Origin of the sequence: Methanobrevibacter acididurans (assembly GCF_046197875.1) — an archaeon.
GTDB classification, from domain to species: Archaea; Methanobacteriota; Methanobacteria; order Methanobacteriales; family Methanobacteriaceae; genus Methanobrevibacter_A; species Methanobrevibacter_A acididurans.
Map to the genome: position 1 here is coordinate 780,172 of NZ_CP166991.1, position 214,829 is coordinate 995,000.

The 214,829-nt window shown below is 26.4% G+C and carries 207 protein-coding genes, 1 pseudogene and 1 riboswitch (2 of these 209 only partly in view); of the genes and pseudogenes, 82 read left to right on the forward strand and 126 right to left on the reverse strand.

The genetic code is table 11. The features are described from left to right. The 7 genes from ACA135_RS03940 to ACA135_RS03970 form a co-directional block, all read left to right on the forward strand. A protein-coding gene (locus tag ACA135_RS03940; protein WP_409198996.1) for an MFS transporter crosses the window boundary here: on the forward strand, window positions 1-179 show its 3' portion. It extends 1,198 nt beyond the left edge of the window; only the last 179 of its 1,377 coding nucleotides appear in the window; its start codon lies beyond the left edge, outside the window; it ends in the stop codon at window positions 177-179. 70 nt (window positions 180-249) lie between these two features. Beyond that, window positions 250-693: a GyrI-like domain-containing protein gene (locus tag ACA135_RS03945; protein WP_409198997.1), complete on the forward strand. Its 444-nt coding sequence runs from the start codon at window positions 250-252 to the stop codon at window positions 691-693. 92 nt (window positions 694-785) lie between these two features. Then, on the forward strand, window positions 786-1,235 hold the full coding sequence (locus ACA135_RS03950) for a MarR family winged helix-turn-helix transcriptional regulator (protein ID WP_409198998.1): 450 nt from the start codon (window positions 786-788) through the stop codon (window positions 1,233-1,235). 66 nt (window positions 1,236-1,301) lie between these two features. Beyond that, window positions 1,302-1,610, forward strand: a complete 309-nt coding sequence (locus ACA135_RS03955; protein ID WP_409198999.1) for an ArsR/SmtB family transcription factor — start codon at window positions 1,302-1,304, stop codon at window positions 1,608-1,610. Window positions 1,611-1,614: 4 nt separating this feature from the next. Further along, entirely contained in the window at window positions 1,615-2,001 is a 387-nt protein-coding gene (locus ACA135_RS03960) for a putative zinc-binding protein (protein ID WP_409199000.1), read from the forward strand. Window positions 2,002-2,032: 31 nt separating this feature from the next. After that, the gene (locus ACA135_RS03965) at window positions 2,033-2,800 is read left to right on the forward strand and encodes a 4Fe-4S binding protein (RefSeq protein WP_409199001.1); all 768 of its coding nucleotides are present in this window, start codon (window positions 2,033-2,035) and stop codon (window positions 2,798-2,800) included. Between the two features lie 89 nt (window positions 2,801-2,889). Then, window positions 2,890-4,236 (forward strand): MATE family efflux transporter, encoded by a 1,347-nt coding sequence (locus ACA135_RS03970; protein ID WP_409199002.1) that lies wholly within the window; start codon window positions 2,890-2,892, stop codon window positions 4,234-4,236. Between the two features lie 25 nt (window positions 4,237-4,261). Here ACA135_RS03970 and ACA135_RS03975 read toward each other — a convergent pair whose 3' ends face one another. The 3 genes and pseudogenes from ACA135_RS03975 to ACA135_RS03985 all read right to left on the reverse strand — a co-directional run. Beyond that, complete coding sequence (locus tag ACA135_RS03975) at window positions 4,262-4,870, reverse strand: class I SAM-dependent methyltransferase (RefSeq protein ID WP_409199003.1); 609 nt, start codon at window positions 4,868-4,870, stop codon at window positions 4,262-4,264. 96 nt (window positions 4,871-4,966) lie between these two features. Further along, the gene (locus ACA135_RS03980) at window positions 4,967-5,944 is read right to left on the reverse strand and encodes a transposase (protein ID WP_409197734.1); all 978 of its coding nucleotides are present in this window, start codon (window positions 5,942-5,944) and stop codon (window positions 4,967-4,969) included. Window positions 5,945-6,891: 947 nt separating this feature from the next. Next, window positions 6,892-7,245 (reverse strand): annotated as a pseudogene (locus ACA135_RS03985) (thermonuclease family protein); the annotation flags it as partial. A gap of 329 nt (window positions 7,246-7,574) precedes the next feature. Here ACA135_RS03985 and ACA135_RS03990 point away from each other — a divergent pair. The 4 genes from ACA135_RS03990 (at window position 7,575) to ACA135_RS04005 (ending at window position 10,400) form a co-directional block, all read left to right on the forward strand. Continuing rightward, window positions 7,575-8,114, forward strand: a complete 540-nt coding sequence (locus tag ACA135_RS03990) for a TIGR00730 family Rossman fold protein (protein ID WP_409199004.1) — start codon at window positions 7,575-7,577, stop codon at window positions 8,112-8,114. A 20-nt stretch (window positions 8,115-8,134) separates the two neighbouring features. Then, window positions 8,135-9,718 carry an NADAR domain-containing protein gene (locus tag ACA135_RS03995; protein WP_409199005.1) on the forward strand — a complete coding sequence of 528 codons (1,584 nt, stop codon included), beginning with the start codon at window positions 8,135-8,137 and terminating at the stop codon, window positions 9,716-9,718. A gap of 186 nt (window positions 9,719-9,904) precedes the next feature. Further along, window positions 9,905-10,090: a rubredoxin gene (locus ACA135_RS04000; RefSeq protein WP_409199006.1), complete on the forward strand. Its 186-nt coding sequence runs from the start codon at window positions 9,905-9,907 to the stop codon at window positions 10,088-10,090. A 124-nt stretch (window positions 10,091-10,214) separates the two neighbouring features. Continuing rightward, the gene (locus tag ACA135_RS04005; RefSeq protein WP_409199007.1) at window positions 10,215-10,400 is read left to right on the forward strand and encodes a rubredoxin; all 186 of its coding nucleotides are present in this window, start codon (window positions 10,215-10,217) and stop codon (window positions 10,398-10,400) included. A gap of 38 nt (window positions 10,401-10,438) precedes the next feature. On the opposite strand, the gene ACA135_RS04010 is transcribed toward ACA135_RS04005, so the two are convergent. The 5 genes from ACA135_RS04010 to ACA135_RS04030 all read right to left on the reverse strand — a co-directional run bounded on the left by ACA135_RS04010 (window position 10,439) and on the right by ACA135_RS04030 (window position 17,286). Next, window positions 10,439-11,626, reverse strand: coding sequence for a double zinc ribbon domain-containing protein (locus tag ACA135_RS04010; protein WP_409199008.1), 1,188 nt, complete (start codon window positions 11,624-11,626; stop codon window positions 10,439-10,441). 19 nt (window positions 11,627-11,645) lie between these two features. Continuing rightward, window positions 11,646-14,231, reverse strand: a complete 2,586-nt coding sequence (locus ACA135_RS04015; protein WP_409199009.1) for a type I restriction endonuclease subunit R, EcoR124 family — start codon at window positions 14,229-14,231, stop codon at window positions 11,646-11,648. A 63-nt stretch (window positions 14,232-14,294) separates the two neighbouring features. After that, the gene (locus tag ACA135_RS04020) at window positions 14,295-14,735 is read right to left on the reverse strand and encodes a zinc ribbon domain-containing protein (RefSeq protein WP_409199010.1); all 441 of its coding nucleotides are present in this window, start codon (window positions 14,733-14,735) and stop codon (window positions 14,295-14,297) included. 308 nt (window positions 14,736-15,043) lie between these two features. Continuing rightward, window positions 15,044-16,888, reverse strand: coding sequence for a carboxypeptidase-like regulatory domain-containing protein (locus ACA135_RS04025; RefSeq protein WP_409199011.1), 1,845 nt, complete (start codon window positions 16,886-16,888; stop codon window positions 15,044-15,046). Between the two features lie 227 nt (window positions 16,889-17,115). Further along, on the reverse strand, window positions 17,116-17,286 hold the full coding sequence (locus ACA135_RS04030; protein WP_409199012.1) for a DUF262 domain-containing protein: 171 nt from the start codon (window positions 17,284-17,286) through the stop codon (window positions 17,116-17,118). A 236-nt stretch (window positions 17,287-17,522) separates the two neighbouring features. Between ACA135_RS04030 and ACA135_RS04035 the strand changes: the two genes are divergently transcribed. Further along, window positions 17,523-18,413, forward strand: a complete 891-nt coding sequence (locus ACA135_RS04035) for a DNA adenine methylase (RefSeq protein WP_409199013.1) — start codon at window positions 17,523-17,525, stop codon at window positions 18,411-18,413. A 30-nt stretch (window positions 18,414-18,443) separates the two neighbouring features. Next, entirely contained in the window at window positions 18,444-19,310 is an 867-nt protein-coding gene (locus tag ACA135_RS04040) for a type II restriction endonuclease (protein ID WP_409199014.1), read from the forward strand. 1,810 nt (window positions 19,311-21,120) lie between these two features. Here the strand turns inward: ACA135_RS04040 and ACA135_RS04045 are convergent. From ACA135_RS04045 to ACA135_RS04065, 5 genes are all read right to left on the reverse strand, one after another. Beyond that, a complete protein-coding gene (locus ACA135_RS04045; protein WP_409199015.1) occupies window positions 21,121-22,392 on the reverse strand; it encodes an ATP-binding protein in 1,272 nt (423 codons plus the stop codon). 290 nt (window positions 22,393-22,682) lie between these two features. Next, complete coding sequence (locus ACA135_RS04050) at window positions 22,683-23,150, reverse strand: hypothetical protein (RefSeq protein ID WP_409199016.1); 468 nt, start codon at window positions 23,148-23,150, stop codon at window positions 22,683-22,685. A gap of 1,102 nt (window positions 23,151-24,252) precedes the next feature. Continuing rightward, window positions 24,253-27,588, reverse strand: a complete 3,336-nt coding sequence (locus tag ACA135_RS04055) for a C1 family peptidase (RefSeq protein WP_409199017.1) — start codon at window positions 27,586-27,588, stop codon at window positions 24,253-24,255. 191 nt (window positions 27,589-27,779) lie between these two features. Then, window positions 27,780-28,859, reverse strand: a complete 1,080-nt coding sequence (locus ACA135_RS04060) for a tyrosine-type recombinase/integrase (protein WP_409199018.1) — start codon at window positions 28,857-28,859, stop codon at window positions 27,780-27,782. A gap of 263 nt (window positions 28,860-29,122) precedes the next feature. Next, entirely contained in the window at window positions 29,123-30,952 is a 1,830-nt protein-coding gene (locus tag ACA135_RS04065) for a histidine kinase dimerization/phosphoacceptor domain -containing protein (protein ID WP_409199019.1), read from the reverse strand. A gap of 302 nt (window positions 30,953-31,254) precedes the next feature. Here ACA135_RS04065 and ACA135_RS04070 point away from each other — a divergent pair, with 302 nt between their 5' ends. The 4 genes from ACA135_RS04070 to ACA135_RS04085 all read left to right on the forward strand — a co-directional run bounded on the left by ACA135_RS04070 (window position 31,255) and on the right by ACA135_RS04085 (window position 36,390). Then, complete coding sequence (locus tag ACA135_RS04070) at window positions 31,255-31,767, forward strand: nitroreductase family protein (protein ID WP_409199020.1); 513 nt, start codon at window positions 31,255-31,257, stop codon at window positions 31,765-31,767. Then, a complete protein-coding gene (locus ACA135_RS04075; protein WP_409199021.1) occupies window positions 31,736-32,737 on the forward strand; it encodes a MalY/PatB family protein in 1,002 nt (333 codons plus the stop codon). The genes ACA135_RS04070 and ACA135_RS04075 overlap by 32 nt, the downstream gene beginning before the upstream one ends. Before the next feature lie 597 nt (window positions 32,738-33,334). After that, window positions 33,335-34,792 carry an N-6 DNA methylase gene (locus ACA135_RS04080; RefSeq protein ID WP_409199022.1) on the forward strand — a complete coding sequence of 486 codons (1,458 nt, stop codon included), beginning with the start codon at window positions 33,335-33,337 and terminating at the stop codon, window positions 34,790-34,792. Between the two features lie 41 nt (window positions 34,793-34,833). Beyond that, window positions 34,834-36,390: a restriction endonuclease subunit S gene (locus ACA135_RS04085; RefSeq protein WP_409199023.1), complete on the forward strand. Its 1,557-nt coding sequence runs from the start codon at window positions 34,834-34,836 to the stop codon at window positions 36,388-36,390. Window positions 36,391-36,415: 25 nt separating this feature from the next. Here ACA135_RS04085 and ACA135_RS04090 read toward each other — a convergent pair whose 3' ends face one another. The 3 genes from ACA135_RS04090 to ACA135_RS04100 form a co-directional block, all read right to left on the reverse strand. After that, window positions 36,416-37,174: an aspartate dehydrogenase gene (locus ACA135_RS04090; protein WP_409199024.1), complete on the reverse strand. Its 759-nt coding sequence runs from the start codon at window positions 37,172-37,174 to the stop codon at window positions 36,416-36,418. A gap of 313 nt (window positions 37,175-37,487) precedes the next feature. Next, window positions 37,488-38,171 (reverse strand): NADPH-dependent F420 reductase, encoded by a 684-nt coding sequence (gene npdG / locus ACA135_RS04095; protein ID WP_409199025.1) that lies wholly within the window; start codon window positions 38,169-38,171, stop codon window positions 37,488-37,490. 258 nt (window positions 38,172-38,429) lie between these two features. After that, window positions 38,430-38,738 carry an aldehyde dehydrogenase family protein gene (locus ACA135_RS04100; protein ID WP_409199026.1) on the reverse strand — a complete coding sequence of 103 codons (309 nt, stop codon included), beginning with the start codon at window positions 38,736-38,738 and terminating at the stop codon, window positions 38,430-38,432. Window positions 38,739-38,917: 179 nt separating this feature from the next. Between ACA135_RS04100 and ACA135_RS04105 the strand changes: the two genes are divergently transcribed. Beyond that, complete coding sequence (locus tag ACA135_RS04105; protein WP_409199027.1) at window positions 38,918-39,220, forward strand: hypothetical protein; 303 nt, start codon at window positions 38,918-38,920, stop codon at window positions 39,218-39,220. 40 nt (window positions 39,221-39,260) lie between these two features. Here the strand turns inward: ACA135_RS04105 and ACA135_RS04110 are convergent, their stop codons facing one another. Then, window positions 39,261-40,049 (reverse strand): exodeoxyribonuclease III, encoded by a 789-nt coding sequence (locus ACA135_RS04110; RefSeq protein WP_409199028.1) that lies wholly within the window; start codon window positions 40,047-40,049, stop codon window positions 39,261-39,263. A gap of 247 nt (window positions 40,050-40,296) precedes the next feature. Here ACA135_RS04110 and ACA135_RS04115 point away from each other — a divergent pair, with 247 nt between their 5' ends. Beyond that, window positions 40,297-40,608: a hypothetical protein gene (locus tag ACA135_RS04115; RefSeq protein WP_409199029.1), complete on the forward strand. Its 312-nt coding sequence runs from the start codon at window positions 40,297-40,299 to the stop codon at window positions 40,606-40,608. Between the two features lie 25 nt (window positions 40,609-40,633). Next, complete coding sequence (locus ACA135_RS04120; RefSeq protein WP_409199030.1) at window positions 40,634-40,768, forward strand: hypothetical protein; 135 nt, start codon at window positions 40,634-40,636, stop codon at window positions 40,766-40,768. Between the two features lie 68 nt (window positions 40,769-40,836). On the opposite strand, the gene ACA135_RS04125 is transcribed toward ACA135_RS04120, so the two are convergent. Continuing rightward, window positions 40,837-41,982, reverse strand: a complete 1,146-nt coding sequence (locus ACA135_RS04125; RefSeq protein ID WP_409199031.1) for a cation:proton antiporter — start codon at window positions 41,980-41,982, stop codon at window positions 40,837-40,839. Window positions 41,983-42,679: 697 nt separating this feature from the next. Here ACA135_RS04125 and ACA135_RS04130 point away from each other — a divergent pair. Both ACA135_RS04130 and ACA135_RS04135 read left to right on the forward strand, forming a co-directional pair. After that, the gene (locus ACA135_RS04130; protein ID WP_409199032.1) at window positions 42,680-42,997 is read left to right on the forward strand and encodes a hypothetical protein; all 318 of its coding nucleotides are present in this window, start codon (window positions 42,680-42,682) and stop codon (window positions 42,995-42,997) included. Beyond that, window positions 42,966-43,178, forward strand: a complete 213-nt coding sequence (locus tag ACA135_RS04135) for a hypothetical protein (protein WP_409199033.1) — start codon at window positions 42,966-42,968, stop codon at window positions 43,176-43,178. The genes ACA135_RS04130 and ACA135_RS04135 overlap by 32 nt, the downstream gene beginning before the upstream one ends. A 974-nt stretch (window positions 43,179-44,152) precedes the next feature. On the opposite strand, the gene ACA135_RS04140 is transcribed toward ACA135_RS04135, so the two are convergent. The 15 genes from ACA135_RS04140 to ACA135_RS04210 all read right to left on the reverse strand — a co-directional run bounded on the left by ACA135_RS04140 (window position 44,153) and on the right by ACA135_RS04210 (window position 59,949). Continuing rightward, window positions 44,153-45,646, reverse strand: a complete 1,494-nt coding sequence (locus tag ACA135_RS04140; RefSeq protein ID WP_409197796.1) for a transposase — start codon at window positions 45,644-45,646, stop codon at window positions 44,153-44,155. A gap of 435 nt (window positions 45,647-46,081) precedes the next feature. Continuing rightward, on the reverse strand, window positions 46,082-46,615 hold the full coding sequence (locus ACA135_RS04145; RefSeq protein WP_409199034.1) for an inorganic diphosphatase: 534 nt from the start codon (window positions 46,613-46,615) through the stop codon (window positions 46,082-46,084). 217 nt (window positions 46,616-46,832) lie between these two features. Then, window positions 46,833-46,928, reverse strand: a riboswitch (Fluoride riboswitch). A 261-nt stretch (window positions 46,929-47,189) separates the two neighbouring features. Continuing rightward, the gene (locus ACA135_RS04150) at window positions 47,190-47,657 is read right to left on the reverse strand and encodes a hypothetical protein (protein WP_409199035.1); all 468 of its coding nucleotides are present in this window, start codon (window positions 47,655-47,657) and stop codon (window positions 47,190-47,192) included. Window positions 47,658-47,899: 242 nt separating this feature from the next. Continuing rightward, a complete protein-coding gene (locus tag ACA135_RS04155) occupies window positions 47,900-48,538 on the reverse strand; it encodes a hypothetical protein (protein ID WP_409199036.1) in 639 nt (212 codons plus the stop codon). A 168-nt stretch (window positions 48,539-48,706) separates the two neighbouring features. After that, window positions 48,707-49,357: a hypothetical protein gene (locus tag ACA135_RS04160; RefSeq protein WP_409199037.1), complete on the reverse strand. Its 651-nt coding sequence runs from the start codon at window positions 49,355-49,357 to the stop codon at window positions 48,707-48,709. 121 nt (window positions 49,358-49,478) lie between these two features. Continuing rightward, entirely contained in the window at window positions 49,479-49,670 is a 192-nt protein-coding gene (locus ACA135_RS04165; RefSeq protein WP_409199038.1) for a hypothetical protein, read from the reverse strand. A 15-nt stretch (window positions 49,671-49,685) separates the two neighbouring features. Further along, the gene (locus ACA135_RS04170) at window positions 49,686-50,093 is read right to left on the reverse strand and encodes a hypothetical protein (protein ID WP_409199039.1); all 408 of its coding nucleotides are present in this window, start codon (window positions 50,091-50,093) and stop codon (window positions 49,686-49,688) included. Between the two features lie 30 nt (window positions 50,094-50,123). After that, entirely contained in the window at window positions 50,124-50,882 is a 759-nt protein-coding gene (locus tag ACA135_RS04175) for an exodeoxyribonuclease III (RefSeq protein ID WP_409199040.1), read from the reverse strand. 89 nt (window positions 50,883-50,971) lie between these two features. Continuing rightward, window positions 50,972-51,787, reverse strand: coding sequence for a tyrosine-protein phosphatase (locus ACA135_RS04180; protein WP_409199041.1), 816 nt, complete (start codon window positions 51,785-51,787; stop codon window positions 50,972-50,974). A gap of 25 nt (window positions 51,788-51,812) precedes the next feature. Continuing rightward, the gene (locus tag ACA135_RS04185) at window positions 51,813-52,403 is read right to left on the reverse strand and encodes an MrcB family domain-containing protein (RefSeq protein ID WP_409199042.1); all 591 of its coding nucleotides are present in this window, start codon (window positions 52,401-52,403) and stop codon (window positions 51,813-51,815) included. Window positions 52,404-52,434: 31 nt separating this feature from the next. Further along, complete coding sequence (locus ACA135_RS04190; protein ID WP_409199043.1) at window positions 52,435-53,265, reverse strand: hypothetical protein; 831 nt, start codon at window positions 53,263-53,265, stop codon at window positions 52,435-52,437. Further along, window positions 53,246-53,746 (reverse strand): zinc-ribbon domain-containing protein, encoded by a 501-nt coding sequence (locus ACA135_RS04195; RefSeq protein WP_409199044.1) that lies wholly within the window; start codon window positions 53,744-53,746, stop codon window positions 53,246-53,248. The genes ACA135_RS04190 and ACA135_RS04195 overlap by 20 nt, the downstream gene beginning before the upstream one ends. A 2-nt stretch (window positions 53,747-53,748) precedes the next feature. Then, window positions 53,749-54,456, reverse strand: coding sequence for a zinc-ribbon domain-containing protein (locus ACA135_RS04200; protein ID WP_409199045.1), 708 nt, complete (start codon window positions 54,454-54,456; stop codon window positions 53,749-53,751). Window positions 54,457-54,642: 186 nt separating this feature from the next. Continuing rightward, complete coding sequence (locus tag ACA135_RS04205; protein WP_409199046.1) at window positions 54,643-57,291, reverse strand: hypothetical protein; 2,649 nt, start codon at window positions 57,289-57,291, stop codon at window positions 54,643-54,645. Window positions 57,292-57,915: 624 nt separating this feature from the next. Continuing rightward, complete coding sequence (locus tag ACA135_RS04210; RefSeq protein WP_409199047.1) at window positions 57,916-59,949, reverse strand: hypothetical protein; 2,034 nt, start codon at window positions 59,947-59,949, stop codon at window positions 57,916-57,918. A 334-nt stretch (window positions 59,950-60,283) separates the two neighbouring features. Between ACA135_RS04210 and ACA135_RS04215 the strand changes: the two genes are divergently transcribed. Then, a complete protein-coding gene (locus ACA135_RS04215; RefSeq protein ID WP_409197520.1) occupies window positions 60,284-61,009 on the forward strand; it encodes a transposase in 726 nt (241 codons plus the stop codon). A 325-nt stretch (window positions 61,010-61,334) separates the two neighbouring features. On the opposite strand, the gene ACA135_RS04220 is transcribed toward ACA135_RS04215, so the two are convergent. Further along, window positions 61,335-63,233, reverse strand: a complete 1,899-nt coding sequence (locus ACA135_RS04220; RefSeq protein WP_409197521.1) for a histidine kinase dimerization/phosphoacceptor domain -containing protein — start codon at window positions 63,231-63,233, stop codon at window positions 61,335-61,337. A gap of 221 nt (window positions 63,234-63,454) precedes the next feature. Here ACA135_RS04220 and ACA135_RS04225 point away from each other — a divergent pair, with 221 nt between their 5' ends. After that, window positions 63,455-63,946, forward strand: coding sequence for a hypothetical protein (locus ACA135_RS04225; RefSeq protein ID WP_409197522.1), 492 nt, complete (start codon window positions 63,455-63,457; stop codon window positions 63,944-63,946). A 12-nt stretch (window positions 63,947-63,958) separates the two neighbouring features. Here the strand turns inward: ACA135_RS04225 and ACA135_RS04230 are convergent, their stop codons facing one another. After that, the gene (locus ACA135_RS04230) at window positions 63,959-65,497 is read right to left on the reverse strand and encodes a TrkH family potassium uptake protein (RefSeq protein WP_409197523.1); all 1,539 of its coding nucleotides are present in this window, start codon (window positions 65,495-65,497) and stop codon (window positions 63,959-63,961) included. 325 nt (window positions 65,498-65,822) lie between these two features. On the opposite strand from ACA135_RS04230, the gene ACA135_RS04235 reads away from it, so the two are divergent. Beyond that, window positions 65,823-67,301, forward strand: coding sequence for an IS1182 family transposase (locus tag ACA135_RS04235; RefSeq protein WP_409197524.1), 1,479 nt, complete (start codon window positions 65,823-65,825; stop codon window positions 67,299-67,301). A gap of 80 nt (window positions 67,302-67,381) precedes the next feature. Here ACA135_RS04235 and ACA135_RS04240 read toward each other — a convergent pair whose 3' ends face one another. From ACA135_RS04240 to ACA135_RS04265, 6 genes are all read right to left on the reverse strand, one after another. Then, a complete protein-coding gene (locus tag ACA135_RS04240; RefSeq protein WP_409197525.1) occupies window positions 67,382-68,869 on the reverse strand; it encodes a TrkH family potassium uptake protein in 1,488 nt (495 codons plus the stop codon). 231 nt (window positions 68,870-69,100) lie between these two features. Next, window positions 69,101-69,901, reverse strand: coding sequence for a DUF368 domain-containing protein (locus tag ACA135_RS04245; protein ID WP_409197526.1), 801 nt, complete (start codon window positions 69,899-69,901; stop codon window positions 69,101-69,103). A gap of 144 nt (window positions 69,902-70,045) precedes the next feature. Then, a complete protein-coding gene (locus tag ACA135_RS04250; protein ID WP_409197527.1) occupies window positions 70,046-70,957 on the reverse strand; it encodes a RimK family alpha-L-glutamate ligase in 912 nt (303 codons plus the stop codon). A gap of 20 nt (window positions 70,958-70,977) precedes the next feature. Further along, window positions 70,978-71,787 carry a DUF4013 domain-containing protein gene (locus ACA135_RS04255; protein ID WP_409197528.1) on the reverse strand — a complete coding sequence of 270 codons (810 nt, stop codon included), beginning with the start codon at window positions 71,785-71,787 and terminating at the stop codon, window positions 70,978-70,980. 242 nt (window positions 71,788-72,029) lie between these two features. Continuing rightward, window positions 72,030-72,872: a DUF4013 domain-containing protein gene (locus ACA135_RS04260; protein ID WP_409197529.1), complete on the reverse strand. Its 843-nt coding sequence runs from the start codon at window positions 72,870-72,872 to the stop codon at window positions 72,030-72,032. A gap of 285 nt (window positions 72,873-73,157) precedes the next feature. After that, the gene (locus tag ACA135_RS04265; protein ID WP_409197530.1) at window positions 73,158-73,925 is read right to left on the reverse strand and encodes a DUF4013 domain-containing protein; all 768 of its coding nucleotides are present in this window, start codon (window positions 73,923-73,925) and stop codon (window positions 73,158-73,160) included. 217 nt (window positions 73,926-74,142) lie between these two features. On the opposite strand from ACA135_RS04265, the gene ACA135_RS04270 reads away from it, so the two are divergent. Next, complete coding sequence (locus tag ACA135_RS04270; protein WP_409197531.1) at window positions 74,143-75,717, forward strand: hypothetical protein; 1,575 nt, start codon at window positions 74,143-74,145, stop codon at window positions 75,715-75,717. Window positions 75,718-75,765: 48 nt separating this feature from the next. Here the strand turns inward: ACA135_RS04270 and uvrA are convergent, their stop codons facing one another. Further along, window positions 75,766-78,675 carry an excinuclease ABC subunit UvrA gene (uvrA, locus tag ACA135_RS04275; protein ID WP_409197532.1) on the reverse strand — a complete coding sequence of 970 codons (2,910 nt, stop codon included), beginning with the start codon at window positions 78,673-78,675 and terminating at the stop codon, window positions 75,766-75,768. Window positions 78,676-78,973: 298 nt separating this feature from the next. Between uvrA and ACA135_RS04280 the strand changes: the two genes are divergently transcribed. Then, window positions 78,974-81,532 carry a PAS domain-containing protein gene (locus ACA135_RS04280; protein WP_409197533.1) on the forward strand — a complete coding sequence of 853 codons (2,559 nt, stop codon included), beginning with the start codon at window positions 78,974-78,976 and terminating at the stop codon, window positions 81,530-81,532. Window positions 81,533-81,569: 37 nt separating this feature from the next. Here the strand turns inward: ACA135_RS04280 and ACA135_RS04285 are convergent, their stop codons facing one another. Next, window positions 81,570-81,923, reverse strand: coding sequence for a hypothetical protein (locus ACA135_RS04285; protein ID WP_409197534.1), 354 nt, complete (start codon window positions 81,921-81,923; stop codon window positions 81,570-81,572). A 535-nt stretch (window positions 81,924-82,458) separates the two neighbouring features. Here ACA135_RS04285 and ACA135_RS04290 point away from each other — a divergent pair. Beyond that, window positions 82,459-84,288, forward strand: a complete 1,830-nt coding sequence (locus ACA135_RS04290) for a histidine kinase dimerization/phosphoacceptor domain -containing protein (RefSeq protein WP_409197535.1) — start codon at window positions 82,459-82,461, stop codon at window positions 84,286-84,288. Window positions 84,289-84,340: 52 nt separating this feature from the next. Here ACA135_RS04290 and ACA135_RS04295 read toward each other — a convergent pair whose 3' ends face one another. Both ACA135_RS04295 and ACA135_RS04300 read right to left on the reverse strand, forming a co-directional pair. Then, the gene (locus ACA135_RS04295; protein WP_409197536.1) at window positions 84,341-84,625 is read right to left on the reverse strand and encodes a hypothetical protein; all 285 of its coding nucleotides are present in this window, start codon (window positions 84,623-84,625) and stop codon (window positions 84,341-84,343) included. Between the two features lie 101 nt (window positions 84,626-84,726). Beyond that, window positions 84,727-85,764: an MATE family efflux transporter gene (locus tag ACA135_RS04300; protein WP_409197537.1), complete on the reverse strand. Its 1,038-nt coding sequence runs from the start codon at window positions 85,762-85,764 to the stop codon at window positions 84,727-84,729. Window positions 85,765-86,225: 461 nt separating this feature from the next. Here ACA135_RS04300 and ACA135_RS04305 point away from each other — a divergent pair, with 461 nt between their 5' ends. The 3 genes from ACA135_RS04305 (at window position 86,226) to ACA135_RS04315 (ending at window position 88,062) form a co-directional block, all read left to right on the forward strand. Then, a complete protein-coding gene (locus ACA135_RS04305) occupies window positions 86,226-86,633 on the forward strand; it encodes a hypothetical protein (RefSeq protein ID WP_409197538.1) in 408 nt (135 codons plus the stop codon). Window positions 86,634-86,713: 80 nt separating this feature from the next. Further along, window positions 86,714-86,983, forward strand: a complete 270-nt coding sequence (locus tag ACA135_RS04310) for a hypothetical protein (protein WP_409197539.1) — start codon at window positions 86,714-86,716, stop codon at window positions 86,981-86,983. Continuing rightward, window positions 86,938-88,062, forward strand: a complete 1,125-nt coding sequence (locus tag ACA135_RS04315; RefSeq protein WP_409197540.1) for a sensor histidine kinase — start codon at window positions 86,938-86,940, stop codon at window positions 88,060-88,062. Before ACA135_RS04310 ends, ACA135_RS04315 begins: the two co-directional genes overlap by 46 nt. On the opposite strand, the gene ACA135_RS04320 is transcribed toward ACA135_RS04315, so the two are convergent. The 5 genes from ACA135_RS04320 to ACA135_RS04340 all read right to left on the reverse strand — a co-directional run bounded on the left by ACA135_RS04320 (window position 88,059) and on the right by ACA135_RS04340 (window position 97,972). Continuing rightward, window positions 88,059-88,637, reverse strand: a complete 579-nt coding sequence (locus ACA135_RS04320) for a zinc ribbon domain-containing protein (RefSeq protein WP_409197541.1) — start codon at window positions 88,635-88,637, stop codon at window positions 88,059-88,061. The two genes, ACA135_RS04315 and ACA135_RS04320, sit on opposite strands and share 4 nt — an antisense overlap. Window positions 88,638-88,703: 66 nt before the next feature. Then, window positions 88,704-89,522 carry a zinc-ribbon domain-containing protein gene (locus tag ACA135_RS04325; protein ID WP_409197542.1) on the reverse strand — a complete coding sequence of 273 codons (819 nt, stop codon included), beginning with the start codon at window positions 89,520-89,522 and terminating at the stop codon, window positions 88,704-88,706. Window positions 89,523-89,676: 154 nt separating this feature from the next. Then, window positions 89,677-89,889: a zinc-ribbon domain-containing protein gene (locus ACA135_RS04330; protein ID WP_409197543.1), complete on the reverse strand. Its 213-nt coding sequence runs from the start codon at window positions 89,887-89,889 to the stop codon at window positions 89,677-89,679. A 44-nt stretch (window positions 89,890-89,933) separates the two neighbouring features. Beyond that, window positions 89,934-91,784, reverse strand: a complete 1,851-nt coding sequence (locus ACA135_RS04335) for a histidine kinase dimerization/phosphoacceptor domain -containing protein (protein WP_409197544.1) — start codon at window positions 91,782-91,784, stop codon at window positions 89,934-89,936. Between the two features lie 32 nt (window positions 91,785-91,816). Further along, on the reverse strand, window positions 91,817-97,972 hold the full coding sequence (locus ACA135_RS04340; protein WP_409197545.1) for a DUF3320 domain-containing protein: 6,156 nt from the start codon (window positions 97,970-97,972) through the stop codon (window positions 91,817-91,819). A gap of 306 nt (window positions 97,973-98,278) precedes the next feature. Between ACA135_RS04340 and ACA135_RS04345 the strand changes: the two genes are divergently transcribed. Beyond that, window positions 98,279-98,527, forward strand: a complete 249-nt coding sequence (locus ACA135_RS04345; protein ID WP_409197546.1) for a hypothetical protein — start codon at window positions 98,279-98,281, stop codon at window positions 98,525-98,527. Window positions 98,528-98,711: 184 nt separating this feature from the next. On the opposite strand, the gene ACA135_RS04350 is transcribed toward ACA135_RS04345, so the two are convergent. From ACA135_RS04350 to ACA135_RS04370, 5 genes are all read right to left on the reverse strand, one after another. Continuing rightward, window positions 98,712-99,749, reverse strand: a complete 1,038-nt coding sequence (locus tag ACA135_RS04350; RefSeq protein ID WP_409197547.1) for a M42 family metallopeptidase — start codon at window positions 99,747-99,749, stop codon at window positions 98,712-98,714. Between the two features lie 44 nt (window positions 99,750-99,793). Next, window positions 99,794-100,882, reverse strand: a complete 1,089-nt coding sequence (locus ACA135_RS04355) for a Coenzyme F420 hydrogenase/dehydrogenase, beta subunit C-terminal domain (RefSeq protein WP_409197548.1) — start codon at window positions 100,880-100,882, stop codon at window positions 99,794-99,796. Window positions 100,883-101,018: 136 nt separating this feature from the next. After that, window positions 101,019-101,696 (reverse strand): NTP transferase domain-containing protein, encoded by a 678-nt coding sequence (locus tag ACA135_RS04360; RefSeq protein ID WP_409197549.1) that lies wholly within the window; start codon window positions 101,694-101,696, stop codon window positions 101,019-101,021. A gap of 48 nt (window positions 101,697-101,744) precedes the next feature. Further along, window positions 101,745-103,004, reverse strand: a complete 1,260-nt coding sequence (locus ACA135_RS04365; protein ID WP_409197550.1) for a hypothetical protein — start codon at window positions 103,002-103,004, stop codon at window positions 101,745-101,747. Window positions 103,005-103,032: 28 nt separating this feature from the next. Continuing rightward, window positions 103,033-104,325, reverse strand: a complete 1,293-nt coding sequence (locus ACA135_RS04370; RefSeq protein ID WP_409197551.1) for a Mur ligase family protein — start codon at window positions 104,323-104,325, stop codon at window positions 103,033-103,035. A 287-nt stretch (window positions 104,326-104,612) separates the two neighbouring features. Between ACA135_RS04370 and ACA135_RS04375 the strand changes: the two genes are divergently transcribed. Beyond that, window positions 104,613-105,161 (forward strand): MarR family winged helix-turn-helix transcriptional regulator, encoded by a 549-nt coding sequence (locus ACA135_RS04375; protein WP_409197552.1) that lies wholly within the window; start codon window positions 104,613-104,615, stop codon window positions 105,159-105,161. Window positions 105,162-105,190: 29 nt separating this feature from the next. Here ACA135_RS04375 and ACA135_RS04380 read toward each other — a convergent pair whose 3' ends face one another. The 4 genes from ACA135_RS04380 to ACA135_RS04395 form a co-directional block, all read right to left on the reverse strand. Further along, window positions 105,191-106,570, reverse strand: a complete 1,380-nt coding sequence (locus tag ACA135_RS04380) for a DUF4013 domain-containing protein (protein ID WP_409197553.1) — start codon at window positions 106,568-106,570, stop codon at window positions 105,191-105,193. Between the two features lie 32 nt (window positions 106,571-106,602). Next, a complete protein-coding gene (locus ACA135_RS04385) occupies window positions 106,603-107,406 on the reverse strand; it encodes a DUF4013 domain-containing protein (protein WP_409199086.1) in 804 nt (267 codons plus the stop codon). 219 nt (window positions 107,407-107,625) lie between these two features. Continuing rightward, a complete protein-coding gene (glnA, locus tag ACA135_RS04390; protein ID WP_409197554.1) occupies window positions 107,626-108,969 on the reverse strand; it encodes a type I glutamate--ammonia ligase in 1,344 nt (447 codons plus the stop codon). Window positions 108,970-108,994: 25 nt separating this feature from the next. After that, window positions 108,995-109,678 (reverse strand): DUF169 domain-containing protein, encoded by a 684-nt coding sequence (locus ACA135_RS04395; RefSeq protein ID WP_409197555.1) that lies wholly within the window; start codon window positions 109,676-109,678, stop codon window positions 108,995-108,997. 481 nt (window positions 109,679-110,159) lie between these two features. On the opposite strand from ACA135_RS04395, the gene ACA135_RS04400 reads away from it, so the two are divergent. Both ACA135_RS04400 and ACA135_RS04405 read left to right on the forward strand, forming a co-directional pair. After that, window positions 110,160-110,747 (forward strand): ArsR family transcriptional regulator, encoded by a 588-nt coding sequence (locus ACA135_RS04400; protein WP_409197556.1) that lies wholly within the window; start codon window positions 110,160-110,162, stop codon window positions 110,745-110,747. A gap of 107 nt (window positions 110,748-110,854) precedes the next feature. Further along, the gene (locus ACA135_RS04405) at window positions 110,855-111,610 is read left to right on the forward strand and encodes an exodeoxyribonuclease III (RefSeq protein WP_409197557.1); all 756 of its coding nucleotides are present in this window, start codon (window positions 110,855-110,857) and stop codon (window positions 111,608-111,610) included. A gap of 66 nt (window positions 111,611-111,676) precedes the next feature. Here ACA135_RS04405 and ACA135_RS04410 read toward each other — a convergent pair whose 3' ends face one another. The 4 genes from ACA135_RS04410 to ACA135_RS04425 form a co-directional block, all read right to left on the reverse strand. After that, the gene (locus ACA135_RS04410) at window positions 111,677-112,438 is read right to left on the reverse strand and encodes an EFR1 family ferrodoxin (protein WP_409197558.1); all 762 of its coding nucleotides are present in this window, start codon (window positions 112,436-112,438) and stop codon (window positions 111,677-111,679) included. 21 nt (window positions 112,439-112,459) lie between these two features. Continuing rightward, window positions 112,460-113,224: an EFR1 family ferrodoxin gene (locus tag ACA135_RS04415; protein WP_409197559.1), complete on the reverse strand. Its 765-nt coding sequence runs from the start codon at window positions 113,222-113,224 to the stop codon at window positions 112,460-112,462. A 77-nt stretch (window positions 113,225-113,301) separates the two neighbouring features. After that, window positions 113,302-114,510: a PD-(D/E)XK nuclease family protein gene (locus ACA135_RS04420; protein WP_409197560.1), complete on the reverse strand. Its 1,209-nt coding sequence runs from the start codon at window positions 114,508-114,510 to the stop codon at window positions 113,302-113,304. A gap of 26 nt (window positions 114,511-114,536) precedes the next feature. Then, on the reverse strand, window positions 114,537-116,981 hold the full coding sequence (locus ACA135_RS04425) for a UvrD-helicase domain-containing protein (protein WP_409197561.1): 2,445 nt from the start codon (window positions 116,979-116,981) through the stop codon (window positions 114,537-114,539). Between the two features lie 279 nt (window positions 116,982-117,260). On the opposite strand from ACA135_RS04425, the gene ACA135_RS04430 reads away from it, so the two are divergent. The 5 genes from ACA135_RS04430 (at window position 117,261) to ACA135_RS04450 (ending at window position 122,889) form a co-directional block, all read left to right on the forward strand. Continuing rightward, window positions 117,261-119,867 (forward strand): DEAD/DEAH box helicase, encoded by a 2,607-nt coding sequence (locus tag ACA135_RS04430; RefSeq protein ID WP_409197562.1) that lies wholly within the window; start codon window positions 117,261-117,263, stop codon window positions 119,865-119,867. A gap of 146 nt (window positions 119,868-120,013) precedes the next feature. Beyond that, window positions 120,014-120,493, forward strand: a complete 480-nt coding sequence (locus ACA135_RS04435; protein WP_409197563.1) for a hypothetical protein — start codon at window positions 120,014-120,016, stop codon at window positions 120,491-120,493. Window positions 120,494-120,589: 96 nt separating this feature from the next. Continuing rightward, on the forward strand, window positions 120,590-121,483 hold the full coding sequence (locus ACA135_RS04440) for a sensor histidine kinase (protein WP_409197564.1): 894 nt from the start codon (window positions 120,590-120,592) through the stop codon (window positions 121,481-121,483). A 25-nt stretch (window positions 121,484-121,508) separates the two neighbouring features. Further along, the gene (locus ACA135_RS04445; RefSeq protein WP_409197565.1) at window positions 121,509-121,814 is read left to right on the forward strand and encodes a hypothetical protein; all 306 of its coding nucleotides are present in this window, start codon (window positions 121,509-121,511) and stop codon (window positions 121,812-121,814) included. A gap of 34 nt (window positions 121,815-121,848) precedes the next feature. Next, the gene (locus ACA135_RS04450; RefSeq protein ID WP_409197566.1) at window positions 121,849-122,889 is read left to right on the forward strand and encodes a ribonuclease H-like domain-containing protein; all 1,041 of its coding nucleotides are present in this window, start codon (window positions 121,849-121,851) and stop codon (window positions 122,887-122,889) included. On the opposite strand, the gene ACA135_RS04455 is transcribed toward ACA135_RS04450, so the two are convergent. The 4 genes from ACA135_RS04455 to ACA135_RS04470 all read right to left on the reverse strand — a co-directional run bounded on the left by ACA135_RS04455 (window position 122,884) and on the right by ACA135_RS04470 (window position 129,517). Beyond that, window positions 122,884-124,971, reverse strand: a complete 2,088-nt coding sequence (locus ACA135_RS04455; protein ID WP_409197567.1) for a Coenzyme F420 hydrogenase/dehydrogenase, beta subunit C-terminal domain — start codon at window positions 124,969-124,971, stop codon at window positions 122,884-122,886. The genes ACA135_RS04450 and ACA135_RS04455 overlap by 6 nt on opposite strands. Before the next feature lie 58 nt (window positions 124,972-125,029). Continuing rightward, window positions 125,030-125,455, reverse strand: coding sequence for a nuclease (locus tag ACA135_RS04460; protein WP_409197568.1), 426 nt, complete (start codon window positions 125,453-125,455; stop codon window positions 125,030-125,032). Window positions 125,456-125,528: 73 nt separating this feature from the next. Continuing rightward, a complete protein-coding gene (locus ACA135_RS04465) occupies window positions 125,529-128,297 on the reverse strand; it encodes an AAA family ATPase (RefSeq protein ID WP_409197569.1) in 2,769 nt (922 codons plus the stop codon). A 2-nt stretch (window positions 128,298-128,299) separates the two neighbouring features. Beyond that, window positions 128,300-129,517: an exonuclease SbcCD subunit D gene (locus ACA135_RS04470; protein ID WP_409197570.1), complete on the reverse strand. Its 1,218-nt coding sequence runs from the start codon at window positions 129,515-129,517 to the stop codon at window positions 128,300-128,302. A gap of 704 nt (window positions 129,518-130,221) precedes the next feature. Between ACA135_RS04470 and ACA135_RS04475 the strand changes: the two genes are divergently transcribed. Further along, window positions 130,222-130,488 carry a hypothetical protein gene (locus tag ACA135_RS04475; protein WP_409197571.1) on the forward strand — a complete coding sequence of 89 codons (267 nt, stop codon included), beginning with the start codon at window positions 130,222-130,224 and terminating at the stop codon, window positions 130,486-130,488. A 15-nt stretch (window positions 130,489-130,503) separates the two neighbouring features. Here the strand turns inward: ACA135_RS04475 and ACA135_RS04480 are convergent, their stop codons facing one another. From ACA135_RS04480 to ACA135_RS04510, 7 genes are all read right to left on the reverse strand, one after another. Next, entirely contained in the window at window positions 130,504-132,015 is a 1,512-nt protein-coding gene (locus tag ACA135_RS04480; protein WP_409197572.1) for a helicase HerA domain-containing protein, read from the reverse strand. Then, window positions 132,012-133,085, reverse strand: a complete 1,074-nt coding sequence (locus tag ACA135_RS04485; protein ID WP_409197573.1) for a DNA double-strand break repair nuclease NurA — start codon at window positions 133,083-133,085, stop codon at window positions 132,012-132,014. The genes ACA135_RS04480 and ACA135_RS04485 overlap by 4 nt, the downstream gene beginning before the upstream one ends. Before the next feature lie 24 nt (window positions 133,086-133,109). Beyond that, window positions 133,110-133,859 carry a geranylgeranylglyceryl/heptaprenylglyceryl phosphate synthase gene (locus ACA135_RS04490; RefSeq protein WP_409197574.1) on the reverse strand — a complete coding sequence of 250 codons (750 nt, stop codon included), beginning with the start codon at window positions 133,857-133,859 and terminating at the stop codon, window positions 133,110-133,112. Window positions 133,860-134,099: 240 nt separating this feature from the next. Next, complete coding sequence (locus tag ACA135_RS04495; RefSeq protein ID WP_409197575.1) at window positions 134,100-134,246, reverse strand: 50S ribosomal protein L40e; 147 nt, start codon at window positions 134,244-134,246, stop codon at window positions 134,100-134,102. Between the two features lie 208 nt (window positions 134,247-134,454). Then, entirely contained in the window at window positions 134,455-134,979 is a 525-nt protein-coding gene (locus ACA135_RS04500; RefSeq protein ID WP_409197576.1) for a DUF367 family protein, read from the reverse strand. A gap of 38 nt (window positions 134,980-135,017) precedes the next feature. Further along, window positions 135,018-135,671, reverse strand: a complete 654-nt coding sequence (locus tag ACA135_RS04505) for a hypothetical protein (RefSeq protein WP_409197577.1) — start codon at window positions 135,669-135,671, stop codon at window positions 135,018-135,020. A 103-nt stretch (window positions 135,672-135,774) separates the two neighbouring features. Beyond that, on the reverse strand, window positions 135,775-136,473 hold the full coding sequence (locus ACA135_RS04510) for a zinc-ribbon domain-containing protein (protein ID WP_409197578.1): 699 nt from the start codon (window positions 136,471-136,473) through the stop codon (window positions 135,775-135,777). 198 nt (window positions 136,474-136,671) lie between these two features. Here ACA135_RS04510 and ACA135_RS04515 point away from each other — a divergent pair, with 198 nt between their 5' ends. From ACA135_RS04515 to ACA135_RS04530, 4 genes are all read left to right on the forward strand, one after another. Beyond that, window positions 136,672-136,806, forward strand: coding sequence for a hypothetical protein (locus tag ACA135_RS04515; protein ID WP_409199111.1), 135 nt, complete (start codon window positions 136,672-136,674; stop codon window positions 136,804-136,806). Window positions 136,807-136,917: 111 nt separating this feature from the next. Beyond that, window positions 136,918-137,391: a hypothetical protein gene (locus tag ACA135_RS04520; RefSeq protein WP_409197579.1), complete on the forward strand. Its 474-nt coding sequence runs from the start codon at window positions 136,918-136,920 to the stop codon at window positions 137,389-137,391. 143 nt (window positions 137,392-137,534) lie between these two features. Further along, window positions 137,535-138,203: a DUF116 domain-containing protein gene (locus tag ACA135_RS04525; protein ID WP_409197580.1), complete on the forward strand. Its 669-nt coding sequence runs from the start codon at window positions 137,535-137,537 to the stop codon at window positions 138,201-138,203. Window positions 138,204-138,221: 18 nt separating this feature from the next. Then, the gene (locus ACA135_RS04530) at window positions 138,222-139,076 is read left to right on the forward strand and encodes a TatD family hydrolase (RefSeq protein ID WP_409197581.1); all 855 of its coding nucleotides are present in this window, start codon (window positions 138,222-138,224) and stop codon (window positions 139,074-139,076) included. 22 nt (window positions 139,077-139,098) lie between these two features. Here the strand turns inward: ACA135_RS04530 and ACA135_RS04535 are convergent, their stop codons facing one another. The 8 genes from ACA135_RS04535 to ACA135_RS04570 all read right to left on the reverse strand — a co-directional run bounded on the left by ACA135_RS04535 (window position 139,099) and on the right by ACA135_RS04570 (window position 146,030). Next, window positions 139,099-139,368: a hypothetical protein gene (locus ACA135_RS04535; protein WP_409197582.1), complete on the reverse strand. Its 270-nt coding sequence runs from the start codon at window positions 139,366-139,368 to the stop codon at window positions 139,099-139,101. Window positions 139,369-139,431: 63 nt separating this feature from the next. After that, window positions 139,432-140,634, reverse strand: a complete 1,203-nt coding sequence (hmgA, locus tag ACA135_RS04540; protein WP_409197583.1) for a hydroxymethylglutaryl-CoA reductase (NADPH) — start codon at window positions 140,632-140,634, stop codon at window positions 139,432-139,434. Window positions 140,635-140,731: 97 nt separating this feature from the next. After that, window positions 140,732-141,589: a succinate--CoA ligase subunit alpha gene (gene sucD / locus ACA135_RS04545; RefSeq protein WP_409197584.1), complete on the reverse strand. Its 858-nt coding sequence runs from the start codon at window positions 141,587-141,589 to the stop codon at window positions 140,732-140,734. A gap of 143 nt (window positions 141,590-141,732) precedes the next feature. Then, the gene (locus ACA135_RS04550) at window positions 141,733-142,458 is read right to left on the reverse strand and encodes a hypothetical protein (RefSeq protein ID WP_409197585.1); all 726 of its coding nucleotides are present in this window, start codon (window positions 142,456-142,458) and stop codon (window positions 141,733-141,735) included. Window positions 142,459-142,488: 30 nt separating this feature from the next. Continuing rightward, window positions 142,489-142,935, reverse strand: a complete 447-nt coding sequence (locus ACA135_RS04555) for an acetolactate synthase (RefSeq protein WP_409197586.1) — start codon at window positions 142,933-142,935, stop codon at window positions 142,489-142,491. Window positions 142,936-142,961: 26 nt separating this feature from the next. After that, window positions 142,962-144,260, reverse strand: a complete 1,299-nt coding sequence (locus ACA135_RS04560; protein ID WP_409199087.1) for a phenylacetate--CoA ligase family protein — start codon at window positions 144,258-144,260, stop codon at window positions 142,962-142,964. A gap of 203 nt (window positions 144,261-144,463) precedes the next feature. After that, window positions 144,464-144,781, reverse strand: coding sequence for a carboxymuconolactone decarboxylase family protein (locus ACA135_RS04565; RefSeq protein ID WP_409197587.1), 318 nt, complete (start codon window positions 144,779-144,781; stop codon window positions 144,464-144,466). A gap of 55 nt (window positions 144,782-144,836) precedes the next feature. Beyond that, on the reverse strand, window positions 144,837-146,030 hold the full coding sequence (locus ACA135_RS04570) for a glycosyltransferase (RefSeq protein ID WP_409197588.1): 1,194 nt from the start codon (window positions 146,028-146,030) through the stop codon (window positions 144,837-144,839). Between the two features lie 173 nt (window positions 146,031-146,203). On the opposite strand from ACA135_RS04570, the gene ACA135_RS04575 reads away from it, so the two are divergent. Next, window positions 146,204-146,860 carry a Pr6Pr family membrane protein gene (locus ACA135_RS04575; RefSeq protein ID WP_409197589.1) on the forward strand — a complete coding sequence of 219 codons (657 nt, stop codon included), beginning with the start codon at window positions 146,204-146,206 and terminating at the stop codon, window positions 146,858-146,860. A 23-nt stretch (window positions 146,861-146,883) separates the two neighbouring features. Further along, window positions 146,884-147,309 carry a DUF3795 domain-containing protein gene (locus ACA135_RS04580; protein WP_409197590.1) on the forward strand — a complete coding sequence of 142 codons (426 nt, stop codon included), beginning with the start codon at window positions 146,884-146,886 and terminating at the stop codon, window positions 147,307-147,309. 53 nt (window positions 147,310-147,362) lie between these two features. On the opposite strand, the gene ACA135_RS04585 is transcribed toward ACA135_RS04580, so the two are convergent. The 23 genes from ACA135_RS04585 to ACA135_RS04695 all read right to left on the reverse strand — a co-directional run bounded on the left by ACA135_RS04585 (window position 147,363) and on the right by ACA135_RS04695 (window position 163,232). After that, the gene (locus ACA135_RS04585; protein WP_409197591.1) at window positions 147,363-148,361 is read right to left on the reverse strand and encodes an NAD-dependent epimerase/dehydratase family protein; all 999 of its coding nucleotides are present in this window, start codon (window positions 148,359-148,361) and stop codon (window positions 147,363-147,365) included. 303 nt (window positions 148,362-148,664) lie between these two features. Next, entirely contained in the window at window positions 148,665-149,300 is a 636-nt protein-coding gene (locus ACA135_RS04590) for an HPP family protein (RefSeq protein WP_409197592.1), read from the reverse strand. A gap of 53 nt (window positions 149,301-149,353) precedes the next feature. Continuing rightward, window positions 149,354-150,166 (reverse strand): 4Fe-4S binding protein, encoded by an 813-nt coding sequence (locus ACA135_RS04595; protein ID WP_409197593.1) that lies wholly within the window; start codon window positions 150,164-150,166, stop codon window positions 149,354-149,356. Window positions 150,167-150,195: 29 nt separating this feature from the next. Further along, the gene (locus ACA135_RS04600) at window positions 150,196-151,233 is read right to left on the reverse strand and encodes a carbohydrate kinase family protein (protein WP_409197594.1); all 1,038 of its coding nucleotides are present in this window, start codon (window positions 151,231-151,233) and stop codon (window positions 150,196-150,198) included. A 26-nt stretch (window positions 151,234-151,259) separates the two neighbouring features. Next, window positions 151,260-152,150, reverse strand: a complete 891-nt coding sequence (locus ACA135_RS04605) for a formylmethanofuran--tetrahydromethanopterin N-formyltransferase (protein ID WP_409197595.1) — start codon at window positions 152,148-152,150, stop codon at window positions 151,260-151,262. A 28-nt stretch (window positions 152,151-152,178) separates the two neighbouring features. After that, the gene (locus tag ACA135_RS04610) at window positions 152,179-153,240 is read right to left on the reverse strand and encodes an HAD hydrolase family protein (RefSeq protein WP_409197596.1); all 1,062 of its coding nucleotides are present in this window, start codon (window positions 153,238-153,240) and stop codon (window positions 152,179-152,181) included. Window positions 153,241-153,279: 39 nt separating this feature from the next. After that, window positions 153,280-154,644, reverse strand: coding sequence for a 4Fe-4S binding protein (locus ACA135_RS04615; protein WP_409197597.1), 1,365 nt, complete (start codon window positions 154,642-154,644; stop codon window positions 153,280-153,282). Continuing rightward, window positions 154,645-155,706: a 4Fe-4S binding protein gene (locus ACA135_RS04620; RefSeq protein WP_409197598.1), complete on the reverse strand. Its 1,062-nt coding sequence runs from the start codon at window positions 155,704-155,706 to the stop codon at window positions 154,645-154,647. Between the two features lie 41 nt (window positions 155,707-155,747). Then, window positions 155,748-156,863 (reverse strand): nickel-dependent hydrogenase large subunit, encoded by a 1,116-nt coding sequence (locus ACA135_RS04625; RefSeq protein WP_409197599.1) that lies wholly within the window; start codon window positions 156,861-156,863, stop codon window positions 155,748-155,750. 30 nt (window positions 156,864-156,893) lie between these two features. Then, a complete protein-coding gene (locus ACA135_RS04630; RefSeq protein WP_409197600.1) occupies window positions 156,894-157,349 on the reverse strand; it encodes an NADH-quinone oxidoreductase subunit B family protein in 456 nt (151 codons plus the stop codon). Window positions 157,350-157,387: 38 nt separating this feature from the next. Continuing rightward, a complete protein-coding gene (locus tag ACA135_RS04635; protein WP_409197601.1) occupies window positions 157,388-157,780 on the reverse strand; it encodes a DUF1959 family protein in 393 nt (130 codons plus the stop codon). Window positions 157,781-157,829: 49 nt separating this feature from the next. Next, complete coding sequence (locus ACA135_RS04640) at window positions 157,830-158,159, reverse strand: energy-converting hydrogenase subunit EhaL family protein (RefSeq protein WP_409197602.1); 330 nt, start codon at window positions 158,157-158,159, stop codon at window positions 157,830-157,832. Between the two features lie 13 nt (window positions 158,160-158,172). Continuing rightward, on the reverse strand, window positions 158,173-158,442 hold the full coding sequence (locus tag ACA135_RS04645) for a hypothetical protein (RefSeq protein ID WP_409197603.1): 270 nt from the start codon (window positions 158,440-158,442) through the stop codon (window positions 158,173-158,175). Window positions 158,443-158,486: 44 nt separating this feature from the next. Continuing rightward, on the reverse strand, window positions 158,487-159,347 hold the full coding sequence (locus tag ACA135_RS04650) for a respiratory chain complex I subunit 1 family protein (RefSeq protein WP_409197604.1): 861 nt from the start codon (window positions 159,345-159,347) through the stop codon (window positions 158,487-158,489). A 36-nt stretch (window positions 159,348-159,383) separates the two neighbouring features. Continuing rightward, the gene (locus tag ACA135_RS04655; protein WP_409197605.1) at window positions 159,384-159,593 is read right to left on the reverse strand and encodes a DUF788 domain-containing protein; all 210 of its coding nucleotides are present in this window, start codon (window positions 159,591-159,593) and stop codon (window positions 159,384-159,386) included. A 10-nt stretch (window positions 159,594-159,603) separates the two neighbouring features. Next, window positions 159,604-160,284, reverse strand: coding sequence for a hypothetical protein (locus ACA135_RS04660; RefSeq protein ID WP_409197606.1), 681 nt, complete (start codon window positions 160,282-160,284; stop codon window positions 159,604-159,606). A 16-nt stretch (window positions 160,285-160,300) separates the two neighbouring features. Continuing rightward, window positions 160,301-160,972 (reverse strand): EhaG family protein, encoded by a 672-nt coding sequence (locus ACA135_RS04665; protein WP_409197607.1) that lies wholly within the window; start codon window positions 160,970-160,972, stop codon window positions 160,301-160,303. After that, the gene (locus tag ACA135_RS04670) at window positions 160,973-161,566 is read right to left on the reverse strand and encodes an EhaF family protein (RefSeq protein WP_409197608.1); all 594 of its coding nucleotides are present in this window, start codon (window positions 161,564-161,566) and stop codon (window positions 160,973-160,975) included. It abuts the gene before it with no gap. Continuing rightward, window positions 161,563-161,823, reverse strand: coding sequence for an EhaE family protein (locus ACA135_RS04675; RefSeq protein WP_409197609.1), 261 nt, complete (start codon window positions 161,821-161,823; stop codon window positions 161,563-161,565). The genes ACA135_RS04670 and ACA135_RS04675 overlap by 4 nt, the downstream gene beginning before the upstream one ends. Window positions 161,824-161,825: 2 nt before the next feature. Next, entirely contained in the window at window positions 161,826-162,095 is a 270-nt protein-coding gene (locus ACA135_RS04680) for a DUF2108 domain-containing protein (protein ID WP_409197610.1), read from the reverse strand. 12 nt (window positions 162,096-162,107) lie between these two features. Further along, a complete protein-coding gene (locus ACA135_RS04685) occupies window positions 162,108-162,380 on the reverse strand; it encodes a DUF2109 domain-containing protein (RefSeq protein WP_409197611.1) in 273 nt (90 codons plus the stop codon). A gap of 28 nt (window positions 162,381-162,408) precedes the next feature. Next, the gene (locus ACA135_RS04690; RefSeq protein ID WP_409197612.1) at window positions 162,409-162,912 is read right to left on the reverse strand and encodes a hypothetical protein; all 504 of its coding nucleotides are present in this window, start codon (window positions 162,910-162,912) and stop codon (window positions 162,409-162,411) included. Then, a complete protein-coding gene (locus ACA135_RS04695) occupies window positions 162,912-163,232 on the reverse strand; it encodes an energy-converting hydrogenase A subunit A EhaA (protein ID WP_409197613.1) in 321 nt (106 codons plus the stop codon). Before ACA135_RS04695 ends, ACA135_RS04690 begins: the two co-directional genes overlap by 1 nt. 558 nt (window positions 163,233-163,790) lie before the next feature. Here ACA135_RS04695 and ACA135_RS04700 point away from each other — a divergent pair. The 3 genes from ACA135_RS04700 (at window position 163,791) to ACA135_RS04710 (ending at window position 168,281) form a co-directional block, all read left to right on the forward strand. Further along, window positions 163,791-166,436, forward strand: coding sequence for an Ig-like domain repeat protein (locus ACA135_RS04700; protein WP_409197614.1), 2,646 nt, complete (start codon window positions 163,791-163,793; stop codon window positions 166,434-166,436). Between the two features lie 308 nt (window positions 166,437-166,744). Continuing rightward, window positions 166,745-167,677 carry an NAD-dependent epimerase/dehydratase family protein gene (locus ACA135_RS04705; protein WP_409197615.1) on the forward strand — a complete coding sequence of 311 codons (933 nt, stop codon included), beginning with the start codon at window positions 166,745-166,747 and terminating at the stop codon, window positions 167,675-167,677. A 223-nt stretch (window positions 167,678-167,900) separates the two neighbouring features. Continuing rightward, window positions 167,901-168,281, forward strand: a complete 381-nt coding sequence (locus ACA135_RS04710; RefSeq protein ID WP_409197616.1) for a hypothetical protein — start codon at window positions 167,901-167,903, stop codon at window positions 168,279-168,281. A 73-nt stretch (window positions 168,282-168,354) separates the two neighbouring features. Here the strand turns inward: ACA135_RS04710 and ACA135_RS04715 are convergent, their stop codons facing one another. Continuing rightward, window positions 168,355-168,729: a hypothetical protein gene (locus ACA135_RS04715; protein WP_409197617.1), complete on the reverse strand. Its 375-nt coding sequence runs from the start codon at window positions 168,727-168,729 to the stop codon at window positions 168,355-168,357. A gap of 118 nt (window positions 168,730-168,847) precedes the next feature. Between ACA135_RS04715 and ACA135_RS04720 the strand changes: the two genes are divergently transcribed. Together ACA135_RS04720 and xerA are read left to right on the forward strand one after the other, a co-directional pair. Next, window positions 168,848-170,143 (forward strand): restriction endonuclease subunit S, encoded by a 1,296-nt coding sequence (locus ACA135_RS04720; protein ID WP_409197618.1) that lies wholly within the window; start codon window positions 168,848-168,850, stop codon window positions 170,141-170,143. A gap of 53 nt (window positions 170,144-170,196) precedes the next feature. Further along, window positions 170,197-171,192 (forward strand): site-specific tyrosine recombinase/integron integrase, encoded by a 996-nt coding sequence (gene xerA, locus ACA135_RS04725; RefSeq protein WP_409197619.1) that lies wholly within the window; start codon window positions 170,197-170,199, stop codon window positions 171,190-171,192. Between the two features lie 91 nt (window positions 171,193-171,283). On the opposite strand, the gene ACA135_RS04730 is transcribed toward xerA, so the two are convergent. The 5 genes from ACA135_RS04730 to ACA135_RS04750 form a co-directional block, all read right to left on the reverse strand. Beyond that, window positions 171,284-172,012 carry a restriction endonuclease subunit S gene (locus tag ACA135_RS04730; protein WP_409197620.1) on the reverse strand — a complete coding sequence of 243 codons (729 nt, stop codon included), beginning with the start codon at window positions 172,010-172,012 and terminating at the stop codon, window positions 171,284-171,286. 28 nt (window positions 172,013-172,040) lie between these two features. Further along, a complete protein-coding gene (locus ACA135_RS04735) occupies window positions 172,041-172,553 on the reverse strand; it encodes a restriction endonuclease subunit S (RefSeq protein WP_409197621.1) in 513 nt (170 codons plus the stop codon). Next, entirely contained in the window at window positions 172,543-174,048 is a 1,506-nt protein-coding gene (locus tag ACA135_RS04740; RefSeq protein ID WP_409197622.1) for an N-6 DNA methylase, read from the reverse strand. Before ACA135_RS04740 ends, ACA135_RS04735 begins: the two co-directional genes overlap by 11 nt. 85 nt (window positions 174,049-174,133) lie before the next feature. Next, window positions 174,134-177,163 (reverse strand): type I restriction endonuclease subunit R, encoded by a 3,030-nt coding sequence (locus ACA135_RS04745; RefSeq protein ID WP_409197623.1) that lies wholly within the window; start codon window positions 177,161-177,163, stop codon window positions 174,134-174,136. 109 nt (window positions 177,164-177,272) lie between these two features. Beyond that, window positions 177,273-177,551, reverse strand: a complete 279-nt coding sequence (locus ACA135_RS04750; RefSeq protein ID WP_409197624.1) for a hypothetical protein — start codon at window positions 177,549-177,551, stop codon at window positions 177,273-177,275. A gap of 185 nt (window positions 177,552-177,736) precedes the next feature. Between ACA135_RS04750 and ACA135_RS04755 the strand changes: the two genes are divergently transcribed. The 5 genes from ACA135_RS04755 (at window position 177,737) to ACA135_RS04775 (ending at window position 180,594) form a co-directional block, all read left to right on the forward strand. After that, window positions 177,737-178,756, forward strand: a complete 1,020-nt coding sequence (locus ACA135_RS04755; protein WP_409197625.1) for a hypothetical protein — start codon at window positions 177,737-177,739, stop codon at window positions 178,754-178,756. Window positions 178,757-178,807: 51 nt separating this feature from the next. Then, entirely contained in the window at window positions 178,808-179,119 is a 312-nt protein-coding gene (locus ACA135_RS04760) for an HNH endonuclease (RefSeq protein WP_409197626.1), read from the forward strand. 15 nt (window positions 179,120-179,134) lie between these two features. Beyond that, entirely contained in the window at window positions 179,135-179,500 is a 366-nt protein-coding gene (locus ACA135_RS04765; protein WP_409197627.1) for a hypothetical protein, read from the forward strand. 77 nt (window positions 179,501-179,577) lie between these two features. Next, window positions 179,578-179,892: an HNH endonuclease gene (locus ACA135_RS04770; RefSeq protein ID WP_409197628.1), complete on the forward strand. Its 315-nt coding sequence runs from the start codon at window positions 179,578-179,580 to the stop codon at window positions 179,890-179,892. A 105-nt stretch (window positions 179,893-179,997) separates the two neighbouring features. Then, window positions 179,998-180,594 (forward strand): zinc-ribbon domain-containing protein, encoded by a 597-nt coding sequence (locus tag ACA135_RS04775; RefSeq protein WP_409197629.1) that lies wholly within the window; start codon window positions 179,998-180,000, stop codon window positions 180,592-180,594. An 80-nt stretch (window positions 180,595-180,674) separates the two neighbouring features. Here ACA135_RS04775 and ACA135_RS04780 read toward each other — a convergent pair whose 3' ends face one another. Next, window positions 180,675-180,938: an SHOCT domain-containing protein gene (locus ACA135_RS04780; protein WP_409197630.1), complete on the reverse strand. Its 264-nt coding sequence runs from the start codon at window positions 180,936-180,938 to the stop codon at window positions 180,675-180,677. Window positions 180,939-181,066: 128 nt separating this feature from the next. Here ACA135_RS04780 and ACA135_RS04785 point away from each other — a divergent pair, with 128 nt between their 5' ends. The 4 genes from ACA135_RS04785 to ACA135_RS04800 all read left to right on the forward strand — a co-directional run bounded on the left by ACA135_RS04785 (window position 181,067) and on the right by ACA135_RS04800 (window position 184,760). Then, complete coding sequence (locus ACA135_RS04785) at window positions 181,067-181,441, forward strand: hypothetical protein (RefSeq protein ID WP_409197631.1); 375 nt, start codon at window positions 181,067-181,069, stop codon at window positions 181,439-181,441. A 312-nt stretch (window positions 181,442-181,753) separates the two neighbouring features. Next, on the forward strand, window positions 181,754-182,479 hold the full coding sequence (locus ACA135_RS04790) for a transposase (RefSeq protein WP_409197520.1): 726 nt from the start codon (window positions 181,754-181,756) through the stop codon (window positions 182,477-182,479). Window positions 182,480-182,803: 324 nt separating this feature from the next. Continuing rightward, complete coding sequence (locus ACA135_RS04795) at window positions 182,804-183,103, forward strand: DUF2085 domain-containing protein (protein ID WP_409197632.1); 300 nt, start codon at window positions 182,804-182,806, stop codon at window positions 183,101-183,103. Between the two features lie 142 nt (window positions 183,104-183,245). Further along, window positions 183,246-184,760, forward strand: a complete 1,515-nt coding sequence (locus ACA135_RS04800) for a hypothetical protein (RefSeq protein ID WP_409197633.1) — start codon at window positions 183,246-183,248, stop codon at window positions 184,758-184,760. Between the two features lie 38 nt (window positions 184,761-184,798). On the opposite strand, the gene ACA135_RS04805 is transcribed toward ACA135_RS04800, so the two are convergent. From ACA135_RS04805 to ACA135_RS04815, 3 genes are all read right to left on the reverse strand, one after another. Beyond that, on the reverse strand, window positions 184,799-185,179 hold the full coding sequence (locus tag ACA135_RS04805; protein ID WP_409197634.1) for a hypothetical protein: 381 nt from the start codon (window positions 185,177-185,179) through the stop codon (window positions 184,799-184,801). A 24-nt stretch (window positions 185,180-185,203) separates the two neighbouring features. Beyond that, a complete protein-coding gene (locus ACA135_RS04810) occupies window positions 185,204-185,611 on the reverse strand; it encodes a hypothetical protein (RefSeq protein ID WP_409197635.1) in 408 nt (135 codons plus the stop codon). A 61-nt stretch (window positions 185,612-185,672) separates the two neighbouring features. Next, window positions 185,673-186,062, reverse strand: coding sequence for a hypothetical protein (locus ACA135_RS04815; protein ID WP_409197636.1), 390 nt, complete (start codon window positions 186,060-186,062; stop codon window positions 185,673-185,675). Window positions 186,063-186,530: 468 nt separating this feature from the next. Here ACA135_RS04815 and ACA135_RS04820 point away from each other — a divergent pair, with 468 nt between their 5' ends. The 8 genes from ACA135_RS04820 to ACA135_RS04855 all read left to right on the forward strand — a co-directional run bounded on the left by ACA135_RS04820 (window position 186,531) and on the right by ACA135_RS04855 (window position 196,036). Beyond that, the gene (locus ACA135_RS04820; protein ID WP_409197637.1) at window positions 186,531-187,082 is read left to right on the forward strand and encodes a helix-turn-helix domain-containing protein; all 552 of its coding nucleotides are present in this window, start codon (window positions 186,531-186,533) and stop codon (window positions 187,080-187,082) included. Between the two features lie 52 nt (window positions 187,083-187,134). Further along, window positions 187,135-188,808 carry an AMP-binding protein gene (locus ACA135_RS04825; protein ID WP_409197638.1) on the forward strand — a complete coding sequence of 558 codons (1,674 nt, stop codon included), beginning with the start codon at window positions 187,135-187,137 and terminating at the stop codon, window positions 188,806-188,808. A gap of 52 nt (window positions 188,809-188,860) precedes the next feature. Continuing rightward, entirely contained in the window at window positions 188,861-189,112 is a 252-nt protein-coding gene (locus ACA135_RS04830) for a ferredoxin family protein (RefSeq protein ID WP_409197639.1), read from the forward strand. 3 nt (window positions 189,113-189,115) lie between these two features. Further along, a complete protein-coding gene (locus ACA135_RS04835; protein ID WP_409197640.1) occupies window positions 189,116-190,282 on the forward strand; it encodes a 3-methyl-2-oxobutanoate dehydrogenase subunit VorB in 1,167 nt (388 codons plus the stop codon). A 28-nt stretch (window positions 190,283-190,310) separates the two neighbouring features. Next, on the forward strand, window positions 190,311-191,807 hold the full coding sequence (locus ACA135_RS04840) for a 2-oxoacid:acceptor oxidoreductase family protein (RefSeq protein ID WP_409197641.1): 1,497 nt from the start codon (window positions 190,311-190,313) through the stop codon (window positions 191,805-191,807). An 84-nt stretch (window positions 191,808-191,891) separates the two neighbouring features. Next, entirely contained in the window at window positions 191,892-193,199 is a 1,308-nt protein-coding gene (gene gatD / locus ACA135_RS04845) for a Glu-tRNA(Gln) amidotransferase subunit GatD (RefSeq protein WP_409197642.1), read from the forward strand. A 28-nt stretch (window positions 193,200-193,227) separates the two neighbouring features. Next, the gene (gatE, locus tag ACA135_RS04850; protein ID WP_409197643.1) at window positions 193,228-195,099 is read left to right on the forward strand and encodes a Glu-tRNA(Gln) amidotransferase subunit GatE; all 1,872 of its coding nucleotides are present in this window, start codon (window positions 193,228-193,230) and stop codon (window positions 195,097-195,099) included. A 28-nt stretch (window positions 195,100-195,127) separates the two neighbouring features. Beyond that, window positions 195,128-196,036 carry an NAD(P)/FAD-dependent oxidoreductase gene (locus ACA135_RS04855; protein ID WP_409197644.1) on the forward strand — a complete coding sequence of 303 codons (909 nt, stop codon included), beginning with the start codon at window positions 195,128-195,130 and terminating at the stop codon, window positions 196,034-196,036. Between the two features lie 25 nt (window positions 196,037-196,061). Here ACA135_RS04855 and ACA135_RS04860 read toward each other — a convergent pair whose 3' ends face one another. Then, a complete protein-coding gene (locus ACA135_RS04860; RefSeq protein WP_409197645.1) occupies window positions 196,062-196,205 on the reverse strand; it encodes a hypothetical protein in 144 nt (47 codons plus the stop codon). 92 nt (window positions 196,206-196,297) lie between these two features. Here ACA135_RS04860 and ACA135_RS04865 point away from each other — a divergent pair, with 92 nt between their 5' ends. Further along, on the forward strand, window positions 196,298-196,864 hold the full coding sequence (locus tag ACA135_RS04865; RefSeq protein ID WP_409197646.1) for a GMP synthase subunit A: 567 nt from the start codon (window positions 196,298-196,300) through the stop codon (window positions 196,862-196,864). A gap of 105 nt (window positions 196,865-196,969) precedes the next feature. On the opposite strand, the gene ACA135_RS04870 is transcribed toward ACA135_RS04865, so the two are convergent. Next, window positions 196,970-197,254, reverse strand: a complete 285-nt coding sequence (locus ACA135_RS04870) for a DNA-binding protein (protein ID WP_409197647.1) — start codon at window positions 197,252-197,254, stop codon at window positions 196,970-196,972. Between the two features lie 292 nt (window positions 197,255-197,546). On the opposite strand from ACA135_RS04870, the gene ACA135_RS04875 reads away from it, so the two are divergent. The 5 genes from ACA135_RS04875 to ACA135_RS04895 are packed head-to-tail and all read left to right on the forward strand — an operon-like array spanning window position 197,547 to window position 201,701. Next, window positions 197,547-197,807 carry a hypothetical protein gene (locus ACA135_RS04875; protein WP_409197648.1) on the forward strand — a complete coding sequence of 87 codons (261 nt, stop codon included), beginning with the start codon at window positions 197,547-197,549 and terminating at the stop codon, window positions 197,805-197,807. 18 nt (window positions 197,808-197,825) lie between these two features. Then, entirely contained in the window at window positions 197,826-198,752 is a 927-nt protein-coding gene (gene guaA / locus ACA135_RS04880) for a glutamine-hydrolyzing GMP synthase (protein ID WP_409197649.1), read from the forward strand. A gap of 15 nt (window positions 198,753-198,767) precedes the next feature. Next, the gene (locus ACA135_RS04885; protein ID WP_409197650.1) at window positions 198,768-199,481 is read left to right on the forward strand and encodes a hypothetical protein; all 714 of its coding nucleotides are present in this window, start codon (window positions 198,768-198,770) and stop codon (window positions 199,479-199,481) included. 31 nt (window positions 199,482-199,512) lie between these two features. Beyond that, window positions 199,513-200,700: a hypothetical protein gene (locus ACA135_RS04890; RefSeq protein ID WP_409197651.1), complete on the forward strand. Its 1,188-nt coding sequence runs from the start codon at window positions 199,513-199,515 to the stop codon at window positions 200,698-200,700. Between the two features lie 29 nt (window positions 200,701-200,729). Next, window positions 200,730-201,701, forward strand: a complete 972-nt coding sequence (locus ACA135_RS04895; protein WP_409197652.1) for a DegT/DnrJ/EryC1/StrS family aminotransferase — start codon at window positions 200,730-200,732, stop codon at window positions 201,699-201,701. 8 nt (window positions 201,702-201,709) lie between these two features. On the opposite strand, the gene cgi121 is transcribed toward ACA135_RS04895, so the two are convergent. The 3 genes from cgi121 to ACA135_RS04910 are packed head-to-tail and all read right to left on the reverse strand — an operon-like array spanning window position 201,710 to window position 204,768. Further along, the gene (gene cgi121, locus ACA135_RS04900; protein ID WP_409197653.1) at window positions 201,710-202,216 is read right to left on the reverse strand and encodes a KEOPS complex subunit Cgi121; all 507 of its coding nucleotides are present in this window, start codon (window positions 202,214-202,216) and stop codon (window positions 201,710-201,712) included. Between the two features lie 2 nt (window positions 202,217-202,218). After that, window positions 202,219-203,709 (reverse strand): (R)-citramalate synthase, encoded by a 1,491-nt coding sequence (locus ACA135_RS04905; RefSeq protein WP_409197654.1) that lies wholly within the window; start codon window positions 203,707-203,709, stop codon window positions 202,219-202,221. 27 nt (window positions 203,710-203,736) lie between these two features. Next, on the reverse strand, window positions 203,737-204,768 hold the full coding sequence (locus ACA135_RS04910) for a TIGR01177 family methyltransferase (RefSeq protein ID WP_409199088.1): 1,032 nt from the start codon (window positions 204,766-204,768) through the stop codon (window positions 203,737-203,739). A gap of 124 nt (window positions 204,769-204,892) precedes the next feature. Here ACA135_RS04910 and nudC point away from each other — a divergent pair, with 124 nt between their 5' ends. After that, entirely contained in the window at window positions 204,893-205,708 is an 816-nt protein-coding gene (gene nudC, locus ACA135_RS04915) for an NAD(+) diphosphatase (protein ID WP_409197655.1), read from the forward strand. Window positions 205,709-205,717: 9 nt separating this feature from the next. Here the strand turns inward: nudC and ACA135_RS04920 are convergent, their stop codons facing one another. The 3 genes from ACA135_RS04920 to ACA135_RS04930 all read right to left on the reverse strand — a co-directional run bounded on the left by ACA135_RS04920 (window position 205,718) and on the right by ACA135_RS04930 (window position 207,834). Continuing rightward, complete coding sequence (locus ACA135_RS04920; protein ID WP_409197656.1) at window positions 205,718-206,890, reverse strand: geranylgeranyl reductase family protein; 1,173 nt, start codon at window positions 206,888-206,890, stop codon at window positions 205,718-205,720. 169 nt (window positions 206,891-207,059) lie between these two features. Next, window positions 207,060-207,311: a hypothetical protein gene (locus ACA135_RS04925; RefSeq protein ID WP_409197657.1), complete on the reverse strand. Its 252-nt coding sequence runs from the start codon at window positions 207,309-207,311 to the stop codon at window positions 207,060-207,062. Between the two features lie 313 nt (window positions 207,312-207,624). Continuing rightward, window positions 207,625-207,834, reverse strand: a complete 210-nt coding sequence (locus ACA135_RS04930; RefSeq protein WP_409197658.1) for a molybdopterin-binding protein — start codon at window positions 207,832-207,834, stop codon at window positions 207,625-207,627. Between the two features lie 213 nt (window positions 207,835-208,047). Here ACA135_RS04930 and tsaA point away from each other — a divergent pair, with 213 nt between their 5' ends. From tsaA to ACA135_RS04960, 6 genes are read left to right on the forward strand one after another with little or no spacing between them, the layout of a single operon-like run. After that, window positions 208,048-208,539: a tRNA (N6-threonylcarbamoyladenosine(37)-N6)-methyltransferase TrmO gene (tsaA, locus tag ACA135_RS04935; protein ID WP_409197659.1), complete on the forward strand. Its 492-nt coding sequence runs from the start codon at window positions 208,048-208,050 to the stop codon at window positions 208,537-208,539. Between the two features lie 29 nt (window positions 208,540-208,568). Continuing rightward, a complete protein-coding gene (locus ACA135_RS04940) occupies window positions 208,569-209,786 on the forward strand; it encodes an HD domain-containing protein (protein ID WP_409197660.1) in 1,218 nt (405 codons plus the stop codon). A 26-nt stretch (window positions 209,787-209,812) separates the two neighbouring features. Then, window positions 209,813-210,370 (forward strand): UbiX family flavin prenyltransferase, encoded by a 558-nt coding sequence (locus ACA135_RS04945; RefSeq protein ID WP_409197661.1) that lies wholly within the window; start codon window positions 209,813-209,815, stop codon window positions 210,368-210,370. 24 nt (window positions 210,371-210,394) lie between these two features. After that, the gene (cbiT, locus tag ACA135_RS04950; RefSeq protein ID WP_409197662.1) at window positions 210,395-210,958 is read left to right on the forward strand and encodes a precorrin-6Y C5,15-methyltransferase (decarboxylating) subunit CbiT; all 564 of its coding nucleotides are present in this window, start codon (window positions 210,395-210,397) and stop codon (window positions 210,956-210,958) included. A 51-nt stretch (window positions 210,959-211,009) separates the two neighbouring features. Further along, complete coding sequence (locus ACA135_RS04955; RefSeq protein ID WP_409197663.1) at window positions 211,010-211,777, forward strand: hypothetical protein; 768 nt, start codon at window positions 211,010-211,012, stop codon at window positions 211,775-211,777. Window positions 211,778-211,809: 32 nt separating this feature from the next. Continuing rightward, window positions 211,810-212,436 carry a molybdenum cofactor guanylyltransferase gene (locus ACA135_RS04960; protein ID WP_409197664.1) on the forward strand — a complete coding sequence of 209 codons (627 nt, stop codon included), beginning with the start codon at window positions 211,810-211,812 and terminating at the stop codon, window positions 212,434-212,436. Window positions 212,437-212,499: 63 nt separating this feature from the next. On the opposite strand, the gene ACA135_RS04965 is transcribed toward ACA135_RS04960, so the two are convergent. The 3 genes from ACA135_RS04965 to ACA135_RS04975 form a co-directional block, all read right to left on the reverse strand. Then, window positions 212,500-212,703 carry a pseudomurein-binding protein gene (locus ACA135_RS04965; protein WP_409197665.1) on the reverse strand — a complete coding sequence of 68 codons (204 nt, stop codon included), beginning with the start codon at window positions 212,701-212,703 and terminating at the stop codon, window positions 212,500-212,502. A 163-nt stretch (window positions 212,704-212,866) separates the two neighbouring features. Next, window positions 212,867-214,348 carry an IMP dehydrogenase gene (gene guaB / locus ACA135_RS04970; RefSeq protein ID WP_409197666.1) on the reverse strand — a complete coding sequence of 494 codons (1,482 nt, stop codon included), beginning with the start codon at window positions 214,346-214,348 and terminating at the stop codon, window positions 212,867-212,869. A gap of 55 nt (window positions 214,349-214,403) precedes the next feature. Next, window positions 214,404-214,829: the 3' portion of a (5-formylfuran-3-yl)methyl phosphate synthase gene (locus tag ACA135_RS04975; protein WP_409197667.1), read on the reverse strand. 291 nt of this gene lie beyond the right edge of the window; only the last 426 of its 717 coding nucleotides appear in the window; its start codon lies beyond the right edge, outside the window — the gene reads right to left on this strand; the stop codon is at window positions 214,404-214,406.

Consider the following 214,829-nt stretch of genomic DNA (forward strand, 5'->3'; position numbering starts at 1 on the left):
GGCAAATTATTGGTGCGCTTGGAACTACTATTATTTTAGCATTTGTAAGTTTGTCTAGTAAATCTGGATATGTAAGTGTTAAGGGTATTAATTTAGCTTTCACAATTCAAGTAATACTAGTACTTATTGCATTGTTTATTTCAGTTTTCTTACTTAAAGGTAATAATTATAAATCATAATTTTAATATAAATTGAAAAATATAAATGAATATTAGATAAAAAAAAATTTTTAAATTGATTATTATGGATATGGAAATTAAAGAAAAAATTATACCTGAGAATTTAGTGGCTTTACATGAGTATAGTGGTGATGGTTTGAATAATACTCTTTTTGAACTTTTTGAATGGGCTAAAGAATCTAAGGTTAAGATTCAAGGGGCTCCTTTCAGTGTTTTTAAAAATTTTAATACACCTAGTGAGGTTCATTATTGTGGTGTGTCTATTCGTGGTGATGATTTAATTGTTCCTGATTGTATTAATATTAAATCTTTTAGTGAGCATCTTGTTTTAAGTTCTATTCATGTAGGTTCTCATGATACTTCTTATAAGACTTATGATGAGATTGTTGAATATGCTAAAGTGAATAATTATACTGTCCTGGATACTAGTTATTTAGTGTTTTTTAATAATCCTTTATATACTGATAAGGATCATTTAATTAGTGATGTTCAGGTTAATGTTTTAAAGGATTAATTTTTTAGTTTTCTTATAGTACTATTTTAAATATGGGATTGTTTTTAAATTAAATTAATGTATAGTATTGTTTTATTTAGGTGTGTTTTATTGTGAGTGAAATTAATGATAGTCAGATTAAGGAATTGAATAGAGTTTGGCATTCTATTTTTGTTAAAAACTTATTTAGAACTATTGAATCTAAGTATCCTAATCTTAAATCTTTAGATAATCGTGAAATCGGTGTTATTGCTCGTACTGGTCATCATAAGAATACTGTTATTAAGGATGTTACTCGTGAGTCTAATCTTCCTAAGAGTTCTATTACTAATGTTATTAATAAGTTAGAATCTAAGGGTTTGATTTTAAGGGAGATTAATCCTTTGGATAAGCGTAGTTTTAACTTGGTTTTAACTAGTGAGGGTGAGAAAATTTTAAAGGAGCATGATGATTTTGAGCATGAGTTATGTGGTACTGTTTTAGCTGCTTTGGATTCTAGTGATGAGCGTGATTTGTTTTTAAGTTTGTGTTCTAAGATTTCGGATAATTTACTTGATTTTTGAAGTTTTTATTTTTTTTAAAATGATATATCGATATATTTAAATATGTAGACTTATAGATTTAGTTATATGAGCTCATCAAAAAACAATAAACAAAAAATCCCTACCCAAGAAGAAATCAACAAAAACCAAGAAACATTAAAAGCAATAGCAGACCCTACAAGATTAAAAATCTTATACCTCCTCCAAGACGGAGAACTATGCGTATGCCAAATCCACGAAGGAATAAATAAATCCCAATCCACAATATCACACCATTTAAACATACTAAAAAAAGCTGAAATAATAAAAATGAGAAAAGAAGGCATATGGAATTATTACAGCCTATCTAATCCTAAATTAATAAATCACTTAAATAGAATTTTTAAAGGAGAATAAAAAAATGACAAAAAAAGTAGCAGTAGCAGCATGTAGTGGAATGAGTCCAAATGGATTAATAACACGAGTAAGCTGTGACGATACAAACAAAGAAAACCCACAAGTAATAAGTATTTGTATGGGTGCAACCTCAGGAGAAAGAACAGGATTTAGAGATTTAATAAAAAAATATCCAATAATAGCAGTTAACGGTTGTGATGGATCATGTGTAAACAATATCTTAAAACAAAGAAATGTAGACATAATAGATTCAATAAATGTAGATAAAGAATTAAGTAAAACAGAATACCATGCAAATGACACATCACGCTTAGATAATGATGGAGAAATTTGTGTAGATATTATTAAAAATATTTTAAATAAAAAAATAGAAAAAACTTTAAAAAAATGAAAATAAAAAAAAATAAATTAGAGCTGATTAAATGGGAAGTAAAAAGTCTTGTTGTGGAAATATTAATAGTGTTAATAAATATCCAGATAATTCAAAAGTTAAAAATCCAAATAAACCTAATTTAAATATTGATGATAATATAATTAATGAATTAAAGTCTTTAATTAAAAAATTAGGTTTGCTTGATATTGCATATATTAATGATTTAAATGATTTATGGTTAGAGGATAATGATTTTGGTTTTAATGGAGCGATCGTTTTAACTATGGAAATGTATGATAAAATCTTAAGTACTAATCCTGGTAGTTTAGCTAAAAGTTTTAATGATGAGTTATATGAAAATTTTGGTAATTTAACTTATGAAGTTTCTGATTTTTTAAGATTAAATGGTTTTGAAACTTTTGTTGCTCCTCCTAATGGTGATATTATTAATTTTTCTAAATTAGGTGAACGGGCAGGTTTAGGGTGTGTTGGTAAAAGTGGTTTATTAATTAGTCCTAGTTTTGGTCCTAAAGAAAAGATTAGTGCTATTTTAGTGAATATTTCAAATTTACCTATTGAAAAGTCTAATAATTATTCTTGGATTAGAGAGTATTGTAATTTTTGTGGTAAGTGTGTTAAGGCTTGTCCTCATAATGCTTTAATTAAGAATAAGGATTTTGTTGATTTAGATTCCTCATCTTGTGTTGGTTGTAGTGAGGCTTGTACTGAGTGTATTAAGGTTTGTCCTTTTTATTTGAAAGCTTATGATGATGTTAAATTAAAGTTTGATAAGATTTCAGATTTACTTTCTAGATGATTTTTCTTTTATTTGTGTATAAATTTAAATATAAGTTAGTACTAAATTAGTACTATACAATTTTTGTACTAAAAGAGAGAGCAAAAATAATGTCACAAGAAAACATAAAATTATTAAGAGGAGAACCAGAAAAAGCAATAAGACACCTAGCATGGCCAATAATGTTATCAATGATACTAACAAGCTTATACATGTTAGTAGATGGAATATGGATAACAGGACTTGGAGAAACCGCAATAGCAGGAGTAGGATTCGTAACACCCATATTCATGATCTTAAACGGAGTAAGTGTAGGACTAGGAGTAGGAGCAACAAGCCTAATAAGTAGATATGTAGGAGCACATGACCAAAAAAATGCAGGAAAAGCAGCAACCCACAGCATACTAATTTTCACAATAGCATCAATAATCCTAACAATCCTCTTACTAATCATACAAAAACCAGCACTAATACTTTATGGAGCCTCAGGAGAAACATTACAACAAGGACTAAACTACAGTACCATAATGTTCGCAGGACTATTCACATTTATATTCTCTAACGGAGCATCCGGAATCCTAAGAGGAGAAGGAGATATGAAAAGAGCACTATACGCTGTAATACTATCAGTTGGAATTAACACAATCATAGATCCAATATTCATATACACCCTAAATCTAGGAACAGCAGGAGCCGCATGGGCAAGTATAATAAGTTGTCTCTTATCAGCCATTTTAATATTCTACTGGATACTCTTTGATAAAAACACATATGTAAAAATCAAATTAAAAGGATTCAAATTTAACCGAAAAATTACCAGTGCAATCCTAAATGTAGGAATACCAAGCTCATTAGAAATGATAATAATAGGGATTGCATATGCAGTATACTTATACCTAATAACAATAATTTCAGGACAAACAGGAGTAGCAGCCTACTCATCCGGCCAAAGACTATACATGTTCCTAATAATGCCAATGACCGCAATAGGATCAGCAGTAGTAGCAGTAAGTGGAAGTGCATTCGGAGCAAAAAACACAGACTACCTAAAAAGATCCCACAAATACGGTGTGAAACTCGGAATACTCTTCGGAATAATAGTAACTATAATATTCCTCTTATTCAGTAATCAACTAGCATATATCTTCGCATATACACCCCAAACACATCACCTCATACCAGTTATCAGCCAATTCTTAATAATAATCGGATTAGCATTCCCAATGACAGGAATGGGAGTAATAAGTAGCAGTATTTATCAAGGAATAGGAAAAGGAATAATAAGTTTAATATTTACAATACTACGTGAAATAATAGCATGCTTAACCCTATCCTACATATTCGCATTCACACTAGGATTAGGATTAATAGGAATATGGATAGGAACCGCCTCAGGAAGAATAATAATGGGAATAATCAATTACCAATTTGCAAAATATACAATAAAAAAATATTAAAAAAAAAGAGATTTAAAAGATTTTTCTATAATTTAATTGCAGTAAAAGCATAATGCTTTTCATCAATTAACTTAAAATTTTCTAATTCAAAATTAGTTCTTTTAAGTAAAAATTTAATTTCACGTTTATTATAAATCCTATAATCTCCATGAGGTCCGAATCTGCAAATTACATTTATAACTCGACGAATCAATCCAGGAGCAGTAGGTTCCCCCATAATTAATTTACCCTCCTTTTTAAGAACACGATTAATTTCATTTAAAACATTAGTAGGATTAGGGAAATGATGGAAAGCAGAATTACAAACAACTAAATCAAAACTTTCATCATCCCATGGGATATGTTCAGAATCTCCAACTTTAACACATCCTTCAGGAAATTTAGTTGATGCCTTTTTAACCATTTTAGGAGAAATATCTAAACCATAAACTTGAATATCAGGATCATGATTTAATATTTTTTTAATCATATCCCCAGTTCCACAACCTAAATCAAGCATAACTTTAGGATTCTCATTAATTACTCTAGGTATAACTTCTTCATATGTTGGCTCTGCAAATACTCCATCCCCTTGGGAATAGTAATATTTAGATGTTTTATTAAAATATTTTTTACTTTTTTCTTTATTATTCATTCAAAATCCACATTTAAAACTAAATTTACTTAACAATAATATTTTTGTAAGATTTTACATTTATACTTTTTCTTAAAAAAAGGCTCTGTAGAAACCCTATTTTTGAGGTATTTTTGTTGATCTGTAGAAGTTGTAGAATGTGTTTTTGAGTTTGGTTTCTTTATTTGACATTTTTAGGCTTCTGCTGTGATTTGTTCCATTAAATTTTCTTTTTACTACACTGAATACGCATTCTACATTGTTTCTTTTGCTGTATATTTTTGGTCGGAATATTGTGGGGCTGTTGGTTCTGTAGTGTCCGTTTTTGGCTCTTGTTTTTAATGGTATTTGGTCAAATGCTCCTACTTCTTCATTTATACATTTTCTTATGGGTTCTGTATCGTATGCTTTGTCTGCAATTATGTAATGTGGTTTATATATTTTTATGTTTCTGATTGATTGTTTTGCGAAGTGTGTGTCGTGTCTTGGGCCTCTTTGAACTTGATAATCAAGAATTAGTTGTGTGTTAACATTGATTGCAATATGGTTTTTCACATAGCTTTTTCGTTCTTTACGTCGTATTTTCGCGAAATATTTATCAGCATAATCATTGGTGAATCCTGATCCATCTAAAGCAATGTTTCCACCAATTAAAGTAAATTTTGATAATATTTTCTTGTTTAATTCTTTAAAACTTGTTTCAGATATTCTTTTAAAGAATTTCTGGATTGTTGTATAATGTGGGACGGTTTTTAATCTTAAAAATTTAAGTAACTTATCTGATAATTGCATCCACTCAATTATTTCACGATAGGTCATTTTTGAATACATTTTAAGAGCTAAAATAGTGAATAATTTAGGCTGTGTGTATAAATGATTACTAAAATAATTGGAATAATCATTTAAACATGCTTTAGCATAGTTATATACTTTTTCAGCATATAGCAGCATGTGATTACCTGATAATTCAATATTACCATTTTTTGACTGACGATTTAAACAGTTTTCTAATGGTTTTTCACATTCAAAATCCAAAAGGTTTAACTGTCTTGAAAACAAAATATGATATGGAGAAAAGGTTTTTTTACTTATCATATTAATATCTTTTCTCCATTTAATTATTAATACTTTATTATAACTTATTTTAAACCACTTAAGTAGTATTTCAAGTGTAATTTGCTAAAATCACCTTTAAATTCTTTAAAAAACAAATAAAGAAAACCAAAAAATAAAAAATACCCAAGTACAACTTCAACTGAAAAAATATTTTAATAAAAATATAGGATTTCTACAGAACCATATTTTTTAAAAACAAACACAAAACCTATTTTTTTAAAGTAATTTATTATCCTAATTGATGTATATTATAAACCCTATTTTTCTAAAAATCAATATACTAACTAAAAAATTATTAATACCCTACAATAATAATCATTTTTATACTTAAAAGTAACTGATTAATTAGAAAAAGAATTAAAATAAGCTATAATAAAAAAAATAAAAAAAGTAAAATTAAAAAAATAGAAAAAAAAGAAAATAATTTATTAGAAGCTTTGAGATCCTGAACTTGGATCCATAGTCACTTCTTTAGTAGTTAAAGTATTCCCACTCTTATCATAGACTGTTATAAGTGCATGATCAGGGTAATACCTAAATGCATCTTTACTTGCAACTTTCAGGTTTCCTTGTGAACTTACAGTTTTAGGCACTATGATCCCATGATTAAGATTGCTTCCATCACGACTGTATAATACACTTATTTGTAAGTTTTCACCAGCATGTTCAGTTCCAATGTTTACAGTACAATAAGTTTTAGCAGATAATGAACTAGCAGTACTGAAAGTACCACTTAATATTTCATAATTATTCACATTATCATTAACATTATTTTGCACAGTATTCTCCACATTATTATCATTACGGTTCATACCGAAAAATGAGTAAAAATTATCCATGAAACTATAAGTTGCACCTAAATTAGCAGTACTTGTTCCAATAAAATTATAAGTACTACTAGAATCTGATTGCCAGGAATATGGATTAAATTCACTTGGTGGAATATACATTATTTCTGCAAGACCTTCATCAAGTAGGATTTGATTTAAGTTTTTACCATCAACTATAACAACTGCTAAAGTACGACCATACTTATCCTTATTCTTATCATCATCAATGTCTAAACTAACAGTTTGACCTAGACATAATTTTTTAACAAAATTCTTGGAAGTATTGTATCCTTCAACTCCACGTTCAGGTGTGTTAACTCCAACAAATCGGACTTTCCCAACACCAGAAACATATATAGTGTCCCCGTCAACTACTTTAGTACAAGTACCACTTACTTCACTATTACAATCAGTATCTGAGTATTGACTTAAAATATCAGAAACACTCATACTTGAATATTTACTTTCAGGTATAGTATGTGAAAATCCTGTACCTTTATAATAATAAGCACTAACAGTAGATAAAGCACTAACAGCCACAATCATTATAATTAATATTGCAAGAATATACTTTTTTTCAATTTTTATTATCTTTATCCCCCCTTTAAGAATTAATTATGTATATGATTAAGTATATTCTTTTAAGTGTAATATAAACTTTTTTAAATCTTTCTACTTCAAAAAGTAAATTATAGTCTTAAGTATAAAACTATTAAAATAATTAAAAACAAAACTATTAACTAATTACTAATGATTTAATTATGGGAGTTTTGATAATTTTGCGCATATGCCTTTATGGATCAGGAACTAATAAAATTAATAAGGAATATAAGGAAAAAGGTTATCTTTTAGGTGAAGAAATAGCTAAAAGGGGACATACTTTAGTTTTTGGTGCTGGAGATGATGGTATGATGGGTGCTGTATCTCATGGAGTGAAAGATAATAATCAAGAAATTATAGGTATTGCACCAGATTGGATGGAAGATTTTGAGGGAATGAATAATAATTGCACCTGTAAAGTATTAACTAATAGTATGCAGGAACGAAAGAAATTATTCTTTGAAGACTCTGATGCATTCATAATAGTGCCTGGTGGTTTAGGTACATTAGATGAATTTTTTGAAATCTTAACCTTGAAGAAATTAAAAAAACATGATAAACCTATCATAATTTATAATATAAACAATTATTACAATACTTTATTTGAAATGTTAGATTTTATGGTGAGTGAAGGAACCATAAATCAAGATAATCTTAATTTATACCAAGTAAGTACTACTGTTAAAGAAACTCTTGATTTAATAGAAAAAACTTTGTAATCTTAGAGGGGGGATTTTGCATGGTTGAAGATGAGGATGAATCATTAAAAAATAGTTTAAATGAATTTAAAAAAGTTTTAGAGCTTAATTTAACTGATAATGAAGAAGAAAATCGAAAGTTTCTAATAAGTAAGATAAAGAAATTAGATGAAAAACCTTATAATGAATTGAAAAGGAGTCAAATTGATTTAATAAGTAAATATTATCGTTATGAAAAAGGTAAATTTCCAGCACCACCATGGTTAATGTATCCCACATATTCAAGTTCCACTATAGGTTGGAGGATGGGTTCTGGGGAAAATTATAGCACTAATTTTTCCATGGCCTTAAGAGATCAAGAAGAGTTTGAAAAATATTTTCCTAAACCTCCTAATTGGAGATTTACACGTATAGAAGAATTCTCACCTAATATTCAAGAATTAAAACGTTTACCATTCTTTGGAAATTGTTGGAATAAATATGGGAAACCTTTATACACTTTAAAAGAATTAAAAGAGGATTACTACTTAGATGATAATATTAATATTTGGGATAAAATAAGTTTAGATGATGATTTATTTGTCATTAAAAAGGATATAATAAATAGTAAGGAATTTGGTTTTCATTATAATTCTTTTAAATTTTCTTCAGTAGCTCATGGTTTATTAGCTTCTAAAATTTCATATTTTAATGATAATGTGGATATTAGAAGTTCTTATGATGAATTGAAAGATTTAAATATTGAATTTTCCATAGAAGAAGAGGAAATTTGGGAAAAAATCAAGTATACTGTTTTTTTAAATGTATTATACTATAGTGCTATGAGTAATGATTCTTTGAAAAATAAGTTATTTAATACTAGAAATAAAGTTTTAGCTTATTCTCCTGAATATGATGATCCTATTTTAGGTGTTTACTTTGATGGTGAAGAATCAGTTGGTGAGAATTTAATTGGTTTTGCTTTAATGGAAGTTGAATATGAACTTGAGAAATTATATGAACATGTAGATTTAATAGATTGGGAGTATACTAATTTTTTAAAAAAATCTAATTTTTATACATTTAATCCATATAGTAATGACAAGGATAGTATCAATTTAAGTAATGAGCAATCTCCAGAATATAAAATTTATGAAACAAACTATGCTAATCTTAAATATTTAGTTAGAGATGTGGATTTGAGTCCTGAAATTGAGGATAAGTATGTTAAAGGTGAAATTTTACAAGAGAAAGGTTTTACTGATGCAAGTTCTAAAATTGGGAAAATAACTACAAGTCATAGGTTCTTAATTTTATCTAATCAGATGAAAGACTTATCTAGTTTTGAACATGATACTGATTGGGGTTTGTATACTGCTGCTAATGATAGTAAATTTAAAATTTTAGATGTTTATGAATATAATGGTAAAACACAAATTACTTTACTTCATTTATTAGATTTATGGGAGATTTTTAAGGATGATGCAACTATAAATGAGGATGTTGTTGAATCTGCAAGGGAAAATTTCAGAGAATCTTTTAATTTAGAACCTGTTAGTTCTCTTATGAGTGATGCTTGGAAGGATCGTTGTAAATATCCTATTGGTTTAGATGATAATGGGGATTATTTCCAATTAGATGATTAAAATTCTTTTTTATATCTAATTTTTCTTTAAATAATTTTTTAATATTTTCTTTGGGTTTCTTCACGGCAATATTGATTATATTTACGTATACCTCCTTAGTTCATAGATTAATTTACTTAATGTATTAATTAATAATATTGTGAAAAAAATACTATTTCTATAAAATTTAAATATAAAAATATTTATATGAAAACAAACTATTCTATAATCATGATGTATGAATGTCGATATTGTGGTCAAATATATCTTTCTGAAGTTGGTATTCCAGATTTTGGTATTAAACCAGGAACTCTTCCAGAGGATTTTCCATTACAAAGTTGCCCATACTGTAATAGTCCAGTAAACATTTATTATTACCGTTTTGGAAGATAATAAACCAAAATCTTACTTTTTTTTATAGTTAAAAATAATATCTTAATGTTTCCTAATTTAAATCTTAAAATAATAAAATCATGAATTTAATAAAAAATCTAGAATAAAATATAAAAATATTTATATGAAAACATACTATTCTATAATCATGATGTGTGAATGTCGATATTGTAGTTATATTTATCTTTCAGATGTAGGGGCTCCTGCTTTTGGTATTGAACCTGGAACACTTCCTAAGGATTTTCCATTACAAAAATGTCCTTATTGTAACAGTCCTGTAAACATTTATTATATCTGTTATGATAGATAATGAATTTTAAATAATTTTAACCTTATTAACTATTTTTTTTATAAACCTTGTTTAAAATCTCTATTGATTAAATTCACATTATATTCATAATTTTGAAAAATTTTTTTCACATCTTTTATATTTTTGATTTCATTTTTTAATTCGGGAATATTAATTTTTATAAAATCTAAATATTTTAATTCATTTAATTCTTTTATAAATTGTGTATTTTTATTTTTAAAATTATTTGCATCTATTTTGTTTATGTGTCCTTTTTTTAATTCTTCCCAATCTTTTAATACATTTTCTACTTTCTGATTTAAGATTAAGATCTTGTTTTTTTCTTTATCTATTAAACTTATTTCTTTTTGGAATTGTTTAAAACTTTTTATTAAATCAGTTATTGTTTCTGATTTTTCCTTGTACTCTGGTGTTAATGTTTCTATTATTTTTAAACATTGTAATTGATTTAATTTTTCAATATAATCTGTTTCTTTATTTAATAAGTTTTCAGCTTGTTTATAATTAAAGTTTTCATTTTTTAAGTAATTTAATTCATCATGTAATTTTTTTATTTGATTCATGTTCCGGTTTATATATTCCTGCTCTTTTAGGATATGTTCCTTGTTACTTTTACGGATTTCTTTAATGTATTCTTTGGATAATTTTTTAATTTCCAATACATCTTTTACGGTTTCATTTAATTTGGGAAATTCAATTTGGATTTCTTTTAAATATTTGAAATTATTCACTTCATCGAAGATTTCTTTGTGTTCTCTTTTGAATGTTAACTCTTTAGGAGAATTTATATATTCACTGGTTAGTTTCATCCAATCTTTTTTAAAATTTATGATTTTAATTTTCATCAAACGAATCTCATGAACTTCCTTATTGATTAAGTCTTCTTTATTTTCAGAGTGTAATGTTTTTGTTATTAAATTATTTATATGTGAAGGAGTTTTACTTGGATTTACATTATTATTGTAAATGGTTTCACTAAGTTTGTCTTTTTTTAATTTTAATTCTTTTTCTTTTAAATAAGTGTTAAAATCTTTTAATTTTATTCCACAAGTATCACAGTATAATGCTTCTCCTATGTATCTGTTTTCACAATTAGGACATATTTTAGTGTAAATTTCTTCATAGTTTATCTTGTCTTTTAATATTAAACTTATTCCACAAGTATCACAGTATAATGCATCTTCTTCATATTCTCTTTTACATTTTGGACAAATTTTAGTAAACATTACTTTTTGACTCCCCTTATTAAATATTATCTTTTTTATTTTTTAGTTTCACACCGCAGGTATCACAGTAAATATCATCACTATTGTATGTTTCATTACATATTGGACAGTATTTAGTGTTTAAATCATTTTTTTCTAAGTATTTTTTTAAGTTTATTAATTCTCCACATCCATTTGGGCAGTAATTTACATCTGTACCATTTGGGTATAAGTTTTTACATTTGGAACATATTTTAAAGTCTTCACCATAAATTCTTATGAATGTTTTTAAATCTATTAAATCATTATTATCCTCATTTTCATTGTATAATTTAAAAAAATCTTCTCCCTGTAAATTTACCTTGAATTTGTTTAAATATTCTGGATCTTTTAAATTAATTAAGTATTCATAATTTACTGTATCGGTTTGGATTAATTCTATTTTCGTATCTGTTTTGTTTGGTAGGTTTGATTTGATTTCAGATTTGAGAAGATTATATATTCCTTTATAATCGTTAAATTGATCATGACTTATTTTTAAATCTTCATATGTGAATTTGTAATAGTTTTCTAAAACATGTATAGTATATTCTAATTTTTTAAAATTGTTTATGAATTGTTCTTTATCTTTTAAGGTTTTTAATTTGAAAATATCCTCAGGTTTTAAAATAAGTTCTTTTAATTCCATTATAATCTTATTACAAGTTTTAATGTATTCATTGTAAGGTTTTAATTGTTTATCATCTTTATGTTTATTATTATAATATTTTAAGGATTTATCTACAGTTTCTTTAATATTATTAAAAAAGATTAAGTTTCCATATTTTTTATTTTCACTTATTTGATTAATAAAGGATATTAAATCTTGTACTTCTTCACAGTTTAAATCTGTATCAGCATAGATTGTATTGTTTAATGAGTTTTTACATTGTTTTAGACTATAATTAGTATTATAATATTCATTATCTTTTATACATGTTTTATCAGTTATTAATAAATCTATTTTGCCTTGTCTTAGTTTTTCAAATAAGTCTTCTTCATAAATCTTTCTCACATTATCTATTGTAGTATGTTTTTTTGAATCTATTTTAGTTTTATATTTCTTATTATAATCTTTTAAGTATTCTTCATAATAATCTCTGAAGTGTTTATTATTCACTAAACTATCATTATTTTTAAATTTTAATAAAGTTGCAATATTTAAATCTGTTTTTTTTAATCTAGAATAATATTTAGGTATTAAAGTATTATTATCTAAAATTAGGATACTATTGAATTTCTTATTAAAGGTTTTATCTTTATAATCTTTAAGTATTAATTTACAAATTTCATTAATTCTTTCACTAGATCCATAATCAGAACCTGAATCATAATAATCTATTACTATATTTAAGAGATTATGATCTTTTAATGCATCTGTTAATAAGTAAGTGTTTAGAAGATTATTGAATATACTTTTACTTGTTATTTCATGATTATTATTCTTATTGAAATAAGGAGTACCTGTAAATCCATAGAATAAACTATTCTTAAAGAAATCCATTAAGATTTTAGGATTATTCTTAAAATTTATCCAATTTATTTCATTATAAATAAAAATGAATTCCTCATCAATTAAGTACTGATTATCATCATTTTGAATTGCATTGTATACAGTTTTAGGTGTAGTGATAATCAAGTTTTCATCTTTTTTTAATTTATTTAGGAATGTTTTAGTATTATTTGCAATTTTATTGCCTGGATATTTATTTAAATTATTTAAATTTGTTAAAAATACAAGTTTTTTATCTTTAAAATCAGAGGATAATAATTCTGCTAACTTATATGAGGTTAAACTTTTACCTGCACCATAAGTATACCATATATATCCATTCTTTCCTTTTCTGATTTGATTATAAACCTTATTAATTGATTTTATTTGATAAGGTCTAAGAGCATATAATTTACTTTTCTTTTTATCACATATTATGTATTTATTTAGAAAATTTGTAAGGTTATCATGGTTTAAAAATGATTTTATGAAACTCTTTAAAGAACTGATTAAATTGTCCTGTTCATCCATCCAGTAAATTGTTTTATTAAAATTAAAATCTTTAATATTTCCATTTGAAAAATATTTAGTACTTGCACCATTACTAATTATGAAAACTTGGATATAATCAAAAAGATCATTATAAGATTGAATTTTATATCTTTCTATTTGATTAAAAGCTTCTATAATGGGTTCTCCTCTTTTTTTTAATTCTATTTGAACTAATGGTAAACCATTAATTAGTATAGTGATATCATAACGATTATTATACTTTTTCTTCATTTTTATTTGATTACTTATTTGGAAAATATTCTGAGTATAATCTGTACTAATGAAGTTTATTTTCTTATTAGAATTAATTGTATAAGTTTCGTGTAATTTAATATACTTTTCAAAAATAGAACCTTTATTAATATAGGTTAATACTTCTTTAAATTCAGATTTACTTATTTTAGTATGATTGAATTTTTCTAATTGTTTTTTAAAATTAGTTTTCAAGTCTTTAATAGTGTTAATATTAATAAATTCATAATTTAACTTAGTTAATTCTTGAATTGATTTATCTTCTAAATCTTTTTCTGTTTCAAAATTCATAAAAAACAGTATCCCTTTTAATATAAAAAAAAGTAATAATAAATAAAATATTAAAAAAATTTTTTATGGGTTACATACAGAACATGGAACTTTTCCACCATCTAATGCAGCTTGTCTAGAAGGATATGTGATTTTATTATTTTCACTAATCTTTTTAGCCCATTCACAAGTAACTACATGGAACTTGTTAGATTTTGAGCTGCTTACATAAACATTACTAGATTCAGCATTACTAGTATTACTAGAATCATTACTAACTACAGTATTTGTAGTGTTAGTACTTGTATTATTCACTACAACAGCAGGTGTGTTTGTTGCAGGATTTAATGCGCCTGAAGCTAAAACAATACCAATAATTGCAATTATAACAATTATCCCAATACCAATTAAAATTTTCTTATTATTTCCAGAATCTTTTTGATTATTATTTAGTGGTTGATTACATTTAATACAGTATGCTGCACCTTCACGATTCTCTTTACCACATTTTGGACATTTCACCATTTAATTACTCACCAATAGTTTTTACCATTTTTTTATTTATATTTAAAAAAAAATATAAGTGAAAATTTAAAAAAAATAGTTTAAACCCCCACTTTTATATAATAATATTAGTTATAATTATTAAATATTTATAATTTGTGATTTAATTCTTGAATTAATTTCATTAAATGAATTAAATTATTAAATATTAACCTAAAAATGTGGAGAATCAATACAGAAATTTTATGTGAAATAATTTAATTTAAACCTAATAAAAAAAGATTAAAAGGGGTAATAATAAAATCCCCTTTTTAAAAAAAATTGTTTAATTATTTACTTTTTACAGTTATAGTAGCGTTTGCATTGTTTGATGGTTTGTAAAGTTTATTACCAGGGAATGTAGAAGAGACTGTGTATTTTCCAGGGTATAAATTTATTTCTAATTGGAATTCTCCATCAGTATCTGTGGTTACCCAGTAGATTTTACTTGCACCATCACTTAATCTTGTGAGGTTTAATGGAATCTTTTGACCAATTAATTCTACATCATTTATAGTTTCTAAATCACCGGTTAAATTCTTTGGAGTACCATAAACACCTGTATAGTTTTCAATTGTTAAAACAGTGCTTGTACGATTATCGGTTGGTGTAGGTTCACTTGTTACATTTAGACTTGCTTTTACAGGTCCTGCTGGAGAGTAAGTAATGTTATCTTTACTTGTGAAACCAGGGTAGGTAGCACTAACCCCATATTTTCCTATTGCTAAATTGATTTCTAATTGGAATTCTCCCTCTGTATCAGTTGTAACCACATAGATTTTACTTGCACCATCACTTAATCTTGTGAGGTTTAATGCAATTTTTTGACCTATAATAGGATCTCCATTAAGATTTGTTAGTTTTCCAGTTAAATTTTTACTTGCACCTACAACTTCACTGAAATTATTTATAGTTAAAACTGTTGTAATATTAGTTGATGGAAGTATATTTAATGTAACTGTTGTGTTTTTAGCATTGAAGTTTGGATTATCCATATTATAAGTTGTTATACTGTAATTTCCTGCTTGGAAATCATGACCATAACCTAAAAAGTCATCATCTAGGTATGTACCGTTAATAATGTGCATATCATAGTCTTCTACGATTTTACCATTAGAATCTTGCACTAAATATTTAAATCCTGTTCTATCATTGAATCCATAACTTATATTAACTAATTTTCCAGTTTCATCTATTAAACTTACAGTATATAGTACTTTATCATTTAATTTGGCAATAGTTACATTAAGTTTAGATACTAATGTTACATTCTTTTTAGCTACATTTAAATAAGCATTTGCAGTAACTCCATTATAATAAAAAGTTAAAGTATAAGCTTTAGTACTAGCATTTAAATTTACAGGATTAGTTAAAGTCTTATATGTAGAATAATTAATTATAAATTTACCATTAGTGTCAGTTTTTATTATGTCAACTTGCTGTTTACCTACATAAAGGTATATTTCTTCTTTTGCTAATTTTGTACCATTAATATTTGTTAAAGTTCCACTAAAACTCCAGTCATCCCCATAAATTATATTAGATATATTATTATCTAATGTAATAATAGCTGAAGGAGCTAAATAAATAAATTCTATTAAATTAACATCACTACTTGATAAAACTGCATAGGTATTGGTACTATTATTTCCATAGTATGCTGCAGTATTGTTTGCTATGTTTACTTGTAGGAAATAGTTTTGTCCTGAAACTAATTTATGGTTTGTATCAGTTATAGTGAAAGTTGCATTAAAAGATCCAGTATTGCTTAAAGTTATATTGGTACCATTGATAATTGTTTTACCTTCATCAACTGGTGTTCCTTGTTTATCCATATAGATATTATTATCTACACAGATTTTAGGAGAATCAGTGTAATAAGTATTCTTTTTAAATGTTGCATTAAAAGGAGTGCCTTCAGGTATGTGAGTTGTTGCTTCATCAGTTGTTAGATTACCTGCAATAACTAGATTTGTGGAATTACTGATAATAGTGCCAGTGTCAATATCTGAATTAACTGAACCATCACTACCTGTAACTGGAATTTCTGCTGCAGATACAGCTCCAATAGCAACAATCATAACGGTTAAGAGTATTAGGATTGCTGATATCTTTTGAATGTTTCTTTTAAACATTTTATTTGTCACCTCAAAAAAAAAATTTTTATAATTCATAATTTTATTGAAACATGACCATTTTTTTATCAAATTATTCATGTTATATTTAAAAAATTATCATGTTAATCCTAAATATTATACTTATACTATAAACATTTTTATATTTTCTTGGATTTTTAGAAAATGTTTAATTTTTTTATTTTATTTTTTTGAAGGGGTGAGGAATTTTGGTTTTTCTATACTTTTTATGTCGTTATACCAATGTATAAAGAATCAAATAAATCTCTAATTTGACTATCTTTCCATACAAAAGGTCTTTGAAGATCAGGTAAAGAATAATCTCCAGAATTTATATTAGATACCAAGTGAGAGATACTTAATTGAGTAATACTAAAAACATTATCACTACTTTTCATAAAACACATTCCCTTAACATTTTTTTATATTAATAATTATTAGGTGAAACTATTAAATAAATTTTCATAAAACTTTTAAGAAAAATTCACGAATTAATGAAGATCCATATTGAAAATATATATTATAAATTAAAAAGAATTAAGAAAAAAAACTGTTTTTTTATAATAGAATATACATAAATATTTTTATGCAAAAGACTATTTATAATAAAAATATTTTAACAGGTAGGCCTTTTTTGAAATGGGCTGGAGGTAAGAAACAGTTACTTCCTGAAATTGTTAAAAGATTACCTGAATCTATTCTTGATTCTGGTGAGATTGAATATTACTTTGAACCTTTTGTTGGTGCAGGTGCTGTATTTTTTTATTTAATGTGTAATTTTAATATTAAGAATGCTTATATTTCTGATATTAATAAAGAATTAATTCTTGTTTATAATGTTATCCAAAAAGATCCAGAAAAACTTATTTCAATATTACATGAATTAGAAGATGAATTTCTTAAATTAGATACTCCTAACCGTAAAAAGTATTATTTGAATCTTAGAAGTGAATTTAATAAGCAATTAGAAACATTTGATTTTAATAATTATAATGATGAGAATATTTTAAGAGCTTCTAAAACTATTTTCATGAATAAAACTGGTTTTAATGGATTATTCAGGTTAAATAGGAAAGGGGAATTTAATGTTCCTTTTGGGAAATATAAGAATCCTACTATTTGTGATGAAGAAAACATTATAAACGATCATAATATTTTAAAAAATGTGAATATTAAAAATGCTTCATACCTTGACTGTGAAGAATTAATTAATAATGAATCATTAGTATACTTAGATCCACCTTACCGGCCTTTAAACAAGTCTAGCAGTTTTACAAATTATACGGGTAATGAATTTAAGGATAAAGAACAAATTGAATTAAGTGAATTTTATAAAAGAATAAATAAAAAAGATGCTAAAATAATTTTAAGCAATAGTGATCCAAAAAATACTGATAGTGAGGATAATTTTTTTGATGATTTATATTCTGATTTCAATATTGAAAGAGTTAATGCTAAAAGAAGTATTAATAGTAATGCAAAAAAAAGAGGAACTATTACTGAATTATTAATAAAAAATTACTAAAAATTATAAAAAAGGGGGATTATTTTTAAAATGGTTAAATTTAATGAATTAAATTACAGTAGCTTAAATGAATATTATGGAGATTTTTACAAAACACTCCTACCAACTAATCATACTTTTAATTTCTTTGTAAATTGGGATAAAGTATTCACTAAAGTTAAAAAGAATGTAGTGGAAATCAATATATTAAATAGTTTAAATAAAGTTCCAGAAGATGAAATTGAATCTCAATTTAAACGCATATTAAAGAAATATCCAGAAGTTGTACCAATTATACCATCAATACTTGCAATCCGTTATGAAAAGAAACACCCAAATGAAGTTGATATTTTTGATGAATCTTTTAAAGTATATAATTTCCATAAACGAAAATTTAATCCAACAGACATAATACACTTCTGTAGGGAAACTGGTTTATTGAAACTGTTTGCTGAAATTGATGATTTATACACTTATTTAATTGGAACAGAAGTAGGTTTAGATACTAATGCACGGAAAAATCGTAGTGGAACATCATTTGAAACAATAATGGAGAAGATGTTGAAAAAAGAAATTAAAAACTTTAAAGGTTACAATGTAGAAGCCCAAACATATATTCATGGAATACATAGAACTAAGGTAGCAGATTTTATTATAAGTAAAGATGGAATCCAAAAAATTGCAATAGAATGTAATTTTTATAACAGCACAGGAAGTAAACCTATTGAAGTAGCTAACTCCTATGTACCCTTAGAAAATGAAATAAAAAATAATAATATGATGTTTATATGGGTAACTGATGGTCAAGGATGGAAGAAAATGAAAAACACTTTAAAAGAAGTATCTCCAAAAATAGATTATTTAGTTAATTATAATATGTTAAAAAATAATTTAAAACATATCCTTAAAGAGATATAAAAGAAATATTATATTACAAAATTATTATTGATTATGAAGGTGAAGTGTATCCTGCATGATAAAAAAAATTTAATTGATTATTTTATTTTAAATTTTATTTTTTTGATTCTAATTTTCTGTTTTTATAGGTTAATTTTTCTATTTCATCTGATTTCTTTTTAAGTTCACGTTCTAAATCTATTTTTTCTATTTTTAGACTTATGAATTCTTCTTTAACATCGGTTAAGTTATCTAGATTCCTATATTCTTCTAATTTTTTTTCTAAGTTATTGTTTTTATTTTTTAAATCAGTATTGTCAATTAAATTTTTTTTGTAATTTTCATTATCTTCTTCTAAGTTTTTAATTTTATTTTTTAAATCAGTATTATCTATTAAATTTTTTTTGTAATTTTCATTATCTTCTTCTAAGTTTTTAATTTTATTTTTTAAATCTTGTTTATGATGTCCTTTTCCTTTTTCTAGGTTATTGATTTTATTTTCTAATTTTTTAGACTCTGAACTTAACTCTTTAATTTTATTATTATATTCTCTGGAGGAGTTTTTATATTCTTCAAATAATTTATTAATTTTGGTTTTGTAGAAACCCTTTATTTTTTTTCTAATTTTTTTTCAATTGAAATTGTACCTTGATGTTTTTGTTTTTTCGATTTCTTTTAATTTAGTTTTAAGAAGTTTTAAGAAGGTTTCAAGTCTTTACACTTGAAATAGTACCTATGATATTTAAAATAAGTAAAGAATAAGTATTAATATTAAAATGGAGAATAAATATTAATATGACAAATAAAAACATCCATTCTCCAAGTAATTATTTGTTTTCTAAGCAATTATAATCTTTCGGATTTTAACTTTGAAAAACCTTACAAAAAATTTTATAAAAAGACATTTAAAAAATCATAATGAAGATTTAACAAATAATCAACTGTTAAAATATCATTGAAACCACATTTATACTATGCAAAAATAAGTTTAAATACTTATTCTAATTATTTTAGCAATCATTTTATACACACAACCATGTTTTATTCACTATTTTAGCACTTAAAATTTATACTAAAAGCACATATCGTGAATATAACTCAATTTTTACAATTATCTGACCAATATAATTAAATATTTACGGATAAAAAAGGTCCCACATTACACTACAATCCAAAAATTTTTCCAAAAACTACCATCTGGTACTTTAAGAAAAATCAACCAAATTAATATTATCTCAACATGATATAAGTGGAGAAATAATAGCCCTTGATGGATCATGGATTCACCAACGATTATGCTGACAAATATTATGCAATAATACGAGCCAAAGAAACGAAAAAGCTATGTTAAAAACCATATCGCAATAGACATAAAAACTCGTTTAATCCTCAATTATGCAACTCAAAGAGGACCTAGAAGTGACACCAAGTTCGCAATCAATTCCATAAGACAAACAAAAAAATATCACCCCCTCATTACATATTAGCAGACATGAGCATACGACACAGAACCCCATAAGAAAATGTATAAACGAATACACTGGAGCTTTTGACCAAATACCAATTAAAACTAGAGCCAAAAAAGGACATTACAGACTTAACAGCATATCCATCTTCAGACCCAAAATATACAGTCTAAGAAGCAATGTAGAAGGAGTATTCAGCGTAATCAAAAGACTATTTAACGGAACAAACCGAAGCCGAACACTAAAACTATCAAACAAAGAAACAAAACTCAAAAACCTAATCTACAACATCCACAGATCAACACAACTACCAAAAAAATAGGGTTTCTACAAAGCCAAAGAAAAATAAAAAAATAATAAAATTTTTATCTTAAACAACCAATAGGTAAAATTTTAATACCATCACTATGAGTATATGCAAATTCACCACCAGTAATAATAGCTAAAAATTTAGGTTGACGCATATTCCTCTCATTAATTAAACTCTTTAATTTAAGTAAATTTTTAGAAGCCTTTTCAATCTCATTACTACCTAACTTAAATTCAATTAAAGCATAATCACCATTTTTTAAATGTAAAATACAATCAGATTCTAAACCATACCTATCATGATAATAAGAAACTCTACCCCCATTACTATGAGTATAAACACTTAAATCTCTAATACATAAGTTTTCAAAAATAAAACCAAAAGTATTCAAATCTTGAATTAAACTCTCAGGACTTAAATCTAATGCAGCAACAGCAATAGATGGATCAATGAATTCTTTTTTATGACTAGTTCTAATTGCAGTAGAAGATCGAATATTAGGTGACCACGCAGGAATATCTCTTATAACATATAATCTTTTTAATGCATCAATATAAGAATAATAAGTAGGTTTACTAATATCTTCATAATTAGCATTAATATCTTTTAATATTGTTGAATTTTTAGCTAGTGTAGAAATGTTACGTGCATATGATTCCAATATAATCCTAACTTTATTAGGATCACTTTTAACACCATTAACTTTAGAAACATCACTTTCACAAATATTGGTAAGATAAGATGATACAACAAATAATTGACCTTCTCTTGTTTTTAAGTTTAAACTTTCTGGCCATCCCCCACGGCAAGAAGCATAAATTAAATCTTCAATTGATAAATTTGATTTAATACCTTCAATATTTAAATCAGGATCTTTAAATAAATCTATTATTGAGATTTTTCCATTAGATTCATTACTTTCAAATAATGTCATTGGCCTCATAAGAAGCCTATGAATCCTTCCAGTACCGGAGTGATAAATTTCTGATTCATCAACACTTGTAGAACCTGTTAAAATGTATAATCCCTGTTCATGTAAATTATCTACACTATTTCTAACTGCATCCCATAAAACAGGTGCCATTTGCCATTCATCAATCAATCTTGGTTTTTCACCTTCTAGTAATAATGATGGTTTAATTTCTGCCATTTTTAAATAGTTTTTAGTTTTATCGGGATCTTGTAATTTAAGTATACTATTTGAATGTTGCTCTGCAGTTGTAGTTTTTCCACACCATTTAGGACCAATTATAAGGATTGCACCTATCATTTCTAAATATTTATCAATTTCTTCATCAATTAACCTTTTTAAATATTTATTCTCCATTTTTATCACTAATTAGAACTTATTAAGTAATATTTTTTTATCTTAATTATATTATACTTTACTACTTTGTGGTAATATACTTAACCATTTTGTGATATTTTATTTAACTACTTTGTGATAAAATTAGAATCTAGCTAGAGTATAAATTTAAATAATATATAAATAATGATTGTGGAATTTAAATTTTTCAATGCATAAGACTTAAATTTTTAAAAAGAGTAATTTAATATTTAAATAATTTAAAAAAATGGAATTATAGGGTTTATTTTAAACCCCATAGAATTTATTATTTATTTTTCTGTTATACTATTTATTATATAATTTACTGGGTTTCCTGGTTGGGTTGCATCCCAATTAGCATTTACATTGTCTTGTACTATAACAAATATTTCAACATTTTTATTTTTTACTTCTATATTGTATTGGTATGATACTGTGTCTGATCCTGTATCATCTAATTTTATTTCATTTACTGTCCAATTACCTATTTTAATATCTTTTGAACTTGAATGATAACTTGATGGTATTGCTCCAGAATCGTCTCGTATTGTGTACATTGTGTTATTCTTATCTTTAAAAGTCATTCCATGAGTATCTTGTGATTGTGAATCTGTTCTTTGTAAGTCATCTGAATGTTTGAATGTGAAATCTGCAAATTGCGTTTCAGTTACATCTGCTGCATATACACTAGTTAGTACACTGGTTATTAGTATTAGGCTTAGTAATATGATTCCTATTTTGGTTATTTTATTGCTCATCTATTTTTTCACCATTTGATTTTTATAGAATATATAAATTTTTAGGTACTAATTCTTTAAAAAAATAAATAAGAAATTAGTGTAGTTATATCTATGTTTTATAGATTAAATACTTTACTATAAACAGTTCAAAAAATTAATAAATAATTATATAAACATTTAAACTTAAATTAATAAATTAAACTGTTGATATAAAATTAATTTATAAAAAAAGAAATATAAATTGAATTATTCTTAAGTAGTATTAGAATATTTTAAGTTTTTGATTAAAATCATGTATTTATATAAGTTGATGTATATGTACTTATACTATTTTAGTATTTTCTCACTTTTTTATAGGATCCTCCTCATATTTTTTGGATATTTAATTATTAAATCTTTGGTAAATAGTTTCATCTTATTAAAACTATTTTATATTATTACTTTATTTGTTACTATTAATACCATATTAATAATATTATTTATTTTATTAAAAGTATTATCTTAATATTAGTATTATTTATTTTATTAAAAGTATTATTATAATAGTAGTAATACTTTTTATATTAAAATTATTACTTATTTAGTGGAGAAGTAATAGGGTGTATAAATTAAAAAATAATACTATTAGTATAATAAGTATTAATTTTTTGGATCTTATTAATTTTTAATACATACATTAAATTTTTAAGAAATCTAGTAAAATTAATACTAATAAGTTTTAAAGTATTATTTTTAAGGAGTAATCCTTTTTAGATATTTTGTATTACTAAAAATTCACTTTAAAATTAGTAATATTTTTTAAGTTAATAGTATTATTTTATAAAAGTAATACTTTTAAAATTAAGAATATTACTTTAAGAATTATAATACTTTTAATCAATTTAGTATTAATTAAAAAAGTAATATTTAATTCAAATTTTGTATTAAAGTAGTTCCTAGATACTAAAACAATACTTTAGTAAAAATGTTTATAAAATAGCAAACAATAAATTAGAGTTAAAATCTATAAAATTGGAGAAAATACTAAAAATAAGTAAGTACATATACATTAACTTAATGAAAAACACTAATTTAAGAAAAAAATTTAAAAATAAAAAAAATAAAAGATTAAAAAATACACTTAACTAGTAACAGTTATAGTAGTACTTGCACTAGAAGGTTCATATTGACTAGTACCAGAATAACTACATTCTGCACGATAATTTCCAGCATATAAATTAATCTCTAACTGATACTCACCATTAACATCAGTACTTGCCCAATAAACTTTACTTTGACCATTACTATTAGAAAGCTTAATAGCAATATGCTGACCAATTAAAGGAGATCCAGCATAATTAGTTAAAACTCCAGTAAAGTTCATATTAGCACCATAAGGTTCAACAAACTTATTAGCAACTAAAACAGTAGAGTTTTCAGATTTAGTAACAACAATATTCTTAACACCAGTACTTACACTTTGATAAATATTAGCTCCATCAAAAGATGCTTGAGCAGTATATTCACCAGGATATAAGTTAATTTCTAATTGATACTCCCCTTTATTATCAGTACTTGCCCAATAAACTTTACTTTGACCATTACTATTTGAAAGTTTAATAGCAATATGCTGACCAATGATTGGATTATTAAAAGCATCAACTAACTTTCCAGTTAAATTAGCTGCAACACCATAAACTTTAACTAAATCATTACATGTTAAAGTACATGAATTATTAACAAGTATAGTACTATTAATTGTTGTAGATTCAGAACCTGTACTGTAAGTAACAGTTATATTATTTAATCCATTAGTTTCAGGTAATAATATATTAACATTTGCGATTCCATTAGTCACATTAGAAGTATAATCTTTACCATCAACAGTTATTGTAACAGTTCCCGTATTCGGTAAATTACCATAAATATCAGACACATTTACTTCTACAGTAGTACTAGCTTTAGGAATACCAGTAATGCTTGGAACACTTATAGCATAATTATTAATGGGTAATGTGAAAGCTTTTAAACAAGCTACTTGGCCTGCTTTATATGAGTGTCCTGGTACTACATCAATATATTCTGCAAGATCATACCATGTTTTACCATCATAACTGAAATAACTTACACCAGAAATAATAGGTGTAATAGTGGTTTCATTTTCTTGGATTGGAATATTAGCTGAACTACTATTAGTTCTAATATTTAAATCAATTGCAAAGTTATCTCCTTCATTTAAAAAGATATCAGTATTTAAAGCAATAGTATGATATCCTTGTAGGCTGTAACCTGTTTGAGTATATACTAATTCATCATTTACATAAATGTAAGCTGTATAATCTGTATTTTCATTAAAATATGTACTGAAAGCTTTAAGATTATCATTTCCAGTACTATTATAATTTACACTATACCAAACATTATTAGTTCCAGTTACTAACCAATCTGTCATCATTACATAGTCATATTGGTAATTTTTATAATATTTATTAGTATTATTCAATACAAAAGTGAAACTATTAGTTTTACCTACTTGAGCAAACATAGTATCATAATAAGACACATAGAAGTATCCACCATCACCCCAACTGGTTCCCCAACTATTTTTAACTATAAATGCACCATCACCTGAAGGAGTGTTTCTAAAATTATATCTACTATAATTATCATCCCAACCTAAAATACATACTGCATGATTAGCTGAAGAGCTTCCAGTATAATAGTAAGTATTATGGTATAAAATTGATTCATCCATGTAAATTGAAGCCGCAACTGCCCCATAATTTAGTATAGCAGATTTTATAGCATTATTATCAGTGTAACTTGTACGTGTGAATGTTAAAATATCTTGAATATTGAAGATATTATTTAGAACACTAGAAACAGTAGTATAATCATTATAAGTTTCTGTTGATTCATTAATAGGTCCTAACCAACTAGCTAGATATCCATAAGCCATTTCAAAAGTTCCACCACTATTTGGAACATTATTATTGTATTCATAAATACTGTAAAGTGCCATTAAATTTTTCATATTAGATTCAGATAAGTCATAACTTGAATTAGTAGCTTTTAATAAACAAGATTCTAATGCAGCGTAAGTTGCAAAAGCCCAACAACTACCACTAGTTAATTGATTTTTAACAGAAGTAACTAAGTCATAATTTCTTAAATCATAAGAATCAGGTAATGTTCCATTGAATAATGTGTAATTTGCACTAATTGTTTGACTTACATTATTTGAAATGCTTACTATAGGACTGTCAGAATTGTAGAAATCAGCACCATAAACTGCTATATTTCCAGTATATTCATTATTTAAATCAGTATAATCATTATTTAAGAATGAAAAGACTGCTCCACCATAGACTGCAGTGCTATTTTCAAATTTGTTTTTTTCTAATTTTAAACTAGAGGCATTAATTACATAGAGTGCTCCACCATAAATAGCAACATTTGATAGGAAGTTAGTTTGGTATATGTTTAAATTAGAGTAAATATTGTAAATTGCACCACCATAATGGTATGCAGAATTACCTATGAAATTACAGTTTTCAATGTTTAAAGTATTGTTTAATTGAGCTATACCTCCACCTATTTGAGCCACACAATCAGTGAAATTAGTATTGCTTAAACTAATACCTGTTTTTATACTATAAATTCCACCACCAGTACTGTTTATGGAAACACAAGCATTGAAATTAGAGTCATCTATAATAAGATTACTGTTTTCAATTCCTATAGCTCCTCCCATTAAGGTAGATCCAGAATCATTAAAAATAGTACTTACTATTTGCATTGAACCTTCATTAAGGTATATACTTCCACCATAAGTTGCTACATTACCATTGAAATTAGAATTTTCTATTATAATCTTATTGTTTCTGATTCCATATATTGCTCCTCCCCATTTTGCAGAATTATCTGTGAAAGTTACATTATATAGTTCTAAGTTAGCATTACTGTTTAAAAAAATACTTCCTCCATTACTATAAGAATAACAATCATTTATGATTAAATTTTTCAAAATTAAAGTTGCATGGTTAACATTGAAAGTTCTGACGGAATTTAAACCATTTATTGTGTATCCGTTACCTTCGATTGTAACAGTTCTTCCAACACTTATACCATTAGTATAATAATTAATTTCATTATTACTTACTGTAATATTGCTAGTTAGGTAGACTATACTATTTTGGTTTATAGCATTACTTAAATCAGTGAATGTACTTATACTGGAACCAATATTTGTATTTGAGTTATTATTAGAACTTATTGTACTTGTATTTTCACTATTTGTTGATAATAATGTTGTATTATCATTATTACTTATTGCTTGAGTTTCAGAGTTTAGATTTATACTTGTTTGATTATTTGTAGTATTATTTATGTCTGCTGCTGATACTGTGCTTATACAAATTAAGCTGAATAAGATTAATGTAATAAGTATTGTTAACGTTTTATTTTTAGTATTCATTAATTTTTTTCCCTCCTTTTAGCATTTAACAATGTATTATTTTTTTGATTAAATTGTAAAAATTTTTTTAATCATTTATTGTATAAGTTTCTATTATTATTTATTTTTTACTATAAGATTTCCGCTTCTATTCAAGATTTTAAACATTTTAATTAAATTTTTTCATTAATTTTAGGGTTTAAATATTTTTTTTAATAATTTTGGATGTGGTTTTGTTTTATTTTTTGTTTCATGTGTTCATGGTCTGTGTGAATGTATTTGTCTGTGGTTTGACTGTTACTGTGTCCTGCTATAGTTTGTACTTCTGCTACTGTTAATATTTCTGCGTAGTGGCTTAGTGCTGTGTGTCTTAGGATGTGTACGCTTACATTTTTATAGTAATTTATTGGGCAGTCTATATTGTTTTTTTCTATTTGTTCATCTGTTAGTCGTGCATATTTTTTGACTATTTCTTGTACTGCTCTTTTCCCTATTCTTTTGTTGGAGTGATTTGTGAATAGTTCTTCTCTTGTTTTTTCTTGTTCTGCTTTGTTTCTTTGTATTATTTTGTGTTTTTTTCCTTTTTTGTTTTTTCTAAGTTTGCTTATTCTTTCAAAGATCATTTCGTTTATGTTTATTAAGGTGTCGTAGGTTATGAATGTTGTACGGTCTTTGTTTTCTCCTTTTGTTGTTTCTGCTCTTAGGTGTACTTCTATTATTTCGTTTCGATCTTCTGGTAGTGTGTATAATCCTTTGTTATTGAGTGGGGCTTGTATGTCTGTTTTGTTTAGGTTTACTAGTTCTTTTAATCGTATTCCTGAGTCTAAGAATGTTTTTACTATGGAGTAATCTCTTTTGTTTCCAGTTTCTTCGATTGTTCGGAGGTATAGTCTGGTTTGTTTTCGTGTGAGGCTTATTTTTTCGATTCTTTTTTTTGCTGTTTCTGGATCTTCGGTTTTAACTTCTATTATGTCTTTCATTTTTATGGGTTCGTGTTGTATTTCTTCTTGGACTTCTTCGGAGTTTATGAATTCTAGTATGTTCATCATGTAGGTTTTGACGGTTGTTCTTTTGTTTTTTCGTGTTTTTAGGCAGTGTCGTCTGTAGTGTTTGATTTGTTTTTTGACGTTTTTTGTGTTTAGTTCTGTTATTTGGTTTTGTTGGAGGTATTTTATGAATTGGTTGATGTTGAAGGTTTGTTTTTTTGTTGTTTCTGTGGTGAGGTTTTTTATTTCGGTTTTTTCTTCTATGTAGTCTTGGAGGTATTCTGGTAGGTTTTGTGTTTTTATCATGTTTTTCCCTTTTTGTAGGTTTTCGTATATTATTATATAAAATATACGTTCTCTTTATATATAAATTTTAATGTTGAAACCCCAAAATACGAAAATACAAAAACGATACAAGTACATATACCTCAACTCATAAAAATATACAAGTTTCTTAAAAAATAGAAATTTATGAAAAAAATCAGAGCATGGAAAATATTTAAAAAATTTATACAAAACCAAATAAGTATTAAAACAAAAATAAAAAATAAACATCCCAAAAAAAAGGATTAAATATTAAATTCAATCAAATAAGATGTACCCTCAGAAGGCAATAAAAATATAGAACCTTCAATCTGTTTAATTAAACTTTTCATAATTAAAAAACCAAAATCCTTAGGATCATCAAAATCAACATCTTCAGGTAACCCAATACCATTATCCCCAATAATTAATTTAATAATATCCCCATTAGTTTTTAAACTAATATTAATAATACCAGATTGATTATTAGGAAAAGCATAATTTAAACTATTATTTAAAATTTCAGAAATAATTAAACTTAAAGGAATAGCATTATCCATACTAACCTTAATATTATCTAAATTTAAATCCAAATCAATATCAAGATTATCATTATTTGCAAGTAAAAATCTTGCTTGCTCTTCAATATAATCTTTTAAATTAATATGAGCATAATCCTCAGATTGATAAAGTTTTTTATGGACAATAGCCATAGTATTAATACGATTCTTTGTAGATTCTAAAGTTTCTTGAGGAGAATCAGGTTTATAACGCATATTCAAATTTAATAAACTTAAAATGATTTGTAAATTATTTTTAACACGATGATGAACTTCTTTTAAAAGAACTTCTTTTTCCTGTAATAAATTTGTAAGCTGTTGAGTTTCCTTAATATTTTCACTAATATCCTGAATATACCCTACACTATTAATTAATTGCCCCTCATCATCTGATTGACAATCAATATAAATTTCAACATCTTTAATATCCCCATGGGATGTTTGAATTTGAGTCTTAAAAAGAACACTATTACTATTTATAATAGAATCAAAAATTATTTTACTAGTTCTTTCCCTGTCATCTTTAACAATAAAAGAGCGAATAATATCATTAGTTAAATCTAAATTTTCCTTCTTTTCCCCTATAATATTAAAGAATTCATCACTCCACTCATAACCGTTCTTATAATCCCAATAAACATACGCAATTTTACTAATATTTGAAACTAAATCTAAAGTACTCAATAATTTCTCAGCTTTAATCTGATGATTAACACCTTCAGTAATATCAAATGCATAAAAAAGTACTGCAGGCCCACCATTAAAACTGGAAGGTTGCATTGTAGCTTTAGCATAAACTGTACTACCATCTTTATGTTTAATGGTTAAAACATCAGTATAATTAAAAAGTTCCTTATTAAGTAATTTAGAATAAACTTCATCAAATTCATAAGGGGAAGATTTATTTTTAAAACGTGGATTATTGAAAAAATAATCATTACCTAATAATTCTTCTGGTTTATAACCTGTAATTTTCTCATTAGCTTTATTAGCAGCTACAATTTTTTTATTCTGAATAATCATTAAAGGATCAGGTGCATTATATAATAATCTCACATCATTTTCATCCATAAATTTAGTTTTTGAATTAGATTTAGTCTTAAAAATACAATAAATCTTATTATTATATTTAAAGATTTTTTGCCTAGATGATGCAATTAATGAATCTTCCACATAATATAAAATTTTTAAATTTCTGGTTTTACCAGTTACATAAACTTCATCTAATATTTTCTTAAACCCTAAAATATCCATTATGGGAAATGTTTTTAAATAAGATTTATTAAATAAATCAATATCTTTAGTTACCCCATCAAAATCATTATAATTAAAATTAGCATACTGCATAATATAATCATTTTTATATGGAATTAAAATACTAATTTTATCATTTAAGTTATCAAAAAGTTCACTATCATTATAAGGTTTTAAATCTTTAATAACAGGTAAACTAGGTATAAATAAGTAATTTTCATCAATTTCTTTATTTAGAATAACATTATTCTCTTCATCGAATAATTGGCATTTTCCCTTCATATTAAAAAGCACCTAAAAAAATAAGCATTTTCCATTTTTTACAAACAATAGTGTAGAGTTTAAACTTAAATTAAATCAGATATCATTAAACAGTCATATCTTTAATAAAAATATGAGTTTTAGTTTGTTTAATTCTTAAATTCTTTTTATGTATTAAAAATATATTTTATATTATTATGTATTTAAACATATAAATATATATTCTTTTTCATTTTTTTATTTAAAAAAAAAATACATTTTTTAATAGAAAAACTTTAATTTAAATAAAAATTAAATTATAAGTAAATGGAGTACTTGATATAATGGCAGATTTAGAAGAAATAATAAAAACAAGAAGAAGCATACGAGAATATTCAAACCAAAAAGTAGAAGATGAAAAAGTAGAAAAAATATTAAAAGCAGGAATGCAAGCTCCAGGAAGCAGACTAGGAGCAGAACCCTGGGAATTTATAGTAGTTAAGAATAAAGATACCCTAAAAGCAATTGGAGAAACATGTCCAAGAGTTACAAATTCACAAGTAGCAATAGTATTAATAGCAAATATAGAACGAGCATTCTATAAAAAGCATTGGCAACAAGATATGAGTGCGGCAGCAGAAAACATGTTACTGGAAGCATGTAACCTAAACTTAGGCGGACTATGGAATGGAGTAGCACCAACTGATGAAAAAATGGAAAAAATAAGAGAACTTTTCAATTTAAATGAAAACATAAAACCATTCTGTATAATATCCTTAGGCTACCCTGCAGACGGATTAGAAAATAAATTCATGGACAAATATGATGAAACAAGAATACACTATGAAAAATACTGAAAAAAATAATTACGATTTCACAACAGTGATTAATAGAGATAATACTAATTCATTAAAATGGGATCCAATAGAATCTGAACTTCCAATGTGGGTAGCTGATATGGACTTTAAAACTGCCTCTGAAATACAAGAATCCCTAAAAAAAAGAATAAACCACCCTATTTATGGATACACAACAGTCCCTAATGAATTATATGAATCTTATATTCAATGGTGGGAGGATAATTATCATATTAAAATGAAAAAAGAAGAATTATTATATGCAAGAGGAGTAATGCCTTCAATAATAAGTATAATACGGAAATTAACTAAACCCCTTGATAATATTGTAATTCAAACACCTGTATACAATGCATTCTTTAATGTAATATTAAATAATAATCGAAAAGTTTTAGAAAACAAATTAACTTATAAAAATTACGAATACAGTATAAATTTTAAAGATTTAGAAAATAAATTAAAAAATCCTAAAACAAGTTTAATGTTACTATGTAACCCCCACAACCCAATTGGTAAAATTTGGGGGAAAAATGATTTAGAAAAAATTGGATCTTTATGTGAAAAGTACAATGTAATATTAGTATCAGATGAAATTCATTGCGACTTAACATATTCAGGTAAAACTTATACTCCATTTGCATCACTAGCTAGTTCCATAGTAGATAATAGTATTACTTGTATATCTCCTAGTAAAACATTTAATATAGCTGGAATCCAAAGTGCAATGGTATATATTAAAAATAAGGAATTGAATCTGAAAGTAAGTCAACAATTATATGCGGATTTTTCTTCAGAACCTAATATTTTAAGTGTAGAAGCTACAATTACAGCTTATACCCAATGTAGAGAATGGTTAAACCAATTAAAGAATACATTATTAGAAAATAAAATAATTGTGGAGGATTTCTTAAAAAAGGAATTACCTAGTATTAAATTAGTTCCTGTGATGCCACTTACTTATTATGGTTAGATTGCCATGAATTAAACATTAATTCAACTGAATTATCAGATAAAATCCTTAAAAAAAGTGGATTATATCTTTCTCCTGGAATAATTTTTGGTGAAAATGGGGATAAATTCTTAAGAATGAATATAGCTTGTCCAGAACCCCAATTAAAAGATGGATTGAATAGATTGAAAAAAGGTATTTTAGGATAATAATTTTAAATATATTTCTTTTATTTAGATTTATGGACATTTTTATTAATGTTTTTATTTTTTATAATTTTTATTAATATTTTTATTAATTTTTTCATTTAAAAAAATTGTTTTTTGAATGTATTTTAAACTAATGCTTATATAAATTAGTTATTATAAGATTTTAAACATAATGATAAATCATTATAGTTTTAATTAAAAAATTATAAAAATAATTAATAATTAAAAAATGTTCAATTTAATAAACTAAGTATTGTGAAATTAATTTAATAAACTTAAAATTTTAAACATAAAATATAAAGATTTATTAGTTAAGAGAAATAAAACATTACACAATTAAACTTTAAAAAAAATCAAAAATGGGATAAAACAAATTTTTTTAAAAAATAAAAAAATAGGTATAAAAAAAATGGTATTAAAAGGATTTTTAAAAAATGTCCAAAAACTTATGCATGATGATCCAGGGACAATATCTAACAAACAAATAATCAGACAATTATCATGGTTACTATTCCTCAAAGTATATGATTATAAAGAAAAAGAAAGAGAAGCATTAAATCCTCAATATAAATCAGTGATCCCTGAAAAATATCGATGGAGAAATTGGACTATAAACTTAGAAGATGATTCTAGTTTAACTGGAAGAGAATTACTTAAATTTATAAATGAAGAATTAATACCTTCTTTAAAAAAAATTGAATGCAAAAAAAATAGTCCAATGCACGAAAAAATTGTATACTATACAGTAAAGGACATTAAAAACTATTCTAAAGATGGATACATATTTAAAGCTGTTATAATTGAATTAAACAGTATAAAGTTAAGTAATAAAGTAGAGTGCGATCAAATCGCACATGAATTTAAAGAAAATTTAATGGATTTATTTAGAAACACAGGAACAAAAGAATTCTTCACACCTATAGGTATATGTGACTTCATAGCAGAAACTTTAAACCCAAAAATTGGTAATGATGTAATGGATTTCTGTTGTGGAACAGGTGGATTATTAAAATCAATACTTGAACTTCAATCTAAACAAATAGAAAGCAAAGAAGACTATGAAAAATTTGTTAATTCAATATATGGTATAGAAAAAAATTCAACATTTTACATTTTATGTATTATAAACTTACTATTACATGGAATAAACGAACCCCACATATATCATCAAGATGCATTTGAGGATAAAACATTAAACTTATTATCAGATAAAAAATTCAAAACAATAGTCTTAAACCCTCCATTTGAAGGATCAACTGATACTGATTGGGAACATGAAATCTTAGAAAACAAAAAATTAGAAGATAATTTCCTAGAATTAGCAATGGAATACTTAGATGATTATGGACAAGCAGCAATTATAATGTCTGATGATTTCTTCACAGAAACAGGAGTAAACAAAAGACAAATAAAAGAAAAATTATTTAAAAAATTCAACTTACATACAATAATAAGATTACCCCCTACAGTATTTGCACCTTACTCAAATGTAAAAACAAATATATTATTTTTCTGTAATAATGGAACAACCAAAAAAACATGGTTCTACCGTTTAGACTTACCTGAAGGATATAAAAGTTTTAGTTTAAATAATCCAATAGAATTAAAACATTTTAAAGAAATAGAATCATGGATTGAAAATAAGCATGAAATAGAAGTAAATGGTAATTATAAAGCAAAAAAATGCAGTATAGATGAAATTAAATTAAATGAATACCGGTTAAATTATTGTAATATACCATATGTTAAAAATTCCCTACCTCCTGAAGAATTAATAGATAATTACTTAGAAAAAACCGAAGAATACTCTAAAGAAATTAATAAAGCTTTAAAAAACATTAAAAATGAGTTAAATAAAGAAGAATAATGAATTTTAAATAATAAAATAGATAAAGGGATAGATTTTTCATGCTTTACAATGATTTAAAATTTTCAATTCTAAAATCAGCAGTAACCGGCCAATTAGTTAAACAAAACAAAAACGATACACCTGCCGAAAAATTAATTGAAGAAATTTTAGAAAAAAAGAAAAAATTAATTCATGATAAAATTATAAAAACAGATTCCACCCAATCTTATATTTATAAAAGAAACAATTCTTATTATGAATCAATAAATGGGATAAAAACACGAAATATTGAAGATATTTTACCATTTAAAATACCAGAAAGTTGGTATTGGGTTAGATTAGGAACTATTGTTCAAGATTATTACCGAATGAGAAAATCTATAAGTAAAAATGGTAGAAAAAATCAATTAAATAATTATCCATATTATGGACCTAATGGTGTTATTGATTATTTAACTGATTATATTTATGATGATGATTTTCTTTTAGTTGCAGAAGATAGTAATGTTTTTGAAACAGAAAAAAATTATGCTTTCACAGTTAACGGACGATTTACGGCTAATAAACATGTACATGTTTTAGATTTTAAACCAGCATTAAACAGATACTTAATGTATTATTTAAATGCAGTTAATTTAAGATTATGTGGATTTATAAGTGGATCTAATGTTCCAAAATTAAATAAATCTAATCTTTATGAAATATTCGTCCCATTACCTCCAATAGAAGAACAATACCGTATTGTGAAAAAATTAGATAGTTTAGGAAATGATTTAAAAAATTATCAATATTATCAAAAAAAATTAGATAATTTAAATGAAAATATTTTTAATGAAATGAGATACTCCCTATTAACTACCGGATTAAGTGGTAAATTAACAAAACAGAACCATGAGGATAAATCTGCTATCCAACTCTTAGAAGATATTAGAGAAGTTAAAAATAAGTTAATTAAAGATAAAAAAATTAAACCTATGGATAAGGAATCTTTAATTGTTCGTATAGATGATCATTACTATGAAAAAGTAAGTCAAAAAGAGGAGTACTTATTAGATAATTTCCTACCTTTATCAATACCAAGTAATTGGTGTTGGACTAGATTATACAATTATGTAGATATTCGTTATGGTGCTCATAAATCACCAAAATATGTTAATAAAGGTTACCCTTACATTACAAGTCAGAATTTAAAAGAGGATCATATTGATTTTAATGATATTAAATATATTACAGAAAAAGATTATGAAAAAGTAAGTAAAAACCTTAAAATTGAAAAAAATAATATACTATTTGCAAACATGGGAAACATTGGAAACCCCCAATTATTAAAAGAAGATATGGATATAGGAATGAGAAACATAATACTATTCAAACCATACCTACCTAACCAAAATATGGAATTCTTATACTACATTCTAAAATTAGCAGAATCAAATATTAGAAATTATACAAAATCAATAAATAAATCCTATTTTGGTGTTAACTTTATTAAAGAATATTTAATACCAATACCACCAGTAGAAGAACAAGAAAGAATTGTGAAGCTTTTAAAAAATTATGAAAAAAAATTTAAAAATAATAATTTAAATAATAATCTTAAAAAAATAATAATGTAAAGAAAGTTTAAAAAAAAAGTTTCACTTAAGTTCCAACATGAAATTGTTTATTTAAACTTTTTAATTTTTTAATAGCAGATAAAGCAGCAAGTTCACTAGTTTTAGGGTTAGCTTTAATTGGTTGATTACATGTAATAGTTTTAAATTCACCAAAGCTACCAATAGCATGAACTTCATGAATATTTCGATCCACACTAGGATCAACAATTACTTCAACATCAATATCTCTTTTACATGATAAACTAAGTGTAGCAGCCACATTCATATTTTTAGGATACTTAACTACCGCTTCAGAAGCTTTACCTTTAAATAATGTTTCACATTTATCAGTTTCTATCCCTAAAGATTTAGGTGACTTACGAGTAGTTAAAGTTAAACTAGAAATCTCACCAATACAAGCAGCTTTTAAACCATCAACACCAATCACAGCACCAGATGGAGCATAAATATTAGTATGATTATTTTTACTAGTTTGAATCAATTCTTTTCTAAACTTTTCGTCCATTAATGCACCAATACTCATATTCATAAGATTGGCATGTTTAACAATTTCTACACCATATTGTTTAAGAAATTCTTGAGATGCTGCTTCTAATACTAAATCAACATCATTTAACATTTCAGATAAGTTTTCACACAAAATACCATTAGTTTTTTCAGTTAACTCTTCAGCTTTTTCAGTGTCCTTATCAAAGAAATATTTAAACTCAATATTGTCTTTAGGTTGAATGTGATCTATTATGATATTAGCTATAGCTCCACATCCAATTACTCCAACTTTCATATTTAATCCCGCTTTAATCTTGTTTTTAATTTTAATAAAGAAATTGTAATATGTATTTATAATGGTTAAGGTGTTAATTTTTATAATATTTGAAAAAAATAGTTTTTTTCTAAAATTTTTTTATAAAAGAAAATAGTTAAAGTTAGAAAAAAGTTTTTTTAGTAATAAAATTTTTTTCTATTTTTTAATAAAATAAGAGGTGACTTATTTTGAAATTTAAAGTTTTTATATAAAGGTATGATTTTTTTATAAAGGATAAAATTTCTTTCTAACTAATAACTTTTATTTTCTTTTAATCATGAAAAATTTTTTATTATTCATCAAGTTTTGGTATTCCTGTTATACGTATTCCACCGAATTGGGATTTGTATTTAATGTTTAATCCAATAAGTAATGGTGTTATTGTTTCAATTAAATGTGCTTTTTCAAGTTTACCAACATCAATTACTCTTACTCCAGGTAATTTGTTAATGATTTCTTTTGCAGCGGCTTTAGCTTCTTTATCATCACCAGCCATTAAACAATCACAGTCAATATCATTAGGGATGTTTAATAATAGGCTGTTACTTATATTGTTAAATGCTGCGATAACTTTAACATCACATCCAGCAAGAATGTGTGCAGTTCTTTCTGCTGCAGATCCTTCATATACATCAAGAATACAGGATGCTTTACCACCAATTGCTGCTTCTAAAGGTGCTGTAGCATCAATTAAGATTTTACCTTCAACGAATGGTTTAATAGTTTTTAAGGTTGCGGTTTGAGCTACTAATGGTACAGTAAGTATAAGGATGTCTCCTGCTTTTGCTGCATCTTCATTAGCCATACCAGTCATATCAGCAATATCATAATCTTTTAATTCTTCTTTAGTTTCTTTAACAATCTTTAAAGCTTTATCTTCTTTACGAGAACCAACAATAACAGGTTCACCAGCAATAGCTAATCTCTTAGCAATACCTAATCCTTGAGGACCAGTTCCTCCAATTACACTAATCATAGAAATTTTTCTCCTTTACATTTATGAAATTTGATATTATTATATATTTTATTATATTTAAAAAGGGGGTATTAATAAATTATGTTTTTTATTAAATATTTTTTAGGGTTTTTTTGAAAAATTCAATTTAGTATAAAAAGAAAATTTGGAGAAAAAAATTGATTTTATTAAAAAATTATTGTGGAAAGAATTTATTTTTCTCCAAATAAAATTCTATTTATTCCTTTTTATTAACTAATTTTTTTGGTATTGATTTGTTTATTTTTTAGGGTAGAATCCAGATGGATTTTCGGATAAATTAATCATTATATTTTTCATTTGAGTATAATGATCTAAGATAACTTTATGGGTTTCACGACCAATACCAGATTGTTTCCAACCTCCAAATGGTGCACCAGCAGGTATTGCTACTATTAAATGGGAGGGAGTTGATCCATAATTAGGTTTCATTAAGTTACAGGTTTTTTCTCCTCTTTGTTCTGTTTTGTATCCTCTTGTTATGTATTCATCAATTAATTCTTCATATTGAACATCATTTTCTGTTTTTCTTATTCTTGTTGTTTCCATATTTTTATCTCCATGATTTTTATTATCAAATGTTATTTTTTTTATTAAAAAAAATATATACTAACACTTGTTAGTTTTTATTTTGTAATAAATACTATATAAAGCTAACGATTGTTAGTAAAAATTTTTAGAAAAAAACCATTAAAACTAAATAAGATAAAAAAAAGAAAAAATAAACTATGAAAGAAAAAAACCAAACACCAACACCAAAAAAAGAAAAAACAATAATAGGACTAAACTACCTAATAACAATAATTTCATTACTAATACTATTCTCAATAATACCAATATCACAAATCATAATAGGCAACAACACACAACCAATACCACTAAGCCTAATAACAATAACACTAAGCTTACTACTAAGTTACTACATCATAATAACCTATCCAAAACATGAAAACAGCGGAATAATAATATTACTCCTAAACATACTACTATTTGGATTAATATTCTTACACGTAAACATAAACATAGGATAAAAAAAATAAAAATAAAAATTAGGATTAAATATAAAAAAATTTAATCCTCAACATTCTCCTTTTTCAAATTTAATTTCAAAAACAATTGACAATGATCAGATAAGTTAAAATCCTTAATCTCACAATCAACAACAGAATCCATTAAACCATCATTAACAAAGAAATAATCAAGACGTAAACCCCCACCTAAATTAGGATTATTACGAGTTCTCCAAGACATCCAAGAAAACTTTTCCTCCTCAGGATATAATTCACGAAAAGCATCTTTAAAACCACTCTTGAGGAAACAATCAATCATCTTACGTTCTTCAGGTAAAAATCCAGCACTTTTAAACTCTTTAAAATAAAGATCTCTTTTATCATGAGCGATGTTAAAATCACCACAAAGAATCACATTCTTACCTTCATCATGCAAATCTTTAACATAATTAAATAATTTATAAACAAAATCATGCTTATGCTGTAACCTTAACTTATTACTCCCACTTGGAATATAAGCATTTATAAGAGTAAAATCAGGGAAATCAAAACGTAACAAACGACCCTCAATATCCTCCTCAATATTTAAACCAGACTGAATACTTAAAGGTTTAACTTTACTATAAATAGCAACACCACATAAAACAGGATTAGGATTACTATAAAAAACATTCATATAACCAGGAATATTAATTAAATCTTCAGGTAAATTATCTAAACATGTTCTAGTTTCTTGAATACAAATTATATCAGGATTTTCACCACTCACAACATCAAGAAAACCTTTACGTTTAGCACTTTTAATTCCATTAAGATTACAACTCATAATTTTAAAATCAAAATCAATCAAAAAAAATCACCTTATTCCAAACTTTTTTTTATAAATAGAAAAAATTTAAATTATTTTTAACATATAACTTTTGAATAAATATTATATTATAATTCATTTCTTTTAATAATTTCGAAAATAAATTACTAAAATAATTAAAAAATTAAATAACAAAATATTTAACCTATAAACAATATAAGAACATACAATTTAATAAAATAAACAATGGATGCCATTATATAAAAAAAGTAAAGGATGTAAGTATAAAATGAAATGTCCAAAATGTCAAACCATAAATGATTTTGAATCAGTTTACTGTTACAAATGTGGGACAAAATTAAAAGGAGAAAAAAAACAAACACACCATTTTCAATACTTCTTATTAACTATATTCGCAATATTAAACATTGGTTTACTTCTTGTATACTGCATATCTGAAGTATTATACATCAATACACTTGCAAGTAGAATAAATCAAAGAAAACATTATATAAAGAATTTTAGAATAAATTTATATCATCAATTACAAGATTTTATTAAAACAATTAACAAAAATTTAACTATTTTTAAAAAATTTTAGAAATTAAAACATGGAAATAATTATTATGTCCAATAATAAGGAAAATAAGGATTTAATAAAAAAAGAAGATAAATTAAAGAATAATAAAAAAGTTAAAAAGAAAACTAACCTTATACAAACTGTAGATTATATTTTCAACTATGAAAATGACAATATTTAATCTAAAATTTTACTAATTTTCAACAAAAAAATGGATAAATAAAAATTTTATTAAAAATTTTATTTTTATCACATTTCACTTTCAACAATATCTTCACTATGTATTGGAGGATACCATTTTTCAGCCATAAATGTTGGTAATACAGCACTTAAAACTAATACTCCAGTTAAAACACTATAAGTAGTTTGATTAATTAATCCAGAATTAAGACCAAATAAAGCTGCTACTAAACCAAATGTTAAACCAGTACTCATCATCAAAGTAACATAAGTATAATTAGATTTAAGGAAATATCTACTAACATAATAAACACCTACATACTTACTTAATTGACGTAGAGCAAACATCACAATGAAAATTCCAAAAGAGGATAAAATCAAAGGTATAGAAACTTTCATACCACCCATTATAAAAAATATAGGAGTTAATATAGCAAATGCAACTGTTTTAAATCTTGATTTAACATTTAAATCTCCACGGTTTTCTTTAAAGTATCTAGATAAGATCACATCTAAAACAAAAGAAGGTAATATAGCTTGACCTCCACCTAAACTAGCAAAGAATATGAATATCAACAATAGTAAGAAAATATATTTGATTTCAATTTCAGCTAATTTATTTTTAAGTTTAACATTATTAAATATATAATCTGAAAGGTAATAAGATAATACAAGTACAACAATTGAAACTACATAAAATATTACAGTATATATGTCAAATTTGACAAACAAAACACTTAATGCTACAGCAGTACACATATCTGTGATGAAAGTTGCAACCATAATAAGTTTACCAATTTTCTCACTAAATAATCCTTTTTCTGCTAAAACACTATACACTACAGCTATACTTGTTTCAGATAATGCTGTAGCTGTAAGTAAACTTGGATTTAAACCCCAACCTATAATATTATATGTTAAAACAAATATAACAGCAAAAGGTATTAAAAACGATAAGAATCCTATAGTAAAACTTTCTTTAAAATTCTCTTTCAACATATTTACATCTATTTCTACACCTGCAAGGAAAGTTAAAAGTATACCTCCAAAACTTGCAAGGTATAACATCCATGATTCCGCATGAAAGAAACCTAAGTTTCCAACGATTACTCCAAGTAAAATTTCAATAACTGTAACTGATATTCCAGCACGTATTGAGATTAAACTAGCTAGTAATATTAATATTCCTAAAATTAAAGGAAATATATCAGCCATTATTAATGGGCCTCCATTTTTTTTGATTATTTTTATTAAATTAAAAAAATTTCACTAATCTAACAGATCTTTAGATTGTGAAATATAGGGTGTTTTTATGGTGAAAAAATGTAAAAAGGAAGGGAGGGTAAAATAAAAATATTTCTTAAATTTTATTTTATTTAGTATAAGTTAAAAAAAATTTTAGTTTTAATTAAGCTTTTTCGTTTATATAATCTATATTTTATTTATTTAGATTGTTTTTAATTATTAAAACCATATCCTTTATTTTTTTATAAATTAAATTTTTTATATTCTACCTTAAAAAATATTTTTAGTTATATTAAAAAGAATTTATAGAACATTAATTCTAATTTTAAAAAATTTTTTAGTCCTTTTTAGGAGTGAGGTTATAAAAAAAGAAACTAAATAGTAAAAACTTTTTATTTTTTAGAATAAATTACTCTTTACCTTCTTTTTAAAAAGTTATGGTTTAATAATTTTTCTTATTTTTAGGTTTTGTAGAAACCCTTTATTTTTTTTCTAATTTTTTTTCAATTGAAATTGTACCTTGATGTTTTTGTTTTTTCGATTTCTTTTAATTTAGTTTTAAGAAGTTTTAAGAAGGTTTCAAGTCTTTACACTTGAAATAGTACCTATGATATTTAAAATAAGTAAAGAATAAGTATTAATATTAAAATGGAGAATAAATATTAATATGACAAATAAAAACATCCATTCTCCAAGTAATTATTTGTTTTCTAAGCAATTAAATCTTTCGGATTTTAACTTTGAAAAACCTGCAAAAAATTTTATAAAAAGACATTTAAAAAATCATAATGAAGATTTAACAAATAATCAACTGTTAAAATTCATTGAAACCACATTTAACTATGCAAAAATAAGTTTAAATACTTATTCTAATTATTTTAGCAATCATTTATACACACAACCAGTTTTATTCACTATTTTAGCACTTAAAATTTATACAAAAAGCACATATCGTGAATATAACTCAATTTTTACAATTATCTGACCAAATAATTAAATATTTACGAATAAAAAAGGTCCCACACTACACCACAATCCAAAAATTTTTCCAAAAACTACCATCTGGTACTTTAAGAAAAATCAACCAATTAATATTATCTCAACATGATATAAGTGGAGAAATAATAGCCCTTGATGGATCATGGATTCACCAACGATTATGCTGACAAATATTATGCAATAATACGAGCCAAAGAAACGAAAAAAGCTATGTTAAAAACCATATCGCAATAGACATAAAAACTCGTTTAATCCTCAATTATGCAACTCAAAGAGGACCTAGAAGCGACACCAAGTTCGCAATCAATTCCATAAGACAAAACAAAAAAAATATCACCCATCATTAACATATTAGCAGACAGAGCATACGACACAGAACCCATAAGAAAATGTATAAACGAATACACTGGAGCTTTCAACCATAATACCAATTAAAACCAGGAGCCAAAAAAGGACATTACAGACTTAACAGCATATCCATCTTCAGACCCAAAATATACAGTCTAAGAAGCAATGTAGAAGGAGTATTCAGCGTAATCAAAAGACTATTTAACGGAACAAACCGAAGCCGAACACTAAAACTATCAAACAAAGAAACAAAACTCAAAAACCTAATCTACAACATCCACAGATCAACACAACTACCAAAAAAATAGGGTTTCTACAAAGCCTATTTTTATTTATTATTTAATTTTCAAAATATTATTTTTTTAGATACAAGAAATTTTTTTAAATTAAATATTTAATTAAAATTCTTTATTGAAAAAACTTAATTTCTTTATTGTTTGAGAGGTAATAAAAAAATGTTTAAATTTTTTTTACTTATACAAAAAATAAATTTTAAAAATTATTAAGTTTTTCCCAACCTTTAAATTTTTCACATTTTTTTTAAAAAATAGAAGTCATTAGCAAATAAAAAAAAATGTTAAGGGGGCTGTCCCATAAGTGAAAATTTTTTTTAGAAAAAATTGAGGGGATGTGCTGTTTTTGGGTGTATTTATGTTAATTTTACACTTGAAATAGCACCTAACCATTTTTTTAATTAGTAAACTTCTGTTTATTAAGTGTTGATTTATTTAATTGTAGATTAGATTAAATAGGTTTGTTATTTTTTTTATTTATTTTATATGTGATGTTTTTTTTAAATGAGTGTTGTGTTTAAATTTTTATGTATTTTTTGTATGTTGTGTGCTATTGCTTTAAGTGTTAATTCGTGTTTTGCATTTTTAAGGTGTTTGCGTTCTACTTTTTTGCATTTATAATTTTTTTTAAGAGATCCAAAGTATCCTTCACTTAAGGGTGCTCTTTTTTGATACATGTTTTCCCCTAGTTCTGAGTTGAAATCTTGTCTTAATTTACTCCGTAATGGGTGTTCTCTGTCCATTATTTCCCGGACTCTGCTTTTTGTACAATCATTGTGGAATTTACAAATTTTACACCTACTGGTAGAATAAACACGATAAAACACATTATTAATCTTTCGATTATGCTGATAATTTAGTATTTGGTTTTGTGGACAAATATAATTGTCTTCCTTTTCATTATAAATGAAATTAATTTTACTATAGCTTTTTATTTTATTTCCTTTTTTATGTTTCATGCTTTCCACTCGATTTGGGATTAATGGTATGGAACCATTAATGAAAGCGTGTTCTAGTGCTTGATTGTTTAAATATGCATTATCTGCTAAATAAAATTTTGGTCTTTGACCTAAATTTTCTTCAACCATTTTCATCATTTTAAGCATCTGATGATGATCAGTTGGAGCTTGAGTTAAATACTCAGCAACCACCATTCCATTGTGACTATCCACTGCAACTTGATAATTATAGTTTAATCCCATTTTATCCTCTTTATCTTTCATCCAACGGGATTCAGGATCCGTGAAACTAATCGTATGCTTACCATCATAATTTTCTTTTAAAAAAATTAGAAAACCCTTAACATAGTCTAATTTACTTTTACTAATTAAACAAGTTTTTAAAAGTTTCAAACCATTCTTATTCAAATTTTCATCTATCCTATCCACTAAAGGTTTTAAATCTAGGCATGATTTACCTTTTTGAAAGAATTTTCTTAATTTAAACCATGTACTATTCTTACTTTTCTTATCTGAATATTTTTTAATCAGTTTTTCTAGGAAATTTATTTCCTCAATTTTTATTAAATTAAAATTATTAGCATTTGCCTTTAAAATAGTCCCATCAACCGCAACACAATTATTATCAATCAATTTAAGTTTTAAACCCAAAAACACAGTATAATAAAATAATTCACCAATCAAAAACTTATTATATTTAAAAAAACGTGAAATAGTTGATTTACTAGGCTTCTTATTATTTAAAATATAATTACAAGACTCATCATTATTATCTAACCAATCAGCTAATTTCCTACAACTTAAAACATTATTAAAAACACCCCAAACAAACAAACCCAATAATTCATCAGGCAAATACTTTTTAGGACGACCACGACCCATATTAAAATCTTCAAAAAAAGAAGGAAAATCCTCTTTAAACTTACTCACAATAAATTTAACAGTAAAAACCAAACCCTCATCCTTTAAATTATACCCAGGAACATTTAAAATAAAATCAGCCTGCAAATCAGCTTTAAAACTACAACAAACCATAAAATCAAAACCTACCCCTACTTTTTTTCAATTTTGTATAAAAAAAAAATTTTAAAAACCACAAAAAAACAGTATAAAAAAAACCAAAAAATTTAAATGCCACAAAACACATAAAAAAGTAATGTGGATTTGGTTTTTGTTTTTTGTCGTTATTAAACTATTTATCAATCCACACATTTATAATTAACTATTTCTAAACGATAGAATAACTAAAACAACTTCTATCAATCAAAATTTATACAAAATAAGAAAAATAACAAAATCAAAAAAGTAAAAAAAGAAAAAATTAATTATGGGACAGCCCCTTAAGTAAACATTAGCTTTTTTTATGTGCAGTTTTTAATAATTTTTTAAAAAATTTTTTTGTAGGTGGACTTCATCACCTGGAAAAATATGTTTAATTTTCCCTTGTTTAAAAAATAATTAATTAAATAATTACTTTTGATATTCCTTTTTAAATAAATCAATACTGTATGTTAATTCTTTTTTACTAACACTAGCATCTTCCCATCCAAGAACTTCAACTTTTTTTCCTTGTAAATTTTTATATACACTGAAAAAGTGACTGATTTCTTTAGGTATATGTTCAGGTAAATCTGAAATGTCTTTGATTTCATTAAATCTTGGATCATCACAGGGTACTGCAAGTATTTTAAAATCTTTTTCCCCAGTATCTATCATTTTCATTAAGCCAATTGGGCGAGCTTTAATTAAGCATCCTGTAAAAGTTGGTTGATCCATTAAAACCATTATATCCATTGGATCACCATCATCGTATATTGTTTGTGGTATGAAACCATAATCTACTGGATAATGGACAGGTGAATATAGAACTCTATCTAATTCAAAAGCACCAATTTCTATATTGTATTCATATTTATTTCTAGAACCATTAGGAACTTCAATGATTGCATTAACTTCTTCAGGTACATTTTCACCGGGTTTAATTGTTTTCCATAAGTTATTCATAATAATTTTTCTCCATTAATCTTTTTTTTTAGTGGGTAATGAAAATTTTTTTTTATAAAAATTCATATAGATTAAATATTTAAATTTTCAATAATACGAGAATTAGTAATTTCAAAAAAAATTTTAATGTTCATGTTTTTGGATAATAATTCTTCTTTTATTTATGAATAAATATTTAATATATAATTCATTTTTTTTATAAAAAAATTTTACATTTTTTGTTGTAGAAGTCATTATCCAGAAAAAAATTATTTAATATATAAAAAAATTAGTCTGGCTGTTTTAAAAGGTGAACTTCATCACCTTAATTATATTTTAGATTTTTTTATTATATAAAAGTTTTCTTAAAAAAAATAGGGGCTTTGCCAAAATAAGCTTAATATATTAAAAGAAAGTGGTAATGGTTTAAAAGTTAATATGCATATTAATTGAATTAAGTATTAACTAAAATATTTTTATTTAAATTTTAATGATTAATATAATCTATTAAGATTTAAGATGTAAATATTAAAAAAAAAGAATATTTTTAAGGATTTAAAATTAATATCATCCTTAAAAGTTTAAATTTAAGATTTTATGCTTTTAATGTTTTAACTATACTGTTTACTGGATTTGCAGTATCTTGAACATTCCAATCTGCATTATCTTCCATTGCAACAATGATAGTGTATTTTGTGTCTTCTTTAGTTACATAGTAAACGTAGAATGGAACACCTGAATTATCATATTGTTCTTCAGTTGTTGTAGCTCCGTTTAAGGTTATGTTTTTTTCAGTTTTGAATGTGAAACCTTTATCTGCCCAAGTATCTTTTGTTACTTTAACAGCATCTGAACCTACACTAATGAATATTCCATCAGCTTCGTTTGAAATACTCACCATACTAGTTTCACTAGATGAATTAAGAGTGAAACCTGTTGGTATGGTGAAAGTACTTCCATCATCTAAAGTAGCATCTGCTGCAAATACAACACAAGATCCTGCTACTGCAATTACACCTACAAGTAGGATTAAACTAATACAATTTTTTAAGTTGAACTTCATTTTTAAATCTCCATATTTTTTTAAATAAAAATATACTTATGGAACTTATTTATATATAAGTTAATAATTTTATTATTAAAGTATAAATTATAAGTATAAATAATTATAATTGTTTTAATATAAATATCTTTATATTATATCCATATAGAAAAAATTTAAATTATTAATTAAATTAGTATAAATATTTAATAAAATTAATCTTTTAAATTAAAAAATAAAAAAATAAGTAAAAAAAAATTTAATTATACATATTCAGTTGAACCTTTAACAGTTCTACTATCTAAACCTTCTTGCACACATAAAGGACAAGTATTAGATCCATCAGTAACTACTCTACCATGAGTTGTGCAGTAACGTGTTTTAACACCACTACTGGAACCACTACTAGAACTACTAGAACTTGTATCTTTAGATACAGATTTTGAAGAACTACTAGAACTTGAAGTTCCAGAATCACTAGTTGTTCCCTGATTCTGAGAACCTTTAGTTATAATTAAAGATTCTAAATAACCTTGAGTATTATGCTCTTGATTACCTCCACTCATTTGGATTAAATAATTCTTACCATTTAAATATTGAGTAGATGCAACAGCACTAGAACTACTAGGATTATCAGATGAAACTGTAATAGTTAAAGTGAAGCTATCACCTTGACCATTAACATTATATGTTTCAGTAAAACCTGAACCAGTAGATTGATTAGAGACTAATTTATAATTATAACCAGTCAGATTTAATTTCAAATCTCCTGTAGCTAAAATCTTTTCTTCTTGTGAAAAAAGATTTATACCAGAACCAGAAACTAAAAATACTGTACCTGCCACTATTAAGCAACACAAAATAACTGTCAAACAGATTATTATAAGTTTGTTAGATTCCACAATTTTCACCCCCACATTAAATTTAATGATTAATTTTAAATTATAAAGGTTATTACTTATATATTTTCCTAAATAAATCTAAGATAAATATTAAAAAGAGAATTTAAACTAATTTTTAAGAATAAAACTGAAAAAAAATAAAAAAGAGTATAAAAAAAATTTTTGTTTTTAATAGTAGTAATCTTTAATTCTTGCTCCAATATTACTACAAATAAATGCAACAACTATTGCTACTATGATATCCCATATGAACCATCCAAATCCATTATAACCTCCACATGCGAAATCAATAACAATTGCTGAGATTAGACCTAAGATTAAACTGTTTAAACCAAGATCACCTAATTCATTAGCACTTAAGAATCCCATTATAAGAGCACCGATTATAATTACCCAGAATGTGTGAGCGAATACTCCTAAAAAGATTGTGATTATTAAACCGAAAATTAAAGGTAGAAGATATTTAGCCACTAAAGTATTTTCACCATTCATTCCTCTAGCTTGAACTCCTAACCATCCGAATATGAATGCTAATATAATTGCAATAATTAAATCCCATACTAACCATCCGAATCCATTATAACCCCCAATAGCGAAGTCTATAATGAGTACAGATATAACGGCCACTATAACACTATTTATTCCAAGATCAGTCATTTCATCTATTGTTAATAAACCCATAATAAGGGCTCCAATAATGATTCCATAGGTATTATGTCCTACAAATCCTAATAAACAGGTAATTATTATCCCAATTATTACAGGTAATCCAAATCTTTTAATGGAATTATCTGTATTAAAATCTAGATTAAAATCCATTTTAAAAACACCTCCATTTAAATTGTAAATTACTATTACTTTATTAATATAATAAAAGTGTTATTTAAAATTTTTTAAAAAAAAGTTTAAGAAAAAAAATTAAAAAATTGTCTATTTATTTTTAAGATTTTTTCTTACATGAAAAGCAAATATCATCTTGACTATTAGTTTTAAATGTTTTACCACATACACGACAGGTTACAGTATGTAAACTAGTTTTTTGTGGATTTAAATCTGTCATTTGACAAGGACATGTACCATTAGTCATTTGTCCTTTAATTTTCTGTTCAAATGCTTTATCTTCATTTAACATTTTTATACTAACCTATTAATTACATAAAACACATTCACTAGAAGATAGGCCTAGTGAACTTAAAAATAATGTGTAATCTTTTTGATTTAATTCATTTAGAGGCATTAATGAAAAAATACTAATTAAACCTTCTTTTAATAGTTCAGATAATCTTTTAAAGGTATCATCATTTAATACTTCATCAAAATTTCTTTCATTAATGATGAAAACTATATCTACTACAGGTTGTAATCTAATTTCTTGTATCTTATTTGATTCAACATTAACTTTATCACTATTTCTGTCTTTCTTGAAAACTAAAATATCTTCACTAGAATCATTTGTCACTACACCAACTCTACCATTATCAGGTAAAGTATAAAATAGTGAGTAAGATCCATTTGCCCAGTTTCTCCATCTTTCAACATTAAACACTGTTTCCATTTTTTCAACACATCCTTTAAAAATTTTTTTTTATATTTCTAATTCTAATATAAGCTGGTCATGATCTGATAATTCATAATTTAACATATATGCATTTTTCAAATTCTTTTGTAATTTTTTATTTACAAATATGTAATCAAATTTAAATCCACCTTGGATTTCATATTCTCTTAATCTTGAACTTCTCCAAGTGTATTCTCTATCTTCTTGATGGAATACTCTGTATGTATCTATAAATCCTGAATCTATTAATTCATCAAATAGTTTTCGCTCTTCAGGCAAATATCCTGGTCCAGTATAGTTAGGATTATATAAATCTTGTTCTGTGTGTGCTACATTAAAATCTCCACAGAGTATTACATTATGTCCTTGTTGGCGTAGGCTTACTACATAATGGAACGTGTTATATATGAAATCTATTTTATGTTTAATGATTTCTTCACTATGACCATTAGGAGCATAAGCATTGATTAAAACAAAATCATCATAATCTAAACGGAGCAATCGTCCTTCTTTACCATCCTCTATTCCTAATCCCCATAATACTAATTCTGGTTTGATTTTAGTGTATATTGCTACTCCACTAGATCTTCCACGTTCCCTAGTGTAAAATTTACTTTTATATCCGGGAATATTACGAACTTTATCTTTTAATTTATGCTCAGGTGTTTTAACTTCTTGTACACAAATAATATCAGGATTAACTTCTTTCACAACTTTTTCAAAGCCTCGAAGGAAAGCTGCATTAATTCCATTTAAATTACATGACATTATTTTATAATTTTTCATTGTGTTTAACTTTTCCCTTAAAATATATTACTTATTATGTACATTTTTAAGTTTTTTATTAATAAAGTTTTTCATAAACATATTATTTTTTAATCTAAATACATTTGTCTTAATTTCATTATTTCATCATCATTTATTCCTAAAAAATTTCTACGATAATTATCTAAACCACCATAATAAGCATTAATTGTACTGAAAACATTTAAAATATAAGATTCCTTAGCAGTTAAAATTGTGTATAATACATTTCGTAATTCTGGACTTATTTCCTGTTTGATATTATATTTACTTATAGTTGCCTTAAATTTTTCATGCATAAAATGTCCAGTTATATGATAATCTTCAACTATAACATCTAAGGATACATTTAAACAAGCAAGTAAAATTGCCGTACAAACCCCAGTCCGATCTTTACCTTCATTACAGTGCCATAAAGTGCTACCATGTTCATGATTTATAATTATTTTTAAGAATTTACCTATCTGTTCTTGAGAGTATTTACTGTTTACCATATCAGCATATAATGTCATCATATACTCTTCAGGAGTTAATCCTTTTGATTTAAAACTTCCAAGTAATGTTTCAACTTTATCAATATTTGGACTTTTACTATGAATTAAAACATTTCCAGGATTTTCCAATATTTGATTCACTATTACTTTAACTGTTGGAAAGTAAGGATCCGGTGTTTCACTTATCTCAATTCCTGTACGTAAATCTACTATTAAACGTAAATCATAATCTTCAATGAGAACCGCTTGATCATGTGGGCTTGCATTTTTCAACACTCCACTTCTAATTAAACGATGATGTTTAATCTTGTGACCATCTAATGTTGGTATTCCTCCAAGATCTCTTGTATTATATAATCCTTCAAGTGGGATTTTATTTATATTTGTATTCATAAAAGTTTTTATCCTAATATTTTTATTATTCAGATTTTAATGATTCTATTAAAGTATTAGTTGGTATTTGTATTACTTTTTCATAGTAAGGCATTAAATATTCATAAGTATCAATTAAGTATTTTAAATCTTCATTTAAGGATTCATCACTTATTTCATCTAACTTATATTCTTTACCTACAATATTTCCAGCAGCACACTTTCTTGGATTAAATTTAAATTCTTCAGGTACATCATCTAGATAAGTTCGTAACTTTTCACCACGAATAAAAAGTAAATCCATATTACCAGCTAAACCTTTACAACCTTGATCTAATTTCACATATAAACGATTACTCTTAGGGTAAAAACTATAACCTAAAAACAATCCAGTCCTATAAGAATCACCAGCATTTAAATTAAAAATAATAGCAAAAGGAACATTCAACCAATTCTTCCGACCAGTATGAATACTAACCTTATAATCTTCAGGTTCATCCACAATACTATGAATACTTGATTTTAAATCATCACAGTATTCATCTTCAATCTTAGAAACAAATTCACTTTCACTTTTAGATATATCCATTTCATCTTCATAATTTAATAAGATATCCTTAAAATTTTCACTATTCAAAATATAACACACTCCCAAAAAAATATATTATTTAATTCTCCATTAAAGTTAAAATCATAGCCTTTAAAATACTACTAGTTAATTTCACATTAACTAATTCATTAGTATACTTAAAAGATTTAACACTTTTATCAGTATCCTTAAAATATTGAGGCTTAGCCCTAGATTCAATTTGAACTTTTAAAGCATCACTATAAGTAGTTAAATTCATAATTTTACTAAAAGGAATATTACTTGACTTTAATTTACCAGTATAAACTATACGTTTATTAGTTAAAATAAGTTTACCAGAATCAATTTGAGTTAAAACATCACGAGAACTACTCTGACCTTGAGCCCCACCTAAACGAATATTAACACCTTTAGCAACACGAACAGAACCACCACCATAACCACCAGTACTAGTTCTAACAGCCCTAGGCTCTAATAAAATCACATTATCCAAATCCAAATATGCAATTTCACCCCTTTTAAGAATAATAGAACTAGTAGTAATAGGTTTTAATAATTCAGGATGTTTAGGTATAAGCATTGGCAATACATTAGTTGCTTGTTTAATTTTCTCCTTTCTAACTTTTTCTTCACCTTCACGTTTTAACTTTAATTTTTTAGCAGCTTCTTTATCTAAAACTTTCTGCTCCTTATCTGAAATTCCACCCTTAAAAATACGGTACCATTCATCCTTAGTTAAACTTTGATTATTATACTTAAGCCAAACAGCATTATCCTTATTTTCAATATCCTTTAAATTATAAGCATGCATATTTTTACTAAATTTCAAACCACAATCAGGACAATAATATGTATAAGAATTTTTAATTAAACCATTCTTTTTATACTGATTAAGAGATTTTTTTTTCACAAACGGGACAAAAATAAGAATTAACTTTAACACCAAACTTATCATTTATCTCTTGATTTTCATTATCTTTTATATTCTTTTCAGGCTTGTTGTTCTCTTCAATCACATTAGTAATTTTTTCCTTTGTTTCTTCAGATACATCATTTTTATCATTGGTAACAGGTTTTTTAGTATCAATTAATTCCTCAATATCCTCTGATTTTTTAGATTCATCAGATTCATTATTTAAATCTACAGTGACTTCTGAGTCATCTTTTTCATCAACAACAGATCCCACAGTATCAATTAATTCTTCAGGTTTATCAGTTTTAGATTCTTCATTTGCTAAACTTTCATTATTAATATTAGATTTATTTAAATCTTCACTATTTACATCTTCAGAATTTAATGCATCCATGTTTTTAAAAGGATGACCGCAGTTTACACAAAATTTAGATATGTCTTCATTTTTATATCCACATTCAGTACAAAATTTAACCATAATTACCATCCTTTAGGTACTTTAATAAAACTTAATAATTTAGGTTCTTCCCCTTTATTTATTTCACTTGCAGATGAATATGCATCAATAATTTGAACAAAGTATATAATTATGAGAAAAGCAGTCATATTTGAATTTACTCCTATTGAAAAGAAAATTATTGCTGCTAAAATAAAGTATAGTAAACCTCTTTTTGTTTGCTTATTATACCAGGCACCAGCACCTATAAAAATTACCGCGAATAGTATACTTAAAAACTTGTTTTTATGTTTTAAAGGTTTATGTATCTGATTAGGATTAACATTATTATTTTTAGTGGATTCAAAATTTACATTATCAATATTTCTAACTGATTCTCCTTTTTGGTTTAAATTAGAATTACTTATTGGTTCAGCTTTATTTTTAATATTTAAATCTTTATTTTCTTTGTTAAATTTAGCATCAGCATCATGTAAATTTTTATTATCCTCATTAGAATTGAGATTCGTATTATCAGTATTAATATTTGTTGAAGATAAATCTACATTAAGTTTGCCTCCGCAGTTTAAGCAAAACTTAGCATCAGATTCATTTAAATATCCGCATTTTGGACATTTTTGTTTATTTAAATTATTTTCACCTAATTTATATCCACAGTTTAAGCAAAACTTAGCATCAGATTCATTTAAATATCCACATCTAGTGCATTGAACATTTGATTCATCACTCATTTTATATAAACCCCCATAATATTTTCTTATAATTATATCTACTTTTATAATTAGTAATATTAATAAGTTTTATAAAAAATTTTTTATATATTTCAAGAAAAAAAAGATTTTTATGAATCAAATGAAATTATATTTTAAATATTTAAAAAAAAAAGAAAAAGAAAATTAAGTAAATTTTTACTTAATTTAAGCAGTTACAGTTATAGTGTTATATGCTGTAGAAGCTTCATATCTGCTTGTTCCATCATATGAACAGTGTGCTGTGTATTCACCAGCGTATAAGTTGATTTGTAATTGGTATGCTCCATCAGTATCAGTTGTAGCCCAGTAAACTTTACTTGCACCATCACTTAAACGGGTTAATTTTAATGCAACATGTTGACCTATTAATGGTCTATTATTTGCATCTAAAAGTTTACCTGTGAAGTTTTGACCTGCACCATAAGTTTCATTGAACTTATCAGCAGTTAATACTGTTAAAGTTTTATTACTTGCTTCTTTTTGAACAACTATATTATTATTACAAGTACTTGGTAAGAATTTACCAGTCTCACCAGAATAAGAACATTCAGCTGTGTATGATCCGGGTGCTAAATTAATTTCTAATTCTGCAGTACCAGTGCTACTAGTTGTACTAAAGTAAGTTTTACTTGCCCCATCACTTACACGGGTTAATTTAATTGCTATATGTCTTCCTACAATTACTGCACCATTTAAATCTGTTAATTTAACAGTGTAGTTTTGTGGATTACCATAAACAATGTATAAGTTTTCACCAGTTAATACTGTGGTTGTTACTCCAACACCTACTACAACAGTTTTAGTAGTGTTATCATAAATTCCATTTTCAAGATAAGTTACGGTTAAGTTAAAGTTACCTTCTTCATTAGGTAAGGTTACAGTATAATTTGCTTGACCATTAACTACTTTAAGTGTGGTTGTTTGTCCATAGAATTTAACTGTTATTGTTCCATTTAAAGGAGTACCATTACGGTTAGTTACATTAATAGTTGCTGTTATAGTTTCTCCAGTTTCACCATTGATTGTTGGAACATCTATTACAACTTTTTCTTTAGTAACTACTAAGTTTGCAGATCCAGTTGAGGATTCATAAACTTCATTACCTAAATAGGTTGCAGTCATTTGATATTGACCTAATGGTTCTATGATAGTGTATTGAACAGTTCCTACTCCGTTAGATACATTTACTAAAGTATCCTGATCGTAGATATGGATTTTAACTGTTCCGTTTTTAACATCATAACCAGATTCATCTACTACATAAACATTTAAGGTTACAGTATCTCCAAGTGATCCTTGAACATCATCTATTTTGATTATTGTTGGTAATCCTTTAATATTTAATTTTCCAGCAGTAGTTGTAACTCCATAAGTATTTTTGTATCCATTATAAGTTACATAGAATGTGTATTCTCCACTTGCAGTTAATGTTATTGGAATTGAATAAGTTCCATTGGTTACATTTACTGTACTAATGTTTACTCCATTAATTGATAATGTTACATTTCCTAAACTTATAGGGTTACCTTGATTATCAGTTAATGTTCCAGTTACATGAGTACTTGTTAACACATCACCTGTAACATTGTTTACATTTAAAACTACACCAGTACCATTAATTGTTTCAGTGATAGTTTGTGAACCTATGGTTGCACTTACATTACTGTTTTCATTAGATTTGTAGTATGTTGCAGTGTATGTTCCATTTTCAAGTGTTGCACTTGTTGGACTTATACTTCCAGTTGTTGCAGAAAATGTTACTGTATTAAATGGGATGTAATATTCTAAATTCTTTTTATCTGAACCAGTTGTAGTGTATTTGTTAAGGTTTGCTGTAACACTTACAGTATTACCATTATCAGTGGTGGTCATATCCATTATTACCCAAGTTGATGGTTTAAAGTTTATATCTCCATCTTTTTGAGGGTTTGTATTATTTCCCCACCAATTGTAATCTGCACTACAGGTTCCACCATTATTATAAACACTTTTACCTTCAGGTGCATTATTTCCATAAAATGCACAGTAAGATGCACTAAATTGTGAAATAGCATTATTATAAACAGCTCCACCATATACGGTTGCAGTATTATATGCAAAAGTAGAGTTTATTACATCAGTAAAATTTGAAGATCCAATAGTTGCAATAGCTCCACCATATTGTGCAGTGTTGTTGAAGAATAAAGTATTGTTTATACGTGAGGTACCATTAACATTATATTTGTAGATAGCTCCTCCACTTCCAGTTGCAACATTGTTCATAAATATAGTGTTTTCACCTTTATTATAATAAGTGTAAAGGTGTCCTTGTGTAGAGTATATTGCTCCCCCATTATATGCTGTATTATTAATGAAGTTGGATCCATAAGACCATGTTAAGAATTTATTATAAATTGCTCCACCAAAACCATTTTTAGCATTCAAATTACTGTTAACACTATTATTTATTAAATCAGTGTGTCTTACACTTAATCCACCACGTTCTACATAAGCTGCTCCACCCTTTTGACTTGCATAGTTATTGCTTAATGTACTGTTTTCAATGATGAATTTACTGCTTTCATCTTTGCTTGTGTATTTACCATTTATTGCTATTGCTCCACCTGCAATGGTAGCATAATTATTTGTTAGGGTACAATTGTAAATATTAACATTAACATAATTGTTTTCGTCATTTATATAAATTGCTGATCCATAATCTGCTCTTGCATGTGTGAAGATTAAACCGGAAAATGTAACATTGGAGTTTCCTGTAACGGTGAATAAACGGTTGCTGTTACTTCCATCGATTATTGTATTTAAAGTTTTATCCATGGATGTAATTGTTAAATCTTTATTAATTGTAATACCAGTATTTCCTGTACCAGAATAAGTTCCATCATATAAGTATATTGTACTTCCACCTGTTGCAGAACTAACTGCTTTGTTGATAGTTTGGTATGGATTAGATGATGATCCAGTTCCATCAGTGTCACTACCTGTTGTACTTACATATATAGAATTTGCATTTTCTGCAGTTAATGTTTCTTGATTTTGTATTGTTTCAAGATTTGAGTTACCTAATGTAGTATTAGATGAGTAAACTGCATTAACTGATGCGTCATCTAGTGTAATACTAGTACTATCCGCATTAGTAGTGTTAGTATTATCTGCTGCAAATGCTGTATCTACAGATATGCATATTGCAAATGCAAGTAATGCTATTAAAACTAATGAGTATAGTTTTTTAGACTTAATACTTTAACCTCCTTATATTTAAAGTCATAAAAAATTTTGATATTTTATAAATTTAAGAAAAAACAATGTTTTCCTCATAAATTTTTAAAAAATATACATTATTAATTTAAGTCTATAATTGTATAAAAATTTTCTTATAATAATAAAATTAGAATAAATTATATTACTTAATATTTAAAAAAAATAAAAAAATAAAAAAAATTAATTTACAATAATATTTGCATTAGAATAACTAGATAAATATAAATCATTACCAGAATAAGAAGCCTTTGCAGTGTAATTACCTTTATATAAGTTTATTTCTAATTGATATTCACCATTAGTATCAGTAGTTACCCAATAAATTTTACTTAAACCATTAATAGGATTAGTTAAATTTAAAGCAATATGTTGACCAATCACAGGATTACCCAATTCATCAGTTAATCTACCAGTAAAATTACATCCTGCATTATAAGGATGATTAAATTCATTAGCACTTAAAATAGTACCAGTCTTATTATCCAAATTGCTCTTAACAATTATTGTATTATTAGTTTTACTAGAATTAAAATTACTTATACCATCAAAATAAGCATTAACTAAATATTCACCTGGTGCTAAGTTTATTTCCAAACTTTCAAATCCTAAAGTATCACTACTAACCCAATAAATTTTACTTAAACCATTAATAGGATTACTTAAATTTAAAGCAATATGTTGACCAATCACAGGATTACCCAATTCATCGGTTAATCTTATTGTATAATTTTTTGGAGTTCCATAAATTATTTTTAAATCTTCACCTTTTAAATTAGTATTCACTACTGTATTATTTGTAACTTTTAATGTAGAGTTAAAGATTATTGATTTAAAATCAATTGTATTGCTTCCTGAATACACTCCACTTACTATGTATTCACCATAAGATTTTGGAGTGTAATTTATACTTGCAATACCTTCTGTAACATTACAATAATCTAGTAATGTATTGTTTAATGTAAATGTGATTACTCCATTAGTTATTGGATTAAAATTATCATCAGTTAAGTTAGCAGTTAATTTAATAGTTTTATTAATATCAATATTGTTTTGTAAAGCTTCAAATCGTATAATAGTTGTTTTAATATTTCCTAAATTATAAATATAATTTCCTAAGTCACTAGCTGTACAACCATTCATTGTATTATTATTTAGGGTTAAATCTGCAAGATTATAAATTGCTCCACCATATCTTGCTTGAGAATTTGTTATTGTACAATTTGTTAATGTTAATTTTTGTACTTCATTATTAAAGATTGCTCCACCATTTTTAGCTGCATAAGAATTGGTTATTATTGTATTTGTTATATTACATGATCCAATATTATCTCCATAAATATCATTACATATTGCTCCTGCATCACTATTTGATGAGCGACTACCATTTATCACACTATTTTTTAGGTTTAAACTTCCTACATTATGTATGGTTCCACCTACGAATTTTGCACTGTTATCTTTAAATGTACAATTATTTATTTGCATAGGGAAATAAAAATTATAGATTGCTCCCCCAGTGGAATCTGCATAATTATTCATAAATAAAGTATTAGTTATTGTGGCTTTACCCCAATTTTTTAATCCTCCACCTAATTCTTTTGCAGTGTTATTTATTATTTGTGAATTATTTAAGGTTAAGGTTCCAAAATTGTACATGAATCCTCCACGACTAGCTTTATTATTTATGAAATTACAATCATCTATAATAACTATTCCTCGTGAATTAACTTTTATCGCTCCACCTTCATCACTATACCCATTAGTAAGGGTTAAACCTTTCAGTGTTAAAATTCCCCCTTCATTTATTGTAATTATACTATCAGTGGTTCCTGCCCCATTTATTATTGTTGGAAGATTAGGGTTTGTTGTAGTAATTGTTAAAGTAGTATTTATTTTTATATAAGTATTATTCAATCCACTGTATTCCCCATTATTAAGGATTATTGTGCTTCCACTTGTAGATTTATTAATTGCATAATTTATGGATTGATAAGGATTGTCTTGTTTCCCATTTCCATTTGTATCACTTCCATTTAATGATACATATATATTATTTGATTCTTCATTTAACTCAGTATTAGCTAGAATATCAGAATTTGTATTATTAATTGTTACATTATTAATATTAAGGTTATCTGAAGCTGATACTGAAGTTAATGATAAAAATATTAGTAGTATTAACGTTAAAATTAGTATTGGTTTTTTAGTTTTCATTATCGTATTACCCTATAATTCTTTATTTATTATAAAAAAGTTCAACCGATAAGAATATTCATATCGATATATTTTAAAATATACTTATTTATAGTATTTAAAAATTATTAAAAAAATAGTTAAAAAAATTTGGCTCTGTAGAAATCCTATATTTTTATTAAAATATTTTTTCAGTTGAACTTGTACTTGGGTGTTTTTTATTTTTTGGTTTTCTTTATTTGTTTTTTAAAGAATTTTAAGGTGGTTTTAGCAACTTACACTTGAAATACTACTTAAGATGTTTAAAATAAGTTATGATAAAGTATTAATAGTTAAATGGAGAAAAGATATTATTATGTTTACTAAAAAAACCTTTTCTCCATATCATATTTTGTTTTCAAGACAGTTAAACCTTTTGGATTTTGAATGTGAAAAACCATTAGAAAACTGTTTAAATCGTCAGTCTAAAAATGGTAATATTGAATTATCAGGTAATCACATGCTGCTATATGCTGAAAAAGTATATAACTATGCTAAAGCATGTTTAAATGATTATTCCAATTATTTCAGTAATCATTTATACACACAGCCTAAATTATTCACTATTTTAGCTCTTAAAATGTATTCAAAAATGACCTATCGTGAAATAATTGAGTGGATGCAATTATCCGATAAGTTACTAAAATTTTTAAGATTAAAAACCGTCCCACATTATACAACAATTCAGAAATTCTTTAAAAGAATATCTGAAACCAGCTTTAAAGAATTAAACAAGAAAATATTATCAAAATTCACTTTAACTGGTGGAAACATTGCTTTAGACGGATCAGGATTCACCAATGATTATGCCGATAAATATTTCGCGAAAATACGACGTAAAGAACGAAAAAGCTATGTGAAAAACCATATTGCAATCAATGTTGACACACAACTAATTCTTGATGATCAAGTCCAAAGAGGCCCCAGACATGACACACACTTCGCAAAACAATCAATCAGAAACATAAAAATATATAAACCACATTACATAATTGCAGACAAAGCATACGATACAGAACCCATAAGAAAATGTATAAAATGAAGAAGTAGGAGCATTTGACCAAATACCATTAAAAACAAGAGCCAAAAACGGACACTACAGAACCAACAGCCCCACAATATTCCGACCCAAAATATACAGAAAAAGAAATAACATAGAATGCGTATTCAGCGTGGTAAAAAAGAAAATTTAATGGAACAAATCACAGCAGAAGCCTAAAACTGTCAAATAAAGAAACCAAACTCAAAAACACATTCTACAACTTCTACAGATCAACAAAAATACCTCAAAAATAGGGTTTCTACAGAGCCAAAAATTTATTAAAAAAAGAAAAAATAGTAATAAAATATAAAAAATTAGAAATTAATTACACTTTACTGTTTTCAAATCTATCAAATTCAATTTGGAAAGCTGCTCCTCTTTGATTTAACTGTTTAACTGTACCTTCTAATTGATCTATAAGACTATCAATTATAGTAAATCCTAAACTATTTGCAGTTTCAATTGAGAAACCATCAGGTAAACCTTTACCATCATCTGCAACGATTAATGTCATGTGTTCCCCTTCTGATTTAAGTGATACCATGAAACTTCCTTTTTCTCCTTCTTCCCATCCATGTTCAATACTGTTTAATAAGAATTCACTTATAAGTAATCCAACAGGAACTGTTTCTTCCATAGTGAATTCTAAGGATTCAACATCAATAATTGGTCTTATATTACCAGCTCTGTGACTTGAAAGTAAACTTGTTACTTCAGATTCCACATAATGTTCCATGTTTACATGAACTAAATCTGATGAATGATACATACTTTCGTTAATTAACACCATACTGTTAATTCTATCACGAGTAGAACCTACAACTTTATCAGGATCATTAGGATTGAATCGCATATCTAAACTTAAGAAGCTTAAAATAATTTGTAAATTATTTTTAAATCTTTGATATAATCCTCGAAGAATAACATTTTTATCTTCTAAACTTATTTCTAAATTATTATAACTTTGTTGTAATTGTACTACTTCAGATATATCTTGTATGAAACCTGTGGAGTAAGGTACTCCAGTTTTTTCTGGTCCATAACAATGAACACTTAAACTAATATTTTTTATCCCAACTTTAGTTTGTATTGAAAGTTGAGTTGTAAAACTAGATTTATCTTTTATTGCTTGATCAATAAGTCTTCTTACTCTTAATTGTTCTTCCATATCACCATAAAGTTGTGATAGTAATATATCTGTTCCTAATTCTAAGTTTTCTGGTTCCTCTTCCAATATAGAGTAAATTTCATCTGTCCATCTGAAACCATTTATTGGATCCCAATGCATTACTGAAATTAAACCATCATTTGCTACAACTTCTAAGTCCTTTTTTAATTGGAAAGCTTCTTCTTCTGCAAGTTTTCTTTTTGTTATATCTTCACATACAACTTGTACAGCTGGTTTGTTTTTATAATTTACAGGTATCCCTTGTACATTTAACCATTTTGCTGTTCCGTTTGCAAAATATTTTTTAATTGTCCACACATGACTGTACACATCTCTGTCCTGAATTTGTATAAAAGTTTGTAAAGCTTCTGTGGATTTTTCTCCTTCAAATTCGAATTTATCACTTGTGAAGAATGTTTCTACATTTAATTTATTAATTTGTGTTTCTTGATCTTGAAAATTATTTATTAAATCTAAGAATTTTGTATTGGTTCTTACGAATTTTCCTTGATAGATTATTGCCATTGGTGATGGTGCTGTTTCAAATAAATCATGTTCTTCCTGTTGAAACACTAAATCGAATTCTGTTTCTCTTTTTGTTAAAAGTAATATCATATTATTGTATGGTACTATAATTTGAGTGTAAGATTCTATTACTTCTTTTTTAAAGAATTCTAATAAACGGCAATGATAGAATGTTCCTGCCTTTAGCACTTCTCGAAATATTTGAGGATATGCAAGTTCTCCTAGTTTTGGTAATACTCTTGTGAATAATCTTCCTTCTAAAGATAATGGATCGTCTAATCCACCATATTTTTGAAGTAAATCTGCTAATGTATCTGGTTTTGTTATTATAAAGTCTTCTCCATCATGCCATGGTAAAAGTATGTCTACTTTGTATTCCATACTATTTATCAAGTTTCTTGTTTGTGAATCTACATTTATGTTTTGGTAATCGTTTTTTATATATTCTGATGGATTATAAAAATTTTCTTGATTGAATATTGCATGATTTATTTCGTTTGCGTCTTGGTCTACTAATGTTAATTTTACCATCAAATCACTCTTTTGAAAAAATAAGGATTAAAAATAATTGTTAAAAAATTTACTTTTCTTTTTATTTATTATACTATACTATTTTAAGTTTTTAATATATAAATTTATAATTTTAGTAAGGGTTTTAGTTTTTTTAGGGATTAATTATAAAAGGTTTGTTTTATTATAAATCTTATTATAGATATATTTTGTATTATTTTATAATATGGGGAAGTTTTTTTATGAAAGATTTTGAAAGTAAGATTAGTGGCATTAGAAAGGATTTAAAACCAGAATTGTTAGATAAGGTTGAAGCTAGTGATAATAGAGTTTTGATTTTTAAGAAAGTTGATTTTAAAGATGAAGACTTTGATTATTATTATCCAATAAACAATAATGCTTACAGTTACCTAAGATTAAAGTATGAAGAATATAAGAAAAATGAACTTTATACTATTGAATATTCAATATTTGATAATGATGAGAAAGCTAATCTAATTTATCAACTAAACCTTATAGGTGTAATGTTAGATAAAATAAAACTTAAGAAAAAAGGTGTAATAAAAGTAGATGAAAAAATTGCAATATACTTTAACACAGCAAATGAACCAACACCAATAAATGAAAAATCTGAAGAAATACAAGATCAACTAACCAACCTTGTAACAAGATTACCAGAAGTAACATTTAATGTATGGAAAAAATTAGATACTGGAATAGAGAAATATTTATAAAAGAAATTATATTTACTTATTTTCCAATTTCTTAATTTCAACTTTCTCTTCTTTCTCAACAGTTCTACCTACTTTTTTAAATTTTCTTAAAATACTATAAATCACAATAAGAACAGGCCAAATTTCTAAACGACCAATCCAAAAATCAATAATATAAACAATCTTAGCTATACTTGGAGATTGATAAGTCATTAAACCATCACTTAAACCTACATTACCCATAGCTGAAGCAATCTCAAAGAGCACACCTGAAAAATCATTATAATAAATTAAAACAATCATTGTACTAAGAACAAAAACTATTAAATAAATTAAAATAAACATTAAGGTATTTTTCATAATTTGGTCTGTTATAACATGCTTTTTCAAATGATAATATTTCGCATGTACAATAGCTTTACTAGGTTTTAATAAATGAAGAATTTGAATTTTAATACTTTTTACCATAACTCCTATTCTATACCATTTAATACCTCCTCCAGTAGATCCAGTACCTGCACCTATAATCATAATAATAGTTAAAACTAATGTACCTATTGCATAGTAACCTTGATGTAATTGTGCAGGAAAACTAGTTTGCAAACCAGTAGTTGTAATAGCAGATACTACCTGGAAAAGTGCAAAACGGAAATTTTCAAAAATACTAGCACCATAAACATGATTATTTAATAAAAGAATTGTTAAAAATAGTGTAGAAACTATTAAAACAGTTAAAAAAACTTTAGTTTCAATATCTTTAAAATACTCTTTAATATGACCCTTAAATACCATAAAATGTAAATTAAAGTTAGTAGCACCTAAAATCATTAGAACCATAGCTACTACTTCAATTCTAAAACTATCATATTGGAAAATACTATTATTACTAGTAGCAAATCCACCACCAGATAAAGCAGTAAAAGTATAGAATACACTATCAAAAACGGGCATTCCTGCTATAATAAAACATATAATACCAACTGCTGTAAAACATAAATAAAAAACTAACATTAATTTTGTAGTATGTCGAATACTAGGGAAAATACGTTCATTTCTCCCCTCAGCTTGATATAAAGGAGTAACATCATTTCCAGCAACTTGCATTAAACTTAAAACCATAAAAATTATTCCTAAGCCACCAAACCATTGTGTGAAACCTCTCCAAAAATTAATAGTGTAAGGTATTGCACCAGTATCTGGAAACATACTATACCCAGTAGTTGTTAAACCACTCATAGCTTCAAAATAAGCATTAAGAAAACTTAACTCCCCACTTATAAAATAAGGAAATGCCGCAATAAGTGCAAAATATAACCAAAGAAAAACAGCAAGATACATACTTAATTTTAAAGTCATTTCACTTTTTCTTTTACAAAAATGAATAAGGAGTAATGAAACAAAAATTGTAGAAACACCAACAACAAAAAAAGGAAAAACAAATTCATATTCTTTGTAAATAAATGCTACAAAAATAGGGAGTAGAATAACTAATCCTACTACTAGACCAGCATCACCAAAGTAATGAAGAAGAGTTTCAAAATTATTTGAAAATTTACGGCTTTTAATAAACATTTTGAACATAAACCCTAAGATGAATAAATAGTATTATATTATTTTTATCATTAATAAAACGAGGGTTGGCCAAAAATCGATTTTTTAATTTTTTGTAATACTTTTTTTTATTTTATTTTTTTAAGTTATTATTTTTCATGTTTTTTTTATTTTTGTTGTCATTTTTGGGTGTTAATTTTTTTTAATGTGTTTTATTTTAGTGGTATTGTTTTATATTAATTTTTTGTGTTTATTTTTTTATTTTAAGTGTTTTTAAATAGTTATATTTATATACTAGTAGTTAAATATATTAATATTAAGTATTATTAATTTATTGGTGTTAGTTATGGATATTAAACAATCTAGTTTTAAATTGGAGCGTTTAGATGATGATATTCCTAAGGATCATCTTTCTCGTTTTATTGTGCGTTTTGTTGATGAATTTTTCCCAGTTTTAGAGGTTGAAGAAAACATGGGAGGAAAGGGTAGGCCTGTTTTACCGGTTCGTGAAATGTTTAAATTAATTATTTATGCTTTTAATGAGGGTGTTACTAGTTCTAAAGTTATAGAAGATCATGCTAAGTATCATAAAATTTATTTATATGTTTCTAATGGAATTAAACCTTCTCAAAGAAGTATTCGAAGATTCATCCGTGATTATGGTTATTTATTTAATGTTTTTATTGGAAGTACTTTACTTTTTGCAAATGAATTAGGAATCACAGATTTTAAGCATATATCCATCGATGGAACTATTAAAAAAGCATACAACTCTAAATTTAATGTTTTACATGAAAAGGACATTAATACTTTAATTCAGTATTATAGTGGATTAAAGTTACCTAATAAGAAAATTAAAAAACTCCCACGTCCAGCACGTAAATTGATTGAACGAACAGATTTAAACAATGAAGATAAATTAGAATTACTATTTGAGTTACAAACCCAAATAAAGATGTCCGGTCAAAATACAGTACCTGTAAACGATGTTGAAGCTCGTTGGATGCATAATAAACAAGGATTAAATGAGGTCGCATACAATGTTCAAAGCGCTGTAGACACCGTTTCCAAACTTATTTGTGCAGTAAAAGTTTCACAAAAACCAACAGACCATTATGAATTACCAGAAATAGTGAAAAATGCAATAAATAACATCAACGATGAACCAGAATATGTAAGTGCAGATACAGGATACCACACCGAAACCAGCTTCCAATACCTAGAACAAAATAATATCAAAGGACTAATACCAGATAGAAAACAAACTCGAGAAAACACAGGAAGATTAAGTGAAAACCCATTCCATAAAGACCACTTCAAGCATGATCTAGAAAAAGACACTTACATTTGCCCAAATAAACAAGAACTACCTTTCCAACAAGAAATCAAACATTACTTAGAAAATGAAACAAAACCTTATAAAATCGAAAGAAGATACTGGAACTACAATGCATGCCAAGACTGCCAGGATAAAGAAAAATGCTACAAAGGAACACAAAGACAAATAACAGAATTCACAAGTAACACAGCCCTAAAAATGAAAAAACAAATGGAAACAAAAGAATACAAAACCATGTTTAAAAAAAGATCAAGCACAGTAGAAGCACCATTCGGAACACTCAAAACCTACTACCACATAAATGAACTACCAACAACAGGAATACAACACACAGAACACATACTAGCACTACAAGCACTAACATACAACCTAAAAAGACTAAACCACATAATCAAAAACACATATGACGAAACAGACAACATAAACCAATTCATAGAAAAAATAGGAGCAACACTCAACCTAAAATGCAAAACCACAGAAAAATAAAAAAAAGTAATACCAAAAAATATCAAAAACTATTTATGGCCAACCCTCAAAACTTTAAAAAAAAAAGTTAAAAAAATAAGTTAAATTGTTTTATGTAATTTTCTTGCAATATTATAAAATACAATAACAACAGGCCAAATTTCTAAACGTCCAGCCCAAAAGTCAAAAGTATAAACTAATTTTACAACTAAAGGTGAAGTAGGGCCAACTAATCCATCACCTAAACCAACATTACCCATAGCAGATGCAATTTCAAATAATACACCAGATAAATCATTACAATACAATAAGACAATTAAAACACTGATAATATAAATGATTAAGTAAAGTGAAATGAAGGTTAAAGTATACTTCATCATCTTATCATCAATCCGGTAATCCTTAATATGATGGTACTTATTAACTACTACTGCATTAGAAGGTTCAAGTAAACTTTTAATATGGTTTTGAATAGAATGATACATTATTCCAACCCTTTCAAGTTTAATACCCCCACCAGTAGATCCAGTACCTGCACCTATAATCATTATAATAACAAGAATGAACACTCCTAAATTAGTGTAACCACCATGTAATTCTGGGGCGAAACTTGTTTGTAAACCAGTAGTTGTAATAGCAGATACTACTTGGAAAAGTGCAAAACGGAAATTATGGAAAATATTAGACCCGTATACATTATGATAAGTTAAAAGTAATCCTATAACAAGAATACTCACTAATGAGACTACTAAAAAGATTTTTGTTTCAATATCTTTAAAATATTCTTTCCATTTACCTTTTAAAACTACATAATGTAAGTTGAAATTTGTCCCACCTAAAATCATTAAAATTATAGCAACTAATTCTATAAGAAAACTATTATAATAATAAATACTAGAAGAAGTTAAAGCAAATCCCCCAGTTGATATTGCACTGAAAGAGTAGAAAATACTATCAAAAACAGGCATTCCCGCAAGAATAAATAATATAATACCGGCAACGGTTATCCCAGCATAAATTAAAAGCATTGATTTAGTTGTATGTTTAATACTTGGGAATATACGTTCATCTCGTCCTTCAGCATTGTATAATGGTTTAACATCATTTCCAACAATTTGCATAATACTTAAAACCATGAATACTATTCCTAAACCACCAATCCATTGTGTGAAACCTCTCCAAAAGTTAATACAATAAGGTATTACTTGGGTTGGTGAAAACATTGTGAAACCAGTTGTAGTAAAACCACTCATAGCTTCAAAAAATGCATTTACAAAAGTTAATTCACCAGAAATATAGTAAGGTAATGCTCCTAAAAATGAAATATATAACCATATGAACATTACAAAGAACATACTTAACTTAATTGACATTTTATTTCGTTTTTTAAATCCAAATTTGAGAATTAAAGAAATAACTATACTGAAAATACCAACATATAAAAATGGAGTTATATATGCTTCTTCTCCATAAATTAACGCTATAATAATTGGGACAAATAATGAAATTCCAATAAATATTCCAACTTCTCCAAAGTAATGAAGAAGTGTTTCTAAATCTATTAAATATTTTCGTTTTATAAATACCATTTATTATAACCTCCTATCCCAAATGTAAAAAGAATCTTTAAAAAAAAATTAACATATATTTTATTATACTTTTTAATATATTAACTTATTGAAAAAAAGACGTAAAATTATTAAAATTATTAAAAATACTAATACAAAAATAAACTATAATAAGCTTTTATTTAAAAAATAGGGGAAAAATAGAAAAAAATAGAGAAAAAGATTGTTTAAATTGGATTAAATTTAAACCATTTAAAACTTCTTTTCAAGTATATAAATAACAAAAAATCCAATAATTACTAAAGCAATAATAGCAATTATATTAGTTCCAGCCATACTAGATGCCATCTTAACATAAGGTAAACGGACAGTACCTAACATAATACCAATAAGAGCACTAATAGTAGCTGCTTTATAATGTTCTAATAACCATTTAATAACACGACTGAAACCAAGAAGACCAATAACAGCACCTAAAACGAATGTTATAATGTCAGCTATTTTTAAATTAGCTAAACAAGTAAGCATATATTGATATTGACCTAAAAGTAAAAGAACAAATGATCCACTAATACCCGGTAAAATCATAGCACAAATAGCTATAAGTGCAGATATGAAAATTATTGGTATAGAATGATTAGCTGCAATAGGATTTAAACCAACAAAAATGAAAGTTAAAACTGTAAATATCGCAACAACAATGAAACTTTTTATATTAACTTCATCAAGTTCAGTGTATAAAATATAAGCTGATGCTATAATTAATCCTAAAAAGAAAGCAAAAGTATAAGCAGTATATACATCTAAACAAAAATTAATAACCTTTGCCAATGACAGGAAAGCAATAGCTATACCTAAAAGTAATGGTATGAAAAATTCAAAATCAATATCTTCTAATAATTTAGTTTTAAAGGAATGAAAATCACCATGGAGTAATGGTTTTAACCATATAAATTTAATATTACTAATCGCCCCAATTAAATGTTCGTAAATTCCTGTTATTAAAGCTATTGTCCCACCACTTACTCCTGGAACAATATCTGCTGAACCCATGCATAATCCACGGATAAAAATATAAAATGCGTTTTTCAATTTACTATTCATCAAAATAACCTTTATAAATATAATTTTTATAATAAAGAAATATTAATTACACTTTATTTATACGAATATAAATAATTATATGTTTTCATAATATCAAAAATAATTAAATAAATAATAAATTTTATCTAAAAAACTAGTATCTTCTTCATCATACTTTTTTAATATATAAGAAAACCCCGGGAAAGTATTTACTTCACATAAATAAAATGTATCTGATTCACCAAAAAGAAAGTCTATCCCACAGTAATCTAAACCTAAAATTTTAGAAATATCAATAGCAAGATTTATTAAGTCTTTAGACGGGGTATAATCCTTGAATCTCCCACCTTGATGTTTATTAGATCTAAAATCATTTTGATTATACCGTTCAAAACTATAAAAAAATTGATTATTTAAAATTACAATTCTAACATCACGACCAGTGCTTGTCATTATAGCTTCCTGAGCAATATAAGATTCTTCTTTTAAACTAATACTTTTTAGTTCCTGTATTAATTCCATTTCATTATTGATTAAACTTATTCCTTCACCCCCATAACCATTATTTAATTTTATTACAAGTGGTAAACCTAATTCATGTATAATATTTTTTGAATCTTCAAAGTTTCTAATTTCCATAGTTTTTGGAACATTAATATTAGACAAATGATTTTTGATTTTTACTAATGTTAAAAACTTATTTCTAGCTAGATTCACATTATCAATAGGGTTTATAACTTTAATATTTAAGTATTCAAAACATTTTTTAATATTATAATAATCAGGATTTTCTGGTTCTGGAACAATTATACTTAAAACAAAATCTGGATTAAGTGATATTTTATTGTTAATAGTAAATTTAAGATTATTTTGATTTAAATCGAATTTAATGTTTTTATAATTAACTAAATCTGTTTCTATATTATTTTTCTTAAAAATTTTTAAGAGTAATTTAATTCCTTTTGGAGTTTTTCCTTTTTTAATATATTCCTCTAAATTATCTTCTATTAATATTAAGCCTTTCATAAAAAAACCCTCATTAATTTTTAAAATTCATTATTTTTTGATTGTTTATACATTATTCCAATTTCACGATATTTAAAGAGCAAATAATAAGGAGCTAAAATGAAACTTACAATATATACTCCGACAATTGGAATTAAACTTATTATTGCTGTGAATAATGTATAAATTATTGTGAAAATAACAAAGATTACATACCAATGAATATACTTGGACCAACCTATTGATCTTATTTTTTTAAATATCTTTTTAACCTTTAAACCTTCTCTTAAACTATTTGTTTCTGCAAGTCTTCCTATTGCAATAAATCCTGCAATATCAAAAATAATTAATAAAATCAATGCAAATACTGCTAAAAACAAATTATGAAATATTAAATCCGAGAAAACATAAAGAGCATTTGCTGAACCTTTTAAAGTATAAGACTGTTTTAGTATAAGTAATATTAACTCAGGAATCTTATGTAATATATCTATCTTATATTTTAAGAAAAATGATAATATAACAGTGAAAAATATGGGTATTATGAAGTATATTAATCTAAGAATTGATGCTTTTACTCCTGGAATTAAATTTTTTCTAAAATAAAAAATAGGCATTTCATCATGATTTTTTATTTTGCTTTTTATCACATTTAATAAATAACCAAATATTATCATGTTAAAAAATAAAGTAATTGTACTTATAATGGCTGATGAATTTATATTTAAAATTGAAATTAATATAAAATCTACGATTTGAGTTAAAGATAATATTACTGCTATAACAATGAAGTCCTTTTTATCTTTGATTGGATAATTTAATGATTGTTTAAGTAAACTTAATGAACCCATGTATACTCAATTCCTTTTAGATTAAATATTATTATAATAGTATTATTTTAATATTCATCTATATTTAAATATATTTCTTTCATTAGAATTAGTAGGGTAATAAGAATTTCAAGTAATTGTAAATTTTTTCTAAAAATAAGCATGAGTATTTAAAAAATAAATAATGAGTATAAAAAATAAATAAATAATATTATTTCATTATACTCTATAAAAAAATAAATTAAAAATTTTATATCTAAATATTATTCTGATTCTGCTTCTGTATAAATCATTCCAACATAATGGAAACCAGCCATAAATATGTAAGATATTATGAATAGCATATCTATATATACACCGATTTCAAATGGTAATATTTCTGCTATAATAGTGGCTAAAATGAGTAATGCAAATGCTATAATAATTAAACTAATATACCATAATAACATTTTACCCCAACCAATATTACCAATTTTTTCAAATATTAATTTATGATTGAAACCATGTTTAAATCCATGAGTATCACTTATAATATGACCTATAACTGAAAACATTACAAATAAGAAAATTACAACTAAGGCAACTATTGATGTTATAATTAAACCAGCAATAAGACTGTTTATAACATCCATTGGTACTATTGTAGATAATTGACTAATTTTAAAAGCATCACTTAATCCTTGATTAGCAATTACTGTACTTAAATATTTATGAGTTTTAATAGCAGTAGTTACAATTCCAATATTCTTACCGAGTCCAGTTATAAATGCCACAAAATAGATAATTACTACAGGTATCATCAAATATAAAATATAAAATACTTTGGATCTGAAACCTTCAATTAGACTTTTCTTCCAATTAAAACTAGGAGCCCCTTCTAATTCATGAATTGCATGGTGAATTACACTTACTTCATAACCAGCAACAAAAACTGCTATTAATAATGAAATAAATTTTATAACCCCTGCAAGTTCTGGACTTACTAATGTTTCTGCAATGCCATTAAATAATTCTATAATACAAAATACTAAACCTAGTAACAACCATTCTTTTTTGTTTTCAAAAGGATATTTTAAGGATTTTTTAACCATTTGAGTTACATTCAACTCGAAAACACTTCCTTAATTTTTTAAGTTTTTTCTTTAATAAATCTTAATAAAAAAATTAATTAATTATTATAAAATAATAATTATACTTAAAGTTTTATTGTTTAAAGTATTTAAATTTTTTTAATAAAAATTAGGAGTATTAATGTATTTGTAAGTTAAAAATTGAACATAAAATCTTTTTTTAGACTTTTATAAAATTTTGTTCAAAAAAAGTAGAATTATTAAAAAAATACTTAAAAAGTTTTTTAAAAAAAAATAAAAAAATGGGAGTAGTTAAAAGTGTTATCCATCATTATATACATTTCCTAATGAACGATAAGTAAATAGCATTATAAATGAACTAACAATGAAAGCAGCTATAAATGTACCAACATAAGGAATTAGACTAATTAAACCACTAATTAAACTTAAAACCATTAAAACAATAACAAAAAGTATAAACCATCCAACATATTTCATCCATCCAATAGAACCTATTTTATGGAAAACTTCAACAAAGGATAATCCTGCTTTTAAGCTATCATATTCAGCCATACGAGCCATACCAATATAAGCAAATAAAATGAATATAACAAATACTATAATCGCAACTATAGTAGTGATAATTATTCCATAACCTAAACTTGCAGATAAACTTGCAGGTACAGGAGTTGTACTATTATTTGCAACAACAGTAACTAATTTAATGAAATTTGAGAAAATTCCAGTACCCCATGCTACAAGAATAGTTATTATAGTAGGTATGATTAAATATACAAAATCTAAAACTGCAACCTTAACCCCATCAACAATATTTTTAACAATATCAAATTGTGGAAGAACATCCCCATTAATAGTAGATTTTAAAATACTAATAGAATATCCAAAAAGGATTAAACCAAGAACAATATCAACAATATCATTTATAATAGACATTGCACTACTAGAATAAGTTGTATTTAAGTAACTAAATATTCCTATAATTAAGAATAATAAACCAAGAATTAACCATTTTTCATAATTTTGAATAGGAAAATTTAATGATTCTTTTAAATTATCAGTAATTTCCATGAATTTTCACCTCACATATTATTATATAATCTTATTTTATTAATTAATAATATTTAATTATTTAGAAATAATTTAAAAAAAAATTAAACTTTAACGTATTATCTATTCTAAATTAGAACATAATACGAAATATTAACCAAACTAAATGGATTATAGAAACTTATAATATAAATAAGAAACATATAATTAACTTAAAAAATGTGAGGTGAAAAGTAATATGGGATTATTCAATTTCTTAAAAAAGGATAAAAAAGAAAACCAAGATAAAGAAGACCAAAATATAGTGGAAGAGGGAAACCAAAAACAGACAGAAAAAGATTTAACAAAAAAAGAACATGAAAAAAGAGGGAATGATATCCTAAAAGACCTTGCAAAAACAAGTAATAATAGACATGTGCGATTAGCTGCAGTAAGTCAAATTAGAGATCAAAAAGATTTAGCTGAAGTAGGTAAACACTTTAAAGATAAATATGTGAGATTATTTGCAATAAATCGTATTGAAAAACCTTCAATTATTCATGATGTGGCAAAAAATGCTGAATACACTGATTCAAGAATGGTTGCTTGGAAATTATTAGGGGATGAAAAAAGGGCTTTTGCTGAAGTTGCAAAAAATGATAAGAATAAACAAGCAAGACAAAAATCATTAGATGAAATTGATGATGAAGAAATTTTAACAGATATTGCAATTAATGCTAAAGATAAAAAAATCCAATCAGAAGCTTTAAACAAGATTGAAAAGGAAAAAAATTATAAGAAAATAGCATTAAATTCCAGCAATAAAAATATTGTAGTTAAAGCCTTACAAAAAATGGAAAAAAATGATAAAGATTTATTTGAAGAAATCATTAAAAATAATTCTGATAAAGATGTTAAAATGGAAGTAATTAATCATATTACTGATGTTGATCTTTTAAGAGGTATTGCTAAAAATGAGGAAAATGAAAAAGTAAGAGCTTATGCAATGAATAAAATTCCTGAAGAAAATCAAGATTTAATAAAAGAAATAGCATTAAACACTGAAAATAAGGAAGTTCAATTAGTAGCTATAGAGAAATTAAATGATGAAGAAACATTGAGTAAAATTTTAAATGAAAGTAAAGATCACTCCATACTAATTGAAGCAATGAAAAAAATTACAAAACCAGAAATCTTAGAAGATTTAGCAAAGAATAATAAGGATAAATTTGTGAGAATTGATGCAATAAAAAAAATAGGTAATCAAAAACTTTTAAAAGACATTATTGATAAAGAAGATGATGAATATATTTGTAAAATTGCTATAGAAAATCCTAAGTTTACTGATGAGAAATATTTAGAAGAGATTGCAGAAAATAATCAAAATAGTAAGATTAGAAAAGTTGCATTAAATAAAATAAAATCTGAGAATGTTTTAAAGGAAATAAGTGTTAATAGTAGTTTTGAAGATACTAGACATGAATCTTTTAATAAACTTAAACAAGAAGAATCATTTATTGAATTAAGTGAAAACCCTGGATATAATAAAATACGTATACATGCAACACAAAAAATAAGAAATCTTGATACTTTAGAAAAATTAGCATTAAATTCCCATTATAAAGATACACGTGTTGAAGCTACTAACAAGCTTAAAAAGGATTCAGTTATTAAAAAAATTGCTATCTCAGATAATGATTGGGAAGTACGTTATGCTGCTGTTAAAAAGATTAATAGTGTTCCTGAATTAAAAAAATTAATTAATAAAGAAAGTAATGAGTATGTTTTAAGATATATTAATGATAAAATCTCCAGAATAACTGGTAAGAAATAATATCATTAAAAATTTCATACTATTTTTTTTATAATTTTCTAAAATTTTTTATTTACTTTCTATTTTTGTATTATGTTCTTCAATTAATTTTTTAGCTAATGGTGTAATATTTTCATTTAATATTTCTTTTAAGTAATCTCCAGTATATGTTCCACTTTCCGCCACTTCCTCTGGTGTTCCTGTAGCGATTACTCTTCCACCACCGTCTCCTCCTTCTGGACCTAAATCTATTATATGATCCGCAGTTTTTATAACATCCAAATTATGTTCTATCACTACTACACTGTTTCCTGCATCTGTTAAACGATTTAATACACTAAGTAATCTTTTTATATCTGCAAAGTGTAATCCAGTAGTTGGTTCATCAAGGATGTATAAAGTTTTACCTGTACTTGCTCGAGATAATTCTTTAGCTAGTTTGACACGTTGTGCTTCTCCACCTGAAAGAGTTGTTGCAGGTTGACCTAGTTTCATATATCCTAATCCTACATCATTTAAGGTTTTTAGTTTTTTATAAATATTTGGCACATTTTCAAAGAAATCTAATGCCTCTTCTACGGTCATTTCCAGCACTTCATAAATGTTTTTTCCTTTATAACGCACATCTAATGTTTCTTCATTATATCGTTTACCTTTACAAACATCACATGGAACAAATACATCTGCTAAGAAATGCATTTCAATTTGCACTATTCCATCCCCATGACAGGCTTCACATCTTCCACCTTTAACATTAAAACTAAATCGACCAGGTTTATATCCTCTTGCTTTAGCTAATGGTGTTTTAGCAAATAATTCACGTATAGGTGTGAATAATCCTATATATGTTGCTGGATTACTTCTTGGTGTTCGTCCTATTGGTTTTTGGTCAATTATTATGATTTTATCAATGTTTCTTGCACCATCAATACTGTCATGTTCACCTGCATACATGTATTTGCGGTTTATTATAGTTGCGAGTCCTTTATAAAGTATTTGATTTATTAAACTACTTTTACCAGATCCACTTACTCCAGTTATACAAGTAAATAGTCCTAATGGTATGGTTACATCTATATTTTTTAAATTGTTTTGACGTGCCCCATGTATTATTATGTTTTTACCATTTCCTTCTCTGCGTTTATCTGGTATGGATATTGTTTCTTTCCGAGATAAGTATTTACCTGTTATTGAATCTGGAGATTCCATTATTTCTAATGGTGTGCCTGCTGCTACAATGTTTCCTCCATGTTCACCTGCTCCCGGTCCAATATCTACTACATAATCTGCAGATAAAATTGTTTCTTCATCGTGTTCTACAATGATTAGAGTGTTACCTATGTCTCTTAAATGTTTTAATGCATCAATTAATTTTAGATTATCTCTTTGATGTAATCCTATACTTGGTTCATCAAGGATATAACATACACCCACTAATCCTGAACCTATTTGTGTAGCTAATCTTATTCTTTGTGCTTCTCCTCCAGATAAAGTTCCACTACTTCTTGATAAGCTTATATAATCTAAGCCTACATCAATTAAGAATTTGAGTCTTTGATTTATTTCTTTTAGGATTTCTTTTGCTATGAATTGGTCCCTATCACTTAGTTTTAAGTCTTGGAAGAATTGATAAGAGTCTTTTATTGCTAATTCACATATTTCTGCAATATTTAATTCTCCTACTGTTACTGCTAGTGCTTCTGGTTTTAATCTTCTTCCATGACAAACATAACATTCACGATCACTCATAAATTTTTTAATATATTTCCGATTTCCATTAGATTTGGTTTCAAAGTATAATCTTTGTAATCTTACTACTACTCCTTCATATTTACGGTTTACATGATATGATTTATTTCTTCTTTGAAATGCAAAGGCTATTCTTTCATCTGTTCCAAATAGTATTATGTCTTGTATTTCTTTTGGTAAGTCCTTGAATGGTACATCCATGCTGAAATTGTAATGATTGGATAATGCTTGTAGCATTTGACTGTAATATCCTTCTTTTTTATTATTTTTACTCCATGGTATTATTGCTCCTTCGTTTAAGGTTAAATCAGGATTAGGCACTACTAAATCAGGGTTGATTTCTAATTTGGACCCTATTCCATTACATTCTGGACATGCCCCATGAGGACTATTGAAACTGAACATTCTTGGAGATAATTCATCAAAGCTTATCCCACAGTCAGGACATGCAAAGTCTTCAGAGTACATTTTCTCATATTTATCGCCTTGTTTGTTTTCATAAAGGACATTTATTACTCCTTCTCCAAATTGACTAGCTGTCTCTAATGAGTCAGATAATCTTCTGTTGAAGTCTAGATCTTTTCTTATTATTAATCTATCAACAATTACTTCTATTGTATGTTTGAATGTTTTTTTAAGGTTAAATGTTTCTTCTAATTCATGAATTTCCCCATCTACTCGTACTCTTACAAATCCTTTTTCTCTTAAGTCTTCAAAGACATTTTTATGTTGTCCTTTTCTGTCTTTGATTATTGGTGCAAGGATTTGTATTTTTAATCCTTCTCCTTCACTTATGATGTTTTGTGCTATTTGTCCTATGGTTTGTTGGCTGATTTCCTTTCCACATTTTGGACAGTGAGGTATTCCTATTCTTGCATATAATAATCTTAGGTAATCATAGATTTCTGTTATTGTTCCAACTGTTGATCTTGGATTTTCACGTGTAGTTTTTTGATCTATACTTATTGCTGGACTTAATCCTTCTATGTAATCTACCTCTGGTTTTTTCATTTGTCCAAGGAATTGTCGTGCATATGCTGAAAGTGATTCTACATATCTTCTTTGTCCTTCTGCATATATTGTGTCAAATGCAAGGGTTGTTTTTCCTGATCCACTTAGTCCGGTTATTACTATGAAGTCTTCTCTAGGGAGAGATAAGTTTATATTTTGTAGATTGTGTTCTCTTGCTCCCTTGAGTATGATTTGTTTTTTACTTGTATCAGTAGTCATTTTAGTGTTTTCCACCTTTATTATTTTTATTAATTAATTTTTTGTTTTTTATTTAATACTTGTTTTAGCATAGCATTTGGTAAGTATTTTTTTTGAATATTATTTTTTAGGTTTTTATATTAAATAAAGTATTAGTTTTATAGTATAAAAACTATCTTATTTTTAAGAAGAAAAAAGGTAAATAATATCATAACCTACAACATTTTTTTATTTAAAAGAATAAATAATTTTAAAAAGATAAATAATAAAAGTATGATATAATAGAATACTTATAAATTATTCATAGAGGGAAAAAGGAATGTATACATTAACACATGAATTTAAAAAACAGAAAAAAAATTATTCATATAGATTCCAAAATTTAAATGAATTAATCTGTAACTGTCCAAGATATGAAGATATTGAATCTTTCAGTTTAGCTCCAGTATTTGATAAATTAGATGATAATATTTGTATATTAAAACCATTGAATAATAATGATTTCTTATTCCTTTATTCAAGTAACACTTTCTTTAATGAGTATATACCTAATCTTGGAGATTATTTAAAAGGAAGACTTTTAAGTGAAGTTTTTAGATTCAATCCTTTATATGAAAAATTAAATGATAATCCAAGAAAAATAAAATTAGATGTAGAATTCGATTTACAATTATTAAATAATGAAAAACTATTAAAATTTTTTAAAGTATCATTTTTTAAACAAAAAGATTATTACTATCTAATTTTTAGAGATAAAACTATAATTTATCAAGAAAAAAAACGTAGCAATCGTGTTTTTGAAGAAGCTTACATTCCAAGATTACAAATAAACAATAATAATCAAATTATTAAATCAAACAAAGCATTTAAAGAAAAAATTGGTTATAATGTACCTGAATTAAATAAAAAAGGATTGGATAACATTGTAAAAACAATCCGTAATAATCCTAACGGATTAACAAGTTTTATTGATAATTTCAATGCTATTTTTAAAGGTGAAATAGAGAATTCTAATTTAGAATGTGAAATATTAACTAAAAATGGAGAAAATTTATGGTTTAACACTTATATTCGCCAAATTGATGATAATTTAATACAAATAGGTTTTCATTATATTAAAAAAATTAAAGAAAGGAGTGATAATGATTTAAGTTTCCTTGATAACTTTATGAATAAACAAAAAGGTTATAAAACTGCTATTAGTATCCGTGAAGGAAATAATGTTAAATGGACCCCTGAAATTTATGAAATCCTGGAAATTAATCAAAAAGATGTGGATTTAAACTCTAATGATAATTTTATTTACCATTATACTCTCCCTAATGAAAATGAAAAAATCCAAACCATACTTGATAATTTAGGTGATAATCAGATAGAAAAATGTATTTATGCTATTAAAACCGCAAAAGGCAATGTTAAATATTTGAAATCATTATTCAGTATTCAATATATTAATAATAAGCGTAATATTTACACTTTCACTCAAGATATTACAGATGAAGTGAAAAGAGAACAAAACGCTTTAAAATTACAGGAAAACTTTGAATTAATTCAAGATACAAGTAATATTGTACTTGCAAATTATGAGAAGGGTAAATACACCTACACTCCACAAATTTATAAAATCCTTGGAATAAATCCTAATGAATACCCTGATAATATTTCTTTAATGCAGGAATTTTTAGTTCCAGAAGATAAAGAAAAATTAATAGAAGTACTTGATTTAAGTCCAAGTAAACCAATAAATGAAGTGACTTACCGTATAATTAGTCGAGATAATACTTTAAAATATATTTACAGTCAAAACAAAGCAATATTTAATAAATATGGTCAGGTCATACGAAAGATTGGTTTTTTAATGGATGTTACAGAGGAAACTTTAGCTAGAAAAGACGCATTTGAAATACAAGATAATATTAATCAAATACAAAGTTTGAGTAAAATATTTATTACTACTTATAAAAATGGGGATTTCGCTTATACTGATGAAGTATATAATCTTTGTGAATTAAAAAAAGAAGAAACTGATCCTAATGATATTATAAAACTTGTTGTACCGGAAGATTTAACTAAGTTATATAAATTAATAAATGGTATAAATTATTATAATCCTTATTTTCAAATAAAATACCATATTGTAACAGCAAAAGGAAATAATAAAATATTTTCATGTTATGCTACAGGTAAGTTTGATGATAAACATGAATTAATTAAAATTGTTGGATTTATTCAAGATGTAACAGAAATTGCAGAACATGAAGAAGCTTTAGAACAATTATCCGAGGATCGAAAAGTTCTTTTACAAGAAGTTCATCATCGCGTTAAGAATAATTTACAACTCATTTTAAGCTTTTTAAATCTTGAATCAAGATTTAATAAGAATAATCCTGAATATGTTTTAAATCAAGCTTATAACCGTATTCATACTATGGCTTTAACTCATGAGGAAGTCTATAATAGTGATAATTTATCTAATGTTAATTTAAAAACTTTCCTTGAAGAAGCAATTAATAATTTATTTAACCTTTATTCTAAAGGTAATATTGAATTACATTTAGATATTGAACCTATTGAATTAGATATGGATCGTAGCATCCCACTGGGTTTACTTGTAAATGAAGTATCATTAAACACTATTAAATATGCATTCCCTGATGAAGTTAGAGGAAATTATTGTATTACTCTTAAAAACATTGATGGCATTTTGGATTTAAAGATTTGGGATGATGGTGTAGGTTTGGCAAGTGGTGTTGATTTGTTCACTGCTGAAAGTTTAGGTTTTATTATTATCCGAAACTTCACTCAACAGTTAGATGGAACTTTAACCCAAATAAGTGATGTTAAAGGTTTTGGTTTAGAATTAAAATTTAAAATCTAAACCATCTATTTCTACATTTAACAATTCTTTTTTAATATTATATTTTTTTAAAATCAATTTCTAATTTATTTAAGGATTCTAAAATTTCATCATATTTCTTGTTTCTTTCTTTATTAATCTCTATTAAATCATTAAAAGAATTAGTTACAAAGTCATTGGATACATTTAAATTACTCATGACTTTTATATTATTATTTAAATTCTTTTTATTGTTAATAATTGATTTTTTAAACCCTATTAATGCTTTTATAGAATTATAAATATCTTCTTTATCGTCTTTTAGGACGGGTTCATTATAAAGTTTTGTGAAATAAGATCCAATATTTATTATATCTATTAAATTTTCAAATATTAAATGTGAATTTTCTTTTATCACACTGTATTCATTCATATTTACTTGAGCAATATCATTACATATTAACTCTATTTCATTAGGTGATGGTGAATCCTTTAAATGATTAATACTTTTAATTCTAACTTTATTTGATAGATTAATAGCATTTGTTAACTCATTAGTATATTTAGCATAATTTTCAACATTACTTTGTAAACTTTCACAAGCTTTATAATATTTCTTTTGAATTGGTAAATCTTCATTAATTATAAAAATATAATATTCCTCCCAGTATACATTTAATATACTTTATATTATTTTTAACATTTATACTTAAAAAAAAGGGATTATTATTTAACATAATTTGTTTTTAAAACATAAAAGTAATTATAGAAAAATGTTTATATCTTAGATATATAATTATTTAATTGAATAATAAAAATCTTAATTTATGAAAAAAAACTTTTAAAATTAAAAAACTTTTATATAAAACGAACTAAATATTTTCTCTTGATTCACTTCTTTATTTTAATAATATATTAAAATAATACCCCCTCTTAATTAAATAAAATATAAACGAGATGCCCCTAATATGAAAGTCAAATGCCAATTATTAGATGAAAATGATAATATAATACTTAATAAAAACATTAATAAAACTAGTTTACTAAAAGAAACTACTAACGTTATCGATAATTTAAAACCTTACCCTAATAAAAATTTCTTAGATAACTTTAATGAAATAGTTAATGTACTTATACCTTATAATAATTGTAAGGATTATGTTATACAATATTCTAACTTCAGTAAATCCTCATTTAATAATGGTATTAATGTTTATAATTTATTTAATAAATCTTTTTTTAAATTATGCCCCTTGATGAGGGAGTTAGGTTTTAAAGAAATCTTTGATGAGGTTTATAAAACAGGAAAGTCACGAAATATTAAACTCTTATACTATGGAGATAATTCATTATTATATGAATCTAATCAAAAAATTTTTAAACATGAAAATAACATTGTTATCATTTTTTATGTGGAATCTAAGTTTAAATTAATTGATGAAAATGAAATAGAATTATTATATAATGCACCTGATCCTTTAATGATTATTCAAAATCAAAAAATTGTAGAAGCAAATAGTGCAATTGAAAAGATTACAGGATACACACCTAATGAAATTATAGGTAAAGATTATTACTTTAATAATCCTCAATTTAAAAGAAACCCAACACCTCCAGAGATTTATAAAATTTATACAAAAATTATCAAAAAAGAAATGTTTAATTATACAGACATTTTAACTTTAAAACATAAAAATGGGCAAACTGTTTATGTTAAAGCTACAATGCAACTATCCCGTTTTAATGGAGAACCCGCAGCATTATTCTATGCATTTGATATAACCGAAGGAGTTAATCACCAAATTCGTGCAGAAAAATTAGATAATGCATTAAATATGGTTTCAGGTGTTAGTAAAATAGCATACATCTACTGGGATTGCCAAAATGGTTTTGAATGGAGTGATGAATTTTATAATATTATTGAAGAGAAAAAAGAAGACTGTGATTTAAAAGATGACGTAATACAACATTATATTATAAAAGAAGAATTTAATAGAGTTAATACTTTACTATTTAATGAGCTTAAGAAAACTCAAACTGGTTTAATTCGAACAAAAATAGAAACACAAAAAGGAATAAAAGATATAGAATTATACATTGATTGTAGAACTAATAAAGATGGTAAATTAGTCCAAGGTGTAGGATACTTACAAGATATTAGTGAGAAAGTTTGGGAGCAAAAAGAACTTAGAAATTTAAATAATGAAAAAGAAATCCTCCTAAAAGAAGTACATCATAGAGTTAAAAACAATTTACAAATAATATCCAGTTTATTAAACCTTAATATGCATTATAAACCAGATAAACCTAAAGAAATTTTAGAATCGACAAAAAATCGTATAAACAGTATGGCAACAGTTCATAAGAAGATTTATCAATCTAATGATAATGTTCATATAAATTTAAAAGAATATATTGAAGAAGAAGTAGAAAATATTTCAAAAAGAAATAAAAAACCAAATATAAATTTAGATTTTAATTTAGATGATGTAAAAGTAGGAATAGATAAAGCTATTCCATTAAGTTTAATAATTTCTGGAATAATTAATAATAGTTTTGCATATGCATTCCCAAGTAATGAAAAGGGTAATATTAAAATCAGCTTAGAAAAGACTTCTAAAGGGTTAATAAAATTATTAATAGCTGATAATGGAATAGGCTTACCAACAAATGTTAATATTGAAAACCCAAAAGATGTTGGTATAATATTAATAAAAAGTCTAACTGAACAAATTGAAGGATCAATAGAACTACTACCCCTACCCGGTACTGCATACGAGATAAACTTTACGGATTAAAAAAAGAAAGTGTTTAATTTCTTAATTTCCCCTTTTTTTTATAAAAAAATATTTAAGTTGAAGGCTCAGTGCCTTCGTTATAATAATCCAAATTCCTAATGTAATGCCGTACATAAATATAAAACGCAAAATTAGCAATTAAGTTACCAATAGGAATACCTAACCATGAACCAAATTCACTAAGGTACATTGTTAAACCTATTAAGACAATAATACCAATTAATTCTCTGAAAATTGCAAATAATGTTGCAAGTTTAGTATTACCTGTAGATTGTAAAGCTGCAATACTAACAACACCAAAAGGTAAAGTGAATAAAAGTAATGATGAAATAATCATACTCTTTGATAAGCTTTTAAGTGTAGCATCACTAAGATTTCCACCGAAAAATGTTGCTAACCAAGAATTATAAAAGAAAATTATTAAACATAAAACAATAGCTATAATAAGTCTAATAGAATTGCAAAATTACATATTTTTAATAAATTCTTCTTTTTAGCCCCATAGTTTATACTAACTATAGAAACTGTTAACATTTCAATAGCTAAGGAAGGTGCCATAAATAAGTTAATAATTCTAGATGTAATACCATAAGTATTTACAGGAGAATAAGTTCTAGCCATAACAGAAGTATTTTGATTTGAAAAATAAGATAAAGCCATTTGATGAGTACCATAAGACATTAAAACTTTATTAATTATGACTCCAGAAAAAGATACTGCTACATTAGTAATTAATGCAGGAATACTATTAAAAATTATATTTTTAAACATTTCCCAATTGAACTTAAAATCTTTCAATGTAAATGGGAATCTTTTATCTCCTTTAAATACAAGATAAGTGAGCAGGACCGCACAAACACAATTCCCTATTAAGGTAGCAGATGCTGCTCCAGCTAAACCTAAATTTAATCCCTGAATATTAAAAAATGGTACTTTATCAAATATAAGTATTGGATCTATTATTATGTTTAATAAAACACTACCAATAAGAGCTATACTTGTTTTTAATATACGACCTTTAGATCTTAAAACACCAAAGAAGATATTAGTTACAAAAATACCTATCATACCAATAGAAAATGAAACACCTCCATATTCTAATCCTAATTTCACAATTTCAGGACTTGCTCCTTGAAGGGTTAATATTTGTGGTAAAGTTAAATTAAATATTATATAAGTTATTAAAAAACTTAGGAATGTTAAAATAACAATATGTATTAAACTATTATTCACTTTCTTTTTATCATTTTCACCAATTGCTTTACCTATTACAGTAGCTGCACCTACACCTATTCCATTTGCTATACCATTAACTAATAAAACTAGTGGTGATAAAAAACTTAGTGCTTCAAAAGGTTGTGGCCCACAAAAAGAAACCCAATAAGAATCTGCTAGCATATTAGCAGAACATATTAGTAAGATAATTACTGTGGGTAAAAATAATTTAACATACGCCATTTTTGGATGATTTAACATCAAATCTATATCATCTGATTTTTGTTTATTAATTTAAATCACCCTTTTTTTTATAATAAATCTTTAATATAATTTAAGCTCTGTATAAAACTTATATTATTTGATATTTTATTTTTTCACTTAAAAATGTACCTAATGTTTTTTATTTTCCTTTAAATATTTTTAAAAAATTTTTACGAACTTTTCAGAGTTTACTCTTTAAATACAGATTAGTATGTTTAAAAGAACTTAACAGATATTAATAGTTAAATGGAAAAAAATATTAATATGTAAGTTAAAAAACATCTACACTAAGTAATGTTATGTTTCCAAGACAAATAAACATTTTGGATTGACCCAGTAAAAAAAACTATTAAAAAATTAATTAAACTACCAATTTAAAATTTTTCAACTTTAAAAAATTATTTAATTAATTAAAAATAAATAAGATATCATTGTATTAAAAAATTAAGGGGTAAAAAATGAAAAAATTAGTACTGCTCAATGAAGATAATACTAAGATAGGGGAAATCAAAGTTAATCCAAACATTAAAAAAAACAAGAAACCTTTAACAAAACTAGAAAAATTACCTTTCCAACCATTATTAGATAATAATATTTTAGGGGGAGGTGTTTTAACACCGTATAATGATGATTACATAATACGGAACTTAAGTAAAATAGTACCTTTAGTAACTACAGCAGAAGATAATATTAATGGACAATTATACTTCGAAACATTATTTCAAAAACCTTATGATGACTTTAAAAACATCTTTGATAGGGTTTACAATACTGGAAAAACAGAAAAAGTAAATTTAATGTTTTATGATGACGATAAATTAGTTATAACATTTATAGATACAATATTCAAATATCAAATAGTATAATTATTAGTATTAATTACGAAAACGAATTCGAAACACTATTCCAAAATGAAAATAAATTATTAAATGGTTCTAATAAAGCAATGGCATTTATTATAGACAATAAAATATATAAATGCAACCAAAGTTTTGCTGATTTATTCCAAACCCCAAAAGAAAAATTAATAAATTCCCCATACCCCAAAGATCAAGTAACACTTCAATCAACTAAACCAGAAAAATTTATTGAATTAACAAATAAAATTAAAAATAGGGAAAACTATAATTTTACTGATGAAGTAAAAATTTTACAAGAAGATGGAGAAAGATGGGCTATATTGAATATAATTCCAAAAACAATACATATCAATTAGGATTACATTTTACATTCATCGATATTACAAATTTAAAAGAAAAGGAATTAAATGCAATAAAGCTTCAAGATGATTTAGAATTTATACAAGAAAATATTTCAATAGCCATAGGAAGTTGTGAAGAAAATAAAATTACTTGGACATCTGAAATATATAAAATATTAGATATACCTCCAAATAAATTCCCTAAAAACACATTTTTAATAAAGCAATTTTTAATACCTAAAGATAAAATATTATGGGAATCTTACTTAAATTCTGAAGAAATAACAAGCTTCAATGACACATTACAAGTAATCACATATAAAAATAATAAGAAATATTTATCTATAAATGCTAAAACAAAATTTGATAATAATGGTAAAATAAAAAGCAAAACCGCATTTGTTCAAGACATTACTGAAATAGTAATTTATCAGAAGAGATTAGAAAAAACCACTACTGAATTATCACAAACATTAGAAGAAAAAAATATGCTTGTGAAAGAAGTTCATCATAGAGTTAAAAATAATTTACAAATTATTTTAAGTTTAATGAACCTTGAAAATTCATTTAATAAAAATGATCCAGAAAGTGTAATTGAATCAACTAGAAACAGAATAAACTTTATGGCAACTTTACATAAAAAAATTTATAAATCTGCAGATTTAGAAACTGTTAATATTGCAGATTACTTACCTGATATTGGTAGAAGTTTAATTAACTTATATTCTAATCCTATAGAATTTAATACATGTTTAGAAGATACCAAAATAGATTTAGATACTGCAATACCTTTAGGATTAATATTAACTGAATTTATAAATAACACAATAAAGTATGCATTTCCTAATGGAGAAAAAGGAACTTTCTATTTAAAATTCCATAAAATAAACAATATAGGTATAGTATCATTTATTGATGATGGAATAGGATTACCTAAAGATTTTGATTTAAATAATTTAGATAGTTTAGGATTTACCGTCATTAAAACATTAACCAAACAAATTAATGGAAAATTAGAAGAAATTAAAAATGTTAAAGGAACCTGTTTTGAAATTAAATTCCCATTAAAAAATGAAAAAAATAGAAAAAATTAAGATTTAATACTATTTAACATATCAGAAATATCATTTAAGTCATTTCCACCAATTAAAATGAAAGCATTATTAGAATGATATGTTCCCATATAATTATATCCTAGTTTACTAGAAACTGCATAAATAGTACAATTTGTATTTAAAGTTTTATTAGTTAATTTAGTGTAACTGCCTAAATTAGTAGTAACTTCTTTAATATTACTTGAAGCTTCAGGATTAGAAGCATTCAAACATGAAACCATAACATTTTTATTAGTATCTGTGTAAGTTTGTAAATAAGAATTATTAGAAGCATTTACTTGAGTTAAATTAATATCTGAAGGAATTTCCATTGTACAAGAACCTAAATTTATATTATTAGTGTCATCATTATTAGTTACAAATAAATAAACACCAGATACAAGAATTAATAATACAACAATCACAATTACCGCAGTTCTAATAATTTTCTTAGTTAATAATCTTTCTTCTTTAGATTCTTTAATTTTAGTTTGTATTTCATATATTGGTTTACCACATTCAGTACAAATACTTGCTCCTTCCTTATTTTCAGCACCACAGTGAGGGCATTTCAATTTTATTCCTCCGAAATTATTATAATTATAATTTAAATTTGTATTTTAAAAAAATGAAAATAATGACTAAATAGGATAATCATAAACCTCTGCTTCAATTGGTTGACTATCATGAGTATTTTGATATAATAAACCTGTTTTAGTCCCATAAGTTTTATAAGAACCATCACTATAATACACACGATTATAATCATTACCATTTATATTAACAGTACCTTGACTAGAAATACCAGAACTAGAAGATCCACTATTACTTGAAGAACTACTAGTATCAGAAGAACTAGAAGTAGTAGAATTTTGGATTGTTTTTACTTGTATACTATTGACCATTTCCACTAATTCATTTAAATCATCAGAAGCAACAACTATATAAATTCCAGTAGGATTATAAAGAGCAACATAACCATAACCACCATCAGTACTAATTTTATGAATAGTACAATTATTCACTTTAAGTTTATCATTATTCACAGTAGGGTAACTTTCAAAACTGGCTTTTATACCTGCAGCTCCAGCTGCATTAGATAAGGAATCTGTATAAATAAAGGTAGCCATTAAATGATTAGTACTATCAACAAAAGAACTTAAACCTGCAGTAGATGAATTATTAATGAAATTTGCATCATCTGGCACATTCATAGTGAAAGCCCCAAAATCCATAGACTTCATATTATTCTGACTAAAAGCAAAATAAGCACCTGCTGAAATTAAAATAACAGCTAAAACAATAATTAAACCAATGATAATATACTTTTTATTAAGATTTCCTAAATTATCCGAACTATTTATTTTCTTAATATTACTATTTAAACTAGCACCACATTTCCTACAAAATTTCGCACTATCTTCGTTCTCTTCTCCACAAGTCGAACAATAAATTGTCATTTTTCTTTTTTCCCCTCCATCATGAAAAAAAATTAAACCCTTTTTTATTTATAAACAAAAATTCATTTATAATTATATACAATTATTAAATTTAAAAAAAGTATTATTTAAAATTTTATAAATAAAAATTAATAAGAATAAAAATTTAAAAAATTTAGCTTTGATTAAATACTAAAAATGCTAATATGAACATAAGCAGACAAGCTAAAACAACTATTAAAGCAGCAATAATAAATTTTTTAGAATCACTTACCCCTTTATTATCATTAGTTTTTATATTATTTTTACTTAAATCAGCACCACACTCATGACAAAATTTCGCATTATCCCGGTTATCTTCTCCACATTCTGGGCAATAAACAGTCATAAATTCTCCTCTTACTACTTATTTATTAAAAATTTAAAAAATCATTACTTAATAGGGAATACTAATTTAAAACCAGCACCCTCACAATCTTCTTTAAATAATTCACCATTAATTTGAACTGTAAGATTATTAATAATAGTTAAACCTAAAGAAGGACTATTATAAATATTTAAATCTTCAGGTAATCCAATTCCATTATCTTTAAACTCTAAAATAGCTTCATCATCAACAACTTTTATACTAAAAAATATATTTTTTTCATTTTGACTAGCTGGAAAGGCATATTTAACACAATTAGTTACAAATTCATTAATTATTAAACTTAAAGGAGTTATATAATCAATTGAAAACTCTAAATCCTTATTAATATCATAATGAATAATAATTTTATTCTCCAGTTCATATAAACTTAAAATACTATGACAATAATCCTTAAAGAAATCTTCAACATTAATATGAGATAAATTTTCAGATTCATAAGTTTTTTGATGGATTAAAGCCATAGCTTCAATACGACTTTTAGTAGAATCTAAAATTGATTTTAAATCATTTTTATTATATCTTTCATCTAAACTAATTAAACTTAAAATTATTTGTAAATTATTCTTAACTCTATGATGAATTTCCTTTAAAAGCACTGTTTTATCATAATCTGCACATTCAAGTTTACGTTCACGTAAAACCGTTTCAGTTTCATCTAACATGTATGAAACAGATGAATTAGGAATTCCATTATCCCCCCAACTAATAATCTTATTAAAAATTAATAAATGCTTAATTTTATCATTTTTTAATTTAACTGTACAATGAAAATCTGATTCAGATAATTGATTATCACATAATTTATTTAAATACCTTTTAAAATTTATTTGATCTTTAGGTGTTAAAAAATTTAAAACATTATCTATATTACTGTGAATTTCAAATGGTTCTGTTTCAAGAATATTAAAAAATTCATCTGTGACAAAAAACCCTTTTTGAGAATCATAACTTAAAAGAGCAAATTTTTCATGAGATTCAACTAATTTTAAAGCTTTTCCCACTGTTAAAGATTTATCATAAATATTTTTATTTTTAGTATAATCAAAAATTTTAAATAATGCTGCATTTTGATTATTATAATGTATCGGAGCACCTGTAATATTATACCAATGAGTTTTTCCATTAGAATCATTAAATTCCATTAATTGTAATGTTTGGAAAATTTTATTCATTAATAATTGATTAGTTCTTTCATTAAAATATTCCATTGAATAATCTAAAGGGTGAAGATGAACCTTTTCAAAGTCATAAGCTTTTTTTGAAAAATTAACTCTTGAAATTTCTATCATTTCTAAAAATTTATCATTGACTTTGACAAATTTATTATCTTGATAAATAGCTAAACCATATGGTGAATTTTCAAATATGCTCATAGTTTCACTAAGTTGAGTTAAAACTAAATCAGTATCATCTTTAACTAAAATAAAAGCAAGACCTCCCGAAATTATAATATTACAATCATAATGTTTAAATAAAAGATTATCATCAGTATGTCCTTTTATTTGGAAGTTTATTGGTGTTTTTTTCTTAAAAGATTCTTGTAATAAATTTAAAATAGAATTATTTACAAAAATGGGAAATACTTCTGAAAAGAGACAACCTTTAATTTCTTCTTCATCTGTTATTTTACAATGATTTTTAATTACATTGCTTAAATGTTGAACAATGAAATCTTCCCCATTTTTGTAAGGGATGAAAATATTTACATCATAATCTACTAATTTTAAAACATCTTCATAAATAAAATTTGGAACTGTTTTAATTTTGTTTGAAGGGGTGTAAAAATCTGTGGATTTTTCAATTTTTTGTTTTGCGATATAATTTCCATCACTATCTAAAACTTCAAAAATCATATTTTTAGAACCCTCCTAAAATTATATTATCTTTATAATAGTTCTATACGTCCTTCATTATTAGTTGCTTCTTCTTTGCCAATCATGTAATCAATAACATCAGTTATACGTTTACTAGTCTTTTTACTAGTTGATTTGAAACCAAAATTATTTGCTACTTTTTTAACTAATTTCTTGGTTTCTACAGATTGTTGAAGTTTAAGAACTAATAAAACATTTTCTTTAATTTCTGCATCACTAATAAAGTCAATATTAGGTTTCACTCTTTTTCTAACTAATACAATGTTACTTCCATTATAGAATAAGAAATCACCTTCACGTTTAATGAATCCCTCATCTTCAGAGTATTTTAATGCTAAATTAATAGCATCCTTAAATTTTGTTCCTGCTCTTTTAAGGTTACAAGATTCACGTAGACGTAAAATTAATGTATCAATATGAATTGGACTTTCTTGTTTAATAATATCATCAATGTCAATTGAAACATCTTTTATTGGTCTTTCATATAAATCTGCAGGTTTAGTGATTTTAATATTATTTGCTTCTTCATAGGAAACAACATAATCTTCCATATTATTTATTTTTCTTGAAATCTTTCTATCATCATAAGATTTAAGAACATTATTTAATTGTTTTTCTTTTTTAGTGATATCATCATTTATATTACTAATAATTGTATCTAAATTATCATCCACAGGTGTTTTATAATCTTCTTGCACTTCTTCATCATTTTCAGCATGTGCAGGTGTTATAGATTTATCTTCTTCTTCAGTACGATCTATAACATAAACATCATCAATCTCTGTTGGATTTTCAATTTCTTTTAATGAAGCATCAATATATTTAAGTTCATTTTTCATTTCATTTAAGGATTGAGTTAAAGCTTTTAATGAATATTTATCTTTAGGTTTATTATCCACATAATCTTCACGGTGCACAGTATTTTTACGTAATGGATTATTTAAATCAGTAGCAGGATCATAGTAACCATCATTTTCATAATCATCATAAAAATCTGAATCTTCAACTTCTTTTAAATCTTCTTCACTATGTTCTGGAGTGATTACATCATCCCAACTATTTTTATCTTCTTTTGTTGGAGTGACTTTATGGATAGATTCATCTCCATGAATTGAACCTTTAGCTATTTCTTCTATGTTTTCTTCTTCATCTGGAGTGATTACATCAATATTTGAAATGTCAGCTTCGTCAGGATTAACTGTAATTATATCTGGAGAGTTTAATGAATCAATAACCTCTTGATTAATATCCTCTTCAATTTCAGGGATGTTCACTTTCTTTCTGAATTTTACTTTTGATTTAGAAGGTTTTTCCGTGTTTTCAATAGTATTGTGAAATTTAACCTTTGAATTATCTTTATTAGATTCATCTTCATTTAAAGAACTTTCTTCAGATGAATTTTGATTGGTTGATATTTCTTCATCAATTGGTTCTTCAACATTTATATTTTCATCTCTTTTAGATCCACCAGTTAATTTTTCATTAATATTGTTGGTTAATTTAGATATGAAAGAATGTTTTTGTTTTTCATCAGTTATACTATCACCGACTTCATTATCTTTTATAATTTCATCAGAAATTTGTTTTTTATTTTTAAATTTTAATTTTTTATTAGTTTCAAATTTTTCTTCAGTGCTTTTATTATCAGTTATATTATTAATGTTTATATCTTTAGATATATTATTATTTATATGATTTTGTGAAATACTTAAATTTTTATCTTCAAATTCTTGTTTTGGAATGTTATTATTATTTGTTTGATTTATTTTATTATCTGTTATTATTGGAGTAGATTCTTCTTCATATAATAGGTCACTTATTATTGGAGTGCTTTTTTCTGAATCTGGAATATTTTTATTTACCTTTGAATTTGACTCTTTATCCTCAGTTTCTTGTGTTTGATTAATATTTTCAGATTCTGAAGGTTCACTAACTAAATTTTCCAACTCTTCATCAATAATATTACTCTCAGATTCTTCAATAGATGGATTAATAACAATGTTTTCATCTGTTTCTTTTTCATTTGATTCATCATCATTTTGATCTGCTGGAGTATAAGTTGTAACTGGAACAATTTTCATAGATTCATAAGCATTTAACTCACTAAGAATTTCATTTTTAACAGTTTCTCTTTGATTTAACTCAACAGATTCTAATAATCTTTTACGTGACAAATCTCGATTACGATACCAATCTGTACTCCATAAATGATAAATATTCCAACCTAATCCTTGTAATAGTTGATCACGTAAACGATCACGATCTGTAGCAACTTTACTAGAAGCATAAATTTTACCATCAGTTTCTATACCTAAAATATAACGACCTGGATTATTAGCATCTACAACCGCTAAATCAACTCTAAATCCTGCACATCCAACTTGTTTATCAACAGTATACCCATTTTCAACAAGGAAATTATAAACAGCATCTTCAAATGGTTCTTTAATTTCATTATTTCCTTTTCTAGGTCCATAATTAAGATTTTCAGCATATTCTAAAAAGTCTTTTAAAGCTTTAACACCAAAAGGAGGATTAGCTGCTAAATGCATATTCTGTGCCTTAAAATTACTAAAAACTATACATTTTTCCCGAGCTCTAGTAATTAAAACATTAAGTCGACGTTCCCCTCCTTCTTGATTTAAAGGACCAAAATTAAGACTCATTTTACCTTCTTTATCAAAACCATAACCTACACTAATTATGATAACATCACGTTCATCTCCTTGTATAGTTTCTAAATTCTTAACAAAGAAACGTTCATCACGTTTTTCATTAAATAAAGGTTCTAATTCGGGATGATATTTACGTTGAATTTCTAATTCTTCTATAATAGCATTTCTTTGGGATACACTAAAAGTACCTACACCTAAAGATTTAGTATCCCCATATCTCTGGAAATGTTTAAATATTTCTTCAACAACAAGTTTAGCTTCCCCTAAATTACTACTAGAATTACCTCTATCATAATAAGTAGAACTATCATAATGGAATTTTAATCCAAGCTCAGAATCATTATGACTAGGTGAAGGATATACTAATAAATTATTATCATAGAATTCTTCATTACTCACTGCAATTAAAGATTCATGTCTACTTCGGTAATGCCATTTTAACATTTTGACAGGGAATGAAAGTTTACATAAATGAAGAATACTTTCCATGTCCAAAGCAGTAGCAACTTCTTCTTCACTATCTGCATCAGTCATCTGATCAAAAAAGCTTGTAGGTGGTAATTGTTGAGTATCACCCATAACAACAGCAGTATCAGCACGCATAAATGCACCTAAAGCATCCTCAGGTTTTACTTGACTTGCTTCATCAAAAATAACAACATCAAATTCTAATTTTTCATTAGTAGGATCTAAATACTGAGCAATACTTAAAGGACTCATCATAAAACATGGTTTAATCTTTTTAATAGTTCCCCCAGCTTTTTCAAGTAATGTTCTAACAGGCAAATGTCCACTTTTACGTGTGAATTCTCCAGCTAATACTTGTGATTCCTCATCATCAGCAGCTCCAAAAATTTGAGGGATTTTATTATTTAACTTATTATATATTCGTTTACGATTTAATTTAATCATTTCACGATCTAAATCCCTAAATTCACTAATACGATTTTCATGTAATTCTCCAATAAATGTTGATAGAGTAGGATTTTCACTGAAAACAATATTTAATAAACTATCTGCAAAATTACCTAAAACTAATGGTTTAACATCGTATTTACCTATTTTACGTTTTTCAATAGTATCTACAAAAATTTTAGCATTAGTTTGTTGACATTTATTTTTAATACTTAAATATTGACTCCATAAATGTAAACTAGATAATTGACCTTTCCATTCACTTAATTGATTACTCCATTCACTAAATAACACATCAGCTTTATCTTTTTTAAATAATAGTTGACTTCTAGGATTTAATTTATTTTCTAAACGATTTAAACTTTTAACAAATACATCCCCAGCTGTAAGATAACTTTGAACATTTTCTAATGCATTAAGTTCATACAAATCATTTTTTAAAATCTCAATAGTTTTTTCTGAAAAAGTACCATTTGCAAGCAAATCATTAAATTCACGCATCCACTTTTCAACAACATAATAATTATTAAAAGGTTCTTTCACATCCCATAATTTACCAAAATATCGTTTACCTGCTTCTTCATAATTATCAATAACTCTTTTAGCATTAAAATATTTTTTAAGGCGAGTTAAATCACGTAAAGCAATCTTATCAGAAGGAACTTCACCGTTATAAATATTTTTTAACTGACTTTTAAAAGTATTACCACCAAAGAAATGGAATTTTTTCTGATTAGATTTTTCAATTTCAGAAATAAGAGAATCTAAATCTATTAATAAAACATTATCATTAAATTTTTCCATAATTCTAACAGTATCTTGATAATCTTTAACATGCTGAATTAACTCTGAAGCTTTACGAGGAGAAGAAATCCATTCAAAATTGCCAATAATCTCAGGATCAATTAATTCAGTATTTCGAGTATCTAAAACTTTTAAAGCTTCAATACTATATTTATACTCCTTCAAAGTATTAGGAACCTTAATACCATAAATATCATTAACACTACCAGCTTCTACCATGAAATTGTCAAGACTATCTAAAGTATCATCTATTAAAAATTCGATTTCACGTAAATCTTGAGGAAGTAAACTTTTAGGATTAGTTAAATTCCATGGGTTATCCTTAGTTATAGTGCTACGTAATTCGGCTAAACTTTCTAATATAGTTATGATTTCATCTAAGTCTTTCATAGTCAAATTTTCACTATTAGAAAATCTAACTAAAGGCAATAAACGACCTTTTTTACTATAATAATCATCTGCAGATTCTTTAATACCGTATAATTGAAAAGGACTTAATTTAACTTCATATAATGGTTGATGAATAATATCAGCATATTCATCTAATTGAGAACGTAACTTCTCTAATTTTCGAATTGTTCTATCAATATCTAAATTAGATTTTGAATGAACATTAACACTTCTTTCAAGATCCTTTAACATTTTTTTACGACGAGCCTTATGAGAATGTAATTCTAAAACAAATTTACCTAAACCCACATTCTCCATACGAGTTTTAACAACTTCTAAAGCCGCCATTTTCTCACTAACAAAAAGAACTGTTTTATCTTCAGCTAATAATTCCGCAATAAGATTTACAATAGTTTGAGATTTACCAGTACCTGGAGGACCTTCAACAACTAAATTATGTCCAGCTTTAACATTTTCAATAGCTGCAATTTGAGAAGAATCTGCATCCAAAACATTATACATATCTTTATAATCTAATTTAGAATCAACATCTTCTTCAGTGAAAGTATCATCATAAACATTTTGACTAGGATCAAAAATTGATTCAATTAATGAATACCTATCCCTAATTTCACTATTTTTAAATGCATCAGGATCTAAATCTTCATACATTAAAAATTTAGTGAAACTGAAAAAACCTAATGCAACATTGTCTAAAATTTCCCAATTTTTCTGACTACGTACAGCATCTTTTACTTTACGAAGGTAATGTTCAACCCCTTCAACATAATTTGTTTGTTTAAACTCTGGTAATTCTATACCATCTTCTAACAGTTTAGCTTTTAAAGAAATGTTAGTTTTAATCTCTTCCCCAGTCCAATCAATTGTGAAACTTTTCCCTACCTTTTTACGTTCCATTTCTACAGGTATAAGAATTAAAGGTGCTAAATTATTTTGTTTAGGTTTATGACCATCTTGCCATTTAAGAAAACCTACTGCAATATAAAGGATATTATAACCTTGTTCTTGCAACATAGTTTTAGCTTGTTGATTAATATAAAAAAGTCTTTTCTGCAATTCTGAAGGGGATAAATCTGCTTTTAATGTTCTATCTCCATCTTTAAAAATACTTAAATCTAATGATGGATGTTCCCAAATATTTCGTAAACGTGACTTATCTTCTTCCTTTTTATTTGGTGAAAAAGTCATTGTATAATCTTGCAATACTAATGTTTGATAAATGTTAGTTGGTGATTGATTAGTAATTGTTAATGTTTTAGATCTAGGTTTAAAATTTAATAATTGGTTACGTAATGTTAAATCTAATAAGTTTTTCCTTAGATTATAAAATTCCTTTGCAATTTTTTTTGAAGAATATGCCATGTTTACACCAAATATAAAAGTAATATACTATTTATCAAACTTAATATATTAAAATTTATATTTAATTTTAATAATTAATAAATTTAATCTTTTAATAATTTCAATTAAGTATTATAATTAAATTAGAAAGTTTTTATAAATGATTTAAATGTTTTTACAAAATTTTCACTATAATAATTTAATTTAACAACAGAAAATTAAATAAACAATAAAATTTAATGTAAAGATTTAAATAAAAAGTTTTACATAATAATTACAATAAACTATAACTAACGAACTAATTCAAAAAGGAAGTATTAAATATCTATGATAAATGATGCAGAAAAAAATAGTATTAAAGAATATTTTAAGGATAATTTAAACATAGATAATTTAGAATTTGAGATAATAAAAAATAATAAATTCATCAATTTATATAGTGATGAAATTAATTTAAACGATGTGCAACCAAGTATTGATGATTTAAGATTCATTGAAAAAACATTAAATGCTGAATTTCAAGGAATAAAAAATACTTCAGGTAAATTCTATTTTAATTTTAAATTTAAAGAATAACTAATTTTCTATTTTTTCAAATTATATATAATGAAATGAAGATTTTAATTAGAATCTTTAAAAAATATTATCCTTTTCTTTTCTTAAAAACTAAAAATTTAATCTTAAAAAATAATATTAATTTAAATCTAATTTTAAAAATTTTTTAAAAAAAAGTTTAATAGAATAAAATAAAAATTTTATTCTATAAATTATTTAATGCAGCTACAATAAGTTCAATTGTTTTTTCAACATCATCCATGCTAGCTACACTAACTGGAGTATGAATATAACGTGTTGGTACACTTAAAACACCAGTTGGAATTCCTTCACGAGCTAAATGAATAGCTGTACCATCAGTAGTTCCACCATCACTAACTTCTAATTGATAATCAATACCTTCTTTGTCCCCTGCACCAATAAGCATGTCACGAATAACTTTAGGTGTCATAATTCCTCTACCTGAAGCATCAATTAGAACAATTGCAGGACCTTTACCCATTTTACAAGGAGCTTCTTCTGGTTTAATACCTGGATGATCTCCAGATAAAGTAGTATCAAGTGCAAATGCATAATCTGGATTTAATTTAAAAGCTGCAACTTTAGCTCCTTTTAAACCAACTTCTTCTTGAACGGTTCCTACACCATAAACTGTTGCTTTAGTATCAACACGTTTAAGAACTTCCATCATTACATAGCATCCTAAACGATTATCTAAAGCTTTACCCATAACACAATTATTAGGGAATTCTTCAAACCAACTATTAAATGTTATAGGATCACCTATTGAAACCATTTTTAAAGCTTCTTTTTTATCTTTAGCTCCAATATCAATAAACATATCATCATATTTAACTACTTTGTTACGTTCAGAAGGTTTAGTAACATGAGGAGGTTTAGAACCGATAACACCTAAATGTTCACCATCATCAGAATGAATAGTTACAGTTTGATTCATTAACATTTGATCATTAATTCCACCTATAGTAGCAAAACGGATAAAACCATCATCATCAATAAATTTAACCATTAAACCAATTTCATCCATATGAGATGCTAACATTACAGTAGGAGCACTTTTTTTACCTTTTTTAGTGCAAATAACATTCCCCATATCATCGGTTTCGATTTTATCAACGGAACCTTTTAATTCACGTCTAATGATATTTTCTATATTAGTTTCAAAACCAGAAATACCTGGAGTTGTACTTAATTCTTTAACTAAATCAATATTAGATTTCAAAATAATATCCTCCTAAAATTCTTTCTTATAATATTATAAAATATTTATTTATTAAGTTTTCTATTTTTTAAAGCTTTAAAACCTACAGGTACTGTTGAATATTTAGTACCACTTGCAGCTACAACATCTTGAATACGGCCTGTAACAAAACTTTTAGGTTTCCATGCTTGATCTTCATCTTGACCTACAAGGAAAACTTCATCTACTAATTTATTCTCTAATAAATAAACTAGAATACTTGTAACTGCTCCCCCATCTTGACCTTCAATAGCTTCTGCAGTAACACTCATTATATCTATATAATTACCTAATGGTTTTTCATCCATATCTAATGGAACTACAGTATCACTTAAGTAGGTTCTAGGGCAGGCATAATAACATGCATGACAATCTTCACGACATTTACCATATTTTTGTGGTTTTCTATCATTAATTTCTACAATGTCTTCAGGACAAACATATTCACATGCACCACAAAGTACACATCCACCAACACTTATAACATCAGCTTCTAAATTATTGAATTGACATAAATCAGCTTCTTTTTCAAATTCTTCATCATCAATTACTCGTTGACTTAAAACTTGGCGACCGACACTTTCACGTTCTTCAACAATCTTTGAATTATCTTTAATTTTTTTATTAGATAATCGTGTTAATAGTTTTAATCCTTTTTCTGATAATGGTTTAGATTTAAGGTAACCATTTTCAATACAATCATCTATGATTTTTTTACCAGTTTCATTTCGAACAATAACAGTACTCCATCCTTCTTCAGAGCCTACTGAACCTACACTTATATCTGAATTGTTTGCTGTGAAATCTGTGCAAATATTACAATTTTTTCGAGTAAATGGTCTTGTTTTTATGATTGGTGTAGAAAATTCATCACCATATATGAGTTTTGCTTTAAATTGACCTTTATCAATACGGAATTCTTTTACTTCATTCATATCTATATTATTTTCTGCTAAGAATTCTTTTAAGTAAGCATATGAAAAGTTTTCTGTACAAAATAAACCTATTTTTACAGTGATTGGTGATCCACCAGTTTTATCAGAGTATTTGTTTATTTTTGTTGCAGCTATTGCTTGACATGGTGTTCCAACCATTGCTATTTTTTCTTCAGGCATAGTAATTGTCACCTCTAAATTATTTTTAATTTTTTTAAATTTTTTTGATAAATATTTTATTTTTTAACCATTTTATAAAAAAAGATTCATTATAATATTATATTAAATTTTTTATATAATAAAGTTTATGAAGATTTTAATAATTGTCATAGACAGTTTTATATTCTTTTAAATGGTTTATATTTATCAGTTCTAAAGGATTATCTTCTTCTATGCCATAAAATTCATACCCATCTGCAAATATTTTACGCAATATTGGGTTTAGGTTATCATTTTCTGTTTTTAAGTATTTAATTAATTCTAACCTATTTGCTGCAAATGGCATTCCTAATCCTTCAGGTGAATTTAATTTACCTTTTTCCCTACGTCTTAATATAGAAATAGTATGTTTAGGGTCTTTAGATTGAAGAATATGATTTATAATGTTGTTATATGTTTTTGTTGTAACTGTAGGTTGGTCACCTGTTGTACATAAAACAATTTCAGAATTAGTATTTTTTAGACCATTAAGTAATGATACTGATAAACCTACATCTCGTGGTTTGTTTTCTATGATTTTTAATCTATCATCAGCAATATCATTAATTGATTTTAGTATTTCTTCATTATAATAACCAAGTACTAGAATTATTTGGTCTACTTTACAGGATAATGTATGGTTTAATGTTTCACTTATTACATTTGTTAATGTTCCATCATGTTTTTTTAGAGGAAGTGTTAACTTATTTTTTAAAGGAACATTAGATAATAACTGGTCTGCTCTCATACGAGAATTTTTACCAGCAGCAGTAACAATAACTGAAACATTTACCATAACTATTAAAATCCTATAATTAAAATTTTATTTAAATAATTTTTTAACTTAATCTCCAGAGGTTTCCACAGCAATACTAGTTGAATTAGTATCATTAACAGTTACATTGTTTGGAATGAGTTCTTGAGCGGAACAACAAATTTTCATATCTGTTCCATCCCCTTCAGTCCACATTGTAATTTTAATTGGATAATCTAAAGGATTTGTAACTTTAATACCTGTTGCTGGATTATAACCGAATAATACAGCATCTTCATCAGAAGCCATACCTACAGGTAACGGAGCCCCAATTGACATAACAGTAGAACGTAATGTTCTAGCTGGAGGACATACTCCATGTGTAGCTGTACCAGATTCAGCATCAGGTTCAACTACTGAACTAAAACTAACATCAGAACGACCAGAACCTTGTGAATTAGCCGGAATTATAGTATTATTCCAAGCTTTAACAAACTGTTTAGCATTTAATGCACGATTAGCATCATTATATTGTGGGTGACTACCAAGATAAGTGTAAGAATTAGTTACTTCATGATAAGTACTATTCGGAGTAGTATAAATCATTACAGTATCTCCACCACCATGAACATTTGAATAATTATATGCTGCAGGTATTTTTTTAACTTCTTCAGGAGTCATGAAAGCTCTTCCATCACTTAAATCCCCAATACCATATTCAAGATTATATTTAGCTCCAACTTGAGCATAACTATACCAAGATTTAATTTGATCAACACTACTGAAATCATGAGGTAAAGTATCATTACTCATATCATTTTCATTAACATGCTTAACTGTTTCACCAGTTAAATTATTAACAATATCTACACCATCATCAGTTTTTACAGCTTGAGTATAAGGTTCATTATATCCCCATACAAAATCATCAGGAGAATGAACAACAATAGAATTATTTTCAATAGCAACATAACCTGGACCATCAAAATTTGATACACTACCAGTATCAGTAACATTACCTTTAACTACATCTTCTGTAGGCATTGGTACAGTTCCTGAAGCAAAGGAATAAGCCGCTCCCAATAAATCTAAATTAACAATTCTATCAACTAAATATTGGATATTAATAGCTACAGGGTATCTATTTATATTATTTTCATCAATTATTGCATCTCCACTATAAACAGTGGATCCATTTTCAACTTTTAGTAAATTACTAACATCACCTGTGCTTAAAGAGTTTGTATGGGCAAAACTAAATGGTGTTAATATTAGACAGATAAGTAAAAGTCCTAAACATATCTTAAACGCATTCTTTTTCCATAGTCCTTTTAAACTAATTTTATTCACTTCCTTATTATTTAATAATTATTTTAAATTAAAATGATTTATTTATTGATTCAATTATTTCTTCTAAACGTATTTGTATTTGTATTATTGCATCTTGACCATTTCCACCAATAAAGATAGCATCTTCAAAACTAAATTCTGCTACAAATGCTACAATTTCATCTAAATTATTTGCGATTTCAATTCGCCCATTATAATTTAAAGATTGTAATCTCATTTTAGCATAATCGATTGTATCTTCTAATCCAGGGAATAATACTATGACTTCAGGATTATGATTAACTACTTCATTTAATATATCTAAACGATCCTCTTCATTAACTCTTGGTGTTCCAATAAATATAGCATGAAAATCTTTTTCTTCTAATATACTATGTATTGCACTACTATTATCAGATTTACCAATAAAAATATCACAATCATTTAAATGTAATACTTTTAATCTTCCTTCCACAGGTTGAAAGTTTTCTAAAGTATCTTTTATGATTGGTTCATCTATTCCTAATTTTTTAGATATTGCTGAAGCTAATCCAGCATCTAATTTATTGAAGTTACCGAATAATTGTAAAGGATATTCAGTTTCTTTAAAATAGTTAGTTTCACGAGCTGAAGATTCTAATTCATCTTTAAAATCCTGATATTTACTTATAAATACTTCTTTTCCTTTAAAGAAATTTTTAACAGTATTTTTATAATTTTCAATACTTTTATGCACATTCATATGGTCATTACCAATATTTGTTAAACCAACAATATCAAAGTCAAAACAGTAATTACAAAAATTTAATGTCATGTCACATACTTCTATTAACATTACATCATAATCTCCTTTTTCTGCTTCAAGAATTAAATCATAGTAACCTTCAAATCCTCCACCACCATTTCCACCTATTAATACATTATATCCTGCTTTTTCTAGAATTTTATGTATCATAGTTACAGTTGTGGTTTTGCCATTTGTTCCAGTTATTCCTATAGTGAATATTTCTCTATGTTTAGTCAATACATCACATAGGAGTTTTCCTTGTTTTTGATATTTGTTTGCTAGTTCTGTACCGAACATGCTTGGACTAATTGCTACAGCATCACAGTTATCTATTTCTTCGGGATTAGTAAATCCTAAATCTATCATAGCATTTTCTATTATAAAACTTAAACGTTTTTCTTTAGATAATAGGTTAATATCCGCAACAGGTAAGTTCATGTTTTCTAAATTTAACTTTGTTGATAAATCAGATGCATAAACATCCCAATTATTACGTAATAATGACTCAAAGGCTTTTTTTCCTTCTACTCCTAAACCGATTACTGCTGCTCTCAAATTAATCCCTTTAATAATAATTTTATAATCTTTAATTTCTAATATTATGGTATTCATTATTCTAAAAAAAAATTTTATTTTAATCAAATGTTTAAATTATTAATAACTTTATTAAATTAAATATTAATTTAAATTAATTTAAAATTAAATAGAATATTAAATATCACTACATAGTTATATAAATTAAAATATATAAATTTAATCTCTATAAATATTGAAAATAATTTTCTAAATCTTATTTAGGATTTAAATATCAAAGTAAAAAAAATTTAAGGTAGTAAAAAAATATGAAAACTAAAAAAGAAAAAGAAATATTTAAAAACACTTTTAAGATGAATGACACTATATTTTTAATTAAAGAAATCCAAGAAGAACACCAACACTACCTAAAAGAAGAAATAGATAAATATGAAATTAGTTACGAACAATTAAAATTGTTACTTGCAATTAAAAACAATCCTAAAGTTAATCAAAAAGATTTATCTGAAATTTATGATATAAACGAATCAAGCATTACTAGATCTATAAGAAAATTAGAAAAAAACCAATACATAAACCGTATACCTAATCTAGAGAATCATAGAAAAAAAGATTTAATATTAACCAAAAAATCAGAAGAAACTTTAAATAGTTTAATTAAGCATGAAAATAATTGGACAACTAAATTAAAAAATATTTTAACCTTAAATGAAGAAGAACAATTAAATACTTTATTGAAAAAATTTAATGAAAATAAAACAAAGCAAATTAATAAACCAAAAGTAAAAACTGAAAAAATCTTAAAAAAACCAGTAGAAAAAATATTTGGACAAGAATATAAAATAATTAAAAATTAAAAAAGGAAGAGAATATTACTGAAAAATTTTTAATCCTTCTTTTTATCTTCCTCATTTTTTTGAAGTTTAGCTATTATATCTTCAGGATTAGAATCATCATCAGAAATTAAATTTTGAATTTCTTTAAAAGCATCTTCTTTAGCTTTTTTAGATGATAATTCTTTATCATCTACAGTGATAAATTCTTTTTTAATAGAAGATTCATCAATTTTTACATCATCTTTAACAGGACCAATAGAACCTTTAATTGGTTCTTTAATTCGAAGTTCAGATCCGTCAATAGGATTTATAAGAACTTTACCCTCAGGTTTAATATTCTCCTCAGAAACATCATCAGTTTCAAAATCAGAACTAATAATAGTACCCTTAGATTTTGGGTAGACAACTTCTCCTTTAGGTTTTGGATGAATAACTTTACCTACAGGTTTTTGAACATCTTCATTTTTTTCTTTTGAATAATTATTAATACCCTGTTTTCTTAAACTTTGAGTTTGTTTAATCGCATTATCTTGTTTTTCTGCGCTTTTTTTAAGATTTTTTTGACGTAACTCTTCTTTTTCCTTTAGTATAGACATTTGATTTAACTCATCATTGGGATCAATATCACTACTTAAAGCTCCTACGTATTTAGTTTGTTTATAAACTAAGCCAATAGCTCGACTAGCAAATAAAATTGTGTAAGGGAAAATAACTAAACATGCAACCAGTAAGCCAACATAAGGAATAAGACCTAAAAGAATACGTATACAAGCTAATATTATTAAATATAAAGATATAACAATGAACCAAGTAATATAAGTACTCCAACCTATAGTTTTCATAGTTTCTAGGACAGCTCGGAAATTAAAAGCTTCTTTAAAACTTTCAGTATCTACCATTCTAGATAAGCTCATTACAAAGAAAAATGAGAAAATTAAACCTAAAACGAATAGGATAATAAATGTCATAGTGTAAGATGATTGAGTAATACCATTAATAAATCCACTAAATAAATCCCCTGTAGGGAAACCTAATACTGTAAAGTAAGGATTTGAAGCTTGAAGTAATTGAATTATAGCACTATTACTACCAGAAGAAATTAACATTATATAGAAGAGAACAAATGGGATAATTGTATAAACAATTCCAAGAACAAAGTATTTCAAACCATCAACAATATTTTCCACAAAAGAAAAACTAGGAATATCTTTTTTATGTCTGATAGCAGAAGCAATCACACTACAAATATAACCAAAAATAACAATTTCCAAAATTAAAACAATAAACATTACTAAAAGACTAATAGGTCTAATACTTGCAAATGTTTCAACATAACGCATAATAAATAAAAAAATACCTAAAATTAAATACTTTTTCCAATCTCTTAATGGATAATCCAAACTATCCACCAGTATATCTAAAACTCCCATAATATCCACGTCCAATAAAATTTAATTTTAAATTAAGCTTCCATATAAATTAATCCAATAGATCTAGATAAAAACATTACCATATAAGGAACTATTAATAAAATAGCAATTAATCCCCCTAAAAATGAAAATCGGAACAAAAAAAAGTTTATAAAAATTAATAGTAATAAAATTATTAAAACCATAATAAACCATATTAAATATAATTTTATTCCAATTCCATCAATTGTGTTAATAATAGTACCTAAATCAACTCCTTTAATAATATTATCCATACTTGCAAATCTAGCTAATCCAATATAAAATAATGAAAGAGTAAACAAAATAACAATAAAACTTACAAGTGCAGTTATTCCTAACCTGGAAATTGTATTAGCAATTAATTCATCAGGTAAAAGGCTTGTATTAACTAATACAATAGTATTCTTCATTATAAAAGAACCTATTTGTAAAATATGATCCAATAATCCTGTAACAAATGCAACAATGACTATGATTACAATAGGAATTAAGCAATACAAAAAGCTTAATAATACAAATCCAACACCATTTTGAAAATCTTTAACACAATTAAAATTAGGTGCTTTATCATATCCATGAACTGTATGAGCTATCATATTAACATGAAACCCTACAATCAAAAAAGATAAAATAAAACCCACAATCAATGTTATAAGACTTAATATTAAATTACCATTACCATTTAACTCTGGAGATATAGCTATTAATGTTATTACTAAATTCAAAACACTTAAAACTAACATCTTTTTCCAATTAAATAATGGATAAGTTAATGCATCTTTAATAATATTAAAAGATTTATTTATTTTTATCACCAAATAATCTTAATCTATTAGATAATCTTAATTGTATAATTAATATTTGATTAAAATAAGTATATAAACTTTACTAATAATGAAATTAGATACCTAAAAAGATTACAAATCAAAAAAATAGCTTTAATATAAAAAATAATAAAAATTAATCAAAAAAATAGCTTTAAAAAGTCTAGAAAAAAGGATAAAATTTAATCCTTTTATTAATTGTAAAACTGTTTAAATATCTAAATATTTTCTTTGCTCATAATTGAATACTTGAACCCGATAATCATCCCACTCAGCATATTTAGCATCTAAAAATTTATTACCAATTTGAGGACCAAGAGCATTCATTAACAATTCTGAATTTTCAAGACTATGATAAGCTTCCCATAAACTAGCAGGTAAAGGATTAATACCATTAGATTCTAATTCTTCTTCAGATAATTCAAAAAGATTATAATTAACTGGTTCTCCAGGTTCTATCTTATTTTTAATTCCATCCATACCTGCAGCTAACATAGCAGTGAATGCAAGATAAGGGTTACAAGTTGGATCAGGTGAACGATATTCAATACGTGTAGATTCCCCAAATGCTGCAGGAACACGAATTAAAGCAGATCTATTCTTTAATCCATAACTAATATGTACTGGAGCTTCATAACCTGGAACAAGACGTTTATAACTGTTAACTGTAGGGTTAGTAATAGCAGTAAGAGGGAACGCATGTTTTAATAATCCTCCAATAAAGTATAATCCTATGTCACTTAAACCATATTCAGCATCAGGATCAGCAAAAACATTTTTACCATTTTTAAATAAACTTTGATGACAATGCATACCAGAGCCTTCTACTCCATTGAAAGGTTTTGGCATGAATGTTACACTATATTTTTGATTATTAAATTCTGCAATATTATTAACTATTGCTTTTATAGCTTGTTTATAAGTTATTACTGCATCAGCTGTTATTAAAGCATCATCAAATTTGAATGAAATTTCATTTTGACCTGGACCGACTTCATGATGATTTGCTTCAATTTTAAAATTTAATTCTTCAAGATTTAAAGACAATTCACGACGGAAATCAACACCTTTATCTGCAGGATCAACATCAAAATTACTTGCATTATCTGAAGGAATAGGATAACCTAAATTATCTTCATCAAGAATATAAAATTCTGGTTCAGGACCAATATTATAAGTATATCCTTTTTTAGCTAAATCATCTAAAGCATTTTTAAGTAAACTTCTAGGATCCCCAGGATAAGGATCACCATCAGAGGTGCAAATATCACAAATAAATCTACATGTAGCAGATTCTTCAGGTCTCCAACTGAGTGGACTATAAGTATTTATATCAGGTTTTAATAATAAATCACTACTAGATATATCAGCAAATCCCTCTATACTAGATCCATCAAATAATAAACCATCATAGAATAATGATTCCATTTCTTCAGGTTTAGATGGTAAAGCTATACTTTTTGGCACCCCATGGATATCTACAAATTGTAAGCGTACAAATTTGATATAATCATTCTGCATACGTTCTATCATTTCATCTATTTTTTCAGTCATTATAAATCCTTCATTATATTTTTTTTTAATTTAATTTTATTAATGCTTCTGTAATTTTTTCAATATTTTTAGTGCTTAAACCAACAGTTACTTCATCATCCGCTAATTTTGCATATTTTCTACTTCCATTACATCCAAGTGTTATATTTGCATTTCCTGTAGATGCTGGTTTTGAAACTGCATCTGCACATATACTTTGGATTCCTGCAAAGTCTGCTTTAACACGATCATCTAATTCATATATAATTGCTTGGGATATTTTCATTGCTTGAACTGGTTTTGCAAAGATCACTACAACATCAGGTGCAAATGTTGCTGTTTCTAAAGGCGCATATAACAAACCATAATTTCTAACTTTCATTGTTGGTAAAGCATTTAATGTGGCTTTAGCAGATTCAGTGTCTTTAAATCCTCCAAGATTTACATAAAATTCTCCACTTGCAATTTTTGGAGGTAAATCTTCTAAACCTAATGCAGCTGATCCTCCTTTACATTTTTCTTCATCTTTACTTGCATAGAAAGTTTTTCCTTTAGAAGCTAATTTAACCATTTCACAGTGACGGAGAGGTTCTTCAATTTTTTCAATATCATTTGGAACTTCTTCAGGTTTTAATACAAATTTTATTGCAACTGGTTCTGAATCTAAATTTAAAATATTTTTAAAATTTTGTGCTATTTTTGTATTTTCTTTTTTATCATATTCCACCATATGTGATTGTCTCCTGAATCTAGTTTTTTTATACTTTAAATTGTTTTATTTATATATTTTAAGAAGTATTTAATATTTATTGTTTATAAGAGTAAATAAAAAAATCATTAATAAATGTTCATTTTAACAAACAATATTATAACAATTAAAGATTTTATATTAATAATTTTTATAAAATTTTAATTTAATTAGTTAATAGTGGTGGAAAACACATTCCATTAAAAATTATTATTAAGTATTAAAAAATTTTTTTTAAATATTTTATTCTAAAAAAGCTAAAAAATTATGAAAAAAATATCAAATTTAAAAAAATATAAAAGTTCAAAAATACACGAATTGATTAAAATTTTATAATAATATTCATAAAATCATAATAATAAAAAGAAAAAAAATATATAAACATTAAAAAATATAATAATTAATATAAAATTAAAAACAGTACAAAGAGGATATAAATAAAAACAAAAGAGGCTGAATAAAAATGGAATTCACGATAATAACTGTAGAAACAGACATAAAACAGATAGAAACTCTCCTTAAAGGAGTTCAACCTAAAACAGTGATTTTCATCACACCCCATAAAAATGATGAAAAAGTAAAGGAAACATCCAATTTTATTGCAAATACCTTCGGAAGACAAATACAAATCAAAAAAACATTTATTGACAAAAATGATATTATTGAAAATAGTAAAACCATCACAGAAATAGTTGATAAAGAACACTCCTTAGGCAAGGAGGTAATAATGCACATAACCGAACACAGTGAATATAGTTTCTGCTTATCCTATGGTGCATATTCAAGATTTAAAATTGTTAAAAGAATTGTAGCAATAAATAGAAAAGGCGGAATAGTTGATTTACCCGTATTAAGATATCATTTAACCAAAAATAAAATAAAGATACTTGAACAGTTAACAAATGAAAATAAAACATTACAAACACTTTCAAATGAATTAAATTTATCTGAAGGAATGATATACCACCATATAAGAGAATTAAGAAATTTAAACTTAATTCAAAAAAATAAATTAAAAATTACAACAGCAGGTAAATTAGCAATATTGTAAAAAAATAATGAAAACATTTAATATACTTAAGTAACTTAACTAGTATAAGTATTAAAATATAAATATAAAATAATATGTTATTTATAATATAATTTAGGTAGATAAGAATGGTAAAAACTAAAATCATTTCATGGAACACAAATGGATTACGAACACGATTCAAAAACGGAGAATTAGAACCAATATATGCAGAAGAACCTGACATAATCTTATTCCAAGAAACAAGAGCACAATACAATCAATTAAATAAAAAATTAACAGAAAATAATGAATATACTATTAACTGCATACCTGGAGAAACTAACAGATCTGCCGGTTTAGCTATTTTCAGTAAATCTCAACCTAAAACTATTAAAAAATTCATTAACAAACCTAAAGATGTTACAAAAGGAAGATTTGCAAACATTAAATATCCAAATTTTACTATCATCCAAGTATACGGACCAACAGGTGCTGGAAACAAAGACAAAATGGATGAAAAAGTATCATTCTTTAAAGAGATCTTAACACTTGCAAAAAAATTAGAAAATGAAAATGTAATCATTATTGGCGATTTCAATATGGCACATAATGAAATAGACACAGCTAATACCAATAAAAAACCAGGATTTACAGATGAAGAACGTGAATTTTTCAATAAATTAGAATCCTACAATTACATCGACACTTACCGTAACTCTAACCCTGAAAAAACAGTATATACAAATTGGAAATCAGATAAAGCACGAGAAGAAAATAATGGTAGTAGATTTGATTACGCATATGTAAGTAAATCTTTAAAAGAAAAAGTGGATAAAAGTGAAATTTTAACTAATATCACTTCAACTAAAAATTCCCCTATAGTTTTAGAATTAGATTTATAAAAAAAATTTTTTTATTAATGGGAAAATTTTAAAAAAAATATCCCTAAATCTCTCTTTTTTAATTATTTATTGTTCATTACTTCTAATAATCTCATTTAAACTTATATCAGAATTAATGAATCTTTCATCATTTATTTCATTTTTAATATGAATAGCTCTTTTAGGACAATTATGAATACAAGACATACACCATTCACAGTAGTGAAAAAAATTTGGAATAGTATTTTCTAATTTTATATTTCCAACAGGGCAAACCTTAACACAAATTCCACAACCATTACATGAATCTAAGTCAATAGTATAATCTTCATCAATTTGATCCATGTGTAATTCATTTAAATTATATTCTGGAAGGTTATGATAATCTTTAATAGGTTCATCTATATTGAATTCTAGTTTATTATGAATATCCTCTTTAATCTTCGTGATTTCAGGTTCTAAAAGTTGATTGTTTTTTACTTTTTTTTCATAAATCATATCATAGCATGGGAGAAAATTATCAACCATAACAATCTTATTTAAATAATAATGAGTGAACCCTTTTTCTTTAAACAAATTTTCAATAATTGTCATTGCAGCCACAATACCTCCACCACCATTATTTAATATTAAAAATACATAATCTGCTTTTATATTAGCTTGTCGAATATATTTTTCCACTAAACGAGGTAAGGTATAATAGTAACATGGTACTACAAACCCAACTACATCATCTTCAATATTATAAGTTTTATCTTTTATTAATTGGGGAATACTAAACAATTCTCCACCAATTTGCTTTGCTAAATATAAACTATTCCCTGTTCCAGTAAAATATAAAGTTTTCATTGAAAAAAATCTCCTATTATATTAATTTTGGTTATTGCTCTGAATTAATTCTGAAAGTTTAACATTAGGATTTCTAAAATGTTCTGAATTTTTTTCTCGTTTATCATGAATAGCACCTTTTGGACAATTTTGAATACAAGCTAAACAATAAGCACAATTATCATTGAAAAATGGAATATTATCCTTTAATTCAATATTACCTTTAGGACAAATATTATAACATACTTTACATTGATTACATGATTCATAATCAAAATATAAATTAACTGCAAATCGTAAAAATACTTTATAAATTATCTTATAAACCAATTCCATGACTTTATCTCTAACTTTATTAATAGAAGGTTGATAATTTTTTCTAAGAAATATATCTTCTTTAATCTTATTGACTTCTAAAGCTATTGATTTATTATCATGCAACTCTTTTTGCTCTTTAATATCATATGAAGGTATAAAATTATCCACCATTAAAACATAATTAGAATAATTAATTCTTAATCCTTTTTTATTTAATACTTGTGTAACATCAGATAAAGAGTTAAAATGTGAGGATCCATAAGTCATTATTACAAATAAATAATCACAATTAATTTCAACTTGTGTTAAATATTCTTTTACAAGGTTAGGCATTGTCATACAATAAACCGGACAAATAATACCAACCAGGTCATCCACAATTTTATATTGATTATTTTTAATTAATTGTGGAATGCTTAATAGTTCTCCCCCAATTTTTTTACTTACATATAAACTATTTCCAGTCCCACTAAAATATAAAATTTTCATAGTATACTATAAGCTCTTTTATTCTTAAAAAATTTATTTAAAAAAAAGTTATTTGAAACAATAAAAAGAAAAAATATTTAAGGTATTGTCATTTCCTCAAGTTTATGTTTATCACAAAAAGTTTTAAAATCACATGCATTACAAGTTCTCTCATCTGCATCTGCTTTCCAAGATTGTTTAATATTTTTACCCGCTAATTCACAGATAGTACTATTTTCAATATCCTCCACTACTTCATCAAATTTTTCTAAAGCGAAATTAATAGATTTATCTTTAATAGGAATGATTCTAACACATCTATCCATCATAAACTTTTCAGACAGTTTTGGATATTTTTTACTTACATCCCATTGTTTAATTAAATTTTCATCCCTACTATGACCTGATACATCGGATAAATTATTTTTTAAATCTTCTTGAATAAGTTGTAAATCTTCATTAGAAGGTGCTAACTCATTTAAATAAAATATAATACCTGCAGCTACAGGTTTACTACCTTCTTGCATGCTTCTTAACCATGCATATGTTTGTATTTGCCAATTATGACGAAGCCAATTTTTGCTATTTAAAGGTGGTCTTTTCATTCCTTTATAATCTATAATAATTTCATATTTATCTGATGAAATTTTCTTTATATTATTTTGAAAATCTTCATCTTTAAATAAATATTCTAATATTATGTTTTTTTGTTTATACTCATCTAAGCTTTTTTGAGGTTTAATATTCTCCTCTATCTTTATACTGCTTAAAACATCAATAACCCCATTAATACTATAATAATTACTCCTACTGTACCCATCTTTATAATTAGGCATAGTCCTCATACCTTTAAGTAATATTTCAGCATTATCTATTAAGGGAAATAAATATGGTCCTAATTTATTTATTGCAGTTTCTGCACGAAAACTATATAATAATTTATGAGGATGTTGATTAGTACTACATTGAGCTTGATTATTATTAGGATGAGTAAAATGACAGTAATATTTTTCAGGGGGATATAAACCTCTAACTTGTAATCTTTTATCAATTAATTCCTCTAATGGCCTAATATCTTTTTTCCAATCCCATGGGAAACTTTTATGAGCATCATTATATTTTAAGTATGCTTCTTCCATTATCCCATGAATAAATTCACCAAACCATAATTGTACTGGTTTACTTGGAGGTAAAGTTGCCTTGTTTTGATAACGATATTGTAGGTTACATGTTAAAAAACTTAGCAAATCTCCTGTTAAATTATATTCCGGCATTATAAATGCTTGACTTCTTGATGATAACTTCATAAGTTAGTTCCCTCCATTAAATATCTTTATATTAAATATATTTCATTAAAACCAATGTATTCTTCATCTCGACTCCATCCTAAGGCAACATTTGGAATTGTTTTATGTGTACTTTTTGTCATGTACCCATCAATATTAGGATACAAACCAATAAGAATTAAAACATCTTCTGCACGAGAAAAAGCTACAAAATATAATCTTGTTAAATCATCAAAATTACGATCAACAACATTACGTTTAGATTCACCTATTGTACTAAAAGATCTGATTTTATCTTCTAAACTTTCATTTTTAGGTTGTTTTTTGGGAAATCTGAATTGACTAGTGCTTGCTTGATTTTTATTAAATCTAGATCCCACATCAACAATAACAAGTGGAAATTCTAATCCTTTTGATTGATGAATACTCATTATATTCAAACGATTTTCAGGTAATGTATATAATAAAGATTCATCAATACTTACCCCACCCATAGATATAGGTATAAAAATATTCCAAATTGCTTCATTAATACTTTTACTTTCAATTTCACCTTTAGCATCAAATATAATATGTGCATTATATTCATTGAAAAATCCTGTTTGAGTTATTGTTTTTGTTATAGCTTCTAAATAAACTAAACCTTCAACATCATCCTGTAAATCTGGTACCCAAGTAATTAATTTATATGCAAGATCTATCAAACTAGCCCTATCAGGCCAATTATCTAATTTAAATGGTATTCTTGCTTGCCAATGTGTTAAAAAATCATTTAAAGAAATAGGCTTATTTGGTTCAGGTGATTGATCAACATATTCTAGTGCAGCTTTCCTCCATTGTCGCATATTATGATTTGCTATAGTAGGAATTTTATGAATACTTTTTTGGACTTTGCCTGCAGGATCAATACATTCCAACATTAAACCACAGAAAATTTTTACACAGGGAATTCCCTGTAAATCTTGCCCTCTTGGATTATAAACTTCAATTGGATTTTTTAATTTTTCTAAGCGTTTTTTTAAATAGTAAGGGAAAAGATAACCATTACTATTTTTTTCTTTTGGAGAGTAAGTTAAAAGAGCAATATCTGAAGGAGAACCATTTTTAGGATCTAACTGTAATTTAATAGACTCTTTATCTTTTGCTAAATCCATACTTAATTTACGACTATTTAATGCAATATCTGCATCATCACTACTAATTCTTTCAGAATTTTTAGAGGTTAAAACCCTTTTAACTGGTAATTCTACTTCTTTTCCTTCTACTAAGTTTTTAATTAATTTACTTAAATCAGCTGCTAATTGCTCCCCATTATTTCTAAACATTCCTAAAACTGGGATATTTTTCATATCTTCTCTTGCAAATTTAATTTGGGGTTTTTCTTTTACTCTTGCTTCTTGATAATGTGAATCTAATTCCACAAAATCATTACATAAATTAACAATATCTTTACTACTACGATAATTATTTTTTAAATTTATTTCAATAATTTCAGTATTTAATGATTTAGCTGCTCTTTTTTTATAATCTGTGAACAAATCAACAGTTGCGCCCCTAAAACGATACAAAGATTGATCATCATCCCCAACTACTGTAATATTTCCATTATTTTTTATAGCATGATTACCTATTTTAAAATAAATTTTTTCCTGAAGCAAGTTTGTGTCTTGATATTCATCAACTAATAAAATCTTAACATTATTTAAAAAAATATTTAATTTATTATTTTTCAAGCGTTTTAAAAATCGATATTCTAACATTACAAAGTCTAACATGTTACGATTTTCTAATTCATTAACATAATTTCGTATACAGTTTAAAGCAACCTTTGAACCTTCTGAATTAACATCATGCTGTATTTTATCCCAATCAATCAAATCATAATATAATCTATCTTTAATACTTAAGAGAATTTCACTCATTTTAGAAGGATTTGTTAAAACATCTCTCCCTAGAAGACTAGCTAGATACTTTTGTAAATCTTTATTTTTATAACGTTCATTTTTAAATAAACCTACATTTAACATAACACTTCGAGTGATGAAATCTTCAATGACTACCGGCTGTTTTGTTCCAGGATCCCTATGGATTCTCATTAATTCTTCAGCAATACTATCTAATGTACCTGTTAATATTTGATTTAAGTCTAATCTAACTAATTTACGTAAAATATCATCATCAGCAATTAACATTTTATTTATGATAACATCTTTTATTGTTTGTCCCCAACTAAGAATACGAGAACTTAATTCATTAGCTGCTTTTTTAGTAAATGTTGTTGCAAGAATCTCTTCAGGTTTAACATCATCAACAAAAATGTATTTTAAAATTTTAAGAACAATAACTGTTGTTTTCCCACTACCCGGACCTGCAACTAAAAATAAAGAATCATTTAAATTAGAACTTATTGCCTTATTTTGTTCAATATTTGAATTAATATCTCTACTTAAATCTTCTACGACAATATTTTTAAATTGACTATAAGTTATCATAAAATTATAATTTCCCCTTTTAACTTAAATGAAATTTTTTTTTAATTGTTTTCATTTATGTATGTTTTTTTATTTAATAATTAATTATTAAGTAATTTAAATTATAAATAAATTTCCTAAGAGCAAAAAAAAGTAATCATTTTAAAAATAAACAATACATCTATAAACCGAATAAGCATGGAATAATATTAATATAATAAAAAATATAGATATTACATTATTATAAAAGAATTAATATAAGTTTTAAAGTATTAAATAAGAAAATTATTTAGGGTTATTATGAAAAAAACTGCTGTAGATAAATTTAAAGAAGATATTCGTTTCAAAGATAAAATTGCCCATATTGAAACAATACCAGGAAAAAAAGCAGAATACATGAAAGTAGATAATTTAGACCTTAATTTTATTGAATACTTTGAAAGTAAAAATATTAAATTATATAAACATCAAGCAGAAAGTATAAAACACATTCGAAATAGTGAAAATATAATAATAACAACACCTACAGCATCTGGTAAAACTTTAGCTTTTAACATTCCTGTTTTAGAAAAATTATATAATGATAAAAATGCTACAGCTTTATACATATACCCTGCGAAAGCTTTAAGTTATGATCAATTAGATGTTCTTAAAAAACTAGAAAAAGGTTTAAAAATGGATTTTAAACCAGCAACATATGATGGAGATACACCTAAAAGTTCACGATATGGGATTAGACAAAAAGCTAGAATAGTTTTAACCAACCCATACCAATTACACCATATTCTTGCTTGGCACCATCAATGGAAACGTTTTTACAGTAACCTCAAATTTATTGTGATTGATGAATCTCATTATTATAAAGGAATATTTGGATCCAATGTTGCATTTCTTATTAGACGATTAAAAAGAATTTGTAATTTTTATGGAAGTAACCCGCAATTTATTTTAAGTAGTGCAACTCTAGCAAATCCTACAGAATTAGCTGAAAGATTAACTGGTGAAAAATTTACATTAATCAGTGAGGACACTTCACCAAGTGGTGATAAAGATTTTATCTTGTATAATCCTTACAAAAAAAGAAATGGGAAAAAAAATGATGATGCTCCCAGTATTCATCAAGAAACAGAATATATTTTTATTTTTTTATTATTAAAAAATGTTCAAACTTTATGTTTCACTATTTCTCGTAAAATTGCTGAATTAATTGCAATGTGGGCTAAAAATGATATGTTAACATATAAAAAGCAATTGACTAATAAGATTACAGCATATAGAGCAGGATATTTAGCTGAAGATAGAAGAGAAATAGAAGATGGTTTAAAATCTAGAAAATATTTAGGAGTAACATGCACTAATGCTTTAGAATTAGGAATAAATATTGGTTCATTAGATGCAGTTGTTATAAGTGGTTATCCTGGAACAATGATTAGCGTATGGCAACAAGGCGGACGTGCTGGTAGAGGAACAAATAAATCATTGGTCATATTAGTTGCATTTGAAAATCAATTAGATCAATATTTTATGAAAAACCCTGAATTTTTCTTTGATAAACCTCATGAAAATGTAGTTATAGATTTAAATAACCCTATGTTAATTAAATCTCATTTAATATGTGCAGCAAATGAATTACCATTTGATTTTAAAGAATCAGAAGAATATTTTAATGCAACAAAATCAATATTAAATGATTTAGTTAAAGAAAAAGAAATTACAGTTACTAATGGTTTATATACTTACCCTTATGATGATAGTCCAAGTTTTACTTGTTCACTTAATCAATTAAGTAATGATTCTTTTAAAGTTATGAATAATAATAAACTTTTAGAAGTAATGGAACGTTCTCAAATGTATAGAGAAGCACATCCCGGTGCAGTTTTAATAAATAAGGGTGAAACTTACATTGTAGATAATGTGAATCTTAAAAGTCATTATGTGAATGTAATAAAACATAAAGTTAATTATCATACTAGTGTTTTAAAAAGTGTGAATATTAATATTATAAGTAAAATTAAAAGAGAAGAATTTGGAGACTTAACAGTGCATTATGGTGAATTAGAAGTATCCGAAGATTATCATAGATACAAGAAAATTCAATTCAGCAAAACTGTAGGTTCTTATATTTTAGATTTACCCCCATTAAATTTTAGAACTAAAGGGTTATGGTTCACCATACCAGAAAGTATAAAAAATAAATTAGAAGATACATTTGATGATGAAGAAGTGTTTGCTGGAGGTTTACATGGAACAGAACATGCTTTAATTGGATTATTCCCTTTACATGTTATGTGTGATCGATTTGATATTGGAGGATTAAGTACTAATTATCATAAAGATACACAAGAAGCTACAATCTTCATATATGATGCTTATGAAGGCGGAATTGGGATTACTAAAAAAGCAATAGAAGTATTTAAAGATTTAGTTAAGAGTACAAAAGATTTATTAGATAATTGTGAATGTGAAGAAGGTTGTCCTTCTTGTATTTATTCACCTAAATGTGGAAATGATAACAAACCGTTGCATAAAAAAGCTACAAAAACAATCCTTAATTATATGTATCATGAAATGGGACAAAAAACTAAATCACATTTAAAAAAGACTAAAAAACAAACATCAGCAGATAAGAATGATTACAAATCAAAACTAGAAAAAATAAATTCAGATAAATCAAAGTATAATGAAGCATTAAACTTTTATAAAAGTAATAATTTAACTTATGCAAAAGAAATTTGTAATGATATATTGAATGAAGATAAAACAAACTCTAATGCTTTATATCTTATAGGTGCCATATTAAATAAACAAGATGATAAATATGGGGCTGTAAATTTTCTTAAAAAAGCTATAAAAAGCAACCCATCACATATGGAAGCTAATGAATTATTATTAAATATAACAAAATAGTTTGTAATTGCTAAAAATTGTTTTAAACTTATATTAAAATAGTAAATAAAAATAAACCTGTTCAAAAATCAAATATAAAATTATATATAAATTAAAAGTAATAACTAAACAAGATACATATAATAATAATTTAAGAGGCTATTAAAATGAAAAATGTAGTCATACACGATCCTGAAAATAATACTTTAAGTAAGAAGTATATTAAGCCTACAAATTTCATTCCAAACATGAAAGAAACAAAAAGGGAGAAAAAGGATTTAAGTGATTTAATAAATTTATTCAATTTCATGAATTATGATTTAGATATATTAGAATATGACGAAAAACTTGATGAATTTATCATACTTTACCCAACAAGTTTAAGTAAATTTTATGAAATATTTTCAGAAAATCCTAAGGATACAGATAATATATTTGAAAACTTAACAAATAAAGAAATAAGTCATATATTTGAAGATATGGAAGAAACTTATTATTATAAAATTATTTATCAAACATTAAAAGGAAAAAATTTTAATATTTATCTAAAAATTTTCGAAAATCAAAATTTATTAAATATTATTAATCAAAAGTTAACAAGATTTAAAGATTATGTTTTAATATTAACCCCAAAAAATGAAATCTAATCCAAAAATACTAAAAAAAATGAAAGTCAAACAAATAAGTTAATTAAAGAAGAAAATCAAGTAGCTTATGTTTACTGGGACAGCAAAAATAAATATATGTGGACAGAACAAATTTTTAATATTTTAGAAATAGATTCTAAAAGCTTGAATCCTGAAGAGAACATAATAGCTAAACACTTAAATGAAGAAGAACATAAAAAATTAGAACAAAAAGAAATAGAAGCATACCTAACTTTTTCAGATTTTAATTTAATAACTTATGTGAAAACTAAATCAGGACTTAAAAGAATTTATTATTATGGTAAATTTTTCACAAGTAATGTTGAAGGTGTTGAATCATTTATAGGTTTTGTTCAGGATTTAAGTAAATATGATCCCAAAATCATAGATTCTTACTTTGAAGATGAGCATTTAAAAGATAACAACCAAATTAAAAATAATTTACAACTTATTTTAAGTTTAATGCAATTAGATACAAGATATAATTTTAATAATTCAGAAGAAATCATAAACAGTACAAATGCAAGAATTAGAGCTATGAGTTATATTCATGAACAAATTTATCAATCCCCAGATTTAATTCATATAAATTTAAAAAAATATTTAAAAAAACTATTAACCAGTTTAATAAGTGTATATGATTGTGACAATATAACATTCACAGTAGATTTAATTGAAGATGAAATAAATTCAAAATATGCAAACCCTATTGGTTTAATAATTAATGAATTAGTATTTAATTCCTTGAAACATGCTTATCCTGATAATGTAAAAGGAAATATTAATATTAATACTGAAATGAAAGATAATATTTTTATATTAACATACACAGATGATGGAATAGGATTACCTGAAGAAATAAATATCAATGAACCTCATACTTTAGGATTTATAATTATAAAAAATTTAATTGAACAAATAGATGGAACAATTACTGAAAAAAAATGTGAAGGTACAGGATTTGAAATAAAATTTAAAATAAAAAAATAATTTTAAAAAGGAGAAATGAATATAAATGGTAAGCAATGAAGAAAAAAAAGAAATACGGGAAAATATTATAAGTAAAACTAATAAATTACTTGAAGAAAACAATGAACCTTACAGAATGGATGAAGTAAGTATTCTAAATACAAAGGATAGTGTTGGTTTTATAGGAAGTATACGTATACATGATTCTGAAAAATTAAAAGTTATTAAAAAAGGTTTTACTAAAATTATTAAATCTTATGGTGATGCTACAATTAAAGAACGTCATGTAGTGCCATGCTGCGAATTACCTTATGATTATTTAAGTTTTAATATGAAAAAGTCTAAAGACTAAAAATTTAACTCTTTTTTAAATTTTTTTGATTAATATGGTAAGTCGTAGAAAAGAACACGAAGCATATTTAAATAAAGTATTATCTAATTCATTGACTAGTGAAAATCCCTCAAAAGAAACAATGCAAAAGGGGAAAAAAAGTAGTTCAAGTTTTTATAATGATTTAAAAAATGGATTACTTAAAAAATATGAAAATACTAAATTTGAAGATTTTCCAAATACTAATATCTGTGAGAATCAATATGGTGAAACATTAAAAATTGTTTCTAAAGAAAAAACTGATTTTAATCTTGAAAGTAATTCTGATTCAGTTACTTGTGATTTGAAAATTATTAAAGGTATTGGTCAAAGTACTGAAGAAAAACTTAAAAAATCTGGTTATAATAATATTCAATCATTATTAAATCATGCTAAATATTCTAGTAAAGCTGAAAATGTTTTAAGCAATATTGAAACTGATAATTTTAAAGATAAGATTAATTATATTAAAGAAAATAGTTCTAACAAAAATAATCTTTTAAAATGTGCCTGTGATATCCCACGAGAAAATTTTAAATTCATGGATATTGAAACTTTAGGATTAAGTAATGTTCCAATAATATTAATTGGTATGGCTGAAATAAATAAAAAAGAGATAATTACTACCCAATACTTATTACGTGATAAAAATGAGGAACCTGCATTAATTTATGAATTTTTAAATCAGTTAAATGAAGATGATGTTTTTGTAACTTTTAATGGTAAAAGTTTTGATGTCCCATTTATATTAAATAGAGCTAATTATTATAGAATAAATTTCCCTGATGAATTGATTAATTATGATTTAATGTATTATGCACGGAACTTTTGGAAAGATACATTACCTGATTGTAAATTACAAACAATAGAAAAAGAAATATTTAATATTGAAAGAATTAATGATGTTCCCGGTAATTTTATACCTAATTACTGGGAAACATTCCATGAAAATAATAATATTGGTCCTTTAATCCCTATTATTGAACATAACAATTTAGATGTAGTTAATTTAGCTAAATTTCTGAATTATATGTATAATAAAACCTGTTCCTTATGATTGGTTTTTAAATTCCTCTACTTGACGTAAGAATGTTGCTACACCCATACGTTTCATTGTACCTGCTAAACGTTCTTTTTGAGGCTTTTTACCATTTTTAGAATAGATTTCTTGAACTGCTTCTAAGGTTTCAAAGAGTTCTTCTTCAGATTCTACAAACATTTGAGAACCTTGAACCATTTCTCTTCCACCTTTTCCTCCAATATATAAAGAATATCCTTCGTATAAAACATCTTTTGCATCATTTGGACATGCATTAAAACATTTTCCGCAACCTATACAAATATCAGGATTGGTTATTGCAATGTCTCCACGTATTTCTAATGCATCTACTTTACATACATCTTGACATCTTCCACAACCTGTACATTTTTCTTCAATTGTAATTGGGTATTTCACACCATTTATACCAAAATCAGTGACTTGTGGACGTACACATTTATTAGGACATCCAGATACTGCAATTTTAAATTTGTATGTGAATGGTTTTTCTGCATATTTATCTTCACATTTTTCAGCTAAATCAATAGTGTCAATTAATCCTAACATACAATGTTGGTTTCCAGGACATGCCAATGTAGAACGTACTAAAGGCCCTTCTCCCCCATTGATTAATCCGATTTTACGTAATTCTAATAGAAGAGGTTCTGAATATTTTGGTTCTATTTCGTGAATCTCAAATTCTCCCCTATTTGTGAGTTTAACTTTCCCACCATATTTTTTTGTAATTTCAGCAACTTTAATAACAACATCAGCATCATAAAATCCTGCAGGGTTTGATCTGAATCTTACAAAGTTAAAACCATTTTGTGCTTGACCTATTCCACCATAATCCCCATTATAGTAATATGAATTGTATTGATTTTCTTTTTCTCTTCTAGCAACCTCTTTTTTAAACCTTTTCTCTTTAAATTCTCTCATTTTCTGGATATTTTTTACTTTGACTTCTTCTTGTAAATCAATATAATTTGCAATATCTCTTCCAGTTTCTGTTCTTACTATAATTGTTGTGTTTCCTTCAGGTGATCCTTTTTCACCAAAACTTATATCTGCTAATTGTGCATCAAAATCTCGACACATTAAACATCCAGGGGATAATGACATGTCACTTAGCTTAATTTTAGTGTCTTTATCTTTTGTTGATACAATAAAGTTCGGACCATCAACATTGAATTTAATAACATCTTTAATATCAATATTTTTGTTTTCTAATACTCTTGATAAATCTTTATAGTCAAATTTTCCTGTACAGAACAATCCTAGTACATATTTTATTTCAGGTAATTCTGCAGGTTTTCCATTTTTACCTCTTTCTGGACTATGTTTAGCTAAGTATTGATAATGTTGAATTTTTCTTAAACCTGCAACTTGACAAGGTAATGCTACAACTGCTACACGTTTTAATCCCATTTCACCTGCTTCACGAATGGCAGATAAAGAAGATATAGTATATTTACTTTTTCTAGCATCAGCTAACCCTTCATAACCTGTAACTATTAAACTTAATGGTTTCCAATGGTCATCCCCAACGACTATTGCCCCATCAATTTTATTATCTTCTATTAATTTTTGTAAAAAAGTAGTTACTACTCCTCCAGATTGCCCTTTAATATTTCCATTACCATAGTAATTTTCTTCAAAGAAATTTTCACGTATTGAAATTTGGTATGCTCCTGAATTTGTTCTTGGACATACTTCTTGGCACATACCATTACCTTCACGTAAACATTGTTCTTTTAATTCTGGTTGATTTGTGAAATCAATTAAATTATTTGGACATACTATACTGCAGGTTCCGCACTTAGCACATAAGTCTTCATCTACTATTTTATTTAATTGCCATTTATAATCTGGTGTTGCTGGTTCTTTTAAGAATTCTTCAACAATGCCAATATTATCTATAATTTCTTTTATGAATTCTTCATTAAAATCTTCATCACGTTCTTGGGCTAATGCATTTGCACGATCCCAAATTCTCATTTTTAATTCAGTAATAAAAGAATCATTATTTAAATCATATTTTTCATTTATTAATTGATCTATATATTTATTGATTTTTTTATCCATATCAATAGTTAACATGTTTTTATAATCCTCTTTTAACTTAATATATTTAATAAAAAAAATAATTAAAAATTCTTTATAATTCACATACTTCTGGATTTAAATCTGGATTTAATGTTGATTTAATTGTATCAACAATACAATTTGCATTCCATCCTACTAAACCACTTGCTACTTCTTCAAGGTTTAATGGTACTTCTTCCATCCCATAAGGTCTTACAAGTATCATTGGTATTTTATGTTTTAATGCAGATTTTACAATACTATCTATTTTTTCTTTATTAGCTGTGTATATTCCGGCTAATAAAATTATCACATCAATATCTTCAAAAAAATGTGCTGGTACTTGTTCAAAGTCATCTGCACCTATACTGGTTTCTTTCCATAAGAAATCAGTTTTTGAGTATAGTTTTTCTGTGAATTGACCATACTCATTTTCTTTATCTTCACCACGTGTTATAAATATTTTATATATTTTATTGTCTTGTTCATCTTCAAACATTTTTATTAAATCCCCATTAAATTATTTTATAATGTAAATTTTTGATTGATTAATAAAGAATTTAATCTTTAAATTATTCTTCTGAAGTTTTAACTTCACTAATACCATTTTCTTTAGTTACAGATATAATATTATCTGCAGCAGTTTCTAATTCTGAATCATGAGTAACAATTAACATTTGAGGTAAAACACTCATTTCGCGAATAATATCTATCAATTCATGTCTTCTGTAACTGTCTAAGTGTATTGTTGGTTCATCAAGTAATATAGTTTCAATATTACCATGGCTCATAGATTGAGTAATACCTAGTCTTAATGCGAGAGCAATAGCTATTTTTTCTCCACCACTAACCATTTCAAGGTTAGATTCTCCTTCAGGACCAAATACTTTAATATTAAAATCTTCATCTATCATCAAATCACTATAATTAAAGTTAAATTGTTCGAAGAATTCTTTGGTATATTTTTGGATTAATGGTCTAGAACGTTCTCTTAAATCTTTTTGAACACCATCTTTACCATAAACACCTCTAATTTCAGTTAATAAATTCATGAATGATTCGTAATCTGCAAGTTCATTTTCTAATTCTTGGTTTTTACGAATTTTACGTGTTAAGTTTTCTATAGCTGGAATAATTTCGGTTACTTGACCTTTGATTTCTCCTATTTCACGTGTTACTTCTTGAATTTCTTTATTTAAACGTTCATATATGAATACTATATTTTCATATTTATCTTTATCATAATGAGAGGATTGAATATCTTCTTCTAATTTATTAATTTTTTTATTAATAATTTTGATATCTGATTTTTTATTTTCTAATTTATTATTGACTGATTTTTTTAAATGAATAGTACCTTTAAGTTCATTATAACGTCTATCCTTTTCAGTTAATTCATCAATTTTATTATTTAATTCATCTTCCTGAATTTTAGCACTTAAAAAACTATCTTGGGATATATCATCTTTTATGCGTTGAACTTGTAAATCAGTTTTCCCTGTAATTTTATAAAGTTCATCTTTAGCTTCATGTTCTTTACCTAAAGATTTAAGAGCACCTTGAGATTCAATATATTTATCATGATGTTGTTTTTTAGATTCACGATTTTCAGTTTCTTCTTTAATTTGCTTTTCAACTTCAGATAAACTATCTAAAGTATCTTGTTTTAAAGTTAATCTATCCGTTAATTCAACAATTTTATTTGTATTTTTATCTATACTTTCAACAATGTGTTTATTAGAATAAATTTGTTTCTCAATTTCTAATAATTCTTCATGTTTACTTATTAAAGATTTATTTTTAATTTCAAATTCGTTTATTTGAGCATTTAACTCTTCCATTTTAACTTTATTATCTTTAATAGTTTTTTTATAACCTTCCTGCAAATCTGATTTCTTTTCAGGAGTTATATCTGATTGACAAATAGGACATTTATCTCCAACTTTAGCTAAATCTTTTAATGGTAACTCACTACTTTTTATACCTTCACCTAAAACTACAATGTCTTTTTTATAATTTATAGCTAATTTTTCATTGTTCTTAATTTCATTTGAAATATTAACATTTAATGTATCAACAAAATGTTTTAATTTATTAAAATCTTTATAATCATCAAATGATTCATTAACATCTAAAAATGGAGAAATAATATTTTCTGCCCGTTTGAAGAATTTATCAGAAGTTATTTTATTATTTTCTAATTCAGTTTCAACTGATTTCTTTTCAGATTCTAATTGTTCAAAAACACTGATTTCTGATTGAATTTTAGATTTATTAGATTCTAAAGCTTTAATTTTACCTTCTAATTCAAGATAAGTATCATAATCCATTTTTTCTTCATCTAAAATCTTTTTATGAGATTCAATATCTTCTAAAATTTTCTCATATTTCTTTTGATCAGATTTTAATGATTGAATTTTATTGACTGCATCTTTAAAATCAAGATATATAGGTAATTTTTGAGAGTACTTTTCAAGTCTTTTCATTTCATTTTCATTATGAACAATTTCATCAGCTTGGTTTTGTAATTCTTTTTTATCCTCAACCATCTTTTTAGCATTATTTATTTCATTATTCAAGTTGGTTTGTAATGCTTCAAAAATACCTTTTTCTGTTTCCATTTGTCCTTTAGTAATGGCTTTTTGATCATGATCTTTATTAAGATTATTTAATTTTTCTTCAGCATTATTTCCTTTTTTACTTAAATTATCAAGTTCTTGTTTTTTAGTTTTTAATTCATAATTAAGTTCAGATTCACTTGAAAGTTTTCCTTTAATTTCTGAAATTTTCTTATCATATTCATTTAAGATAGGTAATAAATTTTTCCAAGCTGTTTCTAATTCTTCAAGTTTTAGAAGTTTACCAATTAATTCTTTTCTTTGTGCAGGTGTTTTTCCAACTAATTCTGCAATTTCACCTTGTCTTACATAAATTGCATTTAAGAATAAATCTCCATCCATTTCTAATAAAGATTGAATTTCTTTATTGACTTCTGCATCTCCACCAACAATTTTTTGGAATCTGTCTCCAATTTTTTCATATAAACCTGCATTTGAAGTAGTTTTAGTTCTTGTTCTTCTTATTTCATATTCTTTTCCATTAGCAATAAAATCTAATGTTACACTCATTTTTTCATTACTTTTATGAACATTATTTATTTTAATTAATTCATTAATTTTTTTCGCAGTATATTGTTTAAAGAGTGCAAAACTTATTGCTTCAAATATGGTTGATTTTCCTGCCCCATTTTCACCTACTATTAAACTTATACCAGGTTTGAAGTTTATTGTTGTGTTTTCATGTGATTTGAAGTTTTTAAGTTGTAATTTTTTAAAAATCATACTTAATCATCCTCCGTTTTAAATACACCAATTGTTTCCATTTCTTTTTTAATATCTTCTTCAGATACTTTTAAACCATTATCTCCAAAGTATTCATTGAAGAAATTTTCCGCTATTTTTTCGGATTCAGGTAGTTTATTTTTGGATAAATTATCAAATAAATCTACAGCTAAATGATTTACATCTTCATTTTCTAATTCTGACATTTTTTTGATTATTAATTGACGAGGTTCTAATGTCTTTTCATTTTGTATTATTTCTAGTTCTTCTTTAATTTTATCCGGATAGAAATGAGGTCTTATATAAGATGTGTATTCATCTAATACTTTGTGTACTGTGTCAAATGCTTCTTGTGTACTAAAGTTACCTTCTTCAACTGTGATATCCAAAAGGGGTTTAGTTTTTAATTTTATTATATTATTTTTTAATTCTTGAAGTTCAGCTAATAATTTATTGTAAGATACAGTTTTTTTGATAAATTCTCTTGGTAAATCTATTTTGATTCTTTCTGTTTCTGGGATGTCTCCGGACATGTCCACTAATACAAATCCTTTACCATTTTTTTGATAATCTTTTAATTCATTTGTTTTCCATATTTCAGTTGATCCGGGGTATACTAATTTACCATTTCCGTATGGTTCGTTTATATAATTATGGATATGTCCCATAGCATAGTAATTGAAATTTGTTGGTAATTCTCCTGTTTCAAGTTCATAATCAAATGGAAGGTATTTATCTATTCCTTGGTGAAGAATTATTATGCTTTTTTTATATTCTTCTGCTTTTTTACTTGCTTCTTGTATTTTTTTCATTAATAAAGGTTTCATAGATTTTGGTAAGTATGGTACTCCTGTTATACATATATCATCTTCTAAGTAAGATGGTCTTTTTGCACTTAATGGTCGAAATCCTAATTTTCTAAAAAGTGCTTGAGGAGGTATGAATCCTTTTCTTAGTACAGTATCATGATTACCTGTTATTCCATATATAGGTATATTTGCTTTCCGTAGTTTTAGTAATCCTTCTTGGAATGTTAGTAATGCTTTTGGTGATGGTCTATTTGTTTCAAATAGGTCTCCACTATGAATTACGAAGTCCACTCTTTCTTCTATTATATTGTCTACTACATTGTTGAAGGTGTAATAAAAGTCGTCTTCACGTTCTTGTAGGCCATATTGTCTATAACCTAAATGTGTATCTGATAAGTGAGCAAATTTCATTTGTTTTCTCCCTTTGTATTTTTTTTTGATAAATTTTTATTAATTTTAATTATTATGTTTTTTTTTGTTTTTATTCATTAATAATATTTTAGTTTTATTTAATAGTTTTATTTTGGTTTTAGTTTGACTTATTTAGTTAATTTTAAGTTTTCTATGTGTTTTTATTTTTTTGTAAGTTAAATATTTTAATTTTGTGTATTTTTTTAATTTTTTTAAAAATTTTAATAAAAATGTTTAGTTTTATTAAAAACAAACTTTATTGGCCAAAATAGAAATTATGATTTTTTTATTAAATTGGATAAAAAAAAGCTTAAATTTTATAAATTTTATAATTTTTTTAACTTAATTTAAAAATTAATCAAAACCAATAATCGTTCATGATTATTAAAACCATGAGTAATAACTAACAAAAAAACAAATTTAAACATCCCCAAAACAGTTTTAATAATTGTAAAATAATCCAAACATGAAAAATAAGAATAATAAAAAGATTTATAATGTATAACTAACAATATATCAACAAATAAAGAAAACCATTAATTTAAAACATGTAAAAAAAATGATTTATAATCTTTTAAACTAAAAATAAAATAATCAAATTGAAAAAATAAGGAAAAAACATAACCAAAAACCTTACACCCCCCCCCCCCGATGTGGAAAAAATTCAAAAAACGAAAATAACTAATAAGATAGGAGAAAAGGAAATGTACTTTGATGAAAAAATTAACAAAAACTTAAAAGAAATTTTAAAAAATAAATTCCAAAAATTATACCCTGAAAAAGAATTAAACGAATTAAAATTTCAATTATCCAAAGATAATTCTAAAGAATTACAAATTAGTTCACCTAACTTGCGAATAGAACAAATAACTAATGAAAACATATCAGAAATAGAAAAAGCAATAAATGGAAGATTTAACAATATTGTAATTATTAACAATAAAGTTCAAATATCTTATTTATTAAATTAATTTTTAAAAAATTTTTTAATAATCTCCACCTAAATTTAAAAAATCATCTTCCATTTCATCTAATTCCTCAGTTTTAGACTTAAGATTTTGACTCCAAATTTTACAGATATCCAAATCTCCACCTACATTTTTACCTTTAAAACTATTAATTTTAACTAAAGTAGGGATTTTAGTCATCATACCCAAAACTAAAGCTTCACCAACATTCAAACTAGGCAATTGACCAACCAAATCATCAGACAAAGACTCAGAAGAACTTTGCACATGTTGTTGATCTTTAGGTTCAACAAGTCTTAAAATAATCATATTATTAGCTTGAGACAATGTTTCACTATCAACTGACTTTGGAGATTGACTAACCATACATAAACCTAAACCAAACTTACGACCCTCACGAGCAATCCGTGTAATCCAATATTTACATTTAGTACTACGATTTTGAGGAGCAAGAATATGAGCTTCTTCCAATACAAAAAATACGGGAATATTTAAAGCATTCACATCATTTTCATGAATAAAATTCTTTCTACTTTTTAAAGCATTCCGTAAAACATGACTTACAATAACTTCAGCAGTATTTTCATCAACTTGACCCAAATCAAGAACATTACAACTGTTCGGTTTTAATTGTGTTAAAATATTACCTGTATTTGTATCTAATAATTTTCCATAAGTACTTTGTAAATCTTCAATCTTATTAATTACATCAATGATATTATTTCTTTCTTTAGATGGACGATCATCATCTAATTCCCATTTATTTAAAATAATTAATAATTGTTCTAAGAAATCTGGAGTTTTAGCTTCACCATTTTGTAATTGTTCTTTTGCTTCTTTAAAAGCTTTTCTAATGTACCTTTCTTGGTTTACAGCATTAGATCCAATATTAGCTAATTTTTTAATTTCATCAAATTCCATGTATTTAGGATTAATGATTGGTTTAATAGGATTTACTTCACCATTTTTGAATTTTGCATTAATATACTCACTATGCATATCAAAAATAAATATACAACCATTATTTTTTAATAATTCATCAACTAATACTGAAACTGTATTAGATTTTCCTGCACCAGTCATTGCAAGAATTGCTAAATGACGAGAAACCATTTTATTTAAATCTACACCTACTTCTACTTCTTCTTGACTTATTAAATGACCTAATGTTAAACTATTTTCTTGATCAAAAACATCTTTTAATATGTCTGTTGAAGCTTTCTCAACTTCAGTACCAGGAGGTGCAGGAGTTCTTGGAAGTTTAAGATTATCATTCACATCTCCAAGAATTCTAACATTTCCTTTAATATAATAATCATTTCCTTCTATTTCCTTAATTTTATCTATAGTGTCAGGATCATAAATCTCATTATTAAGTGAAACTGAACCTCTAACCATAGATTCAATCATGCCTAAGACAGTTTTACCATCATAATTTAATGTAACATATTCCCCCACACTTGGCATTTTTTTACTAATAAAACTTAAATTTACAAGAGTAGTTTCCCCTATACTTCTACCAATAATCATAACATTTCCCTTCCTTGTCTTTCAATTATATCTACAATAGAACTGATACTATTCATATCATTATTCTGAATTACCACATCATGATGTGCTTTATAAAGTAAATAAGGATAACCTCCAACAGAATCCTTTTTCAAATCACTTAAAACTTGTAAACATTCTTCCTCAGATGCATGATAAGGTAATTCAAATTTTAAAACATTAGTATTTGGAGATAATCTAGCATAAAAAATAGTGAAATCTATATTTTTAAAAAACTCATCCCCAATTAAGAAATTTGTCCGAATATCTTCACTTGCATTACGATATCTTAAAGTACTATAACCTTCATTTGTTGAATAATAATTTAATAATGCAATATCTGGAACATTACTATTAAAAAAATCTTTACTACTACTGGTTTTACTAATTGCAACTATTTTTTCTTTATGTTTTAATAATTCTATATACAATAAAGATTTTTCAATATTTTCAAGAAAAATGCTTATTTCATAATCTTTAAATTTATTATCTAAATCAAGTGTATTTATTAAATCATTAGATTTAATGTTTTCCTCTTTATTTTTTATAGATTCTTTAAATTGAGAATTTACTTGTTTAATTATATCAATTCGTGTTTTTTTTGGAATATCATGGGGTGATGGGAATAAAGGAATTATATTACCATAAATACTTCCATCTAGTAGGTAATAATCTAAGTCCTTGTTATCTTCTATAGTTTTTATTGCATTTTTTAATTCAAAAATGTTCATGAAATTACTTAAACGTTCATCAAGAAATTTTTGATGAGATAAAGTATCAATATTTGTTAATTCATATTTTTTTAATTTTTGATCTTTATTTGGATTATAAATTAAGCTTTCAGCAGCTACAGCGTAAAGATAAAAGCTTATGAATCTTTTTTTGTTTAAACTCCCATCACCTGCAGCTATTACTTTATCTTTTAAAGGTAATGGAATTGTTTTTTCAATCCAATTTTTTGATAAATCCAAATCTTTATGTTGATATTCCACTATTTGTTCTTGGATTGTACCTTTTTTATTTATTGCTTCTTCATATAATGATTCTAACATATAAATCTCTGAATAAATATAATTTTAATTTTTAGATGCTTTATTGATTGCAGTTGTAATTTCATTTATTTTTGATTCAACATCTTCTGTTTCTTCAACTATTGTACCTGTAACTATTAAATCTGCACCTGCTTTTGCTGCTTTATATGCTGTTTCACCATCCCGGATTCCTCCCCCTACTATGATTACCATGTCTGTTGTAGCTTTTTTAGTATATGCTACCATTTTTGGAGGTATAGGTTTTTCTGCTCCTGATCCTGCTTCTAAGTAAAAGAATCTCATTCCCATAAATTCACTACTCATAGCATATACTGCAGGTAATTTAGGTTTATTCCTTGGGACAAGTTGTGCTTGCCCTACAAATCCAACAGTCCCTCCAGGTTCACATACCATGTATGCCATAGGTAATGTTTCGATTCCAGAAGCTTTTACTGCTGGTGCTGCAAGTGCTTGTGCCCCAACTAACCAGTATGGGTTGGTACTATTTATGAAACTCATATATAACATTGCATCAGCATATTTACTTACACTACTAGTGTTTCCTGGGAAAATTATTATAGGTTTTTGAATATTTTCTTTCAATATTTTACATGTAAAATCTACTTGGTTTTGACTTACAGTTGATCCTCCAACTAAAATAATATCAGTTCCGCCTCTTATAGCTGCTTCAGCAATTTTTAATGCCTCTTCCGGTGTTTGTTCATCTGGATCTATTAGTGTTAAATGCATTTTTCGATTTTTTAAAGTTTCTTTTATTTCACTTTCTACAGACATGTTTTGCTTCCTTTATTTTTTTATTGTGACTATATTTTTTGTTTAAAATTAATTTTTTATAATTTTTATTTAATCTTATATTATTGTTCACTATATTATTATTATTTTTGGATTTAATAGTATTTAATTTTATTTAAAAAAATAAGATATATTATTAATTGAATAAACAAAAAAGTATTAAAAAAATAGAAAAAAGTATTAAAAAGGTTTTAAAAAAAATAAAAACAATAAAGGATAAAATTATCCTCTTGCTTCTTTAGCTTTAAGTCTTAAACCCTTGTAACCACATTTTCTACAAGTTTTAGCATCAGCAGGGTTACGAGCATTACATTTTAAGCAAATTTTAACATTGAAAATTCTGTTTTCAGCTTCATCAAATCGTGCCATTAAGATATCCTCCCAAATAATCATATATGATAAAATAAATTTCGATTATAATTAAAAAAACAATTAATCTAATCTTATAATTTTTTATTTAAAATTATGAAACAAAAAATAGTTATGTATTCATAAATCTTATAAAAATATATACTCTTCTTAATATATAAACCTAATGGTTATAAACAAGAATCGAACAAAAAAATAAGAATAAAAACTAATCTTTATTATACTGACTTAAAAAATCATTCTGTATATTGACAACACCCTCACCATCATGAGCATTACTATAAGCTTCGAGTAACTCCCCATTCAATTCTAAGAAAGTATGACCCCACTTAAAAGTACTCATAATATCATGAGCTTGATCTTTAAAACCTGTAATATATAAAGTAGCAGCAATAGCTTCACTAGTAGATAAAGTACAAGGTTTACCATAGTTAACAGGATTAGTAGCAATTAAAAAAGGTAAAGCACGATGATACTTACTTAAATTAAAAAAACTCTTAGAATCACTAACTTTATTCCAACTACAATCTAAACCAACAACACCACGTCTAGAAACATAACGATGATCCTCCGGAGAAACACTATAATCACTATAAGGATTTAAAACAATGGCTCCATGAGGAATTTGATTAATACGATAAACCAAACGAGCTTTATCTGTTTTCCACATTTTAATTGCAGTACATTTCTTTTTATCACATTCATTAGCATGAAAAATTGTAACTTTTACCATAATAAAACATATCCATAAAAAATATTAAAAGGAGAAAATTAATTAGCCCCTTTAGCATTCTTAATTTGATCTAATAATTGATTATAAGTAGCATTATCTATACCTAAGACATCTGGACCTGTAGGGGCACTAGGATTAGTCTTCAAAGTAGTACTAGTAAGTAAAGGTTCAACATAATCTTTATACATAGGACAATATAAACTACCATCACATTCTACCTTAGAAGAATTACTAATGACATAAATAAGAAAAGTTTGATTATCTTTATCCGCTTGACAAATATACACATTATAAACACTAGAATTATCAGTAGTAGTATTATTACTTACTTGAGTATTAGGAACAGCTTGAGAATAAAATATATTCCAATTATTCTCACCTAACTGACGATGCTCAGGAGATTGTAAACCTTGTAATTGCATCAAATCAATTAAAAAATCACCATCTTTAAGTGTACTCATATTATAAGTAATACCATTATTTGAATCAATATAACTAGCTTGAAATTGATGATTAGGAACAGAATCATTTATAACATTCCCAGAAACATTCCCAGTGAAAGACCCACTAATAAATGCTGCATTAAAATTTGTAGTATCACCTTTATTAAAGAACATCATATAACTTGCACCAAGTGCAATAACTAATATAACTAAAACAAAGACAATAATTAAAATATTCTTTCTTTCCAAAACTCACTCACTCCAAAAAATTATTAAATAAGGTCTTATATTATTTTAGATTTTACTCAATAATAAAATTTATTAAAAAAAAGAAAATAAAATATTTAATTTATTAACTATAAGAATAAACTTTAATAGTCCATGAATCAAGATCTTGAGTATCCACATCAATACTTAAAGAACCAGAACCAGAGAAAATAACACTATCCTCTTTACCCTTAACAGCACTAGTAGTACCCCAATCAACTGCAGTACTTCCAACACTAGCCCCATTTAAATAAGAATTAGTATATAAATAATTATATCCCCCATGGTTATTAATAGGCATCCCATAAGCATAAACTTTAATCTTACTACCTGTTAAACCAGTTACAGACAATTGATCATTACCTACTCCATTAAAAGTTTGAACTAAATGCCAACTACCACTAGTACTAGAACTAGAACCAGACTGACTACTTTGAACATTAGAAGAACTAGAACCAGACTGACTACTTTGAACATTAGAAGAACTAGAACCAGACTGAGAACTAGGAATTAAACCACTACTAAAAGTAGAACCAGTACCTGAAGAACTAACTAATAAAAATGTACAACAAACAATTACAACCAAAATAATAATAGTTGCACCAATGATTAGATACTTCTTATTTTCATCTTTCTTAGAATCAGGAGTTATTTTAGTCACATTAGACTGATTAAAAGAAGGAGTAGCAGATTGAATTAAATTAGTTCCACATTTACGACAAAACTTAGCATCAGAAGAATTTTTAAATCCACATTTAGGACAAATATTATGATTCTCCACCATACTTTAATCACCACCTTTTAAAAAAATAATTTATTAATACTATATAATATTTAAGAACTAATTATTTTTAAATTATTCTATTTAATTTTAATAGATAAAAAATAATTAATCAACAAAAAAAATAAATACTTCAAAAAAAATATAATAATACAATAAAAGAATAAAAAGGTGATATTAATGTGTAGTGGTGGAGGCCCAATGGCTGAAATAGATATGAAAAAATTAAAAACAAAAAGATATCGATGCTTAGATTGTGGAAATGAATTTAAAGGAATTGGAAAACATGTTGTATGTCCTTCCTGCCAAAGTGATAATGTAGAATCAAATGAATAATATTACTTCATTAAATATTTTAAAATAAAACCTTTTTTTTTACATTTTTAAAAATATAATAAACAAACTAATTTTTTTAAATAAACAAATATTTAAGGACCACATAAACTTATGAACACTAAAGAAACAAATATAAAATTAAAACCTGAGGAAATATTATTTTTAAAAGGAAATACTGGTACTGTAGGCATAGTTAAACTATCTGATAAAAAAATGATTTTTCTTGGAACACCAGAAAATGATGAAATTGTTCAATTTTTAGAACCTGGAGACTTAATTGCTGTTAGCGCATTCGGAACAGGAGAAAAATTTGAAAAAGGAATAAAATCCTTAATTTACCTTACACGAGACATGGATTCACCAATAATAGTTTTACCTAAAAATCACCCCTCAAGCAAAAGATTAAAAATGGTAATAAGTGTAGGTGAAAATATCCGTTTAGATTGTAATATAATACCCGGCACACATCCAGAACAAGACATATTATGTAGTTGTGATAGTTTAACTGGTTTAGAAATTTTTAAATCTGCAAATGGAGTAAATATTAAAGGAAATTTAAAAGATTATGAAATTAAAAAGTTTTAATAATATCCATTTAAAAACCCCTTTTTTTTATAGTATAAAAATAAAACTTTGAAATATATATTGATTAAATTTAAAATTTAAATAATGATTTATATAATAAAAATTAAAATATTAATAACTAATTTATAGGATTTAAAATTAAAATGATTACAGAATCAATATTTATATTTTTAGGAGAACTAATAACAATAGGCATTATATTACTATTATTAATTTTAATTATAACATTAGTATTAGGTAAAATATTAATTAAAAAAAATCTTTTAATATTTCCAAAAGTTATGTTATTAGGATTAGATGCTTTTTATTCTCCATTGAAAAAATTTTCAAAAAGTTTAGGACTTGATAAGACATTAGTAGATCATATTGGTGTTGAATTACGAAACAAGGTAAATGAAAAAAAATTCAATAAAATTCCAAATGATGAAAAATTAATATTTTTACCTCACTGTCTTCGAGCAGCAGACTGTGAAGCAAAGCTTACAAAAACTGGTGTAGAATGTACTGAATGTGGTAGATGTAGTATTGGTATTATTAAATCAAAAGCAGAACCCATGGGTTATACTGTATTTATCGTTCCTGGAAGTAGTTTCATTGAAAGGATTATAAAAGAACAACACTTTAAAGCAGTAGTAGGAATAGCATGTTATGAAGATTTAAACTTAATGATGATGAACTTATCAGATTTTGCACCTCAAGGAGTATTATTAACACAAGATGGATGTTTTTTAACAAAAGTAAATGTAAAAGAAGTTTTAGATAAAATCGGATATGAAAAACAAGATCAAACTAAACAAACAACATTAACTTAATAAAAAAATATAATTATTATGATACCTAATCCTTTAGAAATTCCAATTACAGATACCCATATACATGTAGATCCTATTAATGGGAAAGGACCCTTAAAAATAGCAAAAATATTCTACAATAATGGAGGTCGAGTAATGATAATACCAAACAAACCTGCATGGAATTTTGGCCAACCCACAAATTATGAAAAAGGAATGGACTTAAATAATGAATATGTAGACCTAATAAACAAAGAAACACCTGTTCATGCATACAGTTTCCTTGGAGTTCACCCAGCAGAATATTCAAACTTAATAAGAGCAGGAAAAACATACCAAGAAGCATACAAAAGAATAATAAAAGCAATAAATTATGGCAGCAAAGAAATAGAAAAAGGTAATGCATTAGGAATAGGTGAAATAGGAAGACCCCATTACCCTGTTGAAGAAGAGGAATTAAAGTACCATAATAAAATCTTAGAATACTGTTTAAAATTAGGTAAAGATTTAAACTGTCCTGTGATGTTACATACAGAAGATTTCACACCTCAAAAATATGAAGAAATAGCAAAAATTGCAGATAAAATTGGGTTTAATAAAAATAAACTTATAAAACACCACGCAGAGGCTCATGTTTTGAAAGAAGAAAATTTTGGAATTGTTCCAAGCATAACCACTAATAAAACTAATATTATTGAAGCTTTAAAAAAAGGTACACGATTTTTTATGGAAACAGATTTTTTTGATGAAGATGAACATCCTGGAATGGTATTAGGTCCTAAAACTGTACCAAAAAGAACATTGAATTTTATTCAAAACGAAATAATGACTGTTGAAGAAGCTTTTCAAATACATAAAAATAATGTTGAAAAAGTTTTTGACATAGATCAATAAAAAAAATAGAAAAATATAATTTTTATAAATCATAATAATTAATGAAATCATCAGATTCTGGAGTATTAGCAAACTGATCTATAAATTTATGTAAATCTTTAATAAATTCTTTTTTACGTTCAGATTTATCTTTAATTTTACTATAATCTTTTTTTATACTTAAATTCATTAATATATTATCTGTTTCTAATTCTAATTCCGGAAATTCAGAATCATCCATTAAGCCTAAAGATTCTAAATCTTCAAAGTCTAAATCCAAATCATCAAAATTAACATTATCTTTTTTATTCATCTTAAAAATAATCCTTTAATTATACTTAAAAAAAAGTTTTTTAGGGAAATAATAAATTTTTAATTATCTTCCTAATTGTTCATGAGCACGTGCTAAATGTCCTGCTGCTAAAGCACCTATAAGAGATAATTCTCCAGCCATAACTGTTGAAACTACTACTTCAGCAAAGTCACGAACTGATCCGGAACCATTTAATCCTAAAATTTTTAACCCTTCATTAGCGGTTTCTAATCTTGTTCCCCCACCAACTGTTGCTAATGGTAAATCAGGCATATTTACACTGAAATATAAATCTCCATTACGATTTTCAGCATGAGTTATGCCTAATGATCCTTCAACAACATGTGCTAAATCTTGTCCTGTTGCTAAAAATATTGCTGCGACCATATTTGCATATTGAGCATTAAATGCCATTGTCCCTGAAACTGCACTTCCAAGTAAATTTTTAGCAATATTTACTTCAACTATTGATTCTGCAGTAGTTTTTAATTTTTTTTCAACAATTTCTTCTGGAATTAAAATATCTGCCACAACAGTTTTTCCTCGCCCTTCTATTAAATTCATATGAGAAGGTTTTTTATCAACACAAGCATTACCACTTAAAGCAATATGTTTAGCATTAGTTTCTTCAGATAATAATTTTAAAACTTTATCAGTAGCGATTGTAACCATATTCATTCCCATACTATCACCAGTACTGTAAACAAATCTAGGATAAACATATGCTCCCACAATTAATATTGGATCTATTTTTATTAATTTACCATGAGAAGTTGTTGACTCTGCTACTTCTTTAATTTTAGAGAAATTATCTTCAAACCATGTTTTAACTTTTATAGCTTCTACACTATTTTCTACTTTAATTACAGGAGCCCGAGTCATCTTATCACTAATAACCCTAGCATTACATCCACCAGAAGCTGTTATAGTACTTGCCCCACGATTAATACTAGCTAGTAATGCTCCTTCAGATGTAGCTAAAGGTACATAGTATTCTTTAGTACATGATTCTCCGTTTATTTTTAATGGCCCTATAACACCTAATGGAATTTGCACTGTACCTATAGGATTTTCAATATTTTTTTTCATTGCAGTATTCATATCAATATTATATGAACCAATATAACTTAAATCAGTGTTAGTTTTTTGAGCAATGAATTCTCGACGAATTTCTAAAGCTTCAGTAGCATCTTTTGTGAATTTATCTATTTGATAAAGTTTCATTTCACCATTAAATAATTTTTGGATGATTTCTTCTTTATTCATTATTATCAATACCTTTAAAAGAAAATTTTAAAGAAAAATATATTTTTAAAATTAGTTTTCATATTTTTTAAAAAATTAGAAAAAAATAAGAGTTTATTTAAACTTTGTTTAATAAGTTTACTATCTCAGATGGTCTTTTTGCAACTTCTACTCCAACATCATTAAATGCTTTAATTTTAGATAATGCAGTTCCACTATCTTCTTCAATAATTGCTCCTGCATGACCCATACGTTTTCCTGGAGGTGCTGTTAATCCTGCAATAAACCCTACTACTGGTTTAGTGATGTTTTCTTCTATATATTTTGCAGCTTTTTCTTCTGCATTTCCTCCAATTTCACCGATTAATACAATTTTATCAGTATCTGGATCATCCTCAAATTTTTGTAAAATCTCAGTGTATTTTGTACCTATTACTGGATCTCCTCCAATCCCTAAACAAGTACTTTGTCCGATTCCTGCATTAGTTAATTGTGATGCTATTTCATAGGTTAAAGTTCCACTACGACTTATTACTCCAACATTTCCAGGTTCGAAAATATGAGTTGGCATTATTCCAAGTTTACCTATACCTGGAGATATAATTCCTGGAGTGTTTGGACCTATAACTGTTTTTCCTTTACGATTAGCATATTCCATGATTTGCATACTGTCATGGACTGGAATGTGTTCTGTAATGATAATTACAAGATCCATATGTTTAATTGATTCAAAAGCTGCATCTTTAGCAAATGGTGCAGGTACAAATATTATACTAGTGTTTAAATCCTCGTTACTTGCAGCTTGTTCTATACTATCATAAACAGGAACCCCATATAACTCTTGACCACCTTTACCTGGTGTAACTCCAGCAACAATATTTGTATTGTAATCTAACATTTGTTTTGTATGGAAAGAACCTTGTTTACCTGTAATTCCTTGAACTAAGGCTCTTGTATCCTTATCTAATAATATCATAAACATTAACCTCTTATTTTATAATTTTTATAATAAATCTTTTAATCATAATTGTTAATCTAATATTTATCATTAGTAATATTAAAAGTTTTTTAAGATTTAAATGAATTAAATTAAATAAATGAAAAAAATATAAAAGTATTTTATTTAAGGATTCTAGTTTTATTCTCAAATGGTACAGCTAAATCTATAATATTACCATTTGTAAATGCAGTTGCGGAAACAAGCACACTACCAGGTATAACATTACATGGAGTATGACGCTTTACAAGATAAGTGTTTTTACAACCTAAACTTGCACCTATCATTGCTCCACTAATCACACCTATTTGTTCTAAATCTTCCACAGTAGCAACTATTACAGGATCATCGGTTTCATTACCCACATAACCAACACCAGGTATCTCATTAATATCTTCACTATTTAAAATGGAAACATCAGTGCAAGAACTTATTCCTTTAGCAGCTTGTATTGCACTTTCTGCAACATGTGCAACAAATGATTCCCCTCCATAAGTATCAAAATGTAATATTACGGCATCAGGAAATCTATCCTCTCGAATATTCGCAGTTGCATAACTAATCCCTTCACCTGCTTCCTCAGATGTTTTCCCAACACCTCCAATATCACCAATATCTTCAGCATTATCTCTTAATATATTAACTATTTCCTTATTGATTAATGGTAAATCTTCATCATTTACAATAGCAGAAATTACTACATCATCACCAGTAATATTAGTTAATCCTGCTTTAATAGCTCCTTTTTTTAATAGTTTGGGAATATCAGATTTTAAATTAGATATTAAATTTTCACTACATGATACATCATTATTTGATATATCCGCACCTATACATGTTATTTTCATAAAAATCCATCACAAAAAATAATTTGAGTATTATAAGTTATATACTTCATCAGCTGGAACAATTATTACATCATTTTCTTTTAAAATATTGGTAAGATTTTCAAGATTTGAAGTACATAATAAAAGAATAGCTTTTTCTGATTTTTCATGAGTAAAAGCATATAAATAATCAAGATTCATATTATTATCTTGTACTATTTTTAAAATTTTACTTAAACCACCAGGAGTATCATCTAATTGAACACCAACTACTAAAGTAACCTTAACTGTAAAGTTATGTTTTTCTAATTCCTCTTTACATTTAATTGGGTCTTGAACAACTAAACGTAATATACCAAAATCACTAGTATCTGCTAAAGATAAAGCTCTAATATTAATATTTGCATTAGCTAAAACATCTAATGCTTTATATAACCGTCCTTTTTTATTTTCTAAAAATATACTTAATTGTTTAATCATTTCGTTATCATTTGACATAATAAAAAACACCTGAAAAGTTTTTTTTAATTAAAATTTCTTTTATCTAAAACACGTTTTGCTTTTCCTTCAAAACGTGGAAGAGTATGAGGTTCTACTAAGGTAATTTTTGCACGTAAACCTATTTCGTTTTGCACATAGTCCCCAATTGTTTTTTGTAAATTCACCATTTTAGTTACATCATCACTAAATAAATCAGGAGATGTTTCTACTTTTATTTCCATTTGATCCATTATATCTGGACGAGTAACAATTATTTGATAATGAGGTTCAACTTCACTTACGTGTAGTAATGCTTTTTCAATTTGTGAAGGAAAAACACTAACTCCTTTTACTTTAATCATATCATCATATCTTCCTTTGATACGTTCCATTCTTGTAAAAGTACGACCACATTCACATGTTTCATAATGTAGGGTTGTGATATCTTTAGTACGGAATCTTAAAATTGGCATTCCTTCCCGTTCAAGATTTGTTAAAACTAATTCTCCTTCAGTTCCCCCTGGAAGTTGTTTACCTGTTTTACTATCAACAATTTCAGGGTAGAAATAATCTTCTGCAATATGTAAACCATTTTGTGCTTCACATTCTACACCTATTCCGGGACCCATAATTTCAGTTAAACCGTAAATATTATAAGCTTCAGTATTATATTCTTTTTCTATACGTTTTCTCATTTCTTCAGTCCACATTTCAGCCCCAAAACCAATAGCTTTTATCCCTAATTGTTTTGGATTAATTCCTTCTTCTTTTGCAACTTCTGCCATATGTAAACCGTAAGATGGTGTAAATATTAACCCAGTAATATCAAAATCATTCATTATTTCAATTTGACGTTTTGTTTGACCAGTACTTATAGGTATTACAGTAATTCCGATTTTTTCCGCCCCATAATGTACTCCAAATCCTCCAGTGAATAATCCATAACCATGTGTATTTTGAAGAATATCTTCATCCCCAAGACCCATACCTGTTAATCCACGTGCCATTATTGTTGCCCAAGTATCCAAATCTTTTCGTGTATAACCTGAAACAACTGGTTTTCCTGTTGTACCAGAAGATGAATGAATTTCTATAATTTCCTTTTTAGGAACTGCAAACATACCAAAAGGATAACTTTCACGTAAATCATCTTTAGTAGTGAATGGTATTTTAGTAATATCTTCTAATGTTTCAATATCCTCTGGGTATAATCCAATTTCATTAAATTTTTTATGATAATAAGGTACACGTTCATAAGCTTGATGAACAGTGTCTTGTAATTTTTTCAATTGCAACTCTTCTAAGTCATCTCTTTGTATGGTTTCTTTTTCTTCATCCCACATTATCATTTAACAATTCTCCTAAAAAATACTAATTTCATATTAATTTATAAATATTATATTTAATTATTCTTTTAATTATACTAATAACTTATAGTTTTTATTTTATAAAAAAGTTTTTTAAGAATTGTTAAAAAGTTAAAAAAAATGAGAAATAGAAAAAAATAATAAAAAATGAAAAAATAAATAATTATAAAAAAATAGTATTAGAATACTTCATTAAGTACAGATAAGGATTTATTAAATGGTGGCATTCCAGAAGTTAATAAAACCACTTTTAATACATCTAAAATTTCATCACGAGTGATGCCTAATTCCTTTTTAGCACTTTCCATTTGTTTTTTGATAGCTCTAGTATCTGAATTTGATGCTGCTATTCCAATAGCTATTAATTTTTGTGTTTTATAATCTAATGCTTTTCCATCCCATACTGCATTATTTATATCTACAATAGCTTGGTATAATTCTTCATTATCATCTTTAACACGTTGCATGCTTTTACCATAGAATACTTCATCTTTCATTTAATGACCTCCAATTAATATTAATTATATACTACTTTTAGTAATATAAAGTTTTTTATATTAATTCATTTAATGCATTTTCAAATTCATTAACTTTAATCTCCCAATCACTACTTTTAACAAATTCTCTACCATTTTTAGCTATTTCATCATATTCCCCTTTATTTAATATATTTTGTACAGTATCAAGAACTTCACATGCATTATCCACATAAACAATACCATGATTCTCACCAAATTCATTATAAATTCCAGGTAGTTTAGTTGCAATAACGACTTTTTGCATTGCTAAATATTCATATAACTTAATTGGTACAATATCTTGCATTATTTCTTCATCTTTATATGCAGGAAGCAAACAAAATGTTGATGATGCTAAAAATTCAGGTATTTTAATATAAGGTTGACGTCCTGTGAGAATAAGTTGATCTTTAAGATTATATTCTTCTTTTATTTTTAGTAAGTCTTCATAGGCATCCCCATCACCTACAATTAAAATTTTCATTTTAGAATATTTTTCCTTATTTTCCCCTAATTTTTTAGCTAATTCTTTCATTCCAGCAAAATTATAAATAAATCCCATAAAAAAGAGAACTATATCATCTGATTGGATATTATATTCATCATAGATTTTTGAAGCATCTAATTTAGGATTATACTTTTTTAAATCTATACCTGCATCAATTAATATTGTTTTATCTGGATTAGATCCTAGGGATATTGCTAATTCTGATAGTTTTTGATTAATTGTTATTACTAAATCAGAATTTTTTAATGATTTAGTGAAAACTTGTTTTCCTATGCCTTGAAAGATTTTTTCAGGAATTAATGCATATAAATTATCTATTAAATAGTATACAAATGGTATATTGTATTTCTTTGCTAGTTTACTTCCATTATAAGAATTAAGTAATCCTAATCCTAAAATAATGTCTGGTTTAAATTCTAATATTTGTTTTTTAATCTCTTTTTGGTGAGTGAAATACATACTTACATAATTTAATCCTTTAATTTTTATGAAACTTGGACGTATTACAGTAATATTTGTTTTTGGGTTGACTTTACAAACATTATTATGTTCTTCGCGGTTATAGATTAATCCATTACTCTCTTTATCATTAGACCAATCGATTGGATAATCAATAACTCTTATTTGATGTCCTCTCCCATCCATTCGATCCATAAGATGATGTTGTTGATGAGGGTTTCTTTTTAACCAGTCAGATTCTTGTAATACTAAAATTTTCATATGCAGTTAAGTCCTTTTTAATTTTTTTATTAATTAAATTAATTTTTGGTTTTTTCTAGTAATTATAATTTTTTATTAAAATTAAATGTGAAATTAATTAAATTTTAGAAAGAATAATTATTTTATATATGCAAAACAAAAAGGATTAACATATAATATAAGAGGTCTTAAATTTGAAAAACAAAATCATAATTTCTAATTTAATGAAAATTTTAATTATTATAATTGGATTATGGGGTATTTATGAATCTATTACTAAATTTCCAAATAGTACAGTTAAATTATATTTTTACACTACTTTAACAAATATTGCTTGTATAATCTTTTCAATATTTTATTTATATAAAAACATAAATAAAAAAACATATAATGTAAATAAAGAAAGAATAATAAATATTATTTATTATATCATAACTGTCTCCATTTTTATAGTGTCATTAACTTATAATTTAATTATATTTCCTAATTATCATACAAATCTTATTAATTATGGAATGGAAAATTTCATATTTCATTTAATTGTGCCAATATTATTTGTATGTGATTGGTTAATATTTGCTAAAAAGGATTCTTTAAATATTAAAAGTATTTATTATTGTTTAATACCATTTATAGCATATTTAATAGGTATTTATTTTAGAGCATTCTTTATTGGGACAAAAATTTTTAGTGGACCAAATAGTGGAAATTCTTTGTACCCTTATTTCTTTTTAGATATTGATAAATTAGGTTTAAGTAATGTAATCATCTATATTTTTATCATATTAATTTTAATATTAATATTAGAATATATATTAGAAAAATTTGGAAAAAAGATTAAATTAAACTAAAAAGTAAAAGGTTTTGAAAATTTATGAAAATGCCTGAAATTATAAAAAATGAATATTTTGCTCCTTGTGGTTTTAATTGCCTATTATGTGAAAAACATTTAAAAAATGATAATGCTTGTCCAGGTTGTAGAATTAGTGATTCTGGTAAAAGTAAAAGTAGTTTAAAATGTAAGATTAAAAATTGTTTTGATAAAAAGAATTTTAAATATTGTCAACGATGCAGTGAATTCCCCTGTAAATTAATTAAGAAACATGATAAAAATTCAAAGAAAAGATATGGATTAAGCACAGTTGATAATTGTAAAAAATTAGAAAATTCAGGTATTGGTAAAATTTTAAAAATGGATTTAGATAAGTACACTTGTGAAAATTGTGGTGGTGTAATCTGTTTCAATGATGAAACTTGTAGTGAATGTGGATTTGAATATATTGATATAAATAAAAAATAGTTATAAAAGAGGGAAAATTCCCCTTTTTTAAAAAAATTTCCCTTTTTCTATGTTTAATCAAATTCTGCTGATTTTTGAATGTCTTCCCAATTGTTTTCAAACCATTCATGTACTTTTATGAGTCCATCATCAAAGCTTACAGTTGGTTTGTATCCAAGAATATCATGTGCTTTATCTATACAACTTAAAAGTTTAGTTTTTGCATCCCAATTACGGCGTTCTGCATATGCTATTCCTTCTGTATTTCCAGTTAATTCATTTACTCTATTAGCCATATCTATTACTCGATGATCTTGTCCAGACCCTAAGTTAATAGCTTCTCCTATTGCTTCTTCTTCTATACCCATTGCAAGTAATCCACTTACTATATCTTCTACAAATGTCCAGTCACGAGTTTCTGTTCCATTTCCTGTAATTGGTAAAGCGAGATTATTCATACTCCAATAAAAAAAGTTAGGTATTACATTTCTATATTTTCCTGGTACTTCTCCGGGACCAAATACATTGAAGAATCTTGCATTTACTATTGGTAAATCATAAAGGTTATGGAAGTAATTAGTATATAGTTCACCAAGTAATTTTGTTACTTGGTATGGGGTGTGTAAGGAGATTGAAATGTCATCTTCTTTAAATGGCATTTTACTGTCTAAACCATATACTCCACATCCACTACTTGAGAATATGAATCTATCTACATTAGTGAGTTGGGAGTATTGTAAAACTTTTAACATTCCTAAACCATTTACCATTAAATCTGTTTCAGGCATATCTACACTATTTTGATTTGCAAAGTGAGCAGCTAAATGGAAAACAATGTCTGGACTTTGTTTAAATACTCTTTTTAAGACTTCATCATCACGAATATCCCCTTCAATAAGTTCTATTTGATCATAATCAGGAACATTCCATTCATAAGCAGAAGACATATTATCTAAAATAATTACTTTTTCAGCATTTAATTCTGATAAAGCTTTTGTTAAGTTACTACCAACACATCCTGCTCCACCTGTCACAAGGACAGTTTTTCCTTCATATTCGTTATAAGTTCTCATAAAAATCAATTTTTAATTTATATTATTTATTATATATTGTCATAATTATTTATAAAATTTAATATTACTAATTAAATAAAATATTTTAAATTTAATAATTTTTTTATAAATTTTTTTAAAAAACCAAAAAGTTCATTATAAATTTTATTTTTTCAAAAATAGATTAGATTAAACAATACACTCCTCTAAATTTTCTATTTTTTTAAAAAAAATTTATTAAATTAAAATTCTTTTTGTTAATAATGAAAGCACTAAAAAAATTTATTTATCCTAAAAAAACTATTAAATGAAAATATGATAAATTTATTTTCGTGCTCTTCCAATTTTACGTGCTATAACTAGTTCACCTACACTAATTAAACCTGCAAAGAAATTTTCTAAACCACGTGTAGCCCAAATTGCTTCACCGAAAGTAGCTTTTTTAATGTTTTCTTCATACTCTTCAGGAGTTATTTTTATACCTGTTTGTTTAGTGGATACAACTGCTGAAGCTTCCATTAAATCTTGCCAATTTACGCCTTTTAAACTTTTTAACATTGCTTCATATAATTTATAAACTTTAATATCATATAAGTCACTGAAAGTTTTAATCATATCAAAAGATCTAATGATTCCTATTACTTGGTCCTCTTTATTTAAAACTGGAATACTTACAAGTTTACGATTAGTAGTTTCAATTACAGCTAAACGTGCTTGTTCTCCTTCATATATTGTCCATACTTCTTCAAATGAGTGCATTACTTCAGATACAATATCTTTATTTTCTCTTAAACCTCTTGTAATATCTAAACTTGTTACCCATCCTACTAATTTCATATCAGAATCAAGAATAGGGTAAGTGAATACTTTATGATCTTCCATGATTTTACTTACATCATTTATGGAATCATTAACAGTTCCATATATGAAATTTTTATCCATCATTTGTTTTGCTTTCATTATTAATTACCTCAAAAAATTTTTAAATTTAATTATTTATAAATTTTATACATCTACTCTATTGGTTTCATTTCTAATGCTCTTACAGGACACCGTATAGTGCACTCTTGACATCTAATACATTTATTATCTTGTAAAACCGCTTTACCATCAATTACTTTTATTGCTCCTGTAGGACAATTTTCTTCACATAAAAAGCATCCTACACATAAATCATCATCAACATGTATTTTATTATAAATTTGTACAGGTCCCACATAACGTTTTAAATTAATTACTTCTTGTGTACATAAATTAGCACAAGATCCACAACCTACACATAAATCTTCATTAATAAATGGATATTTATGTTCATCATCCATTTCAGGATATATTTTACCTGTTTTTTCTTCTATGTAAAGTTTAGATCTCATTTGTATAGCATCAGTAGGACAATATTTAGTACAAGTTCCACACATTATACAATTTTCCCTATTAAAACCTATTTCTTCCATTCTAACTATTCTATGAGGAACTTTAACTTCAGTTATATCATAAATTACATTTTCATTATTTATAACTTTAGTATTACCTTCTAATACATATATTGCTGAAATTGGACATGATTGGGCGCATATTTCACATTTCACACAATTATCTAAAATTTTTGCACGTATACCTGCATTCGATGAACGTATTGCATCTACAGGACATTCTTCAACACACAGATTACATCTAACACAACGTGGAGAAATATTAATATATTTATCAATATTATGATAATCATCAATATTGACTTTTAATTCTTTATTCTCATCCAAATCCACAGATTTAAGGACTATTTCCCGTTTTAATTCTTCAATGTCCTTTTTAAATCTAATTTCCATGTCCTTTACCTTCATTATATTTTATTAATTTATTTTAATAAAGCTTCAAATTCTTCTAAATCTTTTTTATTTGGAAGATTATTTAGACCTTTACCACTTATAGATAAAGATGCGACCCAATTACCTAATTTACATGAATTTTCTAAAGAATATTTATTTAAATAACCATATAAAAATCCTGCATTAAAACAATCTCCTGCAGCAGTAGTATCAACTACATCCACTTCATATGCAGGGATTTTTACTTCTTGTAAACTATTTATAGCATAAACACCTTTACTTCCGTTTTTAACAACTACTGTGTCTATACCTTCATCTAATAAATGAACACTAATATCTCTAAAAGTTAAATTATCTTCTTCTTTTAAATTAAATTTTTCACAAAAATAATCTTTAAATAATAACATTAACTCATTTTTATTTATTAAAAGTATATTGGTCCTTTGAAGTATTTTACGTAAACCATTAACTCCTTTTTTAACATATAACATTCCTGGATCAAAACTTAATATTACTGAATCATTTAATTTATCTAATAACTCATTTTGAGCATGAAAACTTTCACCTACAAAACTAGTATAATGTAAAATTTTTGTTTGATTTATAAAATAATGATTTAATTCACTAATAACTATATCATCGTTTACTCCAGGATCAACATATAAAGATCTAACACCATTTTTATCAACAAATCCTAAAACTTTCCCAGAATGACCTTCTTCAGCATAGATTAAATGGTTTAAGAATACTCCACTTTTTGCTAAATTCATTTCTAACATATCACCATCATCATCTGTTGCAATTTTACCAATATAAGATGTTGGTAATCCCAGTTTGGATAAAGCAATCATAGTATTAGCTGCTGATCCTCCTGGTGATGATGTTTCAGATTTAATAAATGTTTCTTCATCGGGACCTACGATTTCATCTACATAAAATAGTTTATCTAAATTTAAAGCTCCAAATCCTATGACTTTTACTTTTAAATCATCATCCATCACAACATCAGGTTTGGGCATATTTGTATCAGATCTTAAATATTGATTTTTATCTTCATTATTAGTCATGTGAATTTTACCTTTGTGTTATTTTTTTATTTTAAGATGTCTAACAAGTTAGTTGTATTATCGCCAAGTTTTCCTCCAAAATTACCTGCAGATATACGTAAAACTCCAGGTACTTCGAGTATTGCATCTACACTATTTTTTATTGCTAAATTTAATTGTTTTTGATTCACAGAATTTAAAACTATTTCAGGAATATAATTAACTCCATTAGGGACTTTAGATTCTTCACCTAATTTATTTTTTAATGAAGGACAGTAAGGATGATTTGAAGTTGGACCTATCCAAGGATAATTAGTTTCAGGTTTACTAGCAGCTGAACAAACTCCAAAAGGAGCAATTACTCCAGGAACATCCATGATTTCATCCATGATTAATTTTCCTGCTTCTAAAACAGCTTCTTTAGTTTCACAGAAATACCAATAATTTCCACCCATTATACCATCAGCATAACCAAATTTAGATTCGATTTGGAAGTCAGGTACTGCTATAGGAACATTAATCATTTCTCGATTATATTCATTTATTTCCCATTCAAAACCATCACCACAATGTCCTACATTTCTCATCATTTCAATGTAACCTTCAGGATTATTTGTTACATTAAACATTTTAGTGAAAGGTTTAACAAGTATATCTTGTCTAATTCTGTAAGATAATTCTACCTCAAATTTTTCGAGGTTATCTAAACCAAACCAGTATTGACAAATAGCACCTGGTCTTCCATCAGGTGTTGCATTTGGATCTACAAAAGATTCAACTCCTGCTTCAACTCTACCTATAACTGCACTTGGTGTTGAGGTAGAATCATAAGCAGCATTTCGAACTGTATCCCAATCTTCTGCAGTTATTAATGCTCTAATATATTTACCATTCATTGATTCAAAAAATGTATCTTCTACTTTATCTGTATAATCCATAAATATTTTACCTTCTATTAAATCTTTTTTAACCTAATCCACCAATATCTGTTCCTCGAATAGATTGTCTCATTTTCATACTTTCTTGGATTAAGTATTCTCTATTTTCATCGGTTATAATTTCTATTAAAGGTAGTGTTTTTCTTTGATATTCCTTATCAAATTTAACAACTAATTCCTCATCATTTAACATGATAAAAAATGCTTCTGCATGGCCTTTTTCAGAGTATCTTTGGACAAATTCACGAACATAATCATTATCGTAACGAGCATGTAAATCTACAAGTAAAGAAGTTACAATAGTATTATCACTAATAATTGCTATATCTGCTGCTTCAATAGCATAAGAATTACCATTAAATGCAATAGCAAGACCACCATTTTTTTTAGCAAATTCTAATGGCTCAACATCTGTTATACTGTCTCCCATATACATTAAATTGTTTGCAGGTAAATCTTCACGTTTAAGTATTCTTTTTACGGCTTGTCTTTTTCCTTCACCACCAACAGTATCAACAGTTTTTACTAAATCATAAATATCCATTTTTGGTAATTTGTCAAAGAAAATTTGATCTAATTTATGAAATTGATCTATATCTTGAGGATTTAATTTTAGTATATCATCATGAAATATTTTTAATTCTTGTTTATCCTTTTCATTAATAGGTATATTATCTAAATCTAAATGAGTATGAACAGTGTTATCATAAGGGAAATGAGTATTATCACATAAAGCTTGTATATATTGACCATAACTTGTACTTACAATAAATGAATGAACTTTATCCTTCACATAATTTAAAGTATTATCTGCACCATAAACTAAATTAACATTTTTTCTAGAATAATTTATTAAATCTTGATTATTTACATCATATGCTTTAAAAAATGGTGCTATTAATTTAAGTGTATCACCAGCATGATATCCAGGATGATTAGCTTCTACAAGACAATCATCATACTTACTTAAAATTTTGAAAAATTTTCCACCTTCAGGTATGAATTTTTCTGCAACTTCAAATGCATTATCATTTAAAGTTAATGGTCCCTCACAATCTGTTATAAATGATTTTCTAGAAATTTTTCTCAACTCCCCATTTTAGGTTTTAACATATTTAATAAAATATTTTTATTGGGTTACATGAATTTTTATTGCATTAACTGGACAAATGGATTCACATTCTCTACAATTAATACACTTACTCAAATCACATTCAATATTATCATTTATTAATTTTAAAGCATCTACAGGACATTTATTAACACATACTCCACATGCTTGACAATTATTTGATTCTATAGTGAATTTTCCATCACGTAAACCTTCAATATTTCGTCTACAGAAATATAATTTATCTTTATCTCCATCATAATAATCTTCAATTAAATTTATTGCATCGAAATTACAAGCTTTCACACATTGACCACAATATACACAATTTTCTCCAATAATTATTGGATTAGGTAAATTATCCTCAATTGCATTTACAGGACATACTTCTAAACATAATCCACAACCAATACAATTGTTTTCATTAACTTTAATATTCCTATTAGGTAGATAGAATTGCACTAAATCACATACTCTATCAACAGTAATGTCTTCATTAGTATAAGAATTTAAATTATTTTTAAATGTATCAGTAACATTAATTCTTAGGAATTCTGAATCTGAAGCGGTTTCAACTTCATTACCTTTTAAATCCTCAAATTTCATACTCATTTCTTCAAGAACTGTGTCAACTTCTATAACATCTTCAGATAATGCTAAAGAGTCCCTATCCAAAATTTCTTTACATAAATCTAATGATTTTAATCTATTATATATTTCAAAAGCATCATCTCTATTAGTGTAACTTATAGAACTAGAAGGACAAACACTCATACATTCTTCACAACGTGCACAATAAGAAGGATTTATATAAGGAAGATTATTAGTACCTACATTCATTGCTCCTTTTGAAGGACATATTCTAACACAAGTCATACATCCAATACAAGAATCTTGATGAACAATTATGGCATTTCCACCTTCTATAGCTTTAGGCAATATTTCACCATATTTTATTGCATCAGCCGGACATGATCTGAAACAAAAACCACAACCTATACATTTATCAGTATCAATTTCACTATGAAATTCACCATCACCTTCAGTAGTTAAATGAATTGCTCCAGTTTTACAAGCTTGTACACATGCCCCACAAGCTCTACATAATTTAGTATTTATATTTGGTGCATTTTCACGGATAGGGTCAGCTAATTTCTTATTTATTTTAATTGCATCATAAGGACAAATATTAGTACATAAGACACAACCAAAACAAGAATCTGATATTGTAACATTTTTAGTTTTTTTATCAATTGAAATTGCTTCAATAGGACAAACATTTAAACATGGTTTATCTTCACAGTACATACATTTACTGTAATCAATTTCCCAATCTACAGCAAAATCTCTTAAAGGTCTTGGTGTTTTTGTTAAAGATTCCATTTAATTGTCCTCCTCTTGAATTTCATTGTTTTGAATTGGTTTAAAATCATTACCTAAATCTGAAGGTTTGCATGTTATATTAATAATTTTTTCTTCTTTATCTAAATGATTTTTAGCTACGAAATATTTTATAACTCCAAATGGACAAGATTGATAACATATACTGCATCTTAAACATTTATTTTTATCCCTTACTATTGTGTCTTTTTCTTTATCAAATGTTATTGCTTCTGTTGGACAATCTGGAATGCACATTTGACATTTTTTACATTCATCAGATTCCCATGTTATAATTCGAATTGTTAAACGATCTACAGCATTTTCAACAGTATAGAAACATTCATCTTCATCATTTAAGTAGGATAATGCTTCATCCCAAAAATTAGATATAGGGAGTTTCAATTTTAAAAGTTTACCTTGTGGTAATTTTAGTAAATCTGCTTTATGATCATCTACATAGTTTTCTATGGTTTTAACCACTAAATTGATAACTTTTTTCTGTTCTTCAAGGTCATGAATGTAAATTCCTTTCATTGCCCCTTTAACTGGACATACCTCTTGGCATTTTCCACATTTAATACATTTAAGTTGATTTACTTTATAATAATCATTTTGAATGTTAATTGCATTAACTGGACATATATCATGACATTTCCCACAACTTATACATAAAAAATCATCAATCATGTACATTTTTTCTCTAGGTATGATTATGAATTCATCATGAATATTATGGTTTTCTCCGCAGTGTATTGTTTTAGGTTCACTTGGACATACTTCTGCACAGAATCCACAACGAATACATGCAGATTTATTGAATATTGGATATGTTAATCCTTCACCAGTTTTTGAATCAGTATCCCTTATAAGTTTGATTGCTGTAGGTGATGGGCATGATGCTGTGCATGATCCACAACCTATACAATTTTCTTTTATTATTGTTGGGAAATCTCTGAATCTGTCTGGTTTTTTTGCAATATCTTCATCAGATTTTGCATTTGCAAAACCTTCTATCCATGCTTTTTTTGCAAATTCATATAAATACCATATTACAGAAGTCATTTTATTATACCTTAATACTTATTTTTTTAATTAAATTCTTTTTAAAACAAATCATTAACTGTTGTTTTTCCAGTATTCACATCAACTACTACTCGTTCAGCACATGCTAAACATGGATCTACTGAAGCATATGTGGTTACTGCATCTGCAACAGTTGCTACTCTTTTTAACATGAAATTTTCACATGAATCAATATTCATTATACTTGGAGTTCGTATACTTATATGTTTTATAAGATTTCCATTGGTTTCTATCATATAAGCTACTTCTCCACGAGGAGCTTCATTTCTCCAATCTTTATAACCTGAAACTACTTCTACAGGGATTCTTATATCCCCTTCTGGAATATTATCTATTGCTTGATGTATAAGATCTAATGATTGAGTTACTTCATCGTAACGATTCATGGTTCTTGCGAAATTATCTCCTTCTTTTCGCCATATTGGTTTAAAATCAAAATAATCATGATATGTTGGATGTGGTTCACGGTAATCATGTTTCAATCCACTTGCTCTACCAATAGGACCTACTGCTCGGCCTTTTATTGCTTCTTCTCTTGTCATTACTCCAACATCTTTACAACGTAAACCAACTAATGGTCCTTCTTCAAATAATCTTTTATGTATTTCAAAGTCTTCTTCTATATGGGATAGTCTCTCTAGGATTGAATCTAAGTGTTCTTGTTTAGCATCCATTCTAACTCCACCTATTACATTCCAACCCATATTTACACGGTTACCTGTTAATAATTCGATTGCATCCATCGCATATTCTCTTAATCTTAAAACATCCATATATAATGTTTCATGATCCATTGTTTTGAAGAATGTTGAATTAGCTAATAAATGTGATTGTACACGATCTAATTCATTAGTAATTACACGTAAATATTGTGCTCTTAAAGGTGCTTGAACTCCACAAATCTTTTCTATTGTTTCTGCAAATGTTTGAGTATGTTCATATGAACAAATTCCACAGACTCGTTCTGCTAAATAGATAGCTTTTTGCCAAGTTTTTCCTTCCATTATTTTTTCTATTCCACGATGAACATAACCATAATCAATTTCAGCATCAATTACTCTTTCCCCTTCAGTTTTTAGTTTTAATCTTAATGGTTCTTTTAATCCTGGATGTATTGGGCCAATTGGTAATATCATGAGAAAATTCCCTCCTTTTAAACTTTTATTTTATTCATCATCTTTTTCATTCGCTCTAGCTTCCATTGCACCTGGTGCAACAGCTAATATGGCTTCTAATATTTCATTAGGTCTTGGAGGACAACCTGGTACTTCAGCAGCTATAGGTATGAAATCTGAAGCTGGTGCATTAACTGTTCCTCCTTCTTGGTTAAAAACATCCCCTGATTGAGGACAATTACCTATTGCAACTACAAGTTTTGGTTCTGGCATTTTAGTATATATTCTTCTTAAATTGTCTTTCCAATGATCTGTAACTGCACCAGTTAATAAGATTATATCCGCTTCACGAGGATTATTTTGAAGATATATTCCATATTGTTCTAAATCATATCTAGGAGAAGTTACGGCAACTAATTCCACATCACAACCGTTACACCCACCACAATTAACTATACAAACATGAATTGAAGTTTTCCTAAAAATGTTCTTCAGCTTATTAAGCATTATACTTTCACTACCTTTATAAAATAAAATTCATTATATTACTCAATATTATTATTTAAAATTGCAAATAATTGGTTCCTACCTTCTTGCAATACTTTATCATAATCTTCTCCTTCAACTATTCTTTTAGATAAAGGAACTCTAATTTTATCTCCTTGTTCAACTGTAATCATTTCTAAAACTTCTATAAACCATTTAAGGTGTAAATCTGAATATAATTTTAGTAAAATTTCTTCATGATTAGCAGATTGAAAGGTTGCATGTAAATTATTAATATTACTCATATCTAAATTATTTACGAATAAATCATTTATTTCATCAATGGATACTTGGAATTCTTCACTTAAAGGACCAATTACATCTTTTTGCCATTGATAAGATTCTATTTCTCTCATTTTCAATTGACGCAACAACTTATCATCATTTGCCATAATCCTTAATCAACTCCCCATCCTTTATTTAATGAATTTATTATTAATTTTATATTATGAATATGTAATTTGTAATTATCCAGATTATCCCTGCAACGATTATTCCTATTACAGTTTCTTTCCTACCATAACCTGGTCTCATTCCCATAACAAAACCTATTAAAAGTAATGATATGGCTATTATTAATACAGATAATGTTTTTGAAAATAATGCAAAATTAAATAATAATACCCAACCTATAATTGCTGCAATTAATGCTACAATATCTATTTTTTGGATAATATATATTTCTCCATGCTTCTTATAACTTACAAGTAATCCTAAGACGGAACCTATAATGAAAGTTAATAAGTATAATAATAAAAATGTTACATCCATTTTTCTTTAACCTCTACATTACCTTATACATGTATAAAAATGATATTGCAACAATTATAATTGTTACAAAGAACATTATTTTCTCTAAATTCTCATTAAAGTGAGAAACTTTATCAGTATTACTCTTATACATTAATGGGAAAAAGAGACAACCTATGAATACTAAAGGCACACCTGATATTATACCATATTGTCCTTGGAAGATACATATTAAAGCTGAGCATAATGTAATCCCTAAGGCTACAATTGATGCTAGTAATAAAAAATCTTGTTCTTCTTTCATCTTTATCCTATCCCTTTTTTACCAATACTATATTTTTTTTATAATTAAATTATTAACATTAAAACTGTACCTAAAGTACAAACAATTGCAATTGAAATTTGAGTCATAACTGAATGATTTGGATTTAACATTGGTGTTACTGCACTTATAAAACCCATTATAACAGTAATAATTATCATTCCAATAATTAAACCTAATAAACCTATAGGCCCACAGAACACAACAAGGAATACCCATAAAAGCATATACCATGCAACAGAATCTGTAAACATTATAAGTCCTCTTAACACACCAAAATGTTCAGTTTCAAAACCTGTAACTAAATCCTTAGCCTTAGTAATACAAAAAGGATTATACGGTGCTTTACTTAAAATTAAAGTTAAAAACATTATAGCTGCAAGAGGCATTGATAATATTAAAGGACCATGAATTGATTGATAACTAATTAAACTAGAAATATTTAAAGTCCCAGTTTTTAAGAAAATCAATGCAAGAACCGCGAATAATGGTAATTCTGCTGCTGCAGAGAAAACTGCTCTCACACAACTAAGTTTACCATAAGGAGAACCACTACTACTTCCCGCATTATGCTCAACGATTTTATGAACTGCATAAATACCAAATATTATTAAAAGTGATCCTTTAAGAACAGGCCCTTCAATTACACCAGTTACCCACACTGCAGAAAATATTACAACAATCCCTATATACAATGGATATGTAGCAGTTTTTGGAAAACTAGTTTCCTTAAAGAAAAATTTGATACTATGGATTAAATCTTGTACAATTGGAGGGCCTGGCCTAAGCTGAACACGTGCCATAACCTTCCTATGTAATCCTAAAAGTAAACTTCCAAAGAGAAAAGCCACTAAGATATTTACTATAATATTTAGCATTAAATTCATTATCATTCACCCTAAAAATTTAGAAAACCATTTAAATTAATACCCTGTAAATGGTTCTTCTACTCTTTCCTCCACTTCGTCTTTTTTAGGTTTAGCCATATTAATTAAACCAAATGAAAATATGAATAATGGTATGCAAATAATTGCTAAAGCAATTGTAAGATATTCAGATGTGAAAAATCCAATGATTATACCTAATAAAGATGCTACACAAATTATATAACCCATTATTCTAATTTTATCCATAATTTCCACCTTAAATAACTTTAATTACTATTAATAATATTTCTATTGCTCTAATCATTATAAATAAACTACTTAAATGTATTATAAGTATAAATGGTGATCCTGGAGTTCGAAACATTTCAGCTTTAGTAGCGAAAAATGGTGCAATACCAGTTTCACCACAAACTCCAATAAACATTAACAATGCACCAAATATCATCATTGGAGTAGTATAAGTCATTTGAGATATTACTAATAAACTTAATGTACCTGTACTTGCAAGAATTAAACAAGCCCCACCAAATAAAGGTAAACTACATAAAGTAGCTATAATCCCATATTGATAAGCTGCATCTAATACACTTACTTGTTTTACAGCAGACACAATACCAATATTAACAATACCCACTAATGCCATGAATAAAGTAAAATTATATAAATCTCCTGTAATCATAGCACCTGCAGTCGCAATACCACAAATAATTGCTAAGAACCTTCGTTGCTTAAATTCAGATAAACCAACACCAACACGAGTATCCTCTAATTTACCAAAACTAGCTTCAACTTGTGTTTCAGGACGACTAAAAGCAATTAAAACTGTGAATAATATTATAACTACAAACATAAATAAATGAAATGGATTGATATAAAAGACAATATCCCCTAAAGGTATTGTTCCTAAAATATTTCCACCTAAACTTTCAATAATCATATCCTTTTCATCTCACTTATTTCCTATTATACTCTTCTCGCATAAGAGTACCTATTAATCCCATCTTACTTGCAACTTTTAAGAGTAAACCAAATGCAGATAGTAATAATGCTAATAACCATAATTTAGGTAATGCAAAGAAAATACAGAAACCTATAATCCATAAAGTCCAAGCAACACCACTAATACCACTAAGACCATTAATTACTCGAATTGGTAAACCTCTAGCTTTTCTACAGAAAATATAAAATACAATTCCAGAACCAGCTATAACCCCACCAGTAAATCCACTTAACCATACACCATAACCTATTAAAATTAATGAGATAAAGTTAGGGGCTGTAGTCATAATCTCAAAATCAGCAGTTAATGGTAAAGGTAAAAATGATGCTTTCTTATCCATTTTATGCATTTCACGTGAAAGAAGAATTTCACTAATAGCTAAAGTTTCAGCTAACTCTACAGTAAATCCTGGAAGGACCAATGCTTCAGCTAGATCTGTACCTAAAGCACCGACAACTAAAAGCATAGCTAATCCAACAATATCAGTTAAAATTAAAACTTGAATATCTCGTTTTTCAATAGCTATTCCAGTTAATCCAATAAATGCTATAATAAGTGCAGTGTAAACTGCAGGTAAATACATATTAATAACTATTGGAGAGACTGTAGTAGGAATATAAACCATTTAATTATCCCTCCAATTTTGTTGTTCATGTGCTTTACGATTATTTTCGTTAACTTGAGAAGATAAATTATCTCCTGAATTAATAGCCTTTTTCACATCTTCTTTAATAACTTCTTCATCATTTTTATGATTCATAGTGAAATTTAAAGCTAACCATGAAGCTATAATAAAAGCCATCATAAGAATACTAGATTCTAATATTGTATCAAAACCACGAGTATAATACAATATTTCATCAATTAACCCACCTGGAGAGGAATATATGGATGTACCAAAGTATTTACTAATAGTACTAACATACTGACTTATAGGAGTCATATACGCCGTTACCATACCGATTTCCGGACTATTAGCCGGATATTGGGCATGAACAATTCCAGTTTCTCCAAGTACTTGTCCTCCACGATCATAAGGAGCTAAAGGTAATCCTGCATCTACTTGAACTTGGGGTGCAGGACGAGTATATAATTGATTCTCATTTAAAGCCATTGGTACAAAAAATCCTATAAGTAAAAATAATGCCATGATTATAGCAAATAATCTTGGAATATTTTTCGGCTTAGCAAGTTGATTCCAAAGATTTCCTATCTTCATACATCAGCCCCCAATTCTTCTAAACGAGTAATAGCCCGGAATAATACAAGTGTAATTATCATAGTTGTAGCTATAAAAGTTATTATTGCAATTGTATGATTATAACTTAAAAATATTAAACTAACACCAATACTAGGAACTTCAGTGTTAATTGTTCTTACAATAGGATCTTTAACTCCTGGACCCCAAACAACAGCTAAACTACCAACAATACATAAAACAATTCCTAAATAAAACCAAATTTGAAGATCAAACATTTTTATGTTCCCTCCAAATTTCGATGTCTAATCTCATCGACTTTAATTATAGATAATAAAAATACAATGATAGATAATGGACTTAATAATGCAACTAAGAAAGCAATATCTAAGTATTGGAATGCAACCATTGCAAGGAAAAATCCTGCATCTAATAAAGATAACATGATTAATTTATCTAATGGTTTTTTTAATAGTATAACTCCAATAGTTCCAACTAATAATAATATTACAGCTATACTTGTTATATCAATAAAGTTTAAAGGATTCATTATTTATTCCTCTTATCCATCCTCATTATCTAAGATTATTTCATTATCTAATTTTTTAAGTGAATATGCTATTGCATTACTACTTAATGTACTTGTAATAAAGAATGTTGCAGCTACAATAAAACCAAACATTGATTGAGCATATAATGCAATTATTGCAGTTATACCGAAATCTACAACATTTAAGTATAATAATTTTTCAACTCGATTATTTGTAACAAGTGAGCGTAATGCCATTAATATAATTATTATACCTATGATTGAAATGTATAATTCATTTGCCATTATTTTCTACAACCACATATTCCTTTTTTTATAATTCATCTGTGTATCTATTCATTTTTTTAGCTATTTTACCAAGGAATTTACTAGAGTATTTATGATATAAGCCTTGAATTAGAAGTATAGCTATCACTGCTCCACATATAAACATTTCTGGTGTTATTCCAATAAATGTTGAAAATATGAAAATTAAAACAGTCATTGTTAATGTACCAGTTGTTCCAGCATAACCAGGATCTGCACATAATCTGTTTCCTATAAAGACTATTAATGCTGCAATTAATCCTCCTTGAAATCCACAAACCATTATTGCTATAGAACTTATTAATGTTCCTGCAGATGCATCTGGTGAACATAAAATGTTTCCTTGGAAAAATCCACCAGCTAAGTCACCTTTACGTTCTTGTATATCATGACCTACTATATCTGCTCCTTTTACTCCAGGTTGTTCTGGTAATCCGAAATAAGTATCTACAATAATAAAATTAATTAAAGAGATTATTGTCGCAAAAATTATTCCTATGAATATATTCATTATTCTAGAACCTCCTGTGTTTCTGGAGGTTTAGGGAATAAGTAAAAGAAAAAGTATTTTGTAAATACTGCAGAAATAACACCAATTAAAACTGCTAAAACGATTCCATGATAAATCCATACATATCCAAGCCTATAAAATATTGCTAAAAGACCCATACTTATAATAGGAGTTGGGAAGATTGCACTCACATCAAATGAGTATCTAACGGGTTTACTAGGTAACCAAGACAATCCTAATCCTTTAGCAATGATTACTGACACTATTATTGTGATTAAGTAACCAGAAAATAAATATATTTCATTACCTTGAATAAACATGATTCCTATTATATAATTTAGTATATAAATAAATTATGTCTTATATTAAAGCCAAAAATTATTTAAATAATAAAGAAAATTTTTTAACAAAAATTTAAATTATTTAATATTATAAAAATAAATTTTCATAAAATATTTTTCTGATTTTTTATAAAATAAAATTCTTAATAATTATATTGTGGAAAGGTACTATTTTTTTTACATTAATTCTTTACAAATTCAATATGATTTTAAGCCCCCCCCAATAGTGTTAAATAATTTAAAAAAATAGGCTATTAATAAATTTTTTAAAGTTAAACTAAATTTCCATCCCCCTAAAAAAAGAATATTATCCATTAATTTAATTTAAAAATTTATTAATTAAATATTTAGCTTAAAATCAAATATAAAAATTTATTAATTAAGTTTTATAGATTGATTTTTATCTCTTAAAAATTTATTTTAAAAATTTTTTTAGAGTTAAATAGGGTGTCAATTTAATTAAAAAAAAGGTTTGATAAAAAAATGAGAATAAAATATAAATTTTCATTACTGCTAATTTTTTGTATTATAATTTTTATGGGTTCAGTTTCTGCTGAATCAAATTTAACAGACAATTGTTCTGATTTAAATAATTATAATACTATTAATGAAGTTAATGTTAATAATAATCAAATTTTAAGTGAAAATGAATCTTCCATTAGTGAAGATTCAAATAATGTTGAAAATAATGATTTAATTCAGTGCACAAATAAGAATATTGGATTAAGTCAAAAAGATTCTTTAAATAATCTATCAAATACCAATAATTATCCTAATTTATCTAGTTCCAGTGGTAATTTTGCTAATTTGTATAATACAATTTATGGTAAAAGTTATATTAATTTATACCAAGACTACAAGTATGATAAATATTTCTTAGATGATTATAATTTTGAAGGAGAATATCAAAAAGGTATTCCTATAAGTTGGAGTATAACTATTGATGGAAATGGACATACTATTGATGCTAGTAATTCTGCAAGTATTTTTAAAATTGGAACTTTTTATGGTACTATGAAACATATTACAGTTACTTTTAAGAATATAAACTTTATTAATAGTGGTGTTAACGAATATGGATCTATTCTTATAAGTTTAGATAGTACTGTTAATTTCATTAATTGTTATTTTAATAATAATAATGCAGGAGATTATGGAGGGGCTTTAACAATCATAAATAACGATTATGATGAATATGATTACACTAATGCCGATAAAAGTTATAATTATTATCCTACAGTAAATATTAATGATTGTACTTTTGAAGATAATTATGCAGATGTTAATGGGGGAGCTATTTATAATACTGGAACTTTAAATATCGTTTCTACTAATTTTAATAGTAATTCTGCTCGAGTTTTTGGTGGGGCAATTTATAATTTTGGTAAAGGAATGGGAGTAGAATCTTCTAGATTTTATGAAAATTCAGCACCAGGTAGTTCATCAATCAATAATATTAATAACTACAATATTGGTTCAAGTATAAATAATTGTGAATTTACTTATAATAATGATTATGTTGATGGACATTACTATAATACAATAAATAATGTTGCAGGTTTAATGGTTATTAGTAATTCAAAAATTTTTAATAATAAAGCCGGTGGTATAAGTAATTATGGTAATGGTTTTGGTAATAGTAAAATTACAGTTTCAAATTGTGAAATAACAGATAATGCAGGTGAAGCAATTTCTAATGGAAATACTTATACAGGTATTACATCAATTGCAAATATTGAACAATGTATTATTACTGATAATAATGGTGGAATTTCAAATTCTGAAGGTTCTTATAGTGAGAATATTTTAACTAATACTGTTAATCTCCATTTTAATGTAATTTATGGGAATAAAATTAATATAGATAATAGTGAAACAATGAGTAAAACTAGCCGTGTTTATGCCCAATATAATTGGTGGGGAAATAATAAAGGTGCAACTGGAATTAAGGGATCTACTGTTAATACTAATTATCCAGTTATTTTAACTTTATCCCCTAGTGCTGGTTCCACTATCCCAAATGAATATTCAATTATAACTGCTTATCTTAATAAGTATTCTGTAAATGGTAATCTTGTTACTTTAGCTAAAAGTATTCCTTCACGTACTGCATTTTTCTCTTCAACAAATAATATTGGAAGTTTCAGTAGTGATACTACTAGTTTACTTGATAGTGCTACTGTTAGTTACACCGGAGTTAAAAATCATCCTACTACTATTAATGTTAAAGTTGATAATCAAGTTTTAAATTTAAATGTTGATATTAAAACTGTCAAAGTGCTAAATACTTTATCTAATTTATCTTTATCTAATTCTAATCTCATTTATCCTGGAAATCTTACTACTCTAATAAATACTGTAAGTACTAATTCTTACAATACTGTTTATAATGGATCTGTAAGTTTTTATGTGAATAACAATTATTTAGGTAGTAGTAATGTTAATAATGGTGTTTCTGAATATAGTTGGACTCCAAATTATCCTGGAACTTACACTATTCTAGCTAAATATACAGGTAATAATTTTTATAATCCCTCTGAGGATACAATGACTGTTACTGTAAATGATTATATTATTAGTGATAAAAATAGTACCAATTTAATTGGAGATGATTTTATTGGAACATATGGTAATAGTGGGAATTTTACTGTTAGATTAATTGATAATGAGAGCAAACCAATTGTTGGCCAACACATTGCTTTAAAACTTTCAAATACTAATGGTCAAAGTAAAACTTATTGGTCTTCAACTGATATTAAGGGTTATGCAAATCTTGAAATTAATTTATATCCCGGCCATTATACCGTAGAATCTTCATATTCTGGTTCAAAAGTTTATACTTCTAGTAAGGATACAAATAGTATAACTGTGCAAAAGGAATCAAGTAACCTTAATAGCACAATTTTAAGTGCTAATACATTCAAAGAACCTTATAGTGCAGGAGATAATTTCACAGGATGTTTAAAAGATTATAATAATAATCCTCTTATCGGTCAACATATTGCTTTAAAACTTTCAAATATTAATGGTCAAAGTAAAACTTATTGGGTTACTACTGATGTAAATGGTGAATATCAATTAGCTATTAACTTATTTAAAGGAGAATACACTGTTCATTGTAGTTATGAAGGTAATAATAAGTATCAGTCATCAACTGCATTTAACACCATATCCGTTTTATAATTAAAATTTTAATTTTTTTTCTTATTTTACATTTTTTTATAAACTCTTTTTCAGTAAACTGCAATATAATTATTCATTTTTATTATAATGTAAAATTAGGTATAAGTAAATCATTATGTTAATGAGATGCAAGAATTTATATAATCTTTAATCATATTTTATCATCTTCTGTTTTCTAAAATTTTTATAAATTAATCAATAATATTAATAAAAGATTAAAAACAATATAGTTTATTATATTAAAGATTAATTTTTATAATATTTATTTTTGTAATTTATAATAAATTTTATTTGATAAGGTAATAAGAATGGAAAATAAAAATGTAATCGTGACAGGTGGTTTAGGATTTATCGGATCACACATAGTCGAAGAATTAATAAAAAATAATAAAGTAACTGTTATAGATAATTTATCAACTGGGAAAATGGAAAATTTAAATAATCCTAATCATCCTAATTTAGATATTATTAAAGGAGATTTAAATGATTTAGATTTAAAACCCATATTTAAAGGTAAAGATTATATATTTCATTTAGCTGCAGCTGCTAGTGTACCCGGTAGTGTTGAAAATCCAAGTTATACTCATGTTAATAATGTTGATACTACTGCTAAACTTTTAATTGCTGCAAAAGATAGTGAAATTAAAAAGATTGTTTTCTCTTCAAGTAGTGCAGTTTATGGTGAAAACCCAAATATGCCTCTTAAGGAAACTGAACCATACATGCCAACTAGTCCTTATGCTGCATCTAAAGCTATTGGAGAAATTTATCTTAAATCTTTTACTGAATGTTATGGTTTAAATAGTACAGCCCTCAGATATTTCAATGTATTTGGTCCTAAACAGGATGTTAATTCTCAATATGCAGCAGTTATTCCTAATTTTATTCATAGCATTATCCATGGAGAACAACCTGTAATTTATGGTGACGGTGAACAAACCCGTGATTTTATCTTTATTAAAGATATTGTTAAAGCTAATATTTTTGCTGCTGAATCTGATTATAATGGTATTGTTAATGTTGCTGCTGGTGAAGCTTTAACTATTAATGAGTTATATTTAATTATTGCTGAAGTTTTAAATACAGATATTAAACCTGAATATCTTCCAGAACGTCCAGGAGATATTAAACATTCATTTGCTAATGTTGATAATATGAAGAATATTAATTTTAGTGTAGATAAATCTAAATTTAAACAACAGTTAGGTGAAACTGTTAAATGGTTTGAATCTCAATTATAAGTTTTTTTTACTTTTATTACTTTACTTTTTTTATTTACTAATTTTCAATATTTTTACTAAAATAAAAAAAACGAAGATTTTTTATATATTCCCCCTTAATTCTCCAAAAAAAGTTACAAAAAATGAACAAAACACTAAAAAAAATAATAAAAAAAGAGAAAAAAATAAATCCATAAAAAAAGGGTGAAAATGATTCCAATGGAAAAAACAATTTAATAATAATATGTGTAAGTATAATAATCATCACAAGCATAATGTGCATGACTGCTTATTTTTTAACAATCCCAATACAAACACAAATACAGTAGGTATAGTAAATAATAGTACAAATGTAACTAGTATAAGTACAGAGGATAATACAAATTCAAACGATAACAGCTATTTAAACAATCCTTTATATACAGATTTCAACAAAGATGATCTTAATGGTGATGGAAGAATAAGTTTTGAAGAAGAACTAAGCAACATAGCACACACACCAAGAGATGCAGCATATGAAATGTTCACCCAAGCAGACTCAAACGGTGAAGGACTCCTAAAAGGACAAGAATACATAAACTGCAGAGAAGCCCTACAAAACAGTCCATACACAGCAAGCCACTAAAAATGAATAAAATTAATAAAAATCTTCTAGAAAACTTAAATATTTAATTTTTAAACAAAAAAGAGAAAAAGGATTAAATTGGATTTTCACCATTATCAACTTGCTCCTGACTATACCACTTACCAGAAAACCAATAATGATTCTCACCATTATCATCAGTATACTTAGAAGTATCCCCAGAATGATCCACTGGATGACCATCCACATAATCTTCATCACCAGAATCATAAGAACCAGATGAAGAATCACTACTAGAACTTACCTGACTAGAATCAGAAGAACTAGAACCACTAAGACCACTACTATTATTAGTAGAATTAACAGTAGTATTATTAACAACTACAGCAGAATTCCCACCATTAACAATAATAAAATATGCTGCACAAGACAATACAACACAACAAACAATAACAGTAATAGAAACTATAATTAAACTCTTCTCATCCAAAATAAATATTTACCCCTTTTAAATAATATTTATAATTAAATATAAAATTTATAAAAAGAAGTATAAAAAACTTTATAAAAAAAATAATTTTAATACTATAAAAATTCAATATTTCTATATGTTTTTTGAAAAATATAAAATTAAAAATGTTAGTGAAATAAATATAGATAACTACTCGAAAAAAGAAAATTGGAGTTTTATAAACTATTTAGACACTAAAAATATTACAAATAATAAAATTATTGAAATAAAATTTTTAAATCCACTTACAGATAAAATTCCAAGTAGAGCCAAAAGAAAAATAAAAGAAAATGACATAATAATTTCAACTGTGCGACCTAACCAAAAACATTATGGGATAATTGAAGATAAACCAACAAATTTATTAGTATCAACAGGATTCACAACTTTAAGAGCAAAAGAAAATTATGTCTTAAGTAAATATTTATATTATTTAATAACTCAAGATAAAGTAACCAAAAAATTACAAACAATTGCAGAACAAAGTACAACATCATATCCCTCAATAAAAACTTCAGATATAGAAAATATTAACATAGAATTACCCTCAATAAAAATTCAAAAACAAATTATATCAATAATAAATTCAATTGAAAAACAGGTAATCAAATTAAGAAAAATAAATCAAAATTTAGAACAACACCTTAATGTAATATTTAATGAATGGTATCAAAATTATAATTTCTATGATGAGCGTAATAAACCATATAAAGATAATGGAGGAAATTTTAAATCCTCTTCTCTAGGAGAAATACCGGAATCTTGGAAAATAGAAAAAATTGGGAATCTTCCATTGATAATCACAGATTATGTTGCCAATGGTAGTTTTGCTTCTCTTAAAGAAAATGTAACATTATATGAAGAGCCAGAATATGCTTTTTTTATTAGAAATACTGATTTAAAAAGTAATAAATTTGAAAAATATGTTGATCAACATTCTTATGAATTTTTAAGAAAATCCTTTTTAAGAGGTAATGAAGTTATAATATCTAATGTAGGTGATGTTGGTTCTGTATATTTATGTCCAAAACTTGAAAAACCTATGACTTTAGGAAACAATATGATTTTAATTAAATCAGATAAAGAAAAGACAGATATTAATTGGAATTATTTTATATATCTGTTATTTAATTCTAGTTATGGGCAATATTTAATAGAATCAATATCTGGAGGTTCAGTTCAATCTAAATTTAATAAAACCGACTTTAGATCTTTAAAAATAGTTATACCTTCTGAATCTGATTTATTAAAGTTTAATAATTTTATTTCTCCTTTCTTCAAATATCATTCAGAATTAACAAAGGAAATAAAAGATTTAACATCATTAAGAGATATTTTACTTCCAAAACTTATGAGTGGAGAAATTGATGTTTCTCAAATTGAAGTTGAATGATTGATAAATAATGATTTACTCATAATTTTAGGTTGAGTTCATATAATATTATTATGAAATCTAAAATTTTGAATATTGTTTTAAAAGAAATGAGTCCTTATTTGGATATTGATCAATGTAATAAATTGAATGATATATTGAATTATGTTTTTAAGGATATTGAAGTTGTTAAAATTGATAAAAATTGTATTAATACAAATTCATTAGATAATAATGTGGTTTTAGATAAATTTTTATCATCTAAGGAAATAGAAGGATGTTCTAAAAAAACTTTAACATATTATAAATCTACTATTGAATATGTTTTTAATTCAGTGAATAAAAAAGTTGAGAATATTACTACAGAAGACATAAGAAATTACTTATCTTATCATAAGAAAAAACGTGGATCCAGTAAAACCACTATAGATAATATTAGAAGAATATTATCTAGTTTCTTTAGTTGGTTAGAAGATGAAGATTATATTATAAAAAACCCTGTTAGAAGAATACACAAAGTAAAAAGAGGAAGAACAGTAAAAGAAGTATTAACAGATGAAAAATTAGAAATACTTAGAGATACCTGCATAGAAATAAGAGACTTATCATTAATTGAATTATTAATCTCAACAGGAATGAGAGTAGGAGAATTGGTGAATTTAAATACAAATGATATTAACTTTGAAGAGAGATCTTGTGTGGTTTTTGGGAAAGGAGAAAGCGAACGAGAAGTATACTTCGATGCAAGAACAAAAATACATTTAAAAAAATATTTAAAACAAAGAAAAGACAAAAATCCAGCACTATTCGTATCACTTAAAAAACCTTACAAAAGATTAGGAATAAATGGAGTAGAAACACGCCTAAAAAAATTAGGATTAGATGCAAATATAACAAATGTACACCCACACAAATTTAGAAGAACAATGGCCACAAAAGCAATAGACAAAGGAATGCCAATAGAACAAGTACAAAAACTTTTAGGACATGTTCAAATTGACACAACTATGCAATACGCAATGGTAAATCAAAACAACATAAAAATATCCCATAGAAAATATATTAGTTAAAAAAATATATTTTCTATAAATTTTTCTAGTAAAACATTATCCTGGAATTAAATCATTATTTAATTAGCCAACTAAATATGGATTTATCTAGTTAAATCTCTATTTTAGAAACATCAATTTCACCGGACATTAATTTTGGTAATAAGGTGTCCCTTAATTGTTCTAAATTCTTATTTTCTTGAATATTATTAGCTATTTGAATATAAAATGGTTTTAATAAATTTCCTACTTTTTCACAGATTGATAAATCTTTTGGTAGAGCTATTTTATAATTAGTTATAGCTTTTTTATCTAAATGAAGTACTGTTGTACCATTTACATAACCCAATGCATGATTTTTGAATCTTTCTGTATTCAACAGACTGTTTAATAAATAGTTATTTATCTCAGGTTTTAAAGACTTTACTTTAACTAAGTCCATAGATATTAAAATATTATTATAACCTGATTTATTAAGTAACATTTCAGCATTACCCACTATATCAGCATTTTGAGTTAAATCTGTGCAAGCTATTAAAACATCATAAAGTTCTACATAATGATGAGGTTTTACTCGATCGGATATATTAATTTCTTTAAACCCATCTAATTTAAAGCCACCATTTCTATCAAAATTTTTAATAGTTGCCATTGCATCTTGAGAACTTCCAAGATCTTCACCTTTATATGAATAACCATTAAATACTTTAACTAAATCTTTTAAGCTAACAATTTCCCAAGAACTAGGAATTTTACCCAACTCAGAATCAATAAAATCCTCATTTTCAAATGGAGTAAAAGAGCTAAAATAATATTTGGTAATATTTTTTATAATAGTCATTAAATTTTGATTTTTTGTGAGAAATAGATTATATAATAAAGATTATTAAAGATATTAATGAATATATGAAAATTAATATTAAATTTTGATTTAACTGATTATTGTTTTTTAAAATATTGTCTATATTTGATAACAATTTTAAAACCTGTTTTTGATACAAAATTGGAGGCACATTTATTTTTAAATGATTTAAAGTATCTGATCTCAAACTAGGAATTGTTGTTCCTTCATTATATTTATTTAAATCAATCCTAGATATATAATAATATAAATATTTGGGAATAATTAAATTTTCATTAATTTCTGTGTAAAAAAGAGTATCAACAGTCCAAAAAGGAGTTTGTTGATAATATACATTAGATATACTCCCTTTTCGTGGAATTAAAACAGAAGGTTTATCATATAAAAAATCAGTAGCATACCCCATTAATCCTCCAGTACCAAAAATAGGAAATTTTCCATTTTTATCCTCAACTTTTTTCTGATTTTTCCCATACTTTAGCTTAATTAATGAACTTAAATCAAATTCTTTAAAATTCAAATCCAATCACCTTTAAGTTTTCTCTGATTTCTTTTTCTAGTTTATTGGATTCTTTAAATAAACTGTCTAGTTCTTTTGTGAGTGTTTCCATTTTTTCTTCGAATGGTATTCCATCGTCTTCTTCTGGTTTAAATCCTACATATCGGCCAGGTGTTAAGATGTAATCGTTTTCTTTTATTTTATCGTAGTCTGCTATTGCGGTGAATCCTTTTTCTTCTTCGAGTGTTCCGTTATCGAAGGCTTCAAATGCTTCACTGATTTTGTTTATGTCTTCTGTTTTTAGTTCTCGTAGTTTACGAGATACCATTGTTCCCATTTCTCGTGCATCGATGAATAATGTTTTTCCTTTTTGTTTTTTGTCACGATTTATAAACCATAGGCATACTGGTATTCCTGTGGTGTAGAAGAGTTGTGTTGGTAGTGCTACTATTCCTTCTATTAAGTCGTCTTCTAGTATTCCTTTTCTTATTTTTTCTTCTGCTTTATTTGTTGTGGAAAGTGATCCGTTTGCTAAGACGATTCCCATTTTTCCTTGTGGTGATAGGTGATGTATCATGTGTTGGATCCATGCGTAGTTTGCATTTCCTTTTGGAGGTATTCCATACTTCCATCGTACATCATCTTCTAATTTTTCTTGCCCCCAACTTTTTAAGTTAAATGGTGGATTTGCCATTATATAATCTGCTTTAAGGGTAGAGTGTAAGTCGTTTAGGAATGTGTCCTCATATGTTTTTCCAAGGTTAGCTTCTATTCCACGGATTGCAAGATTCATTCTTGCCATTTTCCAAGTAGTAGGATTGGATTCTTGCCCAAATACACTTATATTTTTAATATTTCCACTATGATTTTCTATGAAATTTTTGGATTGTACAAACATTCCACCAGATCCACAACATGGATCGTAGACTCTGCCGTTGTAAGGTTGTAGTACTGATACTAAGGTTTTTACTACACATGTTGGTGTGAAGAATTCTCCTGCTTTCTTTCCTTCGTTTTCTGCAAATTTTGATAAGCAGTATTCATAGGTTCGACCGAGTAGGTCCTGTTTGTCTCCATGGGTTGACATTGTTATATTTGTAAATAGGTCTATTACATCACCTAATTTTTGTTTATCTAGTTCGGGTCTTGCAAAATTACTTGGCAATACTCCTTTAAGTGATGAGTTATTCTTTTCTATTGCACGCATAGCTTCATCTATAATTATACCATTATCTTTTTCATGTGCATGTGTACTTATTATGTTCCATCTAGCTTCTGGTGGTACAAAGAAAATATTTTCCGCAGTGTATTCATCTTTATCCTCCTGGTAACCTTTACCACTTTCAAGGAGTTTGTTGTATTTTTCTTCAAATTTATCTGATAAGTATTTTAAAAATATTAATCCAAGGATTACATGTTTATATTCTGATGCATCCATACTTCCACGAAGCTTATCTGCAGCTTGCCAAATCTTTTCTTCAAAACCAATTTCACTGGTATTGTCTTTTTTAGTCATAAATATTCACTTTTTAATTTTTTTTATTTAATGGAAAAAGTTTATTTTCATTAGATTTCTTATTTTAATAATCTATTTTTATTAATTACATTTCTATTGCGTCTGCCCATTGTTCACATTGTTCTATTACTGTATTTATTGCGGTTTCTAGTCCGTCTGGTGGGTAGTCATGTTCTCGGAGTAAGTGTTTTACAGTTACTCTCATTAGTGCTCTTGCACTTTCTTTTTTATTCCAGTCTATGGTACGGTTTCGGTTTAATTTTTCTGTTAATTCTCGTGTGATGGCTATTAGTTCATCGTTTTCATAGAAGTCTTTTATGTTTTCTGGTTGTGTGATTGCATCGTAAAATGCTAGTTCTTCATTTGTTAGTCCTAATTTCTCCCCCGCATTATTATCTTCTTTTATTTCTTGTGCAAGGTTGATTAGTTCATCTATTACTTCTTGATTGGTGATGTGTCCGTTTACGTATTTGTTCATGATTTTTGTTAGCATTTCACTGAATTTTTCAGATTTAACAACATTTTGATTATATTTTTTCCCTTTTATTTCATCTTTTAAAAGTTTTTGTAATAGTTCAATTGCTAGGTTTCGCTCTTGCATTTTATTTATTCTAGCTAGAAATGTTTCATCAAATAAAGAGGTTTCTTCTTGCACATCAGAGAACAGGTTTATTACTCCTTCACTTTTAATACTATGTTCTAATAATTCTGAGATTTGTTTGTTAATTTCTGCTGGTGATAATTTACCTGGACGTGTGATACGTGTTAGTAATGTTCTTACTGCTTCAAAATAGGCTGCTTCTAATCTTTCTGTTTCAGTTGCTTTACTTCTACATAATGATAGTGCTTGTTTTAATCTTAAAGCATAGGTTAAGAATTCTTCTTTTTCCTCTTCATTGTCTGGTTTTAATAGGAAATTAACCCCTTTTTTAATAGTTTTTGCCCGAATTAAAGGATCATCAGTAAAGAACTGTGTGTAATCTAATCCATGGAATAAGTCATCACAAATTTCTAGTATTTCCTGAAATTTTGGGTATGCTACTTTAATTATATCCATATCCCCATAATTATTCCGATCACGTTTAGTATAATCACTCATTGCTTGGCGTAATGCTGCACTTATACCAATGTAATCTACTATTAATCCCCCAGTTTTATCCGGATATACTCGGTTTACTCTTGCAATGGCTTGCATTAAAGTATGATCTTTCATAGGTTTATAAATATACATTGTATCCAAACTAGGAACATCGAACCCGGTTAACCACATGTCTACGACTATTGCTATTTTGAATTCATCATTAGGGTCTTTAAATTTAGAGTCTAATTCTTTTTTATATGATTTAGTTCCAATTATATCATGCCAATCTTCAGGATCATTATTATTACTAGTCATAACTATTTTTACTTTATCCTGCCAATCTGGATGCAATTCAAGTATACGATTATAAATCTTCATTGCTATACCACGGGAGTATGCAACAATCATTGCTTTTCCTTTTAACTCATACATCCGATTATCCATATAATGATTACTCATATCTTCACATAATGAGTTAATTGTTTCAGAAGCACCTAATAATTCTTCCATTTGACTTAATTTATGTTTACTTGCTTCAATTGCATAAGGTTCAGCTTCAAGTGATAATTCTTCATATTTATCATCAATTTCTTGTAAAGTTTCTGAATCTAATTCTAAGTTAATTACCCGGCTTTCATAATGTATTGGACAAGTTGCACCATCCTCCACTGATTGTGTCATATCGTAAATATCAATATAATCACCAAATACTTCACGAGTACTTTTATCCCTTGTAGCTATTGGTGTTCCAGTAAAACCGATAAATGTAGCATTTGGAAGATTATCATGAACTTTACGTGCTGCACCAATTATCTTCTCACCAGTTTCAGGATTAAACTTCTCCTCTAAACCGTATTGACTACGATGCGCTTCATCACTAATTACAATAACATCCTCACGAAGAGTTAATGGTTCATCTGATAGTTCAAACTTTTGCATAGTAGAAAAAAATATTCCATTAGCAACACGATCATTTAATAATTCTTTAAGATTCTCACGATTAACAGCCTGTTTAGGACTTTGACTAATAAAACCAGAACACTTATTAAACTGATTATAAAGTTGATTATCTAAATCATTACGATCAGTTATAACAACAAAAGTTGGACTATTCATAATATGTTGCAACTTATTAACATAAAAAACCATAGATAAACTTTTACCACTACCCTGAGTATGCCAAAACACTCCCGCTTTACCATCACTAGAAACAGCCTCCTGAGTAGTAGTTAAAGCTTTATTAACAGCAAAATATTGATGATAAGCACCTAAAATTTTAATATACTTACTTGAATCAACAGAGTATAAAATAAAATTTTCTAGTATATCTAAGAATCTGTGCTTCTCAAACATTCCCTCAAATAAGACATCAAAACTTGCAAAACTAGTATCCTTATAATTCCCATCAACTGTTTTCCATTCCATAAAACGATCTTCATTTGAAGTGATTGTTCCAGCTTTACTTGTTGCCATATCACTCATAACAACAAAAGCATTATAAGTAAAAAGAGATGGGACCTCTTTCATATAATTTTTCAATTGCCGATAAGCATTACTAACATCAACTTCTTCACGACTAGGAGATTTCAACTCAACAACAACTAAAGGCAACCCATTAACAAAAACAACAACATCCGCCCTTTTAACACTCAAATCATCAACAGTCCACTGATTAATCACATGAAAAGTATTCTTATCAACATTATCATAATCTATTAATTTAACTAAAGCAGCCCTTTTCTCATTACCATCTAAATAATTAACAGACATTCCCTTCTGTAAAAATTCAGTAAAATTATAATTAGATTCTATAAGATTACTACTTGAAACTAAACCTTTTAACTGATTTACAGCACTATCAATAACACTAAATTTTAAATTAGGATTAATCCGACTTAAACTTTCCCTTAAGTGATCCTCATACAAAGGATTATTATAATCCCTATCAATATTAGGACCATAAAAATGAGTATAACCTAAACCCTCAAACAAACTTATAATAGATTGCTCAAATTCATCCTCAGTAAAAACCATACCATATCACCATTAAAAAAATAAAATTTTATAATTAATATATTATATTATCATTCAAGATATTAATATTAACTTAAAATAAGGTAAAAGTCAAAAAATAAAAAAAGGATTAGTTCATAATTTTCTTTGCACCATAATGAATAATAATACAAAGAATAATAGCACCAATTAAACCAATAGGACCAAGCAATAAACCCAAGAATAAAAGTATACAGTACCCTATTACTTTTAAGAATGCTAAACCAGAACTACCATAACTAGTACCAACACTATCAAAAATAGGCCTATTTACAGAATCAAAAACTCGTCCACACTTTGGACATTGCGTAACTGCCCCATTAGTCCAGAATGATTTACCACAATATGGACATATATACTTATTACTCATAAATATCTTCCCCTTAAAGTTTTTTATGTTAAAATTATTAATATATTATGTTATTCATATTATTTAAAAATTAATCATATTATATTCAACTGAGAAAAAAGTGAATAGTAAAATTTAAAATATAATCAAACATACTATAAATCAATGATAAAATTTAATTAAAAATAATAGGGGGGATATGTTTTATGAGGAATAAGAATTATTTAATATATTATACAATAATTTTAATAATATTTGCAATAGTAAGTTCTTTAATTAATAATTTAATGTTATGGGTTTTATTTGCTATTTATATCCCAGTTGGTTTTTTAACTTCTTTAGCAATAGGATCAGAAAGTAATGATTTTAAAATTGAAACATCTACTCCAAATTACTCAAATAAAACTCAAATAAATAAAGAAAAAGAAATTAATGATCCAAAAAAACAAAAGGACATTGAATCAATTAAAATTAAAAAACCAAATATCCATGATTCTAATGCAATTAATGATGTAACAATATTTCAAAGCCAAAACCTAAAAAAAGTAGAAGAAGCTAAAAAAGAACAGGAATGTTTGAAAAAAATTAAGGAAAAAAATTATTCTTTAAATATATTAAATGCATATGTAAATGATTCTGATTATTGTAAAATGTTATTATTTGAATATGATTTAAGTGATGATGACCTGAAGGAAATTATTAATATAATGAAATCTCAAATTGAATCTGGTGATTCATTAAAATATGGTGTAATGGAAGAGTTGGCGAATCGATCCAGATTCAAACAACAAGAAAATTTTCAAAGATTATTTGATGAGCAAAATGAGAGTAGTAAAATCACCTTATTAGAAGAGGAACCTGACATTAAAGATTTTTATATTGAATTTACCTATTTTGATCATGACAAAATTTACTACGAGGATCCTGAAAATAAGTATTTTCGTTTTGATTTGAGTAAAAATATTGAAAGTATTTGTGATGCAAATAGAATTAAAAAAAATCTAAAAGTAAAAAATAAATATTATAATATGAATGAATGGGATTGCACTCCTTTAGAAAAATTAGAACCTTTTTCAAAAGAAGAAATGAACCTTCTTTTTCAGCACTTATATAAAAAAATATTAAATAAGAATTTAAAATATAGGGAAGATGCTTGTTCTCATTTAGATTCTTTAACTGGTCTTAGCTATAAAAGAACTGATTATTTTAAAACATTATTAAAATAGAATAATTTAAACGAAAAAGAAGGAAATATTATCATTGATACATTAAAAAATTTGTTTAATGAACATTATCCAAAATATGTAATAAGAAACATACCCCCACGGAAAAATACATCTAATAACCCTCCAAAGGTATCCATAAAACGAAATGTTTCCTTAAGTACTAGAACAAAAGTATTAGAAAGAGATAAGTATACCTGTCAAATGTGTGGTAGAAATAGGCATGAGGGTGTTAAATTAGAAGTGGATCATATTATTCCAGTATCAAAGGGAGGATCTAATAATATGAGTAATCTCCAAACATTATGCTTTGATTGTAATAGAGGTAAATCTGCTAAAATATTACCAAATCAAATGAATAAATAAAGGGATTTAAGGAATATGGCATATGATGAAAAAAAAGAAACTATGAAAAAATTGTATGTAATAGTGGGTCCTTATCCCCCTAGGAAATCTTATTTTAATAAGTTATTATCTGACTATGAGTTATCTTATGAAGATGGAGAAGAAGTTATTGGGTATGTTAAAAAATTGATTAATAACAGCATTATAGATGAACTAGATATAAAGCATGAATTAGAAAAAGAAGTAAAAGATAGAAGTTCTATTAATAAACCACATGAAAATCGTTCTGTAGATAAGATTAGATTGAACGCTATGTTTGAATTAAAAATAATAGTAGGTTTACATGAACCGAGAAAACCTTATTTTTATGAATTATTAAATAAATACGAGTTATACCCTTAGATGGAGAGTATATTATTGAGGCTATTGTAGAAAAGATTCATAATTATCAATTATGGGATTATCAAGTAAGGGACGAATTGATATGGCATGTAAAAAATTATTCACAACCAAATTATTCACGAACCGGATATCATTACGAGAGTATTATCAGTGAAAGCATTATTAGAAAACGAGATATTACTTTAACTAAAAGAACATTAGTATTAGAACGAGACAATTACACTTGTCAAATGTGTGGTAGGGATAGATATGATGGTGTTAAATTAGAAGTAGATCATATAATACCAGTATTAAAAGGCGGAAGTGATGATATAAGCAACCTCCAAACTTTATGCTTTGATTGTAATCGTGGGAAATCTGATAAAATATTACATAATCAAATGAATAAATAACTTTTTTATATTAAATTGAAGATTTTTTTATTAGTGAGATGAAAGTATAAAATTTTATATATTTTTATTTTAAATAATTAAATAAAAAAAGGGAGTTTGATATGAGTGGTTAAATATTGCCCAGAATGTGGAGCCGAACTAGAGGATACTCATAAGTTTTGTCCAGAATGTGGACATAAGTTTGATAAAAAAGTAACTAATAAAGAAACAGAAGATATTAAATCTAAAATAACTAATACTAAAATAGATAAATCTACCATATTGAATAAAAAGGTAATTGTTGGAGTAATAGCAGCAATAATAGTAATTTTTGGTATAATTTTTGTAGCAGATTACTTAACCCCAACAGAATCCCCAGATACTAATTTACAATTTCAAATAGTGGATATAAATCAAAACATATATAAATTTAATGATGGCGGTTATGGATTTTATATTAATGGTGAAATAACTAATTTACCAAGCAATACTGATCCTTATACTATTAAAGCAGAATTCTTTGATTTTTGGGGTAATGCACTAGGTGTAGATACTCGTAATGTAACTCAAAGTGGTCCAACTAATGGACAATTCTCTTTAGCTTCATATGGTACAGATAGTGGTATTAAACCACACCATGTAGTGATAGAAATAAAAAATGGTCAAACTGTTTGTGGAAAAACTACTTATAAAATAAATACAAATAATATGCCAACTTTTTAATAGGGATTTTTAACACTTACCCCTTTTTTAACTTTTTCTAAAATTACATAATCAACAAAAATAGTTATTAAAAAAAGAATTTAAAGTAATTCTTTCTTTTTAGCTTCAAATTCTTCTTTAGTTAATAATCCTTTTTCGTATAGTTCAGCATATTTTAATAATTCATCAGCATTACTACTTTGGGGTTCTTCTTTTTGTAGTGGACTTGGAGTTGGAGTATCTTTATTTTTCTGGTAACTATCCCATTTTTCATGTAAATATGTATAAATAGTTTCACATACTTTGGCTGTTGCACCTAAGCTAATTACTTCTCCATCACGCATACGTACATTAACATTACTCATAGCATGTTTAACTTAAGATAATTACAAACGCTGAAAATTTAAAAAGAAAATTTTAAACTATTAATTTAACATACTATAAATCAATCATAAAAAAACTTTAATAAGTGAATGGGGATGTGATATGTTTTATGGATAATAAAGATTATTTAATAATTGGTTTAATAATAGTTATAGTTGGGGTTGTTGCATTATTTGCAGGATTTGCCCTTGCAGGTAATAATAATCCTACAATAACTAGCAATGTAACAGTTAATAATACTACTAACAGTACTAATGATTCTGTAAGCACTAACACTAAGGATTCTAGTGATTCTAAAAATGTGGCAGTTAGTAGTAATTCTCATACAAATTCTAAACAAGTTTCTAATAATGGTAATTTAGATGAAGAGGATGATGAAAAAAAGAGTGTTGAACTTCAAATTAAAGAGTGGGATGATTGGCATCAATCAAATATACCCCCTGATTGGGATAAAATTGGTGGAAATGATGGAATTATAATTTGATTTTTAATTATACGAACAAGACTTTTATATAAAATTAATTATAAAACATTTTCTTGAGAGATAATATGTGTTAAGTTTAACATATTACACCCCCTTTTAAACTTTTTTTGGCTCTGTAGAAATCCTATATTTTTATTAAAATATTTTTTCAGTTGAACTTGTACTTGGGTGTTTTTTATTTTTTGGTTTTCTTTATTTGTTTTTTAAAGAATTTTAAGGTGGTTTTAGCAACTTACACTTGAAATACTACTTAAGATGTTTAAAATAAGTTATGATAAAGTATTAATAGTTAAATGGAGAAAAGATATTATTATGTTTACTAAAAAAACCTTTTCTCCATATCATATTTTGTTTTCAAGACAGTTAAACCTTTTGGATTTTGAATGTGAAAAACCATTAGAAAACTGTTTAAATCGTCAGTCTAAAAATGGTAATATTGAATTATCAGGTAATCACATGCTGCTATATGCTGAAAAAGTATATAACTATGCTAAAGCATGTTTAAATGATTATTCCAATTATTTCAGTAATCATTTATACACACAGCCTAAATTATTCACTATTTTAGCTCTTAAAATGTATTCAAAAATGACCTATCGTGAAATAATTGAGTGGATGCAATTATCCGATAAGTTACTAAAATTTTTAAGATTAAAAACCGTCCCACATTATACAACAATTCAGAAATTCTTTAAAAGAATATCTGAAACCAGCTTTAAAGAATTAAACAAGAAAATATTATCAAAATTCACTTTAACTGGTGGAAACATTGCTTTAGACGGATCAGGATTCACCAATGATTATGCCGATAAATATTTCGCGAAAATACGACGTAAAGAACGAAAAAGCTATGTGAAAAACCATATTGCAATCAATGTTGACACACAACTAATTCTTGATGATCAAGTCCAAAGAGGCCCCAGACATGACACACACTTCGCAAAACAATCAATCAGAAACATAAAAATATATAAACCACATTACATAATTGCAGACAAAGCATACGATACAGAACCCATAAGAAAATGTATAAAATGAAGAAGTAGGAGCATTTGACCAAATACCATTAAAAACAAGAGCCAAAAACGGACACTACAGAACCAACAGCCCCACAATATTCCGACCCAAAATATACAGAAAAAGAAATAACATAGAATGCGTATTCAGCGTGGTAAAAAAGAAAATTTAATGGAACAAATCACAGCAGAAGCCTAAAACTGTCAAATAAAGAAACCAAACTCAAAAACACATTCTACAACTTCTACAGATCAACAAAAATACCTCAAAAATAGGGTTTCTACAGAGCCCTTTTTTTATAAAATTTTATTAACTTGTTTTTTCATATATTTTATTTGATAATGTATGGAATTTACTAATCTTATATGTCATCACAAGCTTGAGAGAAGTTTTCATTTTAAAGGTCATCAGTTTCCAGTCTGTGCTAGGCGTACTGGTGTTTATTTAGGAGTTTTTACCTATATTGTTTATGCTTATTTTTATTTTATAGATTATACTCCTTCACTACTTTTATTTAGTGTTTTAATTTTATTGCCATTGGTGGTTGATGGTGTTACACAAAGTTTAGGTTTTCATGAAAGTAATAATACTTTAAGATTTATTACAGTATTGCTTAGAGGACTAAGTATTGGTATTCTTATTTAAGCTTTGAAATATTATATTTTTTTAGGTTGAGAAGATACAATTTTTAATAGTTACCTAATAAATTCGATGTATACATAATTTTATATCGATTAAAATTTTATATAATAATTATTATAACTCCCAAAAAAGGAGGTGAAAAAAAATGAACTATAAAAAAAAGATTTTATTAATTAACCTATTCTTACTATTTTTAATAATTACAATACCAAGTGTAATAGCAGATGAAAACATAAGCACAGAACCTTCCGGAATTATTGCTAACTCACAAAATAATATTACTTTATATAATGAAGTTCAAAATAATGTAATTTCCTCAAATGATTCAATTCAAAGTAGTATAGATTCATCAAGTGAAGGATCCACAATTATTTTAGAACCTGGAACTTATAATCAAAGTGGAATTTTAGTAAATAAAAGTTTAACATTTGTAGGTAATGGAAAATCTAATTTAATAATCTTAAATGGTAATAATGACAATTCTTCTATTTTCACTATTACTGGTGGTGTTAATGTTAATTTTATTAATATGACATTTATTAATGGTAATAGTTCTGATGGTGGTGCGATTTCCAGTTTTGATAGTCCGATTACAATATCAAATTGTATCTTTGAAAACAATCATGCAAGCACTAATGGTGGAGCAGTTTGTCTTAAAAATTCTTCCCTACAAATAAGTGATTCCCAATTTTATAACAACCAAGCAGATTATGATGGTGGAGCTGTAGCTACTAGTAGTTCAATTAATTGTAAAATTACTAATACTGTTTTTAATAATAATTCTGCACTTGGATGGGGTGGAACTATTTATTCATGGTATACAAGTATGAATTTAAATAATATTAGTATTAGTAATGGGTTTGCAGAAATTGGTGGTGCTATCTTTAATAGTGGAAATATAGTTGCTACTAATAGTGTTTTTACTGAGAATAAGGCTTCTTCCGAAGGTGGATGTTTTTATAATTATGCTAACAGTTTAATAGTTAATAATTGTATTATTTTAAATAATTCAGGTATTCTTGGAAGTGATATTTATTTATATAGAACAAATTCTTTAAGTAATTTTAATAATAATTGGTGGGGTGTAAATAACCCATTAAATAGTACAGTTTATCCGATTAACTGGACTGGAAGATTTGTTCTTGATTATGATAAAACTATTAATTATCCTTCTACTTGGTTAAATTTGAAAACTAGTATAATTGAAAATAATACTACTGGAATTTTAACCATCTTTTTAGAATCAAATAATGGTATGAAAATTAGTAACATGCCTCTTAATGTAACTGTAAGTGTAGATGGTTCAAATTATTATAATAACTTAATTAATGGTAGTGTAACTTATAAGTTAAGCAAAACAAATTCTAATCAAACTATAATTACAACTTGTGATTATCAAGTATTGGTTAATAATTTAAATGCTTTAAACAATACTAATAGCAGCACTAATACAACAAACAATACTTCAAATAATACTAATTCAACAAATAATAGAAATAGTAATCAAAATACATCTACTTTTACTAATTCTACAAATAAACTTGATACAAACAGTTCAAATAAAATTAGTAATGAAGTAAATATGAAGGTAACGGGAAATGAATTCGGCTTACTACTATTAACATTAATAGGTTTAATAGTGTGTAAATTTAAAAAATAGTTAAAAATGAAAAAAATGTTTAAAAAATTTTAATAAATTTATTCTGCTAATTTATTGCGAAATTTTGAACTTTTTTTCATATTTTTATATTCTTCTTTTTTTGGACATTTAAATTCTTCAACTAGTAAAACTAAGTAATCATAATATTCAGGTATATTATTATCTTTACCTTTGATTAATCCACGATAATTAACACCAATATAACCTGTATCACCAATATCCATTTTTAATCTTTCAATAGTACTGAAATTATCGAAAAATCTTTCCATTTCAACAGTATCATTTAAAGGCGCTTTATAATGAATAGCCATAGTTTTATCTTGTCTAGATTTAATCCCTACAAATTCCTGTTTAATTTTAAGTATTTCACCAGATCTCTTCTTAAAAGTTATATAATCACTTATATCTGAATTTACCATTTTATACTCCATGAACCTTATTTTTTAATCAATATGATGGAAAGGACAAGTTCCACAAGTAGGATCATAATAAGAATCTTTAGGTACATTTTTAACAGGATCTAAAAGTAAAGACATGGAAAATATTACATCTCTATCAGGACTAGGTTCACGCACTACAGGTGATAAGCCTCTAAAGTTAACAGGAACAAATCCAGTGTTACTTATATTATATGCTAAATTTCCAACATCCCCAACATCATCAAAGAAGTCTATAATTTCTTTTAAAAATTTAGGTAATGTGTGAAAGTTCATACTTAATAAATGGTCTTGTCTTTGTTTTATTCCAACATACTTAATGTTTACAGCTAAACTTTCACCATTTTCTTTTTGAAAAGTGATATAATTTTCTAAATCCACGTCTTCATCTTTAATTTTGTTTTCTTCATCCATTTTTTTTATCCTCCATTAAAAAATTTTTTAATGTAATTTTTTTTATAAAAAAATATAAAGATTATTGTGATGAATTTTCAAAGTGTAAACCACAACCTGTACACTCATGACATAAATCAATTTCTTCAGGAGTTTTCACAGATTCTTGAACAGTTAATGCCATAAATGAATATTTATTCCCTATTTCATTTTTTTCAAGAACTGGAGATATTCCCCTAAAATAAATAGGTATGTCCCCTGTACTACATATATCCATTTTAAAAGGTTCTATCATGTCAAAACTTTGGAAAAATCTTTGTATAACTTCCATATCCTCTTTAGGTACTCTGAAGTTTATACTCATAAATGCATCTTCTCTAGATTTTATACCTACATATTTTTGATTTACTTCTAATACTTCTCCAGACTGTTTTTTAAATATTAAATTTTCACCAAGATCAGATTCTGACATATTAATTTTTCTCCGATTTTATTCTTTTAGTAAATTTTATAAAAATGATTTACTTTAATTTTTATTATTTCTTTTTTTATTCTTAATTAGAAATAAACTTTAATTTTTATTAATTTAAAATTTATGGTTTCTTATTATATAATAAAATTTATGGTTTCTTATTATATAATAATATATAGCATTTTTTTAATTACAAATAAAAATAATTTGTCATTAATTATCATGAAAATTAATAAAGTATATATTAATAAAAGACTGATATTATTATATGTTAAAAATATTTAACTGATACTTTTTTAATATTTTAACTAAAAAAAAAATTTTTTATTTAATTAAAATTATTAATTCTTTATTACTAATTTTTTTAAAACTAAAATCAAAAAAAATTAGATAATATTTTATATTTAACTTAAAAATAAATTTTACAAAATTAATTTAAAAAAAAAATAATATGGTAGGTAGAAAAATATGAATGAATTCGCAAAAGAAATTGGACTTCGTATTAATGACTTAAGAGAATTGTCTGAAATTTCAACAAAAGACTTCGCTGAACAATTAAAAATTGATGAAGATACTTATATTTTATATGAAAAAGGAGAAAAAGATATTCCAGCAAGTTTACTTAATGAAATTGCAAATATTTTCGATGTAGACCTATCCTTATTACTTACTGGTGAAGAAACTAGAATGAACATTTTTGATGTTACTAAAAAAGGAAAAGGAACTAGTGTTGATAGAAGTAAAGAATATGAATATGAAAACCTTTGTAAAAGATTTGCAAATAAAAAATCTGAATTTTTTATAGTAACTGTAGATCCTAAAGAGGACAAAACACCTTCATTAAATAATCATCCAGGACAAGAATTTAATTATATTCTTGAAGGAAGCTTAAAATTATTTATACATAATAATGAAATTGAATTAAACCCTGGAGATTCAGTGATATTTGACAGTACCCATAAACATGCAATGGTTGCTTTAAATAATAAACCAGCAAAATTTTTAGCTGTTTTAATGTAAAAAAATATCAAATTTTACAAATAATAAATATTATTTTTAGAGGAATAATAAAATGACATCACTATTAAAAAAATTTCTTAAAAGAGTAGATTTTGACTCTTACGAAGACTTTAAAGAAAACTTTGAATTAAAAATCCCAAAAAATTTTAACTTTGGATTTGATGTTGTAGATGAATATGCAAAAATAGATCCAAATAAATTAGCACTTGTTTGGTGTGATGATAATGAAGAAAAAACATTCACATTTAAACAAATTAGTAAACTAAGTAATCAAGCAGCAAACTTCTATAAAAACTTAGGAATTAAAAAAGGAGATACTGTAATGTTAACCCTTAAAAACCGTTATGAATGGTGGATTAACATGGTAGCATTACACAAATTAGGAGCTATAGCTGTACCTGCAACCCATATGCTAAAACTTCATGATATTGATTACCGTATTAATAACGCAGAAATAAAAATGGTTGTAACTGTAGAAGAAAATTATTTAATCAAAGATTATAATAAAACCCATGAAAAATATGATTTTGAACGAGTAATAGTAGGAAATAAAGAAGTTCCTGGTTGGTATAATTTCAACAAAGAAATCATGAAAATGAGTGATGAATTTGAAAAACCAAGTGGAAACGATATTGTTACTAATGATGACACAATGTTAATTTATTTCACTAGTGGAACTAGTGGAGAACCAAAAATGGTATCACACACTCCTGTCTATGCTTTAGCACATATTGTAACTGCAAAATATTGGCAAGATGTTGTTGAAGAAGGACTTCATCATACTGCAGCAGATACTGGTTGGGGTAAAGCTGTATGGGGAAACCTTTATGGGCAATGGATAGCTGGAACAGCCATATTTATTTATGATTATGTTAGATTTAATGGATTAAGTTTAATAAAAAAGGTTTTAGATCATCATGTAACCACTTTTTGTGGACCTCCAACTATTTACAGATTCTTAATCAAAGAAGACTTAAGTAAATATGATTTTAGTAATATAAAACATGTTACAACAGCAGGCGAACCTTTACCTCCTGAAGTTTTCAAAGTATTTAAAAAACAAACTGGATTAAGTATTAAAGAAGGTTTTGGACAAACTGAAACTACTTTAGGACTTGGTACATTCATATGGTTAGAACCTAAACTTGGATCTGTTGGTAAACCAAGCCCATTATATAATCTTGATATACTTGATAAAGATGGTCAAGTTGTGGATATTGGAAGTCGAGGGGAATTAACTTTTTGTATTGATCAAGGCCGCCCTGCAGGATTATTTAAAGAATACTTTAAGAACCCTGAACAAATGAAAAAGAAAAATTATGATGGACATTATCATAGTGGAGATACTGTATGGGTTGATGAAGATGGATACTATCACTTTGAAGGCCGTAACGATGATATAATTAAAAGTAGTGGATATCGAATTGGACCATATGAAGTTGAAAGTGCTGTAATATCACACCCTAGTGTTCTTGAATGTGCAATTACCGGTGTTCCTCATGAAGTTAGAGGACAAGTAGTTAAAGCAACTATTGTTTTAACCCGAGGATATACTCCAAGTGATGAATTAGCTAAAGAAATTCAAAATCATGTTAAAAAAGTAACTGCACCGTATAAATATCCTAGAGTAATTGAATTTGTTGATGAATTACCAAAAACCATTAGTGGAAAAATCAAAAGAAACACTATACGTGGAGAAGACATAAACAAATCAGATAAAGAATAATTATTACAATAAATTAATGGAAATAAATAAAATATATTAAGATTTGATAAATATGAATGAAGATAAACCAAAAGCATATCCTATTATTAATAAAAATAATTGTAAAGCCTGTGGGAGATGTATACTTTACTGTAAAAAGAATTGTTTAGTTTTAAGTAAGGGAATTAATAATAAAGGATATCAATATGCAGAATATACAGGAGAAGGTTGTATAGGTTGTGGAGATTGTTATTATACTTGTCCAGAGCCTTTAGCAATCGAAGTACGCATTCCAGTGAAAAAAAGAAATTATAAAGGTGAATAAAATATGAGTAGTCAAATGGTTAAAGGAAACACTGCAGTTATTGTTGGAGCATTATATGCTGGTTGTGATTGTTATTTTGGTTACCCAATTACCCCTGCAAGTGAAGTACTCCATGAAGCAAGTAAATATTTCCCAAAAGTCGGACGTACTTTTATACAAGCTGAAAGTGAAGAAGCAAGTATCAATATGATTTATGGAGGAGCATCTGCAGGACATAGAGTCATGACTGCATCTTCCGGGCCTGGAGTAAGTCTTATGCAAGAAGGATTCACTTATCTTGCCGGAGCAGAATTACCAGCTGTAATTGTTGATGTTATGCGTGCAGGACCAGGATTAGGTAATATTGGACCAGAACAAGGAGATTATAATCAAGTTGTTAAAGGTGGAGGCCATGGAAATTATAAAAACATTGTTTTAGCACCAAATAGTGTTCAAGAAATGTGTGATTTAACAATGAAAGCATTTGAATTAGCAGATAAATACCGAAATCCAGTAGTTGTTCTTGCAGATGCAGTATTAGGACAAATGGCAGAACCATTACAATTTCCAGAAAGAGCTTATCATAAAAAACCTGATAATTCTTGGGCTGTAAGAGGAAACAAAGAAACAAAGGATAATCTTGTTACAAGTATTTTCTTAGACTTCGACCAATTAGAAGATTTTAATTTTTACATACAAGATAAGTATGCAGATATTGAAAAAAATGAAGTTCAATATGAAGGGTACAAATTAGATGATGCAAAAATAGTACTTGTTTCATATGGAACAAGTAGTCGTGTAGCAAGAACTGCAGTAGATATTGCAAGAAAAAAGGACGTTAAAGTTGGATTATTACGTTTAATAACATTATTCCCTTTCCCTAAAGGTAAAATTGCTGAACTTTCAGAAAAAGGATGTGACTTCATTAGTGTTGAAATGAGTAACGGACAATTACGTGAAGATATTAAAAGTGCAGCATATTGTAAAGATGTGAGTCTTGTAAATCGTATGGGTGGAAATCTTATAGAATTACAAGATATCTTGAATAGAATTTATGTTAACGCAGGTATTGATGAAGAATATAAATTACATTCTAAAGAAAGAAAATATTATATCGATTACACTCACGATGAAACATACAAAGATGAATTAGATAACGATGACATTCTAAGACATAGGGTAATAGATTAAAAATAAATTTAATGGATGTGTAAAAAGAATGAAAACTCAAGATGAATATGAAGATATACCAGGTTACCCTGATTACCAAATGAAAGTTATAAAAAAACCAAATAGTCTTAACGATGAATTCACACATAAAGGAAGCGACATAAAAAACACTCATTATTGTGCAGGATGTGGACATGGAATACTTCATAAATTAATAGGTGAAGTAATGGATGAACTTGAAATTCAAGACCGTAGTGTAATGATTTCACCAGTAGGATGTGCAGTATTCGCTTATTATTATTTTAATTGTGGAAATGTTCAAACAGCACATGGACGAGCTCCAGAAGTAGGAACTGGAATAAGTCGTGCTGAAGAAAATAGTATTGTTATGAGTTACCAAGGTGATGGTGACCTAGCTAGTATTGGTTTAAATGAAACAATCCAAGCTGCAAATCGTGGAGAAAAAATTTCAGTATTTTTTGTAAACAATACTGTTTATGGAATGACTGGTGGACAAATGGCACCAACAACACTTATTGGTGAAAAAACTAAAACCTGTCAAGAAGGAAGAGATTCTAATTATACAGGTTATCCTATGCATATGTGTGAATTATTAGATAATTTAAAAGCACCTGTATTTATAGAACGAGTATCACTCGCAACTCCATCTTTAATTAGAAAAGCAAAAATAGCTATACGTAAAGCATTACTTATTCAAAAAGAAGGGAAAGGATATGCATTTGTAGAAGTATTATCTCCTTGCCCTACTAATTTACGTCGTGATGCACAAGGAACCGAAGATTTCCTTATAAATGAAATGGCTAAAGAATTCCCAGTGAAAAGATTCCGGGATAATTATCATGATGTTAAACCTATTGAACGTAGAACACCAGATTACAGTATTAAAAAATTAGATGAAGTTTTTGAAATTGATCGTTCAAATATGATTACATTAAAAGATGATGAAAACTTTGAAGATGTAACTATTAAATGTGCTGGTTTCGGTGGTCAAGGTGTTTTAAGTACTGGTTTGACTTTAGCTCAAGCTGCATGTGCTGAAGGTAATCATGTTAGTTGGTATCCAAGTTATGGTCCTGAACAAAGAGGAGGAACTAGTAATTGTAGTGTAACTATCAGCCCTCATACTATTGGAACACCTGTTGTTGAGGCTTGTGATTATCTTATTGCATTAAATAAATCTGCTTTAATGAAATTTGCAGTTGATGTTAAAGATGATGGATATATTTTATATGATTCTCGTGCAGGGGATTATACTCATGGAGATTTAAATGCTAAAGAAAGTGTTCATTTAATTAGAATTCCTGCAAGAGAAATAGCTACTAAAATTGGTAATCCTAAAGCTATGAATACTGCTATTCTTGGAGCTATAATGGAAATTGGTGGTGAAGGAGAATTAATAGCACCTGAAGCTTATGAAAAAGGTATTGAGGAAAGTTTTGCTTCTAAACCTAAATTAATTGATATTAATGTTAAAGTTTTACATGCTGGTGCTAAATGGATGAGAGAAAATCCAATTAGCAAATAAATAAAAGGAGAATATATTACTTTTATTTCTATTTTTTATATTTTTTTATATAATTTTTTTATATTTTAATTGAGGTATTTTTTTATGACTTATAAAGAATTAAGTGAAAAATTCATTGATGATGCAGGTGTTTCTATTGGAGATACTGTTTTTATTGAAAAAGATGATGTTTCATATGAAGGTATTATTTTAGATAGATCTAATGATGCTCTTGATGAATTTATTGTTATTAAATTAGATAGTGGATATAATATTGGAATTAATATTAAGGATGCAAAAATTAAACTAGTTGAAAAAGGTGATAAACCTAAGATTGGATATGATAATGTTGAAATCGAACATGATCCTAACAAGATGGATATTAGTATTATATCTACTGGTGGTACTGTTAGTAGTATAATTGATTATAAAACTGGTGCTGTTCATCCTGCTTTTACTGCAGGAGATTTACTTCGTGCAAATCCTGAATTATTAGATATTGCTAATTATGATGTGAAAGCTTTATATAATATTCTTAGTGAAAATATGAAGCCAGAATATTGGGTTAAAGCTGCTGAATCTATTGCTGATGATATTAATAATGGTTGTGATGGTGTTGTTGTAGCTCATGGTACTGACACTATGCATTATACTAGTGCGGCTCTTAGTTTTATGATGGAAACTCCTGTTCCTATTGTAATTACTGGTGCTCAAAGAAGTAGTGATCGTCCTAGTACTGATGCTTTTATTAATTTATTTAATAGTGTAGGTGCTGCAAAATCTGATATTGCTGAAGTCACTGTTTGTATGCATGATAGTTTAAATGATAATATTTGTAGTTTACATAAAGGTACAAAAGTTCGTAAGATGCATACTAGTCGTAGGGATACATTTAGAAGTATTGATTGTGAACCAATTGCAGAATTAAAACATGGAAATATTATAAGTACTAACTTACCTTACATTAAACGTAATGAAAAGGAATTAAAACTTAACACTAATTTAGAACCTAAAACTGCACTTATTAAAAGTTATCCTGGTATAACTAGTGAATTAATTGATTATCATATTGATAAAGGTTTCAAAGGTTTACTAATTGAAGGTACTGGTTTAGGTCATGTTCCGGAAAATTTAATCCAATCTCTCAATCGTGCTTATGATGAGGGTATTGCAGTTGTTATGACTAGCCAATGTCTTTATGGTAGAGTTAATATGAATGTTTATAGTACTGGTCGTGAACTTATTAATGCTCACGTTATAAGTGGACAGGATATGACTCCTGAAACTGCTTATGTTAAATTATCATGGGCTCTTGGTCAAAGCGAGAATTTAAATGATGTTGAAAATATTATGACTACTAATATTGCAGGTGAATTAAGTCATAGTAGTTCTGTTAAATATTTTTTAAACTAAAAAAAATAATGATTTGAGGTGATTATTTATGAGTAGAGATTGGAAAAAATTAGGTCTTAAAATGGGATTAGAAGTTCATCAACAATTAGATACTGAAAGTAAACTTTTTTGCCCATGCCCAACAGAATTACGTGATGACAATTATGATGAGGAAATTAAAAGAATATTAAGACCAACTCAAAGTGAATTAGGACAAATTGATAGAGCAGCATATCAAGAATCAATGCAAAAACAAAGATTCAATTATGAATCATATAACACTCATACTTGTCTTGTGGAAACTGATGATGAACCTCCACATGCTTTGAATAAAGAAGCATTAGATATTTCATTAACTATAGCTTCACTTTTAAACATGAAAGTTGTAGATGAATTTCATACTATGAGAAAGCAAGTAATTGATGGAAGTAATACTAGTGGATTTCAAAGAACAGGATTACTTGCAACTGATGGATATCTTGACACTCCTTATGGTGAAGTTAAAATAGAAACTTTAGGTTTAGAAGAAGATGCTGCTAGAAGAGTTGACAGTGAAGGACCATATACTGAATTTCGTCTTGATAGGTTAGGAATTCCACTTGCAGAAATTACAACTGATCCTAGTGTTCATAATCCTGATGCAATGCAACATGTAGCTTATATGATAGGGCAAGTTCTAAGAAGTACTAAGGTTAAAAGAGGACTTGGAACAATCAGACAGGATGTGAATATCAGTATCGCTGAAGGTGCACGTGTAGAAATTAAAGGTGTTCAAGACTTAGAATTAATGCCTGAAATAGTTGAACGTGAAGTAACACGTCAATTAAAGTTAATTGAAATACGGAATCAGTTAAAAGAAAGAAATGCCGAAGTAATTGATGAAATTTATGATATTGATGAAGTATTTAATGATACTGGAAGTAAGATTTTAAAGAGTGCTAAAAGTATTAAAGCAATTATTCTTAAAGGATTTGATGGTCTTATTGGATTAGAAGTTCAACCAGGTAGAAGATTTGGAACTGAATTATCAGGTTATGCTAAAAAACGTGGTGTTCATGGATTATTCCATACTGATGAATTACCTGCTTATGGTATAAGTCAAGAAGAAGTAAATAAACTTAAGGAATATTTAAAAGTTGAACCTAAAGATGCAATTATTATTGTTGCAGAAAAACCTGAAGTGGCAACTAGTGCTTTAGAAGAAGTTATACGTAGAAGCAAAATGGCATTTGACGGTGTTGTTGAAGAAACACGTAAATGTTTAGAAGATGGAAACACTGAATATATGAGACCTCTTGCAACAGCTAATCGGATGTATTTAGAAACTGATATTCCATTATTCCAAATTAGTAAAGAACATGTAAATGAAATTGCTAATAACTTACCTGAATTACCAGATGAGAAAAAAGCTAGAATCATTAAAGAATATAGTTTAAGTGAAGATTTAGCTAATCAATTAGTACGTACTCAAGAAGCTGATATGTTTGAAGAAATTTTAAAACAAGTCAAAGTTGAAAGTACTCCTGTAGCTAGTGTTCTTGCATATGATTTAAAAGAGTTACGTAGAGATAATCATAATATTAACAATATCACTTTTGATAAACTCGTTGACATGTTTAAATTATTAAAAGATAATAAAATTAGTAAAGATGCATTAAATAAACTTTTAATTAGTATTAGTGATAATCCAAATAAAAATGTTGAAAAATTAGCTGAAGAGAATAACTTAACTTTATTAAGTGAAGAAGATGTTCATAAAATTATAGAGAATATTGTATCTAAAAATGAAACTATGATTAGTGAACGTCAAATGGGTGCTATGGGTCCTTTAATGGGTATGAGTATGAAACAATTAAAGGGTAAAGCTGATGGAAGTATTGTAAATAAAATTGTCCGAGAAGAAATACAAAAGAGATTATAAAATATATTATTAAGGGGATTTTGTTAGTATGGAAGAATATGAAATTATCATTATTGGAGCAGGTCCTGCTGGTTTAAGTGCTGGGATTTATGCTGGAAGACAGAATAGTAAAACTTTACTTATAGATAAAGGTTTAACTGGTGGATTAGGATTAGAAGTTCCTGCTATGGAAAATTATCCTGGTTATGAGCATATAAATGGTATGAAACTTATTGAACATACAAAGAATCAATGTGAACAATATTGTCAAATTAATGAAATGGAAAATATTGAAAGTATAACTAAAGAGGAAAATGGAAGTTTCATTATTAATACTGATAAAGATTCTTACCATACACAAAATATTATTTTAGCTACTGGAAGTAAACATCGCCAATTAAATGTTCTAGGTGAAGATGAATTTAAAGGTAGAGGTGTTTCTTATTGTGCTACTTGTGATGGAATGTTTTTTAAAAATCGTAAAGTTCTTGTTATAGGTGGGGGTAATAGTGCAGCTCAAGAGAGTATATTTTTAACTAATCTTGGATGTGATGTTCAGATTGTGCATCGACGGGATGAATTAAGAGCTGAAAAATATTTAACAGATGTTTTAGATAAAAAAGGAATTAATGTAATCTGGAATTCTGTTGTTAAAGAAATTAAAGGTAGTCAAACTGTAGAAAGTGTGATTCTTGAAAAAACTGATGGTAGTATAATTGAAGTTGAAACTGATGCATTATTTGTTGCTATTGGGGATCTTCCCCAAAATGAGTTAGCTATTAGTTTAGGTGTTAAATTAGATGATTCTGGTTATATAATAACTGATAAGCAACAAAAGACTAATGTGGAACATGTTTATGCTGCTGGTGATATTACTGGTGGTATTAAGCAATGGGTTGTTGCTTGTGGTGAAGGTGCAGTTGCTAGTAGTATTGCCTTTAATGAAAGAGATTTATAAAAAAAAGTTTTGGATGAAAGTTTAGTTAATATTCATCTGTGAAGTATACATAGATAAAGTATGCTATTAATAATATGACTATTATTGGTAGTAACCACATGAATACTTTAAATATTATTACTGCAATTAAGATTGCAATTATTATTAATATTAATTGTTCTAATTCCATAAGCTAATTTAACATATTTATAGTATATAAATTTAATTAAGTATAAATTATAAATTAATAATTATTAAGAATTTTTTTTACAGGTTATTTAAATGAATAAAATTATTATTATTAACAATAAAGGTCAGTATAATCATAGAATTCAAAGAAGTTTATCTTATCTTGATATTCCTTCAGAATTAGTTCCAAATTCATTAAGTATTGATGAAATTTTAGAAAAAGAACCAATGGGTTTAATTATTGGGGGCGGTCCATCTGCAGAGGGTGCTGGTAATACTGTAGAGTATATTAAGAATATTGATGTTCCTATATTAGGTATTTGTTTAGGTCATCAATTAATAGCTAAGGCTTTTAATGGTGAGGTTACTAGTAGTGAAACTGAAAGTTATGCTCAAGTTACTATTGATATTCTTAATGATGATAATCTTTTTAAAGGTTTAGCTCCAAATATGGATGTTTGGAGTAGTCATAAAGATGAAATTGTGAAATTACCTGAAGATTTTAAGATTATAGCTAATAGTGATTTGTGTGATATTGAAGCTATTAAACATGAAAATAAAGATATTTATGGTATTCAGTTTCATCCCGAAGTCCATACTACACCATTAGGTGATGAAATTTTTATGAATTTTTATAAAATTTGTAAGGATAAATTATAAAATCAATTTATTTTTAAATTTTTATATTTTATCCTGATAATTATTTTTTTTAATTTTTTTTTAAGGTAATGAGAAAATTTTAAAAATAATTTAATTTATTTTTTTTTAGTCTTTGTATCCACAGCAGTTTTTCTTGTCGTGGGGGGTATTAGGGTTTGCATGGTCTGGTGCTGGTTTTCCACAGGTTAATGGTCCTTGTCCTCGTGCAGATCCACAGCATCCTCCTCTCATTTTATTATGATTTAGGATTGCTTCTACATCTAAGTCTTTTACTTCTTCTATTAATTGAATTTCTTCACTGTGACATTTTGGGCAAACTTTATGTTCTCCGTTTAGGGTTATCCAAGTAAATCCGCAATTTTTACATGTGTATTTTAAATTTTTTTCCATTTTAATGAATCTCCAAATTTTTTTTTATAGTAGATTTTGATTTTTTATTTTTTTTTACTACTAAGTATTATGAATATATATTCATAACTCCTTATAAAGATATTGGAAAAAATAATCTTAATAAAAAAAATCACAACAAAATAAGATAATCAAAACTAATACCAGTCATAAAAAAAGAAAAAATTAATAAAAAGTAATTTAATTTTAAATCTTAGAAAACTATAATTAAAATAAATAATATAAATAAAAACCATATTTATAGATTTATTAAAAAAATTTTAGGAGATAAAAAATGATAGATAATTCTGAAGATTTAAAAAATAAAGCATTAGACAATAAAGTTGGAATCCGTAAAGAATACGTTAATATCATAGTTGGAGATGAAGAACAAAGTTTCAAAATCGCAGGTATTGGACAAAAAGCTGTAAAACTTGAAAAATACATTAAATATGATGATATCATGGAAGCTGTTGATAGTGGTCATGAAGACGGATTAGAAGCAATTATTAAAAAAATCATTGAAGATTATGAACCTCCAGCTGAAGAAGAATAAAAAATTCAGGTTAAAATCATGTTTAAACCAGAAAAATTTATCCCAAATGCAATAAAACAAGTGAAAGATGAAATAGGTGATGAAAAAGCTATAATTGCATTATCTGGTGGAGTAGATAGTAGTGTTTGCTCAGTACTTGTTAAAGAAGCAATTGGGGATAATTTAACAGCTGTTTTTGTAGATCATGGATTATTACGTGAAGGTGAAGCAGAACAAGTTTGTAACATTTTTGAAGACAGATTAAACTTTAAATATGTTGATGCTTCCGAAGAATACCTTAAAGAATTAGAAGGTGTCGATGATCCTGAAGAAAAACGTAAAATTATTGGAAGAGTTTTTATAGAAGTATTTGAACGAGAAGCTAAAAAGATTGATGCAAAATTTTTAGTACAAGGTACAATTGCACCTGACTGGATTGAATCAGAAGGTAAAATTAAATCCCATCATAACTTAGCATTACCTAGTGGAATGGTTTTAAATGTTGTTGAACCAATTCGAGAATTATATAAAGATGAAGTTCGATTAATAGGTGATGAATTAGGTTTACCTGAAGAACTAGTTCAAAGACAACCTTTCCCAGGTCCAGGTCTTGCAGTTAGAGTTATTGGGCCTTTAACTGAAGAAAATTTAAGAATTTGTAGAAAAGCTGATGCTATTGTTCGTGAAGAAATTAAAGCTTCCGGTGTGGACAAAGATTTATGGCAATACTTTGCAGTTTTAACAGACACAAAAGTTACAGGTGTGAAAGGAGATCAAAGAGATTTTGGTTATTTAGTAGTTTTAAGATTAATTAGTAGTATTGATGCTATGACTGCATATGTTCCAGAATTACCATGGAGTGTTATACGGAAAATTAGTCAAAGAATCACATCTGAAGTGCCTGAAGTCACACATGTTGCTTTAAGTATTAGTGATAAACCTCCAAGTACTATTGAATTTGAATAAAAATTTAATTAGAATATGTCAAATGAAGAAACAAAAAAATGTGAATATTGTGGGAGAGAAATACCCATAAAAGCCCAGAAATGTAGATACTGTTATAATTGGGTTAGTGATGAAGCTATATCAAGAAACCATATTCCAAATAGTTACAACACTAAAGAAAACATCCCCTCCATAAATCACATTAATAATGAAAATTTTATGTATAAAAATAGGGAAAATTTCTTAAATTCTAATAAACAAGAATTTAAGGAAAATGGTTCTATTACGTACAATCATGCTTTTCCTATTAGACGTTTATTCCTTTTAATGATTACTACATTTGGATTATATTCTATTTATTGGTTTTATAATAATAGTAAAATCTTAAAAGAAAATTATGGTAAAAATATTAGTGTAGGTGTACGTACCTTTATTTTTACTTTTATTCCTATTGGTAATTGGATAGTATTTTACTATTTACTTAATGATTGGGAAGATTTAATAGAATCTAGAGGAATTGAATCATTTTCTTCACCTGCTAATTTGTTAATTTATATTTGTATACCCTTTTTAGGTTTATGGAGTATTATTAACATTCAAGAATCTATGAATGATTTTTGGAGAATAGAAGATTTAAATCTTAGAACAAAAAGAAGTTTTACAAACACTGAAATAATTGTTATGATAATTTTTAGTATAATTTGGATTTTACTAATCTTTTTTATCTTAACACTAATAGTATTCATTTAAAAAAAAATTTATTTTATTTAATTTGATTTTTATGTCAAAAACAACAAAAAATGCTTACCTTGAAAAGTTAACTAAAGATCTTCAGATGAAATCTGTTAAGGTAGGTAAAGATCTTGAAGGTAGTACTCCTCCTAGTGTTTTTATTGGTAGATGGAGTTATCCTAAAGTATATGCTGGACCAATGATGGTTAATGAAAAAGGAGATACTAGTATTGTGGATTCTCCAGAATCATGGTTACCTGAACATAAAACTCAAGATGAAATTATCAATTACCGTCTTAATTTAGTAAGAGGTAAGCAATTAATCAGTATTAAGGATTTAGATAATCCTTTTGTTGAGAAGTTGCAGGATATTTCTTTAGCTAGTAAATCTATTGATAGTGAAGCTACTTTTGGTAAAATTCCTCATGGTAGTGTTTTAAGTGAGGATAGTACCCCTCATGGTCCTAGTGCTGTGATTGAAAAGTTTGATATTGATGCTGTTAAATGGGATCATCAATTAGAGAAATCTTATTATGATACTGATTTAAAAGCTGCTGAAGCTGTTATGGGTTTGCATGATAAAGATGTTCCGTTTAGTAATATGCAAAAAGCTTTTAGTGTTGGTGCTTTTGGTATTGGTAAAAGTCGTAAGTTAGTTCCTACTCGTTGGAGTATTACTGCTTGTGATACTACTTTAGCAGATGGTTTACTTAAATCTGTTAGGAATTATCCTATTATTGATTCTTATCGTGTTTATGAATATTATAGTTTAAAGAATAAGTATATTATTATTTTATTACCTGTTGAATGGCAGTATGAATGGACTGAAGCTTTTATTAAAATTCTTGGTCAAGAGGAAATGATTTTTAGTGATTATGAATTAAATGGTGGTAAAAAGGAATATTCTTCTGTTGGTGGTTGTTATTATACTGCTAAATATGCTGTACTTGATGAATTAGCTCGTGAAAAGAAACAAGCTGGTTTAATTATTTTACGTGAAGCTTATAATGGTTATGTTCCTTTAGGTGTTTTTAATGTTAGAGAAAATATTAAATTTGCTATGCAAGAACCTTATAAAGAGTTTGAAGATTTAAAATCTTGCCTACATTATGCTAGTACTCAACTTAAAATTCCTATTAGTAAGTATGTTAAGGTTAGTACTTTATTAAATGAGTTACTTCATTCTCATCAAACTACTTTGGATAATTTTTTTAAGAAAAGTCCAAAATATCAATGAAAATAATTATTAAATGGATAAATGTTATTATGAAATTAAAGTTAGCATATAAAAAACCAAGTAAAATTACTCAAATAAATATGTCTTCTTCTTGTATTGGGTTAAATAATGGGGATTATAATCAAAAAGCATGTGATAAAATTAAAAAGTTTACTAAGCATGATAGTTGTAAACTTGTTAATAGTGGGAATAGTGCTATTTTTGTTGCTATGAATAATGTTAAAGGTGACATTATCATTCCAGATCAAGGGGCTTGGCATGGTTTTAAACAAATTGCTAAGTTTTTAGGTAAAAATTTAGTTACTGTTAAAACCTATTATGGTTTGGTTAAAACTGATTTTTTAGATGAAATTCTTGATGATATTAGTGAGGGTTCTGCTTTATTTTTAACTAGTTTGGCTGCTTATACTGCTGAGCAAGATATGAAGAGTATTAGTAAATATTGTAGGGATAATGGTATTTTACTTGTTGAGGATGTATCTGGAAGTATTGGTGATACTCATGAACATTTATGTAATGGTTTTTATTCAGATGTAATTGTTGGTTCTACTGGTGAGCCTAAAATTGTTAATGTAGGTAATGGTGGATTTATAAGTACTAGTATTCCTAATTTTTTTAAGGATTCTAATATTCTTTTAAAAAGTTTTAAATGTGATAAGATTACTTGTGTTGGTATTTATAATGAGTTAAATTTTGCTAAGTCTAATTTTGTTAATACTGTTAATGCATGTAATATTTTAAAAAAAGGTATTAATAATGTAATGCATCCGGATAAAAGAGGTATTAATGTTATTTTCCGGAATGATAATGCTAAGGAACTTAGTTGGAAACTTAGAGATTCATTTGATGTTGAAGGTAGAGGCATTATTACTCGTTGCCCTAATTATAATCGTTTAAAAATTAAGGGAATTGCTTTGGAAGTTAAAAATTTAGATGTTAAATGTTTAACTAAAAATAATCTTAAGAGTATTATAGATATTACTAATAGTATTAATGAATAAAATTTTTTTTATTGATCTACAACTAATTTTGAAGATCTGTCAATTAATATGCTTGTGATGTCCATGATCTTTAATTCTTTTTCTGAAATATCATAAATCTTTAATAATTTATCAATTTCTGGTGATAAAACATTATCATCTCGTGTGAACATATCATTTAATTGATCAATGAAATAATCTGGACAGTTTATTAAAATGATGCATATATTCATTTTTCCTTCATGTAAACCTAACATTTTAAAAGCTTTACTAATCTGTCTTTGACCACTAGTACGTAGGAGAATTTCAACACCTAAATCCTTAGCCAAATTCTCATCACGATTAAAAGCATTGAAAGATTGAATAATACCATGTTCAATATGCTTTAAACCAGCAATACCATCCGCATTTAAAAGTTGAACAATAGTACCATCACAACAATTATCACGTAAACTATCAACATTATCTAAAGTTTCACTAACACTACTAACATTAGCAGTATAACCTAAAATTTCAATATTTTTATCATTAAACATTTTTATTCATCTTGTTTCTTCTTAATTTCTAATAAACGATTAACTCCAATAATATAAGCTTCCACACTAGCATTAATAATATCAGGTTGAGTACTACGTGCAGATATTACATTATTACCTAAACGTAATTTAACAATTACATCAATTAAAGCATCAGCTCCACCAGTGATAGCATCTACATGATACTCTTCTAATTCAACATCAGCAAACTCTTTAACACCCTTATTCACAGCATTAATTGCAGCATCAACTGGTCCAACACCAATACCTGCTTCAAGTATCATTTGATTTTCTAAACCTAATTTAACAGAAGCTGTAGGAGTAACCCTATTACTACTTACAATGGTTACTTCTTGTAAATCAACTTTAGTATCTTCAGCAATATCCATAACATAATCTGAAATAGCTTGAATATCTGCATCAGTTACAATTTTACCTTTATCTGCTAAATTTTTAACTAAATCAAAAATTTTAGATAACTCTTTATTAGTAGTGTATATTCCTAATTGTTCTAAACGATTTTGTAAACCTTTACTTCCCACATGTTTACCAAGAACAAATCTTCTATGATTACCCACTAATTCAGGATTAAAAGGTTCATAAGTATGAGAATTTTTCAACATACCATCAGAATGTATACCTGACTCGTGTGAAAAAGCATTCTCACCAACTATAGCTTTATTAGGTTCCAAATAAGCTCCAGTTAACCGTGACACCATTTTACTTGCAGAATATAATTGATTTAAATTAATATTAGTTGAATAATTATCATATAACTGATTTAAAGAAACTACAACTTCTTCAAGTGAAGCATTACCTGCTCGCTCACCAATACCATTTACAGTTACATGAAATTCACTTGCACCTCCACGTATTCCAGCTAAAGTATTAGCAGTAGATAATCCAAAATCATTATGACAATGAACATCAACAGGGACTCCTAAGCTTGATAATTCTTTATAAAAATTTAGTGATTTTTCAGGAGTTAACATACTAACAGTATCACAAGGACAAATACGACAAGCACCAGCACTTATAGTTTGTTTAAAAACCTCCTTTAAAAAATTCATATCACTACGAGTTGAATCCTCAGCAGATAATAATATTTTTAAACCATGACTTTTAGCATATTCAGTTACATTCACTGCTTGATTTAAAACTTCTCCAGGTGATTTTTTTAATTTATATTCCATATGAATAGGACTAGTAGGAACAACTAAATTAACCATACTAACATCACAATCAAGACAATAATCTACATCCTCTTTTAAAATTCTTGCAAAACTTGCAATTTCTGCATTTAAATTTTCATGAGCAATATCTTGTATAGCTTCTCTTTCCCCTTTACTAGTGATAGCTGAACCCGCTTCAATAATATCTACACCCAATTCATCTAATCTTAAAGCAATAGCTAACTTTTCTGTTGGTGTTAATGAAATCCCAGGAGTTTGTTCACCATCTCTTAAAGTTGTATCATATACTTTGAGTTTCATTATTTAATATCTCCTTTAATATTTGATTTATATTTTTATTATTACAGATATTATTCTTGTTAAACTTCTATGCATTTTAATTTCATAATGTTCTAAAATTTTAAATCCTTTTTCATTCATTATTGGATTAATATCAATATAATGAGGTGTTGCTAAAACAATTAAACCATCTTTTTTAAGATTACCTTCTAGTGAATCTAAAAATTCTTCTAATATTATAGTTGTACTTACACCACCTGTAGTTGTACTTATACCATAAGGTGGATCTGTCACTACCACATCAGCAGGTTCTAACATTTTTAATTGTTTAAAATCTATTTTATAAGTTTTATAATCTTTAATACCTACAAAGTCCAAGTTTAAAGCTGATCCATTTTTCATCTTCCAATTTATATCAGAACCTACAAGTTTAGCACCAATTAAACCTGCTTCAATTAACATGCCCCCAGTTCCACAAAAAGGATCCAATAATAATTCACCCTCTTTAATTCGACTTAAATTAACCATACACCGTGCAAGTTTAGGACTCATACCTCCAGGGTGAAAAAATGGTCTTTTATGAGGTTTAGAATCTTCAAAATGTTTCTTATTTAATTTATATTTTTCCACACATAAAAAAACAGTATCTTCAAAAACCACAACACGAATATAAGAATCAGAACCTACTAATTTAACTTTAATATTAGGAGTATTATCTAAAATATAGCCTCCAATATTTCGTTCGTATTTGACTGTATCTATATCACTATTAAATCTTTTAACTCGTACAACAAAATTATTCTTAATAAATTCACTCCAATCAATGTTTAAAACTGATTTTTCTAAATTTTCAAGAGTAGTTGTTTCAATTAATTGGTGCACTTCATGAGTATAAGCTAAACGATCTGTTAATCTTTTATAACTATGATTAAAAGTTTCTAAATCTAAATTTTCTAGTAAAGTTAAACCAGGTGTTAACTGATTTATATTTGCTTCTATATTTTCTGCATCCATTACAGCTTTTAATTCTGCAAGTGGTAATTTTTCATGTTCTTGAGATTGGATTAAAAGTAGATTCATCAAAAATTTCACATTCCTTAAATATTATTATAATTTATATTTATTCTATTATATTATAGTATCACTTCTTAATTACTAATTAAATGAAAAAATTTTAAATTTAACATTAAACATATTATATATTATGATTGAAAGTTCAATTTATGATAATTATAAAATAGATTTTAGTGATAACTTTGAAACTAATGATGAATCTTATTATTTCATCTATAATACTAACCGTGAATTATATTTAAACGAAAATCTAAATGTTCCCCAATATAAAGATGAATTAAGTGATTTTTGTATTAATTTTTTATTATATATTGGTACTTTTAAAGACAAACCCTGTTTCGTTGTTAATGTAGATAATAATACTAATACAAATTTTTATTCTCTTTTAGAAATTTATAATATGAATCCCATTTTATATCAGATGGCTGGAAGAGGAGTATTAATAAATGATTGGTACAATTCTTACAAGTATTGTGGCCATTGTGGATGTAAAACTGTACTTGATGAAAAAGATATGATGATGAAATGTCCTTCATGTGGGCAAGTTCATTATACTAGAATTGCTCCAGCTATAATAGTTGCTATAAATAATAATGGGAAACTTTTAATGGCTAAACACAGTTACCATAAAAATATTAATTATGCATTGATTGCAGGTTTTGTAGAAGCTGGTGAATCCATCGAAGAAGCTGTGCATAGAGAAGTTTTAGAAGAAGTTGGTATTAAAATTAAAAATTTAAAATATATGAGAAGCCAATCTTGGCCATTTCCTAATTCATTAATGTTAGGTTTTACAGCTGATTATGAATCTGGTGAAATTAAAGTTGATCACGATGAAATTTTAAAAGCTAAATGGTTTAATGTTAAAGATATTGAATTACCACCATATGATATTAGTATTTCTTCATGGTTAATGGAAGATTTTATTAAAAAAAGTGAAAATTAATATTTTATTTTAATCCCATATTTTTTTAATAATATGACTTATAATTGAAGGAAACATTGTAAATAAATATCCTTTTTTAATAAATTCCTTAACTAAAATAGATTGCTCATCCATATCCCCATATGTACTAATAAGTTCTTCTCCACCTTTTAATTTTAATTGTTTAAAGAAATAATCTAAGTTATCATCAGATAATAAGTTTAAAGTTTTTTGTACTTTTAATTGATAATTTAATTCCTTATTATAATTTTTTTTAAAGGTTTTCTCATAATCTCTTAAATATTTGATATTATCCTCTTTAATTGCATGATTTATTGCTTTTTCTGCAATTTCAGTAGATTGAAAACCTAATATTAATCCCCCACCAGAGGTAGGTTTGACCTGTGATGCTGCATCCCCAATTAAGAGTACTCTGTCTTTAACTAATACTTTGTTTTTATCATATATTGGTATTTTACCATAATATTTCTCTATAATTTCCATATTTTTATACTTTGGATGGTTTTTAATGAAGTTTTCTAAGATACCAATTTCTTCTCCACAAGTATGGTTACTGAATAATCCAATACGATAAATATTTTCATATGTTGGAATTGCCCAAATGAATCCTGGAAATATTTGGTTTTTAACATATAATTCAACAAAATCTTTTTCCGGAATCTTATCTTCAGATTTTAATAAGAACTGTGATCCATTAAAATATTTTTGCTTATTTTTTAATTCTTTTGATATTATTGAATTAGAACCATCTGCCCCAATAATAATTTTACTTTTTATTTGACCCTTCTCTGAGGTGATTACTCCATCTTTTGTGTTAACCCCTATTACTTTAAATGGGTTAATTACTTTTACACCATTTTCTTTAGCCCTATTTAATAAGTATTGATCATAGGCAACTCGATCAATTATATATGCTTCATTTTCTTTTTTAGAAACTGATAAATCATAATTTGGACTGTGTAAGTGTGCTCCTTTAACTTGATTTAAAATTAATTCTTCAGGCAAATTGTTAAATTTTAATATTTTTTTACTTACAATTCCTGCACATTGTAAAGGTAATCCTATATTTTTCTTTTTATCTACAATAGCTATTTGTAAATCTTTATTTTTAGCTAATTTATATGCTAAAGTAGAACCTATAGGCCCTCCACCTACTATTGTTACATCATAATCAAAGGTCATAGTTTTTTTAAACTTCCATTTATATTTATTTTTAGAATTAGTATAGAATTAAAAGAATAAATTATATAATTAATATATTATTTATTATATATTAATTTTTAAGTTTTAAGAAAAAAAGTTAAGTTTCAATGTATCTATTTAATTTTAATATTCTCTTAAAAGTAAATATTTATTTATTAAATTTATAATTAAAGTATTGAACATTTTGTAATATTACTATTTGCTGGAATTTAGCATCCAGTATTTTTTCAATGTGTGCTGTAGCTTTATGATGATTTTCAGGTATATTTTCACTAAAAGTTGTTATAATTGATATGTTTTCCCCATCAGGTAATATTTCATAATCAAATGAAAGGATTTCAGGAAAATTTTTTAAATAATTTATTAATTCATCTTCCTTTTCTTTTGGTAATTTTTTCATTTAAACCCCTTTTTTAAATCCATAAAATAGTTTTTAATAGTATATAGGTTTGTTATAATATAAAAATTTTATGTAAAAAATAGATTAATAAAGCTTTTATGTTAAATTAAAAGATAGTGTATAAACGAATGATTTTAATAAATTTTAAAAAATTAGATTTTTTAATTTTAAACCATTTAAATAGATTTTTTAGAGGAAAAAATTTGTTTTATTTTTTTCTATCCTCTAAAAAAATATTACTTAAATGACTTATTGTTAAATTTTAATAAATAATTTAACAATGAATTTTTTTTTTATATAAAATTCATTGAACTTATTCTTTTCCTACAATTACTTCTGTAGATTTAATAATTGCAGCTAAGTCATCGCCTTCTTTTATGTTTAATTTTTCTGCAGATTCTTTTGTGATAACTGCAGTTATTGTTGTAGGGTCTGTAACGTTAATTTTAATACTTGCCATTACTTGACCTTTTTCAACAGATTCGACTTTACCTTTTAAAATATTTCTTGCGCTTATTTCCATTTGATTCATCTCCAAATAACTAGATATAAATTTATGAACTTTAAATGTTCTATAATAACTAATTATAAACAATAGTATTTAAATGTATCCTTTTATCAATAATAAAGAGTTTCACAACGATTTAATTTTATACTTCATAACGATTTTTTATTTATAAGCACTTAAAAATTAAAAGCATCAAATATAAGAACAAATAAAAACAAAAAAACATTTATGAGTAACATAGAATTTGAAAGCATAGGAGAAATACATACACCCTTTAAAAAACTTGAAGGAATGCCAATCCAACCCATAGGAGCACAAGGAGTAAAAGGAGAAATACATATAAAACAAAAGTATCTAGATGGCCTAAAAGATATTAAACACTTTTCACACTTAAACTTAATATACCATTTACATAAAGTAAAAAACTATGAATTAGAAGTTAAACCATTCCTAGATACTAAAACACATGGAATATTCGCAACAAGATCCCCAAAAAGACCTAATCCTATAGGATTATCAGTAGTCCAATTAGACAAAGTAAAAAACAACATTTTATATGTATCCAATGTAGACATATTAGACAAAACACCAATAATAGACATAAAACCATATGTTCCACAATTATATCAAGATACAATAGAAAATCTTAAAATTGGTTGGTTTGAAACTAAAAAAGACCAAGCAAAAACAACTAAAGCAGACTCAAGATTTATAGACTAAAAAAAATAATAATAAGGTGTATTGGTAAAATGTCAAATAAAAAATTTATCAGAGACAGCATACACGGAAACTTACCTATCACACAATACGAAACAGAATTAATAGATTATCCTCAAATACAAAGACTTAGAAGATTAAAACAATTAGGATTCATCTCATTAATTTATCCTGGAGCAAATCATTCCAGATTTGAACACAGCATAGGAACAATGCATTTAGCATCACAATTAGCAGATCAATTAGAATTAACAAATGAAGATAAAGAATTAGTGAGAGTAGCAGGATTACTCCACGATACAGGTCACGGACCATTCTCTCATGTATCTGAAACAGTGCTTGAAGCTCCTCATGAAAAAATAACTGAATATGTAATAAAAAATACTGAAATTAGTGACAAACTAAAAGAAAAATTCAGTTTACAAGATATAACAGACATAATCCATGGAAAAGGAAAATTAGGACCCATAATTAGTGGGGAATTAGATGTTGATAGGATGGATTATTTAATGCGAGACTCATATTATGTAGGAGTACAATACGGAGTAATTGACACACAAAGATTAATAAGTAATTTAAAATTAGAAAAATATTTATTATTAGATATAAAAGGAATTCAAGCTGCAGAATCACTATTAGTTGCAAGATATTTCATGTATCCCAGTGTATACCAACATCACACAACACGTATATTAAATTCTATGTTCAGAAGAGGTATTCAATATTTAATAAAGGATTATGGTTTAAAACCAAAAGAAATGTATAAATACGATGATTCTGACTTAATATGTTTATTCAGAAACAGTGACGGGTATGCTAAAGAAACAATAAATAGATTAGACAATAGACAATTATTAAAAACAGCATATAAAATTGATGTTAAAGAATTCACACAACCAGAAAAAATATTTAAAATCAAAAAAGATGAAATTAATAAAGCTGAAGAAGAAATAAGTGAAGATTATGGTATAAAACGTGACAATGTAATTATTAACATTGCAGATTATCCTCATTTTGATGAAATGAAAACTCAAGTTTCTTTAAACGATAAATTATATCATTTAAATGAAATAAGTAGCATAGTAGGAGCATTATCTGATGCCAGATTTAACTTCCCAGATATAAGTATTTATGTTCCTAAAGAAGATCGTGACAAATTAGAAAAATTTAAAATAGAACATTACTTAAATTTACCAGAACGGAAAAATAGATTCGAAACAATGACATTCGATCAAACAGTATTTGAATAAAAAAAAATTATAAATTGGTGATCCTTTTGATAATAGTAGCATTAACTGGAGCTAGTGGAACAATTTATGGAATAAAATTATTAAAAGCTTTAAAAGATTTAAACATAAAAACCGGACTTTTAATTAGTGATCCTGCAAAAATTGTAATCCACCATGAAACAAATTTTAAATTAGAAGATATAAAAAAATTAGCATCAAAATATTATGAAACAAATGATATAAGTTCAGAAATTAATAGTGGATCATGCAGATTTGAATCCTTAGTCATAGTGCCTTGTAGTATGAAAACATTATCTAGTATAGCAAATGGTTATGCTGATAATAGTATAAGCCGTGTTGCTGATGTTGCTTTAAAAGAACATAGAAAAACTATAATTGTTCCAAGAGAAACACCATTAAGAAGTATTCATTTAGAAAATATGTTAAAAATTTCTAAAGAAGGAGGAATAATTTTACCTGCAATGCCTGCTTATTATAATAAACCAGAAACATTAAAAGATAATGAAAATTTCATAGTAGGGAAAATTTTAGACTCATTGCAAATTGATAATAATTTATATAAACGATGGAATCCAACAAAATAAAAAAAAAAGAGATGATTAGGTTTTATGTTAAATGATGATGAATTTATAAAAACTTGTGATGTGCCTGGACCAACTAAAGAGGAGATTAGGGCAATATTATTATATAAATCTAATGTTTGTCATGAAGATATTGTAGTGGATATTGGTTGTGGAACAGGAGGATTAAGTGTAGAATTTAGTTTAAAAGCAGAAAAAGTTTATTCTATAGATAAAAATCCTGAAGCTATAAATATTTGTAAAAAAAATTTAGAAAAACTTGGAAATTTAGATAAAGTAAGTTTTATTGAAAATGATGGTGTGAATGCACTTAAAAATATAAATACTTTTGATATTGCATTAATAGGTGGTAGTGGAAGAGATTTAGAACCTATTTTAGATTTAGTGGATAGTAAGTTAAACCATGAAGGTAGAATTTTAATTCCATGTATCCTCGTTGATACAAAAGTTGATGCTGTTAATAAACTTAAAAGTTTAGGTTATAATCCTAAAATTGTTGAAGTTAATGTAAGTAAAGGTAGAGTTATAGATCGTGGTATAATGATGATTGCACGAAACCCTATTGCTATTGTTTATGCAAAAAAAAGATAAATATTATTTTTTTAATAAATTATTTTAATTTTTATGGAGTTGAGTTTGTTTATGGTTAAGAGGAAAATTAGTTGGAAATTAAAATTTGCTATTGTGCTGATTATTGCAACTATACTAATATATACTGGTAATTTTTATATTTTCCATGATAGTGAAGAAATTTTTTCATATGTTATGATGCATTTAGGATTTATTCCTATAGATATTTTAATTGTTGCTTTAGTAATTGATGATATTTTAGCTCGTAAAGAAAGAGAAGTTATTCTTGAAAAACTTGATATGTTATTAAGTGTGTTTTTTAGTGAAATTGGGGATAATCTTTTAAGTAATTTTACTAAAATTAATCAAGATAAAAATATTATATATAAATATTTAAAGGATATTGAAAATTGGGAAGATTCTGATTTTGAAAGTGCTATGGATGCTATTAAAAGTAAAGGTGTTAAGTTCACACCTGAAATATCAGTTAAAGATCAAGGTGTATTTTTAAATGAAATTCAAACATTACTTGTTGATAAAAGAAATTTTATTGTTAATTTATTAGAAAATCCAAATTTAATGGAAAAGGATAATTTTTCTGAATTGCTTTTAGCTACCTTACATTTAGATGAGGAGTTAAAACATAGAAATGATTTAAATGATTTAACTACTACTGATTTTAATCATTTAATTGGTGATATGAATCGGATTTATACTAATTTAATGTATGAATATGTTTATTATATGTTATATTTAAAGCATAATTATCCTTATATAATTAGTATTGCTTTACGTACTAATCCTTTTGATATGGATGCAGATATTCATGTTAAAGAATGAATATTTTTTATGATTTTTTTAAGTGATTATATATGAAATGTTTAAGTTGTGTAATTCTATGTGGAGGAATGAGTCGTAGAATGGGTCAAGATAAAGGTTCTATGATTATTAACGAGAAACCTATGATAATTCATATACTTGATGTGCTAAACTATGAAATTGATGATGTTATTATAGTTTTAAATGATGAAAGTAGAGTTAGAAAATATGAAAAAATTATAACTCACTACCAAAATGAAAACAAAAAATATCAATTCCATATCACATACCTTACTGATGAAATCAAAAATAAAGGACCATTATCAGGAATCATGACAGGGTTAAAAAAAATAAAAAATTCATACGCATTAATATTACCCTGTGACTCACCATATATTCAAAAAAAATTCATACAAGTAATGAAAGAAAAATTAAACAAAAACCCAAATGTAGATGCAATTATACCTAAACATTTAAAAAATGATGTAAAATCAAATATTGAACCGTTACATAGTATTTATAATAAAGGGCAAGAATTTTTGATTAATGAATTAATAGAAAATAATAAATTAAAAGTTAATGATTTTATAAAACATTTAAAAATAGAATATGTGTTAATTGATAATGAGAATATATGTGAAATTAACTTCAAAAATTTGAATAGTAAAGAAGATTTATAAAAAAATACAATAGCCTAGCTAAAATATATAATAAATAATAATTAATTATTACTAATTTTATTTTTATTTTTCTATTTTAACAGAACGTGGATTTCTTCCCATTTCTAAAAAAAACTTATTAACTTTCTCAATCATTAAAGAATAACTTTTTTTACTAATAGTAAAATCTTTAATATTAGCATAAGCTGGCATTTCACCTGTTCGCTTATTGGTTTCCATAATATTATCAACCATTTCTCGGTATTCTTGTAAAGTTAATGAATCCATTTAATCACCAAATTTATAAAAGAACTTAATACATTAATTTTAAGATAATTATAGTAATATTGTTTTTATTATATAAATCATTCTATTTAATCCTAAAATTAAAAAAGAGAGTATAATTTAAATTAAAAAAATAAGAATATTAAAAAAATAAAATGAAATTTAATTATTCTAATAAAGGATAATTAGGACTTTCATTAGTAATTAAAAGATCATGAGGGTGAGATTCTTTAAGTCCACCAGCAGTAATTTGAACAAAACGTGCTTTTTCATGCATAGATTTAATATCTTTAGCACCACAATAACCCATACTAGCTTTTAATCCACCTATAAGTTGGAACATAACTTCTGAAACTTTACCTTTATAAGGAACTGCTCCTTCTACACCTTCAGGTACAAGTTTTGAATGTTTCATAGGACCTTTAACTTCTTGGAAATATCTATCAGCTCCACCACCAAATCCTCCAGTCATAGCACCCATAGAACCCATTCCACGATAAGTTTTATATTTTCGTCCATTCATCACTACAACATCACCAGGTGATTCATAAGTTCCAGCTAATAAATTACCCAACATTACAGCATCGGCACCAGCACCTATTGCTTTTGCTACATCTCCACTATATCTTAAACCACCATCACCAATAACTGGTATGCCTGAATCTTTAGCTACATCAGCAACTTGACTAATAGCAGTTATTTGAGGAACACCTACACCAGCAACAATTCGAGTAGTACACATACTACCTGGACCAATACCAACTTTTAATGCATCCGCACCTTGAGCAATTAAATCTTCTGCAGCTTCGGCAGTTGCAATATTACCTACACATAATTCAGCATCAATATTATCTTTCATTGTTTCAACGAATTTAACAACATTCATATTATGTGCATGAGCACAATCTATACTGATAATATCTGCTCCAGCTTCATCTAATGCAATAGCCCTATCTAAATCGAATGGACCTGCAGCTGCTGCGACTAATAATTTCCCATGTTTATCTCTTGCAGCATTAGGATGGTTATCATGATTTAAAATATCGCGTATTGTGACTATACCAACTAATTTACCTTCACGTACAACAGGTAATCTTTCTACTTTATTTTCATATGCAATATCTAATGCTTCTTCAGGAGATATAGTTTCTTCAATAGTAACTACATCTGAAGTCATAATTTCATTTACTTTTTTATTAACACCTGAGCGAATCATTGGTTTTACATCACGTTTACTGATAATTCCAACAATTTTGTCATCTTCTATTACTGGTAGTCCACTTATAGATTCATTTTCCATTATATCTTGAACTGTGGTAATATCAGAGTCCGGAGTAATAGTTACTACATCACGTATAGTAATTTCTTCTGCAGATTTTACTTTTTTAACTTCTTCTACTTCCATTTCTGAAGTCATATTACGGTGTATTACACCAATTCCACCTTCTTGTGCTAATGCTATAGCTAATTCAGATTCTGAAACAGTGTCCATAGCAGCACTTAATACTGGAATGTTTAATTTGATTTTTTTTGATAATTGAATTTTAGTATTAACATTTTTTGCTTCTACCCAAGAAGCATTTGGTACTAAAAGAAAATCATCAAAAGTATATCCCTTTGGGGCATTATTTACTTTTTCTGAAAACATTTTTAACCTCTATAAGAAATGATTTAATATAATAATATAATAATAATTAATTTATTTATTCAAAAGATTGAACATAATCTTTTAATTCTTTAACAGCATTTCGATCTATGTGTCCGGTATTTCTATCTCCACCAACACAAGCTGCACCTCTTAAACCAACTACATCTGTTTTAACATCAAATAATGGTTTTAATTGGTCTTTTTTTACTGATCCTGCTAAAGCTACTTGTAGTCCATAACTATGTGTTTCATCCACAAATTTTTGACAATCATCTAAAGAAAAATAATCAAATAATGTATGTCCATCTTTTACTGCAGTATCTAACATCGCTAAATCTGCACCAGAATCTCTTGCAATTTTTGGAATTTCCCAAGGACTTACTGCACCTACACGATGTGCATCAGCATATCCAGATGCAACTACAATTGAATCAGGTTTTGTGTCTTTTACTGCTTTTACAACATTTTTCATTACTTCTAA

Excerpts from the sequence above, each read along its gene's own strand:
- ACA135_RS03945 (WP_409198997.1), top strand. The coding sequence starts at position 250 with ATGGAAATTAAAGAAAAAATTATACCTGAGAATTTAGTGGCTTTACAT.
- ACA135_RS03955 (WP_409198999.1), top strand. The coding sequence starts at position 1,302 with ATGAGCTCATCAAAAAACAATAAACAAAAAATCCCTACCCAAGAAGAA.
- ACA135_RS03960 (WP_409199000.1), top strand. The coding sequence starts at position 1,615 with ATGACAAAAAAAGTAGCAGTAGCAGCATGTAGTGGAATGAGTCCAAAT.
- ACA135_RS03965 (WP_409199001.1), top strand. The coding sequence starts at position 2,033 with ATGGGAAGTAAAAAGTCTTGTTGTGGAAATATTAATAGTGTTAATAAA.
- ACA135_RS03970 (WP_409199002.1), top strand. The coding sequence starts at position 2,890 with ATGTCACAAGAAAACATAAAATTATTAAGAGGAGAACCAGAAAAAGCA.
- ACA135_RS03975 (WP_409199003.1), bottom strand. The coding sequence starts at position 4,870 with ATGAATAATAAAGAAAAAAGTAAAAAATATTTTAATAAAACATCTAAA.
- ACA135_RS03980 (WP_409197734.1), bottom strand. The coding sequence starts at position 5,944 with ATGATAAGTAAAAAAACCTTTTCTCCATATCATATTTTGTTTTCAAGA.
- ACA135_RS03995 (WP_409199005.1), top strand. The coding sequence starts at position 8,135 with ATGGTTGAAGATGAGGATGAATCATTAAAAAATAGTTTAAATGAATTT.
- ACA135_RS04000 (WP_409199006.1), top strand. The coding sequence starts at position 9,905 with ATGAAAACAAACTATTCTATAATCATGATGTATGAATGTCGATATTGT.
- ACA135_RS04005 (WP_409199007.1), top strand. The coding sequence starts at position 10,215 with ATGAAAACATACTATTCTATAATCATGATGTGTGAATGTCGATATTGT.
- ACA135_RS04010 (WP_409199008.1), bottom strand. The coding sequence starts at position 11,626 with ATGTTTACTAAAATTTGTCCAAAATGTAAAAGAGAATATGAAGAAGAT.
- ACA135_RS04015 (WP_409199009.1), bottom strand. The coding sequence starts at position 14,231 with ATGAATTTTGAAACAGAAAAAGATTTAGAAGATAAATCAATTCAAGAA.
- ACA135_RS04020 (WP_409199010.1), bottom strand. The coding sequence starts at position 14,735 with ATGGTGAAATGTCCAAAATGTGGTAAAGAGAATCGTGAAGGTGCAGCA.
- ACA135_RS04025 (WP_409199011.1), bottom strand. The coding sequence starts at position 16,888 with ATGTTTAAAAGAAACATTCAAAAGATATCAGCAATCCTAATACTCTTA.
- ACA135_RS04030 (WP_409199012.1), bottom strand. The coding sequence starts at position 17,286 with ATGAAAAGTAGTGATAATGTTTTTAGTATTACTCAATTAAGTATCTCT.
- ACA135_RS04040 (WP_409199014.1), top strand. The coding sequence starts at position 18,444 with ATGGTTAAATTTAATGAATTAAATTACAGTAGCTTAAATGAATATTAT.
- ACA135_RS04045 (WP_409199015.1), bottom strand. The coding sequence starts at position 22,392 with ATGGAGAATAAATATTTAAAAAGGTTAATTGATGAAGAAATTGATAAA.
- ACA135_RS04050 (WP_409199016.1), bottom strand. The coding sequence starts at position 23,150 with ATGAGCAATAAAATAACCAAAATAGGAATCATATTACTAAGCCTAATA.
- ACA135_RS04055 (WP_409199017.1), bottom strand. The coding sequence starts at position 27,588 with ATGAATACTAAAAATAAAACGTTAACAATACTTATTACATTAATCTTA.
- ACA135_RS04060 (WP_409199018.1), bottom strand. The coding sequence starts at position 28,859 with ATGATAAAAACACAAAACCTACCAGAATACCTCCAAGACTACATAGAA.
- ACA135_RS04065 (WP_409199019.1), bottom strand. The coding sequence starts at position 30,952 with ATGAAGGGAAAATGCCAATTATTCGATGAAGAGAATAATGTTATTCTA.
- ACA135_RS04070 (WP_409199020.1), top strand. The coding sequence starts at position 31,255 with ATGGCAGATTTAGAAGAAATAATAAAAACAAGAAGAAGCATACGAGAA.
- ACA135_RS04075 (WP_409199021.1), top strand. The coding sequence starts at position 31,736 with ATGAAACAAGAATACACTATGAAAAATACTGAAAAAAATAATTACGAT.
- ACA135_RS04080 (WP_409199022.1), top strand. The coding sequence starts at position 33,335 with ATGGTATTAAAAGGATTTTTAAAAAATGTCCAAAAACTTATGCATGAT.
- ACA135_RS04085 (WP_409199023.1), top strand. The coding sequence starts at position 34,834 with ATGCTTTACAATGATTTAAAATTTTCAATTCTAAAATCAGCAGTAACC.
- ACA135_RS04090 (WP_409199024.1), bottom strand. The coding sequence starts at position 37,174 with ATGAAAGTTGGAGTAATTGGATGTGGAGCTATAGCTAATATCATAATA.
- npdG (WP_409199025.1), bottom strand. The coding sequence starts at position 38,171 with ATGATTAGTGTAATTGGAGGAACTGGTCCTCAAGGATTAGGTATTGCT.
- ACA135_RS04100 (WP_409199026.1), bottom strand. The coding sequence starts at position 38,738 with ATGGAAACAACAAGAATAAGAAAAACAGAAAATGATGTTCAATATGAA.
- ACA135_RS04105 (WP_409199027.1), top strand. The coding sequence starts at position 38,918 with ATGAAAGAAAAAAACCAAACACCAACACCAAAAAAAGAAAAAACAATA.
- ACA135_RS04115 (WP_409199029.1), top strand. The coding sequence starts at position 40,297 with ATGAAATGTCCAAAATGTCAAACCATAAATGATTTTGAATCAGTTTAC.
- ACA135_RS04120 (WP_409199030.1), top strand. The coding sequence starts at position 40,634 with ATGTCCAATAATAAGGAAAATAAGGATTTAATAAAAAAAGAAGATAAA.
- ACA135_RS04125 (WP_409199031.1), bottom strand. The coding sequence starts at position 41,982 with ATGGCTGATATATTTCCTTTAATTTTAGGAATATTAATATTACTAGCT.
- ACA135_RS04130 (WP_409199032.1), top strand. The coding sequence starts at position 42,680 with ATGACAAATAAAAACATCCATTCTCCAAGTAATTATTTGTTTTCTAAG.
- ACA135_RS04140 (WP_409197796.1), bottom strand. The coding sequence starts at position 45,646 with ATGGTTTGTTGTAGTTTTAAAGCTGATTTGCAGGCTGATTTTATTTTA.
- ACA135_RS04145 (WP_409199034.1), bottom strand. The coding sequence starts at position 46,615 with ATGAATAACTTATGGAAAACAATTAAACCCGGTGAAAATGTACCTGAA.
- ACA135_RS04150 (WP_409199035.1), bottom strand. The coding sequence starts at position 47,657 with ATGAAGTTCAACTTAAAAAATTGTATTAGTTTAATCCTACTTGTAGGT.
- ACA135_RS04160 (WP_409199037.1), bottom strand. The coding sequence starts at position 49,357 with ATGGATTTTAATCTAGATTTTAATACAGATAATTCCATTAAAAGATTT.
- ACA135_RS04165 (WP_409199038.1), bottom strand. The coding sequence starts at position 49,670 with ATGTTAAATGAAGATAAAGCATTTGAACAGAAAATTAAAGGACAAATG.
- ACA135_RS04170 (WP_409199039.1), bottom strand. The coding sequence starts at position 50,093 with ATGGAAACAGTGTTTAATGTTGAAAGATGGAGAAACTGGGCAAATGGA.
- ACA135_RS04175 (WP_409199040.1), bottom strand. The coding sequence starts at position 50,882 with ATGAAAAATTATAAAATAATGTCATGTAATTTAAATGGAATTAATGCA.
- ACA135_RS04180 (WP_409199041.1), bottom strand. The coding sequence starts at position 51,787 with ATGAATACAAATATAAATAAAATCCCACTTGAAGGATTATATAATACA.
- ACA135_RS04195 (WP_409199044.1), bottom strand. The coding sequence starts at position 53,746 with ATGGTTAAATTTTGTACTGAATGTGGATATAAAAATGAAGACATATCT.
- ACA135_RS04200 (WP_409199045.1), bottom strand. The coding sequence starts at position 54,456 with ATGAGTGATGAATCAAATGTTCAATGCACTAGATGTGGATATTTAAAT.
- ACA135_RS04205 (WP_409199046.1), bottom strand. The coding sequence starts at position 57,291 with ATGGATAAAACTTTAAATACAATAATCGATGGAAGTAACAGCAACCGT.
- ACA135_RS04210 (WP_409199047.1), bottom strand. The coding sequence starts at position 59,949 with ATGAAAACTAAAAAACCAATACTAATTTTAACGTTAATACTACTAATA.
- ACA135_RS04215 (WP_409197520.1), top strand. The coding sequence starts at position 60,284 with ATGTTTACTAAAAAAACCTTTTCTCCATATCATATTTTGTTTTCAAGA.
- ACA135_RS04220 (WP_409197521.1), bottom strand. The coding sequence starts at position 63,233 with ATGGTAAAATTAACATTAGTAGACCAAGACGCAAACGAAATAAATCAT.
- ACA135_RS04225 (WP_409197522.1), top strand. The coding sequence starts at position 63,455 with ATGAAAGATTTTGAAAGTAAGATTAGTGGCATTAGAAAGGATTTAAAA.
- ACA135_RS04230 (WP_409197523.1), bottom strand. The coding sequence starts at position 65,497 with ATGTTTATTAAAAGCCGTAAATTTTCAAATAATTTTGAAACTCTTCTT.
- ACA135_RS04235 (WP_409197524.1), top strand. The coding sequence starts at position 65,823 with ATGGATATTAAACAATCTAGTTTTAAATTGGAGCGTTTAGATGATGAT.
- ACA135_RS04240 (WP_409197525.1), bottom strand. The coding sequence starts at position 68,869 with ATGGTATTTATAAAACGAAAATATTTAATAGATTTAGAAACACTTCTT.
- ACA135_RS04245 (WP_409197526.1), bottom strand. The coding sequence starts at position 69,901 with ATGGGTTCAGCAGATATTGTTCCAGGAGTAAGTGGTGGGACAATAGCT.
- ACA135_RS04250 (WP_409197527.1), bottom strand. The coding sequence starts at position 70,957 with ATGAAAGGCTTAATATTAATAGAAGATAATTTAGAGGAATATATTAAA.
- ACA135_RS04255 (WP_409197528.1), bottom strand. The coding sequence starts at position 71,787 with ATGGGTTCATTAAGTTTACTTAAACAATCATTAAATTATCCAATCAAA.
- ACA135_RS04265 (WP_409197530.1), bottom strand. The coding sequence starts at position 73,925 with ATGGAAATTACTGATAATTTAAAAGAATCATTAAATTTTCCTATTCAA.
- ACA135_RS04270 (WP_409197531.1), top strand. The coding sequence starts at position 74,143 with ATGGGATTATTCAATTTCTTAAAAAAGGATAAAAAAGAAAACCAAGAT.
- uvrA (WP_409197532.1), bottom strand. The coding sequence starts at position 78,675 with ATGACTACTGATACAAGTAAAAAACAAATCATACTCAAGGGAGCAAGA.
- ACA135_RS04280 (WP_409197533.1), top strand. The coding sequence starts at position 78,974 with ATGTATACATTAACACATGAATTTAAAAAACAGAAAAAAAATTATTCA.
- ACA135_RS04285 (WP_409197534.1), bottom strand. The coding sequence starts at position 81,923 with ATGAATGAATACAGTGTGATAAAAGAAAATTCACATTTAATATTTGAA.
- ACA135_RS04290 (WP_409197535.1), top strand. The coding sequence starts at position 82,459 with ATGAAAGTCAAATGCCAATTATTAGATGAAAATGATAATATAATACTT.
- ACA135_RS04295 (WP_409197536.1), bottom strand. The coding sequence starts at position 84,625 with ATGATTATTTCATCATTACTTTTATTCACTTTACCTTTTGGTGTTGTT.
- ACA135_RS04300 (WP_409197537.1), bottom strand. The coding sequence starts at position 85,764 with ATGTTAAATCATCCAAAAATGGCGTATGTTAAATTATTTTTACCCACA.
- ACA135_RS04305 (WP_409197538.1), top strand. The coding sequence starts at position 86,226 with ATGAAAAAATTAGTACTGCTCAATGAAGATAATACTAAGATAGGGGAA.
- ACA135_RS04310 (WP_409197539.1), top strand. The coding sequence starts at position 86,714 with ATGGCATTTATTATAGACAATAAAATATATAAATGCAACCAAAGTTTT.
- ACA135_RS04315 (WP_409197540.1), top strand. The coding sequence starts at position 86,938 with ATGGGCTATATTGAATATAATTCCAAAAACAATACATATCAATTAGGA.
- ACA135_RS04325 (WP_409197542.1), bottom strand. The coding sequence starts at position 89,522 with ATGACAATTTATTGTTCGACTTGTGGAGAAGAGAACGAAGATAGTGCG.
- ACA135_RS04330 (WP_409197543.1), bottom strand. The coding sequence starts at position 89,889 with ATGACTGTTTATTGCCCAGAATGTGGAGAAGATAACCGGGATAATGCG.
- ACA135_RS04335 (WP_409197544.1), bottom strand. The coding sequence starts at position 91,784 with ATGATTTTTGAAGTTTTAGATAGTGATGGAAATTATATCGCAAAACAA.
- ACA135_RS04340 (WP_409197545.1), bottom strand. The coding sequence starts at position 97,972 with ATGGCATATTCTTCAAAAAAAATTGCAAAGGAATTTTATAATCTAAGG.
- ACA135_RS04345 (WP_409197546.1), top strand. The coding sequence starts at position 98,279 with ATGATAAATGATGCAGAAAAAAATAGTATTAAAGAATATTTTAAGGAT.
- ACA135_RS04355 (WP_409197548.1), bottom strand. The coding sequence starts at position 100,882 with ATGCCTGAAGAAAAAATAGCAATGGTTGGAACACCATGTCAAGCAATA.
- ACA135_RS04360 (WP_409197549.1), bottom strand. The coding sequence starts at position 101,696 with ATGGTAAATGTTTCAGTTATTGTTACTGCTGCTGGTAAAAATTCTCGT.
- ACA135_RS04375 (WP_409197552.1), top strand. The coding sequence starts at position 104,613 with ATGAAAACTAAAAAAGAAAAAGAAATATTTAAAAACACTTTTAAGATG.
- ACA135_RS04380 (WP_409197553.1), bottom strand. The coding sequence starts at position 106,570 with ATGGGAGTTTTAGATATACTGGTGGATAGTTTGGATTATCCATTAAGA.
- glnA (WP_409197554.1), bottom strand. The coding sequence starts at position 108,969 with ATGACTGAAAAAATAGATGAAATGATAGAACGTATGCAGAATGATTAT.
- ACA135_RS04395 (WP_409197555.1), bottom strand. The coding sequence starts at position 109,678 with ATGGTGGAATATGATAAAAAAGAAAATACAAAAATAGCACAAAATTTT.
- ACA135_RS04400 (WP_409197556.1), top strand. The coding sequence starts at position 110,160 with ATGGAATTCACGATAATAACTGTAGAAACAGACATAAAACAGATAGAA.
- ACA135_RS04405 (WP_409197557.1), top strand. The coding sequence starts at position 110,855 with ATGGTAAAAACTAAAATCATTTCATGGAACACAAATGGATTACGAACA.
- ACA135_RS04410 (WP_409197558.1), bottom strand. The coding sequence starts at position 112,438 with ATGAAAACTTTATATTTTACTGGAACAGGGAATAGTTTATATTTAGCA.
- ACA135_RS04415 (WP_409197559.1), bottom strand. The coding sequence starts at position 113,224 with ATGAAAATTTTATATTTTAGTGGGACTGGAAATAGTTTATATGTAAGT.
- ACA135_RS04420 (WP_409197560.1), bottom strand. The coding sequence starts at position 114,510 with ATGAAGTTATCATCAAGAAGTCAAGCATTTATAATGCCGGAATATAAT.
- ACA135_RS04425 (WP_409197561.1), bottom strand. The coding sequence starts at position 116,981 with ATGATAACTTATAGTCAATTTAAAAATATTGTCGTAGAAGATTTAAGT.
- ACA135_RS04430 (WP_409197562.1), top strand. The coding sequence starts at position 117,261 with ATGAAAAAAACTGCTGTAGATAAATTTAAAGAAGATATTCGTTTCAAA.
- ACA135_RS04435 (WP_409197563.1), top strand. The coding sequence starts at position 120,014 with ATGAAAAATGTAGTCATACACGATCCTGAAAATAATACTTTAAGTAAG.
- ACA135_RS04440 (WP_409197564.1), top strand. The coding sequence starts at position 120,590 with ATGTGGACAGAACAAATTTTTAATATTTTAGAAATAGATTCTAAAAGC.
- ACA135_RS04445 (WP_409197565.1), top strand. The coding sequence starts at position 121,509 with ATGGTAAGCAATGAAGAAAAAAAAGAAATACGGGAAAATATTATAAGT.
- ACA135_RS04450 (WP_409197566.1), top strand. The coding sequence starts at position 121,849 with ATGGTAAGTCGTAGAAAAGAACACGAAGCATATTTAAATAAAGTATTA.
- ACA135_RS04455 (WP_409197567.1), bottom strand. The coding sequence starts at position 124,971 with ATGTTAACTATTGATATGGATAAAAAAATCAATAAATATATAGATCAA.
- ACA135_RS04460 (WP_409197568.1), bottom strand. The coding sequence starts at position 125,455 with ATGTTTGAAGATGAACAAGACAATAAAATATATAAAATATTTATAACA.
- ACA135_RS04465 (WP_409197569.1), bottom strand. The coding sequence starts at position 128,297 with ATGATTTTTAAAAAATTACAACTTAAAAACTTCAAATCACATGAAAAC.
- ACA135_RS04470 (WP_409197570.1), bottom strand. The coding sequence starts at position 129,517 with ATGAAATTTGCTCACTTATCAGATACACATTTAGGTTATAGACAATAT.
- ACA135_RS04475 (WP_409197571.1), top strand. The coding sequence starts at position 130,222 with ATGTACTTTGATGAAAAAATTAACAAAAACTTAAAAGAAATTTTAAAA.
- ACA135_RS04480 (WP_409197572.1), bottom strand. The coding sequence starts at position 132,015 with ATGATTATTGGTAGAAGTATAGGGGAAACTACTCTTGTAAATTTAAGT.
- ACA135_RS04485 (WP_409197573.1), bottom strand. The coding sequence starts at position 133,085 with ATGTTAGAATCATTATATGAAGAAGCAATAAATAAAAAAGGTACAATC.
- ACA135_RS04490 (WP_409197574.1), bottom strand. The coding sequence starts at position 133,859 with ATGTCTGTAGAAAGTGAAATAAAAGAAACTTTAAAAAATCGAAAAATG.
- ACA135_RS04495 (WP_409197575.1), bottom strand. The coding sequence starts at position 134,246 with ATGGCACGATTTGATGAAGCTGAAAACAGAATTTTCAATGTTAAAATT.
- ACA135_RS04500 (WP_409197576.1), bottom strand. The coding sequence starts at position 134,979 with ATGGTAAAAGTTACAATTTTTCATGCTAATGAATGTGATAAAAAGAAA.
- ACA135_RS04510 (WP_409197578.1), bottom strand. The coding sequence starts at position 136,473 with ATGGTGGAGAATCATAATATTTGTCCTAAATGTGGATTTAAAAATTCT.
- ACA135_RS04515 (WP_409199111.1), top strand. The coding sequence starts at position 136,672 with ATGGCTGAAATAGATATGAAAAAATTAAAAACAAAAAGATATCGATGC.
- ACA135_RS04520 (WP_409197579.1), top strand. The coding sequence starts at position 136,918 with ATGAACACTAAAGAAACAAATATAAAATTAAAACCTGAGGAAATATTA.
- ACA135_RS04525 (WP_409197580.1), top strand. The coding sequence starts at position 137,535 with ATGATTACAGAATCAATATTTATATTTTTAGGAGAACTAATAACAATA.
- ACA135_RS04530 (WP_409197581.1), top strand. The coding sequence starts at position 138,222 with ATGATACCTAATCCTTTAGAAATTCCAATTACAGATACCCATATACAT.
- ACA135_RS04535 (WP_409197582.1), bottom strand. The coding sequence starts at position 139,368 with ATGAATAAAAAAGATAATGTTAATTTTGATGATTTGGATTTAGACTTT.
- hmgA (WP_409197583.1), bottom strand. The coding sequence starts at position 140,634 with ATGAATAAAGAAGAAATCATCCAAAAATTATTTAATGGTGAAATGAAA.
- sucD (WP_409197584.1), bottom strand. The coding sequence starts at position 141,589 with ATGATATTATTAGATAAGGATACAAGAGCCTTAGTTCAAGGAATTACA.
- ACA135_RS04550 (WP_409197585.1), bottom strand. The coding sequence starts at position 142,458 with ATGAAAATAACATGTATAGGTGCGGATATATCAAATAATGATGTATCA.
- ACA135_RS04555 (WP_409197586.1), bottom strand. The coding sequence starts at position 142,935 with ATGTCAAATGATAACGAAATGATTAAACAATTAAGTATATTTTTAGAA.
- ACA135_RS04560 (WP_409199087.1), bottom strand. The coding sequence starts at position 144,260 with ATGTGGGATGAAGAAAAAGAAACCATACAAAGAGATGACTTAGAAGAG.
- ACA135_RS04565 (WP_409197587.1), bottom strand. The coding sequence starts at position 144,781 with ATGAAAGATGAAGTATTCTATGGTAAAAGCATGCAACGTGTTAAAGAT.
- ACA135_RS04570 (WP_409197588.1), bottom strand. The coding sequence starts at position 146,030 with ATGAAAATTTTAGTATTACAAGAATCTGACTGGTTAAAAAGAAACCCT.
- ACA135_RS04580 (WP_409197590.1), top strand. The coding sequence starts at position 146,884 with ATGAAAATGCCTGAAATTATAAAAAATGAATATTTTGCTCCTTGTGGT.
- ACA135_RS04585 (WP_409197591.1), bottom strand. The coding sequence starts at position 148,361 with ATGAGAACTTATAACGAATATGAAGGAAAAACTGTCCTTGTGACAGGT.
- ACA135_RS04590 (WP_409197592.1), bottom strand. The coding sequence starts at position 149,300 with ATGAAAGCAAAACAAATGATGGATAAAAATTTCATATATGGAACTGTT.
- ACA135_RS04595 (WP_409197593.1), bottom strand. The coding sequence starts at position 150,166 with ATGGAAATTAGATTTAAAAAGGACATTGAAGAATTAAAACGGGAAATA.
- ACA135_RS04600 (WP_409197594.1), bottom strand. The coding sequence starts at position 151,233 with ATGACTAATAATGAAGATAAAAATCAATATTTAAGATCTGATACAAAT.
- ACA135_RS04605 (WP_409197595.1), bottom strand. The coding sequence starts at position 152,150 with ATGGATTATACAGATAAAGTAGAAGATACATTTTTTGAATCAATGAAT.
- ACA135_RS04615 (WP_409197597.1), bottom strand. The coding sequence starts at position 154,644 with ATGGAATCTTTAACAAAAACACCAAGACCTTTAAGAGATTTTGCTGTA.
- ACA135_RS04620 (WP_409197598.1), bottom strand. The coding sequence starts at position 155,706 with ATGACTTCTGTAATATGGTATTTATATGAATTTGCAAAAAAAGCATGG.
- ACA135_RS04625 (WP_409197599.1), bottom strand. The coding sequence starts at position 156,863 with ATGATATTACCAATTGGCCCAATACATCCAGGATTAAAAGAACCATTA.
- ACA135_RS04630 (WP_409197600.1), bottom strand. The coding sequence starts at position 157,349 with ATGCTTAATAAGCTGAAGAACATTTTTAGGAAAACTTCAATTCATGTT.
- ACA135_RS04635 (WP_409197601.1), bottom strand. The coding sequence starts at position 157,780 with ATGGCAAATGATGATAAGTTGTTGCGTCAATTGAAAATGAGAGAAATA.
- ACA135_RS04640 (WP_409197602.1), bottom strand. The coding sequence starts at position 158,159 with ATGGATGTAACATTTTTATTATTATACTTATTAACTTTCATTATAGGT.
- ACA135_RS04645 (WP_409197603.1), bottom strand. The coding sequence starts at position 158,442 with ATGAAAGAAGAACAAGATTTTTTATTACTAGCATCAATTGTAGCCTTA.
- ACA135_RS04650 (WP_409197604.1), bottom strand. The coding sequence starts at position 159,347 with ATGAATTTAATGCTAAATATTATAGTAAATATCTTAGTGGCTTTTCTC.
- ACA135_RS04655 (WP_409197605.1), bottom strand. The coding sequence starts at position 159,593 with ATGGATAAAATTAGAATAATGGGTTATATAATTTGTGTAGCATCTTTA.
- ACA135_RS04660 (WP_409197606.1), bottom strand. The coding sequence starts at position 160,284 with ATGATTATTGAAAGTTTAGGTGGAAATATTTTAGGAACAATACCTTTA.
- ACA135_RS04665 (WP_409197607.1), bottom strand. The coding sequence starts at position 160,972 with ATGGTTTATATTCCTACTACAGTCTCTCCAATAGTTATTAATATGTAT.
- ACA135_RS04670 (WP_409197608.1), bottom strand. The coding sequence starts at position 161,566 with ATGAAGATAGGAAATCTTTGGAATCAACTTGCTAAGCCGAAAAATATT.
- ACA135_RS04675 (WP_409197609.1), bottom strand. The coding sequence starts at position 161,823 with ATGTTTGATCTTCAAATTTGGTTTTATTTAGGAATTGTTTTATGTATT.
- ACA135_RS04680 (WP_409197610.1), bottom strand. The coding sequence starts at position 162,095 with ATGAATCCTTTAAACTTTATTGATATAACAAGTATAGCTGTAATATTA.
- ACA135_RS04685 (WP_409197611.1), bottom strand. The coding sequence starts at position 162,380 with ATGGCAAATGAATTATACATTTCAATCATAGGTATAATAATTATATTA.
- ACA135_RS04690 (WP_409197612.1), bottom strand. The coding sequence starts at position 162,912 with ATGAATATATTCATAGGAATAATTTTTGCGACAATAATCTCTTTAATT.
- ACA135_RS04695 (WP_409197613.1), bottom strand. The coding sequence starts at position 163,232 with ATGTTTATTCAAGGTAATGAAATATATTTATTTTCTGGTTACTTAATC.
- ACA135_RS04700 (WP_409197614.1), top strand. The coding sequence starts at position 163,791 with ATGGGTTCAGTTTCTGCTGAATCAAATTTAACAGACAATTGTTCTGAT.
- ACA135_RS04705 (WP_409197615.1), top strand. The coding sequence starts at position 166,745 with ATGGAAAATAAAAATGTAATCGTGACAGGTGGTTTAGGATTTATCGGA.
- ACA135_RS04710 (WP_409197616.1), top strand. The coding sequence starts at position 167,901 with ATGTGTAAGTATAATAATCATCACAAGCATAATGTGCATGACTGCTTA.
- ACA135_RS04720 (WP_409197618.1), top strand. The coding sequence starts at position 168,848 with ATGTTTTTTGAAAAATATAAAATTAAAAATGTTAGTGAAATAAATATA.
- xerA (WP_409197619.1), top strand. The coding sequence starts at position 170,197 with ATGAAATCTAAAATTTTGAATATTGTTTTAAAAGAAATGAGTCCTTAT.
- ACA135_RS04730 (WP_409197620.1), bottom strand. The coding sequence starts at position 172,012 with ATGACTATTATAAAAAATATTACCAAATATTATTTTAGCTCTTTTACT.
- ACA135_RS04740 (WP_409197622.1), bottom strand. The coding sequence starts at position 174,048 with ATGACTAAAAAAGACAATACCAGTGAAATTGGTTTTGAAGAAAAGATT.
- ACA135_RS04745 (WP_409197623.1), bottom strand. The coding sequence starts at position 177,163 with ATGGTTTTTACTGAGGATGAATTTGAGCAATCTATTATAAGTTTGTTT.
- ACA135_RS04750 (WP_409197624.1), bottom strand. The coding sequence starts at position 177,551 with ATGAGTAATAAGTATATATGTCCATATTGTGGTAAATCATTCTGGACT.
- ACA135_RS04755 (WP_409197625.1), top strand. The coding sequence starts at position 177,737 with ATGAGGAATAAGAATTATTTAATATATTATACAATAATTTTAATAATA.
- ACA135_RS04765 (WP_409197627.1), top strand. The coding sequence starts at position 179,135 with ATGGCATATGATGAAAAAAAAGAAACTATGAAAAAATTGTATGTAATA.
- ACA135_RS04780 (WP_409197630.1), bottom strand. The coding sequence starts at position 180,938 with ATGAGTAATGTTAATGTACGTATGCGTGATGGAGAAGTAATTAGCTTA.
- ACA135_RS04785 (WP_409197631.1), top strand. The coding sequence starts at position 181,067 with ATGGATAATAAAGATTATTTAATAATTGGTTTAATAATAGTTATAGTT.
- ACA135_RS04790 (WP_409197520.1), top strand. The coding sequence starts at position 181,754 with ATGTTTACTAAAAAAACCTTTTCTCCATATCATATTTTGTTTTCAAGA.
- ACA135_RS04795 (WP_409197632.1), top strand. The coding sequence starts at position 182,804 with ATGGAATTTACTAATCTTATATGTCATCACAAGCTTGAGAGAAGTTTT.
- ACA135_RS04800 (WP_409197633.1), top strand. The coding sequence starts at position 183,246 with ATGAACTATAAAAAAAAGATTTTATTAATTAACCTATTCTTACTATTT.
- ACA135_RS04805 (WP_409197634.1), bottom strand. The coding sequence starts at position 185,179 with ATGGTAAATTCAGATATAAGTGATTATATAACTTTTAAGAAGAGATCT.
- ACA135_RS04810 (WP_409197635.1), bottom strand. The coding sequence starts at position 185,611 with ATGGATGAAGAAAACAAAATTAAAGATGAAGACGTGGATTTAGAAAAT.
- ACA135_RS04815 (WP_409197636.1), bottom strand. The coding sequence starts at position 186,062 with ATGTCAGAATCTGATCTTGGTGAAAATTTAATATTTAAAAAACAGTCT.
- ACA135_RS04820 (WP_409197637.1), top strand. The coding sequence starts at position 186,531 with ATGAATGAATTCGCAAAAGAAATTGGACTTCGTATTAATGACTTAAGA.
- ACA135_RS04825 (WP_409197638.1), top strand. The coding sequence starts at position 187,135 with ATGACATCACTATTAAAAAAATTTCTTAAAAGAGTAGATTTTGACTCT.
- ACA135_RS04830 (WP_409197639.1), top strand. The coding sequence starts at position 188,861 with ATGAATGAAGATAAACCAAAAGCATATCCTATTATTAATAAAAATAAT.
- ACA135_RS04835 (WP_409197640.1), top strand. The coding sequence starts at position 189,116 with ATGAGTAGTCAAATGGTTAAAGGAAACACTGCAGTTATTGTTGGAGCA.
- ACA135_RS04840 (WP_409197641.1), top strand. The coding sequence starts at position 190,311 with ATGAAAACTCAAGATGAATATGAAGATATACCAGGTTACCCTGATTAC.
- gatD (WP_409197642.1), top strand. The coding sequence starts at position 191,892 with ATGACTTATAAAGAATTAAGTGAAAAATTCATTGATGATGCAGGTGTT.
- gatE (WP_409197643.1), top strand. The coding sequence starts at position 193,228 with ATGAGTAGAGATTGGAAAAAATTAGGTCTTAAAATGGGATTAGAAGTT.
- ACA135_RS04855 (WP_409197644.1), top strand. The coding sequence starts at position 195,128 with ATGGAAGAATATGAAATTATCATTATTGGAGCAGGTCCTGCTGGTTTA.
- ACA135_RS04860 (WP_409197645.1), bottom strand. The coding sequence starts at position 196,205 with ATGGAATTAGAACAATTAATATTAATAATAATTGCAATCTTAATTGCA.
- ACA135_RS04865 (WP_409197646.1), top strand. The coding sequence starts at position 196,298 with ATGAATAAAATTATTATTATTAACAATAAAGGTCAGTATAATCATAGA.
- ACA135_RS04870 (WP_409197647.1), bottom strand. The coding sequence starts at position 197,254 with ATGGAAAAAAATTTAAAATACACATGTAAAAATTGCGGATTTACTTGG.
- ACA135_RS04875 (WP_409197648.1), top strand. The coding sequence starts at position 197,547 with ATGATAGATAATTCTGAAGATTTAAAAAATAAAGCATTAGACAATAAA.
- guaA (WP_409197649.1), top strand. The coding sequence starts at position 197,826 with ATGTTTAAACCAGAAAAATTTATCCCAAATGCAATAAAACAAGTGAAA.
- ACA135_RS04885 (WP_409197650.1), top strand. The coding sequence starts at position 198,768 with ATGTCAAATGAAGAAACAAAAAAATGTGAATATTGTGGGAGAGAAATA.
- ACA135_RS04890 (WP_409197651.1), top strand. The coding sequence starts at position 199,513 with ATGTCAAAAACAACAAAAAATGCTTACCTTGAAAAGTTAACTAAAGAT.
- ACA135_RS04895 (WP_409197652.1), top strand. The coding sequence starts at position 200,730 with ATGAAATTAAAGTTAGCATATAAAAAACCAAGTAAAATTACTCAAATA.
- cgi121 (WP_409197653.1), bottom strand. The coding sequence starts at position 202,216 with ATGTTTAATGATAAAAATATTGAAATTTTAGGTTATACTGCTAATGTT.
- ACA135_RS04905 (WP_409197654.1), bottom strand. The coding sequence starts at position 203,709 with ATGAAACTCAAAGTATATGATACAACTTTAAGAGATGGTGAACAAACT.
- ACA135_RS04910 (WP_409199088.1), bottom strand. The coding sequence starts at position 204,768 with ATGAATCTACTTTTAATCCAATCTCAAGAACATGAAAAATTACCACTT.
- nudC (WP_409197655.1), top strand. The coding sequence starts at position 204,893 with ATGATTGAAAGTTCAATTTATGATAATTATAAAATAGATTTTAGTGAT.
- ACA135_RS04920 (WP_409197656.1), bottom strand. The coding sequence starts at position 206,890 with ATGACCTTTGATTATGATGTAACAATAGTAGGTGGAGGGCCTATAGGT.
- ACA135_RS04925 (WP_409197657.1), bottom strand. The coding sequence starts at position 207,311 with ATGAAAAAATTACCAAAAGAAAAGGAAGATGAATTAATAAATTATTTA.
- ACA135_RS04930 (WP_409197658.1), bottom strand. The coding sequence starts at position 207,834 with ATGGAAATAAGCGCAAGAAATATTTTAAAAGGTAAAGTCGAATCTGTT.
- tsaA (WP_409197659.1), top strand. The coding sequence starts at position 208,048 with ATGAGTAACATAGAATTTGAAAGCATAGGAGAAATACATACACCCTTT.
- ACA135_RS04940 (WP_409197660.1), top strand. The coding sequence starts at position 208,569 with ATGTCAAATAAAAAATTTATCAGAGACAGCATACACGGAAACTTACCT.
- cbiT (WP_409197662.1), top strand. The coding sequence starts at position 210,395 with ATGTTAAATGATGATGAATTTATAAAAACTTGTGATGTGCCTGGACCA.
- ACA135_RS04955 (WP_409197663.1), top strand. The coding sequence starts at position 211,010 with ATGGTTAAGAGGAAAATTAGTTGGAAATTAAAATTTGCTATTGTGCTG.
- ACA135_RS04960 (WP_409197664.1), top strand. The coding sequence starts at position 211,810 with ATGAAATGTTTAAGTTGTGTAATTCTATGTGGAGGAATGAGTCGTAGA.
- ACA135_RS04965 (WP_409197665.1), bottom strand. The coding sequence starts at position 212,703 with ATGGATTCATTAACTTTACAAGAATACCGAGAAATGGTTGATAATATT.
- guaB (WP_409197666.1), bottom strand. The coding sequence starts at position 214,348 with ATGTTTTCAGAAAAAGTAAATAATGCCCCAAAGGGATATACTTTTGAT.